Below are 230686 nucleotides of genomic sequence, written 5' to 3' on the forward strand. Positions count from 1 at the left end.
CTCGCCAGGTAACCGATGCCCACCAGGTTGCGCTGGACCCAGGTGGTGCTGTCCAGTGCCTGGGCCTGCGCCGGCAGCAGCGCCAGCGCGACGAAGGCGAGCACGGCCACGGCCAGCCCGCGCAGGGCCGGGGTTGTCTTCACGGTCATCCCATTCCTCCGGTGCCTGTCGGGTGATCAGGCGGTGCCGCCCACTCTCGGGGGCCGCGCGGCCGTCCCGCCACGGATCGGCGGCACCGGGGACGTCCCGGTGCACACCAGGGACACCGTGGGACGGTGTTGGGACGGCTGTGGGACAGCCGTGGGACGGCGTACGAGACACCGGTGACACCTGCTGACGCCGACGGGAACGGCCGGTCACCGGCCCGTTCGTGGTGAACGGGCCAGCCGCCGGTGCACGGTCCGGGAGATCAGGCGAGCAGCCTGCTCCAGGTGCGGGCGTCCACCACGCCGTCGGCCGGCAGCCCCGCCGAGGACTGGAAGGACGTCACCCCGGCCTGCGTCCCGGGACCGAACGCGCCGTCCACGCTCACCTGGATGCCGTGCGCGACCAGCTGGCTCTGCACGCCCTGCACCGCGCTGCCCGTGGCGCCGCGCGCCAGCGGCGCCACGGCCTGGGACCACGTCTGGTTGCCCGCGACGCCGTCGGCCGAGGCGTGGTTGGTGTTCTGGAAGGCCGTCACGGCGGCCTGGGTGGCGGGGCCGTACGCCCCGTCCACGGTCAGCGACTGGCCGCGCTGCACCAACAGGTACTGCAGGGTCTTCACGTTCTCGCCCGAGGCGCCGCTGCTGAGCACCGGCCAGACCGGGCCGGTCGGGTCCCCGCCGATCCGCGCCGCGACGTCGCGGCGGATCTGCGGGATCAGCGCGTAGAGGCGGTCGCCGGGGCACTCGGTGTTGTTGAAGTCCCGGTGCCCGTAGACCTGGTAGGCGCGCAGCCCGTACCGCTGACAGATGTAGGTGATCAGGTCGATCAGCGCCGCGTACTGCTGGCTGCGCGGGTCGACGGTGCTGTACGTGCCCTCGTTCTCGATGCCGATCGCCACCGTGTTCTGCCCGGTGCAGTGGGCGGACTCGACGTGCTGGGTGCCGCTGCGGAGGGTGGCCAGGCTGCTGTGCCGGCCCTCCATGATGTACGCGCCGCGGCTGACGGTGAAGTGCTGGCCGGTGTCGATCCAGTGCTCGGAGTCCATCTGGTAGCTCTGCATCGAGCGGGCCAGCGAGAACGCGGCGGCCTGCGAGTAGTCCGTCACGTTGGGCGTCGCGGTGTGGTGCACGATCACCTTGTCCGGCGCGCCCGCCACGAAGTTGAGCGGGCTGCTCGCGGGCCGGGCACCCCAGGCGCCGGTGTCGGCGATCACCGGTCCGGCGGCGGCCCGGGCCACCCCGGCGGTCAGGGCGGAGCCGAGCAGGGCGCCGGTGCCGACGGCGAAGGCGCCGGCCAGGAAGGAGCGTCGGCCGGGGCCGGCGGAGTTGGCGGGGTCGACGTGGTTCATGCGGGACTACCTGGCCCTTCACGGGTGGTGGGCGAACGACTGCCACGCTAGGAGCGCGGTGGTCCCATCCACCACGCTTCGTCGTCCCTCCTGTGTCCCCTCCTGTGTCCCGCCTGCGTCCCTTCCGGTGTCGCTCCGCCGTCCCGGCCCGTCCCGGGACGGGCCGTCCGCGGCTCTCCCCCGGAGGTTCAGGCCCGCCGCACCCGGACCCCGCACTCCGCGATCGCGTGCTCCTGGGCGTCCGGCAGCCCGGAGTCCGTCACCAGGTCGTGGACGTCCGCGAGCGGGCAGATGGTGGCGAAGGTGACCCGGCCGACCTTCGTCCGGTCGGCGAGCACCACCGCGTGGGCGCTGCTGCGCAGGAAGGCCCGGTCGGTCTGCGCCTCCATCTCGTCGTGGGTGGTGCAGCCCTGCTGAACGGTCAGGCCGTCCACGCCGATGAACGCGAGGTCGAGGTGGTACTGGTCGAGCATCCGCTCGGCGACCGGGCCGACCAGTTCGTAGCTGGCCGAGCGGGCGAGTCCGCCGACCACCACCAGCCGGACCTCGGGCCGCACGATCAGCTCGGCGGCGATGTTGACCGCGTTGGTCACCACGGTGACCTTGCCGCGCTCGCCCAGCACCCTGGCCAGCTCGGTGGTGGTGGTGCCGCCGGTCAGGCCCACCACGGCGCCGTCCGGCACCAGTTCGGCGGCGGCCCGGGCGATCCGGCGCTTCTCCTCCTGCTGCTGGTCGCCCCGGTGCCGCAGCGGGATCTCCAGGTTGACCGCGCCCGTCACGGCTCCGCCGCGGGTGCGCTGGAGCAGCCCCTGGTCCTGCAGTTCCTGCAGGTCCCGGCGCACGGTCGCGTCCGACACCCCGAGCAGTTCGGAGAGCGTGCGCACGTCCGCGCTCCCCGCCTCGGCGATGTGCGACACGATCCTGGCGGCGCGATCAGCTTTGAGCATGGACGGAGTGTAGTTCAGCCCGCGCCGACGATCGGCGACTGTGCGCCCTTCCTCGGCCGTTGCCGGGCCGCTCCGGCCGGCGGCCCGATATACCTGCGTACAGCTGCTTGGACTCGTGTCGCTTGGAACAGGCACAAGCACGACTGCGCATCACACTGCTCATCGCCGAGACGGAGGAGGCCCTGACCGTGACCGACCGCATCACCCTGTCCGGCGCCTCACCGACCTCGTCGTGGTCGACTCCTCGAGGTACGACCCGGTCGCCGTCATGCGCCGGGGCCGCTGGGTCATCGGCGGCGACAGGTTCCCCACCGTCAAGTCCGCCTGACCACCCCTGGGCACCCCGACGTCGCCCACCGGCCGGGCCGCCACGTCCCTTCCAACCCGCCCCGCCACCGCGCCACCGCCGCCGCCTCAGGGGGCGGCGGCGGGATGCGGGGCGGCCAGGCGCCACTCCGCAGCTCCAGCCCGCCCCGAGAAAGGTGAACTGCCGTGCCTCCAGGGCGCCTCGGGGCAGCGGTGCGTCGAGCGCGGCGCGGGCCTGGGCGGGCAGGTCCGCCGGTGCGGCACCCAGGTGGGCGCGCAGCACGGCGAGGGCGGTGGTGGCGAACCTGGTCTGGACGACGGACTTCTCGTCGGCGAACTCCAGTGCCACCAGGTGGCGCGCGGCGGCGCCGACCGGGGTGCGCGGGTCGGCGGTGACGGCCACCGTCTCGGTCGTGCCGACCCGCGCGAGGGCGTCGAGCACCTCGGTGGTGGTGCCGGAGCGGGTGAGGGCGACCACCCGGTCGTACCGGCGGTCGGCCGGGAACTCGGAAGCCGCGAAGGCGTCGGTCTCGCCCAGTCCGAGCGACTCACGCAGCGCCGCGTAGGCCTGGGCGATGTAGAGCGAAGTGCCGCAGCCGATGACGGCGGCCCGCTCGCCGGGTTCGGGCAGGTGTCGCGGGGTCAGTTCCAGGGCGCGCTGCCAGCATTCGGGCTGGCTGGCGATCTCTTCGTCGACGTGAGCCATGAAGTCCTCCTGCGCGAGACTGCACCAACATGCGTGAAGATGATCGCTTTGTAGTCCAGATCGAACGTATCGCGCAATAGTGCGCATCCCCGATCAGCTTCGAGCAGCCCGTCCAGTGGTCGGCGCATCCAGCGGTGGCTAAGCTCCCCGTACTGTGACCGAACGTCAGACGAACCGAACAGCAGAGACATCCGCCGACGTCGTCATCCTCGGCGCCGGACCGGCCGGACTCACCCTCGGGAACCTCCTCCACGCCGCCGGGATCGACTGCGTCGTCCTCGAACGCGCCGACCGCGCCCACGTCCGGACCAGGGCCAGGGCCGGCTTCCTCGCCGCCAACACCGTCCGAATACTGGAGCGCCACGGCCTGGCCGACGGCCTGCACCGGCGCGGCCACCCGCACGGCACCTGCGAGTTCCGTACCGGGAACGGCAGCTTCCGACTCGACTACGGCACCCTCGGCCGCGGCGAGCGGCACACCGTCTACCCCCAGCAGGACCTGGTCACCGACCTGTTGACCCACTACCTGGACGCGGGCGGCCGGATCCGCTTCGAGACCGAGGCCCGGTCCGTGCGGGAGGTCACCGGCCCCCGCCCCACCGTCGACGTCCGCGAGGCGGACGGCCGCCCCGGCCGGTGGCGGGCCCGCTACGTGGCCGGCTGCGACGGCCGCCACGGCGCCGCCCGGCGCTCCCTGCCCGCCGGCGCCCTCCGCCACCACCGCGACCACGGCGTCACCTGGCTCGGACTGCTCGCCGAGGCACCCCCGAGCCTGGACGCCGTTGGCTACGCGATGCACCCGGACGGCTTCGCCGGCCACATGGCCCGCACCGCCGACATCACCCGCTACTACCTGCAGTACGAGCCCGGCGTCCCGGGCGACGCCTGGTCCGAGGAGCGGATCTGGGCGGCGCTCGACCGCCGGATGTACACCGCGGAGCACGGGCCGTTGCACCACGGCCGGATCGTCCAACGCTCCGTCATCAACCTGGAGTCCGACGTGGTCGAACCACTGCGGCACGGCTCGCTGCTGCTCGCCGGGGACGCCGCCAGTCTGCCCGCCCCCGCCGCCGCGAAGGGGGCCAACCTCGCCGTGCTGGAGGCAGAGTTGCTCGCCGAAGCGCTGATCGACGAGTTCTCCCGCAGCGACTCCCGGGCGCTCGACCGGTACTCGCGGCGCTGCCTCGACCACATATGGCGGGCGCAGGAGTTCGCCCACTGGATGATCCAGCTCCTGCACGCCCCGGCCGGAGCGGACGCGGAATCGTTCTTCCATGAGGCCATGCGGCGCTCCCGCGTCGAATCCCTGCGCACCTCACGCACCCACCAGGACTGGTTCGCCGAGAACTACGTCGGCATCTGACCGTCCTCCCACCGGATCGACCCAGCGTGGTGGTCCGCGGCCGACCGGCCCGCCGGCAGGGGCTCACCGGCCACCGCCCGGGACCTCCACCCCGGGCAGCACCGGCGGCCGCGAGCGCTGCGCCGACCACTACGCGCGGCTGGTCACCGAGGCCGGGCCGCGGCTGCTGGGCCACTCCCCGCTCCCCCTGGACGCCGCCGTACTGCACGCCCGCAGGGCCACCGCCCCGGCTCCGGCGGGCCCGGCGGCCGCCCCGGGCCCGGTTCAGGACCGGCGCGGGGTACGCCGGCCCGGCCGCCTCGTTTCGACGTAGTCGACAATCTGCATCATCCCGAGGTCCTCGTGCTGGAGCTGGTGGCAGTGGGCGACGGTGCTGCCGGTGAAGTCCTCGTACCGGACCAGGAAGGTGACGGTGTCGCCGGGCCTGCCGCCGGCCAGGTCGACGGTGTCCTGCCAGACCGGCGGGTCGAGCCGCTTGCCGTTGCGGTGGGTGACCAGGACGTGGTTGGTGTGCAGGTGGAAGGGGTGGCTGAAGGCCGGGCGGGTCTCGTCGGTGCGCACGGTCCACCGCTCGACGGTGTCCAGTTCCAGGGTGTGGTTGACGTAGCCGGGGTCGAACAGTCCGTACGCCGGGTCCCGGGTGAGGTCGCCGTCGGGGTCGGCCGCGGGGCTCGGGTTGCTCCCCAGGACGCGGAAGGCGTTGGGGAACGACCCGCCGAAGACGCCGGGGTCGACGTGGAAGACCACCTCCCGGTCGGCGTCCGGGTTGGCGATGTCGTCCTCGTCGAGGAAGGGCTTGCCGGCCGGCAGGATGGTCGGCAGGTCCATCGGCGGTTCGACGGCCGGGCCGGTCACCTCGACCGTCATCAGCGGCTCGGACACCCCGTCGGCCCGCAGTGCGTAACTGCCGGGATCGCCGCCGCGGACCAGCACGTCGGCCCGGTTGCCCATGGCCAGGCGCAGACTGTCGGTGGCGACCGTGGCCGGGAAGGTCACGCCGTCCTGGGCGATCTGGTGGAAGGTGAGGTTCCGCTCGCCGTCGGTGAGCCTTAGCGGCAGCGCGGTGAACGCCGTCGCGCAGACCAGCCGCCAGCGCTGCACCTCGCCCGGGCGCAGCGTCAGGGTGGGGTTGACGTGGCCGTTGACGGTCAGGGTGGCCGGGACGGCCGCCAGCGCGTTCGCGGAGGTGAACTCGGGGACCTTGCCGTCCTTGAGTCTGAGCTCGTTGACGCAGACGACGACGTCGGCGGCCGCCGCGATCTCGGGCACCTCGTCGACGTCGCCCTCGACGATGAGGACCCCGGCCATCCCGCCGACGATCTGTACGGACGTGGCCCCGTGCAGGTGCGGGTGGTACCAGTGGGTGCCGGCCGGGTGGTCGGCCGGGATGTCGACGGTCGTGACGTACCGCGGCTCCGGGTCGCCAGCCTCGACCTCCTCGGCGGTGCGCGGCGCGAACTCGCGGTGGACGTTGTCGGCGTCCCCGGACGGGGAGACGTGCAGGCCGTGGGTGTGCAGGTTGAAGCTGTTGAGGTTGTGCGGCAGGTTGTGGCCGCCGCTGTGGGGCTCGTTCGGCGGCAGGCCGTTGACCTGGGTGAGCCGCAGGGTGTCCCCGCCGCGCACCCGCAGGGTCGGTCCGGGGATCGTCCCGTTGTAGGTGCGGGTGGTGGCCGTGCCGTAGCCGGGGACGACGGTGTCCGTGAACCGCACGTCGAGCGTCTGCTCCAGCACCGCCCGCGGTGTGCCGGGCACCCGCCGCCTGGCCCGGACAGCCGGCTGCGGGAAGGGTGCGGGCGCCGCGGCGGCGTACTGCCGGGAGAGGATCCCGTCGGACGCCGCCGCGAGGACAGCGGTGGGGATCGCCCTGAGCATCGACCGACGACTGATTCCGACATTTTCGCTCATGGTCGGGCAATCTAGGTCAACTCACCGGCGCCGCTCGGAAAGCACACCGCACGTCCGCCGGACATTGGGCCTTCCGCACCACCCCTGGCGCCGGCGCCACTCCTGACGCCGCGCCGCCTCGCTGCGGCTCAGCCCGCCCAGAGCGTCACCGTGGCCTCCACCTGGTAGTCCGCCGGGGCGATGGAGTCCACCTTGATCAGCGCGGTACGGCCGCCCGGGGTCCTCAGGCAGACCAGCGACCCGGCCTTCACGTGCACCGAGTCGCCCGCATGGCTGGCAGCCCAGTCCGCGCAGGCGGGGCCGGAGGGCGGCGCCTGGCCCGTCCAGAGGCCGAAGGTGTCGTGGTCCATCTGGATCTCGTCCCGCAGGACGGCCTCGGTGCTGCTGAACCCGGTCGCGTAGATGCCCTGCGGGAACCCGGGGTGGCGCCCCGGCGGGGTCAGGTCCAAGTCGATGCCGCCCTCGAACGGGATCCCGACCTGGCCGGTCCACACCGCGGCGAGCCCGGTCGGCGACGGCGCGGGCGGGGCCGGCGCAGCGGTGGCGGTGGTTCCCGCGCCGGCGGCGGCAGTGGCCGCCCCTGGTGCGGCCGCGCCCTGCGGGGACACCGCGGCGCCCGCCGCCGGGGCCGGTTCGGCGGGCGTGCCGCCCTGCGGCCGGATCGCCGTCCCCAGGATGAGCGCCAGGATCCCGACCGCGACCACCCCGACCCGGGCGCCCCCGCTCTTGGGGCCGGGCAGGCTGATCCCCGCCCCGCTCGCGGCCTCCTTCGCGAAGGCCACCACGAAGCAGAGCAGCCCGAACACCCATAACGTGATGGTTCCTGCCACGGCTCCGTCCCCCTGTCACACCCGTTCCGCTGAGATGGAACTCGCAGATGGTACCGGTTGCCTGACGTGACAGCAGGCCAATTCACCACAGCCCGGAAGCGGCCCCGGAGGCGGCCCCGAACCGGTGCACCGCCGACGGCCGCGACCGCGGGCCGGCCCTGCGCCCGACAGCTCCAGCGCCCCGGCCCGGGCACGGCAGCTGACCGTGAACCGTCGAGGGGCTCCCGCACCGGGCGCGGGAGCCCCTCCGAGTTCCCCCCACGCCGCCCGACGGACTCGGGGGCTGGACGCCCGGCAGAGTTGGGGCCCACCGCCCGACGGGGTCGGGAGTTCGGCGGCCGGTCGAGTCGGGCCCCGGTCAGCGGTCGGGGTGCGGGGGCCGGGGGTCGATCTCGGCCCAGACCGTCTTGCCGTCGGCGTGCGGCAGCGCCCCCCAGCGGTCGGCGGCCTTCTGCACGATGAAGAGCCCGTGTCCGCCGGGCAGGCCCGGGCGGTGGGGGCGGCGCGGCTCGGGCAGGACGGTGGAGCGGTCGCTGACCTCGATCCGCAGGCGCGTCTCGGAGGCGTCGAGCACGAGGTCGACGGGGCCTCCGGCGTGCAGCATCGCGTTGGCGACCAGTTCGGCGACCAGGAGCACGATGTCGTCCTCCCCGCCGGAGTCGCCGGTCGGCCACGACCAGTCGGCGACCGCCTGCGCGGTGTACGCGCGGGCGCGGGCAACGGGTTTCGGCAGGCCGGCCAGGTGCAGGCGGCGGCGCTGGCCGCCGGGCGGCAGTGTGGGGCCGATGCCCGGCCGGTCGCCGTCGAGGGTTGCCCGGCTGGTCGTCATGTGCGGGTTCCCCTTCGGTTCCGGCGCTGTGTTCCGCTGCGTCGTCTCGCTTCGACGTTCCGCTTCGACGTTCCGCTTTGTCGTTCCGCTTCGTCTGCTCGGTTTCCCGACCACTGCCGAATTATGCGTGCCCCGCGGGGTGGCGGCACTCACCGGGGCACGGCGAGCGCGGCGCCCACGGTCGGGTGGAGCGAGAACACGGTGTCGGCGCAGGTCAGTTCCAGCAGCCGTTGGACGGTGACGGAGGGCGCCGCGAGCCGGAACTCCACGTCCGCCGAGACGGCCGCCATCCTGGTCTGCAGCAGCAGGTTCAGGCCGGAGGAGTCGCAGAAGTCGACGCCCGCGAGGTCGACGACGAGCAGTGGCGGATGCTGCTCCACCAGGCCGTCGAGGGCACTGCGGGCCGGTTCCAGGGTCTCGATGTCGAGATCGCCCGCCAGCGTGCAGACGGCGGCCCGGGTGTCGGTGTACCAGGTGCGCACGGCCAGGTCGAGCTCGGCCGCGTCGAGCCTGGCCGCATCGAGCCCCGTCGGTTCGGATCCGGCCGGGGCGGGTCCGGGCGGGGCTTCCGTCCGGGAGGGGTCGGAGGGTGCGGTGGTCGACGGCACGGTCATTGACTCGTTCTCTGCGGGCATCGTCTTCTCGGCTGGCATCATCTTCGTGTTCCCCTTCCGCGGGGTGTGCCCCACGAGCCTACGCACGCTACCCGGCGAAGGGCCAGGCCGTGACCGGGCCGCGGGTGGCGTGTGTGGCGTCGTGGCTGCCCCTGGTGACCGTGGGGTCGTCTCAGGGGGCGGTGAGGTCCGCCCGCAGCCTGGTCAGCGTGCGGTTGAGGAGCCGGGAGACGTGCATCTGGGACAGCCCGAGACGGGCGCCGATCTGGGACTGGGTGAGTTCCTCGCCGAAGCGCATGGACAGGATCTGCCGGTCGCGCTCCGGCAGGGCGGCGACGAGCGGCTTGAGGACGATCAGGTTCTCGATCGTGTCGAACCTCCGGTCCTCCTCGCCGAGGCGCTGGGCGAGCGGGCCGAGGTCCTCCTCGCCCTCGGTTCCGGGGGCGTCCAGGGAGCCGGCGGTGTGGCCGTTGGCCGCGGCCAGGCCCTCGATCACCTCTTCCTCCGGCAGGTCGAGGTGGTCGGCGAGCTCGGCGGCCGTCGGCGAGCGGCCGAGCCGCTGGAACAGCACGTCGCGGGCCTTGGCCAGGGTGATCCGCAGTTCCTGCAGGCGGCGCGGCACGTGCACGGCCCAGGTGGCGTCGCGGAAGTGGCGGCGGATCTCGCCCAGGATGGTCGGCAGCGCGAAGGTCACGAACTCCGCGCCGTGGCCGGGGTCGAAACGGTCGATCGCCTTGATCAGGCCCAGCGAGCCGACCTGTATCAGGTCCTCCTCGGGTTCCTGGCGGTTGCCGACCCGGCGGATCGCGTACCGCACCAGGGACAGGTTGAGCTCGATGAGCGTGGCGCGCACGTACGAGTACTCGGCGGTGCCCTCCTCCAGCGTGGACAGCCTGGCCAGCAGCACCCTGGTCAGCTCGCGGGCGTCGGCGGGCGCGACCTGCCGCGGATCCTCGATGTCGGCGAGCTCCGGGAGGTCCGGGTGTCCTGACGGTCCCGAGAACCCGCTGGGCCCCGGGAGGCCCGGGGCGGCAGCCCGGTCGGCACCGGGCGCGTCGACCGTCGGGGCCTCGTCCGGGGCCGGGGCTGTCACGCGGTGGAGGAGTTCGTCACTGGTCGTGGCCATGTCGGTCCTTTCCCCTCGGCGTACGGTCCGTCCCCGGATACCCGCCCAGTCCGATGGCATGCCTGCTCGGACTGTGAGGGTTGCGTGAACGAACGGCTGGGCCGGGGAAACAGTGGGCGCATTCCGTACGGTACCCGTCGCGGATCGTGCATGCCCGGCGGGGATCGGGGCACCCGGACCCCGTGCAGTAGCGGAGACCGAGGAGGAGAAGGAGAGGACGGGACGATGGGACGGATCGAGGAATCGGTCGAGGTGGCCGCGCCGCTCGGCGAGGTCTACCGGCACTGGGTGCACTGCGAGGACTTCCCACAGTTCATGCGCGGCGTGGTCAGCGTCGACGTGTCCGGCCGCGGCAGCAGCAGCTGGGTGGTCGAAACCGCGGGCGGCCGAAGGGAGTTCGAGGCCGTGACCACCGAGGTCGTGGAGGGCGAGCGGGTGGCCTGGGACGGCGGCAGCGGCCCGGTGCGGCACAGCGGCGTGGTGACCTTCCACCACGTCGACGACCGTACGACCCGGGTGATGCTCCAGCTGGAGGTCGAGCCGCCCGGGCTCTGGGCGCACCTCGCCGAGGCGCTCGGCTTCGTCGACCGCCGGGTCATCGACGACCTGAACGACTTCAAGCACCACGTCGAGCGGAGCAGCGGGCTGCCCGCGGGCTGAACTGCCGCCGGATCGCGAATCCGTGGGCATGGACCGCGACATCGGGGGCAGCCGAGCCCGTACGACCCACCCGGACGAACGGAGGCAGACATGAACGAGCGCCACAACATCTGGGAGTTCCGCACCGCCGCCGGGCACACCGCCGGCACCGACCTCGTCGGCTTCCACGTCGAGGCCACCGACGGCGCGATCGGCAAGGTCGACAAGCTGTCGGAGGAGGTCGGCGAGCAGTACCTGGTCGTCGACACCGGGCCGTGGATCTTCGGCCGACGGGTCCTGCTCCCGGCAGGCACCGTGACGCGCATCGAGCTCGGCGAGCGGAAGGTCTACGTCGACCGCTCCAAGGACGAGATCAAGCACAGCCCCGAGCTCGACGACGCCGAGCCCCACCAGGAGAACGACACCCGCGAACGCTTCGGGCCCTACTACGACCGCCTCTACGGCGGCCGGATCCTCTGACCGGGCAGCCGGAGGAGCCGCCGGGAGGACCGGACCCGAGAACGGGACGGCGGGACAGCACGGCAGGCACCACAGCACGACGGACGAGACACCACAGCACAGCAGGCACCACAGCACAACGGACCGAACAGGCACCACAGAAGAACGGGCGGGGACAGCCCGTGGCCGTCCCCGCCCGACGAATCCCGGGAAAAAGGGGAACCCCTGCCATGGAACGTGTCACCACCCGGATCACCATGCGACTGATGACCGGCGACGAACGCAGCCGGGACCTGGACGTCGACTGGTCCTACCGGGCCACCGAACCCCACGCGGTGGAGCTGGACTTCACGTCCTACCAGGCCGGGGCGGTCTGGGCGCTCTCGCGCGACCTGCTCCTGTCCGGCCTGCACGAGCCCTCCGGCGAGGGGGACGTCCACATCACGCCGTACGAGGACACCCGCCTGCTGATCGCGCTGGCCGGGCAGGAGGGCGTCGCCCTGCTCGCCGTCCCCGCCGGGGCGGTCGCGCGGTTCCTGGCCGCCACCGTCAGGCTCGTCCCGCCGGGGCAGGAACACGCCCGGATCGACTGGGACCGCGGCCTGGAGGACCTGCTGGCCGCCTGATCCGCACGCCGCGCCGAAGCTCGCCCCACCAGGAGCGTGCCCGACCGGAACGCGCCCCACCGGAACGCGTCCGCCGAAACACGCTCCACCGCAACACCTCCACCGCACCAAGAGGAGTTCTCGCCATGACGACCGCCCCCGCCCAGCCCGGCCTTCCGTCGCCCGCGCCGGAGCCCGAGGCGCCGCCGAGGCCGACGCCCTCGCCCGCCCCGCCCCTGGTGCCCGATCCCCCGCCGCCGCCCGGCTCGCCCGTCCCTCCGCCGGAGCCGCGGCCCGCGCCCGGCCCCCCGGTCCCCGAACCGGCCACCCCGCAGCCGGGCCGTCCGCATCCGGTGGAGCCGCCCGACTGAACGGCCCGTCGCCGACCACCCCGCGCCGTCGCCCGCCTCCCGACGCCCGCCTCCCGTCGGTGTCGCCGGGGTCCGGGCCCGCGTCGGCCCCCGGCACCCGTCACCGAACCCGAAAGGAGCGCAGCACATGTGGTGGAGCCTGCTCCGCCTCGCCGTCGCCGGCGTCGCCACTGCCCTGTTCACCTACGGCCTGGACCGGGCCGTCCAGGTGCTGGCGCGGCGCCTGACGGCCCCCCGGGGCACGGACGGCGTCCCGGAAGTGCTACGCAAGTGCCGTCGCCCGGTCCTGGCGCTGACCGGGTGCCTCCTGCTCTCCGCCGCCCAGCCGTGGATCAACGCCCCGTCCGAGGCCCGCGAGGGGCTGCGGCACCTGGCAGTGATCCTCGCGATCTCCTCGGGCGGGTGGCTCTGCGGCCGCCTGGTGGCGATCCTGGTGGACGGTGCCACCCGGCTCGCCGTGTACCGGCGCGAGCCCGCCTGGGCGGGCCGTGCCCGGACCCAGGCCAGTCTGCTCGGCCGGATCTGCCAGGCGGTCGTCGCGGTCGTCACCCTGGGTGCCGTCCTGATGACCTTCCCGGCGGTGCGCGGCATCGGTACCAGCCTGCTGGCCTCCGCCGGGCTGGTCGGCGTGGTGGCGGGCGTGGCGGCGCAGAGCACGCTCGCCAACGTGTTCGCCGGGGTGCAGATGGCCTTCGGCGACCTCGCCCGGATCGGCGACGTCGTGGTGGTGGCCGGTGAGTGGGGGACGGTGGAGGAGATCACCCTGACCGCCGTGGTGATAGCGACCTGGGACCAGCGCCGACTGATCATGCCGATGTCGTACTTCGTCGGCCGCCCGTTCGAGAACTGGTCCCGCCGCTCCAGCCGGATCACGGGTACCGCTCTGCTCCACCTCGACCACCACGCCCCGGTCGGGCTGCTGCGGCAGGAGTTCGACGACTACCTGGCGAAGAGCGAGCTGTGGGACGGCCAGGGCAGCGCCCTCCAGGTGGTCGACACCACCCCGACCACCATCGTGGTCCGGGTGCTGGCCACGGCGGCGAACGGCAGCGACGCCTTCGAGCTGCGCTGCAGGCTGCGCGAGCACCTCATCGACTACCTGCGCGAGGAGCACCCGTACGCGCTGCCGCGCATCCCGGTGGCGGAGGCGCCGGTGCGCCGCCCGGACTGCCCGGAGGCCCCGCGCGCCTCCCACGCCCCGCACAGCCCCCGCCCGCCGTCCCAGGGCCGCAGGGGGCAGGACGCGAGGTAGGGGCACCGCGGGGCAGGACGCGAGGCAGGGGCCACCAGGTAGGCTGATCCGATCAGATGATCTTCAGGAGAACCATGCCTGCCGGTGCCCAGCCCCGCGTCCTGCTCGTCACCGACCTGGCCTACCAGGCCCGGGGCCGCCGGTACTGCGACGAGGACATCCAGCTCGCCGCCCGGCTGCGCGAGGACTTCGACGTCGCCCTGTGCCACCCGCTGGACGCCGCCGCGCTGCTGGACTCCTTCGACGTGGTCCTCGTCCGCAACAGCGGCCCGGTGCTCAACTACCGCGCCGAGTACGAGGACTTCCGCGCCCGGGCACTGGAACGCGGTGCCCGGGTGTACACCCAGCTGACCGGGCGCGCCGACATGGCCGGCAAGCAGTACCTGCTCGACCTCACCGCCGCCGGGTACCCCGTCATCCCCACCGTCGACCGGGCCGAGGACCTCCCCCGGCTGCCCGTCGTCCCCGAGTACGTCGTCAAGCCGAAGCTCGGCGCCGACTCGATCGGCCTGCGGATCGTCCCCCTCGAGCAGCTCGGCACCGTCCGCTACGACGAGGACCTCCTGGTCCAGCCGCTGATCCGGTTCGCCTACGAGGTCTCGTTCTACTTCGTCGACGACGCCTTCCAGTACGCCCTGCACGCCCCCGACCCGGAGCAGCGCTGGCGCCTCGAACCCTACGAACCCACCGCCGCCGACCTGGAGTTCGCCCGGCGCTTCATCGCCTGGAACACCGTCGAGCACGGCATCCAGCGGGTCGACGCCTGCCGCACCCCCGAGGGCGGACTCCTCCTCGTCGAGCTGGAGGACCTCAACCCCTACCTGTCCCTCGACCTGGTCGACGAGGCCACCCGGGACCGCTTCGTCGCCGCCCTCAAGGCCTCGCTGCACACCCTCGTTACCCGGCCCTGACCCTCCGGGCCGCCTCGGTCAGCACCGTGCCCAGCGGCAGGGCGACCCGGGCCTCGGCCAGCTCGTCCCCGCGGGTCGCGCCCTGGTTGACGATCACCACGGGCGTGCCCGCCCGGGCCGCGTGACGCACGAAACGCAGCCCCGACATGACCGTGAGCGAGGAACCGAGCACCACCAACGCCTGTGCCGCGTCCACCAGTTCGTAGCAGCGCTGGATCCTCGGCCGGGGAACGCTCTCACCGAAGAAGACCACGTCCGGCTTGAGCACTCCCCCGCACACCGCACACGGGGCGACCCGGAACCCGTCCACCAGCTCCTGCGACAGCTCCGCGTCACCGTCCGGATTGACCCGCGCGGGGCCGTCCCGGAAGCCGCCGTTCAACTCCTCCAGCCGCCGGTCCAACTCCTCCCGCGAACCGGTCCGCCGACACCCCAGGCACACCACCCGGTGCAACCCGCCGTGCAGCTCCACCGCCCCGCGCGTCCCGGCCGCCCGGTGCAGGCCGTCCACGTTCTGGGTGATCACCGCCGCCACGTGCCCCGACCGCCGCAGCTGCTCCACCGCCCGGTGCCCGGCGTTCGGCTCGGCCCCCGCGATCGCCCGCCACCCCACATGGCTGCGCGCCCAGTACCGCCGCCGGGCCTCCTCGCTGCCGGTGAACTCCTGGTACGTCATCGGCACCCCGCGCCGCCGACTGCCCGTCTCCCCCCGGTAGTCCGGGATCCCCGACTCCGTCGACAACCCCGCCCCGCTGAGCACCACCACCCCCCGCCCGGCCAGCAGCCGCACCAGCACCTCCAGCCCGACCGCATCCGCCGCCGTACCGCCGAGACCCACCACCGGCACACCCATGCCGCCCAGCTTAGGACGTGTCCTGCGGATCCCTGCCGGGTCCGCGACGCTCTCCCGGCCTCCGGCCGGGAGGCACCCCGCCGAAGTCGGTGGCGGAGGGGCTTCAGTGCAGTCGGCGCGGACGGTGCGCGCCGAATGACCAGGGTTCCGGCCGTGGTCGGGGCTGCCGCTGCGGCTGGGCCGTGCGGGCTCGCCTCTCTCGGATCGGCGGCGTTCGGATCGTGCCGGCCGGAGAGCAGTCCGGGCGGCCGGGTGTTCCCTCCTTCAGCGCGACGTGAGGCGCAGGGCGTCGACGGCGAGGCGGGCGGCGGTGCCGATGGCGGCGTCGGCGGTGGGAAGGGTGATGCTGGTGGCGGCGGCTCGGGTGAAGACCGCCAGGGCGTAGCGGCCGCCGTCGGGGTACTCGACGACGCCGACCTCGTGGCGCAGGGTGGGCAGGGTGCCGGTCTTGCCGTGGACGCGCACGTCGTCGAACGGGAAGCCGGAGGCCAGCCGGTGCGGCCAGACCTGGAGGCCGAGCAGGCGGCGCAGCGCGGCGCCGGGTTCGCCGGGGCAGGCGTCGCCGTGCCAGAGGGCGGCGAGCAGGGCGGTCATCTCGCGGGCGGTGCTGCGGTTGGTGAAGGCCGGGTCGAGGACCCTGAGCCGGGCGACGACGGGGGGGTCGACCGGGGAGTCCTGGCCGGTGTCCTCGGCGAGGGCGGCGAACAGCTCGCGGACGGTGTGGACGGCGATGGTGCGGGTCAGGCCCAGCTCGGCCATGGTCCGGTTGACGGTGTCCAGGCCGATCTCGTCCCAGAGCACGTCGGCGGCCGCGTTGTCGCTGACCGCGAGGGCCAGGTAGGCGAGGTCGCGCAGCGAGAGCCGGGCGGCGTCGAGCATGGCCGACAGGCCGGTGCGCCCCGGGGTGCGGCCGGTGGCGGGGAGGTCCACCGGCCGGGTCAGGTCGATCCGTCCGGCGGCGGCCTCGCGGTACAGCGTGACCAGGAGGCAGAGCTTGTGGACGCTGGCGGTGCTGACCGGGGTGTCGGCGCCGAGGGCGAGTTCGGCGCCGGTGTCGAGGTCGCGGGCGTGCAGCAGGCCGGTGACTCCGGCCTCGGCGAAGGCGGCGGCGATGCGGGCGCGCGCGGCGCGGGTGCCGGCGGGTTCGCGAGGGGCGGGGGCGTCCTCTCCCGGATGGTCCCTGCGGGCTCGGTCACCCTTCGTACGTTCGCTGGTCACAGCGGGAACTCCATTGCGGGCCGGGGGAAGAGCGGGCGGTTGGGCAGCTGGGGCACCAGCCCGCCGGGTTCGGTCAGCGCCCGGTGGGCGGCCTCGGCGAACAGGCGGACGGCGGGCCCGTCCCGCCCGGCCGGCCAGGCGGTGGAGGTGCGCCAGGTCAGCGGGATGCCGGTGAGCGGACGCCAGACTGTACCCGGCGGCGCCACGGTGCGCGGCACCAGGGCGACGGCGCTGCCGGTGAGCACCAGCGCGCCCGCGACGTCCGGGCCGGGCGGGTCGACGACCGCCTCCGGGGTGCAGCCGTGCCGGGCCAGGGTGTTCAGCATCTCGTCGTACAGCGCCGGGGCGGTGGCGCGGGGGAAGAGCACCAGGCGCCGCCCGGTCAGCTCCGCCACGGCCAGCTCCGGTCGGTCGGCCTGCGGGCCGTCGGCGGCGAGCAGGACGCCCAGCGGCTGGTGCAGGACCGGCCCGAAGGCCAGGCCCGCGGCCGGGCAGGGGTGGCGGACGACGGCGACGTCCACCGTGTGCTGGGCGAGTTCGCGCACCGCGGCCGCGACCGGCACTTCCCGCAGGTCGAGCCGGGTGCCCGGGGAGGAGCTCTCGAAGCCGGTGAGCAGCGCGGCCAGGGCCGCCGGTCCGAGGTCGGGCGGTACGGCCGCGCGCAGGGTGCCCGCCCGGCCGGTGCGCAGGTCGGCCGCGACGGCCAGCAGGCGGGCGGAGCTCTCCAGCACCTCCTCCGCCTCGTCGAGCAGCAGCCGGCCCGCCGGGGTGAGCGCGACCCCGCGCGGACCGCGGTCGAACAGGGTGACGCCGAGTTCGCGCTCCAGCCGCTGGATCCGTTGGGAGAGCGAGGGCTGGGCGATCCGCAGCCGCTCGGCGGCGCGCCCGAAGTGCCGTTCCTCGGCGACGGCACGGAAGTGGCGGAGGTACCCCAGCAGGTCCATGAACAGGAATCATAGGCAATCCGATATGGATCCGTTCACCATCATGGTCTTGGACCGGAGTCCTGACGGCCTGTTTAGCTGAGGCCACGGGCCGACCACGCGGCCTTCCCGTACGTCTGATCTGGAGACCACCGATGACGTCGTCGTTCCGGCGCCCCCGGACCGCGCTGCCCGCCGTCGCCCTGCTCGCGGCGGCCCTGGCCGTCGGCTGCGGCCACGGCACCTCCGGCGGCACCGGCGCTGCGGCAGCGGCCGTACCCACCACCGCCACGACCTCCGCCGGCCAGTCCTCGGCCGGTCCGACCGACGGCGCCTTCAAGGACCTCGAACAGCACTTCGGCGCCCGGCTCGGCGTGTACGCGGTGGACACCGGCAGCGGCCGGGAGGTCGCCTACCGCTCCGACGAGCGCTTCGCCTTCGCCTCCACGATCAAGTCGCTGCTCACCGGCGCCCTGCTGCGCACGGCGAGCGACCAGGAGCTGGACAAGGTGGTCACCTACCGCCAGGACGAGGTGCTGACCTGGGCACCGATCACCTCCCGGCACGTGGACACCGGCATGAAGGTGCGCGACCTGGCCGCCGCCGCCCTCGAGTACAGCGACAACACGGCCGCCAACCTCCTCATGACCGAACTCGGCGGCCCGGAGAACCTCCAGCGGACCCTGCGCGAGCTCGGCGACCCGACCACCAACGTCAACCGCAACGAACCCACCCTGAACGAGGCGACCCCCGGCGACCCCCGCGACACCAGCACACCCCGCGCCTTCGCCGCCGACCTGCGGCGCTACGTCCTCGGCGACGTCCTCACGGAGGACCGGCGCCGGATGCTCACCGACTGGATGGTCGGCAACACCACCGGCGCCCCGTTCATCCGCGCGGGCGTGCCCGCCCACTGGAAGATCGGTGACAAGACCGGCAACGGGGGCTACGGCACCCGCAACGACGTCGCCGTCGCCTGGCCGTCCGGCGGGCGCAGCCCGGTCGTCCTGGTCGTGATGTCCGACCGCGGCAAGGCCGACGCCACCTCCGACGACGCCCTGATCGCCGAGGCCACCAAGGCCGTCGTCACCGCCCTCGGCTGACCGGCCGGGACGGCCGGTCCACGACCGACAGCGACAACCGCCCGCCCACGACCGTCCGTCCGAAACCGAACGGAACCGCACCGCACCGCACCGAACAGTCCGAGGAGGTAGTTGACGATGCCCCTGCACCCCCGCCGAATGAACCGCCGACAGATCGCCCCCGCCGCCGACCGCCTGTCCCGCCGCCGCCTGCTCACCGCCTCCGCGACCGGCGCGGCGACCCTCGCCGGTGCCGCCGCGCTGACCGGCGCCGCTCCCGGCCCGAGCTCCGCGGCGGCCGGTGTCCGACCGTCCGGCCGCCGACGGCACCGCCCCGGGCCGCCCGGCCCGGCCGGTGTGCGGCTGCGCTGGCTGGGCAACAACGGCTGGGAGATCAGCTTCGGCGATCCCGACCGGCCCACCACGATCCTGATCGACCCCTGGATCACCCGCTTCCCCACCGGGACGTACACCCCGAAGGGCGCCGACCCCGCCACCCCGCTCAGCGTCGACACCGCCCTCATCGACAGCCTCCGGCTGCGCGCGGACCAGATCCTGGTGACCCACGGTCACTACGACCACCTGTCCGACGTCCCGTACCTCGCCGCCCGCACCGGCGCGACCGTCCTCGGCACCGAGACCCACGCCAACCTGCTGGCCGCGCTCGGCGCGCCCGAGGACCAGCTGTCGATGGTGCACGGCGGGGAGTACCTGCAGTTCGACGGCTACACCGTCCAGGTGATCAACTCACTGCACTCGATGACCGGCCCCCGCTCCAAGGTTCCTTTCCCCGGCACCCGCCCGGGTTCGCCGCCGCCCCGCCCGCGCGTCATCTCGGACCTCGTGGAAGGCGGCACCCTCGCCTACCTGATCACCGTCGGCGACAAGCTGAGCATCCTCGACAGCGGCGGCGCCAACTACGACGCCCGCCACCTCACCGGCCTCACCCCGGACGTCCTCCTCCTCCAGCCCGGCGGAGCCTCCGTCCCCGACTACGTCCCCCGCCTCCTCGACGTCCTCGACCACCCCCCGTACGTCGTTCCCACCCACTGGGACGACTTCGACCACCCCCTCAACGAACCCGCCCGCGACTGGGGCGGCCTCGCCGAGCTCGAAGCCGCCGTCCACCGGGCCGACCCGGAGGCCCGCTTCCTCCGCCTGGACCACCTGGAGAGCTTCACCTTCTGACTACGGCGCGCCTACCGCCCGGGCGTCCGGAACCGGCCCTTGTCACGGCGATCGGCCGCTGGAAGCATCACCCCGTCCGGCCGTGCCCCGGCGGAACCGTCCGCCGACGTGTGTGTCCTGGTCCGGGACAACGGCCAGATCCGGTACGACTCCTACGGCGGCGCCCGGTCCCCGTGGGCCTATGACGGCCCGGGCCACTTCGTCCGGACCCAGATCATCGACAACCTCGGGCTCGGGATCTCCTGGGGCATGTACAACCGATCCCTGCCGACTACGTCAGCAGCAGGCGGGTTCGGGCCTGGGGCCCGTCCTCGAACTCCTTTCGTCCGCGCCGCGGGCGGGAGTTCGAGGACAGGCCCTCGGGGTCAGTCGGTGGTGTTGCGGCGGCGGCGCAGCCAGATCAGGGCCGTGCCGGCTGCGGTGAGTGCGGCGGCGGTTCCGGCGAGGCCGGTGATCCGGGCGCCGGTGGAGGCGAGGCTGCCGCCACCGCCACCGGCGCCGGTTCCGGTGCCGGTGCCGCCGTTCGCGCCGCCCGTACCGCCGCCCGCGTCACCGCTCGGTGTCGGGGGCCCGGTGGGCGTCGGCGTCGGGCCGGTGGTCGGTCCACCGGTCGGGGTCTGCGTCGGTGCGGGGGTTCCCGTCGGCGTGGGGGTGGGAGTCGGAGTGGGCGTCGGGGTGGGCGTGGGAGTCGGCGTGGGCGTGGGTGTCGGGTCGCCGCTGGTGCCCGCCTGGCCGCTGTTGTCGCCGCCCATGACCGTGACCCCGTCGTCCTTGTACGACAGCGCCTCGGCCTTCGCGTGCTGGGTGACGTCGTCGAGGTTCGGCTTCGCCGTCCGGAAGGCCGCCTGGTCGATCTTCTGCTGCGGCTGCTGCTGGAAGTCGACCCCGCCGACGATGTAGGTGTAGACGGTGCCGCCGAGCGGGAGCTGGTACGTGAAGTCGCCCTCGGTGAACGACTTCCGCATCTCGCGCCAGACGGTCATCTTGTCCCAGCCGGCGTTCTTGCCGCGCAGCGGCCACTTCGACACGTCGTTGCTGTCGATGATCTTGGTGAACGCGCCGCCGAACGCCTTCGGGTCCTTCGCGACCGTCTGGCGGACGTACTCGGCGCCGATGCGGGCCTTGTAGACGCGGCGCAGGTCCGCGTACTTCGGGTCCTCGTTCACCTCCTTCTCCACGATCGGCAGGATGGTGGAGCGGTAGACGTCCATGTTGTGGTCGATCTGCTCCTTGGTCAGGTGGCAGCTCTGGCCCGGGCCCGTGCTGGTGTAGTCCTGGGCCACGGTCTTGACTTCCAGCGGGCTGTCGAGGATGTAGACGCCGTCGTCCTGGACGCGCACCTTGGCCTCTTTGGGCACGATCCAGTTGCGGGTGGAGTTCATGCACGGCAGCCCGTCGACCCGGGAGATGCCGTACCAGAACTTGTTCCCGGCCTCCGTCTTCGGGTCCTCGGTCCGGCCGAAGTCGCGCTTCATGGCCAGGTCGGCCTCGAGCAGCACCCGTCCGGCGTCCGTCCTGTCGAACGGCGGCTGCATGATCGTGCTCGGGTCGTCGGGGTTGAGGTTGACCCAGAAGTGGTCCGGGGTGAGCGCGAGCCAGGTGAAGAAGGCGTCCGAGATGAGCTGCGCCTTCTCCTGGCCGCCGTAGCCGGGCTTCCCGTCCTCGTCGGTGCTGCTCGCGCTGAACGCGTACTTCAGGTTTCCGGCCTTGGTCTGGCCGACGTAGGAGAGGTCGAGGGTGGAGAAGTCGATGCCGCCGGGGCGGCGGATGTCCTGCTCGGGTTCCTCGATCAGGCCGTTGGTCCGCTGGGCCTCCTGTTCCGCCTCCTCCGGGGTCGGGGCGGAGCCCTTCACCATGTCGGTGCCGGCGCCGACGGACGGCTCGGCCGGGTCCGCGGTCATCGTCGCCGGGTCCTGGCGCAGGTACGGGGTCTGCTTGAACTGCGGCTCCGGGGTGGCCGAGTGCCGGTAGTAGTCGACCCCGGCGGCCTTGTACTTGTCGATCGTCCTGCCGTCCGGCTGCTGGCCGTTGATGTAGACGACCTTCCAGCCGCGCGCGCTCAGGGCCTTGTCCACCGGGAGCTGGGCCTTGTCGTAACCGATGCCGGACTTGATCTCGTAGATCGTCCTGGTCCGCATGTTGACCGCGTCGAACTTGCGGTCGCTCTTGGGGAACTGGTCGCCGAGCTCGTCCTTCAGCTCCTGGTACAGCTTCCCGTCGAGGTCCTTGAGGCTGCCCTGGCAGATCCAGTCGACCCCGCCGAGGTTGAAGTAGCGCACGACCTCACGCTCGTAGGCCTCGCCACGGCGGTTGTTGCCCACGTTGCGGGTGTAGACGTTGTTCAGCCAGTCGTTGAAGCTGCCCTTGTAGGGCGTGCTGCCGGCCTGCTTCTGCATCCAGGTCGCGACCGCGTTCTCGATGGTGCCCCAGTCGTACTTCTTCGGGTCCGACCCCTGGGGCAGCGGGATGCTGGACGGGTCCTCCAGGCCGTTGAAGCCCTGGGACGGCAGGTCGTACGGGTAGAGGCGCTGCTCGGCGTCCGGGGTGGCCCACTGGCCGGAGCCGGCGGGCCGGTAACCGGGGAGCGTGGACGGGTCCGGCGGCGTCGGCGAGGTGCCGTACTTGTCCTGGCAGCGCGTGATGGTCGGCGCCGCCTCGGCGTGCTCCTGCAGGCCGGGAAGTCCGGCCAGCACCAGCGTGGTGATGCCCAGGACGACGGCCGCGGCCTGGGCCGCCAGCCGCCCCCTGGGGCGTAACGGTGTCTGCACGGTGTGGCGATCCCCTCGTGGGGGCCGGAACTCGGACACGTGCGCCCGGCGGCGTGCGGCCCCCGTCGACACGTCCCCGGCGGGCGCCACCCTAGCCGCGGCGCGGAGGGAATTCGACGGCTTTACAGATCGGCCACAGAAGGCACAATTTCGCCTGAATTCACGGGAGTTGACGGCCCAGGGCATAGGCTGACCGACATGGACGACGATCACGGCGGGACGGGGCGGGCGATGCTGGAGGACTGGCTGGAGGACCTTCCCCTCCTCGTCGCCCGCCTGGAGCGGGTGCACCTGACGGACGGCCCGGCCCTCGACTACGGCCCCGGCTCGCTGGCCGCCCTGGAGCAGGTGCTGCTCGCCGAACCCGGCGGACCGGACGAGGACTTCACCCGCGCGGCGGCCGGATACCTGGGCGAAGTGCTGCTGGTCACCGGCGGCGGCCGGTGGGGCGTGGACGACACCGGACCGGTCGTGCTCCCCGATCCGGCGCTTGGCCTGGCGCCGCTGTCCGTCGGCACACTGGTCGACGCCGCACTCGCCGAGGCCGGCGGCGAGGTGTTCGGCCGGGAGCACTCGCGGCTCGCGGCCGCCGTGGCCGCGGTCCGCGCGGAGCGCTCCGACTGGACGCCCCACAAGGAGGTCTCGCCGCTGGACCCGATCGGACCGCAGTCCGACGACCCGGTGCTGGCCGCCTGGCTGCGGGAGCGCCGGGCGGCCTTCCCGGCCTGGGCGGACCAGCTGCCGGGGGGCCGGAGCGCGTACGACTTCTCCCCGGCCGGCCTCGACGCGCTGGAGCGGGAGGTACGGCGGCGGTACCCGGCGGTGGACGCCTTCGACGCGGAGGCGACCGGCCCCTTCCCGAGCGGTCCGTCCCCGAGCGGCTCCTTCCCGACCAGCCCCTTCCTGGCCGGCGCGGTCTGGTACCTGGGCGAGGTCGTCTGCCTACGGTGCGACTCCGTCTGGCTCCACTGGCCCGTCGACCCCGCCGCCGAACCCGGCAGCCACCACCACCCCGACAACCCCTGGTCCGGCATCCCCTTCACCCACCAACCCCACCGGCGCGACGCCCAGGCCTTCAACCCGCTGGCCGAACTCCGCGGCCTGGTCCGCTACGGCGACGGCTACCACCTGCGCAACGTCCTGCCGTCCGCGCGCTGACGGCCGCCCGGCCGCTGTCGCGGCGTCACGGCTCGCTATGGACCACCCGTACAGCGTCGAGGTGGACCGCCGTCGATCCGCGCCCATGCGTCGGGAGAAGTTGACATGTCGGGAGTCTCCGACGCATGGTGGAGCCATGGCGGACGTCGACGTCTTCAGCGCGCTGGCCAACCCCGTGCGGCGGAAACTGTTGGAGAGCCTCCGGGCCGGGCCACGAGCGGCCGGGGAGCTGGCCGGGGAGTTCGAGCTCAGCCGGCCGGCCGTGTCCGAGCACCTGGCGGTGCTCCGGAACGCCCGGCTGGTGCGGGAGGAGCCGCGCGGGCGGCATCGGTACTACCACCTGGAGCCCGGGCCTCTGGCCGCGGTCGAGGAGTGGCTCCAGCCGTTCGAACGTTACTGGCGGGCGCGGATGCGTTCGCTGCACCGGCTCCTGGACGAGGAGGGTTCATGACCGAGAAGGCCGCGATCCACTGCGACGAGTTCCTGCCGTACCCGCCGGCACGGGTGTGGGAGGCACTGACCGATCCGGAGCTGCACGCGCGGTGGTGGGCCGCCGGGGACGTGAAGGCGGTGGTCGGGCACCGGTTCACGCTGGACATGGGGCCGTGGGGGCAGCAGCCGTGCGAGGTGGTCGAGGTGGAGGTGGAGCGGCTGCTGCGGTACAGCTTCGCCGCCGGGTCGCTGGACACCACCGTCACCTGGCGGCTGGTGCCCGAGGGGCACGGCACCCGGCTGCTGCTGGAGCACACGGGGTTCGACCTGGACAACCCGATGGGCCGGCAGGCCCACCAGGGGATGGGGCAGGGCTGGCCGTCGGTGCTGCGCAGGATCGCCCCGGCACTCGCGGAGTGAGCAGTGGGGAGATGCGGAGCGAGCAGTGGCGGGAGCGTCAGGCGCGGCCGAGGACGCGCCTGACGGTGATCTCGATGACCACCCGGTCCGGGTTCTCCCGCGGCGTGCGGTAGCGCTCGGCGTAGCGGCGCTCGGCGTCGGCGACCTGCGCCGGCTCGTCGCGCAGGACGGCCGTGCCCTCCAGGGTGGACCAGCGGGCCCGGTCGACCTGGCAGACCGCGACCGGCAGACCCTCGGGCCCGGCGGCCGCGACGTTGCGGGCCTTGCGGCTGGTGCGGCTGGTGATGACCCGGGCCGTGCCGGTCGCCGGGTCGAAGGTGACGCCGACCGGCACCACGTGCGGGGTCCCGTCCGGCCGGGCGGTGGTCAGGGTGGAGATGTGCCGCTCGCGCCAGAAAGCGAGGAAGGCGTCGTCGAGCTCGCGCGGGTCGTGGGCCATGATCGCGATGGTACGGCCCCCGGGGAGTGATCGACTCCCCGGGGGCCGTACCGGTACGGGCGGTCAGTGACCGCGGGCGATCCACTCCGGCAGAGCCGGCGCCTCGGCTCCGATCGTGGTCGGGTCGCCGTGGCCGGTGCGCACCACCGTGTCGGCCGGGAGGGAGAGCAGCCGCTCCCGGATCGAGTCGATGATGGTCGGGAAGTGCGAGAACGAGCGGCCGGTGGCGCCCGGGCCGCCCTGGAACAGGGTGTCCCCGGTGAACACGGTGCCGAGCCCGGGCGCGTACAGGCAGACCGCGCCGGGCGCGTGGCCGGGGGTGTGCAGCACGGTCAGCTCGGTGCCGGCCACCTCGATCCGCCGACCGTCGGTGAGTTCGCCGTCCGGGAGCCGCTCGGGGTGGGTGAGCTTCCACAGCGGGAGGTCGTCCGGGTGCAGCAGGATCGGCGCGCCGGTGCGCTCGGCCAGCGCCGGGGCGGCGTCGATGTGGTCGTTGTGGGCGTGGGTGGAGACGATCGCCAGCAGCCGGCGTCCGCCGAGCGCGGCCTCGATGGCGTCGGCGTCGTGCGCGGCGTCGATCACCACCGCCTCCTCGTCGTCGCCGACGATCCAGACGTTGTTCTCCACCTCCCAGCTGCCGCCGTCGAGTTCGAAGGTCCCTGCGGTGACCAGCCGGTCGATCCGGGCGGCCATCAGAACACCACCACCGAGCGGAGGACGTCGCCGTGGTGCATGCGCTCGAAGGCCTGCTCCACCGCGTCGAGTTCGATGGTCTCGGTGACGAAGGCGCCCAGGTCCAGGCGGCCCTGGAGGTACAGGTCGATCAGCATCGGGAAGTCCCGGGTGGGCAGGCAGTCGCCGTACCAGGAGGACTTGAGCGCGCCGCCGCGGCCGAAGACGTCCAGCAGCGGCAGTTCGAGGGTCATCTCGGGGGTCGGCACGCCGACCAGGACGACGGTGCCGGCGAGATCGCGGGCGTAGAAGGCCTGCTTGTACGTCTCGGGGCGGCCGACGGCCTCCACCACGACGTCCGCGCCGTTGCCGCCGGTCAGCTCGCGGATCGCCTCGACCGGGTCGGTGGTGCGGGAGTTGACGGTGTGGGTGGCGCCGAGCTTGCGGGCCGTCTCCAGTTTCCGGTCGTCGATGTCCACCGCGATGATCTTCGACGCCCCGGCCAGCCGGGAGCCCATCACGGCCGCCCCGCCGACTCCGCCGCAGCCGATCACGGCGACGGTGTCGCCGCGGCCCACGCTGCCGGTGTTGATCGCGGCGCCGAGGCCCGCCATCACGCCGCAGCCCAGCAGTCCGGCGACGGCCGGCTCGGCGGCCGGGTCGACCTTGGTGCACTGGCCGGCCGCGACCAGGGTCTTCTCGGCGAAGGCGCCGATGCCCAGCGCCGGGGAGAGCTCGGTGCCGTCCAGCAGCGTCATCTTCTGCTTCGCGTTGTGGGTGTTGAAGCAGTACTGCGGGCGGCCGCGCTTGCAGGCGCGACACTGACCGCACACCGCACGCCAGTTGAGGACGACGAAGTCGCCGGGCTCGACCTCGGTCACGCCCTCTCCGACCGACTCCACGATGCCCGCGGCCTCGTGGCCGAGCAGGAACGGGAACTCGTCGTTGATGCCGCCCTCGCGGTAGTGGAGGTCCGTGTGACAGACGCCGCAGGCCTGGATCCGCACCACCGCCTCGCCCGGCCCCGGGTCCGGTACCACGATCGTGGTCACCTCCACGGGCGCACCCTTGGCACGCGCGATGACTGCCTTGACCTGCTGGGCCATCCGATTCCACCTCCATCGGCCGATGCGGCTCTGCACCGGCGTGACCTGCGACAAACGACTGCAGAGCGCCTGCAGAAGCACTGCAGAAGGACCGCAGGAGAACTGTAGGAGCACTGCTGAAGGACTGCCTACGAAGGGTAGCGCCCGACCGGTCGGGTGCCGACGCGGCGTCCGGCCCCGCGCGGCCCGGCGGGCAGGGGCGCTCGAGTGGCGCTGAGCGCCCGTCAGCATGCTGCGAACTGCCCGGAAAGCGCCGCCGTTGGCTGGAAGTGCCGCAGACGGGTGCCCCGCCGTCCACGTACGGTCGTAGCTGAGACGGTCCACGCGACCACGCTCAGCACATCCGCCCCACCTGACGGCACGCCACCGCACGCCGCACGTGCCGGGCGCGCACCGACCGTACGCCCCGTACGTTTCGCGCCATCCGGCGCCGTCCGGCGTTGCCCGCGCACGGCCCGTGCCCCCGCCCGGGCAACGCTCCCCGCACCACCCGGCACCACCCGCACGACCGCCCCACCCGCACCACCCGGCACCACCCGCACCGCCGGCCCTGGTCGAGCCGCCCCCGGCCGAACCGCCCGTCCCCCTCGCCACACCCCGGATGCACCCCCCGTCGGGCCGCCCCCGCGGCCCCCGCCCTGGAGTCTGGAGTACGGATGTCCACCGAGAACAGTGCGACCGGTGCCGGCACCGGCACCGCCCCGCTCCCCCCGATGCACTGCCTGCGCCACCTGGAACCCGGCCCGCCCCGGCTCGCCGCGCTGCCCACCGGAACCCCGGTCTGGCTGGTCAGCCGGCACGCCGACGTCCGCCAGGTGCTGACCGACCCGCGCCTCGGCCGCGCCCCGCTCTACGCGCCGGACGCCCCGCCGCTCATGGTCACGCCGAACATCCTGGACGACCCGCAGAGCATGCTGAACATCGACGGCACGGAGCACCAGCGGCTGCGCCGCACCGTGCAACGGGCGTTCACCCCGCGCGCGATCGCCCGCTGGAAGCCCTGGGTGGCCTCGGTGGTCGAGTCGCTGATCGACGAGCTGATCGACAGGGGCTCCCCCGCCGACGTCGTCGGCGCCTACACCCGGCCGCTGCCGGTCGCGGTGATCAGCCGCCTGATGGGCCTGGACAACCTCGACAGCAAGCGGCTCGCGCACTGGAGCGACCACGCGCTCTCCACCACCGCCTACAGCGCCGAGGCGATCGGCACCGCGATGACCGAGTTCGCCGCCTTCGGCGCCGAGGTGATCGCCGACCGCCGCGCCGACCCTGGCGAGGACCTGGTCAGCAGCCTGCTCGCGGCCGCCGCCGAGGACGGCTCGATCACCGAGGGCCAGCTGATCGCGCTGGTCATCGGCCTCGTGGTGGCCGGTCACGAGACCACCATGACCAGCCTCGGCAACGCCCTGGTCTACCTGCTCCAGGACGGCCACGAGGCCTGGCAGCGGCTCGCCTCCGACGAGACGAGCGCAGCCGCCGCGACCGAGCAGATCCTGCGGGCCGTCCCGCTCGGCGACGCCGCGGAGCACATGCCCGGGCTGCTGCGCCGCACGGTGGAGGACGTCGAGATCGGCGGGGTGGTCATCCCGGCCGGCAGCGTCGTCGCCGCCGACACCGGCTCCGCCAACCAGGACCCGGAGGTCTTCACCGGGGACCTGCGCACCGAGCTGTTCTCCCCGCTGGCCGCGCCGATGCTCACCTTCGGCGCCGGACCGCACCACTGCCTGGGCGCCTGGCTGGCCCGGATGGAACTCGAACTCGCCCTGCACCGGCTCGCCCGCCGGCTGCCCGCGCTGCGGATGGCCGACCCGGTCGAGGACATCGACTGGCGGCGCGGACTGCTCACCCGCAGCCCCAACGCGCTGCGGGTCGCCTGGTGACGGGCCCCGCCGGGACGGAGCCGGTGGTCGTCCGGGTCGACCGCGACCGCTGCATCGGCTCCGGGATGTGCGCGCTGAGCGCCCCGGGCTCGCTGGCCCTGGACGCCGACGGGCGGGCCCGGCCGGTGGCCGAGTACGCCGACGCGGGCGCCGAGCTGACGGACGGGCTGGCCGAGGCGGTGGAGTACTGCCCGGTCGAGGCACTGGCCCTGCACTCGGCGCGTGGAGGGTACCGGATCGCCCCGGCGGAGTGACGGCCCGGCCGGTGTCGGCTGCCGCACCCGCGGCAGCCGACACCGGCCGGATCAAGGCCGAGACGCACTCCAGCTCCTGCAACAGCTCCTGCAACGTCAGCTCGGGCAACACCGGCGACGGCACCGGGTTCGGCGGCGCACGTTCCACCCGGGCAGCTCATGCTGCGGACACAGGCTCTCCTCCCTCAGCTCTGCAACAGACGGTTGAAGAAGGTTCGGTACTGCTGGAGGGCGACCCGCAGCTCCTCGGTCTCGACCTCGTCACCCCGGTTCCACTGGCCTTCGAGGCTGCTTCGGCGGTCGGCGAAGGACGCGGCCAGTCGCTGCATGAGGTCGGCGACGAGGGCATCCGCGGTGTGGACGGCCTGGCGGGGGTCGTCGACGAAGTCCGTCTGCACCTGCTGCCAGCGCTCGCGCAGCTCCTGGGTCTCCGCCGCCGGGAGCAGCGGTTCACGGTCGGCGCTGCGGCCCTCGTCCGACTGGTCCGGCACTTCGCCCTCCTCGGCGCGGGTCGTGCGGTCACCTGCCTCGTCGGGGCCGCCACCGGTGCCGGTGGTGCCGGTCGTGCCAGGGGCCTCGGTCGTGCCGGCGTTGCCGGTTGTGTCCGTAGCGCCGGTTGTGTCCGTAGCGCCGGTCGTGTCCGTAGCGCCGGTCGTGCCGGTCGTGTCCGTGGTGCCGGTGGTGTCGGTGCTGCCGGAGGCCTCGGTCGTGCCGGTCGTACCCGCGATGTCAGCGGTGCTGGTCGTCCCGCTCGTGTCGGCCGTGTCGGACCTGTCGGCGTTGCCGGTGGCCTCGCCCGGGTAGACGGCCCGCTGCCTCTCCCGGGACTCGGTTCCCTCCTGCTCCTCGGAACCGAACACCGTAGTGTCCCGCTCGGCCCCGGTCCGCTGTTCCTCCTCGGTGGCGGCGGACTTCTCGGTGGTCATCCGCCCCTTGTCGTCGAAGTGCATGTGCGACATCTCGGTCATCTCCTTCCGGCCCCGCTGTCCCGGCCCGGGGGCTCGTCACCGTTCAGGAGCTCCGCGAACAGCGCGCGGTAGTGCACCATCGCGCCCCGGAGCTCCTCGGTGGTGGCGTCGGCCCGTCGGGCCGAGGCGTTGGTCGCGTGGGCCGCACGGTAGTGCTCCAGCGTCCGTCCGTGCTCGACGGACAGGTCCCGGAGCTGCTGTTCGTAGCCCTCGGTGGGATAGCCGCGGTCGTGCATCAGCAGGGTGACCAGCCGGTCTGCGTGCTGGACGGCTTCGCCCGGCCGGTCGACGAACTCCTGCTGGACCCGCTTCCAGTCCTCGGTGTACCGCTGTCTCGCGTCCGGTGGCAGCGGCGTGATCTGAAGCTGGTCGTGGCGCTGTTCCCGCTCCCGCAGGTCCCGCTCGGCGGCCCGGTGGCTGCCGGTACGGTCGACGGCGCGCTCGTACTCCGGGCCGAACCGCTGTTGCAGCCGGCGGCGGCGGTTCACGTACCACAGCACCACGGCGGCCAGGATCAGTACGACCACCACGGGGACGATGATCGCGATGAGGGTCCCGGTTGACATCAGGTCCTCCCTCGTCCTTCGGTGCTCAGCCGCTGCCCACATTCAGCGGGTCGAAACGCCCGGTGCCAGAACGGCGCGCAGTTCGGCGGCCGGGTCACCCTCGTGGTACGGACGCTCACTGGGCTCGATGTGGTCCAGGAACTCCTGGTACCGCAGCGCGTAGGACAGGTGGTACAGCGGCTCGGCGAGCTCCAGGGCGCGGCGCGGGTCCGAGCCGGGGGCGTGCTCGCGCCAGGCGGCCGTCCAGACCACGGCGGCGTGCTGCCAGGCCTCCGGGGTGAGGTAGGCGCGGGGGCGCAGGCCGTCCAGGGCGGGGTGGCCGAGGCAGGCGTCCGCGTAGTCGACCACGACCGGGCTGCCGTCGTTGGTGCGCCAGTTCCCGGGGTGGAAGTCGCCGTGCAGGAGGGTTTCCGGGAGCCCGCAGGCGGCCAGCCCGTCCAGCAGTGCGGGCAGCTCGGCGGCGAAGTCCCGCAGCCGGTCCTGCTCTGCGGCCGTCAGGTCGGTCTCGGCGGGGAGGCGGTCCAGCAGCGCCAGGAACTGGGCGTGCAGCGCGGCGGGCGTGCGGTCTCGCAGGCCCGCGAGCGCGCCCGGGCGGGCGGCCAGGGCCGCCTGGGCGGCGACGAAGCGCGGGACGACGTCGGCGACGGTCCCGGTGGACGGGCTCCAGCAGTCCTCGCCGGGGACGTGGTCGAGCAGCAGCCGGCCGTGGGCCGGGTCGGCGGCGAGGACGGTCGGGACGAGCGACGGGTCGGCGGCGCCGAGCAGCGCGATCACCTCTCCTTCCAGGGCGTTGAACCGCGGGCTGGTGGTCTTCAGCCAGGCGTCGGTGCCGGCGGCGGTGGAGAGTCGGAAGAGGGCGGACAGGTTCCAGGTCCGGATCTGCCGCGCGGCGGCGCCGGCCGGGCGGCCGATCGCGCCGAGTTGCGTGTCGGCCCAGGCCAGCGCGGCGCGCAGGCCCTCGGGCGTGGCCCACGCGGCGCGGCGGTCGGCGGGCGCCAGCAGGGCGGCCGTTCCGCCGTCCAGCGGGCGGGGTTCGAGGGCGGTCGGCCGCCGGAGCGCCTCGGCGTGGTAGCGCACCCGGCCGCCGTGGCCTGGGTCCTCGCTGTGCCCGTCGACCAGCCTGGTCACCAGCACCGGCGCTCCGGCCAGTTCCGTCGCCCGCGCGACGACCCCGTCCACCGAGGACCACCATCCGAGGTCCGCCTCGAACGGGCCCAACTGCCCGAAGTACTCGTCCCCGTGGGTGAGGTCGACCGTCACGGTCCGGCTGCTCGCTCGCTGCATCCGGGCAGCTTCGCCGACCGGCCTCCGGGAGCGCGAACGAATTTCCGCCGCCCACCCGCTGCCCCACCCACTGCCCCGCCCACGAGCGGACCCGGTGCTCCCCTGCCGAGGCTTCGCTGCCCGAAGCCCTGCCGAGAGGAAAGGCACCTGGCGCTCGGTCAGAGCTCGTCGGGCGCTTCGTCCAGCACGCCCTCGCGCGCGATGATGTAGCCGAGGTGGCCGCGGCTGCGGCTGCCGAGGAGTTCGCTGGCCTTCTGGATGTGGCTGGAGACGGTGCGGGTGCTCATGCCGAGGCGGGAGGCGATGGCCTCGTCGGTGAAGCCGTTGACCATCAGCCGCAGCACGTTGCGGCGGGTGCGGTCGGTGAGCAGTCGGGGGCGGTGGTGGCCCTCCGGGTAGGTGACGGGCTCGGCGCGCTCCCACATCAGCTCGTAGATCTTGAGCAGGTACTCGACCAGCGGCGGGTACTGGATGAGCACCGCGGCGGCCTCGCGCTTGGCACCGGCCGGGATGAAGGCGGTGGAGCTGTCGCAGATGATGACCCGGTCGAAGACCTCGTTGAGGGTGCGCACCTGGGCACCGCGGGCGGTGACCTGCTCGATGTAGGCGAGCGTCGGGCCGTGTGAGCGCACCGTGTGCTGGTAGAGGGTGCGTTGGCGAACTCCGCGTTCGGCGAGCGCGAGGTCGCGCGGGAGGGCGTCGGCGAGCTGGTCGGCGCCGCGGCCGCCGCCGGGCTGGGCGGTGCGCAGTTCCTCGGTGCAGGCCGCGACGGCCTTCTCCAGCGCGGGGTTGATCTCCTCGCCGGCCAGCAGGCGGATCGGGAGCTGGGCCTGTCTCATCACGTCCCGGTAGGCCTGTTCGGCCGCGGTGAAGGCGGTGCGCAGTTCGGCGAGCTGCTCCTGGTGGGCCAGCACGGCGAGTTCGAGCGGCCGGGCGAGGCCGGTGACCGCGAGGTCGGGCGGGACGGGGGCGAGCCGCTGCCCGGCCCCGGGCAGGGTGCGCAGCAGGCCCATGCTGAGCAGGCACTCGGGAGCCTGCCCGACGGCGGCCCCCTTGGTGAGGGCGGCCCGGTAGTACTCGATACCCCGGTCACAGAGTTGGGGTGTCCCCTTTTCCGTACACCTGTCCTGGGATACGCACATCTGGGGGTCCTTCCGGCTTCGGCATTGCGCTTTCACGAATGCCCGCACCGGCTACAGCCAGGCATCCGAAAGGGCAGGATGGTGCTTGCCTGCTGTTCGGACGCATCCCCCCCGGGCCACGACAGCCGCGAGTGTACGCCCTGAAGGCGCGGAAATCAGCGGTTCACGGCGAAACCGGGCATGCCCGGAAACGGCGTCCGACGGTGGTGACGGCGAGGACGACCGTACCCGACTGCGGTGACGGGCGGATGGCCGCCGCATTGCACGTGTCGACCCGTCAGGGCGGCCGGAGCGAACGGCCGGTGGATCGGCCGGCCGACGGACGGAGGGCACCCCTTGTTGCGAGCTGATCCCGATCCACGGCCCCCGTCCGTGGACCTGGCCGAGTTGGTGGACCAGCGTCTGGTGCGGCAGCTCGCGGAGGCCGCCGCCGCGCAGGTCGGTTCCGGCGCGGTGCAGTTGCTGGGCGACGGCGGGCTGTTGCAGGCGCTCGCCAAGCAGTTGATCGAGCGAGCCCTGGAGCTCGAACTCCAGGAGCACCTGCGCGGCCCCGGCACCAACAGCCCCACCGGCGCCGGCGGCCGTACGGTCGCCGGCCGCCCCGGTGGCCCCAACGGCCCCAACGGCGCGCGGGACAGACGGCTGCTCACCGAGATCGGCCCGGTGGACGTGCGGGTGCCACGCGACCGCGACGGCAGCTTCGCGCCCCGTACGGTACGGCCCCGGGCCCGTCGGCTGCCCGGCCTCGACCGGCTGGTGGTCTCGCTCACCGCGCGCGGGCTCAGCTCGGGCGAGCTGGTGGCGCACCTGGCCGAGGTGTACGGAGTGGAGCTCAGCCGGGAGACCGTGTCGGTGATCACCGACCAGGTGCTCGACGAACTCGCCGACCGGCGCGGGCGCCCGCTGGACCCGGTCTACCCGGTGGTCTTCCTCGACTCGGTGCGCAGCGGCCGCTCGGGCGGCCCGCTGGTGCACCTGGCGCTGGGGATCTCCGCCGACGGTCTGCGGGAGGTGCTGGGCCTGTGGCCGGCCGTGGACGGGGAGCACTGGCCGGAGGTGCTGGACGGGCTGGCCGAGCGCGGGGTGCGCGAGGTATGGGTCCTGGTGGGTGACGCTGGAGCGGGGCTGGCCGAGGCGGCGGCCGCGCGATGGCCTCGCGCGGTGGTGCACACCTCGGTGGCCCACCTGCTGCCCGCCGCGCTGCGGCACGCGCCGGGCGAGGACTGGAGCGGGCTGACCCGGGCCCTGCGGGAGATCTGCACGGCGCCGACCGAGGCAGCGGCACTGGAGCGGCTGGGCCGGGCCGAGCGGGAGTGGGGCCCGGGCCACCGGGAGGTTTTCCGGGTGTGGCGGGCGGCCTGGCCGCTGCTGGCGCCCGGCTTCCGGTTCGGCCCCGAGGCGCGGCGGCTGCTCGCGGGCGGGGGCGCGCTGGAGCGGTTGCACGCCCGGTTGCGCCGCATCGAGCAGGCGGCGGGGCGGGTGCGGGACGAGCAGGCGGCGCTCAAGCGGGTCTACCTGGCGACACTCGCCCTGGAATCGCCGGCCGGGGCGGGGCGGCCGTGGGCCGGGGACTGGCCGGCCGTCCGGGAGGAGCTGCGGCGGGGGTCCGGGCACTGACCCGTTCCCCGTACCGCCCGGGCCTCCGCATGCCTCGCCTCCCACCACTGATCTGACAGTGCCAGGTGCTCTTTGCATCAGATCTGCCCGTTTTTGACACAGTCTGTTCACGCTTCCGGTTCCCGCATTGCGTGATCCCGATAACGGCCAGAGCTTCCACGCCAGTTTGAGCCTCGGCAGGATTCATTCACAGCGAGGAGCGCACACACCGCCCGCCTCAGGAAGAGGAATTCGCCATGACGAATCTTGCCGGTCGCATTCACAAGATGCTCGGGATTCTCGCCGTTCTGCTGGTTGCCGTGGTCGGCCTCCAGAGCCACACCGGACCGTACCAGTCCCCCGCCGCCGCCGGCCCCTCGGGCATGCACGGGGACGACTCCGGCTGGGGGCCGTGAACGCCTCGAAGCGGATCCGGTGAAACCGAAATTGACATGATCCGTTCATCTCACTCCGGCGCAATTCCCCCCTCCTCGTAATTCTCCGAACAGAGAGGAAACCGACGATGGCGAACCCGTTCGAGGACCCCGAGGCCGAGTACCTCGTCCTGGTCAACGACGAGGGCCAGCACTCGCTGTGGCCGGTCTTCAGCCCGGTGCCCGACGGCTGGCAGCGGGTCTTCGGCGCGGCCGCGCGCCAGGACTGCGTCGACTACGTCGAGCAGCACTGGCAGGACCTGCGGCCGAAGAGCCTGGTCGCCCACCTGTCCGGCCACTGACCGCGGCGCCGCCCCGGCGCCCCCACCGGCACCGCACCGCCCCACCACACGCTCCGCCGGCCGCCCGGACACCACGGGCCGACCGGGCCGACCGCCCCGCGGGTCAAGCCGCAACGAGGGAGAGACGCACATGTCCGGGGACCAGCAGACGCACAGAGCCGATCCGCGGCCGGCATCGGCCGAGGAGCTGTGTCGACTGTTCGCGGAGGTGCTCGGCCGGGATTCGGTCGAGCCCGCGGCGGGCTTCTTCGAGCTGGGCGGTGACCGACCCGCCGCCGTGCGGCTGCTGGCCCGGGTGCGCGCCGAGCTCGGCTTCCGCGTGCCGCTGCCGCTCCTGCTGGACGCCCCCACTCCGTCCGCGCTGGCCACCCGGCTGGCCGACCGGGCCCCGGCCCACCCCGATCCGCGCCCCACCCTCACCGGGCTGGTCGACGCCCAGGTGGCCCGCACCCCGCAGGCCCCCGCACTGTACGCGGACGACACCACCCTCACGTACGCCGAACTGGACGCCCGCGCCAACCGGCTGGCCCGGGTGCTCGCGGACCGCGGCCTGGGCACCGAGGACGTCGTCGCGCTCGCCCTGCCGAAGTCCCCCGAGGCCGTCGCCGCGATCCTCGCCGTGGCCAAGACCGGCGCCGCCTGGCTGCCCGCCGACCCGGCCTACCCGGCCGAGCGGCTGCGCCACATGCTCACCGACTCCCGCGCCGCCCTGGTGCTCACCACCGCGGCCACCGCCGAGCGGCTGCCCGACACCGGCGCCCCCCGGCTGCTGCTCGACTCCCCCGCGCACCTCTCCGGGCTCGCCGCCCGGCCCGGCACCCCGTTCACCGCCGCCGAACGGGTGCGGCCGCTGAGCGCCGGGAACACCGCGTACGTCATCTACACCTCCGGCTCCACCGGCGTGCCCAAGGGCGTGGCCGTCACCCACACCGGGCTGCCCAGCATGATCGGCACCCAGGTCGCCGCCACCGGGGTCGGCCCCGGCAGCCGGGTGCTCCAGGCCGCCTCGCTCAGCTTCGACGTGTCCGTCTCCGACCTGGCGGTGGCTCTGACCACCGGCGCCGCGCTCGTTCTCCCCCGCGAGCAGAGCCAGCTGGTCGGCGACGCGCTGGCCGCCCTGATCGACCGGTACGGCGTCACCCACGCCGACGTCGCCACCGCGATGGCCGCCACCCTGCCGGACGCCCCGATGCCCAGCCTGCGCACCCTGATCGGCGGCGGCGAGGCCGTCCCGCGCGAGCTGGCCGCCCGGCTCGGCCGCGACCGCCTGATGCTCAACAGCTACGGTCCGACCGAAACCACCGTCATCGTCACCATGAGCGAGCCGCTCACCGGCGCCGAGCAGCCCCCGATCGGCCACCCCTGCCAGGACGTGCGCGTCCACGTGCTGGACGAACGGCTGCGCCCGGTCGAGCCGGGCACCGTGGGCGAACTGTACGTCTCCGGCCCGCACCTGGCCCGCGGCTACCTGGGCCGCCCCGCACTGACCGCCGACCGCTTCGTCGCCTGCCCGTTCGGCGAACCCGGGGAACGGATGTACCGCACCGGCGACCTCGGCAGCCGCCGGCCCGACGGCCAGCTGGACTTCCACGGCCGGGCCGACGACCAGGTGAAGATCCGCGGCTTCCGGGTGGAGCTCGGCGAGGTCGAGCAGACCCTCTCCGCCCACCCCGGGGTGGGCCAGGCCGTGGTGCTGGTGCGCGAGGACCGCCCGGGCGAGCGCCGGCTGGTCGGCTACACCGTCGGCGCCGCCGACCCGGCCGAGCTGCGTGCCCACTGCGCCGAGCGGCTGCCCGACCACATGGTGCCCACCGTCGTGGTGCTCGACCGGCTGCCGCTCACGCCCAACGGCAAGGTCGACAAGCTCGCCCTGCCGGCACCGGTGTTCGGCGCGGCCGAGGAGGGCGGGCGGGCCCCCGCCGGGGAGCTGGAGCACACCCTCGCCCGGCTGTTCGCCGAGGTGCTGGGGATCCCCCGGGTCGGCGTCACCGAGTCCTTCTTCGAGCTCGGCGGCGACTCCATCGTGGCCATCCAGCTGGTCTCCCGGGCCCGGCACGCCGGACTGCAGCTCACCCCCCGGTCGGTCTTCGACGCCCCGAGCGTCGAGGCGCTGGCCCGGATCGCCCGCCCGCTGGAGGGCCCGGTCGCGGTCGAGCCCGAGGGGGCCGGCCTCGGCGACGTGCCGCCGACGCCCGTCGTGCACTGGCTGTCCGAACAGCACGGCGCCGTCGAGAGCTTCTACCAGTCCACCCTGCTCACCCTCCCCGCCGGGACGTCGCAGACCGAACTGGCCACCGCACTGCAGTCCCTGCTCGACCACCACGACGTGCTCCGGGCCCGTACCTCCCCGCTCGCCGAGCGCCCCTGGACGCTGCACGTCCCCGCCCCCGGCGCCGTCCCCGCCGCGTCCGTGCTGCGCGCCGCCACCGGCCCGGCCACCGCGGAGGCGCTGCGCGCCGAGACCGGAGCCGCCCGCGACCGCCTCTCCCCCGAGGACGGCCGGATGCTGCAGGCCGTCCGCTTCGACGCCGGCCCGGAACTGCCCGTCCGGCTGCTGCTGGTGATCCACCACCTGGTGGTGGACGGCGTCACCTGGCGCATCGTCGAGGAGGACCTGCTCGCCGCGCTCGCCGCCGCCCGCGAGGGCCGCGAGCCGGCGCTGCCGCCGGTGCCCACCTCCTTCCGCCGCTGGGCCCAGCTGCTCACCGCCGAGGCCCGCACCGACCGCCGGGCTGCCGAACTCCCCTCCTGGCAGGCCGCCCTGGCCACGCCGGACCCGCTGCTCGGCGAACGCCCCCTCGACCCCGCCCGGGACACCTACGCCACCGAGGGCACCCTGCGCCTCGTGCTGCCCGCCCGAACCACCCAGGCCCTGCTCACCCGCGTCACCGCGGCCTACCACGCCCAGGTCAACGACGTCCTGCTCACCGCACTGGCGCTCGCCCTCGGCCACTGGCGCGGCGGGGCCCCGGCCGGGCCGGACGGCGCGGTCCTGCTCGGCCTGGAGGGCCACGGCCGCGAGGAGATCGTCGACGGCGTCGACCTCCACCGCACCGCCGGCTGGTTCACCTCCCTCTACCCCGTACGGCTGGCCCCCGGGGCGCTGCCCTGGCCCGAGGTCACCTCCGCCGGCCCCGAACTCGGCCGCGCCCTCGGCCGGGTGAAGGAGCAGCTGCGCGCCGTACCGGACTACGGCATCGGCTACGGCCTGCTGCGCCACCTCAATCCGGCCACCGCCGAGCTGCTCGCGGGCTACGCCGAACCGCAGGTCGAGTTCAACTACCTGGGCCGCTTCCAGCCCGAGGGCGTCACCGCCGAGGACGTCCTCGCCGGGGCCGAGGCGATGACCGAGGGCGCCGCCCCGGGCCTCGCTCTCGGCCGGGTCCTGGGCCTGGACGCCACCACCGTCGACACCCCGCAGGGCCCGCTGCTCGTCGCCCAGTGGTCCTGGGCCGGCGAACTGCTCGACGAGGAGCGGGTCCGCGCGCTCGCCGAGGCGTGGTTCACCGCACTGGGCGCCCTCGCCGAGCACGCCGAACGGCCGGACGCCGGCGGGCACACCCCCTCCGACTTCCCGCTGGTCGCCCTCGGTCAGGAGGAGCTGGACCGGCTCAGCGAACTCCACGCCCCCGCCGCCCTGGTGGACGTCTGGCCCACCTCCCCGCTCCAGCAGGGCATGGCCTTCCACGCCGCGTACGACACCGAGGGCGCCGACGTCTACACCTCCGTCTGCACCTTCGACCTGACCGGCCCCGTCGACGCCGGGCGGCTGCGCGCCGCCGCCGAGGCGCTGCTGCTGCGCCAGCCCAACCTCAAGGCCGGCTTCCACCAGCGCCCCGACGGACCGCCCGTCCAGGCCGTCCCGGACCGGGTCGAACTGCCCTTCACCGTCCTCGACCTGACCGCCCACGCCGACCCGGCGGCCGAGGCCGACCGGATCGCCGCCGCCGAGTACGGCCGCCGCTTCGACCTCGCCCGGCCGCCGCTGCTGCGCTACACCCTGCTCACCCTGGCCCCCGGCCGTCACCGGCTGATCGCCGCCGCGCACCACATCCTGCTGGACGGCTGGTCCACCCCGCTGTTCGCCGAGGAACTGTGGAGCCTGTACTTCGGGCAGCCGCTGCCCCCGGCCGTCCCCTACCGCGAGTACCTGCGCTGGATCACCCGGCGCGACGCTGCCGCCGCCCGCACCGCCTGGGCCGAGGCCCTCGCCGGAGTGGACGAGCCCACCCTGCTCGCACCGGGCCGAACCCCCGCCACCCCGCAGCTGCCGCTCCGCCTGCACACCGGCCTCACCCCCGAGGCCACCGACGCGCTGGGCCGCACCGCCCGCCGCTACGGCGTCACCCTGAACACCCTCGTCCAGGCCGCCTGGGGCGTGCTGCTGGCCCGGCTCACCGGTCGGGAGGACGTGCTCTTCGGCACCACCGTCTCCGGCCGGCCGCACGACCTGCCGGGCGTGGAGCGGATGATGGGCCTGCTCATCAACACCGTGCCGGTACGGGTCACCCTCGACCCGGCCGAGAGCTGGGGGCAGCTGCTGCTGCGCCTGCAGCACGAGCAGTCCGCGCTGCTCGACCACCAGCACCTCAGCCTCACCGAGATTCAGCAACTCGCCGGACTGGGAAGCCTGTTCGACACCGTCACGGTCTACGGCAACTACCCGGACCCGTCCGCCCTGGACGAGGCGGATCCGAGCGGCGCCACCCGCGTCACCCTGGTCGAGGACGTCGACAGCGCCCACTACCCGCTGCTGCTGGCCCTCACCCCCGGCGACGGCCTCCAGCTGCGTCTGGACCACCAGCCGGACGCCTTCACCCCCGCCGAGGCACGCGCCCTGCTGGACCGCTTCCTCGCCCTGCTCGACCGGATCGTCGCCGACCCGGCCGAACTCGTCGCCACCGTCGATGTGTTGACCGATGACGAGCGCGAGCAGCTGCTGTCCTCCTGGCACGGCCCCGTCACCGAGCTGCCGTCGGGAGCGGTGCCGGAGCTGTTCGAGGCGCAGGCCGCCGCGACACCGGAGGCCGTCGCGCTGGTCTCCGGCGGCCAGGAAGTGACGTACGCCGAACTCAACGCCCGCGCCAACGGCTTGGCGCTGCGGCTGGTCGAGGCGGGGGTCGGCACCGAGACACCGGTCGCGGTGCTGCTGGAGCGTTCCCCCGCCCTGGTGATCGCGCTGCTGGCCGTCCTCAAGGCCGGTGGCACGTACGTCCCGCTGGACGATGCCCAGCCCGAGGAGCGCCTGCGGGCCGTCCTCGCCGACGCGGGCGCCACCGTCGCCGTCACCGACCGCGACCACCCCGCCCTGGCCGGACTGACCACGCTCGCGGTCGGCGACGAGACCGCCGACAACCTCGAAAGTCGCTCGGACGGCGCCCAGTTGGCGTACGTGATGCACACCTCCGGCTCGACCGGCACCCCCAAGGGCATCGGCATCACCCACCGCGCCGTCGTCGACCTCGCCCTCGGCGGGACGTTCGCGGGCGGCGGCCACGCCGTCGTCCCGGTCCACGCGCCCACCGCGTTCGACGCCTCCACCTACGAACTCTGGGCGCCCCTGCTCTCCGGCGGCCGGCTCGTCATCGCCCCCGCCGGACGCCTCGGGGTCGCCGAGCTCGCCGACACCATCGGGCGGGGCGGGGTGACCGCCGCGTGGATGTCGGTCGGCCTCTTCAACGTGCTGGCCGCCGAGGCCCCGCAGACCTTCACCGGGCTGCGCGAGGTGTGGACGGGCGGAGACATCGCCTCGCCCGCCGCCATGCGCCGGGTGCTGGAGAGCTGCCCCGGCCTGAAGCTGGTGAACGTCTACGGGCCCACCGAGACCACCACCTTCGCCACCCACCACCCCATGGCCGACGCGGCCGAGGTGCCCGGCGTCGTCCCGATCGGCCGCCCGCTGGCCAACACCCGGGCGTACGTGCTGGACGCCGGGCTGCGCCCGGTGCCGGTGGGCGTCCCCGGGGAGCTGTACCTGGCGGGGAACGGCCTCGCCCGGGGTTACGTCGGGCGGCCGGCCCTGACCGCCGAGCGCTTCGTCGCCTGCCCCTTCGGCGAGCCCGGCGCCCGGATGTACCGCACCGGCGACATCGCCCGCTGGAACCTCGCGGGCGAACTGGAGTTCGTCGGTCGAGCGGACAACCAGGTCAAGGTCCGCGGCTTCCGGATCGAACTCGGCGAGGTCGAGGCCGCGTTCACCGCCCACCCGGCCGTCGGCCAGGTCGCCGTCCTGGTCCGCGAGGACCAACCCGGCGACAAGCGCCTGGTCGCCTACGCCACCGGCGCGGCCGGCCCCGAGGAACTGCGCGCCTTCGTCGCAGACCGCCTGCCCGCCTACATGCTCCCGGCGGCGATCGTCACCCTCGACGCCCTGCCCGTCACCCCCAACGGCAAGGTCGACCGCCGCGCCCTGCCCGCCCCCGACTACAGCGGCAGCGAGGGCCGCGCACCGCGCACCGACGCGGAGCGGTCGCTGTGCCAACTGTTCGGCGAAGTCCTCGGGTTGGCCGAGGTGAGCATCGACGACAACTTCTTCGACCTGGGCGGGCACTCCCTGCTCGCCACCAAGCTGGTCAGCCGCATCCGCACCGCGCTCGGCGCGGAGCTGCCGATCCGCACCCTCTTCGACCACCCCACCGTGGCCGCCCTGACCACCGCGCTGCCCCGCACCGGCCCGGTCCGCCCGGCCCTGCGGCCCGCCGACCGGCCCGCGCTCGTCCCGCTCTCCCCCGCCCAGCAACGCCTGTGGTTCATCGAGCAGTTCGAGGGGCCGAGCGCGCTCTACAACACACCTGTCGCGGTCCGGCTCACCGGCGTGGTCGACATCACCGCCCTCGAGCGGGCGGTGCGGGACGTGGTGGCCCGGCACGAGGTGCTGCGCACCCTCGTCCCGACCACCGACGGCCAGCCCCACCAGCTGGTCACCGAGGCACCCCGACTCCCGCTGCGTGCCGTTCCGGTGGCCACCGAGGAGGAGCTGCGCACCGCCCTGGCCGCGGCCGGCGGGCAGGTCTTCGACCTCGCGACCGAACTCCCCGTCCGCTGCACGCTGTTCTCCCTGCCGCACGACGAGCACGTGCTGCTGGTGCTGATGCACCACATCGCCGGTGACGGCTGGTCCGTCGCCCCGCTCTTCCGCGACCTCGCCACCGCCTACCGGGCCCGCAGCGCCGGCACCGCACCGGCCTGGCAGCCGCTGCCCGTCCAGTACGCCGACTACGCCCTCTGGCAGCGCGAACTGCTCGGCACCCAGGAGCAGCCCACCGCCCTGCTCACCGGGCAACTCGCCCACTGGCAACAGGCCCTGGCCGGCGCCCCCGAGGAACTGGCACTGCCCTACGACCGCCCGCGCCCGGCCACGCCGAGCCACCGCGGCGGACTGGCGGAGGCCGCCGTCGGCGCCGGACTCCACTCGGCCCTGGCCGAGTTGGCAACCATGCAGAACGCCAGTCTGTTCATGGTCCTGCAGGCCGCGGTCGCCACCCTCTACACCCGCCTCGGCGCAGGCACCGACCTGCCGCTCGGCACCCCCGTCGCCGGACGCACCGACGCCGCCCTGGACGACCTGGTCGGCTTCTTCGTCAACACCCTGCTGCTGCGCACCGACACCTCCGGCAACCCCACGTTCCGCGAGCTGCTGGAGCGCGTGCGCCGCACCGACCTGGACGCCTTCGACCACCAGGACATCCCCTTCGAGCGCCTCGTCGAGCAGCTCAACCCGACACGCACCCCGGGCCGCCATCCGCTCTTCCAGACCCTGGTGGCCCTGGAGAGCCGCGCCGCGGTACCCGCCACCTTCGGCGAACTGGCCTGCGCGGAGCACCCCTTCGAGCTGGACGTGGCCAAGTTCGACCTGTCCTTCCGCTTCACCGAGCAGGCCCCCAGCCCCCGGGCCGGCCTGACGGTGGCCGTCGAGTACGCGACCGACCTGTTCGACGCCACCACCGGGACCGCCCTCGCCGAGCGGCTGCTGCGGGTGCTGCGCGCCGTCGCGGCCGACCCCGACGCGCCGATCAATGGCATCGACGTCCTCGCCCCGGCCGAGCGCGAGCAGCTGCTCACCGGCTGGAACGACACCGCCGTGCCCGTCCCGGACGCCACCCTGCCCGAGCTGTTCGAGGCCCGGGCCGCCGCCACCCCCGACGCCGTCGCCCTGGTCTGCGGCGACACCCGGCTGAGCTACGCCGCACTGGACTCCCGGGCCGAGCACCTGGCCGCCCACCTGGCCGAGGCCGGGATCGGCGCCGACACCCCGGTCGTCCTGCTGATGGACCGCTCCGCCGAGCTGGTGACGGCGATCCTCGCGGTCACCAAGGCCGGTGGCGCCTACGTCCCGCTGGACGACCGGCACCCGGCCGAGCGGCTGCGGCAGATCACCGCCGGCACCGGCGCGGCGCTCGTCCTGGTCGACCCCGCGCACCGGGACCACCCGCTGGCCACCGACGCCCCCTGCCCCGTCCTGGCGCTCACCGAGGGCTGGTTCGACGGCCCGCGCCGGCGGCGCGCCCACCGCGCCGCACCCCACCCGGAGCAGCTCGCCTACGTGATGTTCACCTCCGGCTCCACCGGCAAGCCCAAGGGCATCGCCATCACCCACCGGGACGTGGTGCAGCTCGCCTCGGACCCGTGCTGGCAGCACCCCGACGGCCTGCGGGTCCTGTTCCACGCCCCGCACGCCTTCGACGCCTCGACCTACGAGCTGTGGGCGCCGCTGCTCTCCGGCGGCCAGGTGGTCGTCGCGCCGCGGGGCGACCTGGACGCCGCCGCCATCCGCGGGCTGGTCCGGGCCCACCGGCTCACCCATGTGCACGTCACCGCAGGGCTGTTCCGGGTGATCGCGGAGGAGGAGCCGGGCGTCTTCGAAGGTGTGCGCGAGGTGCTGACGGGCGGGGACGTGGTCTCCGCGCCCGCCGTCCGCCGGGTGCTGGCAGCAGTCCCGGGGATCGGGGTACGGGTGCTCTACGGCCCCACCGAGATCACCCTCTGCGCGACCCAACTTCCGTTCTCCTCGGCGGAGTCGGTGCCGGACGTCGTTCCCATCGGCCGCCCGATGGCCAACACCCAAACGTACGTGCTCGACGACACCCTGCAGCCCGTTCCGGCCGGAGTGCCCGGCGAGCTGTACATCGCCGGCGCCGGGCTGGCCCGGGGCTACGTCGACCGCCCGGACCTCACCGCCGAGCGCTTCGTCGCCTGCCCCTTCGGCGGGCCCGGAACTCGCATGTACCGCACCGGCGACCTCGTCCGCCGGCGCGCGGACGGCGTCCTGGAGTTCCTCGGCCGCACCGACGACCAGGTCAAGATCCGCGGCTTCCGGATCGAACTCGCCGAGGTCGAGACGGCGTTCACCGCCCACCCCGGCGTCGGCCAGGCCCTCGCCCTGGTCCGCGAGGACCAACCCGGCGACAAGCGCCTGGTCGCCTACGTCACCGGCACGGCCACCCCCGGCGAACTGCGCGCCTTCGTCACCGACCGCCTCCCCGCCTACATGCTCCCCGCCGCCGTCGTCGTCCTCGACGCCCTGCCCGTCACCCCCAACGGCAAGGTCGACCGCCGCGCCCTCCCCGCCCCCGACCACACCCGCGCCCCCGAAGGCCGCGCACCCAGGACGGCCCGCGAACAGCGCCTGTGCGAGCTGTTCGCCCAGGTGCTCGGCCTGGCCACGGTCAGCATCGACGACGGCTTCTTCGATCTGGGCGGGCACTCCCTGCTCGCCACCAAGCTGGTCAGCCGCATCCGCTCCGCCCTCGGCGTCGAGATGTCGATCCGTACCCTCTTCGACCACCCCACGGTCGGCGAGCTGTCCGGCGCGCTGCCCGCGGCCCGCAAGGCCCGGCCCGCCCTCAGGCCGATGCGCCGGCCCGGCAGCCCGTCGTAGGTCACACGCGCCACCGGCCGTCCCCGGTGGCCCGACCGCCCAGTCCCCACTCAGCACGTCACCCGCCGGAGGCAGACCTTGATCCCGTTGTCGTTCGCGCAGCAACGGCTGTGGTTCATCGAACAGCTCGAAGGCCGGAGCGCGCTCTACAACACTCCGTTCGCCGTCCGGCTGAACGGCGAGATCGACGCCGCCGTCCTCTCCCTCGCCCTGCGGGACGTACTCGCCCGGCACGAGGTGCTGCGCACCACCTTCCCGGCCACCGACGGCCGGCCCCGGCAGTCGATCGCCGAACCGGACAACCCCGCCGTCACCTCCGTCGAGGTGGCCACCGTGGCGGTGACCGACGAGCGCGAGCTGACCGCAGCGGTGGACCGGGCGGTGCGGCACGTCTTCGACCTCGCGGCCGAACTGCCCGTACGCTGCACGCTGTTCTCGCTCTCCGCCGAGGAGCACGTACTGCTGGTGCTGATGCACCACATCGCCAGCGACGCCTGGTCCGTCCCGCCGCTCTTCCGCGACCTGGACGCCGCTTACCGGGCCCGCCGCGCCGGCGCCGAGCCGCAGTGGGAGCCGCTGCCCGTCCAGTACGCCGACTACACCCTGTGGCAGCACGAGGTGCTCGGCACCGAGGACGACCCGGAGAGCGTGCTCGCCACCCAACTCGCCTACTGGCAGGACGTCCTGGCCGGGGCGCCCGAGGTGCTGGCCCTCCCCTGCGACCGGCCGCGCCCCAACGCGCCCAGCCATCTCGGCGGCGCCGCCGATCTCACCCTCGAATCCCAACTGTACGTCGACCTGGTCGAGTTGGCGGCAGCGGAACGGGTCAGCCTGTTCATGGTGCTGCAGGCCGCGGTGGCCGCGCTGTACACCCGGCTCGGCGCGGGCACCGACCTCCCGCTGGGCACGGCCGTGGCCGGACGCACCGACGAGGGCCTCGACGACCTGGTCGGCTTCTTCGTCAACACCCTCGTCCTGCGCACCGACACCTCCGGCGACCCGAGCTTCCGCGGCCTGCTGGAGCGCGTCCGACAGCTCGACCTGGACGCCTTCGACCACCAGGACATCCCCTTCGAGCGCCTCGTCGAGCAGCTCAACCCCGCCCGCACCCCGGCCCGGCACCCGATGTTCCAGACCATGGTGACGCTGGACAGCGACGAGGACCTCCCCTCGGACTTCGCCGGACTCACCTGCCGGGAGCACCTCCTCGACCAGCGCCTGGCCAAGTTCGACCTGTCCTTCGCCTTCGTCGAGCAGCACGACGCCGACGGCGTCGCCAACGGCCTGACCGGAGCCGTGGAGTACGCGACCGACCTGTTCGACCACGCCACCGCCGCCACCATGGGCCAGCGCCTGACCCGGGTGCTGCGGGCGGCCGCCGCCGACCCGGACGCGCCCCTCAGCACGATCGAGATCCTGAGCCCGGCCGAGCGGGAGCAACTGCTGACCGGCTGGGCCGGACCCGCCGCCGAACTGCCGTCGGGAGCGGTGCCGGAGCTGTTCGAGGCGCAGGCCGCCACGACGCCCGAGGCGGTCGCGCTGGTCTGCGGCGGCGAGGAACTGACGTACGCCGAACTCAACGCCCGGGCCAATGGCTTGGCGCTGCGGCTGGTCGAGGCGGGCGTGGGCATCGAGACCCCGGTCGCGCTGCTGCTGAACCGTTCGGCGGCCCTGGTGATCGCCCTGCTGGCCGTCCTCAAGGCTGGTGGCACGTACGTCCCGCTGGACGACGCCCAGCCGGAGGAGCGGCTACGGGCCGTCCTCGCCGACGCCGGAGCCGGCATCGCCGTCACCGACCGCGACCACCCCGCCCTGGCCGGACTCACCACCCTCGCGGTCGGCCACGAGACCGCCGACAACCTTGAACTCGCGATAAATCGAAGCCAGTTGGCTTACGTGATGCACACCTCCGGCTCCACCGGCACCCCCAAGGGCATCGGCGTCACCCACCGCTCCGTCGTCGACCTCGCCCTCGGCGGGACGTTCGCAGGCGGCGGCCACGACCGCGTCCTGGTCCACTCGCCCACCGCCTTCGACGCCTCCACCTACGAACTCTGGACACCCCTGCTCTCCGGCGGCAGCCTGGTCATCGCCCCCGCCGGACGCCTCGGCGTCACCGAACTCGCCGCCACCATCGACCGGGGCGCGGCCACCGCCGCCTGGCTCACCGCCGGCCTCTTCAACGTGCTGGCCACCGAGGCCCCGCAGACCTTCACCGGACTGCGGGAGGTCTGGACGGGCGGGGACATCGTCTCGTCGGCCGCCGTCCGTCGGGTCCTGGAGGCCTGCCCCGGCCTACGGGTGGTGAACGGCTATGGGCCCACCGAGACCACCACCTTTGCCACCCGCCACCCCGTGACCGCTGCCGCCGAGCTCGCGGGCGCCGTCCCGATCGGCCGGCCCCTGCCCAACACCCGGACGTACGTCCTGGACGACACCCTCCGGCCCGTCCCCGTCGGAGTCCCCGGCGAGCTGTACATCGCGGGAAACGGCCTCGCCCGAGGCTACGTGGGCCGCCCCGCCCTCACCGCCGAACGCTTCGTCGCCTGCCCCTACGGCGAGCCCGGAAGCCGGATGTACCGCACGGGCGACCTGGCCCGCTGGACCACCACGGGCGAACTGGAGTTCGTCGGCCGAACGGACGACCAGGTCAAGATCCGCGGCTTCCGGATCGAACTCGCCGAGGTGGAGGCGGCGTTCGCCGCCCACCCGGCCGTCCGCCAGGCCTTCGCGACCGTCCGCCAGGACCAGGCGGGCGACAAGCGCCTGGTCGCCTACGTCACGGGCATGGCCCCGCTCGACGAGCTGCGCGCCTTCGTCGCCGACCGCCTGCCCGCCTACATGGTTCCGGCCGCCGTCGTCGCGCTCGACGCCCTGCCCGTCACCCCCAACGGCAAGGTCGACCGCCGCGCCCTTCCCGCCCCCGACTACACCGCCACCTCCGCAGGCCGCGCCCCCCGCAACGCCATGGAACAGACCCTGTGCGAACTCTTCGCCGAGGTCCTCGGACTGGCCGAGCCGAGCATCGACGACAACTTCTTCGACCTCGGCGGGCACTCCCTCCTCGCCACCCGGCTGGCCAGCCGCATCCGCACCGTCCTCGGTACCGAACTCCCCGTCCGCACCCTCTTCGACAGCCCCACCATCGCGGGGCTGGCCCAGCACCTCGGCGAGAGCCGCACCCCGGTGCGCGCCGGCCTGACCGCGCGGGAGCGCCCGGATCTCGTCCCGCTCTCGTACGCCCAGCAACGCCTGTGGTTCATCGACCAGTTCGAGGGGCCGAGCGCCCTCTACAACACCCCCTTCGCGATCCGGCTGACCGGCGAGGTGGAAGCCGCCGCCCTGGCCGAGGCCCTCAACGACGTGGTCACCCGGCACGAGGTGCTGCGCACCCTCTTCCCGACCGCCGACGACCGGCCCCACCAGCTGATCGCCGAAGGCCTCCGGCCCCGCCTGACCGTCACCCGCGTCGGCGACGGGACCGAGCTGACCGCGCTGCTGGACCGCGCCATCGGCCACGCCTTCGACCTGGCCGTCGAACTGCCGATCCGCGCCCAGCTGTTCTCCCTGTCGGCCGAACAGCACGTGCTGCTCGTACTGATGCACCACATCGCCAGCGACGGCTGGTCCGTCGCCCCGCTCTTCCGCGACCTCGGCGAGGCCTACCGGGCCCGCAGCAAGGGCTCCGCGCCCGAGTGGCAGCCGCTGCCGGTCCAGTACGCCGACTACACCCTCTGGCAGCGCGAGATCCTCGGCGCCGAGGACGACCGCGACAGCCTGATCGGACAGCAACTCGACTTCTGGCAGCAGGCCTTGGCGGACGCGCCGGAGGATCTGGCGCTGCCCTACGACCGGCCGCGACCGGCCGCGCCCAGCCACCGGGGCGAGCTGGTCGAGTTCACCGTCGGCGCCGAACTGCACCAGCGGCTCGCCGAGTTGGCCAGCGACAACCGCGCGAGCCTGTTCATGGTGCTGCAGGCCGCGGTGGCCGCGCTGTACACCCGTCTGGGCGCAGGCACCGACCTGCCGTTCGGCACCCCCACCGCCGGACGCACCGACGAAGCCCTCGACGACCTGGTCGGCTTCTTCGTCAACACCCTCGTCCTGCGCACCGACACCTCCGGCAACCCCAGCTTCCGCGAACTGCTCGACCGCATCCGCCGCACGGACCTGGACGCCTTCGAGCACCAGGACATTCCCTTCGAGCGCCTGGTCGAGCAGCTCAACCCCACCCGCACACCCGCCCGCCACCCGCTCTTCCAGACCCTCATCGCCCTGGAGAACCAGGCCAAGGTTCCCGACACCTTCGGCGGCCTCCCCTGCGCCGAAATCGAATTCGACCTAAACGTGGCCAAGTTCGACCTCTCCTTCGGCTTCACCGAACCGAGCGGACCGGGGGGCCTCTCCGGAGCGATCGAGTACGCGGCCGACCTCTTCGACCGCGCCACGGTCACCACCCTCGCCGAGCGCCTGCTGCGGGTCCTCGACGCCGCTGCCGGCGATCCCGACGCACCCATCGGCGACATCGAGATCCTGAGCGCGTCCGAGCGGGAGCAGTTGCTCTCCGGCTGGCACGGCCCCGCCGCCGAACTGCCGTCGGGAGCGGTGCCGGAGCTGTTCGAGGCGCAGGCCGCCACGACGCCCGAGGCGGTCGCGCTGGTCTGCGGCGGCGAGGAACTGACGTACGCCGAACTCAACGCCCGGGCCAATGGCTTGGCGCTGCGGCTGGTCGAGGCGGGCGTGGGCATCGAGACCCCGGTCGCGCTGCTGCTGAACCGTTCGGCGGCCCTGGTGATCGCCCTGCTGGCCGTCCTCAAGGCTGGTGGCACGTACGTCCCGCTGGACGACGCCCAGCCGGAGGAGCGGCTACGGGCCGTCCTCGCCGACGCCGGAGCCGGCATCGCCGTCACCGACCGCGACCACCCCGCCCTGGCCGGACTCACCACCCTCGCGGTCGGCCACGAGACCGCCGACAACCTCCAAAGGCGCTTGGACTGCTCCCAGTTGGCGTACGTGATGCACACCTCCGGCTCCACCGGCACCCCCAAGGGCATCGGCGTCACCCACCGCTCCGTCGTCGACCTCGCCCTCGGCGGGACGTTCGCAGGCGGCGGCCACGACCGCGTCCTGGTCCACTCGCCCACCGCCTTCGACGCCTCCACCTACGAACTCTGGACACCCCTGCTCTCCGGCGGCAGCCTGGTCATCGCCCCCGCCGGACGCCTCGGCGTCACCGAACTCGCCGCCACCATCGACCGGGGCGCGGCCACCGCCGCCTGGCTCACCGCCGGCCTGTTCAACGTCGTGGCCACCGAGGACCCGAGCGCCTTCACCGGCCTCCGCGAGGTGTGGACCGGCGGCGACGTCGTCTCCCCCGCCGCCGTCCGACGCGTCATGACCGCCTGCCCCGGCCTGACCGTGGTCGACGGCTACGGGCCCACCGAGACCACCACCTTCGCCACCCACCACCACATGGCCACCCTGGCCGAGGTGCCCGCCACCGTCCCGATCGGCCGGCCGCTGCCCAACACCCGGGCGTACGTCCTGGACGACACGCTCCAGCCCGTCCCCGTCGGCGTCCCCGGCGAGCTGTACATCGCGGGCAACGGCCTCGCCCGAGGCTACGTGGCCCGCCCCGCCCTCACCGCCGAACGCTTCGTCGCCTGCCCCTACGGCGAGCCCGGAACTCGCATGTACCGCACCGGCGACCTCGTCCGCCGGCGCGCGGACGGCGTCCTGGAGTTCCTCGGCCGCACCGACGACCAGGTCAAGATCCGCGGCTTCCGGATCGAACTCGCCGAGGTCGAGACGGCGTTCACCGCCCACCCCGGCGTCGGCCAGGCCCTCGCCCTGGTCCGCGAGGACCAACCCGGCGACAAGCGCCTGGTCGCCTACGTCACCGGCACGGCCACCCCCGGCGAACTGCGCGCCTTCGTCACCGACCGCCTCCCCACCTACATGCTCCCCGCCGCCGTCGTCGTCCTCGACGCCCTGCCCGTCACCCCCAACGGCAAGGTCGACCGCCGCGCCCTCCCCGCCCCCGACCACACCCGCGCCCCCGAAGGCCGCGCACCCAGGACGGCCCGCGAACAGGCGCTCTGCGAGCTCTTCGCCGAAACCCTGGACCTGCCCGCCGTCAGCATCGACGACAACTTCTTCGACCTCGGCGGACACTCACTCCTCGCCACCAAGCTCGCCAGCCGCATCCGCACCACCCTCGGTACCGAACTCCCCATCCGCACCCTCTTCGACCACCCCACGGTCGGCGAGCTGTCCGGCGCGCTGCCCGCCGCCCAGGCGCGACCGGCGCTCCAGCGGCGTACCAGGCCGGCCCGGATCCCGCTCTCCCCGGCCCAGCAACGGCTCTGGTTCATCGACCAGTTCGAGGGCCCGAGCGCCCTCTACAACACCCCCTTCGTCGCGCACCTCACCGGCGAGATCGACATCACCGCCCTCACCGAGGCCCTCAACGACGTGGTCACCCGCCACGAGGTGCTGCGCACCACCCTCGCCACCACCGACGGCCGGCCCCACCAGCTGATCGCCGCGAGCGGCCGGCCCGTGCTGCGCACCCACCGGGTGGCCGACGAACAGGAGCTGCAGGCCGCCGTGGCCGAGGCCACCGCCGAGGTGTTCCGCCTCGCCGAGGACCAGCCGATCCGGGTCACGCTGGTCTCCCACGGTACGGACGGCGGCGCCGACCGGCACGCCCTGGTCGTCCTGCTCCACCACATCGCGGGCGACGGCTGGTCCGTCACGCCCCTGGTGCGCGACCTCGACACCGCCTACCGGGCCCGCCGCACCGGGAGCGCCCCCGACTGGCAGCCGCTGCCGGTCCAGTACGCCGACTACGCCCTGTGGCAGCACGAACTGCTCGGCGCCGAGGACGATCCGAGCAGCGTCCAGCTTGCCCAACTCGCCCACTGGCGCCGCGCGCTGGCCGATCTCCCGGAGGAGCTGGCGCTCCCCTACGATCGTCCGCGGCCCGCCTTCCCGAGCCATCGCGGCGGGACGGTCGAGTACCGGCTGAACGCCGAACTGCACCGCCGCCTCACCGAGTTGGCCGCCGCTGGACGCGCCAGCCTGTTCATGGTCCTCCAGGCCGCCGTCGCCACCCTCTACACCCGCCTGGGCGCAGGCACCGACCTCCCACTCGGCACGCCGACCGCCGGACGCACCGACGAAGCCCTCGACGACCTGGTCGGCTTCTTCGTCAACACCCTCGTCCTGCGCACCGACACCTCCGGCGACCCCACCTTCCGCGAGCTCCTCGACCGAGTCCGCCGGGCCGACCTGGACGCCTTCGAGCACCAGGACCTCCCCTTCGAGCGGCTCGTCGAACACCTCAACCCCACTCGCACCCCGGCCCGCCACCCGCTCTTCCAGACGGTCCTGACCGTCAGCAGCGGCCCGGCGCCCGTGCTCACCCTCGGCGAGGTCAGCGGAGTCCTGGAGGGCGCCGGCGAGTCCCTGGCGCACTTCGACCTGAACTTCAACTTCACCGAGCGGCACGGCGAGGACGGCACGCCGCTCGGGGTCGCTGCGGCGGTGGAGTACGCGGCGGACCTGTTCGACCGCGCCACCGTCACCACCCTCACCGAGCGCCTGCCGCGCGTCCTGGAGGCCGTCGTCACCGAACCGGACGCGCCCATCGGCGGGATCGAGATCCTCAGCCCGGCCGAACGGAGCCTGGTCCTCACCGGCTGGAACGACACCGCCGTCCCGGTCGCCGACACCACGCTGTCCGAGCTGTTCGAGGCCCAGGCCGCCGCCACCCCCGACGCGGTCGCCGTGGTCTCCGACACCGAGCGGCTGAGCTACGCCGAACTGGACGCCAGGGCCGGAGCTTTGGCGGCCGTCCTGCTGGAGCGCGGGCTGGCGGTGGAGGAGCCGGTCGCGATCCTGATGGACCGCTCGGCCGACCTGGTGACGGCGATCCTCGCGGTCACCAAGGCCGGCGGCACCTACGTCCCACTGGACACCCGGTACCCGCTGGACCGGATGCGGCACATCCTCGCCGACGCCCGGGCGCAGCTCGTCCTGGTCGACCCGTCCCACCGCGACCACCCGGTGCTCACCTCCGAAGGACCGACCCCGCTCGACGTCACCGGAACCCGCGCCGCCGCGCCGGCGAGCCGGCGCTCGCTCCCCGGCCAGCTCCTCTACGTGATGTACACCTCGGGCTCGACCGGTGTTCCCAAGGGCGTCGCGGTGACCCACCGCAACGTGGTCGACCTGCTGGCCAACCGGCACTTCCACCAGGGCCACCACGAGAGCGTGCTGCTCCACTCGCCCACCGCCTTCGACGCCTCCACCACCGAGGTGTGGGCGCCGCTGGTGACCGGCGGGCGGATCGTGCTGGCGGCCCCCGGGCAGCTCGACCTGTCCGCCCTGGCCGCGACCATCACCCGGCACGCCGTCACCCTGGTGCAGGCTCCCTCGGGCCTGCTGCGGCTGATGGCCGAGGAGGCCCCGGAGGCGTTCCGGGCCGTCCGGCAGGTGTGGACGGGCGGCGACGTGGTGCCCCCGGAGGCCGTGCGGCAGCTGTTCCGGGTGTGCCCGGAGACGGAGGTGGTCGCGGTCTACGCGCCGACGGAGACCACGGCGATCAAGACCACGTTCACCATGTCGCCCGGTGAGGAGGTCCCCGCCGTGGTGCCGATCGGCCGTCCGCTGGCCAACACCCGGGCCTATGTGCTCGACGACGCCCTCCAGCCGGTCCCGGCCGGGGTGCCCGGCGAGCTGTACATCGCGGGCAACGGTCTGGCCCGCGGCTACGTCGGCCGGCCAGCACTGACCGCCGAGCGCTTCGTCGCCTGCCCGTTCGCCGGAAAGGGCGAGAGGATGTACCGCACCGGCGACATCGTCCGCTGGAGCGCGGACGGCGTCCTGGAGTTCCTCGGCCGCACCGACGACCAGGTCAAGGTCCGCGGCTTCCGCATCGAGCCCGCCGAGGTGGAGGCCGCGCTCGCCGCCCACCCGGCGGTCGGCCACGCGGTGGCGATGGTCCGCGAGGACCAGCCGGGCGACAAGCGCCTCGTCGCCTACGTCACCGGCGCAGCCACCCCCGGCGAACTGCGCGCCTTCGTCACCGACCGCCTGCCCGCCTACATGCTCCCGGCGGCGATCGTCACCCTCGACGCCCTGCCCGTCACCCCCAACGGCAAGGTCGACCGCCGCGCCCTCCCCGCCCCCGACCACACCGGCACCCCCGAAGGGCGCGCCCCCCGCACCGACACCGAACAGGCCCTCTGCGAGCTGTTCGCCGAAACCCTCGGACTGCCCACCGTCAGCATCGACGGCAACTTCTTCGACCTCGGCGGACACTCCCTGCTCGCCACCAAGCTCGTCAGCCGCATCCGCACCGCGTTCGACACCGAACTCCCCATCCGCACCCTCTTCGACGCCCCGACGGTCGCCGCCCTCGCCGAGCACCTCGGCAACAGCCGCACCCCGGTGCGGGCCCGGCTGACCACCCGGGAGCGCCCCGAGCTCGTCCCGCTCTCGTACGCCCAGCAACGGCTTTGGTTCATCGACCAGTTCGAGGGCCGAAGCGCCCTGTACAACACCCCCTTCGCCCTCCGTCTCTCCGGCGCGGTGGACACCGCCGCCCTCGCCATGGCCCTCAACGACGTGGTCACCCGCCACGAGGTACTGCGCACCACCTTCCCGACCACCCACGGCCGGCCCCACCAGCTGATCGCCGCGACCTCCGAACTCGCCCTGCACGTAAACCCGGTGGCGGACGAGGAGGAGCTGCGGGAGGCCCTCGCGGAGGCGAGCCGTGAGACCTTCGACCTGGCCGTCGATCTGCCGGTCCGCGCCCGGCTGCTCTCGCTCCCGGCCGACGAGCACGTGCTGCTGGTACTGATGCACCACATCGTCAGCGACGGCTGGTCCGTCGCTCCCCTGCTGCGCGACCTCGACACCGCCTACCGGGCCCGCCGCACCGGCAGCGCCCCCGACTGGCAGCCGCTGCCGGTCCAGTACGCCGACTACGCCCTGTGGCAGCGCGAACTGCTCGGCTCCGAGGACGATCCGGGCAGCACCCATCACATCCAACTCGCCTACTGGAAGCGGACGCTGGCCAGGCTGCCGGAGGAGCTGACGCTCCCGTACGACCGCAGGCGGCCGATGCTCCCGACCCGCGCGGGAGACACCGTCGAGTTCCGCGTCCCGGCCGAACTCCACGCCTCGATGGCGGAGTTGGCGCGTACGAGCCGCTCCTCGGTGTTCATGGTGGTGCAGGCCGCGCTCGCGGCCACCCTGAGCCGACTGGGCGCGGGCGCCGACATCCCGCTCGGCACCCCGATCGCGGGCCGCACCGACGAGGCGCTCGACGAGCTGATCGGCTTCTTCGTCAACACCCTCGTCCTGCGCGCCGACCTGTCCGGCGAGCCGAGCTTCCACGAACTGCTGGAGCGGGTGCGGCTGGCCAACCTGGACGCCTTCGAGCACCAGGACGTGCCCTTCGAGCGGCTGGTCGAGGTGCTCAACCCGGCCCGTTCGACGGCCCGGCACCCGCTGTTCCAGGTGATGCTGACCTTCGGCACCGGCGAACCGGCCACCCCCTCGTTCGCCGGCCTGCCCGCCCGCATCGAACCCCCGTCGGCCGAACTCGCCAAGTTCGACCTGGCGTTCGGCTTCAGCGAGCAGCTGGACGCGGACGGGGCACCGGCCGGGATCGGCGTGGTGGTCGAGTTCGCCCGGGAGCTGTTCGACCCGGCCACGGTGGCCGCCATCGGCGGGCGCTTCGAGCGACTGCTCGCCGCCGTGGTGGCCGAGCCGGCCCGCCCGGTCGTCGAGGCGGAGATCCTGACGCCGGCCGAGCGGACGCTGATCCTGGACCACTGGAGCCGACCCGAGCAGCACCCGCACCCGGTCGAACCGACCACCATCCCGGCCCTGTTCGCGGCCCAGGCGGCCCGCACCCCGGAGGCCGTGGCGGTGGTCCACCGGGACGAGCGGGTCAGCTACGCCGAGCTGGACGCCCGGGCGAACCGGCTGGCGCGGTTGCTCGCCGCCCGGGGAGTGGGCCCCGAGCGCCTGGTGGCGCTGGCCCTGCCGCGCTCGGTGGAACTGGTGGTGGCCGTACTGGCGGTGCTCAAGGCGGGCGGCGCCTACGTGCCGATCGACCCGGACTACCCGGCCGACCGGATCGCCTACACCCTGCGCGACTCCGCGCCCGAGCTGCTGCTCACCACCACCGTGGCCGCCGCCCGACTTCCCGACTCCGCAGTACCGTTGCTGCTGCTCGACACCCCGGAGACCGCGGCCGAACTGGACCGCACCGCCGCCGGAGCCCCCGCTCCCGCGCTCGGCCCGGACCACCCGGCGTACGTCATCTACACCTCGGGCTCGACCGGCCGCCCGAAGGGCGTGGTGATCCCGCACGCCAACGTCGCCCGGCTGTTCGCGGCCACCGACCACTGGTTCTCCCCCGGCCCGGAGGACGTCTGGACGCTGTTCCACTCCTACGCCTTCGACTTCTCGGTCTGGGAGCTGTGGGGCGCGCTGCTGCACGGCGGCAGCCTGGTCGTGGTGCCCTTCGAGACCAGCCGCTCGCCCCGGGAGTTCCTGGAGCTGCTGGTCCGCGAGCGGGTCACCTTCCTCAACCAGACCCCCTCCGCCTTCTACCAGTTGATGCAGGCCGACCAGGAGGAGCCGGAGCTCGGCGCTCTGCTCGCCCTGCGGCGGGTGGTCTTCGGCGGCGAGGCGCTCGACCTGGCCCGGCTGGCACCCTGGTACGAGCGGCACGCCGAGGACGCCACGGTGCTGGTCAACATGTACGGCATCACCGAGACCACCGTGCACGTCTCCTACCGCCCCCTGGACGCCGGCACGGCCGCCGGACAGTCCCGTTCGCTGATCGGCGCGGGCATCCCGGACCTGCGGCTCTACCTGCTGGACTCCCGGCTGCGCCCCGTGCCCGCCGGGGTACCCGGCGAACTGTACGTCGCCGGGGCCGGCCTGGCCCGCGGCTACCTGGGCCGCCCGGGGCTGACCGCCGAACGCTTCGTCGCCGACCCGTACGGCGCCCCCGGCACCCGGATGTACCGCACCGGCGACCTGGCCCGCTGGACGGCCGGCGGCGAGCTGGACTACCTGGGCCGGATCGACGCCCAGGTGAAGATCCGCGGCTTCCGGATCGAGCTGGGCGAGATCGGCTCGGTGCTCAGCCGCCGCCCGGAGGTGGCCTCCGCCGCCGTGGTGGTCCGCGAGGACGCCCCGGGCGAGAAGCGCCTGGTCGGCTACCTGGTGCCGGCCGCCGGCCCGGTCGACCCGGACGCCCTGCGCACCCACCTGGCCGCCGAACTGCCGGACTACATGCTGCCCGCCGCCCTGGTGCCGCTGGAGCGTCTGCCGCTGACCCCGAACGGAAAGCTCGACGAGCGGGCGCTGCCCGCCCCCGGACCGGGCCGCGCGGGCGGCGGCCGGGGGCCGCGCACCCCGCTGGAGGAGGTGCTCTGCGGGCTGTTCGCCGATGTGCTCGGCCTGGATCGGGTCGGGATCGACGACAACTTCTTCGAACTGGGCGGCCACTCGCTGCTGGCGGGGCGGCTGGTCGCCGGGATGCGCGAGCTGACCGGCACGGACGACCTCGGCGTCCGGGCGCTGTTCCAGGCCCCGACCGTCGCCGGGCTGGCCGAGCTGCTCGCCGGAGCCCGGGACGGCGCCCCCGCCGAGGAGGCCTTCCCGGTGCTGCTGCCGATCCGCACCCGCGGCTCCCGCCCCCCGCTGTTCTGCGTGCACCCGGCGGCCGGGATCAGCTGGGTGTACACCGGCCTGCTGCGCCACCTGGACGCCGAGCGGCCGATCTACGGTCTCCAGGCGCCCGGGCTGGCCGACCTCTCGCGCCACCCGGAAAGCCTGGCCGAGATGGCCCGCACCTACCTGGCCGAGCTGCGCTCGGTGCGCCCGGAGGGCCCGTACGCGCTGCTCGGCTGGTCCTTCGGCGGCCCGGTCGCCCATGCGATGGCGGCGCTGCTGCGGCAGCAGGGCGAGCAGGTCGAACTGCTCGCGGTGCTGGACGGCTATCCCGAACTCGACGAGTACGCCGAGTTCACGGGCGACGACCGGGCCGAGCGCGACCCGGCGCTGCTCGCCGCGATCCTCGACTCCCTCGGCCAGCCGGCCGGCGAGATCACCGCCTGGCCCGCCGACGAGGCCGGCTACGCCGAGCTGGTACGGCACGGCGAGGGCCCGCTGACCGGGCTGAGCGGAGCCGGGGTGGCCCGGGTGGTCGAGGTCTTCCTCGCCAACCTCGCCCTGGCCGCGGAAGCCCCGCTGCCGGGCTACGACGGCGACGCGCTGGTGTTCGTCGCCGCCAAGGACCGCCCGGCCGACGCCCCTGACCCCGAGACCTGGCGGGCCCATGTGGGCGGCCGGGTGGAGATCCACGAGGTGCCGAGCACCCACGGCGCGATGACCGGCGCGGAGGCGCTCGCGGTCATCGGCCCGGTGCTCGCCGACCGCCTGCGCCACCCGGCGCCGGACCAGGGGCCCCGCCACCCCTGAACGCCATGCCCCGCCGCGACACCCCCGCACCACCACGCCAAGCGGCCGCGACCCGGCCCACACGAGGAATGGACACCACCGATGCAGACTGCCGTCATCCCCGACTCCTGGCGCGGCGTCACCCCGGCGCCGATCTCGTCGACCGACGCCTACAACGGCTTCATCGCCGCCAACGTGATCTTCGCGCTGGACCGGATCGGCGTGCTGGAGCAGATCGGCCGCGGCGAGCCGCTCTCGGCCGCCGCGCTCACCGCCGGGTCCGGTGACACCGCGCGCACCGAGGCCGTGCTGCGCGCCGCCGCCGACTACGGCTACCTCAAGGCCGACGGCGCCGGCTTCCTGCCCACCGAGGCGGGCATCGAGATCGCCTCCGCCCGCGGCTACTTCACCTGGGCCGTCGGCGGCTACCACGACGTGTTCGGCCGCGCCGGGCACCTGAGCACCGGCTCGCACCGCTACAACGAGGACGTGTACCGCGACGAGGCGATGGTCGCCCTCGGCTCCGCCCAGTGCGACCAGTCGCTGTTCGCCGCGCAGTTGACCGACGTGCTCTCCGGCATCGACTTCCGCACCATCGCCGACCTGGGCAGCGGCACCTCCGCCCGGGTGCGCCGGGTGGTCTCGCAGCGCGAGGGCTCCCGCGGCCTGGGCATCGACATCAGCCGCCCGGCCACCGAGATCGCCCGTGCCGACATCGCCGCGGCCGGAATGCAGGACCGGGTCACCGCCGTCCGGGCCGACGTGCTGGGCCTGCTCGGCACCCAGATCGACAACGACGCCGAGGCCGCCGAGGTGGCCGAGGTCGACACCGTGATGAGCTTCTTCCTGCTGCACGACCTGCTGGCCGACCCGACCACCCGCTCCTCGATCTTCACCCGGATGCGCGAGGCCTTCCCGAAGGCCCACACCTTCGTGCTCGGCGACACCATGCTGCGCGGCCCGGGCGAGTCGCAGAGCGCGATGCCCGTCTTCTCGGTCGGCTTCGAGCTGGCGCACGCGATGATGGGCGTGCCGCTGCACACCAAGGAGACCTACGAGCGGCTGTTCGCCGACGCCGGACTGCGGATCGACCGCGTCGAGGCGCTCGCCACCCCGCACTCCTGGCTCTACGTCCTGCAGGCCGACTGATGGCCGGCGACTCCGGCGCCAGACACCTGCTGGCCCAGAACGAGCACCCGTACCCGCCGCTGCCCTCAGTCCTGACCGCCCTGGCCGGCGCCGCCTCCGACCTGAACCGCTACCCGGACCTGCGCCCGGAGCGCTTCGCCGGGCTGATCGCCGACTGGCAGTCCGTCCCGGCCGCCCAGGTCGTGGTCGGCCACGGCTCGGCGGGCGTGGCGCTGGACCTCTTCCACTCCGTCGTCCGCCCCGGCGACAACGTGGTGCACTCCGCGCCCTGCTTCGACGCCTACCCGCTGTTCTGCCGGATCGCCGGGGCCGAGGCCCGGGCCGTGCCGCTCGGCCCGGACGCCCGGCACGACCTGGCCGCGATGGCCGGGCAGTTGGACGAGCGCACCCGGATCGTCGTGCTGTGCAACCCGCACAACCCGACCGGCACGGTCTACTCCTGGGCGGAGCTGACCGACTTCCTCCGCCGGGTGCCGGCCACCGCGCTGGTCCTGCTGGACGAGGCGTACATCGACTTCGCCCGGGGCTGGGAGGCCCCGGACGTGCCGGCCCGGATCGCCGAGTGGCCGAACCTGGTGGTGCTGCGCACCCTGTCCAAGTCGCACGGCCTGGCCGCGCTGCGGATCGGCTACGCCGTCGCCGAGGAGGCCGTGGCGCAGCGCGTACGGGACCACCAGGTGCCGTACGCGGTGAACCGGCTCCAGGAGGCGGGCCTGCTGGCCGCCGTCGCGGCCCAGGAGGAGGTGGACCGGCGCATCGCCGAGATCGCCGGGGAACGGGAGCGGCTGCGGGCCGAACTGCTCGCCCTGGGCCGGTCGGTGCCGCCGAGCCTGACCAACTTCCTCTGGGTGTCCGCCCCCGGCGACGAGACGCCGGTCAGGCGGGAACTGGAGCGGCTCGGCGTGGCCGTCCGCTTCTACCCGGGCCAGGGCATCCGGATCGCCGTCGGTGAGAAGGACGCCAACGACGCCGTGATCGAAGGTTTCACCCGCGCCCACCGGGCCGTCGCCCCGCCCCGCTAGCGTCGCCCGGCCGTCCAGCACCAACCACCAGACCGCAGCAACTAAGGACAGGACATGCACCCACTTCTGGCGCGGCCGGAATTCCGGCTCTACATCGCGGGACAGACGCTGTCCGTCCTCGGGGACAGCGCCCTCTTCATCGCCCTCGGCATCTGGGCGAAGGTCCTGACGGGGAGCAGTTCGGCGGCCGGTCTGGTGATGTTCTGCTACGCCGTCCCGATGCTGCTGCTGCCGCTCGGCGGCCTGGTCGCCGACCGGGTCCGCCGCCGGCCGCTGCTGGTCACGGTCAACCTCGTGCTGGCGGTGGCGGTTTCGCCGCTGCTGCTGGTCGACGGCCGCGGCCATCTGTGGATCATCTACGTCACCGCGGTGCTCTACGGGCTGGCCGGTGCCGTCCTCACCCCGGCCCAGAGCGCCATGCTGCGAAGCATTCTGACAGAGCGTCAGGACTTCGGCGCGGCCGTCGGGTTCACCCAGACCATGCGCGCGGGTACCACCCTGGTGGCGCCGCTGGTCGGCTCCGGCCTGTACGGGTGGCTCGGCGGCCGGGCCGTCGCCCTGGTCGACATCGGCATCCTGGTCGCGGCGGCGCTGGCCTTCCTGGCGCTGCGGGTGAACGAGCCGACGCCGGAACCGTCCGGCCGGCGCTGGCGCACCGAGGTGCTGGCAGGCTTCCAGCACCTGCGCACCACCGCCTCGCTGCTGCCGCTGCTGATCGCCACCACCGCCACCGCCACCGTGCTCAGCTTCCTCCAGCCGGTGCTGTTCTCGCTGATCCAGGGCGGGCTGCACCGCTCGCCGCAGTTCCTGGGCGTACTGGAGACGGTGGAGGGGATCGGGGCGCTGGGCGGCTCGGTGCTGGGCGGCGTCCTGATCGGCAAGCTCGGCCCCCGGCGGACCGTCATGCTCGGCTCGGCCGTCTTCGGGCTCGGCGCCGTCCTGCTGCTGGTGCCCTCGGTCTGGGTGGTGTCGGCCGGCCTGCTGATCGCCGGGGCCGGCATGCCGGCCGGGGTGGTCGGCCTGGCCACCGCCGCCCAGTCCCTCACCCCGCCACAGCTGATGGGCCGCACCCAAGCGGCCGTCAACCTCTCGCTCACCGCCCCGCAGGCGCTCGCCATCGGCGTCGGCGCCGGGCTGGTGGCGGCGCTGGACTTCCGGACGGTGCTCGCCGCCATGGTGGTCGGCGCCCTCCTGTCGGCCGTCTTCCTGCTCGGCAAGCCCGATGCCGTCATCGAGGACGACGAGGACGAGGACGAGGAGGAGCCGGCCGTCCGGCCGACCGGGGAACTGACCGCGGATCCTGCCGAGGACCCGGCGGAGGAGCCCACCGAGGTGCCCGCCGAGTCCGCCCCGCGACCCTAGTCCTTGCGCCCTTGCGGCCCTGCGCCCTTCCGCCCTTCGCCCTTTCGCCCCCCGCCGTTTCGCACCACGCCACCGGCCCACTCCGGCGGCGGCCCTGCCGCACCGCACCGCCGCCCGGGGTGGGCCTCCGCGCACTCCTCACGAGAGAGCCTCCTCAGATGCCCGACCGTTCCTCTCCCGACACCGCCCCGCTTCCCCTGGAACTCCAGCTGGACCACGTCGAGTTCTACGTCGCCGACCTCGCCGCCGAACTCACCCGGCTGACCACCGAGTACGGCTTCGACCTGCTCGTCCCGCCCACCGAGCGCGGTGGGACCGCCGAGCGCTGCGTCTCGGCCCTGGTCGGGCAGGCCGCCGTCCGGCTGCTGCTCACCCAGCCGCTGGCCGCCGGGCACCCGGCCACCGACTACCTGGCCCGGCACGACGACGGCGTGGCCGCGCTGGCCCTGCGGGTGCCGGACGCCACCGCCGCCTACCGGACGCTGACCGGCCGGGGCGCCGACGGGCTGCGCCCCCCGCAGGCCGTGGACGGCTGCGTCACCGCCGTGGTCGGCGCCTTCGGCGACGTGGTGCACACCCTGATCGAGCGCGGCCCGGACGTCCCCGCCGACCGGATACCCGGCCTGCCCGACGCCGCGCCGGCCGACCAGGGGCCGACCCTCGACGCCGACGCGGTGGGCCTGCGCTCGGTCGACCACTTCGCGGTCTGCGTCCCCTCCGGAGAACTGCGCGAGACCGTCCGCCGCTACTGCGAGGTCTTCGACTTCCGGATGATCTTCGAGGAGCGGATCGAGGTCGGCGCGCTCGGCATGGACTCGATGGTGGTGCAGAGCCCCGACCACAGCGTCACGCTCACCCTGATCGAGCCGCTCACCCCGGACGCCGGCGGCCAGATCGCCTCCTTCCTCGCCGACCACGGCGGCGCCGGGGTGCAGCACGTGGCCTTCTCCTCCCAGGACGCCGTCCACTCCGTCGCCACCATGGCCGCGCGCGGCGTGCCCTTCCTGCGCACCCCGGCCGCCTACTTCGACGCCCTGCCCGCCCGGCTGACCCCGCTGCGGCACTCCCTCGACCAGCTGCGCGAGCTCAACCTGCTGGTCGACCAGGACCACGACGGCCAGCTGTTCCAGATCTTCACCCGCTCCCGGCACCCGCGCGGCACCTTCTTCTTCGAGGTGATCGAGCGCATCCGGGCCCGCAACTTCGGCAGCAACAACATCCGCGCCCTCTACGAGGCCGTCGAACTCCAGCGCAACGCCAGCGAAGTCGCGGGATGAGCGCGCCGACCGCCACCGACCGCCGGCCGCCGCTCTCGGTGGCCGAGTTCGCCGGCCCCGCCCGCTCCGCCCTGTCGCCCGAGGTCTGGGACTGGCTGGCCGGCGGCGCCGAGCAGGAGCACACCCTCGCCGCCAACCGGGCGGCCTTCGACCGGCTGGCCGTGGTGCCCCGGGTGCTGGCCGACGTGTCCGCCTGCGACACCACCGCGACCCTGGTGCGCAGCCGGTCGGCCCTGCCGGTCGCCGTGGCGCCGGTCGCCTACCACCGGCTCTTCCATCCTGAGGGCGAGCTGGCCTCGGCCCGGGCGGCGGCCGCGGCGGGAGTGCCGTTCACCGTCGGCACGCTCAGCAGCGTCGGCTTCGAGGAGCTGGCGGCGACGGGTGCCACACTCTGGTTCCAGCTGTACTGGCTTCGCGACCGGGGCCGCCTGCTCGATCTGGTCGCGGCGGCCGCGGCGGCGGGCAGCGAGTGCCTGGTGGTCACCGCCGACGTGCCGTACATGGGCCGTCGGCTGCGGGACGCCCGCAACGCCTTCGCCCTCCCCGGGGACGTCCGCGCGGCGCTGCTGGAGGGCGGCGCCGCCGGGCGGGCGCACCGGGCGGGTGCCGAGGTCTCCGCGGTGGCCGCGCACACCGCCGAGCTGCTCTCCCCCGCCGTCACCTGGGCGGACCTCGCCTGGCTGCGCGAGCGGACCGAACTGCCGCTGGTGGTCAAGGGGTTGCTCGATCCGGCGGACGCCCTGCGGGCCGCCGAGCTGGGCGCCGAGGCCGTGGTGGTGTCCAACCACGGCGGCCGCCAGCTCGACCGGGCGGTACCCTCGCTGACGGCGCTACCCGCCGTCGCCGAGGCGCTGGCCGGCCGGGACTGCCAGGTGCTGCTGGACAGCGGGGTGCGCGGCGGCTCCGACGTGCTGACCGCACTGGCGCTCGGGGCGTCCGGGGTGCTGCTCGGGCGTCCGCTGATCTGGGGCCTGGCGGCCGGCGGCGAGCCGGGCTGCGCCCGGGTGCTGGAGCTGCTGGCCGCCGAACTGCGGCACGCGCTCGGCCTGGCCGGCTGCGCCGACCTGGGCGCCGCCGCCGAGCTGCGCACCACCCCGATGCCCTGTCCCGCCTGGAGTGCCCCGTGACCCTCGTCGCCCCACCTCACCAACTACTGCTCGCCGAACTGCACGCGTCCCTCGCCGACCCGGCGATGACCTCGATGAACCTGCTCAACGAGATCTCCATCCGCTACCCGGAGGCGGTCTCCTTCGCGGCCGGCCGCCCGGCGGAGCAGTTCTTCGAACTGGACGCCGTCCACCGCCACCTGGACCGCTACGTCGACCACCTGCGCACCGAGCGCGGCCTCTCCGAGGAGGCGGCCCGGCGTCAGGTACTCCAGTACGGCCGGACCAAGGGCATCATCCACGAGCTGATCGCCGCCCACCTCGCGGTGGACGAGGGCATCGAGGTGCCCGCCGAGTCGGTCGTGGTGACGGTCGGCTGCCAGGAGGGGATGTTCCTGGTGCTGCGGGCGCTGCGCCGCGGCCCCGAGGACGTGGTGCTGGCCGTCTCGCCGACGTACGTCGGGCTGACCGGCGCCGCCCTGCTGGCCGACCTGCCGGTGCGGCCGGTGGCCGACGGCCCGGACGGGCTGGATCTCGCCGACCTGCGCCGCCAGATCGCCGCCGCCCGGGCCGAGGGGCTGCGCCCGCGCGCGCTCTACCTGGTCCCGGACGTGGCCAACCCGAGCGGCGCCAGTCTGCCGCTGGAGCTGCGCCGGGAGCTGCTGGCGCTGGCCGCCGAGGAGGACTTCCTGGTCCTGGAGGACAACCCGTACTGCGTCTTCGCGGGCGAGGAACGGCTGCCCTCGCTCAAGGCCCTGGACACCGGGCGGCGGGTGGTCCACCTCGGGTCCTTCGCCAAGACGGCCCTGCCGGGCGCCCGGGTCGGGTACGTGGTGGCGGACCAGCTGGTGGCGGACGGCGCGGGCGGCACCGTGCTGCTGGCCGACCTGCTCGGCATGGTCAAGAGCATGACCACGGTGAACACCTCGCCGATCGCCCAGGCCGTGATCGGCGGGGCGCTGCTCGAGCACGGCCTCAGCCTGCGGGCCGCCAACGCCGAGGTGGCCGCGCTCTACCGGCGCAACCTCGCGCTGGTGCTGGACGGGCTGGCCCGGCGCTTCCCGCCCGGCGGCGGGGTGAGCTGGAACGAGCCGCGCGGCGGGTTCTTCCTGGTGCTCACCGTGCCCTGCACGGTGGACGACGCGCTGCTGGAACTCTCCGCCTCCCGGTACGGGGTGATCTGGACGCCGATGTCCCACTTCTACCCGGGCGAGGGCGGGGAGCGGCAGCTGCGGCTGTCCGTCAGCCAGGTCGACCCGGCCACCGTCGACCGGGGGCTGGACGGCCTGGCCGCCCTGCTCGCCGACCGGTCCCGAGCCGCCCGGTCCTGAGCTGCCCGGTCTGAACTCCGGCGGGCGGGGGGCGGCCCCGCCCGCCGGATCGGGTGCTACGGGATCGCCACCGCCGTACCGGAGACCCGCACCCGGGAGTCCTCGGCGCGCAGTTCGACCCGCAGGACGCCCGGGCGGCCGAGGTCCTCGCCCTGGTGCAGCGTCAGCACCGTCGGCGCCGTCACCGCGCCCAGCTCGCGCAGGTACGCGCCGAAGGCGGCCGCGGCGGCGCCGGTGGCCGGGTCCTCGACCACACCGCCGACCGGGAACGGGTCGCGGACGTGGAAGACCTCGGCGGCCTCGCGCCAGACCAGTTGCAGGGTGACCAGGTCACGGGCGCGCATGAAGGCGGCCAGGCCGTCGAAGTCGTAGTCCAGCCGGGCCAGTCGGGCCCGGGTGCCCGCGGCGAGGACCAGGTGCCGGGCACCGGCGTAGCCGATCCGCGGCGGGAACGCCGGGTCCAGGTCGGCGGCCGCCCAGCCGAGCAGTGCGAGCGCCTCCTCGACGTCCGCGGCCGGCACCTCCTCGACCTTCGGCTCGACGCTGGTCAGCGTCGCCCGCAAGCCGTCGGCACCTCGCTCGACCTCGACCGGGACGTCACCGGCGGCGGTGCTGAACACGAACCGCCCGGGGCCGATCCGGTCGGCGAGCGCGACGGCGGAGGCCACCGTCGCGTGCCCGCAGAACGGCACCTCGGTGAGCGGGCTGAAGTACCGCACGCGGTACGTGTCCCGGGCGTCCCCCGGGGTCAGGAACGCGGTCTCGGAGTACCCGACCTCGGCGGCGACGGCGAGCATCCGCTCCTCCGTCAGGCCGGTGGCGTCGAGCACCACGCCCGCCGGATTGCCGCCCTCGGGGCGGATCGCGAAGGCGGCGTAGCGAAGGATCTCAGGAGCGTCGTCGGTCATGACCGGACGAACGTCCCGCCGGTGATCACTGTTCCCGGCGGCCCGCGTCAACGCAGCACCGCCTCCAGGAAGTCCGAGCCCAGTCGGGCACTGCCGGCCAGGTCCAGCTGGTAGAGCATGTACCGCCCGCGCCGCTCGGTGATCAGCAGCCCGGCCCTGCGCAGCACGGCCAGGTGGCGGGACACCTCGGGCGCGCTGAGCTGCCAGGCGGTGGCGAGTTCGCCGGTGGTGTGCGGGCCCCGGGCGATGGTGCGGGCCAGCCGCAGCCGGATCGGGTGGGCGAGCGCCTCCAGCCGCTGCTGGACCAGGGCGAGCGAGACCGGCTCTGGCAGTCCGGCCTCGGCGACGGGGTACTGCAGCACCGGCCGCCAGCCCTGGGCGTACACCGCCAGCAGGTGGGGGCGGCCGAAGACGGTGGGGATGAAGGTGACGCCGCCCCGGTCGGCGGCGCTGGCGGTGCTGTCCTGCAGCTTGTCGATGACGATCCGCCGCCGCCCGTCGCGCTCGTCCAGGGAGACCGAGGGGGACATCGCGGCGACCGCCTCGGCGAGGCCGCGGCGGGCGAGCAGGTCGGCCTTGCGCCGGGCATCGGCCGCGAGGTCGGGCAGGACGCGCTGCCAGGCGTCGGCGAAGAACGCGGACTGGCAGTCCTCCAGCAACTGCCGCACCAGGGCCCGCACCGCGGGCGGATCGGCGAGCAGCCGCTCCGCGAAGGCGGCCTGCCGGGGGCCCCGGGCGAGGGCGAGGTCGCGGGCGCGCTCATTGGCGACCGGGTCGGTGAGCGGGGAGGCCAGCCGGTAGGGGAACCGGGAGGCGCCGCAGGTGGTGATCAGGGCGGAGGCGACGTACCGCTCGTCGTCGAGCCGGTCGACGGCGTCGAGTTCCTCGGCGAGGGTGGTGCCGGGCAGGCCGGGGACGAGGAAGTCGGCGCGCGAGGAGCGCCACAGGAAGTCGGCCTCCAACAGCCGCTCGGCGAGTTCCGGCGGGATCGCGGCGGTCGTACTGGCCGCCCAGCCGTGCAGCGCCGGGTGGTGCGCGGGCTCGGAGAGCACGTGCAGCACGGCGTTCAGCTCGGCCAGCGGGGACGGGCTGAAGAGCAGGCGCTCCTCGGGCAAACCGGTGATGTCTATCGTCACGCTCATGCGCCCACCTCGCTGCGCTCGGCAGGGGCACTCGCCCACCCGCACCTCTCGACGGTTCGCTCGCTTCGCTCACTCACGACAACCGATCCTGCCACCCTCTCCCACCTGCCCTTCCGTCGATTGACGCCAATCGTCAATCGACGGGACACCGGCCCCCACCCGGGCGGACCGTACCGGCCATGAGTGTGACCCAGGAGAAGTCCGTCCATGACCACGCCGCCGTCCGCACCGGCGAGCCGGCCGCCCCGCCGATCGGTACCGGCCGCAACGGCCCGTCCGCCCTGCTGAGCCTGCTGACCGCCGCGGGTGGCCCCCGGTACGCAGCGGCGCTCGCCGTCGACGCGGTGGGCGGCGGCATGCTGCGCCCGTTCCTGCTGCTGTACGGCGTCGGGGTGCTGCACCTGCACGCCGGATCGGTCGGCCTGGCGCTGTCCGCCGGGATGGTCGCGGGCCTGCTGGTGGTGCCGCTGACCGGCCGTTGGATCGACAGCGGCGCCCGCACCCTGCCCGCCGCCGTCACCCTGGTGCTCCGGTCGGCCGGCGCGCTGACCCTCCTGACGGCCGACGGGCTGGTGCTGTTCACCGCGGCGGCGGTGCTGTTCGGCATCGGCAGCCAGTCCTGGCCGACCACCCACGCCGCCGTGGTGAGCACCCTGACCGAGGGCCGGCTGCGGGACGCCGCACTCGCGGCCGGCAAGTCGGTGCGCAACGCGGGCCTGGGCGCGGGCGCGCTGCTGGCCACCGTCGCGGTCGCCGGCGGCACGGACTCGATCCGGCTGCTGGCCGGGGTGACGGGCGTGGCCTGCCTGGTCGCCGCCGCCCTGGTCGGTTCGCTGCGGGTCCGGGCGCCGCAGAAGGCCGCCGAGCGAGCCGGGGCCGCCGTGGCGCCGGGCGAGCCGCTGCGCCGGATCACCGTGCTGAGCCTGGCCAATCTGCCGTACGCGTTCTGCTTCGACGTGCTGGAGGTGGCGCTGCCCGCGCTGCTGGTGCTGCACCTGCACACCTCCGCGGCCTGGTCCTCGGGCGTGTTCGTGGGCAACACCGTGCTGGTGATCGTGCTGCAGCTGGCCGTCGTGCTCCGGCTGGCGAAGCGCTCGCGGCGGGCCGTGCTGGCGGCCGCGGGGGCCGTGCTGAGCGTCTCCTACCTGGGCTTCTGGGCAGCAGGCACATTGGGCGGCACCTCGGGGGCGGCGGGCGTCGCGGCAGTGGCCGTGCTGTACACGCTGGGCGAGATCCTCTACACCGGTTCGGGCACGGCCCTGGTCGCGGCCTCCGCTCCGCCGCACCTGCTCGGGCGGGCGCTGGCCCGGTGGGAGCTGTCCTCGGGGGTCGGCCGGGCGGCGGCGCCGGCGGTGCTGACGGCGCTGCTGGCCTCCGGCCCCGGGCTGCTCTGGGGGGCGCTCGCGCTGACCACGGCGGTCGGGGCGCTGGCGGTGCTGCGGCTGGGGCCGACGGAGTAGGGCGTGTTCGACGGGATGGGATGATCATCGGCATGGCCCTGACCCCGTACCAGCAGCAGCTGCACGACCGAGTCGTCGCCGCGACCGAGGTGGTCCCCCCGCCGGCGCCCTGGCGGCCGGTCCGCGGCGGACTGATCCCGGTCGGCGGGCTGACGGGCATCGGCTTCGCCGTCCACCCCGAGACCGGGCACGACCTCGTGCTGACGGTCTCCAGCACCGGGCACGGCCTGTTCGACGCGGTGACGGGCGAGAAGCTGGAGCGCGACTACGACCCGGAGGAGGACCCGGACGGCCCGGACCTCTCCTGCCCCGGCATCGGCCCGGTCGCCGACGTCCGGATCCCGGTGGCCGGCCTGTGGGGCGGCGGCCTCCACACCGACGCGGCCGGCGGCTGGGGCGTCGAGGTGATCTCCCCGGAGTGGCCGCACCACCGCGTCCTGCTCACCTCCGGCCCCTGGACCGGCGAGCACGGCCAGGCCTGGCACCACGTCTTCCACGTCTGCTGGTCCGAGTTCCGCGCCGCCGGCTTCTCCCCCACCGGCCGCACCCTCGCCGTGGCCACCAGCAGCGACCTCACCCTCTGGACCCGGCACTGACGCCGCTCAACACCGGTGGCCGGGTCCGCGATGCGGACGGGGTGTCGTCCGAGCCCGCGGCGGTGTGCACCCGATCGGCTGCACACGGCGTGCCGCCGCGGGCCGGGGCTCCGGATGCGGACCGGGCCGCCAGCGCCGATGCTGGCGACGAGGCGTGCCCGGCCAGAGGAAGGACCACTAGGAATGAGCGAACGCAGTGAGCGAGTCGGCACAAGGTGCGGGTTGCGCGAAGCGCCTGCCGAGCGAAGCGAGGTGGGCGCATGAGCGCTCTCGACTTCGAGATCATCGACGCTCCCGACAGCTCGCTCAACAAGACCGCCGTCCTGGTCAGCGGCCCGAACAACGCCCTCCTGGTGGACGCCGGGTTCACCCGTTCCGACGGGCGCCGGCTGGTCGAGCGGGTGCGTGCCACCGGCAAGGAGCTGACCACCGTGTTCGTCAGCCACGGCGACCCGGACTTCTACTTCGGAGCCCAGGAGGTCCAGGACGCCTTCCCCCGGGCCCGCTTCCTGGCCACCGCCTCGACCGTGGAGCACATCCAGGAGACCTTCGAGGAGAAGCTGCGGGCCTGGGCGCACCTGGGCCCCGAGCTGCCCACCCGGCTGGTGCGACCCGAGGTGCTGCCCGGGGACGAACTCGTCTTCGAGGGCCACCGGTTCGAGCTGCGCGGCGCCGACTTCCACCTGCCCGACCGGCACTACCTGTGGCAGCACCACCACCGCGCGGTGCTCGGCGGGGTGCTGCTCTTCGAGGGTCTGCACGTGTGGACGGCCGACACCCCGACCGCCGCCCAACGGGCCGCCTGGATCGATCTGTTGGACGGCATGGAGGCGCTCCACCCGACCTGGGTGGCGGCCGGTCACCGGGTCGCCGACGCCCCCACCGACCTGAACGCCATCGACCACACCCGCGCCTACCTGCGCGCCTTCGAGACCGAACTGGGCCGCAGCGCCGACGCGGCCGCCGCCAAGGAGGCGCTGGAGCGGCGCTTCCCCGAGCTGGGTCTGCGGATCGCGGTCGACATCGGCACCAAGGTCGCCAAGGGCGAGATGGCGTGGGGGTGAGCAACCGGTGATCGAGATCCCCCGGGACGTGGCCGGCTTCGCCGAGTCCCCCGCCCCCGCGGACGTGGTGCGCCGCCAGTACCTGGCCTCCGCCCGCGGCGACCTGGCCGCGCTGCGCAGCACCCTCGCCGAGGACGTCGAGTGGACCGAGATGGCCGGTTTCCCGCTGGCCGGCACGTACCGCACCCCGAAGGGCGTCATCGCCCACGTCATGGAGCGACTGGCCGCCGAGTGGGACCACTGGACGGCGCACGACGACACCTATGTGGTGGACGGCGAGAACGTGGTGGTGCTGGGCCGCTACACGGCCGTGCACAGGGACACCGGAAAGCCGCTCTCGGTCCGGGTCGCCCACCACTTCACGGTGCGCGGCGGCCGGATCGTCCGGTTCGAGCAGTTCACCGACACCGCGCTGGTAAGGGACGCGACGACGGGGTGACGCCCGGGTGATCCGGAGCGCCCGCGGTCGCGCCGTTCACCCGAACGGGTCAGCGCGGCGCGGCGCGCCCGGCGCGGTCTCGACAGACCACCCGGACGGCGGCAGGCTGGCCCCGGATCTTCAACGCAGCGCAATCCACGCAGCGCAATCAACGCAACGCGATCAACGGAGCGCGATCCACGGAGCGCAAGGAGTCGGGAATGGCGGACAGCGAGCGGCCGATCGTGATCGTCGGGGCGTCCCTGGGCGGGGCCAAGGCGGCCGAGGCACTGCGCGAGGCCGGATACCGGGGCGGCATCGTCCTGATCGGCGAGGAGCACGAGCGCCCGTACGAGCGGCCGCCGCTGTCCAAGGGCTACCTGACGGGCAAGGACGACCGGGAGAAGATCTACGTCCACCCGCCGCAGTGGTACGCCGAGCACGACATCACCCTGCGCCTCGGCACGGCGGTGGCCGCGATCGACCCGGCCGCCCGCACCGTGACCCTGGCGGACGACGGCCAGGTGGGCTACCACAAGCTGCTGCTGACCACCGGCTCGGAGCCGCGCCGGCTGCCGGTGCCCGGCGCGGAGCAGGACGGCGTGCTCTACCTGCGCCGGGTCGACGACAGCGACCGGATCAAGGCCGCGCTGCGCCCGGGCGCCCGGATCGCGGTGATCGGCGCCGGCTGGATCGGCCTGGAGGTGGCGGCCGCGGCCCGTACGGTGGGCGCCGAGGTCACCGTCCTGGAGGCGCTGGAGCTGCCGCTGCTGCGGGTGCTCGGCCGGGAGGTCGCCCAGGTCTTCGCCGACCTGCACCGCGACCACGGCGTGGACCTGCGCTTCGGCGTCCAGGTGACCGAACTGACCGGCGCCGACGGCAAGGTGAGCGGCGTGAAGCTCGGCGACGGCAGCGAGGTGGCGGCCGACGCGGTGGTGGTCGGCATCGGCATCTCCCCCGCCACCGCGCTGGCCGAGGCCGCCGGGCTGGAGGTCGACAACGGCATCAGGACCGACCAGCACCTGCGCACCTCGGACCCGGACGTGTACGCGGCCGGGGACGTCGCCAACGCCCACCACCCGCTGTTCGACCGGCACATCCGGGTCGAGCACTGGGCCAACGCCCTCAACCAGCCGCAGACCGCCGCCCGCGCGATGCTCGGGCAGCCGGACGCGGTGTACGACCGGGTCCCGTACTTCTTCACCGATGCCGAGTGGACACCCCGGCAGCCTAACGAGCCGGTGGCGTCGCGGGACAAGCTGAGCATGGAATACCTCGGCTACGTCGAGCCTGACGGCTACGACCGGGTCGTGTTCCGAGGGGACGTGAAGGCCAACGAGTTCATCGCGTTCTGGCTCAAGGACGGCCGGGTCCTCGCCGGTATGAACATGAACATCTGGGACGTCACCGACCCGATCCGCGAACTGATCGTCTCCAAGCGCGTGGTGGACGCCGACCGCCTGGCGAACCCGAACATCGCCCTCGGCGACGTCTGAGACATAGCAGGAGCCCTGGCCAGCGAGCAGCCAACCGACCCTCGCTGCGGGCCGCGCGAACGGGACCGGTTCGGTGGCCAGGGCTCCCTCCGGTGGGCGTACAACCCTCGCCGAGGAGGGAGAAGCCGTGTCGCGCGACCCATCCAACCACTTGACCCCCAGTCGCCCACGCATAGCCATCGCTGCACGTCAGCCGGTAGACAGCCCGCGCGGTTCGTTCACCGAAAGGCACCTCAGACACGGCGGGGAAGGACGGGTGGTCCCCGGCAAGTCCCCACCGATACCCCTTCCACTGCGGCCCCTCAGCTACCTTCGGTGGGCAACCGCATATAAAGAAACAGCTGCCCGCCACAGGGGGCGAGCGCTGGTCGTGCCGCTCGGCGACCGCGTACGTGTCCGCTGACGGCCACATGCGGCGCTGCCCCTACAGCCAGGCGTCCGTCAGCGTCCACGCGCCCCGTGCCGAGATCAGACAGCTCCTGACCGCTCCGGCGCATTCACCATCCTCGGGGACGACGACTGGCAGGTGCGCATGGACCGTACCGCCGCCTTCCGCGCTGCCCCTCTCGAAGAGATCGTCACCTGGCCGTTCCGACTGGTGCACTTCAATCTCAGTCGCTTCTACGACTCCCTCCTGAGCGGCTTTCAGGAGTGAGTCATGGTTCCCTGGCGCACCCACCTGTCTGCCCGGGGCTTCACCTGGCAGCGACTGGCACCCATCCTGTTCCTGTCCACCAAGGGTGCATGACCTGCGCAATGTCCGCTACTGAGACGGCGTCCCACGGCACGGGATCCTGCCCGTGCCGTGGGACGCCACCATAACCGGGTTACGGGGTAAGCCGGTTCGGCCCGCGGAACAAGAACGTCGCCTCCCGAATCGAGGCCAGGCCAAGCATGACCATCAGCACCCGGCCCAGGCCCATGCCGAGGCCCCCGTGCGGCGGGCACCCATACCGGAACGCGTTCAGGTAGTCCTGCATCGGCTCCGTGCTCATGCCCTTGTCGGCGGCCTGTTTGAGTAGCACGTCGTGCCGGTGCTCGCGCTGTGCGCCGGTGGTGATCTCCAGGCCCTTCCACAGCAGGTCGAAGCTCAAGGTCACGCTCGGGTCGTCGGCGGGCCGCATGTGGTAGAAGGGCCGGATGCCGACCGGGTAGTGCGTGATGAAGACGAACTCGTGCCCGGTGGCCTCCTTGATGTGGGCCGAGATGCCCCGCTCGCCCTCCGGGTCCAGGTCTTCCTTGGCCCTTTCCGGGTCCCAGCCGCCCTTGCGCAGGATCTCCTGCGCCTCGGCCATGGTGATGCGGGGAAAGGGCGTCGTGGGCACGGTGACCTGGACCCCGAAGTGCTCGGCGATCGCCTCGCCGTGCAGGTCGGCGACCTTGGCGATCGCGTGAGCGAGCATCTGCTCCTCGAACGCCATCACATCCTCGACCCCGTCGATCCAGGCCAGCTCCACGTCGACGCCGGTGAACTCGGTGGCGTGCCGGGAGGTGAACGACGGTTCGGCGCGGAAGACCGGCCCGATCTCGAAGACCTTCTCGACGCCGGCCGCGATCGCCATCTGCTTGAAGAACTGCGGCGACTGCGCCAGGTAGGCGCTGCGACCGAAGTAGCCGAGCTTGAAGACCTCCGCGCCGGACTCCGAAGCGGTGCCCATCAGCTTGGGGGTGTGCATCTCGGTGGCACCCTGCGCGTAGGCGTACTCGCGCATGCCCTGCTCCAGGGTGGTCTGCACGGCGAACAACAGCTGAGTGGCGGGCCGGCGGCGCACGTCCAGAAAGCGCCAGTCCAACCGCTGCTCCAGGCCGGTGTGGTCGTCGATCGGCAGCGGCGTGGCGGCCGGGTTCAGGACCTCGACCGACTCGGGAACGATCTCCAGGCCGCCGAGCTTGACCTGGGCCGCGTCGACGACGCGGCCGGTGATCCGCACGGCGGACTCGGGCGCGAGGGCTTCGAGCTGGGCCTCCAGCGGCCCGTCGTCACGGGTGTGGGTCACCTGCACCATGCCGGTGTTGTCCCGCACGATGACGAACTGCATCTTGCGCTGCAGGCGGAGGGTGTTCACCCACCCGCAGACGGAAACGGTATGGCCGACGTGTTCTCGCAGGTCGGAGACATGTACGCGGCTGTGGATCATTGCGGTCATCCGAAGGACATCGTCATGATCCCTTGGGAGTGCGGGCGAGAAGGGCAACTCGCGGTACCACCGCACTTTCGCCCCCACGAAAGTGGCGGCCTCATTTCGGCCCGGTGACGGGGGCCGGCCGGCGGGGCATTGGACCACCAGACGGGGTCGTTCCTCCCCGCGCTCAGGAGGGTCTTCACCTCGGGGCGCGAGACCGCCTTCCCAGCTTCCGGCGGCTCTCTCTGCTCGCGTGATCCCTGGCTACTCGTCTCCATCAACGCGTTCCCAGCAGGATACGGAGCGTATGGCAGCGATTGCAATCAAGAAACTCATTTGGATGAGAGACCTGGCGCTCTACTCCTTCGCCAACACCCTCGCGAACGCCGCTCCCCCATAGGCGTTGGTCAAGCAGCCCTCTGGTGATGCGGCATCCAGCCAGCTCGGACGGGGGCCTCCTGCCAGCCATCGTGCGGGCCGGCCCCATGGCGAATGCCACCGGTCCTGGCCTTTTCCGCCACCGCGATGAAGACCATGAAGCCGCGCCGATCCGAGCACGCCGGTCGGCCTGAGCGCCCATCGGCCACTGTCCCCACCGGACATCTGGGGAATTGCGTGACGTTTGCCCTGGGGAATTACGTGCCCGTCCACATCAGGCGGTTCAACCCGACCAACAAGGAAAAGACCTTCTCCATATGCCGCTTCACCCGCCCGCCGTGAGCGGTGCACGCGCCAGGGTGAACAGGCCCCCGGGCGTCTGTACCACCCGACCAGCGGCAGCGGCCTTCTTCAAGCGATGGCGCACCCGCTCGACATTGCGTGCCGTCCCCCTCCAGTCCCAGTCCCTCCAACACCCGACGGCACCGCACCGGGCCCGCATGGCCTGCGAGCACCGCGAGCACCGCGAGCACCCGCTCGGTGAACTCCGCGGCTGCGTCCCCCGCTTGTGCCAGCCCGCCGACGGACTCGACACGCGGGGCGGGGACCCGAGACCGGGCGGATACGGCCGGAGCGTGCACCGCTGGCAGTCCGCCGACCACCTGACACGCCGTGGCCAGCCGGGCCAACTCCTCCTCACACTCGCAACATCTCCGCAATCTGCTCGGCCTCCCCGCGCAGCCGCTCCGCTTCCCCGCGGCACGCCGCCTCACGCTCCCGCGGCAGCAGCAGAAGAAGAAGGGCCTCTTCGCAGCCCACCCAGGCCGTCTCTCCACGCCAGCCGATCGACCAGTTACCGCAACGAGAGGACCGCCCCGACGGACACGCCGACAGCAGCACCGTTCAAGAAGAAACGCATCCCGTGGCAAACGGCCCGCCGGCGGCCCCGAGATGCACCGGGTGGGCAAGCGCCGCACCCTGGAACGGAGGCACGCGAGTCCGGCCCGGGCCGCCGATCGCGAAGGCCTCGCACGAGTGGTCACGCGGCAGGTCGTACGGCTGCACGAGGGGGCAACAGGTCGATGCGCGCCCCGGCCGCATGCACCGGCTCCACGGGAAGGATCATCACAGTGTCAGTGAGCTCCGAGCCTCTCAGCCCGTACCGTCGTGTGACAGTCGTCGGATCCGGTGTCATCGGGACATCCTGGGCCGGGCTGTTCCTCGCCCGGGGCCTGGAGGTCACCGTCAACGACCCCGTCCCCGACGCTGAGGAGCGGGTCCGCGTCGGTCTGGAGGAGATTCTCCCCACCTTAGAAGGCCTGGGCCTGCCTACCGCCGGCCTCACCGACAGGCTGCGCTTCGAGGCCGAACTGGCCGCGGCCGTCGCCGACGCCGACGTCGTCCAGGAGAACGGTCCCGAGCGGCTTGACCTCAAGCAGCAGATCTGGACGACCATCGAGCAGTCTGCTCCCGACCACTGCCTGCTCGCGACATCCACCTCCGGTATCCCGGCCACTGACATCGCCCAGGCCATGCGCCACCCCGAGCGGCTGGTGGTCGGCCATCCATTCAACCCCCCGCACCTTCTGCCTCTGGTGGAGGTCGTGCCAGGCGAGCGGACATCTGCCGAGACCGTCCAGCGCGCACGCGACTTCTATACCGCCATGGGCAAGAAGCCGCAGGTGCTCCGCAAGGAGGTGCCCGGGTTCGTCGCCAACCGCCTTCAAGCGGCGCTCTTCCGTGAGTGCGTGCACCTGGTCGTCGAGGGGGTCGTCACCGAGAGTGAGCTGGACGAGATCGTCACCTCCTCCATCGGTCTGCGATGGGCGGTGGGCGGCCCGTTCCGAACCTTCCACCTCGGAGGGGGTTCCGGCGGACTGCCCCAGTTCCTCCAGCATCTGGGCCCCGCTCTGGAAGGCCTCTGGCAGCGGCTGGGCAGCGCCTCACTCGACGCGCGTACCGTCGAACTGCTTGTCCGTCAGGCTCAGGAAGCCTTCGGAGACCGCTCGGTCGACGCCCTCGCCGCCGAGCGCGACCGCGCTCAGATCGCTGTGTTGAAGGCCCTCGGCGAGTCCCCCACGGCAGGCGCCTGAGGCCGCGTGGCTGGCGAAGGCCAATATGCTCCAAGGGTGGATCTGCCATGAATCTCGCGTCGAACCTTGCACGCAGCGCCCGCACTTACACGGATCGCGCCGCGCTGCGTTTGGGGGACGACACCGTCTCGTATCGCACGCTCGACCAGGACAGCGCCCACATGGCCGGGCTGCTCCACGACCGCGGTGTGAAACCCGGCGACCGAGTCGCGATCATGCTGCCCAACACCCCGGAGTTCGCCATCGCCTACTTCGGTGTGCTCCGGGTCGGCGGCGTCGTCGTTCCGATGAACCCCCTGCTCAAGTCCCGGGAAGTTGCCTATTACCTCGGCGACTCAGGTGCCCGGCTGTTGTTCGCCGGGCGGGCCGTCGCCGACGAGGCGCGAACCGGCGCGCAGCAGGCCGAGGCCGACGCGATCGTCGTCGATCCCGGCGGATTCGACGAGCTGCTCGCGTCCGGCCCACCCGCCGAGGACGTGCTCGACCGGCACGAGGACGACACCGCGGTGATCCTCTACACGTCGGGGACGACCGGTCAGCCGAAGGGTGCCGAACTGACCCACGCCAATCTCACCCGCAACTGCGAAATCGTGGCCACCGAAGTGCTTGAGCTCACCGCCGACGACGTGATGTTCGGTGGGCTGCCACTGTTCCACGCGTTCGGGCAGACCTGCACGCTCAACGCCGTCGTCGCCTCCGGTGCGTGCCTGACGCTGCTGCCGCGCTTCGACGCCGGGCAGGCGCTGCGGATCCTCGCCGTGCACGGAGTGACGGTCTTCGCCGGGGTGCCGACCATCTTCAGCAGGCTGTTGCAGCCGCCGGACCGGGATGCCTACGACGTCTCCCGGCTACGTCTGGCCATCTGCGGCGGCGCGGCGATGCCGGTCCAGGTGCTGCGCGCCTTCGAGGCCGCGTTCGCCTGTGTCGTGCTCGAAGGGTACGGGCTGTCGGAGACCTCGCCGGTCGCCTCGTTCAGCCACCTGGATGCCCCACGCAAGCCCGGCTCGATCGGCACCCCGATCCAAAGCGTCCAGATGCGGGTGGTCGACAACAGCGGCGATGAGGTGTCCCTCGGCGAAACCGGCGAGATCGTGATCCGCGGGCACAACGTGATGAAGGGGTACTGGCGGCGCCCCGAGGCCACCGCCGCCGCGATGCGGGGCGGCTGGTTCCACACCGGCGACCTCGGCCGGGTCGACCAGGACGGGTACTTCTGGATCATCGGCCGGGAGAAGGATGTGATCATTCGAGGCGGGTACAACGTGTACCCGCGGGAGATCGAGAACGTGCTGTACGAGCATCCGGCAGTAGCCGATGCCGCAGTCATCGGCCTGCCCAATCCTGATCTCGGTGAGGAGGTCGGCGCGGCGGTCGTCCTCAGGCCGGGCGCCACCACCACGGCCGAGGAACTGCGTGATTACGTCAAGCGCCAGGTCGCCGCGTACAAGTATCCGCGGAAGGTATGGATCGTGGATACGCTGCCGAAAGGGGCCACCGGCAAGATCCTCAAGCGGGAAATCGTCCCGCCGGCCGAGCCGGGCAAGCGATGAGGGGACTTCACTGGGATGGGTCGATCTGGCCGAGCGACCGAGCCGGTGGTGTTCTTGAACTTCCACCTGTGACGGCGCGCCGGAGAGGAGCTGCGCGCTGTGCTCATCACGTCGTTCCTCGGGCCATCCAAGGTGAGGCTGTCAGCGGAATCACTCGTGCAGGGCGTCGAGCGCGCTACGAAGGCGGGCCGCCGCCTCGTCCGTGACGGGCGTCAGCGCGGTCTGGTCACTGATCTGCACCATGAGCTCGGGGTCCATGGCCTCCACCACGGTCCCGCCGGCGGCGGATCGCACCACCACGTTGCACGGCAGCAACAGGCCGATCCGACGGTCGACGCCCAGAGCGCGGTACGCGAGCTGGGGGTTACAGGCACCGAGGATCAGGTAGTCCTCGATCTCCTCGCCGAGCTTGGCCTTCAGCGTCGCCCCTATGTCGATCTCGGTCAGGATGCCGAATCCCTCCTCGGTCAATGCGGCGCGCACGCGTTGGACCGCGTCGGCGAACGGGAGATCGAGCCAGACGCTGATTCCGTAGTCCATGGTCGCCTCCGATGCTGGTGGACGCCTTTCCATCGTGCGCCCGCTACGGTCCACTGTCGTGGCAGGTCGGCCCTCACCCGGAGACCGAACGGCCCTGGGGCGAGACGTCGATCTTCCTGTCCTTGGCACCCGCACGCAGACCCGCTCGCCTCGGGCACCCGGGCGGAGAAGGTGCCACCGTCGCCGGGGAATTGTGGTGACCGTCGACAGGGCCTGCGCATCGCCGGCACGGGCTGCTGCTATGCCCTGCGGGTCGTCGTACTCCTTTACGAAGGGCTCGCACGAAGGAGGGAGGAGCCGAGGTGCTGACAGGCGAGCAGAGCGACCTCCAGGTCGGCGCGGCGTTCGTGGACCGGCCGCCCCATGGCTTCCTCCGCTTTCCGGATGCGGTACTGGACGGTGTTCTTGTGCAGAATTTGGCGGCTGGCGGTGGCGGTGTGGCTGCAACCGGTGGCAAGGAAGATCTGCAAGGTCTCCCGGAGTCGCGCACAGTGCTCGTCGTCGATCGCCAAGTGGCCGAGAACGCTCCATACCCAGGCACGCATGTCGTCGATGTCCGTACACATCAATGCGACGGGACCGACGTGAGCGTATGCCGTGACGCGAGCGCCCGGACTCGCGACCATGGCCAGCTCCTGCGCACGCAGCGCCTGGCGATGCGTGCGACGGAAACCTTCGACACCAGGTTCCACGTCCCCCACGGCCGCCCGAGCAGTACGGTCGCCGTCCTCGACCGTACCCGACAGCAGATCCCATGAGACCTCGCTGCGCGAGCCGAAGGGCAGCCAGGACCAGGACAAGGTCTCGTCCCGGGCGACGAACAGCGGCTTCGTACAACACCTGAGTTCTTCGGCGATCCCGCTTGTGAGCCGGTCGAGCCGGTCGAGTGCTTCACCGCCATGAGTCCGCTCGGGCAGCCAGAGCACCATCCCGACGTGATGTTGACGCAGCCGGTAGCCGAGGGCTGATTCCGCCCAGTCGGCGTCCACCTGCTTTTCGGCGAGGATCTCTCGTACGCGTCCGGCGCGTACGGTGGTCTGGTTCAGCAGCCAACGGTCCCGTTCGAGCTGGTAGACCTCGATGACTCGTTCGCTGACACGGTCGATGTAGCCGAAGCTCGCCTCCAGCATGCGCCGGGTGGTCGCAGCGAAGACGTCCTCATCGGCGCATTGGCGGTGGAGCTCGTCAAGGCACCACTGCAGGAAACGGCAGTGCCCGATCCGGTAGGCCCTGATGAGTGCACTGATGGGAACATTGCGCTGCGCCAGTCGTCGTGCATAATCCAGTGCCGACGCAGGTCCCTCGACATTCTCCAGCGACATGTCGTTCTCAAAGAGATGCAGCATTGTGGCGATGTTTTCCTCGACACTCGATTTCAGAATGTTGAGGATTATCTGGTCGCCTCTTAGCTGCGGAATTTCGGCAATCAGAAGCTCCCACACATCTCGGCTGACTTCCGAGATGTGCGTCGCCACGTTCGTCGCCACAACCGACAGGTGCTTCGTGGCAACGGCGCTGCCCCCGGCCATGCCATCACCCTACAGCGGTGATGCGGACAGCCGCCATCCGGCGCTCCCGGGCCGGACCTAAGCAGTTCTTCTCGGCGCAGGCGTGCGCCAGAGCGGAACTGCGCAGGGCAGTGAGGCCTCCCCCTTCCCCACGCTTTTCCGTGCCCGGGTGGTCACCACGAGTGTATTGGGCCGTGGGCACAAATTCCTTCGGAAACCTCGTGTTCTGCGTCCGATGGCTTCCCTCCGGATCGTCCCTAGCGTCGTGCTCATGGGGAAGGGATTCGGATCCAGGTCCAGCAAGGAAGGAGCGTCGAGAAATGAACACGACGCGGCAGAATGCCGCCGATACGGCGCAAGGCACCACCACTGCTGCTGCCCGGGGCACGGACGGGAAGCCGGTGGTGGAGCCGCCCGTACTGGGTGGTCCCGAGCAGACGGATTACTACCTGCTGAACGAGCTGCTGACGGACGAGCAGCAGGCACTGCGCCGCCGGGTGCGTGACTTCATGGACCAGGAAGTCATCCCGATCATCAACCCCTACTGGGAGCGTGCGGAGTTCCCCCACGAACTGGTCCCCAAGTTGGCGCAGCTGGGTATCTCGGGGTTCCAGATCCTGGGCTACGGGTGTCCGGGGATGAGCAATGTGACGGCCGGTGTGGTGATCCTCGAGCTTGCCCGCGGTGACCTGAGCATCTCGACCTTCACCGGTGTGCACTCGGCGCTGGCCATGACATCGATCGCGCTGCTGGGGTCGGAGGAGCAGAAGCAACGTTTCCTGCCGTCGATGGCGCGCCTGGAGAAGATCGGCGCCTTCGGCCTGACCGAGCCCGCGCACGGTACGGACGTGGTCAAGCTGGAGACGACGGCGCGCCGGGACGGTGACTCCTATGTGCTCAACGGCCACAAGCGGTGGATCGGCAACGCCACGTTCGCCGACTACGTGATCATCTGGGCCCGTGGGGAGGACGGGCACGTCGGAGGTTATGTGGTGGAGAAGGGCACGCCGGGGTTCGATGCCCAGGCGATCACGGGCAAGACGGCTCTGCGGTGCGTGCAGAACGCGCAGATCTCCCTGAAGGACGTCCGGGTACCCGCCGAGAACCGGCTGGCCGAGGGCCACACCTTCCGCGACACCGAGAAGGTCCTGCTGGCCTCGCGATTCTGTGTGGCCTGGGAGTCCGTCGGCGCCGCGATCGCCGGCTACGAGACGGCCCTGGCCTACGCGAAGCAGCGGCACCAGTTCGGCATGCCGCTTGCCGCCTTCCAGCTCATCCAGTACAGGCTGGCGCGGATGCTGGCGGACATCACCGACATGGTGTGCATGCAGTACCGGCTCAGCCAGCTGATGGACGAGGGCAAGTTCTCGATGCCGCGGGTCGCGCTGGCCAAGATGCACTACACGGAACGCGCGCGGGCCATCCTCGCCGACGCCCGGGACATGCTCGGCGGCAACGGCATCCTGCTCGACTACCACGTGGCCCGGCATCTGTGCGACATCGAGGCCATCGACACCTACGAGGGCACCGACACGGTGCAGGCACTGATCGTCGGCCGCGACATCACCGGACTCAACGCCTTCGTGCCCGCGCCCCCCGGCCACTAGCACCCGTGCGCCGCGCACCCCTCGCCACACAGCGCCGAGCTCTCGGACGCCGGACCGGTCACGTCAGTACCGGTTTCGCCGCACTCGTCCCCCTGCCGTCCACCTCCATCGGCGGCCCGCACCAGGCAGCGCCGCAGACGAGACGGAGGTGGCCGCGACACCCAGCCGGGACACCCGGCGGAAGAGGAACCAGCCATGGAGAACACGCCCTTGCTGGAGGGACTGCACGTCGTCGATCTCGCCAGCTTCATCGCCGGACCGGCCGCAGCCACAGTGCTCGGTGACTTCGGTGCCGACGTCATCAAGGTCGAACCACCGCACACCGGCGACAGCTACCGTGCCCTCAGCCGAGTCCCCCCCAACCCCCACGTCGAAGGGGTCAACTACCCCTGGCAACTGGACAACCGCAACAAGCGCAGCATCGAGCTCAACCTGAAATCGCCCGGCGCCCGGCCCGTACTCGAGCGGCTGGTGCGGTGGGCCGACGTCCTGGTCACCAACTTCCCGCCCCACACCCGGGCCAAGCTCGGCCTGGAATACGACGATCTGGCCTCCCTCAATCCCCGGCTGATCTACGCCGACGTCACCGGCTTCGGCGAGCAAGGCCCCGATGCACACCTGCCCGGCTTTGACGTCACCGCATTCTGGGCACGCAGCGGCCTGATGGACCTCACCCGCCAACGCGGCGCACCCCCGACCATGAACGCGTTCGGCTCCGGCGACCACCCCACCGCGATCAGTCTGTTCGCCGGAATCATGACCGCCCTGTACCGGCGCGAGAAGACCGGCCAGGGCGCACGGGTCACCGCGTCCCTGATCGCCGAGGGCGCCTGGGCGGCCGGCATGTGGCTGCAGGCCGTCCTGCTCGGCGCGAAGAACCCCCGCCCCGTCGACCGCAGCGACCCGCCCAACGCCATGGCCAACACGTACCGCACTGCGGACGACCGCTGGATCCTGCTCGCCTTCGCCAACGAAGACAAGCAAGTCCCCCTCTTCCTCAAGGCCATCGGCCACCCCGAGGCCGCGGAGGACGTCCGCTTCCACGACACCACCAGCCGCCACGCGCACGCCGCCGTGATCGTCGACCTGCTGGACAAGACGTTCGCCACCCGTCCCCTGGCCGAATGGCGCGAGGCACTCGACGCCGTCGGCCTCACCTACGGAGTTGTCCAGACACTCGAGGAGTGCGCCCACGACCCCCAGCTCCTGGCCAACCGGGTCCTCGTGCCGATCGACGACGGCAGCAGCGAACCGCACTTGACCGTCAACAGCCCCGTACACCTGGACCAGGAGCAGAAGGTCCCCCCACGCCCGGCCCCAGACCTGGGTGAACACACCGAAGCGGTCCTCACAGAACTCGGTTTCGACGCCAACGACATCGAAACCCTGCGGACCGCCGAAGCGATCCCGCGCTAGCAGTGAACCGAGACTGGCTGCACCCGACACCACGCGACGAGCACCTCGGCACCGCGGACGAGGAGCCCTTCGCCTTCAGCGGTCAACGTCCCATCCCGCACGAGGAAGACAAGGAACCACGACCATGACCACCACACCCACCTCCGACGCCTCCACGGTGCGTGCAGAAGAACACGACGGCGTCCTCGTGATCACCATCGACCGGCCGAAGGTGCGCAATGCCGTCGATGGCGCCACCGCGCGGGCGCTGGCCGACGCGTTCGACCGACTGGACGCCCGCGGCGACCTGGTGGTCGGCGTGCTCACCGGCGCCGGCGGCACCTTCAGCGCGGGGATGGACCTCAAGGCGTACGCAGCCGGAGACACTCCCGTCATACCCGGGCGGGGCTTCGCGGGACTGACCCGCTCCCAGCCCCACACCCCGCTCATCGCGGCTGTCGAGGGCTGGGCCCTGGGCGGCGGCACCGAGATGGCACTCGCCTGCGACCTGATCGTGGCCGCCCAGAACGCAACCTTCGGCCTCACCGAGGTCACCTTCGGCCTCGTCCCCCCCGAAGGGGGCATCGTGCGCCTGCCCGAACGCATCCCCCGCAACATCGCCCTGGAAATCCTCCTCACCGGCGACCCTCTGTCCGCCGTACGAGCCGAACAGCTCGGCCTCGTCAACCACCTCACCCCGCCCGGCGAGGCACTGGACAAGGCCCTGGAACTGGCCCACCACATCGCGCGCAACGCCCCGCTGTCCATCGCCGCCGTCAAACGCGCGATCAGCGAGCGGACCGCATACGGCGACCAAGACGCCTTCCGCCAACAGGACCAGCTCGTCGCACCGGTCCTCGCTTCCCACGACGCACAGGAAGGAGCGCACGCCTTCGCCGAAAAGCGCCCGCCCCACTGGGAAGGCCGCTGACTGCGGCCCCCACGACAGGCCCTCGTGGCGCGCCCACCGCAGCCGCCAGCCGACTCGCCCCACAGCCGGGCAGCACCACCGATTCGCACCCACGCAGAACCCAGGTCCGACCATGCGTATCCAAGACGTGCGGCAACAACTCACCACCCCGCTGGACGCCCCAGCCTTCCCTCCCGGCCCCTACCGCTTCACCGACCGGGAGTACCTCACCATCACCTACCGATCCGACCCCCAGACACTGGACCGCCTGGTCCCCGAGCCCCTTCGTGTCGACGAACCGACCGTGCGCTTCGAGGTCATGCGGATGCCCGATGTCACCGGGCTGGGCGACTACACCGAGGCCGGACAGGTGCTCTCCGTCGACTACGAAGGCGAGCGCGGCGAGTACAACCTCGCGATGTACGTGGACAGCCTCCCCGCCATCGCAAGCGGCCGCGACATCAGCGCCTTCCCCAAGAAGCGCGGCGCCCCGAGACTCACCATCGACTCCGACACCCTGGTCGGCACCCTCGACTACGGCTCACTACGGGTGGCCACCGCCACCATGGGCTACAAACACGCCACGCTGAATACGAACCAAGCACGGGAGGAGATCTGCGCCCCGACCTTCATGCTGAAACTCCTGCCCGGATACGACGGCAGACCACGCATCTGCGAACTCGTCCGCACCCAGATCACCGACATCACCGTCAAAGGCGCCTGGACCGGCCCCGCCCGACTCCAACTCTTCCAGCACGCCCTGGCCCCCCTGGCCGACCTGCCCGTCCTGGAAATCCTCTCCGCCCGCCACGTGCTGACCGACCTCACCCTCGCACCCGCCGAAGTCGTTCACGACTACCTCAGCGGCTGAGAAGCGATCCGCAAACCCCACACGAGGCTTGGGATCAGCACGAGTGTTCGCGTGTTCCCGATTTGCGTGATCTCGACGTTGTCGCCGCATGAAGACAGGGCCCCTGTGCAGCTTGGAGGTTGTCGAGACCAAAAACCACAAGGAGGCCCTGTTGCCGCTTTTGTACGCCGTCGCCGCGGTCGGCGGCAACTCGGTACCCCCAAGGTGTGACTGCTTCGCGCACCGGTACGGCAACGCGGGCGACCATGGCGAGCGTGTTCGACGCTACGGCAGCGACATGACCGACGCCGAGTGGGCGGCGGTGCGGGACCTGCTGCCGGTGCCCGCGTGGATGGGCGGCCGGGGCGGGCGGCCGGAGGGCTACTGCCACCGCCAGCTACTCGACGCGATCCGCTACCTCGTCGACAACGGCGTCAAATGGGCCGCACTGCCCGCCGACTTCCCACCCACAAACGGGTCCACGCCTTCTTCACCCGCTGGCGCGACACCGGCCTACTCACCGCGCTCCACAACCGGATGCGCGCCGCCGTCCGCACCGCGGAAGGCCGCGCCCCCGAGCCGACCGCGGCGATCATCGACTCCCAGTCGGTCAAGGCCGCCGCCAGCGTGCACAGCTAGACGCGCGGCTACGACGGCGCGAAGAACATCAACGGCCGCAAGCGCCACCTGGCCGTCGACACCCTCGGCCTGCTCCTGATGGTCCTGGTCACGCCCGCCGACGCCCCCCTACCTCGGCTACCTCTACTTCGAGACCGTCGCCGAGTACCTGATGCTCCACTCCACCAGCACCGCGACGAAGTCCTACGCCGAGCTGGGCGAGATGAACAACCACCTCTACAAGCAGCTCGCCCTCACCGCCGTCGACGGCATGGGCACCCTCTTCGACCTCGGCCGCTTCCACCCCGGCCACCGTCGACTGCTCCAGCTCGTCGACACCATCGAGCCCGGGCTGTCCGAGACGGCCGCCGGCTTCGTTCGCGACCGCCTTTCTCACCGCTTCACGGCCACCGCCCTCACACCAGCCGCCGATGCCTCCACGTTCACCTTCGCCGCGGCGACCACTGACGAGCTGCGGACGTCGGCCACCCCGCTGCTCGGCCAGCTCCTGTTCCGCGAGGTCCGTCTCCTGGACCGGTACCCGCAGCTCTACCACCTCTTCGAGCAGGAGAAGGCCGCGGAAGCGTGGACGTACTGGAACCGCCAGAACGTCACCGCGCCCTTCAACAGCACCTGCGGCCCGAAGGGAGAGCTCGGCGTGAACCCGGCCGCCCCGCTGACCCGGGTGACCGTCTGGACAGCCGAGCAGTGCTCCCTCGGCCTCCTTCACCCGACCGAACAGGTGGCGGCCGTGGCGGCCCCGCGGCTGGTGCCCTGGCTCGTCGCGCACCTGCGGGACAGGACGGAGGAGGAGCGATGGAACAACCGGTCATCAGCTCAGGCGTGAGCCGGCCAGCCCTGATCGTCCTGCGGGGCACTCTGCGTCGGGGAAAACGAGTACAGCCTGGCGCCTGCGGTCCCTTGCCGGTGAAGGCTTGGCGATCATCTCGCAGGACACCGCGCGCATCAACATGCTTGGGGAGCCCGACGTCGAGAACGGAGCCAGCGTCGAGATGATCTGCAGCGTGGCCCGCATCGCACGCCGGGGCTTCCACGTCGTCCTCGAAGGCATTCTCGCGTCCGAGCGCTACGGCACGATGCTTCGCGGGCTGCACCGCGACCATGCTGCGCGCGCTGGACGAGGAGCAGCTGGCGGAGTCGGCCAGACTGGCGGAGGCCGAACGGCAGGCCTCTCTGACGGTCACGGCTCACAGCTTCTGGGCGACGTTGTCGGGCGAGGACCGGGTGATCGCTCGCAGCAAGCTCAAGCACGTCTTCGCCACCGCGGAGGTGGCGGCGTAGCACTCAGCCGCTTGTCTTGGCCGGCGCCGGTACCTCCACGATGCGACCGAAGGCAGCGCCGATGCGAAGCGCGAAGATCGCGTTTGGTACGGAGGCCGCCCGACGGGCAGGCGGACGCGTACCTCGGCGAGGACGGGGATGAGCTGCGGGTTGTTTCCGCCCTGTCCTGCGGTCAGTACAAGCGCCAGCAGACGGCACCAGCGGGCGGCGCCGAGATAGACCTTGTCCCGCGAGGGTGTTCCCCATTCCTGGCCCGACCAGTACGACCTCGGCATGGAGTACGTCGGCTACGTCGAGCCGGGCGGCTACGACCAGGTGGTGTTCCGCGGCGACCCGGCCACCCGCGAGTTCATCGCCTTCTGGCTCTCCGACGGCCGGGTGCTCGCGGGGATGAACGTCAACGTCCGGAACGTCACCGACCCGATCCGCGAACTGGTGCGCTCCCGGCGGGTGGTGGACCCGGAGGCCCTGGCCGACCCGGACGTCCCGCTCGGGGAGGTCTGAGCCCGGCCCGGCCCCACAGCCGTCAGCCGCCGGAACGCAGCCCCGCCGGTGTCGCGCGACGTGGTCCGGGCCCCGCGCCGGGTCGTCCCAGGCGACGACCGGTCGTTGCGGGGCCTCAGCCGCGCGGGGCACGCCGCATCGTCCACAGGGTCGGACCGTCGCCCGGCAGCGGCACCTCCTCCAGTACCTCGAACCCGAAGTGCCGGTAGACGGCGAGGTTCTCGGCCTTCGAGGACTCCAGGTGGACCGGCAGCCCCGCCGCGTCCGCCCTGGCCAGCCCCGAGCGCAGCAGGGCGGCGCCCTGTCCCCGGCGCTGCGCGACCGGGTCCGCGCCGAGCACCGCCAGGTACCAGTGCGCCTCCTGCGGCGCGTTGGCGGCGGCCGCCTCTACGCACTGCCGGAACCAGTGGGCCCGGTCGCCCAGGAGCTCCGCGAGTTCCCGAATCGTCCCCTCGTCCGGGACGGCCTTCTCCTGCGCCTCCGGGGCCACCCAGAAGGCGGCCGCGTGCTCGGTGCGCTCGCACAGGCCGTACGGCAGGTACTGCCGGGTGAACAGTGTGGTGAAGTACCCGCCCAGCGCGGCGGGGCGCGTGGCGGCCTCCGGGAAGAACCAGCACATCATCGGATCGTCCTCGAAGGCCCTGGCCAGCAGCCGGGAGACCGCCCCGACGTCCTCGCCCGTCACCGCCCTCGGCTTGTTCGCGGCCGCGTTCGCAGCCTTGTTCGAAGTCTCGATCGGGTCCGCACCCGTGTTCGTCATCCGCATACGGACATTCTGCGCGCACTTATCCCCGTCGCCCCGGCCGGGGGGCAGCAACTTCCCTGCCACGAGGCATTGCTGACGGACAGCAGGGGTGGGCCCGGGGAGCATTCGGCCCACCGCGAGGCGCCCTCCGGGGGGAACCCCCGCCCTGACCCGGCGAGGCGTCACCCCGGACGGGTTATGCATGCGGCATGAAATTCACCCTCAACGCCGCCCTCGGCGTCCCCCTGATGACGGCCGCCGTCCTCGCCCTGAGCACCGGTCCGGCCACCGCGGCCACCGGAGACCTGGCCATCAACGGCACGACCCGGACGGACCCCTCCGGGTGCTACGCACTGGACGGGGCCGCCAGCATCGTCGACAACCTCACGGACGAGGCGGCGGAGATCCACTCCGGCGCGGACTGCACCGGAGACGTCCTCGAAGTGATCCAGGCCGGCGACGACAGCCGGGTCACCGGGGCGCAGAGCCTTTTCATCCCCTGAGCCGGCGGGGCCGCACCCCCGACACCACGACCGCATGGTGCTATCGTCACTAGCACCATGTTGCTGAAGCTGGACCTTGGCGACGCCCGCCCCCTGCACGAGCAGGTGGCGGGCGCGATCCGACGGGCCGTCGCGGAGGGCGAGTGCGCCCCCGGCGACAAGCTGCCGCCCGCCCGGGAGCTCTCCCGGGCCCTCGGGGTGAACACCAACACCGTGCTGCGCGGGCTGCGCGCCCTGCGCGACGAGGGGGTGCTGGAGTTCCGCCGGGGCCGTGGCATCACGGTCGCGACCGACGCCGGAACCCGTGCCGAACTGGTCGACCGCGTGAGGCAGTTGATTGCGGACGCGGCCCGGTCCGGCTACAGCAGGAACGATCTCGTGGATCTGATCAGGGGGATGTCGTGACGGACGAAGAGCCTGCGAAGGGGCCCGTCCCGGAGGGACCGGTGCACCGCGGAGCACTGTGGGGGGCGGTGGTCTGGACGCTCGGTGTGGCCGCGCTGCTGGTCGCGCTGCCGATGAGCGCGCGCGACCGGCTGCCGGACCGGGTCGCGACCCACTGGAGCGGGAGCCGCCCGGACGGTTCGATGCCGCTCACGACGGCGGCGCTGTTCCCGGCCGTCATCTGGCTACTGGTCGCGGCCGTCCTCGCCGTCGCGCTCCGGTTCCGGCCGGGCCGGGCCCGCGGCCTCGCCGGGCCGGTGCTGGCCGCCACCGGGGTGCTGCTGAGCGGGGCGCAGGCCTCCATCGTGCGCGCCAACCTGGACCGCGCCCGCTGGCAGGACGCCGCGCCGATGGGTGTCGAGGTGGTCCTGATCGTCGTGGCGGCCGGTCTTGCGGGTGCCCTGGCCTGGCTGGCGACCCGACGGCCCGCCGACACCAGCGCCTTCACCGGCATCACCGGCATCACCGGCATCACCGGCACCGCCGGCGCCCAAGCCACCCGGATCGGGGCGCCGGTGCTGGTGCCGGGCGCCGGTGAGCGGCTGGTCTGGCTCTCCCAGGCCTCCAACCACTGGCTGCAGGCACTCTCCTCGGTGCTGGGGCTGCTCTCCGTACCGGGAGTGATGCTCGCCGCGAGCGGGCGCACCGGGTCCGTCGACTGGCGGGCGGTCACGTTCTTCGGCCTCGGCGCGGTGGTCGCCCTGCTCTGCTCCTCGGTGCGGGTCCGGGTGACAGAGGCTGGTCTGCACATCGGCTTCGGCCCGTTCGGCTGGCCCGCCCGGCGCCTGGCGCCCGCCGAACTGGTCTCGGCGCGGGTCGAGCAGCTGACCGCCCGCGAGGCCGGCGGCTGGGGCTACCGGGTCCACCGCGGGGGCAGCGTCGTGTTCCTGCGCCGGGGCGCCTGCCTGGTGGTCCGCACCCGGCGCGGGCGGGACTTCGCGGTCAGCGTCGACGACGCCGAGCGCGGCGCCGCCCTGCTCAACGCACTGATCGCCCGTACCGCCGGCGCCGCCGAGCACTGAGCCCGCCCGGCCCGCCACCCGTGAGCAGCCCTCCGGTGGCGGGCCGGTCCGTCTGCGGCGAGGCTGGTGCGCGGCCGAACCAGCGGCCGCGACCTGTGACCGGACCCCGGACGTCGGCCAGGCCCGCAGGCGAGCAGTGGACGGACGGTGGTACGGGTGGCCGGCGGCAGCGGCGGTTTCCCCTCGCGCAGCGTGTGGCGCCGCCCCGAACTGCGCTGGGTGGACGTCCTGGTCGCCGCCGCGCTGGTGGCCGGCCTGTACGGGCTGCTGCGGCTCGCCCCCTCGCTGGACGCCCCGTTCCTGCCCGACCAGGCCCCCGCCACCGTCTCCACCGACCCGTCGAACCTCCCCTTCTACGCGGTGCGTTCGCTGCTGCGAATGTTCGTCGCGCTGTTCGCCTCGGTGCTGTTCACCTTCGTCTACGCGAGCGCCGCGGCCCGGATGCGGCGGGCGGAGAAGGTGCTGCTGCCGATCCTGGACGTCCTCCAGTCGGTGCCGATCCTGGGCTTCCTGTCGATCACCGTCACCGCCTTCATCAACCTCTTCCCCGGCTCCACGCTCGGCCTGGAATGCGCCTCGGTCTTCGCCATCTTCACCTCGATGGCCTGGAACATGACCTTCGCGTTCTACTACTCCCTGGTCAGCCAGCCGCGCGAACTGGACGAGGCGGCCCGGGTGATGCGGCTGACCAAGTGGCAGCGGTTCTGGCGCCTGGACGTGCCCAGCGGCATGATCCCGCTGGTCTGGAACGGGATGATGAGCTTCGGCGGGGCCTGGTTCTTCCTCGCCGCCTCCGAGTCGATCAGCGTGCTCAACCACCGCTACGCGCTGCCCGGCATCGGCTCCTACGCGGCCACCGCCATCGGCAACGGGGACCTGGGCCAGGTCGGCATCGCGATCGGCGTGATGGTCGTCATGGTGATCGGCGTCAACGTGCTGTTCTGGCGGCCCATGACGGCCTGGTCCGAACGGTTCCGGGTGGAGGAGTCGGAGTCCGCGGACCGCCCGCGCAGCGTCGTCCTCGACCTGCTGCGCCGCTCCAGCCTCCCGGAGCTGGCCGCCCGGCCGCTGCGGCCGCTCGGGCCGGCGCTGGACCGCGCCATGCGGGTGTTCGGCCTGGCCGAGCACCCGCTCGCCCGCCCCGCCGCCCGGGAGCGCACCGGGGACGTGTTCTTCGCCGGGGCGGTCGCCGTCGTGGTGGTCTTCGGAGCCTGGAAGGCCTTCGACTACGTCCACACCACCGTCGGCCTCGGCGAGTTCGGCCACGCCTTCGCCCTCGGCGCGGTCACCTTCGCACGGGTACTGGTGCTGCTGGTGGCGGCGACCGCGGTGTGGGTGCCGATCGGGGTGTGGATCGGCATGAACCCCAGGGTCACCCGGTTCGCCCAGCCGGCGGTGCAGGTGCTGGCCAGCTTCCCGGCGAACTTCCTGTTCCCCTTCGCCACCGCCGCGTTCGTCGCCCTCGGGATCTCCCTGGACCTCGGCGCGGTGCTGCTGATGGCCCTCGGCGCCCAGTGGTACATCCTGTTCAACGTCGTCGCCGGGGCCTCCGCGATCCCCAGCGACCTGCGCGAGGCGATGACCGGCTTCCAGGTCCGCGGCCGGCTGCGCTGGCGCGCGTTCGTCCTCCCGGCGATCTTCCCGTACTACGTCACCGGCGGCATCACCGCGGCCGGCGGCGCCTGGAACGCCTCCATCGTGGCCGAGGTGGTGGACTACGGCTCGCACCACCTCACCGCCACCGGTCTCGGCTCGTACATCGCCGAGGCCACCGGCACCGGCGCCTTCCCGCAGATCCTGGTCGGGGTGAGCGTGATGAGCGTGTACGTGGTCGCGCTCAACCGGCTGCTGTGGCGCCGGCTCTACCGGCTCTCCGAGACCCGCTACGCCCTGTGAGGAAGACCGTGACCAGCGCCGCCACCCGCACCGCGATCGTCGGAGCCTCCGCCGTCACCAAGACCTTCACCACCCCGGACGGGCGGGCGCTGCCGGTGCTCGACGACATCAGCCTGCACCTGGCCGAGGGCGAGATCGTCGCCCTGCTCGGCAAGTCCGGCTCCGGCAAGTCCACCCTGCTGCGCTGCCTGGCCGGGCTGATCCCGCCCTCCTCCGGGACGGTCACCTACCGCGGCACGCCGCTGCGGGCCGCCAACCCGGGGGTGGCGATGGTGTTCCAGTCCTTCGCGCTGCTGCCCTGGCTGACCGTCCAGCAGAACGTCGAACTGAGCCTCCAGGCCCGCGGGGTGGGCGAGGACGAGCGGCGCGAGCGAGCCCTGCGGGCGATCGACCTGATCGGCCTGGACGGCTTCGAGGGCGCCTACCCCAAGGAGCTGTCCGGCGGGATGCGCCAACGGGTCGGCTTCGCCCGCGCACTGGTGGTCGAGCCGGACGCGCTCTTCATGGACGAGCCGTTCTCCGCCCTGGACGTGCTGACCGCCGAGAACCTGCGCAACGAACTGGTCGGGCTGTGGGAGGGCCACGAGGCCCCGGTCAGGTCGATCCTGATCGTCACCCACAACATCGAGGAGGCGGTGCTGCTGGCCGACCGGATCCTGGTGCTGTCCTCCAACCCCGGCCGGATCCGCTCGGAGCTGACCGTCGACCTCCCGCGCCCGCGCGACCGCCGCACCGCCCAGTTCGAGGCCCTCGTCGACACCGTCTACGGCATCCTCACCGGCCGCGGGGAGCAGCCCGTCGCCGAGCCCGCCGCCCCCCAGGCCGCCACCCCGATCACCACTCCGCTGCCGCCCGCCACCGTCGGCGGACTGGCCGGTCTGCTGGAGATCCTGCTCTCCATGGGCGGCGAGGAGGGCCTCGCCGAGATCGCCGACGAACTGAACTTCGAGGTGGACGACCTGCTCCCGCTGGTCGACGCCGCCGTCCTGCTGAACCTCGCCCGCACCACCGACGGCCGCTTCGCCATCACCCCGGCGGGCCGCGAGTTCGCCGCCGCCGACATCCTCACCAGCAAGCAGCTGTTCGCCCGCAACGCCGCCCGCCACGCCCCGCTGGTGCGCGCCATCGTGCAGTCGCTGGCCGCCACCGAGGACCACAAGCTGCGCGAGGACCTCTTCCTGGACCTGCTGCGCGCGGGCTTCGACACCGAGGACGCCCGGCGGCAGCTGGAGACCGCCATCGACTGGGGCCGCTACGGGGAGCTGTACGACTACGACGCCGACGACGCCGAGTTCTCCCTCGAACCCGGCGCGGAGGCCGCGTTGTGAGCACCGGTCGGTCCTGATCCCGACGGTCGCCGGCGTCGGTGCGAGGGCTCGCCGACGGACACGCGCCAAACCACCCTTTTCGGTGGTGGGGCGACCTCCTGGGCGGGTACACCAGTTGGCGGCAACCATCGCGCGGACCAGCGAGGAGGCGTCCGTGAGCGACGACCGGAGCGTTCGGAGAACGACCGATCCAGAACAGACCGTCCAGGACGAGCGAACAGTCAGTTTCCTGCGCTTCGGCGTCGGGGCGATCGGCGTGCTGCTGCCGCCGGCCCTGCCGCTGGGCAACTGGCTGGCGAGCGAGGTCACGGGGCGCTCGACGGACGGGTTCTGGCCCGCGTCGATGAGCGCCGCGTACTACACGGGGACGCGCAACGTCTTCGTCGGGGCGCTGTGCGCGCTGGGGGTGTTCCTGGTCTGCTACCGCTTCGACCGGCGGGACGACCGGTGGAGCACGGCGGCGGGGCTGTTCGCGCTGGGGGTGGCGCTGTGCCCGACGGCGCCGCAGGATCCGACCGGGCTTCAGCGCACGGTCGGAGTGTTCCATCTGGTGTTCGCCGCGCTGCTGTTCGTGATGCTGGCGCTGTTCTGCCTGTACTCGTTCCGCAATCCGCGCTCGACGCAACCGGCCCGGGTCGGTGCGGCGTACCTGGCGGCGGGGGTGCTGATCCTGGTCGCCCTGGTGGCGGCGGCGGTCGCGGGGCTGTCCGGGTTCGGGGCGGACTGGGCGGTCCGGCCGATGTACCTGTGCGAGTGGGTGGCGACCTGGGCGTTCGGTGCGGCCTGGATCGGAGCGGCGGTGGAGCTGGCGGCGGGGCGCGGCGGGCGGGCCGGGTCCGGGGCGCTCCCCCGTCAGGCGGTGGGACTGGAGGTACGGGGTCCGGAGGCGTCGCAGACCTGAGCGTTCGTCATCTCGTCGCACTGGCACGCCGTTACCATGCGCACCAAGGCCAACCTTCGCGGCGGCCCGTGACGGATGCCCAGCTACGGGGAGCACGAGCGTGACGAACGAGGAACACCCGTCGGTCGATCTGCGGATGGACGTGCCGCACTCGGCCCGGGTCTACGACTACCTCATCGGCGGAAAGACCAACTTCGAGGCGGACCGGGCCGCCGCCCACGCCTCGGTGCAGGCCTGGCCGGCGCTGCCGATCTCGATGCGCACCACCCGCGACTTCATGCAGCGCTCGGTGCGCCACCTCACCGAGCAGTACGGGGTCCGTCAGTTCCTGGACATCGGCACCGGCATCCCCACCTCGCCCAACGTGCACGAGATCGCCCAGACGATCGCCCCCGAGGCCCGGGTCGCGTACGTGGACAACGACCCGATCGTGCTGACCCACGCCCGGGCCCTGATGTCCAGCACGCCCCAGGGCCGCACCTGTTACGTGGAGGCCGACTTCCGCGACCCGGAGTCGATCATGGGCAACCCCCGGCTGCGCGAGGTGCTCGACCTCGCGCAGCCGGTGGCGCTCTCGCTGATCGCCATCGTGCACTTCGTGCTCGACGAGGACGACCCGCAGGGCATCGTGCGCCGCTTCATGGACACCCTGGCGCCCGGCAGCTTCCTCGCCCTCACCGTGTTCACCGGGGACACCGACCCGGTCGGTGTGGGCGGCGTCGGCCGGGAGTACAACGCCCGCGGCATCCCGCTGCAGATCCGCGACAAGGCGGAGACCGAGGCCTTCTTCGACGGCTACCGACTGCTCGACCCGGGCGTCACCCTGGTCCACCACTGGCGGCCGGACGCCGACGCCCCGGCGATCCGCGACCGGGACATCGCGATGTACGCGGGCGTGGCCGTCAAGAACTGATCGGCGCACCACGGGGCCCGGTCAGCCGGGGACGGAGACCAGGCCCGTCTCGTAGGCCAGGATGACCAGTTGGACCCGGTCGCGGGCGTCCAGTTTGGCCAGCAGCCGGGTCATGTAGGTCTTCACGGTGGCGATGCTGAGGACCAGTTCGGCGGCGATCTCGGTGTTGGACAGGCCCCGGCCGACCAGAGTGAGGATCTCCCGCTCCCGGTCGGTGATCGCGTCCAGCCGGCGCGACGCCGGGACCGCGGCCGGGTTCGGGTTCAGCTTCGGGTGCTGCCCGGCGAAGGCTCCGATCAGCCGCCGGGTGACGCTCGGCGCGATCAGCGCGTCCCCCGCGGCGACCACCCGCACCGCGGCGAGGATGTCGTCCAGCGCCATGTCCTTGACCAGGAAGCCGGAAGCCCCGGCGCGCAGCGCCGCGTACACGTGCTCGTCCTCGTCGAAGGTGGTGAGCACCACCACCCTGGTCGGCCCGCCGGCGGCGGTCACCTGCCGGGTGGCCTCGATGCCGTCGGTGCCGGGCATCCGGATGTCCATCACCACGACGTCCGGCCGCAGTTCGGCGGCCAGCCGGACGGCCTCGGCGCCGTCGCCCGCCTCGCCGACCACCTCGACGTCCGCCGTCTCCGTGATCACCATCTCCAGGGCGGCCCGTACCAGCGGCTGGTCGTCGGCCAGTACGACGCGGATCATGCGGTCTCCTCCCCGGGGATCGGCAGCCGGGCGGCGACCCGGAAGCCGCCGTCCGGGCGCGGCCCGGCTTCGAACTCGCCGAGCAGCAGGGCGACCCGCTCGCGCAGCCCGGCCAGCCCGAAGCCGCTGCCGGGCGCGGCGCCGTGGCCCCGGCCGCGGTCGGTGATCTCGACGGAGAGCTCCCCCGCGGTACGGCCGACGGTCACCAGGCAGTCGCGAACCTCCGCGTGGCGCACCACGTTGGTGACCGACTCCTGGATGATCCGGAACGCCGAGAGGTCGATCTCCGGTGGCAGCGGCCCCGGTTCACCCGAGCGCCGCACCTCGACCCGCACACCCGCCGCGGTGGTGGTCTCGGCCAGCCGGTCGAGGTCGGCCAGGCCGTGCGGGACGGTGTCCGACACCTCGCCGTCGGCCTGCCGCAGAGCGACCAGCATCCGGCGCAGCGCGGCCAGGGTCTCCCGGCCGGCGGCCTCGATCTCGCCCAGCGCCTGCTCGGCCCGCTCGGGCCGGCGGTGGATCACCCGGCGGGCGGCGCCGGCCTGGAGGGCGACGATTCCGAGGCTGTGGGCGACGGTGTCGTGCATCTCCCGGGCGATCCGCAGCCGTTCGGCGGTCACCGCCTCGACGGCGGCCCTGCTGCTCAGGGCTTCGGCGTGTTCCCGGTTCTGCCGCAGCGAGCGCCCGGCCAGCCAGGCGACCAGGGCGAGCAGCGCGGCGCCGTCGGCCGAGCCGATGCGGGTCCCGGTGAAGACGCCCACGGTGTTGCCCGGGACCATGCCGATGTGCAGGACCAGGAAGGTCATCACCAGAGCGAAGGCGGCGCGCGAACTTCGACGCGTCCCTCGGGCGGTGATCACGAAGAGCGCGACGTCCACGGCGAGCAACGCGGTGGGGGGCACCTGGTGCTTGGCGGCCCAGCCGTCGGTCTCGGTCCAGGTGGCGATCAGCAGCACGGCGACCGAGAGCACCGGTACCCGGCGCACCAGCGCGGCGCCGGCGAAGGCTATTGCCGTATCACCCAAAGTGAACGGCAGGCCGCCGTGCGCGGCGGCGCCGCCGTACTGCCGCCATCCGGTGTCGCGGAGCGCCAGGGCGGGATAGGCGACGGCCACGCACCAGGCGAGGGCGACCCAGGCCTCGGGCGGGAGGCGCCGGATCAACGGGGGCGTGGGTGTAGCGGGCATGGTTCAAGATCGTAACGACGGGGGTGGGCGCCGTCATCCAACCGTGGTTGTACGACCGGGGCAGACCCGCGGTGTCGACACCGGTCCGATGCGGCGGCCGGGGCTCCCCCGGCACCGTGGTGCCCATGATCGAAGTCAACGAACTGACCAAGCGCTACGGCCGCCGAACGGCCGTCGACCGGCTGACCTTCACCGTCCGCCCCGGCCACGTCACCGGCTTCCTCGGCCCCAACGGCGCGGGCAAGTCCACCACCCTGCGGATGGCCCTCGGCCTCAACGACCCCACCTCGGGCACCGTCACCGTCGACGGCCGGGCCTTCCGCGGGCTGCCGCGCGGCCTGCGAGAGGTCGGCGCGCTGCTCGACGCGGGCGACGTCCACGGCGGACGCACCGGCGTGGCCCACCTGCGGGTGCTGGCCCGCAGCAACGCGATCCCGCGCAGCCGGGTGGAGGAGGTGCTGGCCGAGGTCGGACTCACCGACGCCGCCGGTCGGCGGATCGGCGGCTACTCGCTGGGCATGAAGCAGCGCCTGGGCATCGCCGGCGCCCTGCTCGGCGACCCGCCCGTCCTGCTCTTCGACGAGCCGCTGAACGGACTTGACCCGGAGGGCGTGCTGTGGGTGCGCGGGCTGTTCCGCCGACTCGCCGCGGAGGGCCGGACGGTCTTCGTCTCCAGCCACATGATGGCCGAGATGGAGCACACCGCGGACCGGCTGGTGGTGATCGGCCGCGGACGGCTGATCGCCGACGAGAGCCTCACCGAGTTCGCCGCCCGGGCCGGCCGGGCCGCCGTCACCGTGCGCGCCGCCGAACCCGAGCGGCTGACCGCCGTGCTGCGCGCCGCCGGCGCCGAGATACGCCCCGGCCCGGACGGCAGCCTCGACGTCACCGGCCTGGACGCCGGCCGTATCGGCGAACTCGCCCTGGAACAGCGTCTGTTGCTGTACGCCCTGACCGAGCGCGGCGCCTCCCTGGAGGAGGCCTTCATGGAACTGACCGCCGACAGTGTCGAATACCTCGCCGGAGAGCCCCGATGAGCACCGCCACCCTCCCGACCCCCGTTCGCCGCCACCGCTTCGGCGACCTGCTCGCCGCCGAGTGGCTCAAGTTCTGGTCGCTGCGCTCGATCCCCTGGGTGCTCGGCCTCGCCACGCTGCTCGTCGTCGCCGCCGATCTCAAGTCCGCCCAGTACACCCACGACCACTACACGCCGGGCGACGGCGATCCGGCGGTGATGGCGCAGGTCGCGCTGGACGACTCCTTCATCACGGCCTCCGCCGACATCCTGATGCTGGTCGGCGGCGGCCTGGGAGCGATCGTCATCGCGGGCGAGTACGCGACCGGGCTGATCCGCACCACCCTGGCCGCCGTCCCCGACCGCCGCGCGGTGCTGCTGGCCAAGGCGGCGGTGCTGACGGCGGTGCTGCTCGGCTTCGGGACGGTCACCGCGGGCGTCTCCTTCGGCCTCACCCAGGCGATCCTGGCCGACCGGGGCATCGGGCAGTCCCTGAGCGACCCGACGGCCCTGCGGTACGTGGCCGCCGCCGCGCTGTTCGCCCCGGTGTGCGGACTGGTCGGGCTCTGCCTCGGCACGCTGATCCGGCACAGTGCGGGCGCGGTGGTGGGCACCGTGGTGGTGCTGTTCTTCCTGCCGTCCCTGGTCACCGAGCGCTACCGCTGGACCGCCGACCTGCTGCACGCCCTGCCCTTTCCCGCCTGGCAGCGCCTGGCCCGGATCACCCTGGCGGGCATGCGGCCGACCGACTACCCGGCCACCGTCGCGGGCGCCTGGACCACGTACGGGGTGTGGGCGCTCGCCTCGGTGGCCATCGCGACGGTGGTGATCCAGCGCCGCGACCACTGACGGTCGGACGGCCGCGAGTGATCAGAAGGCCGCGATGCTGCCCGGCGCCCGCTCGGCCCGGCTGAGCGCCCGCAGCACGCTCACCTGGCCGTGCCTGCGCACCGCCAGCCGGGTCAGCAGGACGATCACCGACTCGGCCGTCCCCGGCGGGAGTTCGGGGGTCGGCGCACCGACGCTGACCGCGAGGTCGTCCGCATGGACGGCCAGCTCCATCGTCCGGGTGGCCAGCAGGTCGTCCAGCGTCAGCGACCAGGCGCCCCAGAACGGCAGCCGCACCGGCCGGCGGCCGTCCTCGCCCAGGAGGACGGCCGGGAGCCCGGCGAGCGTGCCGGAGACGCGCCGGCTCAACGCCGCGGGGCCGGAGGCCCCCAGCGCCTCACTGCCCTGCCGGATCCGCACGTTGATCTCGGCCTCGACCCCGGCGCCGATCCACCGCGACCGGCGGTAGTGCTCCAGCAGCCCCACCGTCTCCTCGACCGGTACCGGGGCGGCCAGCACCTCCGGCACGCAGAGCACCTGGTACGCCAGGTGCCCGGCCAGGCCGCCCACGCTCCACTGCGCCAGCGCACTCGGCCGCGCCCACCCCTCGGCCACCTCCGTCCGCCGCAGCAGCGCCTCGGCCGCGCCGGCCGCCGCCAGGAAGTCCGCCCGGGCATCCGTCATGCCGCACCTCCCACCGCTTCCGTCCACCCGGATTATCCGACGGGACAAGGTGTCACGGAACTTGGGTGCGCCCAGCGTTCTCCCGCTGGTTCGCCCACTCGTCGGCCAGGGCCACCAGCAGCGCCGCGAGGACCAGGCCCGAGGCGACCGTGTCGGCGAGTTGGAAGGCGAGGGCCCAGTCGGGGTGGGGTCCTGCGGCGTGGGCGAAGAAGACCGAGCCGACGACGGCGATGCCGACGGCCGAGCCGACCCGCTGGGCGGTCTGCAGGACCCCGCCGGCGCTGCCGGCGCGGGCGCGCGGCACGTGCTGGAGGGTGAGCGTCTGGTTGGGGGCGATCACCAGGCCGCTGCCCACCCCGGCGACCAGCAGCGGGCCGAGGGTCGTCCAGCCCACCGAGGGTCCGGACCACAGCTGGACGGCCAGGGCTGAGGCCAGCAGGCCGAGCAGCACCAGCAGCAGCCCGAGCACCACCAGCCGGCGTCCGAGCCGGCTGACCAGCCGCCCGCCCACGGCGGCGGCCACGCCCGAGCCGACCGCGAAGGGGGTGACCGCCAGGCCCGCCGTCAGCGCCGAGTAGTGCAGGCCCGCCTGGAGGTAGAGCGTGAAGATGAAGAAGATCGCGGTGAACCCGGCGAAGTACACCAGCGACAGCAGCACCCCCGCCGCGTACGGCCGCACCCCGAACAGGGCCATGCTGACCAGCGGTTCGTGCCGCCGGGCATAGTGCAGCTCCCAGCCGACGAAGGCGGTCAGCAGCACGGCCGCCAGCGGCAGCAGCAGCCAGCGGGCCGGGCCGTGCCACTGCTGTCCCTGGACGAAGGGCAGCAGCAGGGCGACGGTGCCGGCGCCGAGCAGCAGCACCCCGACCGGGTCGAAGTCGCGGTGGCCGGCCCGTTCGGCGGCCGGGCGGGGCGGCGGAAGCAGCCGGTAGGCGATCGGCAGGGCGACGACGCCGATCGGCAGGTTGACCAGGAACACCCAGCGCCAGCCGTCCTGCGGGCCGAACAGGTGGATCAGCAGTCCGCCGAGCAGCGGCCCGACGGCGGTGGACAGTCCGATGGTGGCGCCGAGCGCGCCGAAGGCCCGGCCGCGTTCGGCGCCCTCGAACAGGGTCTGGATGAAGCCGGACACCTGCGGCACCAGCACCCCGCCGGCCGCGCCCTGGAACAGCCGGGCCAGCACCAGCCACTCCTGGTCCTGGGCCGCCCCGGCCAGCGCGCTGGCGGCGGTGAACAGGGCGAGCCCGGCGAGGAAGACGGCGCGCCGGCTGCGGGCGTCGCCGAGCCGCCCGGAGGGGACGAGCACCAGGCCGAAGGCGAGCGCGTAGCCGCTGAGCACCCACTGGAGTCCGCTGTTCGACATGTGCAGCCCGGCCCGAACGGTGGGCAGCGCGACGTTCACGATGCTGACGTCCAGCAGGGTCATGAATCCGGCGACCAGGCAGATCGTCAGCGCCCGCCAGCGCCGGGCCTCGGCCCGCCCACCGGCGGCGGTGGCACCGGGCGGCTGCGGCTTCTCCGCGTCGCGGGAGGGTTGGGAGGTCATGGGGCCTCTTCCCGGGGTCCGGGCACTGGTCCCGACTGGTCCTGGCTCTGCTCCGGCTCATCCTCGCCCGGCCCCCAGCGGGCCGCCACCCGGGTCCGCCGCGGCCCGGGCCCGTCGAGCCGGGAGGCCCGTCCGTACCCACCCGGAGCGCGCGGCGTGGACCCGGACACCGTCCGCGGCATCGACGGCGACGCCGACACCCGGGTCGGTCGCCGGGCCTGGGCGCTGATGGAGGTCGCCCGGCACGCCGCGGCCGTCGGGCACTCCGACCTTGACCTGGTCACCGCCCGCAAGCGGGTCCCCCGAGGTCCTGGAGCCGGTCTTCGACCGGACGGCCACCCGGGGCTGCCTCAGCCGCGACGGCGACCGCCTCCTCCACGCCCAGGCCGGCGCCCGCGCGAAGGACGGCGCCAGGGTCTGGCCGGGCAGGTCAGCGGGCCAGCAGGTCCCGGACGGCCGAGGTGATCTCCTCGGGCGCCTCCTCCGCCATGAAGTGCCCCGCACCGGTCAGCCGGTGGTCCAGGTCCGGCGCCCACGCCCGCCACACCGCGGCGGCGTCGTAACCCAGCTGCGCTCCCCAGTCCTGCTGGACCACCGTCACGGGCATCGCCAGCTGGGACCCGGCGTCCAGATCCGCCTGGTCGTGCCGGACGTCGACGCCCGCCGAGGCCCGGTAGTCCGCGACGATCGAGGCCACCGCGGCGGCGCTCGCCCGCAGGTACTCGGCCCGGACCTCCGGCGGCAGGGCGGCCGGATCGTCCGCCCAGGCGTCGAGGAAGGAACCGAAGAACGCGTCCGCGCTGTTCGCGATCATCGTCTCCGGCAGGCCGGGCGGCTGCGCCATCAGGTACAGGTGGTAGCCGACCGCCGCTGACACCCCGTGCAGGACGTTCCACATGTCGAGCGTCGGTACGACGTCGAGGATGCCCAGGTGGGTGACGGTATCGGGGTGGTCCAGCCCGGCCCGGAAGGCGACCAGGGCGCCCCGGTCGTGGCCTACCAGCGCGAAGCGGTCGTGGCCGAGCGCGGCCGCCAGGGCCACCACGTCGGCGGCCATGGTGCGCTTGGCGTACACCTCGGGGCCGGTCCCGGCCGGCTTGTCGCTGGCGCCGTAGCCCCGCAGGTCGGGGCAGATCACCGTGTGCTCGTCGGCGAGCCGCTCGGCGACGTGCCGCCACATCAGGTGGGTCTGGGGGAAGCCGTGCAGCAGCACGACCGGGCTTCCGCTGCCGTTTCCGCCGACCGCGGCGGTCAGCTGCACCCCGTCCGCGCCGGGCAGGCGGAGGTGGTCGAAGCCGGGGATGGTGGGTGCCATGGGGGGCGTCCTCTCGGGTCTGGGACTGGGCGTCGGCAACCGGGGGCCGGGGCCGGGAGGCTCGGGCCGGAACCGGGGCCGGGAACCGACCCGACCAGCGTGGGCGACCGCGATCAGCAACCGATCAGTGCGGTTCGGCACGGCCCACCCCCGGCACCGAGGATGGGGGCATGCGAATCGACGTGCTCGGAGCCGTACGGGCCCTCCGCGACGACGGCAGCCCGGTGGAGCTGGGCGGCCCCCGCCACCGCGAGGTGCTGGCCCGGCTGGTCGCCGCCGAGGGCCGGATGGTCACCACCGACACCCTCGTCGACGACCTGTGGACCGACCCTCCGGTCCGCGCCGTGGGCGCCCTGCGGACCTTCGTCGCCGCGCTGCGCCGCGCCCTCGAACCCGACCGTCCGCCGCGCGACGCGCCGCGCGTCCTCGTCACCGAGGGCCCTGGCTACGCGCTGCGCCTGCCCCGCGAGGACGTGGACGCCCACCGGTTCCAGGACACCCTGGCCCGCGCCCGGCGCGACCCCGGCGCGGTGGCCGAACTCGGCGCGGTGCTCGCCGCCTGGCGCGGGCCCGCCTATGCCGACGTGCCCGACTCCGCCTGGGCGCAGCGCGAGCGCGCCCGACTGGAGGAGCTGCGGCTGGAGGCGGTGGAACTGCGCGCCCGGATTCTGCTCGACTCCGGGCAGGGGGCCGAGCTCGTCGCCGAGTTGGGCGCCCACGTCGCCGAACACCCGTGGCGCGAGCCGGCCTGGGGCCTGCTCGCCCGTGCGCTGCACCGGGCGGGTCGCCAGGCCGACGCCCTGGCCGTCCTCCGCCGCGCCCGCAGCATGCTCGTCGACCAGCTCGGGCTCGACCCGGGTGCCGAACTCCGGCGCCTGGAGACCGAGATCCTCAACGGCCCCGCGCCCGGCGAGGCCGCCCGCGCCACCTGGGCCGGCCCCGGCGTGCGGCTCGGCCCGCGCACCACCGTGGAGCTGGCCCGCACCCTCGCCCTGGCGGGCGGCGACGCCCTCGTCCACTCCCGGCGCGACCGGCTCGCCGCGATCCGGGCGGCCGAACGCACCGGAGACCTCCTGCTGACCGCCCGGATCATCGGCGCCTACGACGTGCCCGCGCTCTGGAGCCGGGCCGACGACCCCGAACAGTCGCGCGCGGTCGTGGAGGCCGCCGAGCGCACCCTGAGCGCGCTCGGCCCCGACGGGCCCGCCGACCTGTCGGCCCGTCTCCTGGCCACCATCGCCGTCGAGAGCCGCAGCGCCGACCTGTCCGGGGCCGAACCGGTGCGCGCCGGGCGGGCGGCCAGGCAGGCCGAGGCGCTGGCCCGGGGCCTGGCCGATCCCGGCCTGCTGGCCTTCGCCCTCAACGGGGTGTTCCTGCAGTCCTTCGGCCGCCCCGGGCTGGCCCCGGTCCGGGACCGGATCGGCGCCGAGCTGCTCGACCTGGGCGGCCGGCACGGGCTGGCGAACTTCGCCGTACTGGGCCGGCTCGTCCGCCTGCAGTCCGCCTCGGCTCTGGGCGAACTGGACGCCGCGACCGCCCACGCCGAGGCGGCCGACGGGCTCGCCGCCACCACCGAGGCGCCGCTCGTCCCCGTCCTCACCGGGTGGCTCCGCGCCCGGGTCACGGCCGCCCGCAGCACCGAACCCGGCGGGCCGACCGCCGCCACGGCCGCGGCGGAGTACCGCGCCGCCGAGGAGGCCCTCCGGACGGCCGGGATGCCGGGGCTGCACCGCGGGCTCTTCCCGCTCGCCCTGCTGGGGCTGCGCCTGCTGCACGACCGGCCGGCGCCCACCGACCGGCGGCTCGACTGGGGACCGTACCGGCCCTGGACCCGGCCCCTGGTGCTGCTCGCCGAGGACCGGACCGCGGAGGCCCGGGCCGCCCTCGCCGCGGCGCCCGAACCACCGCACGACCACCTCCAGGAGGCCCTGTGGTGCCTGACGGCCCGCGCCGCCGTCCGCCTCGGCGAACGCACCGGCGCCGCCCGGGCCGCGGCCGCCCTGCGCGGCGCCGCCGCAGAGGACGCCGGCGCGGCCAGCGGGATGCTGACGCTGGGCCCGGTGGCGCGGTACCTGGCGGAGGCGGAGGCCTGCGCCGGGAATTGACGGTCGCAGGTTCGGCCGGAGTCGGCGACGGGGCAGCCGCACCTGCTGATGCCCGATCGTGGAGGAGGTCATCGCCTGACCGGGCACCGGACCCCGCGGCGGGCCCACCGGCCGGCGGCAGGTCAACCGGTCGGCGGCGGGTCACCCGGCCAGCGGCGGGTCGAGCCGGGCGAAGCCGGCCTGGCGGCGGTACGGGAAGTACGGGTAGGGCGCGGTACGGGCGCTGGCCGCGTCCAGCCGGGCGACCTGGTCCTCCGTCAGCGACCAGCCGATGGCGCCGAGGTTCTGCCGGAGCTGCTCCTCGTTGCGGGCGCCGATGATGACCGAGGAGACGGTCGGGCGGCGCAGCAGCCAGTTGATGGCCACCTGGGGGACGGTGCGGCCGGTCTCGGCGGCGATCCCGTCCAGGGCGTCGACCACCCGGTACAGCAGCTCGTCCTCGACCGGCGGGCCGTAGTCGGCGGTGTCGTGCAGCCGGCTGCCGGCCGGGAGCGGTTCACCGCGCCGGATCCGGCCGGTGAGGCGGCCCCAGCCGAGCGGGCTCCACACCAGGGCGCCGACGCCCTCCTGCCGGGCGAGCGGCATCAGCTCCCACTCGTAGTCGCGACCGACCAGTGAGTAGTAGACCTGGTGGGCGGCGTAGCGGGGGCGGCCGTGGCGGTCGGCGAGGTCCAGGGACTTCATCAGCTGCCAGCCGGAGAAGTTGGAGACGCCGGTGTAGCGGATCTTGCCCGCGCGGACCAGGTCCTCCAGGGTGGCCAGTACCTCCTCGATCGGGGTGGCGGCGTCGTAGGCGTGCAGTTGGAACAGGTCGAGGTAGTCGGTGCCGAGGCGGCGCAGGGCGTCGTCCACCGACCGGATGAGCCGGGCCCGGGAGGTACCGGCGTCCTGCGGGCCGTCGCCGAGCGGCAGTCCGGCCTTGGTGGAGATCAGCACCCGGTCGCGGCGGCCGCGGACGGCCTGGCCGAGCACCTCTTCGGACGCGCCGTCGGAGTAGACGTCGGCGGTGTCGAAGAGGGTGACCCCCGCGTCGACGGCGATGTCGAGCAGCCGGCGGGCCTCCTGGACGTCGGTGGTGCCCCAGGCGCCGAACAGCGGGCCGCGGCCGCCGAAGGTGCCGGTGCCGAGGCTGAGCGCGGGGACCTTGAGTCCGGATGCGCCGAGCCGGCGGTACTCCATGCCGTTGGATTCCATGGTGGTTGCCATGACAGTTCTCCCCTCGAAGCCCCTAATGGGACTCCCGTTCCGTTAGGATGTCTCGAAGTTAGCAGACTTCGCCCTACTAATGGAACAGGAATCCCGTTAATGGCTGCCGAGCCGGTTGAAGCCGCCGCGTCCGCCGCCCCTGCCGCGCCCGGGACGCCGGGCACGCCCGAGAGACCCGGGACGCCCGGAACCGTCCGCCCGGGGGGCCGCACCGCCCGGGTCCGCGCCGCCGTCCTGCGGGCCGCCGAGGACGCCCTGGTCGAGCACGGCTTCGGCGGCCTCGACCTCGCCGACCTCGCCCAGCGGGCCGAGGTCGGCCGCACCACCGTCTACCGCCGCTGGGGCAGCACCACCGCCCTGGTCGCCGACCTGCTCACCGACATGGCCGAGCAGTCGCTGCCGCGCTCCCGCAGCGGCTCGCTCGCCGAGGACCTCCGGGCCAACGCCCGGCTGGTCCGGCGGACCCTGGCGGACCCTCGGCAGGGCGCGCTGTTCCGGGCCGTCATCGTCGCCGCCAACGGCGATCCGGGGACGGCCGAGGCCCTGCGGCACTTCTACCGGCGCCGGGTGGAGGAATGGGCGCCGTGCGTCACCGAGGCCGTCGAACGCGGCGAACTCCCGCCGGACACCGACCCGTTCGAGGTGATCCGGGCCGTCTCGGCGCCGCTCTACTACCGGATGCTCACCACCGCCGAGCCGCTCGACGAGCCGGCCGCCGACCGCGCCGCGGCCGCCGCCGAGGCCGCCGCCCGGGCGGGGGCGTACCGGCGCCAGGAGCCCTGAACGGGCCCGGCCGCACGGCCGGGTACCGGAACGGCCGCACAACGCGGTTGCGTGGTGCGGCCGTTCGGCATGGGAGGCTCATCGAGCGGGTCGGTCTCGTAGGTCTCCCGCATGTGCTCCAGCGACCTACGGGCAGATGGCGGTCGTCGTCGGCTGACCGGACCGGCCGGAACCGGTACGTCGGTTCCGGCCGTTGGGAGGGAGCAGGAGGAGTGGCGACGACGCTCAGAAGAACGAGTCGTCGTCGTCCTCGTAGTAGTTGTTGACGACCACCTGGGGCTCGTCGTCACTCAGCGCCTCGTTGAGCAGCATGCCGCCGACCAGACCGGCGGCACCGGCGCCGAGCATGGCGCCGGTCCCGAAGCGGCGGCCGCCCTGGTCCTGCTGCTGGGCGGGCACGTGCGGCTGGACCTGCTGCTGCGGGTAGCCCGCCTGCTGCGGGGTGTAGAACGGCGGGACGGTCGTCTGCACCCGCTGGGCACAGGCCGCGCAGGTCTCGACCTGGCGCGGCACGCCCCACTGCGGCTGCCACAGCACCACGGCCGAGCCGACGCCGTGGGTGGGGTCGAAGAAACACGTCACGGGCGAACTCCCTGTAGCTGGCTGGGTCTTCGGAACGGCGGGGACGACGGCGGCGGGCGCTGCCGCCGGCATCGGGGGCAGCGGCGCGGGGGCCGGGGCCGACGCCGGGGCCGAGGGGGCGGCCGGCGCCGGCTGGAGGACGTCGACGCCGAAGTCGGTGGCGATGCCCGCTAGCCCCGAGGCGTAGCCCTGGCCGACGGCGCGGAACTTCCAGTCCGCGCCGTTCCGGTAGAGCTCGCCGAACACCATCGCCGTCTCGCTGCCCGTCTCCGGGGTCACGTCGTAGCGGGCCACCTCGGCGCCGCCGTCCGCGTCGGTCAGCCGGACGTACGCGCCGCGCACCTGCCCGAAGGCCTGCCGGCGCTGCGCCGCATCGTAGATCGCCACCGCGAAGACGACCTTCTGCACGTCGGCCGAGACGTCCGCGAGCCGGACCTCGATCCGCTCCCGGTCCTCGCCCTCGCCGCCCCCGCCGTCGGCGCCGAGGTGACGCACCGCGCCGTCCGGGCTCTGCAGGTTGTTGAAGAAGACGAAGTGCTGGTCCGTGAGGACCTTTCCGGACGCCCCGCAGAGCAGGGCGCTGGCGTCCAGGTCGTACCCGGGGCCGGCCGTCCAGCCGAGGCAGACCCGGACGGACCGCACGCCGGGCGCCTGCCGGTTCAGGGAGACGTTGCCGCCCTTCGTCAGGGCCACACTCATGGGGTTTCCTCCACCACCGTCCGAATCACGCTGTTCGACCACGACAACGCTGTAGATGCCACACCGGTTCCCGGGACCTCGATCAGAAGCGGACGGGGAGTTCCAGCAGGCCACGGGCCCTCATGGTGGGCCGGTGGCGCAGTTGCTCGGCCGGGACGCCCAGGGCCAGCGCGGGGAAGCGGCGCAGCAGGGCGGTGATCGCGAGCGCCGTCTCCATCCGCGCCAGCGGGGCGCCCAGGCAGTAGTGGATGCCGTGGCCGAGCGCGAGGTGGCCGTTCTCCCTGCGGCGCAGGTCGAGCCGGTCGGGCTCGCCGAACTGCTCGGGGTCGCGGTTGGCGGAGGCGAGCGAGAGCAGCACCGTCTCCCCCGCCGGGACGGTGACGCCGCCGATGGTGACGTCCTCGCGCGGGAAGCGGCGGATGGCCAGCGGGGCAGGTCCGTCGAAGCGGGCGAACTCCTCGACTGCTCCCGCGACCAGCTCCGGTTCGGCGCGCAGCGTGGCGAGCTGCTCGGGGTGGGTGAGCAGGGCGAGCACGGCGTTGGCGATCAGGTGGACGGTGTTCTCGTAGCCCGCGAAGAGGATGAGGAAGGCGAGCGAGGTCAGTTCCTCCTCGCTCAGCCGGTCCTGCTCGTCCCGGACGGCGATCAGGTCGGAGAGCAGGTCGTCGGCCGGCTCGGCGCGCTTGCGCCCGATCAGGCCGGTGAAGAAGGCGAGCATCGCCCTGACGGCGTCGCGGGCCTGCTCGGGGCGGTCCGGGTCCGGGGTGATCAGGGTGTCGGTCCAGGCCCGGAAGTCGTGCCGGTCGTCCTCGGGGACGCCGAGCAGGTCGCAGATGACGGTGATCGGAAGCGGCGCGGCGTAGCGCGCGAGCAGGTCGACGCGGCGGCTGGGCCCGGCGGTGTCCTCGACGGCGTCGAGGAGTTGCTCGGCGACGCGCTCGATCGGCGCGCGCAGGGCGGCCATCCGGCGCGGGGTGAAGGCCTGGGCGACCAGGCGGCGGATCCGGGTGTGGTCCGGCGGGTCCATGTTGAGAAGGTTGGCGTCCAGGGCGGGCGGCAGCGCGAAGCCCCGGTAGTTGCCGGGCGCGGCGTGCGCCCTGTCGAGGGCGAGGCGCGGGTCGGCGAGGGCCTGGCGGACGTCCGGGTAGCGGGTCACCAGCCAGACGGGCAGCCCGTCCGGGCCGACGATCCGCTGGACGGGCGCCTCGGCGCGCAGTTCGGCGTAGGTGCCGTAGGGGTCGATGAGCAGGGACTTCACGGTCGGGTCGAGGGGTGTCACCCGGTCAGCCTACGGGGCGCGGGCAGGCACCCTGGCGGGGCGTCAGTGCCGTACCTATTGTCGGAGTCCATGACAAACATTCGCCGTGCCGCCACCCTGGCCACCGCCCTCGCCGGAACCCTCGCCGCCTTGCTCGCCCCGGCCGCCGCCCAGGCCGCACCGGCCGGCTGCCGAACCGTCACCACAGCGTCGCCGGACGCCGAACAGGCCCGCCTCCAGGACGCCCGGACCTCCGTCTTCACCGAGCGCTCCGGCCTGGACGACCTGCTCCACGGCTTCCCCGCCGCGCTCTGCTCCGCCCACACCGCCCACCGCGCCCAGCGGGTGGTGGACGCCTGGGGCCGCAAACTCTGGCGGGCCGGCCTCGACCGCGCCCAGGGCCGCCGGCCCGCCGGCGAGCTGCCCGCCCTCGACGACCGCCCGCTGTACTGGACCCGGCTCGCCATGACCGTCCAACTCGCCCGCTGGCAGCCGGGGTTCGGCGTCGACCGGGCGGAACTCCGGGCCCGCTTCGAGGACGCCTCCCGCGGCCTGGACGACGGCTTCGACGAGTCCGGCCCGGACTCCGCCTCCGGCATCCGGCGGATCTTCATCAGCGGCTTCGACCCGTACGGCCTGGACACCGAGCCGCGCCGCGCCAACCCCTCCGGCGCGGCCGTCCTCCAACTGGACGGCCGGCGGATCACCCTCGCCGACGGCAGCACCGCCGAGGTGCGGGCGGTCGTCCTGCCGGTGCGCTACGGGGACTTCGACGAGGGCATCGTGGAACGCGCCTTCGGCCCCCACCTGCGGCCCGGCGGCCCGCAGTCCGCCGACCTGATCACCAGCATCAGCCAGGGCTACCCCGGCACGTTCACCCTGGAGGCCTGGGCCGGGCGCGCCCGCTCCGCCGACCCGGCCACCGACAACGTCGGCGCGCTCTCCGGCGGCACCGCCTTCCACCCGGTGGACGCCCCGGGCCTGGCCGCCGGCCCGCAGTTCATCCGCACCACCCTGCCCGCCGATGCCATGACGGCCGTCCAGCAGCCCTACCCCGTCCTGCTGAACACCCCGGTCGTCGAGATCCCCGCCGGCGCCACCGCCCCGGTCCAGCGCACCGACGGGCCCACCCCCGGCTCCCGCGCCGTGGCCGGAGGCGGCGGGGGCTACCTCTCCAACGAGGTCGCCTACCGCTCCAACCGGCTGCGCCTCGACCTCGCCCCCGACCTGCCCGGCGGCCACCTCCACACCCCTGTCCTCGACGGCCTGCCGGACCAGCAGGACCAGGTCACCTCACCGGAGTTCGAGCACAACGAGGCCGCGATCTCCGACGAGGTCGGCGCGATCCTGCGCAGCGCGCGGCTCTGAACAGCGCACGGCTCTGAACAGCGCGGGGCTCTGAACTGCGCGGGGCTCTGAGCAACGGCGGCACGGCCGGCAGCCAACCGGCTCCGCGGCGGCCCGCCCCACGGGTACCGGCGGTCCGGCCCGCCGGATCCTGGTGGGCCGGGCCACCGGACCGGATCCGCCGCACCGGGCACACCTTCAGGCCGGGCGGGCGAAGCGGGTGCCCGTCGCTCGGGCGCGGGATTCGGCGATCTCGGTGCCGGCCGCCTCGCGGCCGGCCCAGTGCGAGCCCTCGACGGACTTGCCGCGTTCGAGGTCCTTGTACACCTGGAAGAAGTGGGTGATCTCCAGCAGGTCGTACTCGCGCAGGTCGCCGATGTCCCGCAGGGCGGCGTAGCGCGGGTCGTGGGCCGGCACACAGAGGATCTTCTGGTCCGGGCCGCGCTCGTCGCGCATCACCCACATGCCGACCGCCCGGCAGGTGAGCACGCAGCCCGGCACGGCGGGCTCGCCGCCGAGGACGAGGGCGTCCAGCGGCTCGCCGTCGCCGCCCAGGGTGCCCTCGACGTAGCCGTAGTCCGCGGGGTAGCGGGTGGCCGTGAAGAGCGTGCGGTCGAGGCGGATCCGGCCCGCGTCGAAGTCCATCACGTACTTGTTCCGCGACCCCTGCGGGATCTCGATCATCACCTCGAACTCGGCGGGTTCCACCGGTGGCCTCCTCCTCGGCTCCTGGGGAGATTGTCCGCCGTCGGGGCTCCCCCGGCACCGTCGAAACGGCCCCCGCGGTTCACGGTCAACCGCTAGCATCCGGGTCATGGGGAGTTGGCGGGTCACGGTCATGCACCACCATCGCACGCCCGGCGGACGTCCGCAGGGCCGCCCGGAGGGGCCGCTGGCCCGGCGGGACGGCTGGGAGGTGCACGGCCGGGACGGCGAGCTCAGCTGCGTCGACCCGAGCGGTCTGGTCCGCTGGCGGCAGCCCTGCCCCGGGCGGCCGAACGCGGCGCACATCTCCGCCGGCCGGGTGCTGGTCACCACCGACTCCTTCGAGTACACCACCCGGGGCCACCTCGGTCCGGCCCTGCTGCTGGACCTCGCCGACGGCGCTCCGGTCGCCGAGCTGCGCGGCGAGCGCGGCGCGGCGGTCGGCGGCGGGCGGTTCGTCCTCGGCCTGGAGGGCTACGGCGCCTTCGACACCTGGGCCCACGACCGGGACGGCGCGGTGGTCGACTCCTGGCGCAGCTACGGCCACTACGTGGTCGGCGACGGCCTGCGCGTGGTCGAGACGGACCGCCGCCGCCCCACCGGCAGCCGGGTGGTGCGGCTGCTGCCCGGCGGAGCGGTCGAGCGCGGCCCGCTGCTGACCGACCCCCAGGCACCGGAGCCGCTGGCCCTGCCCGATGGCACCCTGCTGGTCCTGGACGCGGGGGTGCTGCGCGCCGTCGGGCGGGAGCTGGACGACGCCGTGCTCGCCGAACTGCTCCCGCTGGCCCCGGAGGAGCAGCACCGTTTCACCGGTGGGCTGCGCCGGACGGCCGAGGGCCTGAACGCGACGCTCGTCGAGCGCCACCCGACCCGGATGGGCAGCTACACCACCCACACCTGGGTGCTCGGCCTGGTCGGGCTCTGACCACCCGCTCAGCGGACGGTCGCCCTCCAGGGGCCCTGCTCGGGGCGCGCCTCGGTGTCGGTGCCCGGCCAGGGCGGCATGGTGACGGCGGTGATCCGCAGGGGCCCGTCGGTGTCAGGGTCGGCCCGGAACTGGAAGGCGGTGCCCAGCGGGATCGACGCCGCGGTTCCGGGCGTGAGCCGGAGGGTCTCCTCCCGGCCGTCCTGGCGGCGCCACAGTTCGCCGCTGCCCGCGGTGACCTGCCACAGCTCCTGCACGGTGGCGTGCGACACCGCGCGGGTGACCTGCCCGGGGGCGAGCTCGAAGACCGCGAGGCTGCCCAGACCGTCCAGCACCAGCAGCGGGCGGACCGCGGCGCCGTCCGGGGCGGTCACCACCGGGGCGTCAGCGGTCCCGGCGCTCTCGAAGGGTCGGTGGACAGGCGGTACGGGGTGTTCGTTCATCCGACGACCCGGCCTCTCGTGTGACGGAGTTCCTCACTCCCCGAGGCTGTTGCTCCCCTGGCTGCCACTACCCCGGAGCGCCCCGGACTACCCCGGGACGCCCCCGAACTCGCGCACGGCCTCGGTCACGATGGATTCCAGACGGGCGTGGTGGGCGCCGCGCCAGTAGGCCTGGCCGCAGTCGGCGCACTGGGCGAAGGCGTCGTAGGAGCGCTCGGTGCCGTCGTGGAGCTGCTCACGCACGGTGGTCTTGCTCACCGTACGCAGCGTGCCGTTGCAGGTGGTGCAGCGGCTCCAGGGTGCGAGCGGCGGGGCGAAACGGGAGAGCACGTCGCGCAGTTGCTCGGCGGGGCGGTGGCTGTAGACGTAGGCGCCGGCCCACAGTTCGCGGCGGCGCAGCAGGCCGCGGTCGCGGGAGAGCATGACGCGCTGCTCGGCGGCGGAGCGGGCGGCCAGGGCGGCGTCGCCGATGTCCGGGTTCTCGTACGCGGCGTCCACACCGAGCAGGCGCAGGCGGCGGGCGAGGGTGCCGAGGTGGACGTCCAGCAGGAAGCGCGGCGGGGCGGGCGAGGGCTGCGGACGGGCCACCGCCTCGACGCTGACGTGCTCGGTGTCGGCCGGGACGTGCGAGTCGCGTACGGGCCGGCCGTCCACCAGCAGGGCGCCGACCTCGGTGAGCGGGACGCCCAGGGACTCGACCACGTGGCCGAGGGTGGAGGTGCCGTCGGTGCGCAGCGCCGTACGGCCGGCCCGCCGGGGCGCGGAGACGAAGAGGTGCAGCTCAGGGGCGAAGTCGAGCCAGATCTGGGGTCGGTCCACGCGGCCAGCATGCCAGCGGGGGGCGGGCCGGGGCCACCGGTTTCCGGGGCCGTCCCGTGCGGCCTACGCGGCGGGCACGACCGGGGCGGGCGCCGACCGGCGGTCGCGTGCCGCCCAGCGGGCGACCGGGCCCATCGCGTACCCGGCGGCGAGGAACACCCCGCCCAGCACCAGCCAGCCCGCGAGCCCGCCCTCCAGCAGCAGCGCGGTGAGCAGCAGCGGCCCGAGGGTGCGGGCGACGGCGACGCCGGTGCCGAAGAAGCCCTGGTACTGGCCGATCCGCTCGGGCGGGGCGAGGTCGAAGCCGAGCTGCCAGGAGCCGGCCGACTGCCGCATCTCGCCGGCCACCTGGAGGACGGCCGCGACCACCAGCAGCGCGCCGAACGCCCACACAGGGACGTCCAGGGCGGAGAGTCCGCAGACCACGCAGGAGGCGAGCAGCAGCACCCCGGAGGCGCGCACCGCCCGGACCGCGGAGTCCAGTCCGCTGACGTCGCGGGCGGCCCGGACCTGGAAGGCCAGCACGGCCAGGGTGTTGAGCACGAAGAGCACCGAGCCCAGCCAGCCGAGGCCGGAGGCGCGCTGGGCGATCCACAGCGGCAGGATCAGGCTGAGCAGCGGCATCCGCAGCAGCAGCACGGTGTTGACCAGGGTGACGGCGGCGTAGCGGCGGTCGCGCAGTACGGCCAGGCGCGGGCCGGTGCCCGACTCCTGCGGCGCGGGCGGGACTTCGGGCAGCCGTCGGAGGACCAGTGCGCCTGCCAGGAAGCCGAGGGCGGTGACGGCGAAGGCGCCGAGGTAGGCGGTCCGGGTGCCGACGGTCAGCGCGATGCCGCCGATGGCGGCGCCAACGGCCAGGCCGCCGTTGAGGGTTGACTGCAGGTGGGCGAGCAGTCCGGTCCGTTCGGCGCGCGGCACCAGGCCGGCGACCAGGGCCTGCCGGGCGGCGGTGAGGCCGGACTGCGCGGTGGCGTAGAGGCAGACGGCGAGCAGGAACAGCGCGTAGGAGCGCACCACCAGGAGGGCGGCGACCACGGCGGCCGTGCCGAGCGCGAGGGCCACCGCGGTGCGGCGAGGGCCGCGCCGGTCGGCGAGGTGGCCGAGCGGGACGCCCGCCAGCGAGCCGAGCGCCCAGGCGATCGCCAGGCCGAGGCCGAGGGCGGTCGGGGACATCCCGACGACGCGGGTGAAGTAGAGCGCGGAGCAGGTGTAGTAGGCGCCGTCGCCCACCGAACTCGCCAACTGCGCTGCGGCCAGGGTGCGCTGGGGACCGGCGGGGGGCAGCAGGGTGAAGCCTGCGGCGCTCTGGTTCGGCACTTCTCTCCTGTCGGACGGTCGGCGCGCGAGCCGGGGGGTTCACGACCCTCCGGGCGGCTCTCAGCGGGGCACCGCCCAGCCTAGGGGCGGAATGGACCGGCTGACAGGTCCATTGATCTTGAATCTTCCCGGGCCACTTGCACGCCGCCCGGCGCCCGTCGCCGCACCGCCGGGCGATCCGTGAACTCCCGTACGACGGGAGCCCGTTGCCCCGGGAGCGCAGTCCCGGACCGCTCTCCCCGCCCGCCCGAGGCGCCGTCCGTACCCGCTCCGACGCCGTCACCCCAAGCGGACGCAAGCCCTCCACCACCCTCCCGGCGGGCCAGGATTGGTCATGTTGACCCGTCAGTAGTGCCCTCCTATGCTCAACGGCGTTCGCGATCCGGCACCGGGGCCGGGGCCGTCCGTGCCCGCCCGATCCGGCGCCGCCTCCGGCTCGAAGGGCTTCCTCCCATCAGCACCTCCATCGCCCCCTCGGACTCCGCCGACAACCCGGGCGACAGCGGACGGCCGGCCGCCGCCCCCGACGGCCCGGCGGCCCACGACGACCCGGCCGTCCCCGCCGGGTCCACCGGCCGCCGCCGCTTCCTCACCTACCTGCTGGCCGCTCCGACCCTCACCGTCGCCGCCCGGCTCGGCCTCGACGCCGCCGCGCCGGCCTCCGCGCAGGCCGCCGTCCGCGCCGCCGCGGCCGCCCAGGACGCTTCCGCGCCCCCGCAGTTGCTCGGCCTGCCGGGCATCCCGGACGTCCTCGACCTCGGCGACGCGATGATCCTGGCCGGGCTGCCCACCGCGCACCTGCTGGTGCTGGAAATCACCCCCGCCGGGCGTGCCGCGCTCCACCTGCCCCGGCTGGAGGTCGGCCAGGGCCTGACCACGGCGATCGCCATGCTGGTCGCCGACGAGCTCGACGCCGAGCTCACCGACGTGGACGTGCCGCTCTCCGACGGACGCCCCGAACTGCTCTTCAACCAGCTCACCGGGGGCTCCAACTCGGTGCGCTCGCTGTACGACCCGGTGCGCGCCGCGGCCGCCGCCGCCCGCGCCCGGCTGGTCACCGCCGCCGCCCACCGCTGGAACGTTCCGGCGAGCGGACTGCGCACCGCCGGCTCCGCCGTCCTGGCCCCCGACGGCCGCCGCCTCGGCTTCGGTGAACTCGCCGCCGACGCCGCCTCGGTGGTCGTACCGGCCGTGCCCGCCACCCCCAAGCCGGCCGACCAGCGCCGCCTGGTGGGCAGGCCGACCGGACGCATCGACGCCCGCGACATCGTCACGGGGCGCGCCGAGTACGCCGGGGACCTGCAGATCCCCGGCGCCGCGCCCACCGTGGTCGCCCGACCGACCACCGTCAACGGCACCCTCAAGTCCCTGGACGCCTCCGTCGCCCGCGCCATGCCCGGCGTGCTCGCCGTGGTGCAGATCCCCAGCGGCGTCGCCGTCCTCGCCGAGACCTTCGACCAGGCGCTCAAGGCCCGCGACGCGCTGCGCACCACCTGGACGCCCGGCCCGGTCGCCGACCTGTCCGACGCCGACGTCCGGGCGAAGCTGCGGGCCGCCCACGCACCGTTCCTGCTGCCGCCGCTGCTCACCCCGTACCTGGACGGCGAGTTCGACTTCGCCTTCGTCAACCACGCCCCGATGGAGGTGCTCACCGCCGTCGCCGACGTGCGGCCGGGCCGCGCCGAGCTGTGGTTCGCCGCGCAGAGCCCGATCATCGCCCAGCAGACCATCGCCGCCGAACTCGGCCTGCCGCAGAGCGCCGTGACCGTCCACGTGGTGCGCGGCGGCGGCTCCTTCGGACGCAGGCTGTTCTTCGACGCCGCCCTGGAGGCCGCCCAGATCTCCAAGGCCGCAGGCCGGCCGGTCAAGCTGATGTGGACCCGCAACGACGACATGCGCCACGGCCGGATGCGCCCCGCCAGCCACCACCGGATCCGCGCCACCTACGGTCTCGGCCAGGTGCTCACCTGGGAACACCGCGCCGCGACCGTCCGGACCGACCTCTCGCACGGGCTCGGCGAGGCGCTCACCGGCGCCGGTTTCAACCTCTCCGTCGCCGGGATCAGCCTCGCCCAGGCCTTCTTCCTGCTCACCGAGAAGAACCCGTACAACGTCGGCATCCCCACCCAGCTGCTCGCCGAGCTGCCGCTGCAGCTGCACACCGGCAGCTGGCGCTCGGTCTACTCGGGCACGGTCCGGGTCGCCGACGAGATCATGATGGACGAACTCGCCCGCCGGATGGGCCAGGACGAGGTCGCCTTCCGCCGCGCCCGGCTGCGCGACGCCGCCGGGCGGGCGCTGCTGGACACCGTCGCCAAGGCTGGCGACTGGGGCCGCCCGATGCCGGCCGGCCAGGCCCAGGGCGTCGGCTACCACGAAGAGAACGGCGGCCGGGTCGCCTACCTGGTCGAACTCGACGCCACCGACCGCGCCAACCCCCGGGTCATCAAGGCCGTCATCGCCGCCGACGTCGGCCAGGTCATCAACCCCCGCGGCCTGGAGGCCCAGCTGACCGGCGCCCTGAGCGACGGCATCTCGGTGATCCTCCTGGCCGGCAACCACCTGGACAACGGCACGTTCCGGGAGGGGAGTTACGCCGACTTCCACTACGCCCGGCAGCGCAACACCCCGCCCACGGTCGAGATCCACCTGATGCCGCCGAGCGGAGCTCCGGGCGGCGCCGGCGAGTTGGGCGTCCCCGCGGCCTCCGCCGCGGTCGCCAACGCCTACGCCCGGGCCACCGGCACCAGCCCGCGCTCCTTCCCGATCAACTTCTGAGGAGTTCGACTCCCATGCCCACCCACACCTTCGTCCTCAACGGGCGGTCCGTGACCGTCGACGCACCGGACGACATGCCGCTGCTCTGGGTCCTCCGCGACAAGCTCGGCGTCACCGGCCCCAAGTACGGCTGCGGAGTGGGCGTCTGCCGGGCCTGCACCAGCCACCTCGACGGCCAGGAGTTCCAGCCCTGCACCCACTCCGTCAAGGACTGCGCGGGCCGCACCGTCACCACCATCGAGGGCCTCGCCGACGGCGACACCCTCCACCCGGTGCAGGAGGCCTGGATCGACTGCGACGTCGCCCAGTGCGGCTTCTGCCAGCCGGGCCAGATCATGACGGCCGTCGCCCTGCTGCGCCGCACGCCCGACCCGACGGACGCGGACATCGACCAGATCCAGAACATCTGCCGCTGCGGCAGCTACCCGCGCATCCGCGAGGCGATCAAGCGCGCGGCGTCGGGCGGAAACCCCTGAACAGGAACGGTCAGACTTCGACGGCCGCCCACGGGTCGCGGCCGAAGAACGCCGCCAGCCGGTCGTACACCGGGGCGTCCGCCGGCGCGGGGACCTCGGGGCCGAAGGCATGGTGCTCCGCCTCCTCCCCGCGGTACTCGGGCCTGAGGGCGCCGCGGGCCCAGTCGAGCGCCGCGAGCGCGACCTCGTGGTCCAGGCCCGCGGTCGACCGGCCGGTCGCGCGCGCCAGGTCCCAGGCGTGGACGGCGAATTCGGCGATCTGCTGGTCGACCGGGAAGCGCGCGGGCAGGATGGCGCCGCCGGGGGCCGGTGCCGTACCGGTGAGGTCCCCGGCGGCGCGCCAGGCCGTGACCAGCCGCTGTGCGCCGGCTTCGAAGGCGTGCAGCCAGTCCTCCTCCACCCGCTCGAAGGACTGCGACCGGTCCGGCTGTCCGCCCTCGGCCCGCACGGTGAACTGCCGCAGGTCGAACAGCAGGTGGCTGACCAGGTCGCCGACGTCCCAGGAGCGGCAGGGGGTCGGATGGCCGGCCAGCTCGACCCCGGTGCCGTCGATCAGGCCCGCGGTCTGGGCGAGCGCCCGCGCGAGCAGCTCGATCGGGTCGTCCACCGCGGTCATGGCACACCTCTCGGTCCGGGGGCGCACGGATCGTGCCGGGCGATCGTAAGCGCGAGCACCGACGACCGCCGGGCACGACACCCGGGCGCCCGGCACGACGCCGCCGTCCCCGGTCCGGCGTGCGGAGGCCCTTGGGGGTGTCAGGCGGCGAACCCGCCGTCCACCGACAGTTCCGCACCGGTGACGTACCGGCCGTCCTCGCCCGCCAGGTAGGAGACGGCGCCCGCCACCTCGTTCGCCGTGCCGTACCGGCCGAGGGCGACGAAACCGCGCTGGAAGTCGGCGGACGGGCCGTCGGCCGGGTTCATGTCGGTGTCGATCGGGCCCGGGTGGACCAGGTTGACGGTGATCCCGCGCGGGCCGAGCTCCCTGGCCAGCGCCTTGGTGAGGCCGATCAACGCGGCCTTGCTGGTCGCGTAGAGCGCGGCCCCGGGGAAGACGACCCGCTGGGCGATGCAACTGCCGATGCCGACGATCCGCCCGCCCTCGGTCAGGTGCTTCACCGCCGCCTGGGCGTACAGGTACGGCGCACGGACGTTCACCTCCAGCACCCGGTCGAGCTCCTCGATCGCGACCTCCTCGATGGCGCCGCCCGCGCCGACCCCCGCGTTGTTCACCAGGACGTCCAGCCGCCCGAACCGCTCGGCGACCGCGGCCACCGCGGCGTGCACCGCCTCGGGGTCGGCGCTGTCGGCGCGCACGGCCCAGCCGGTGCGCCCCATCGCGGTGATCTTCGCGACCACCTCCTCGGCCCGCTCGGCCGAGCCCTGGTAGGTCAGCGCCACGTCGGCGCCGTCCTCGGCCAGCCGCAGCGCGACCGCCGCCCCGATCCCCCGGCTGCCGCCGGTCACCAGGGCCACCTTGCTGTCGAGTCCCGCCGCACCGTTCGTCGTCATTCCTCAGACCTCCTCGTTCACGCGTTCCGCTCGCGGCCCCGGCCGGTGTTCCGGCCGGCGTTCCGCGCTCGGCGTGTGAGTCGATCCTGTTCCGGCCCTTGACGTCTCCGGCGGTATTCGGACGTTGCGTTCAACGTTCAACTACAACTCCGGAGACGCGCAGCGGTAGTACGACCCGACGGCCGGCTGGCCGGTCCAGTTGGGTCCGGCCGACGGATCGGCGCCCGCGTACTCGAACGGCAGCCCGACCGGCCGGCCCCCGTCCAGGAGCAGCAGGTGACGGCGGGCCCGGTACTCGAAGCCGGCCGCCCGCAGTGCGGCCAGGCGGTGAGCGCACTGTCACTGACCAGTCGGACCATCGGGCAACCCTACTGATGCAGGCCTTCGCCGAACGCGCCGAGCGGCCACCCCGCGCGGGGTGGCCGCTCGACCGCGCCGGAGCGCGGCGGGGCGTCAGACGGTCAGGGCCTGACCCGGGAAGATCAGGTCCGGGTTCCCGCCGATGGTGCGGACGTTCTTCCCGTACAGGCTGTCGGTGTCGACGCCGAACTTGGCGGCGATGCCGCTCAGCGTGTCACCGCTCCTGACGGTGTAGCTGCCGCCGGAGGTGTTCTTCTCCGCCGCGGGAGCCGACTGCACCGGCTTGGCCGACGGACGGCCCTGCGCGGCCTTCGGAGCCTGCGGCTTCGCCTTCGGGGCGGCCTTCCGGGGGGCCTCGGGGGCCTCCTTCGCGGCGCGCTTGACAGCCGGCGCGGCGGCGGCCGAGCCCTGGTCGGAGGAGCCGTCGACGGCGGCCGGGGCACCGCCCTTGCTCAGGCCCGCCTTCTTGGAGCAGACGGGCCAGGCACCCGGCCCCTGCGAGGCGAGCACCTTCTCGGCGACGGCGATCTGCTGCGCCCTGGTCGCCTGGTTGGCCTGGGGGGCGTACGCGGTCCCGCCGTACGCGGCCCAGGTGGAGGGGGTGAACTGCAGTCCGCCGTGGAAGCCGTTGCCGGTGCTGATGCTCCAGTTCCCGCCGCTCTCGCACTGGGCGACGGAGTCCCAGGTGGAGGAGGGTGCGGCGGAGGCCGAGGTGGCCGTGACGAGGCCGGCCACCGGCAGGGCCGCAACGGCGGCACCTGCGACGACCGCCATCCGCAGGCGGTTGCGCTTGCCGGTGGCGGTGGTGTCGGTGGCAGCGGCGGTCTCGTGACGGGAAGTCATGGATGTCCTCTCGACAAGCCCCGGGCGGGCAGGCGGAACCAGGCCCGGGACATGGGCCGGTCGGTCGCGCTCACCTCACTCGTCGGGCGGCCGGACACGTGTCGGACGTGCCGTGCCGCCCCGGTCACCTCCGCTCGCCGACGGCCTGTGGGAGCCGGCCTCGTCGGCGGGCACGGCCCTCGCGCCGGCGGTCAGTCGGCGGGCCGTGCGTCGGGGTGAACCCGGGTGGCGCTCGTTGCGCCGCCAAGAAAGCTAGGGGCATGTCCCGGGCGCAGCAAGCGATTCTTGGTCTTCGCAGGTCAGTTGACTGTTACCGGCGGTATCGATCAAGAAAGCGCGCCCGGTTCGACCGGATTTGACCGCATTTTGAAGATCTAACGATCAATTTCCGTGCCCGCGCTCACATCTGTCCATCCGTGAAGTCCCGCACACCATCGACCGTCAGCGACCGGATGTTGACGCGCCGTCACCTGACGTTCCGGAGTTCCCGATTCGAGGCGGCAGTTGAGTGGCATCCGCCACTGTGAACGCGATCCGTGTCGCCGCGAAGACTTTCAGTGACCGCTGTCGAGTTCCGCGTCCCGCGCCAGCAGCGCCGCCTGGACCCGGTTCTCGCAACCCAGCTTCGCCAGGATCCGGCTGACGTACGTCTTCACCGTCGCCTCGCTCATGTGGATCCGGGCCCCCGCGTCCGCGTTGGACAGACCCTCCCCGAGCAGTCCCAGCACCTCCAGCTCGCGGCCGGTGAGCACCTCCAGCCGGCGCCGGGCCTCCGCCCGGCGGGCGGTCGCCGAGGCGCTGCGCCCGGAGGCGAGCGAGTCGACGATGTGCCGGGTCGCGGCCGGGGAGAGGAAGGCGTTCCCGCCGGCCGCCGCCCGGACGGCCTGGATCAGCTCGTTCGGTGCGGTGTCCTTGAGCAGGAACCCGGCGCCGCCCTCGGTCACGGCGCGCAGGACGTTCTCGCGCTCCCCGAAGGTGGTGAGGATGATCGCCCGCGCGCCGGGTGCGACCCTCCCAAGCTCCCGGAGCGCCGTCAGTCCGTCCATCACCGGCATCTGGATGTCCAGCAGGACGACGTCCACCCGGTGAGCGCGGGCCAGGTCCAGCGCCTCCCGGCCGTCGGCGGCCTCCGCGACCACCTCGATGTCGTCGGCCGATCCGAGGATCATCCTGATCCCGGCCCGGATGAGCGGCTCGTCGTCGGCGACGAGGACTCGGATCACGCTGGTCATTCCCCTCGAACGGTGGTGCGACTGGGGCACCATCCTCACATCCCGGCCGCCCTGCCTTCCGCCCGGGCCGGAGCGGGCGACGTGGCGCGGGTCAGTCCTTGCTGAGGTACTCCACCTTCTCCACCAGCGTCCCGTCCCTGAAGCAGAACCGCGCCACGTGGTTGTCCGACCAGGAGTCGCCGGGCTCGCCCTTCGCCAGCGAGTACCAGCGGCAGTGCGAGCCCTCCGGCCTGGGCGGCCCGGCGTCCTGGTAGTCGGCGGTGAAGAAGTCGTTGCCGGGCGGCAGCCGGCGCAGCACCTCGGCCCGTGACTGGCCCGGCTGGATCCCGTCGTAGACCGACTGCCGCACCGTCGAGTCGCCGGCGCCCCGGACCAAGGCCACCACGCCCCAGGCCACCAGGGCCGCCACGACCAGCGTGACCGCGCCCACCCCGGCCGCGCAGCCAAGTGCGGGGCGCCGCCGCCGGCCGTCCGCCCCGTCCTCCGCCGACAGGCCGCCGAGCTCCCAGTCCTCCTCACCCGCCGGGGCGGCGGTGCCGTCGGTCTCCGCCCCCTCGTACGGGAGGACGGCCGCCAGCCGGAAGCCCTGCTCGGGAGTCGGCCCGGCGTGCACCATCCCGCCGACCAGGCGGGCGCGCTCCCGCAACCCGGTCAGCCCCTGTCCGCCGCTCACCACCGAGTTCACGCCGGGGTGCGCGCCGACGAGCGCCGGCGCGCGAGGGTTGGCGACCTCCACGACGAGCGCGTCCGGTTCGTAGCGGAGCGCGACCGCTATCGGCGCGCCGGGGGCGTGCTTGTGCGCGTTGGTGAGCGCCTCCTGGACGATCCGGTAGGCCGCGTGGTCGACCGCCGCCGCGAGCGGACGCCGCTCGCCCTCGGCGGAGAACGCCACCTCGGCCCCGGCCGTCCGGGAGGACTCCACCAGCCCCTCGACGCCGTCCACCCCGCCGCGGGGCGGCGCCGTGCCCGGTGCACCGACCGCCGGCGGCAGCGCCGTCGACTCGTCGTGCAGCACCCCGACCACCTCGCGCAGCTCGCGCATCGCCGCGACCGCCGCCTGCCGCAGCACCCCGACGGCCTCGCGCTGCCGGTCGCTGAGGGTGCGGTCCACCTCCAGCGCGCCCGAGTGCACGGAGATCAGCGCGAGCTGGTGGCCCAGGCTGTCGTGCATGTCCTGGGCGATCCGGTGCCGTTCGCGCAGCCGCGCCTGGTGGACCACCATCGCCCGCTCGCGCACCAGTTGGTCGTTGCGCTCCTGCAGCGCGTCCAGCAGCGCGCGGCGCTGCGCGCGGTAGCGGCTGTAGAGCGCGGGAAGGACGGCGAAGACCAGGAAGAGAGCGAGCGACAGTCCGATGATCAGCTTGGAAGAACCCGCCGCACCGTCCTTGAGCATCCCGAAGGTGGAGAACATCAGATAGCTCAGCACGAAGGCGCCGACCAGCCGCCACACCCGGCTGATCCGCGCCCCGGCCGCCCAGCCCGCGCCCGCCAGCAGCAGTACCGGTCCGATCGACCAGCCCGCGATCACCCCGGTCAGCACCAGCACGGTGGCCGGAAAGCCCTTGCGCAGCACCCACAGCACGGCGACCGCGAGCCCGAACGGCACCGCCAGATCGGTGCCGGCCACCAGCTCCAGCAGGCCGGCGACCACGCCCATCAGGACGGCCAGCAGGGCCTCGCCCACCACCCGCCGGGGCCGCCAGGGCCCCGGCAGCGCCGTCCGTACCGCCTTCGACCAGGCCCGTGCGATTGCTTCCACCGGTCGAGGCTAACCGGCCCGCCGGCCCGGCCGCGGTCACCCTTCGTCGCCGTCGACGCCGACGAAAGTCGCCGGGCCGCGGGCCCGCCCGGTGCCCTCGACCGCCGTGAGCAGCAGCGCGACGTCGTCCACCCGCCCGGTGGAGCCGACCTCGCGCAACAGCCGCTCGGCCAGCTCCTCCAGCTCCTCGCCCGCCCGGCCGCGCGCCAGCGCGGCCCGCAGCCGGTCCACCCCCTGGTCGATGGCCAGCTCCGGGTCCTCCACCAGACCGTCGGTGTAGAGGACGAGCAACGAACCCGGCCGCAGCCGAAGCTCGCTGACCGGGTACGCGGCCCGGTCGTCCACCCCCAGCAGCGGCCCACCCGGGACGTACAGCGCCTCGGCTCCCCCGTCCGGGTGGCGCAGCACCGGCGGCAGGTGTCCGGCCCGGCCGATCCGCACCGTGCCGTCCGCCGGGGTGAGACGGACCAGGCAGCAGCTGGCGAGCAGCCCGGGATCGAGGTCCAGCAGCAGCCGGTTGGTGCGGACGAGCACGCGGTCGGGCGGCTCTCCGCCGCTGGCGAAGGCACGGACGGCGCTGCGCAGCTGGCCCATCGCGGCGGCCGCGGCGACGCTGTGGCCCTCGACGTCGCCGATCACCAGGGTGAGGTCGGCGCCGGTGACGATCGCGTCGTACCAGTCCCCGCCGATCTCCATGCCCTGGGTGCCGGGCAGGTAGCGGGCGGCGGTCCGCAGGCCCGGCACCTGCGGCAGTCGGTGCGGCAGCAGGGCCTGCTGGAGGCCGCGGGCCAGGGCGAACTCGGCGTCGTACAGCCGGGCGCGCTCCAGCGCCTGGGCGATGAAGCCACCGAGGCCGGTGAGCAGCCCGCGCTCCTCCAGCGTGAAGGTGTGGGCGCGGTCGAAGCCCAGGATGCAGCTGCCGACCGGACGGCCGGAGGCGATCAGCGGCAGGAACGCCCAGGCGCCCATCTCGTCCAGGGCGAGGCCCGGGTAGGCGGCGGCGAGTTCGCGCACCGACTCGAAGAAGATGGGGGTGCCGGTGCTGAGCGTCTCGGCGCCGGGAACGCGGGCGTCGATCGGGGTGCCCTCGAAGCCGTCCAGGAAGCCGTCCGGGTATCCGGCCTGCAAGACCAGGTGCAGCCGCTGCTCGTGCACCCCGTAGATGGCGAGCTCCTGGCCGCCGAACGCCGGGAGGATCTCCTCGGCCACCGCCCGGCACACGTCGCGCACGGTGACGGCCTCGGTGAGCGCGCTGGCCAGCTGGAGGAGGTGGTGGGTGCTGCCCACGCCGCCCGTGCCGGTCGCGCTGCCCGTGCCGGTCGTGCTGCCCACACCGGTCGTGCTGCCCACGCCGCCCGCGCCGGGACCGGCCGGCGGCTCGGCCGGCCCCGGCGGGGACTCGGCGGCGACCACCCGGCCGGTGACGCCGTGCGCGTCGGGGAAGAGCGAGAAGGCGAGCCAGCCGTCCGGCGGGCGGGCGGCCAGGAAGGTGGTGGGCTGCTGGGAGAGCAGGGCGGCGCGGTAGCGGTTCTCGTAGAAGGGGTCGGCGAGCCAGGGCAGCACCTCCCACGGGTGGTGGCCGACCAGCTCCTCCCGGGTCGCCCGCAGCAGTGGCTCGGCGGCCCGGTTGACGTAACTGATCAGGCCGTCCGCGTCGAGCGAGAAGACGCCGTCGCGCAGCCGCTCCACGGCGGCCGCGGCGGCGGTCAGGGTGCGCACGTCCAGGACGGCGCCGACCAGGTGGGTCCCGCCCTCGGAAACCGCGCCGGGCACCCGGGCCCACAGCTCCACCGGGTACGGGCGCCCGGCCGGCCCGAGCACCCGCACCCTGGCCGCCAGCACCTCGCCGCGCTCCAGGGCGGTCCGGGCGGCGGCCCGGAACTCGGGCACGTCCCCGGGGGCGATCCGCCCGGTCAGACAGAACACCGTGCCGTCGAACTCGCCGGGCCCGAAGCCGAAGATCTCCCGGAACTGCACGTCCGCGGCCAGCGCCCCGGTGGCCACGTCCCAGTCGAACAGCCCGACCCGGGTGCTGGGCACCGACGGCGGCGGCAGCTCCACCACCGCGGCGTCACCCCCCGCCTCCACCGACTGCCCGGCCGCCGCCAGCTCGGAGAGCCCGGCGCCCAGCCGGGAGGCGACCGCCGACAGCTGCCCGCACTCCAGGGATGGCACGCCGTCGTCCGAGGCCGGCCACAGCACGCTCAGCACGCCGAACCGCTCCCCGCCGTGCCCCACCGGCACGTAGGCCGAGACGAAGTCGTAGGGCAGCCCGACCGCCAGCTGCGGGAAGCGCCGCATGGTCTCCTCGGCGTCGGCCAGGGTGACGCTCCGGCCGGTCCGGAAGCACACCGCGACCGGCAACGGCCCGGCGGCCGCGATCCGCCGGAACGGACTCATGATCGAGAGCGGCACCCCCGCGACGGTGCGCAGCACCAACGCCCGCCGGTCCCGCGACCGCAGGTACACCATCGCCGCGTACGCCCCGGTCGATCCCAGCACCCGCCGCACGGCCTCCGCCAACAGGGCGTCCCGCTCGTACACCACCTCGGGTGCATGCTCGTCCGGGAGCGCGTGCTCGTCCGGGAGCGCGTCCCCTTCCGCGAGCGCCCCCGACGCCGGTTCCGGAGCCGTTTCCAGGACCGGTTCCGAAGCCGTCTCCGGGGCCGCCCCGCGGACCGGCTCGGCGGCCCCGCCGGCCGCCTGCGGATGGCGCATGCTCCCTTGCTACGTCCGCCCCCGAACCCTGTCAAGGCGAGCCCCCGCCGCCCCTGGCCGCCCACCGGCCGCACCCGCACCGCCGCCATCCGCCCGGAACGCCTCGCGGCGGATCCCCCGGCTGGGTGGCGCACTACAGCTCGGTGAGGTCGACCTCCACCGGGTACGGCACCACGGCCTTCACCAGCCCGGTGAACAGCTCGTCCGTGCGGTAGGACCGGTCGGCGGCGTCCAGCACGTACGTGTGAACGACCGGCACCCGGCCCACCGCCTGCTCGACCCGCCAGTAGAAGGGGATGCCGGCCTTGGCGTACTGGTCGAGCTTGACCACCCGGTCGGTGGTCTCCGAGCCCGGCGAGACGACCTCGACAAGCAGCAGTACGTTGCTCGGTCTGGCCGGAGTCTCGTGGACGGCGTCCCTGCGGTAGACCACCACGTCGGGCCGACGGTTGTTGAGCGGCACGTCCTGCAGCCGCACGTCGAAGTCGGTGTCGGCGTTCCAGTCCTCACCGCCCGCCTGGTCCAGGGCGTTCGCCAGGTACCGCGCGAGCCGGTTGTGGAGAATCGAGGCGCTCGGACTCGCGACCACCATCCCGTCGACGATCTCTACGCCCGCACACAGTTCTTCAGTCCAGGAGTCGTACTCCTCACTGGTGATCTGCCGGTGCATCCACTCGGGTGCGATCATCTCGGCCGTCACGGCGTACCTCCCCGGTTTCCTGCGCGGGCCCGTGCTGCGCCACAGCCTCGTACGTCCACCGCCGGGACTTGGGATGGTTCGGGGACCGTTCGATATCCTCCGGGCGAGTGGTGGCGCCGAGGCCGCCGGGGGTGGGAGCGAGGACCGCATGAAGTCGTCCGAGGGGCCGGTGCAGGAGGCTTCCTGGCAGTGGGACGGGGAGGCGGACGACGCGGCCGGGGCGCCCGGGGACGTGATCGGCGGGGGCGGGGACGGTCCCCGGTTGAGCAGGCGCGGGTTGCTGGTCGGGGCCGGGGCGCTAACCCTGGGCGGCGCGGCGTGGGCGGTCACCGGCGCGCAGGGCGGCGGGCCGGCACCGCGACCGCGGCCGACCTCCGTCGCGGGGCCGACGCCGCTGTGGACGTACCGGGGGCCGGAGGCGATGACCCCGGAACGGCTGATGGTGCCGCCGGACCGGCCGGTGTCCCTGTCGAGGGCCGGTCTGCAGGTCCTGGACCCGGCCGACGGCGGCCCGAAGCGGCTGCTGAGCTTCGACCCGCCGCCGCCCAAGGACTGGCCGAGCGACCTCGAACGCCCCGCCGGGAACGTCGCGGTCCAGCGCGACTACCTCTACACCTCCGCCTCCCGGGGCCACCTGGACGCCCATCACCTCACCGACCCGGCCGCCGACTGGAGCCTGCCGCTGCCCGACGACCTCCAGGGCGGGCTCCAGCTCACCGCCGTGGACGCCGGCGTCCTCTACGGCTGTGTGCTGGGCTGGCCCCGCGCGGACAGCACCGTGCCGAGCAGCCGGCTCTTCGCCGTGCGGTTGGAGGAGCGGTCCCTGCTGTGGTCGGTCGCGGTCGACCGGCAGGAGCGGCCGGTCGCCCACGAGCACCTCGGCAACCAGCTGGCCTGTGTGCGGTCCCTCGGCACCGGCTCCGAGCTGGTGGTCCGGGACTCCGCCACCGGCCGTGAGCTGTGGACCGCCCCGGGCGGCGGGGACCTGAGCTGGTGCACCGCCGTCGGGCGGAGCTTCCTCGTCCCGGACGGCAGCGGCGGTGTGCGCCTGCTGGGCGCGGACGGGAAGCCGGGCTGGACCCGCTCCCCCGCCCGGGGCGAGTCCTGGCGGGCGCTGCCGCCCGTCCCGGACGCCGTCCGGGTGTTGGTCCCGCGCGACGACGGCGTCGTCACCTGCCTGGAGACGGTCAACGGCCGGGTGCTGTGGTCCTGCAAGCTGCCGTTCCTGCTGGACCTCCGCAGCCGTCCGCTGCTCCACGAGGGCACGCTGTACGTTCCGGGCCCGGCGGCGGGCGGGGTCGGCGCGATCCACGCCGCGACCGGCGTCCTGGGGTGGACCTTCCGCGATTCCGGCCCCGGCCGGGACGTCTGGAGCCTCGCCTCCGACGGGGAGCGGCTCTACGCGGGCCACGACGAGGTCCTGCACGCCCTCCCGTTGACCTGAATCGCCCCGACCCGACCCGACTCGCCTTCGGCGACCCGACGAACGGCAGGATGACCTGGTGCAGGTACGCCCGATCTCCCCCGACAGGCTGGCCGAGCTGCTCGCCGACCGGATCACCGCGCTGCCCGGCTCCGGCGAGCGGTGGCTGCGGGTGGCCGTGGACGGCGCCGGGGCCGCCCGGCCCGATCTGCTCGCGGACGCCCTGGTGGAACCGCTGAGGCTGCGCGGCCGCCCCGCGCTGCGGGTGTCGGCGGTGGACTTCCTGCGCCCGGCCTCGATCCGGCTGGAGTACGGCCACCGGGACGCGGACGCCTTCCACGACCTCTGGCTGGACGACGGCGCTCTGCTGCGCGAGGTGCTGGACCCCCTGGAGCCCGGGGGCAGCGGCCGGGTGCTGCCCTCGCTCCGCGACCCGGCCACCGACCGCTCGACCCGCGCCGCGTACGTTCAACTCCCGCCCGGGGGCGTGTTGTTGCTGGACGGCGCACTGCTGCTCGGCCGCTGGCTGCCACTGGAGCTGACCGTCCATCTGGCGCTCACCCCGGCCGCGTTGGCCCGCCGCACCCCGGCCGATCAGCAGTGGACGCTGCCCGCCTTCGCCCGCTACGAGGCGGAGACCGGGCCGACCGAGGCCGCCGACGTCGTCGTCCGGGTGGACGACCTGCGGCACCCGGCCCTGGTCGAGCGCCCGTAGGGCCTGACCAGCCGATGCCGGCGGGCCCGGCAAGGAGCCGCCGGTCAGCCCCTGCCCACCGGGGCCGGTCCGCGCTGGCAGTACGGGCACCAGAACACCGCCCGGTCGCGCGGGGCTTCGCCCTGGCGCCCGGTCAGGACGGGCGTGACGCAGCGCGGGCAGGGCCGTCCGGCCCGGCCGTAGACCCAGTGGCGGTAGCCGGGCCGGGTGTCGCCGGTGGTGATGTGGCCGGGGCGCAGCTTGTTGGCCTCCAGCATCTGCCGGGCGCGCTCCACCAGCCGGTCGGGGTGCGGGACTTCGCCGATCTCGGTCCACGGGGTCACCCCCGCCACGAAGCACAGTTCGTTGGCGTAGACGTTGCCGATGCCGGCCAGGTTGCGCTGGTCGAGCAGGGCCTCGGCGAGCGGCCGGGCGGGGCGGGCGAGGAGCCGGCGGACGGCCTCGACCGGGTCCCAGTCGGAGCCGAGCAGGTCCGGGCCGAGGTGGCCGACGGCCCGCCCCTCGTCGGCGGTGCGCAGCAGTTCGACGACCGGGAGGCGGTAGCCGACGGCGGTGCCGTGCTCGGTGCCGAGGAGGGCGCGGATCTGCCAGGCGGGGCCCCCGCTCCAGCGTTCTCCGGGCCGGTAGACCTCCCAGCGGCCGTCCATCCGCAGATGGGTGTGCAGGGTGAGGCCGCCTTCGAGGCGGGTGAGCAGGTGCTTGCCGCGCGGGCGGACCTCCAGCACCCGGCGCCCGGCGAGTGCGGCGGTCGCGTACGCGGGCACCCGCAGTTCGGCGCTGGTCAGCAGCTGTCCGGCGAGGGCGTCGTGCAGCCGGGCCGCCACGCGGTAGACGGAGTCACCTTCTGGCATGACTCCATTCTGGTCCGCGTGGCGGCCCGGCGCGGCCCCGCCCCGGTGGCGCTACGGAGCGTGGGCACCGCCCTCGACGTGGCCCTCGCGCACCACGACGACCGGGCACGGGGCGTGCTCGGTGACGTGGCGGCTGACCGAGCCGAGCAGCACGCCGGAGAAGCCGCCGCGGCCGCGGCTGCCGACGACCAGCACCGCGGCGCCCTTGGCGGCCTGCAGCAGGGCGCCCGCCGCGTTGCCGGGCACCACGCCCTCCCTGATCGGCACGCCCGCGTCCTGGCCGATCACCTTGGCGACACTCTCGGTGAGGGTCTTTCCGGCGAGTTCCTCCGGGTTGTAGGCCTCGGGCGGCACGGTCGTGCCGCCCCAGCCGTAGAAGGCCGGGTACTCCCAGGCGGTGACCGCGTCGACGGTCCCGCCGACGGCCCTGGCGTAGTCGACCGCCCAGCGCAGCGCCTCCTCCGAGGCGGGCGAGCCGTCCACACCGACGACGATCCGGGGGGTGTCACTCATGCCGTGTCTCCTTCGGTTGCTCCTGCTCGGTCCCAACGCGCCCAACATAGATCAAATCGGACAAACGGCCCCCGGTTGCCGCGCCGGGCCCGGCATTCCGGGCCCTGGCCCCCGACGGCCGCTGGCCGACTCAACGGCGGTAGGCCGTCCAGGAGTTGGACATCAGCTGGACCTGGCCCGGGGTGAACCGGGTCATGCAGGAGTCGTAGCTGTAGTCCATGAAGTTGTGGATCGGGTCGAGTCCGCCGCCCGGGCAGCTGTGGCGGCCCTCGGGGCAGCCGTAGGCGGGGGTGCGCTCGGGCGGGGTGTCGTCCACGTAGTCGCCCGGGGGCAGGCAGCCGCCCTGGAAGGTGTGGAAGAGCCCGAGCCAGTGGCCGATCTCGTGGGTGGCGGTGTTGCCCTCGTTGTAGTGGGTGGCGGGGCCGCCGGGCAGCGAGTCGTCCAGGATGACCACGCCGTCGTCGGTCGGGTGGGAGCGGTAGGCGTCGGGGAAGGCCGACCAGCCGAGCAGGGACTCGCCGAGGTGGGCGGTGTACAGGTTGAGGGTGCCCTGGTCGCCCTTGCGCAGGGCGCTCTTCATCGCCTGTTCCGCGGTGGAGCCGGGCGTCATGCCGGTGTACCAGGCGGCGTTGTCGGTCCAGTCGGTGCCGGCCAGCACGAAGTGGAACGGGGTCGGCGTGTTGCCCTCGCCCTGGCCTCCGTAGGTCGCGTTCAGGTGGTCGATCTGGGCGGCGACGACGCCCTCGTCCAGCCGGCCGGTGTCCCCGGCGTGGATCACGTGGACGTACACCGGGATGCCGGTCGGCGCGGCGGCCAGCGGGACGTGGGCGGGGCCGAGCTCGGCGAGCCGGTCGGCCAGGTCCGCCTGCATGGCCCGGGCCTCGCCGGCGCTCACCGCGTTCGGGTCCCCGCCCGGCCGGCTGCCGGCCGGCCTGCGGGCCGCGGCGTCGGCGCCCCCGCAGACGGCCGCCGCCACCGCGCGGTGCGGGGCCGGCGCCGCGAACTGGCTCAGACCGGCGGCGGCGACCAGCGCGGCGGCGCAGGGGAAAAGGCGGGGGGCACGCGAGCGCACCCGGGCAGTACGGCGCATCAGCGCTCCTGAGGGGGAGTTGACGGGGCTTCGACCGCTCATCGGGCCCGCCAGCCGCCCACCGGCGACCGGCGCCCGGGGCCCGGCGCGGACCCGCACGAGACTACGACGCGGAGAAGTCGATCTCCCGCAGGGCGCGCGCGGCACCCCGGTCGAGTACCACGGCCGACGCACAGCCGGCCGGCGCCCGCCCGGCCCCGAGCAGCAGCAGCCGCAGCCGGGCGACCGCGCGCCGGTGCCGGGCGAAGGCGTAGCGCGAGACCCGCCGCCCGCGCCGCCGCTGCCCTGCCATGGCCTCGGCCGGGTCGGCGTCCAGCAGCAGCAGGTGCACCCGGCGGCCCTGCCGCTCGGCGGCCCGGGTGAGCCAGGCCCGGACGAAGGGCAGCGTGCCGCAGTCGTGCACCGCGAGCGGACCGCCGTCCAGCACGGCCCGGCGCAGCCGCCGGTAGTGGGCGAGCCGGACCAGCGGGCGGTAGAGCGCGTACGGGAGCCGGCCGGGCAGCCGGGCCGCGTACTCCTGGCGGACAAGTTGGGAGTCGACCAGCGGGGCGCGGACGCAGCGGCGCATCAGGGTGCTCTTGCCGCTGCCGGGCAGGCCGGTGACGACCAGCAGGTCCCCGGCGGGGTAGTGCAGGGCGGCCGGGCCGGGGCCGCTCAGCTCGTGCACGCCGCCGCGGACCACCCGGGCGCCGGTACCGCGGCCGTCGACGGTCCGGCTGTCGACGGTGCGGGGCGGCGGCACCAGTGGCACCGCCGCCCGCGATGTTCGTACGCCCGTCACCGACCCCTCCCCGCTGTTCCCGTCCCTGGAGCATGGCGCATTCCCAAGAACGAGTAAAGGCCCGTGGTCAGGGCGGGTGCACGGAACCCCGGGCTCGCTAGCCCAGCTGCGGGGCGACCCGGGAGGCGACCAGCTCCAGGTGGTCGAGGTCACCCAGGTCCAGCACCTGGAGGTAGACCCGCTGGCTGCCCGCCGCCGCGTACCGGCCGATCTTCTCCACGACCTCGTCCGGGGTGCCGGCCAGGCCGTTCTCCTTCAGCTCGTCCACCTCACGGCCGATCGCGGCGGCCCGGCGGGCCACCTCGGCGTCGTCCCGGCCGACGCAGAGCACCAGGGCGTTGGAGTACACCAGGTCGTCGGCCGATCGGCCGGCCTGCTCGACGGCGGCCCGGACCCGGGCGAACTGGGCGACGGTGTCGTCCAGCGAGGCGAACGGCAGGTTGAACTCGTCGGCGAAGCGGGCGGCCAGCGCCGGGGTGCGCTTCGGCCCCAGACCGCCGACCAGCACCGGGATGCGCTCCTGAACGGGCTTGGGCAGCGCGGGCGAATCGGTGAGCGTGTAGTACTTCCCGGCGAAGTCGAAGGTGTCGCCGAGCTTGGTCCGCCACAGCCCGGTGATGATCTCCAGCTGCTCCTCCAACCGCCCGAACTTCTCCTTGGGGAAGGGGATGCCGTAGGCGGTGTGCTCGGCCTTGTACCAGCCGGCCCCGAGCCCGAACTCGACCCGTCCGCCGCTCATCGCGTCGACCTGGGCGACCTGGATCGCGGTGACGCCCGGCAGCCGGAAGGTGCCGGCGGTCATCAGGGTGCCGAGGCGGATGGTGCTGGTGTCGCGGGCGAGCCCGGCCAGGGTGATCCAGGCGTCGGTGGGGCCGGGCAGGCCGTCAACGTCACCCATCTTCAGGTAGTGGTCGGAACGGAAGAAGGCGCTGAAGACGCCGAGCTCCTCGGCGGTGCGGGCGACCCGCAGGAGGGTGTCGTAGCTCGCGCCCTGCTGGGGCTCGGTGAAGATGCGAAGATCCATGGGGACCATTCTGGTACAGACCACCCGATCGGGAACGCAGGGAACCGGCCATGCCACGGAACGTCCCGAAGGTGGCCAAGGTCTCAGCACGGAACCGTCACGGCCCGGCCTGCCCGCTCGGCGGCTCGCCTACCGTGGACGGATGTTCGCGACCCCCGACGAGTCCTACCGACCCTCCCCCGACGAGCCGGCCGGCTGCCCGCTGCCCGGCATCGTGGCCGCCTTCACACCCCGGCTGGCCGAGTTCGCCTTCGAGCCCGGTTTCGTCGCGGCGGTCGACCAGCACGCGGCGATGCTGCGCGAACTGCTGTACGCGCAGGGGCCGGAGCTGGCGCCCCGGCCCCTGGACCGCGAGGAACTGTCGGACTACGCGCTGGGCTTCCTGGACGCGCTCACCGAGATCGGCTGGCGGGAGCCGGTCGGCTACGACTACGCCGTCACCCGGCTGACCGCGATCTGCTGGCTGGTGCGCGAGCAGGGCCGGATCGTGTAGTAGACGATCTTGCAGATGATGCCGGTCATGTCGTACTTCGAGCCGCTCAGGTAACGGGCCATCCCGGCCCGCTCGGCGACCCGCTCGGACCCGAGCCGGCGCAGCACCCGGTCCAGGACCCCGGCGATCGCCTTGGCCACGATCCAGCCGATGGCCAGGATCACCAGGAAGGCTATGAACTGCGGAATCACCTTGGCGATCTTGGACCAGGCCTGGGTGAAACCCGGCCCGAAGTCGACGGAGAGGGCGAGCTGCTGAGCCACGGAGTCCTCCACTCGGTGACACGGCGCCGGAACGGCGCGGTCGACCCCCCACCCTTCGTGGATAGCAGCACCCCGCCCCGCCCGCGCGCGCCCGGTCGGCCGGATGGTTCCCTCGGGTGAAGACCCCGGCCGTACGCCCGCGTACAGTGGCGGTCCGGGCCGGGGTTCGCCGCGGGGTGGCCGGTTGCGGGTCGCCGGTTGCGGGTTGCAGGTCTCGTGGGACGGGGTTACGAGTGATGGAGCTGGACGGTGGAGAGGTGATCGGAAGCAGTACGGGCGCGCCCGCCCACCACGCACTGCGCTGGCGGGTACGTCCCTCGGCGGTCCGGGCCGCCGTCCTCGTCCTCCACGGCGGCGAGGAGCACAACCTCGCCCGGCCCCGCCCGCTCAACCTCCCGCTGCTGCGCATGCACGGCTTCCTGCGCGCGCTGACCAGGGCGACGGCGGGCACCGACATCGCCCTCGGAACCGTCCGCTACCGCCACCGCGGCTGGAACGGCGCCCGTGCCGACGCCGCCCAGGACGCCCTCACCGCACTCGACGAACTCGCCGCGAACCTCGGCCCGGTGCCCACCGTGCTGGTCGGCCACTCCATGGGCGGCCGCGCCGCCCTGCGGGCCGGCGGCCACCCGGCCGTCACCGGCCTGGTCGCCCTCGCCCCCTGGTGCCCCGCCGAGGACCCCTGCGACCACCTCGCCGGACGCGACGTCCTGCTCCTGCACGGCGACCGCGACACCGTCACCCCACCCGCCGACACCCGCGCCTTCGCCGCCCGCAGCCGCGCCGCCGGCGCCCGCGTCTGCGGATACACCGTCACCGGCAGCGGCCACGCCATGCTCCAGCGCATCCCCGACTGGCACCGCGCCACCACCCGCCTCACCGCCGCCCTCCTCGGCCTCCACCCCCTCCCCGCCGAAGCCGCCTCCGCCCTCGCCCTCCCACCCACCTCCCCCGAAGCCCTCACCCTCCCCCTCCCCCGTCAACCCCGCCCCACCCTCGCCGCACCCGCCTGACGCCCCAGCGCAAGGCCGGTACCGGCGCGGTCGCCGCAGACGCACCCCCACCTCGGCCAACCCGCCCCACCCGGACAGTCCGGAGCGGTCGCCGCAGGCGCGCCGGGTCTGTCATTCGGCGGGTGGGGTGGGGAGGTGGCCGGCGAGGAGGGCTTGGCCGAGGGGGGTGGGGCGGTGGGTGACGGTGCGGCCGGTGCGGTCCTTGGTGGTGAGGCCGGAGTCGGCGAGGACGGTGGCGTGTTCGCTGGCGGAGGCCGTGGAGATGTCGACGTGGGTGGCCAGGTCCTTGGTGGAGCAGGGGCCGTGGGTGGCGATGGCCTCCAGGGCGGCGGCGCGGGTCTGGCCGAGCAGGGCGGTGAGGGTACGGCTGGGGGTGGGTTCGGTCTCGGGCTGCAAGGGACCGCTGATCCTCGCCGGGTAGAGGAGGACGGGCTGCTGGTGCGGGTCCTCGAAGCGGGCGATGACAGGGCGGCGGGGGCCGAACACGCAGGGCTGGAGCAGGAGTCCGCGGCCGTCCAGCCGGACGTCGCGCCGGCACCCGCTCGAGAGCGGGAAGCTGAGCACCGGGCGGCGCCAGGCCAGGGCGGGGTGCAGCGAGCCGAGGACCTGGTCCGGTTCGGCGATCCGGCGGCGGCGGCCGTGCTCGGTGGTGACGATGGTCTCGATCTGTCGCCGGTAGGGGTCGATGGCGCGGGTCTGGTAGTCCGCGGTGACGTTGCCGAGGAGCTTCCTGGCCCGCTGGTCGCCCGCTGCCACGCCGCGCGCGAAGGCGCTCAACTCCCGTTCCCCGCCGACGGATAGCAGGTGGTCGCGGAGCGGTTCCTCGGGTGTCCCGGCGGTGGCGCTCTCAGTGGCACCCGGGTCCCGGCGGACGGTGAGGAACTCCGGGATCGCCGAGCGGGTGTAGAGGTCGAAGAGCAGTGCGGTGCGCGGGTTCCAGGACGCCCGCAGCCGGTTGCGCCAGACCTGGAAGCGCGGATCGCAGCGGCCACTGACCAGGGCGTGGACGCTGAGGGACAACTCCATCGACATGTCGGGGCGCTCGGCGACCCGGACGCGGTCCAGGTCGTCCGTACCGAAGTGGATTCGCAGCACGGACGCGATCGTCACCCGCGGGCGCCCGGTCCGCAAACTCTTCGGCGAGAACCGAATCCATGGCGGAGCGGGCCGGGCGCGGTGAGACTCGTCGGACCGGCGGCGGGTCCGGGTGACGGACCGGACCCGCCGCCGAGGGCGGGCCCGGCGGCGGGTTCAGCCGAGGTCGGCGGCCGACTCCGCCACCACGCCGTAGAGGTCCCCGACCGTGGCGAGCGCGCCCCGGTGGATCTGGGCGGCGGTGAGCTCCGTGGCGCCGGACCGCAGCGGCCGGGTGGCGCAGGCGTCGGCGACGACGGTGGGGCGGTTGCCGCGCAGGAAGGCGCCGGCGGTGGTGAAGGCGACGCACATGTGGGTCATGAACCCGGCGATGACGACGTCCTGGTGGCCGGCCACGTCCACCAGCGTGCCCAGGTCGGTGCCGACGAAGGCGTCCGGGGCCTGCTTGACGACCACCCGCTCGCCCTCGACGGGGGCGACGTCCGGGTGGATCTGCCCGATCTCGGCGCGGACGTCGTACGGGGTGCCCGGGCCGCCGTCGTTGATGACGTGGATGACGGTGGCGCCGGCCGACCGGGCGCGGGCGAGCAGCGCGGCGGCCGCGTCGAGGGCCTCACGCCAGCCGGTCAGCTCCATGACGCCGCGGGTGTAGGTGTTCTGGTAGTCGATCAGGACGAGGGTCGCGGCGCCGAGCACGGCGGGCTTGTCGTCGAGGCCGTTGAGGGTGCGCAGGGTGGTGGTGGGCATGGCTGTACCGCTTTCGTCGCCTGGAGGGGTTCTTCGCAGGTCACGCCGGGTGCGGCCTGCCCATGGAACGCTACGGGCGGACTCGGCATGGCGGCAATGCCGTCTAACATGCAGAATCCGACATCGAGGGAGCAGCGCGTGGAGAAGCGGCTGATCGTCGTCGTCCTGTTCGAGGGCGTCGACCTGCTGGACGTCACCGGACCGCCGGAGGTGTTCTCGCTGGTCCGGCGGGAGACCGCCGACGCGGCCGGCTACCGGGTGGTGCTGGCCGCCGCGACCACCGATCCGGTCACCACGGCCGCCGGGGTGCGGATCCTGCCCGATCTGACCTTCGATCAGGCGGCCGCCGCGGGCGGCATCGACACCCTGCTGGTGCCCGGGGCCGTGGAGGCCGACGGCGGACGGGTCCGGGCGCTCACCGACCCGGCGGTGGTCGACCACGTCCGCACCCTGGCCGCCCGGGCCCGCCGGGTCGCCTCGGTCTGCGTCGGCGCCCACCTGCTGGCGGCCGCCGGGCTGCTGGACGGCAAGCGGGCCACCACCCACTGGTCGACCGCGGGCCAACTCGCCGCCGAGTACCCGCAGATCGAGGTGGACGCCGACCCGATCTTCATCCGCGAGGGCGAGGTGTGGACGGGTGCGGGCATCAGCGCCTGCCTGGACCTCTCGCTCGCTCTGGTCGCCGAGGACTTCGGCGAGGAACTCGCCCTGCGGGTCGCCCGCCAGTTGGTGATGTACCTCAAACGTCCCAGCGGCCAGAGCCAGTTCAGCGTCCCGCTGGAGCCCGTCTCCACCACCCGGCGGATCGAGGAGCTGCGCCACCACATCCTGCGCAACCTCTCCGACCGGCTCACCGTGCCGGACCTCGCGGCCCACGCCCACGTCAGCGAACGGCAGTTGGTGCGGATCTTCAAGGCCGAACTGGGTACCACCCCGAGTGCCTACGTCGAGTCGGCCCGGGTCGAACTCGCCCGGCACCGGCTGGAGTCGGGCGACGACACCCTCGAACGCATCGCCACCGCCTGCGGGTTCGGCACGACGGACACCATGGTGCGCGCCTTCCGCCGCCGCCTGGACACCACGCCGACGGACTACCGCCGGCGCTTCCGCACGTCCACGCCCCCGCCGGCCGGACGCTGAGCGCCCACGACGTCACGCCCCCGCCGGCCGCCGAACGGTGAACGACCTGCGGCGTCACGCCCCCGCCAGCCGAACGGTGAACGAGGTACGGCCGGGCCGGCTGGCCGCCTCGACCGTGCCGCCGTGCGCCTGGACCACGGCCCGGACGATGGCCAGGCCCAGCCCGGTCGAGCCGGTGGCCCGGGAGCGGGCGCGATCGCCGCGGACGAAGCGCTCGAAGACCCGCTCCAGCAGCTCCGCCGAAATCCCGGGCCCTTCGTCGGTGACGCTCAACTCCACGCCTTCGACGGTGAGTTCGAGTCGCAGCTCGACCGCCGTACCGGCCGGGGTGTGGGTGCGGGCGTTGGCCAGCAGGTTGGCCACCACCTGGCTCAGCCGGTGCTCGTCCCCACGCACCAACACCGGCTCCTCCGGCAGCACCAGGCGCCAGCGGTGGTCCGGGCCGGCCGCCCGGGCGTCGGCCACGGCGCCCAGCACGATCCGGGTGAGGTCCACCTCGTCCTCGGCCAACGGACGCCCGGCGTCCAGCCGGGCGAGCAGCAGCAGGTCCTCGACGATCGCGCCCATCCGCAGCGCCTCGGCGTCGATCCGCTCCAGCGAGTGCCGCACCTCGCCCGGCACCTCGCCGGGGTGGCGCAGCGCAAGCTCGGCGTGGCCGCGGACGGCCGCGACCGGGGTGCGCAGCTCGTGGCTGGCGTCGGCGGCGAACCCGCGCAGCCGCTCCTCCACCGCGTGGCGGCGGGCCAGCGCGTCGCCGACGTGGCCGAGCATCCGGTTGAGCGCCGCGCCGACCCGGCCCACCTCGGTGCGCGGGTCGTCGTCCGGCACCCGCTCGGCGAGCATCACCTCGCCGCTGGCCAGCGGCAGCGCGCTCACCCGCTCGGCCATGCCCACCACCCGCCGCAGCGGGCGCAGCGAGAAGCCGACCCAGACCGCCCCGGCGGCGCCGGCCGCGGTGGCGGCGATCGCGAAGACGGTCAGCTCCAGGGTCTCCAACCGCTCCACGGTGTCCTCGGCGGACTTCACCGGCAGCCCGCTGACCAGCACGTCGCCGTCCCGACCTGACACCGCCCGGACCCGGTAGTGGCCGAGCGGGCCGCCGAGGTCGAGGGTGCGGGCCGGTCCGCCGACCGGCAGGGCGGCCAGGGCGCGCTGCCGGTCGGGCGGGAAGGAGACCCGGTCGTCCTCGTCGCCGGGGGTGTCCACGTCGTCGGCGTCGCCGTCGACCACCCCGGCGGCGGTCACCCGGCCGTCCACCAGCCGCACGCCCAGGGTGCCGGGGGTCTGGGCCCGGGTGTCCGGGCCGACGCCGGAGCCGGTGTGCTCCAGGCTGGCGGCGTAGCGGCCGCCGGCCTCGGCGAGCTGCTGGTCGAGCCGGTCGACCAGGAAGTGGCGCAGGGCCGCGGCGGTGGCGAAGCCGACGGCGGCGCAGGTGACCACCAGCAGCACCAGCAGGCCGGCGATCAGCCGGGCGCGCAGGGTGCGGGGCAGCAGCCTCCGCAGGAGGTTCGCGGTCCGGCTCACGGCGCGGCCTTGATCAGGTAGCCCGCGCCGCGCACGGTGTGGATCATCGGGCTGCGGCCGGCGTCCAGCTTCTTGCGCAGGTAGCTGATGTACAGCTCCACGATGTGCGCCTGCCCGCCGAAGTCGTACGACCAGACCGCTTCCAGGATCTGCGCCTTGCTGAGCACCTGTCGGGGGTGGCGCATCAGGTGGGCGAGCAGCGCGTACTCGGTCGGGCTGAGCTCGATGGTCTCGCCGTCGCGGGTCACCTCGCGGGCCCGGTCGTCGAGGACGAGGTCGCCGAGCACCAGGGCGTGCGCGGGCGGCCGGGCCGGACCGGTCGCCGGGGCGGCCCGGCGCAGCAGCCCGCGCAGCCGGACCACCACCTCGGCCAGGCTGAACGGCTTGGTCACGTAGTCGTCGCCGCCCGCCGCGATGCCCGCGATCCGCTCCTCGACGGCGTCCCGGGCGGTGAGGAAGAGCACCCGCACCTCGGGCTGCTCGGCGTGCACCCGGCGCAGCACCTCCAGGCCGTCGAGGTCGGGCAGCATGACGTCCAGCACGACGGCGTGCGGGCGCCACTGCGCCGCCTCCCGGACGGCCTCCAGGCCGGTGGTCACGCCGCGGGCCTGCCAGCCCTCGTAGCGGACGGCGCCGCAGACCACCTCCACCAGGTCCGGTTCGTCGTCGACGACCAGGACGCGCCAGTCGGGGCGGGCGTCGGGGTGCCGGTCGGGTTGCCGGTCCGAGCAGCCGTCGGTGTCGTCCATGGTGCTCCCTCGGTTCGGCGGTGGACGGCTGGAGTGGCCGGCGTTCATTCTGGCCTGCCGCGATGAGAAACCCGTGAGATCGCCGCAACTGGTTCGTGAACCCTCATATGGCTGCTGAACTGCGCCGATGCCACCCCAGGCGGCCGCTGGAACGGGCCTTGTTCAGAGGTGACTCAGAGCTTGCGGTGCGATCGTGGACCGCCCGGCGGGGCAGCGCCACCGCCGGGAGTTGAGGAGGTTCCCGATGACCACTGCCACCGCGCCGAAGTCCCGGCCGGCGTCCGCCGGCCCGCGCCACCGGGCGGCGGCCCACCCGCCGCTCGCCCTGCCCCCGAACGCGGCGCTCGGGCTGATCGCCGCCGGGGCGCTCGGCGTGCTCGGGCTGTGGTGGGTGAACACCGCCTCCGTGGTCGGCGCGGCCGGGTGGCTGACCGGCGCCGGGCGGATCACCGGGCTGCTCGCCGGGTACGCCGCACCGGTGCTGCTCCTGCTGATGGCCCGGCTGCCGCCGGTGGAGCGCGGGGTCGGCGCCGACCGGCTGGCCCGCTGGCACGCGTACGGCGGCCGCTGGCTGGTGGCCCTGGTCTCGGTGCACGTACTGACCGTCGTCTGGGGCTACGCGCTCACCGACGGGCGCGGGCTGGTCGGCGAGGGCGTGGAGATCGTCTTCCACTACCCCGAGATGGTCAAGGCCTCACTGGGCACCCTGCTGATGCTCGGCACCGGCCTGGTCTCCGCCCGGGCCGCACGCCGCCGGCTCTCCTACGAGACCTGGTACTACCTCCACCTGGCGACCTACCTCGCGGTGGCGCTCGCCTTCGCCCACCAGCTGGCCACCGGCGCCGACCTCGGCGGCGGGCCCGGCCAGGCCGGCTGGTGCGCGCTCTACTTCGGCACGGCGGCGCTCCTCGGCTGGTTCCGGCTGCTGCGCCCGTGGCTGCTCGACCGGCGGCACGGCCTGCGGGTGGCCGAGGTGCGGCCGGAGGGCCCCGGCGTGGTGTCGCTGTTCCTGTCCGGCCGGCGGCTGGAGGAACTCCGCGCCGAGCCGGGCCAGTTCTTCCGCCTGCAGTTCCAGGCGCCCGGGCTGCGCTGGGCCGCCAACCCGTACTCGCTGTCCGCGCCGCCGCGCCCGGACTTCCTCCGCTTCACCGTCAAGGACCTCGGCGGGCACAGCGCCGCCGTCGCCGCGCTGCGGCCGGGCACCCGGGTGCGGGCCGAGGGGCCGTACGGGGCGTTCACCGGGCGGCAGCAGCGGCAGCACCGGGTGCTGCTGCTCGGGGTCGGGGTGGGGATCACGCCGCTGCGGGCGCTGTTCGAGACCCTGCCGGGCGAGGTCACGCTGGTGCAGCGGGCGCGGCGCGCGGAGGACGTGCTGTTCCGGGCCGAGCTGGCCGAGGTCGCCCGGCGGCGCGGTGCGGTGGTGCACGAGTTGCTCGGCTCGCGGGAGCAGGTCGGGGACCTGGGCGCCGCGCTCGCGCGGCTGGTGCCGGGCCTGGCCGAGCACGACGTGTACCTGTGCGGACCGGAGGCCGTCGCCGAGGAGGCCGTGCGCGCACTGCGGGCGGCCGGGGTGCGGGCGGGGCGCATCCACCGCGAGTCCTTCGTCTTCTGAACACGTCGCCCCCTCGCCTTCACTCACACGTTCGAGTAGCCGTTCCGGAGGAGTTGTCCTGCCATGCGTCGAGCCGTCGTCACCAGTGCCGCCACCGCTGCCGGGGTGGTGCTGCTGCTCTCGCTCAAACCGCACGAGGCGACCGGGTCCGCGCCGGTGATCAGCTCGGGGTCGGGGTCCGGCTCGGCGTCGGGGTCCGGCTCCGGCTCCGACTCCGGGACCACTGGCGCCGCCGACACCACTCCGGGCCGGTCCGCCTCCCCCGCACCCACCACCGGTGGCGGCGCCACCCGGAAGGTCAGCGGGGACACCGTCAACACCCGGTACGGCCCGGTGCAGGTGCAGGTCACCCTCGCCGGTAGCCGGATCACCACCGTCGACGTGGTCAAGTACCCGACCCAGGACCGCCGGGACCGCGAGATCAACGCCGACGCCCTGCCCGTGCTCAACCAGGAGGCGATCTCCGCGCAGAACGCCCAGATCGACGCGGTCAGCGGCGCCACCTACACCAGTGACGGCTACATCCGCTCGCTGCAGAGCGCCCTCGACCGGGCGAAGGGCTGAGGCCCCGGTGCTGCGGCACGCCGAGCCCGTGATGGGCACCGTCTTCTCGATCGCCGTCCGCGACCCCCGGCCGGACACCCCCGAGGTGGTACGGCGGATCGCCGAACGGCTGCACCGGATCGACGCGGTGTTCTCCACCTACCGGCCCGACAGCGACATCAGCCGGCTCGGGCGCGGCGAACTCGCCCCGGACGACTGCGACCCCGACGTGCCCACGGTGCTCGCCGCCTGCCGCGAGGTGGCGGCCGAGACCGACGGCTACTTCACCGAGCGGCCCGGCGGACGGCTCGACCCCAGCGGCTGGGTCAAGGGCTGGGCGATCGAGGAGGCCGCCCGGCTGCTGCGTGCCTCCGGTGCCCGGCAGTTCTGCGTCAACGGCGGCGGGGACGTACAGACCTCCGGCGGTCCGTGGCGGCTCGGCGTCGCCCATCCCGCAAGACCGGGCATGCTCGCCGCCGTACTGGCCGGAAGCGACCTCGCCGTCGCCACCTCCGGCACCGCCGAGCGCGGCGCCCACATCCTCGACCCCCGCACCGGCCGCCCGGCCGACGGACTGGCCTCGCTCACCCTGGTCGGTGCCCCCGGCACCGGCATCGCCCGCACCGACGCCTGGGCGACCGCCGCCTTCGCGATGGGCCCCGACCGCGCGCTGGCCTGGGCGGCTCGGCAGCCGGGGGTGGAGGCGCTCGCCGTGCTGCCGGACGGGTCCAAGCGCTGGACGTCCGGACTGCCCGGCCATCTGCCGCCCTCCGGGCCGGCCGACTGGCAGCCGGCCGGCCGGCAGCCGACCGCCGCATACTGATCCGCCGCACCAACTTTGCTACCGCCACGCCGAGTTCACCGGATCAGGTGAACTCCGGCGATCATGACGCGCTCTGCTCCGCACGGTGACGGATAGTGGGGGACCGATCGGGCACGGACCGCCCTTCCCCCAGCAGCAGGAGCGCGCATGAGTGTCGGCGTGACGGAGAACCACGGCGTGACCGAAGGCGGGACCGGAGGCGTGGCCGAGGGTGTAGCTGGTGGTGGGGCCGAGGGCGTGGCCGGGGACGTGGAGCTCACCACCCTGCTGGTCGCCGCCGCCCGGGCGATCGAAACCCACCGCCCCGACGCCCTGGCCCGGGACCACTACGCCGAGCACTTCGTGCGCGCCGCCCCCGCCGCCACGCACTGGCCCGTCCACCCCCGCGACGTCCCCGACGGCGAGGCCGACCCGCTGTGGGGGCGACTCGGCCGCTACTTCGCGCTGCGGACGAGGGCGTTCGACGACCAGCTGCTGCGGGCCGTCCAACTCGGCGCCCGGCAGGTCGTCCTGCTCGGGGCCGGACTCGACGCGCGGGCGTACCGGCTGGACTGGCCCGGCGACTGCACCCTCTACGAGGTCGACCGGCCCGAGGTGTTCGCCTTCAAGGAGCGGGTACTGGACGGGCTCGAAGCCGCAGCGACCGACCGGCCCACCGCCCACCGGGTGGCCGTCAAGACCGACTTCCGCACCGACTGGGCCGGGGCGCTGACCGCCGCCGGGTTCCACCCGGACCACCCGACCGCCTGGCTCGCCGAAGGCCTGCTGCTCCACCTTCCCGGTACGGCGGAACGCGAACTCTTCGCCGCCGTCGACCGGTTGAGCGCCCCTAGCTCCACCCTGGCCTACGAGGCCAGGCTCGGCCCCGAGGCCGCGGCGGTCCGCGACCACCCCGTCCACACCGCGACCCGCGAGCGGACCGGCATCGACCTGCCCGCCCTCCTCGACGCCGAACCCCGCCCGGACACCCCGGCCGACCTCACCGCACGCGGCTGGTCCACCACCGTCCACACGCCCTACGAGTTCACCCGCCACTACGGCCGCGGCCCGCTCCCCGAGCCGGACGACGCCCTCGCCGCCAACCGCTGGGTCTTCGCCGTCCGCCCCTGAGGCGCTGCCGCCCCGGGCCCCGGGCCGGGTCGTCGGCGGCGGCCGGTGCCGCGCACCCGCGGCCCCCCGACTCGGCTCGACGTCCGGCGCCGGTCCGGGCCGGGCCGGGCCGGGCCGGGCCGGGCCGGGCCGCATGTTCCCACCTGCGGCCGAGCAAGTCCCAGGCGGTTGTCGTACCGCAGAGGGCTCCAGGCCTTGAGCGTTTCTGCGCAGAGCGCCTCCCGGTGGGCCGAGACGGTGTCGCGTTCTTGCGCAATACTGCGCCCACGATTGACATGAACCGCCCGAAGCGCCAAGCTGCTCTTTCGAAACTGCTCGAAACCACGTTCTTCAAGCATCTTGGATCACCTGATCAAGCACGCACGAAGGCGGTAACTGCGGTGGACAAACGTGTGCTGGCCCTCGTCTCGGCGTGCGCCGGACCCGGACGGTGCCCACCGCCTACTACACCGCCCGGGTCCGCTACCGGGGCCGCCGGCTGTTCCTGCTTCTGGTCCTGGTCACCCAGACGTTCCAGCCGACCTCCCTGCTGGTGGGCCTCTACCGCGAGTTCTACCAGCTGGACATGCTCAACTCGGTCTGGACGCTGATCCTCTGCAACGCCGCCTTCAACCTGGCCTTCGCCGTCTGGATCCTCACGGCGTACATCTCCTCGGTCCCGGTGGAGCCGGAGGAGGCCGCGATGCTCGACGGCCTCGGCTGGCTCGGGGCGCTGCGCCGGGTGGTGCTGCCACCGGCCCTGCCGGGCGTGGTCACCGCGGTGATCTTCACCTTCATCTCCGCCTGGAACGAGTCGCGATCGTGCCGGTGGCGGTGCTGTTCGCCCTGATCGAGCGGCACGTGGTCTCGGGACTGACCGCCGGATCGGTCAAGTAGCCCGCCGAACCAGCAGATCGAACCGAAGAGTCGACAGGAGAACCCCCGTGCGCCTGCTCCGACCCCATCTGCGAAGGGCCGCCCTCGCGGCGGCCCTCACCAGCATCGCCGCCGTCGCCGGCCCCGTCGTACCGGCCCATGCCGCCGGCCCGCCCGCCGCCGTCCTGGACGGCAGCCACCAGGACGCCACCTGGCAGAGCCCCACGTACGCCAAGGGCACCCTCGGCGGCGCCACCTCCTGCCCCACCGCCGCCCAGGACCCGGACGGCACGGTCTGCGGCCGCTTCGACCTCACGGTCGACGTCCCCTCCGGCTACTGGGACGACAACCCGGAGGGCGGCGTCCCCGTCTCGATCCAGTGGCAGAACCCCACCGACGACTTCGACCTGTACGTCTACGACGCCAACGGCAAGGAGGTCGCCGAGAGCGCCGGCACCGCCGACCCCGAGGCCACCGTCATCCCCAAGGCCTCCGGCACCTACCACGTCCTGGTCGTCCCGTACGACGTGCACGGCGGCTCCTTCACCGGCCGCGCCTACCTCCCCCGCACCACCGACGCGGGCGACCTCACCTCCTTCAGCGGCGGCCAGGGCAGCTACGACATCTCCGCGGGCACCCTCAAGGCCAAGGTCGACTTCCTCGCCGACGACCAACTGCGCCTGCGCGCCGCCCCGGACGGCGACATCAGCGACCCGGTGGGCGGCGCCGTCATCCGGCAGCAGCCCCAACTCCAGACCCGCACCTCCACCTTCGACGCCGGCGACTACTACGGCATCCGCTCCGGCCACCTGGTGCTGCGGGTCTACAAGCACCCCCTGCGGTTCGGCCTCTACCGGGCGGACGACCGCACCGCCATCTGGCAGGAGGACGCCCCGCTGCGCTGGTCCACCGGCGGCCTGCGGCAGAGCCTGGTCCGCGGCGCCGACGAGCAGTTCTTCGGCGGCGGCGAGCAGAACGGCAGCTTCTCCCACCGTGACCGGACCGTCCACGTCGCCAACAGCACCAACTGGAACGAGGGCGGCTACAACAACTCCCAGCCGTTCTACGTCTCCACCGCCGGCTACGGCGTCTTCCGCAACACCTTCGCCCCCGGCATCTACGACTTCGGCTCCCCGGTGCGCACCGGGCAGCAGGAACGCCGCCTGGACGCCTACTACTTCACCGGCGACGTCAAGTCCGTCATCGGCGAGTACACCGCGCTGGTCGGCAAGCCCTTCATGCCACCGGTCTACGGCCTGGAGCCCGGCGACTCCGACTGCTACCTGCACAACGCCAACCGCGGCGAACGCCACACCACCGACGCCCTCAAGGTCGCCGACGGCTACGTCCGGAACCAGATGCCGCTCGGCTGGATGCTGGTCAACGACGGCTACGGCTGCGGCTACGAGAACCTGCCCCAGACCGGCGAGGGCTTGCGCAAGGACCACGCCCAGCTCGGCCTCTGGACCCAGAACGGCCTGCCCAACCAGGCCGAGGAGGTCAAGGCCGGGGTCCGGGTGCGCAAGCTCGACGTCGCCTGGGTCGGCAACGGCTACGGCTTCGCCCTCGACGCCTGCGACCGGGCCAAGGCCGGCATCGAGGACAACAGCGACGCCCGCGGCTTCGTCTGGCTGCCCGTCTCCTGGGCCGGCGCCCAGCGCTGCGGCGTGCTGTGGAGCGGCGACCAGAGCCTGTCCTGGGACTACATCCGCTGGCAGATCCCCACCTACGCCGGCGCCACCATGTCCGGCATCGCCTACAACACCGGCGACGTCGGCTCGATCTTCCGCCGCGACCCCGAGATGTACACCCGCGACCTCCAGTGGAAGGCCTTCCTGCCGACCATCATGACGATGGACGGCTGGGCCAGGGACATGTCCGGCAAGCAGCAGCGCGACCAGCAGCCCTGGCTGGACGGCGAACCCTACACCTCGATCAACCGCAAGTACCTGCAGCTCAAGGAGCGGCTGCTGCCGTACATGTACACCCTGTCCGCCGAGGCCACCCGCACCGGCATCGGCGCGGTGCGCCCGCTCGCCCTGGAGTACCCGGACGACCCGGCGGCCCTCGGGCCGAACGCGAAGTACGAGTTCCTGGCCGGGCCGGACTTCCTGGTCGCCCCGGTCTACTCCGCCACCACGGTGCGCGACGGCATCTACCTGCCCGAGGGCACCTGGACCGACTACTGGACCGGACGCACCTACCAGGGACCCACCACGATCAACGGCTACTCCGCCCCGCTCGAAACCCTGCCGCTGTTCGTCAAGGGCGGCGCGATCGTGCCGATGTGGCCCCGGGGCACGCTGTCCTGGGAGAACCGCAACCGCGGTGAACTCGACTACGACCTCTACCCCCAGGGCGACTCCTCCTACACCCTCTACGAGGACGACGGCGTCACCCGCCGGTACGCGGCGGGCTCCTCGGCTACCCAGCAGGTGGACGTCCACGCACACGGCCCGGTCACCACAGTCGAGGTCGGCGCCAGCGAGGGCAGCTACAGCGGCAAGCCGGACGCCCGCTCGTACCGCTTCACCGTGCACGGCCGGTCCGTCCCTCGGATGGTCGTCACCCAGGGCGGCCCGCTGCCCCGACTGGACTCGGCCGCCGCGCTCGACTCCGCCGCCTCCGGCTGGTACTTCGACGGGGCCACGGGCGTGACCCACGTCAAGACCGCGCCCGTGCCCACCGACGAGGACTTCTCCCTCCACCTGATCCACGGCGGCCACTGACCCCACCCGCCCCCACACGGCTCCGTCCCGCCCGGGTCGTCCTCGCCGGGCGGGACGGGGCCTCCCTCCTCCTCCGCCATCGGTTCCGATTTGTGACGTGACCCTGTCTAGTTCGTTCGCGTCCTCCGTGATGGGATGTGGTCAACGGGGTCACGAACGCGGGTGGGGGTACGTGGTGCGGAGTGGACGGCTGCTGGCACTGGACGAGGACGCGGCGCGTCTGGCCGCGGTGGGAATGGTCCGGCTGGGGGCTCGGGACAGGCTCGGAGCAACGGACGGGACACCGAACGGGGCACCTCACGGGGCCCCGGGCTGGACGGGCGGGCTACACGCGGCCTCCTTCGCGGACGCGTGGCTGTCGTTCGGCGACACCCCCGCGCCCGGGCTGCGGATGCCCGCGTCCGCGGTGCTGCCGACGGTCGCGGAACTGGCCGCCGAACTGCTCCTGCGCTCCTGCGGGGAGGACGCGCCGACGGCACTGGAGTGGCTCGGGCTGCACTCGGCCGAGGCCCACGAGCGGGCCGACCGGGAGGGCCTGACCCACCCGGCCGAACCCTGCGCGCTCGCCCTGGTGTGGCACGGCGTCCAGGCACTGACCGCCGCGGACGGGCCGGGCCACCGTCGCCGCATCGAGGAACGGGGCGAGGCCTACCTGCGGGAGCGGCACCGGCGCCAGGACACGCTCGCGCTCGTGCTGTGCTGCGCCCGGATCGCCGCGGCGGCGCTGGTGGAGCTCAGCGAGGGCGATCCGCAGCGCGTGGACGAGTGGTTGGAGCAGGACGCGGCACGCGCCATGCCGCGCGGCGGCCCCGTCCCGCTCTGGGTGCCGGGACGGCCCGGGCAGCCGGTCGACTGACGCGGGGCCGCGGGCCCGGTGGCGCTGCCGGGCCCGCGGCCCCACCTGTGGAGGGACCGGTCAACGCGGCCCGGGGTCGCTGGTGCCGGGCCGACCGTTCTCCAGGTGTCCGGCCCAGCGGCGGCGGAACGCCGGCCCGTCGGCCGCCGCGACGGTGACGTCGTACCAGCGGCTCTCGGCGGGCAGGTCGAAGGTGAACCGGGCGTCGTCACCGGGGCGCAGAGTACGGCCCTGCTTGGCGCCCTTGGTGTACGCCTCCTCGGCGGTCACCGTCCGGGGGGCCTCCCCGTGGTTGGACACCGTCACCCGCACCTTGTTCCTCGCGGGCTCGAAGCGGGCGACCAGGCCACCGACCGTCCTGCCTTCGAACTCCTGCACCGAGCCGTTCGGCCCGTGCGCGACGAGGTGGTAACCGTCGTCGACCAGCGGCCAGTGGTCCTCGAAACTGTCGCCGGCCGAGACGGTGTAGCGGCGGGGCGCCGCCGCCGGCGCCGTCCGGTCGTAGACGTAGAGCCAGGCACCGGCCTTGCCCTTGTTGTCCAGGTTGAGCTGGAACACCGTCGTGTCGTAGGTCTCGTCCTCGTTGACCCGCAGGTCGTACGGGAGCGCGCGGGCCGGACGGGTGCCCTGCTCCTGGGTGGGCATCCGCTGGGGCAGCGGCACCTGGTACGGCTTGCCCCGCGAGGCGATCGGCGCCGGCACCGGGATCGAGACCCGCTGGGGGTCGGCGCCGGAGAAGTCGAGCGCCGAGGTGAGGTCACCGCAGACCGCGCGGCGCCAGGCGCTGATGTTGGGCTCCTCGATGCCGAACCGGGCCTCCAGGAAGCGGAGCACGGAGGTGTGGTCGAAGGTCTCCGAACAGACCCAACCACCGCGTGACCACGGGGAGATGACCAGCAGCGGCACACGCGGGCCGAGGCCGATCGGCTGCAGTCCGCCGCGGTCCGCACCGGGGACCAGCGGGCTCATCTCCCCCGGGTACTCGGCGAGGTCGAGCAGCTCGTCGCCGAGGCTCGCCTCCAGGTCGGAGGAGACCACTCCCTGACCGCCCGGACGGCTGACCACCGGCGGCATCGGCGGGACGACGTGGTCGAACAGGCCGTCGTTCTCGTCGTAGTTGATGAGGAAGACGGTCCGGCCCCACACCTCGGGGTTGGAGGTGAGCGCGTCCAGCACCAGATTGATGTAGTACGCGCCGTCGGTGGGCGTGGCGGAGGGGTGCTCGCTGTACTTGTACGGCGGGACGATCCAGGACACCTGGGGCAACCGGCCCTGCTCGACGTCGGCGCGGAACTCCTTGAGCGTGTGGTCCGTCGCCCCCTTCTCCACCAGCGGACCGGACGCGCCCTCGGCGACCTGGTACCGCTCGAAGAACATCAGCGAGTTGTCGGTGTAGTTGTCGGTCGGGGTGCCCGGCTCACCGGAACCGCCCTGGTACAGCTTCCAGCTGACCCCGGAGTCCTCCAGCCGCTCCGGGTAGGTGGTCCAGGTGTAGCCGTTCCTGCCGTTGCGCTCCTCCAGGCCGGGCCCGTTGGGCTTGCGGCCGTAGACGTTGCGCGGGTCGCTGGTGCCGGTCCACAGGTAGATCCGGTTGGGAGCGGTGTCCGCGTGGACGGAGCAGAAGTACGAGTCGCAGACTGTGAAGGCGTCGGCCAGTGCGAAGTGGTACTGCAGGTCCTGACGCTTGAGATGACCCATCGTCATGACGTCCTGCTTCTGGTTCACCCACTGGTCGTGGCGCCCTTCGTTCCAGGCGAGGTGTCCGCTGCTCCAGCCGTGGTCCGTGCCGGCCTGGTACTCGGTGGTGTTCCCCGGGTCGATGTACCAGGGCAGCACCTCCTTCTCGGAGGCCGGCAGACCACGGTCGTGGTAACGGCCGGTCCTCACCGCGGCGGCCGGCTGGTGCCAGTTGGGCCGGCCGCCGGGCAGCAGGGTGGGGCGCGGGTCACCGAAGCCTCGAACACCTCGGAGCGTGCCGAAGTAGTGGTCGAAGGAACGGTTCTCCTGCATCAGGATGACGACGTGTTCGACGTCCTTGATGGAGCGCGTCCTGCCGATCGCGGGCAGGGCCAGCGCCTTGCTGACCGCGGGCGGAAACGCGCCGAGGCCGGCGGCGGCCACGGACGCACCCCCCAGCTGGATGAATCGGCGCCTGTCGATGGAGGCCACGTGGGGTCCTTCCCGGTCGGTGAATGCACGGGTTCCGCTGGAGCACGAACATAGGTGCCGCACGCGGGACGTACACAGTCCGTCGGCGAACACAGCGTGATCTTTCGGCCAACTCCCGTCCCGGAAACGCGAAGAACCCCCATCCGGAATCCGGATGGGGGTTCTTCTGAATGATTGTTCGGCGGCGTCCTACTCTCCCACAGGGTCCCCCCTGCAGTACCATCGGCGCTATGAGGCTTAGCTTCCGGGTTCGGAATGTAACCGGGCGTTTCCCTCACGCTATGACCACCGAAACACTATGAAACTGTCAACCGCACCAACCCACGCCTTACGGGGTCGGGGTCGTTGTTTCAGAACAACACAGTGGACGCGAGCAACTGAGGACAAGCCCTCGGCCTATTAGTACCGGTCAACTCCACCCCTCACAGGGCTTCCATATCCGGCCTATCAACCCAGTCGTCTACTGGGAGCCTTACCCTCTCAAGGAGGTGGGAGTGCTCATCTCGAAGCAGGCTTCCCGCTTAGATGCTTTCAGCGGTTATCCCTCCCGAACGTAGCCAACCAGCCATGCCCTTGGCAGAACAACTGGCACACCAGAGGTTCGTCCGTCCCGGTCCTCTCGTACTAGGGACAGCCCTTCTCAACACTCCTACGCGCACAGCGGATAGGGACCGAACTGTCTCACGACGTTCTAAACCCAGCTCGCGTACCGCTTTAATGGGCGAACAGCCCAACCCTTGGGACCTACTCCAGCCCCAGGATGCGACGAGCCGACATCGAGGTGCCAAACCATCCCGTCGATATGGACTCTTGGGGAAGATCAGCCTGTTATCCCCGGGGTACCTTTTATCCGTTGAGCGACGGCGCTTCCACAAGCCACCGCCGGATCACTAGTCCCTACTTTCGTACCTGCTCGACCCGTCAGTCTCACAGTCAAGCTCCCTTGTGCACTTACACTCAACACCTGATTGCCAACCAGGCTGAGGGAACCTTTGGGCGCCTCCGTTACCCTTTAGGAGGCAACCGCCCCAGTTAAACTACCCACCAGACACTGTCCCTGATCCGGATCACGGACCCAGGTTAGACATCCAGCACGACCAGAGTGGTATTTCAACGGCGACTCCACAACAACTGGCGTTGCTGCTTCAAAGTCTCCCACCTATCCTACACAAGCCGAACCGAACACCAATATCAAGCTATAGTAAAGGTCCCGGGGTCTTTCCGTCCTGCTGCGCGAAACGAGCATCTTTACTCGTAATGCAATTTCACCGGGCCTATGGTTGAGACAGTCGAGAAGTCGTTACGCCATTCGTGCAGGTCGGAACTTACCCGACAAGGAATTTCGCTACCTTAGGATGGTTATAGTTACCACCGCCGTTTACTGGCGCTTAAGTTCTCAGCTTCGCCCAGACGAATCTGAGCTAACCGGTCCCCTTAACGTTCCAGCACCGGGCAGGCGTCAGTCCGTATACATCGCCTTACGGCTTCGCACGGACCTGTGTTTTTAGTAAACAGTCGCTTCTCGCTGGTCTCTGCGGCCACCCCCAGCTCAAGGCGCAAGGCCCGTCACCAGGAATGGCCCCCCTTCTCCCGAAGTTACGGGGGCATTTTGCCGAGTTCCTTAACCATAGTTCACCCGAACGCCTCGGTATTCTCTACCTGACCACCTGAGTCGGTTTGGGGTACGGGCCGCCATGAAACTCGCTAGAGGCTTTTCTCGACAGCATAGGATCATCCACTTCACCACAATCGGCTCGGCATCAGGTCTCAGGCACATGTTGCGCGGATTTGCCTACGCAACGCCCTACACCCTTACCCCGGGACAACCACCGCCCGGGCTGGACTACCTTCCTGCGTCACCCCATCGCTCACCTACTACCCCGTTGGGCCACCGGCTCCACCACTTCCCTTTGCCCGAAGGCTCCGGGACGGCTTCACGGGCTTAGCATCAGAAGGTTCAGCGTTGGCGCTTCAAAGCGGGTACGGGAATATCAACCCGTTGTCCATCGACTACGCCTGTCGGCCTCGCCTTAGGTCCCGACTTACCCTGGGCAGATCAGCTTGACCCAGGAACCCTTGGTCAATCGGCGCAAGAGTTTCCCACTCTTGTATCGCTACTCATGCCTGCATTCTCACTCGTATACCGTCCACGACTCGATTCCTCGGCCGCTTCACCCGGCACACGACGCTCCCCTACCCATCACAGCAGGCGTTGGCCCTATTCGCTGCAATGACACGACTTCGGTGGTGTGCTTGAGCCCCGCTACATTGTCGGCGCGGAATCACTTGACCAGTGAGCTATTACGCACTCTTTCAAGGGTGGCTGCTTCTAAGCCAACCTCCTGGTTGTCTCTGCGACTCCACATCCTTTCCCACTTAGCACACGCTTAGGGACCTTAGTCGGTGTTCTGGGCTGTTTCCCTCTCGACCATGGAGCTTATCCCCCACAGTCTCACTGCCACGCTCTCACTTACCGGCATTCGGAGTTTGGCTAAGGTCAGTAACCCGGTAAGGCCCATCGCCTATCCAGTGCTCTACCTCCGGCAAGAAACACGTGACGCTGCACCTAAATGCATTTCGGGGAGAACCAGCTATCACGGAGTTTGATTGGCCTTTCACCCCTAACCACAGGTCATCCCCCAGGTTTTCAACCCTGGTGGGTTCGGTCCTCCACACGGTCTTACCCGCGCTTCAACCTGCCCATGGCTAGATCACTCCGCTTCGGGTCTTGGGCATGCAACTCAAACGCCCTATTCGGACTCGCTTTCGCTACGGCTACCCCACACGGGTTAACCTCGCTACACACCGCAAACTCGCAGGCTCATTCTTCAAAAGGCACGCAGTCACGGCCAGCCGGTAAACCGACTGACGACGCTCCCACGGCTTGTAGGCACACGGTTTCAGGTACTATTTCACTCCGCTCCCGCGGTACTTTTCACCATTCCCTCACGGTACTATCCGCTATCGGTCACCAGGGAATATTTAGGCTTAGCGGGTGGTCCCGCCAGATTCACACGGGATTTCTCGGGCCCCGTGCTACTTGGGAGATGAGCAAGCAAGCCGTACAGATTTCGTCTACGGGGGTCTTACCCTCTACGCCGGACCTTTCGCATGTCCTTCGACTACCCATACGGTTTCTGACTCGCCCAGCCGCCGGCAGACGACTGAAGCTCATTCCCACAACCCCGTATTGGCAACCCCTGCCGGGTCTCACACCAATACGGTTTAGCCTCATCCAGTTTCGCTCGCCACTACTCCCGGAATCACGGTTGTTTTCTCTTCCTGCGGGTACTGAGATGTTTCACTTCCCCGCGTTCCCTCCACACTGCCTATGTGTTCAGCAGCGGGTGACAGCCCATGACGACTGCCGGGTTTCCCCATTCGGACACCCCCGGATCAAAGCTCGGTTGACAGCTCCCCGGGGCCTATCGCGGCCTCCCACGTCCTTCATCGGTTCCTGGTGCCAAGGCATCCACCGTGCGCCCTTAAAAACTTGGCCACAGATGCTCGCGTCCACTGTGCAGTTCTCAAACAACGACCAGTCACACACCCTCGGCAACCCGAACCCGGGCTACCTCAAGTGAGGCCGGCATCCTTGAGGCAACTTCCGTTCCCTCAGGACCCAACAACGTGCCCGACACAGTCAATCCCAGAACGCGTTCCACGCCGAAGCAGTACTAGCCCCTGGTCTCTTCCTGTACCGAATAGTCAACGTTCCACCCATGAGCAACCGTGCAGAACATTCGCCTGCAAGCGGCCATGTGCTCCTTAGAAAGGAGGTGATCCAGCCGCACCTTCCGGTACGGCTACCTTGTTACGACTTCGTCCCAATCGCTGGTCCCACCTTCGACGGCTCCATCCCTTACGGGTTAGGCCACCGGCTTCGGGTGTTACCGACTTTCGTGACGTGACGGGCGGTGTGTACAAGGCCCGGGAACGTATTCACCGCAGCATGCTGATCTGCGATTACTAGCAACTCCAACTTCATGGGGTCGAGTTGCAGACCCCAATCCGAACTGAGGCCGGCTTTTTGGGATTCGCTCCGCCTCACGGCATCGCAGCCCTTTGTACCGACCATTGTAGCACGTGTGCAGCCCAAGACATAAGGGGCATGATGATTTGACGTCGTCCCCACCTTCCTCCGAGTTGACCCCGGCAGTCTCCTGTGAGTCCCCGACATTACTCGCTGGCAACACAGAACAAGGGTTGCGCTCGTTGCGGGACTTAACCCAACATCTCACGACACGAGCTGACGACAACCATGCACCACCTGTATACCGACCACAAGGGGGCACCCATCTCTAGATGTTTCCGGCATATGTCAAGCCTTGGTAAGGTTCTTCGCGTTGCGTCGAATTAAGCCACATGCTCCGCTGCTTGTGCGGGCCCCCGTCAATTCCTTTGAGTTTTAGCCTTGCGGCCGTACTCCCCAGGCGGGGAACTTAATGCGTTAGCTGCGGCACCGACGACGTGGAATGTCGCCAACACCTAGTTCCCAACGTTTACGGCGTGGACTACCAGGGTATCTAATCCTGTTCGCTCCCCACGCTTTCGCTCCTCAGCGTCAGTAATGGCCCAGAGATCCGCCTTCGCCACCGGTGTTCCTCCTGATATCTGCGCATTTCACCGCTACACCAGGAATTCCGATCTCCCCTACCACACTCTAGCCTGCCCGTATCGAATGCAGACCCGGGGTTAAGCCCCGGGCTTTCACATCCGACGCGACAGGCCGCCTACGAGCTCTTTACGCCCAATAATTCCGGACAACGCTCGCACCCTACGTATTACCGCGGCTGCTGGCACGTAGTTAGCCGGTGCTTCTTCTGCAGGTACCGTCACTTGCGCTTCTTCCCTGCTGAAAGAGGTTTACAACCCGAAGGCCGTCATCCCTCACGCGGCGTCGCTGCATCAGGCTTTCGCCCATTGTGCAATATTCCCCACTGCTGCCTCCCGTAGGAGTCTGGGCCGTGTCTCAGTCCCAGTGTGGCCGGTCGCCCTCTCAGGCCGGCTACCCGTCGTCGCCTTGGTAGGCCATTACCCCACCAACAAGCTGATAGGCCGCGGGCTCATCCTGCACCGCCGGAGCTTTCCACCAACCCCCATGCGGAGGAAGGTCGTATCCGGTATTAGACCCCGTTTCCAGGGCTTGTCCCAGAGTGCAGGGCAGATTGCCCACGTGTTACTCACCCGTTCGCCACTGATCCACCCCGAAGGGCTTCACCGTTCGACTTGCATGTGTTAAGCACGCCGCCAGCGTTCGTCCTGAGCCAGGATCAAACTCTCCGTGAATGTTTACCCGTAATCGGGTCCACACCCGCGTTGAGCGGCACGGCAACCACCGGAATAGGGTGATCCCGCGCACTGCGTCCTCGCTAGTGTTTGTTTCAAAAGGAATCTCCAACCCCGATCAGACGATCGAGGCCGGGGATGTCAACATATCTGGCGTTGACTTTTGGCACGCTGTTGAGTTCTCAAGGAACGGACGCTTCCTTCGGACCGCCTTCCAGCGGGCCCTCCGGGCGCTTCGTTCTTTCGTGTTTCCAGCTTATCAGATGTTTTCCGCTCCGTTTCCGGGGCTTCGTCATCCAACTCGCTGGCGTCTTCCGCGGCTTGACGCCCCGTCCGACGCTCCAAACTCTAACCGACCCCCGCTCCGAAAAGCGAATCCGGCCGAAATCCCGATAAACAGGCACGCCGAATCGGCAAGCGGTGTTTCTCGTGGATTGGCCACTCCGGGACCGTCCGCGCAGAACCTGCGTGTCCGGTGCTCCCTGCCGAGCGACTGGGAGACAGTACCCCTACTCGGCGCTCGAAACAAATGCCCTGCCCGGGGCCGCCACGGGAGGAAGGGGGCGGCCCCGGGCGCGACGGCGTGCCTAGTGGAAGAGGCGGTCGCCGCTGTTGGCCATGCGGTGGGTGCTGCTGTGGCGGTTCACCCAGTCGCGGACCAGGTTGACGGCGTTGGCGCACTGCCAGCTGTCGTCGTACTCCCGCACGCCGGTGAAGGCGCCGTAGCCCGCGATGATGCCGTCCACCCTGGCATCGCCCAGGAGCTTGTCGACGTACCAGGGGTCGTTGTAGGTGGTCGTCCAGGACAGCGTGGCTGCGAGCTGGCCGGAGGCCCGGTCCGCCGCCCCCTTCTTCAGCTCGGTGCAGGTGTTCCAGGTGGCTTCGGTGCAGTTGCCGAACCCCTTGGTGATGTCGCTGTCGCCGTAGTCCATCGCCCGGTGGCCGGCGGGGATGCCGGAGCCGGACCGGGTGAAGGCGTTCTGGACCTGGTCGCGGGTGCCGGTGGTGGTCATGCCCTCCAGCCGGCCGAGCTTGCCCTCCAGGCTCTTCCAGCCCCGGCCGCCGACGTCGGGGGTGTTGCCGCCGTGGTACTCGAAGAAGCCGTAGATCACCTGGATCCCGGCGGCGGTCAGCCGCTGCGCCTTGTCGTGCAGGCCGGCGACGCTGCAGGTGCGGTTGGGCTCCTCCCCGCAGTAGTTGGGGTCCTTGATGTCCAGCCAGACCAGCGACAGCCTGCGTCCCGCGTTGGCGTTGGAGAGGATCCGGTCGATCATGCTGTCGAAGCCGGGCCCCCGTCGGTTGTCACCGGCGGAGGAACAGTCGTGGTAGGCGCGCCACTCGTTCGGGTTCCACCACGAGCAGACGTCGATCTCGATGCCGTTGGCGCCGTGCTTGAGCGCGGCGTCCACACCGTCCAGGGTGTCGACCCGGTGCGCGATGGCGTAGATCGGGTGGCGCTGGTCGGCGGCCGCGGCCGGGGAGGTCCCCAGCGTCGTGCCGCCGACGATCCCGCACAGCGCCGCAGCCAGGGCCGGCAGCACCCGCACGCCGTTCTTGAGGTGAGTGGTCAAGAGAAGCACTCCTTCTCGCCAGTGTTCTGAAGTGAACATGACCGATCTCACCAACTGTACGTCCTCGAACGGAAGATGGGCGCTTTCTCTCGGGCTTTCGTCATGGCAGGCCAGTTGACGGGAGATCGATCACGGGGCGTGATGGCGACCGAGCTCTGCCCCGCGGGCAGTCAGCGCTGCCCCAGTTGGGCGGTGATGGCCGGATCGGTGATCGCCGTGTCATCGGCCAGCATGACCGCCTTGCTGAGGATGACCGCCAGCATCCGGTCGCCCTCGAACGGCAGGTACGGCAGATACGGGCCCGGCGAACCCGCCCGCCCGTCGGACGGGTCCTGCGAGGCCGGCACGATGCACAGGTAGCGGTCGTCGGGCGTCATCAGGACGTTGCCCGAGCCCAGGTGGATGCGGTACGTGTGCAGCTCGCCGCGCACCTCCAGGAAGCGCCCCTCCACCGTGCAGCGCGCCCCGACCGCCAGCCGGGGCAGCAGCCTGGCCAGCAGCTCGCCACGCTCGCGGGCGCTCTGCGACAACTCGCCGAAGCCGTACTCCCGCCAGTAGTCGCGGTAGCGCCCCTCCGGACCGCCGTCCGACCAGGTCGGATCGTTGCCGACGCTGCACACGCCCACGAACAGGTCCACGTCGCGCAGCACCTCGCTCAGCACCAGTGGAGGCACCTCCGTGAGCGGCACCGGCTCGGGTGTCTCGACACCCGGAATCATGAGCGGGCTGAACTGGCCGCTGCCCGCGTGGGTGAGGTTCTCCGGCGCGTCGATCGGGTAGAAGCGCACCTGGTCGGTGCCCAGGTGATCGAAGGTCTCTCCCCAGTCCGCGTCCGTGCCGTTCACCCAGAACTCGGCGCGCAGGCCCCACTCGGGCAGCAGGCGCTTCGGAGCGGCGACGGAGTTGTCCACCGCCAACTGCAGCTGGCTGTGCCAGCCCCGTGCGCCCGCCAGCGCGTGGAACCGGTGCTGGCGCAGCACGTGTGCGGCGAAGCGGTTGGAGTAGACCCGGGTGTGCTCCTCCGCCGGGGTGAGCAGGTACACCTCCCGGTGCGCCTGCTTGAAGGGCTGGACGACTCGGTGGCGTTCCAGCAGGGCGCGCCAGGCGAGCACCTCCTCGGTCGGGTGGCCGACCGGGTGCCACAGCTCGACCACCGCGTCGGCGGCGGGCGCGGGCTCGTCGCCGGTCAGGGTGCGCAGCGCGCCGTCCAGCCAGGCGCAGGCCGTGCCGTCGACGGTCCAGATCAGCCGACGGGCCACGGTGCCGACCAGCGGGTGGTCCAGGATGCGCGCCCGCCAGGCGCCGTACCGCCAGCTGCGCCGGGCCAGGAACTGCCGGTCCAGCCGCTCGGACTGGGCCGTCAGCATCTTCTCCAGGTCCTTGACCTCTGCCTTGAACTCCTTCAGCCCGTCGGCGTGTTCGCGGCGCACCGAGGCCGGCGGGGACTTCACCGGACGGCCGGCCTCGTTGTACCAGGTCTGCCGCACCCGGGTGCCTTCCACCAGCAGCTCCACCCGGGCGTCGCCGAAGTGCTCGACGCGTCGGCCCGGCTCGGTCATTCCGTAGCTGGGGACGGCGAGTTCCTCGATCTCGGCCCGGCCGAGGCCGAGGGCCGCGGCCCGGTCCCGGAGCGCCTTGTCGAGTTCCTTGACGGTGCCCTTGTAGGTCACCCGGGTGGTGAGGACGGCCAGTTGGGCGAGCCCCTCCTCGCCGTCCAGGCGGGCGAGGCCGTGCACGGCGGCATTGGCCACCTTGGGCGCCTGGGGGCCGATGCCGGGCACCTTGCGCAGCGCGGACTCCACCAGTCGCCCCAGCACCCGGGCGCTGTCGGGACGGGCCGGGGCCAGGGGCAGCAGCAGGGCGATTCCGCGCAGCGCGTCCAGGTTGTACGGGTCGAGCTGGCCGGCGCCCGCGCCGTCCGGGTCCGCGACCAGTTCGAGGGTGCGCGGGCGGCCGACCAGCGAGAGCCACTCGGTGATCCGCTCGCGGGCCCGTTCCGGACCGACGGCGTCGATCAGCGCCCGGCCAGTCCGCTCCCAACGGGCTGTCGGCTTGGCGGACTTGACCTCGAAGGCATGCTTGAGCAGAGCCGCCCAGGGGCCGCCCGCTCCTCCGGCCGGATCGCGCCGCGAACCGAGCCGGGCGTCAAGAAGCTCGGCGTCGAGTGCGGCGACGTCGGCGAGGGCCCGGTCGGCCCAGGCCTCGCCGGGGCTGAGCAGCGGCTCGGTGAGAGCCGCCGCGAGGTCGACGACGGCGCTGTGGTGGGGCCGGATCGACAGGGCGCTGCGACGGACGCCGGCGACCACCGCGGCGTCGACCGGCCGGCCCGCGGCGATCTCGTCGCCGATCAGCGCCTCCGCCTCGTGGAGGTCGGTGATGAGCCACTGGCGGCCCATCAGGTGCAGGCGGTCCTCGCGGAGCTCACGGGCCGGCCCCGGCGGGAAGCCCCTGGACACGGTGGCGGCCAGGTGGATCAGCGCGGTGCGTTCCCGCCTGATCCTCTCGGTCTCCACGGGCCGCCACAACATCAGCGTCCACTGCACCAGGCCCGCCACCAGCGCGGCCCGGGTGTTCCGGTGCAGTTCGAGCAGCCGCTCGCGGACGGGCTGCACTCGCTCGTCGGACCAGTCGCCGCCTATCGCGGCGTCGACCTCCGACAGCGCCCCCACGATCCCGTCCACGTGGCCGGTGTCGAGCGCGTCGAGCAGCCGGGCCGCCGCGGAGTCGAAGGGATCGGTCGTCGTCGTCATCATCAGCCACCCACTAGCGGAACGAGTTTCAGGAAGCACACCTCGGTGTCGGCGCGCAGGTCCAGCTCGGCGTCGAGGTCCTCGATCTGCCGGTCACCGACGAGCACCAGGAAGCCGTTGCGGCCGAACGCCTCGACGGCGTCGAGGAACTGCCGCTCGGGGTCGACCGCGCGATCCTCCGGCCGCCGGTGGTCCCCGTTCAGGGTCCGCTCGGCCGCGGTCGGCTGCACCGGGCCGTGGAACGCCCCGGAGCGGCCTGCGTCGTGTTCGGCCACCTCCCGGTGCACCCGGCGGCGGATCAGCTCGCGCAGCGTCAGCCGCTCCTCCGCGACAGCGAGCCGCCACGCGTCCCGCCGCACCCCCGATGTCGTCTCGTCGACGAAGATCACTGTCGCCATGCCGCAGACCCTAGCCACCGACACCGACAGCACGCCGTGCGGGACGGGCCCGCGGCCTCGGACCGGTCTGCGGTGCGCACCCTGTTCCCCGGCCCGCCCGGGTGCCGTACCGTGACCGGATGACCACGATCGTGTCTTCCCGGTACGACGCCGTGATCGTCGGCGGCGGGCACAACGGACTGGTGGCCGCGGCCTACCTGGCTCGGGCCGGCCGACGGGTGCTGGTCCTGGAACGGCTCGCCCGGGTCGGCGGGGCCGCCGTCTCCACCCGGGCGTTCCCGGGCGTGGACGCCCGGCTGTCGCGCTACTCCTACCTGGTCAGCCTGCTGCCGCGGAAGGTGGTCCGGGACCTCGGGCTGCGGCTGGAGCTGCGGCGGCGCCGGATCGCCTCCTACACCCCCACCGAGCGGGACGGGAAGCCCACCGGACTGCTGGTGGACGCGGCCGACCCCGACCGCACCCGGGAGTCGTTCCGGGCGCTGACCGGCGGCGACCGGGAGTGGCAGGCCTGGCAGCGCTTCTACGGGACGACCGGGGAAGTCGCCCGGCGGGTGTTCCCGACGCTCACCGAACCACTGCCCTCCCGCGCCGAGCTGCGCCGACGGGTCGACGACGGGGCCGCCTGGACGGCCCTGTTCGAGCGGCCGCTCGGCGAGACCGTCGAGCGGGCCTTCACCGACGACCTGGTGCGCGGGGTGGTCCTGACCGACGCGCTGATCGGCACCTTCACCCACGCGCACGACCCCGCACTCCTGCAGAACCGCTGCTTCCTGTACCACGTGATCGGCAACGGAACCGGCGACTGGGACGTCCCGGTCGGCGGGATGGGCGCGGTGACCGACGCGCTGTCCGAGGCGGCGCTGGCGGCCGGCGCGGAGATCCGGACCGGCTGCGAGGTCACCGCCGTGGCCACCGACGGCCGCGGCGACGCCGAGGTGACGTACCGGCACCGGGACGGCGAGGCGACGGTGGCGGCGCCCAAGGTCCTGGTGAACGCCGCGCCCGCCGCCCTGGCCCGGCTGCTGGGCGAGGAGCCGGGGCCCGCGCCGGAGGGCTCCCAGCTGAAGGTCAACATGGTGCTGCGCCGCCTGCCGCGGCTGCGGGACGCCGCCGCCGACCCGCGCGAGGCCTTCGCCGGCACCTTCCACATCGCCGAGGGCTACCGCGACTTGGAGACCGCGTACACCGAGGCGCTGGCCGGCCGGATGCCCTCGGCGCCGCCGTCCGAGATCTACTGCCACACGCTGACGGACCCGTCGATCCTGGGCCCGGAGTCCGCCCGGCAGGGGCTGCAGACGTTGACCCTGTTCGGCCTGCACATGCCCGCCCGGCTGTTCGGCGACCCGACGGCCAAGGGGCGCGCCCTGGCCGCGAGCCTGGCGCAACTGGACGCGGTGCTGGCCGAGCCGATCGCCGACTGCCTGGCCACGGACGCCGACGGACGGCCCTGCATCGAGGCCCGGACGCCGCCGGAGCTGGAGCGGGAGATCGGGCTGCCGGGCGGCCACATCTTCCACCGGGACCTCGCCTTCCCCTTCACCGACGAGGAGCCGGCGGACGCCGCCGCCCGCTGGGGCGTGGCCACGGCCCACCCGAACGTCCTGCTGTGCGGGGCGGGGGCCGTCCGCGGCGGCGGCGTCAGCGGCATCCCGGGGCACAACGCGGCGCAGGCCGTCCTGGCGGACCCGGGCCGCTGACGAGGGGCCGTCCCGGCACCGGTCGAGGTGCCGGAACGGCCCGGACGGGCGCGGCCCTCAGGCGCAGGCATCAGGCGCGGTCGTCAGGCGCGGTCGTCAGGCACGGTCGTCAGGCGCGGGCGAGCACCCAGCCGCCGAGGCCGTCGCAGGCCCAGGCGGCGTAGCTGGTGGACCGGAAGCCGGACGGGACGGGCGAGCCCGGGCAGGTCCACAGGCCCACGCGCGCGGTGTTGTGGCGCCAGGCCCCGGCGCCGTCGCAGGCGGTCGTCATGTGCCCGGTGATCACGTAGCCGGCCACCACCGGGGAGCCGGAGCAGGTCCAGATCCCGTCATGGGGGTGGGTGTGCTGCCAGGAGCCGATGCCGCCGCAGCCGGCCCGCAGGTGGTTGCTGATGACGTAGCCGGGCACGACGGGCGAGCCGGAACAGGTCCAGATGCCGTCGTGGGCGAGGCTGTGGCGCCATGCGCCCATTCCCCGACAGCCGGAGGTCAGGTGGTCGGTGATCACGTAGCCGGCCACCACCGGGGAGCCGGAGCAGGTCCAGATCCCGTCCTTGGCCGGCTGCTGGTACCAGGAGCCGTAACCGCCGCAGCCGGCGCTGTCGTGGTCCGTTATCACGTTCCCGGCGTCGACGGGCTGCCCGGAGCAGGCCCACCTGCCCGCGAAGCCCCACGCGGGCTTGGCCTCCGCCACGGACATGCCGGATACCGTGCCGCCCAGGGCTACGGCCGCGACCAGGGCGACCGCCGCCGCGACGGCCCCGGCTCCCCGGCCGACCACCAGTGCCGTAGCGCGCTTCCACAGTTGACGAAGGATCATGTCCGTTGTTCTCCAGTGGTGTTGGGGACAGTCGGAGTCCCGCCGAACCGGCTGCCCCGGCGGCGAAACGAGAGTCACCCTAGGTGATGGCGGCGTGAAAGTTCAGCGGAGGATCCAAGAATTCCGCCCCCGGCGGCCACCTTGTCCGAAAGCCGACCCGGCTGACGGAGGCGGGCGCGGAAAGAGGCGACCCGTCCCGCCCCCGGTATTCCACCTGACGGGACTTTCAGCACACGCAGCGATCTTGCGCCGGGCTCCGGGTAAGGTGGCAGACCGTGGCAAGTCGGAAAACATCGATCATGGAAGCAGCGGCGCGGGTGATCGCGCGGCGCGGAGTGCGCGGGCTGCGGGTGGAGGAGCTCGCCGCCGAGGCGGGCGTGTCCACCGCACTGATCTACTACCACTTCAAGGACCGCACCGGGATCCTCCGGCAGACCCTGGAGTTCATCAACGACCGGGCCGAGCGCTACACGACCGAGCGCGCCGCGGACGCTCCGCCGCTGACGGCCCGCGAGGAGCTGGAGCAGACGCTGCTGCTGGAGCTCCAGGAGACCGTCGAGGTCCGGGAGAACAGCACCGCCCGGGGCGAGCTGCGGGCGAGCGCGGTGTTCGACGAGACCCTGCGGGAGGACCTGGCGCGGGCCACCCGGGTGTGGGTGCAAGAGATCGCCGGGCTGCTCGGCGCCGTACGGCCGATGTCCTCGGCGGTCGCGCTGGCCGGCGCGGCGGAGCGGCTGACCGCGCTGCTGGAGGGGCTGAGCACGCGCTGGCTCAGCGGCAGCCTGCCACTGGCGCACGCCCGCACGCTGATGGCCGACGCGATCGACGCCGAGGTGACGCGGCTCGGCTCCTGAGCCACAGGGGCCCAGCGCCCTGCTGCCCGGCCCGGCCGTCACACTGCGCACGCATCCGACAGCGGAGGGATCATGGCATCGCTTCGGGTTTGACTGATTTTTCAGTCAGTGTCAGCCTGATCCCCTCAGGCGGGTGCGGCCGCCGCCCCTCCCCCGTGGTGCGCCGGTGCGCCGCGGCGCGAAGAGTGGACCTGGCGGCCCCGCGCACCCTCCTCGGCGCCGCCGCACGATCTGGAGGACCTCATGAGCCACCACCGCCGTTCCGCCGAGGCGCACCCCCGGGTGCCCGCGGACGACGTCCCGCACGCGCGGACCTGGATGTCCTGGCCCTCCCGCCGGGGCGTCTGGGGGCTGCGCCTGGGCGGCGTCCAGGAGGACATCGCCCTGATCGCCCGCACCATCGCCCAGTTCGAGCCGGTGGTCATGTGTGCCCCCGACGACTGGACGGCGGACAAGGCCCGGGCGCGCTGCGGCCCCGCGGTGGAGGTGATCACCGCCATCCCCACCGACGACCTGTGGATGCGCGACATCGCGCCGGTGTTCCGCCGGGACGGCTACGGCGGTCTGGAGGCCGTCGTCCTCAACTTCAACGGCTGGGGCAACAAGCAGGTCCACCACGACGACGCCCGGGTCGCCGAACGCCTCGCCGCCCACCGGGGCCTGCGCCACTCCTTCGCCGACTTCACCGGCGAGGGCGGCGCGATAGAAACCGACGGCGACGGCACCGTGATGGCCACCGAGAGCAGCCTGGTCAACAGGAACCGCAACCGCGGCATGAGCCGGGACGAGATCGAGGACGCCGTCCTGGCGGCCTACGGCGCGGACCGGATGATCTGGCTGCCCGGGATCGAGGGCAAGGACATCACCGACGACCACGTCGACGTCACCTCCCGGTTCGTCCGGCCCGGCGTGGTGATGGTGCAGCTGCCGCCCGCCGACCGGAACGACGCCTGGGCGCGGGACGCCCGCGAGCAGTTCGCCGTCCTGTCCGCCGCGACCGACGCCCGGGGCCGCCGGCTGCACGTCATCGTGGTGCACGGCCCGGACTCCGTCCGCTCCCGCAGCTCCGAGTTCGTGGACTCCTACCTCAACTTCCACCTCGTCAACGGCGGCGTCATCACCGCCCAGTTCGGCGACCCGTACAAGGACACCGCCGCTCGGGACACCCTCGCCGCGGCCTTCCCCGGCCGCACGGTGGTGCAGCTCGACGTCGACCGGCTGATGGCCGGGGGCGGCGGCATCCACTGCTCGACCATGCACGAGCCGCTGCCGTAACCACCCGCGCGGCCGACGACCGACCCGCCGTTAACTGACTTTTCAGTCAGTGCAAGAGCTCTGTGCCGGCGATGCCGGGCGCCTGCGCCCGCCGTCGACCCACGCCCCAGCGTTCCTCGGAGCCCGCCCACCGCGCCGGAGCGATCCACCTTCGGCCCCACTCTCAGCCCACCGGAGTCCACCGTGTCCCACCCCTCCCTCGCGCGCCGCACGATGCTGCGTTCCCTGGCCGGTGCCGGCCTGATCGCCGTGGGTGCCGGCGCCTGCGCGGCCACTGACGACTCCCCGAGGGAGTCCGCGGCCCCGTCCACCTCCAGCACCGCCGACCAGCCGTCCGGGAACGCCCCCGGCGCACCCTCCGCGCCCGGCCCGGGGCGCGGGCGCCGGCTCGGCGGCGAGTGGGAGAAGCACCAGCGGACCTTCATGGCCTGGCCCGCCTCCGAGAAGGTCTGGGGCGACCAGCTCGACGCCGTCCGCAAGGACATCGCCTCGGTGGCCCGAGCCATCGGCAGCCGCGAACCGGTGGTCCTGCTGGTCCGCCCCGGCCAGGAGGACTCGGTCCGCAACGCCTGCGGCCAGGACGTCGAGTTGCTGTCCGTCCCGGTGGACGACCTGTGGGCCCGCGACACCGTGCCGGTGTTCGTCGAGGAAGGCGGAAAGGTCAAGGGCGTCGACTTCAACTTCAGCGGCTGGGGCGGTAAGCAGCAGCACGACAACGACGCCCGGATCGCCCGTGCCGTCCTCGACAGGTACGGGATCGAGCGGGTCGCGACCCCGATCGTCGCCGAGGGCGGCTCCTTCGAGAGCGACGGTCAGGGCACGCTGATGGTCACCGAGAGCTCGGTGGTCAACGCCAACCGCAATCCGGGCCGCGACCGCGACCAGATCGAGGCGGAGCTCAAGCAGGCGCTGGGCGTCACCAAGGTGATCTGGCTGGCCGGCGTCAAGGGCAAGGACATCACCGACGCCCACGTCGACTGCCTGGCCCGCTTCGCCGCCCCCGGCGTCGTCCTCCTGGACCGGGCCTTCCCCGGCACTCCGGCGGACGTCTGGTCCCGCTCCGCCGACCAGGCCCGGGCCGTGCTGGCGGACATGACCGACGCGAGCGGCAAGAAGCTCAAGGTGATCGAGATCAGCCAGCCCGACCCGGACCGCATCACCGGCCGCGGCGACGCCTTCGTCTCCTCGTACATGAACTTCTACATCGGCAACAAGGGCGTCTACCTGCCCAAGTTCGGCGACTCCCGGGCCGATGGACACGCCCAGGAGGTGTTCGAGGACCAGTTCCCGGACCGCGAGATCGTCCCCCTGCAGATCGACACCATCGCCTCCGGCGGCGGCGGCATCCACTGCTCCACCCACGACCAGCCCGCCGGCTGACACCCCCGTCGACGGGCAGCGGGGCCTGGTCACCCTCGACGGCGCCCCGCTGCACTACGACCCCGCCGAGGAGATCTCGCTGAACCGCCTCCACTTCCTCTGACGCCGCCGCTCCCGCGAGTTCAGGTGCGCTTGAAGAACTCCACCTCGGCCAGGGCGATGGTGCGGCCGGGGCCGGTCCCGGCCGCCTCGCGGACGGTGAGCTTCACCTGGACGACGTCGCTGATCCCGGTCGCCACGGTCTGCGGGCCCGGCTGGTCGTTGAGGGTGATCTCCTTGCGGTGCAGCTCCCCGTCCGAGGCCGTGACCTCCAGGGACAGGACCAGCGGTCGGGCCTGCTGCCGGAAGTGCTCCGGGTCCGCGGAGGCACCGGTGTGGACGATCAGGTCGACCAGCCTGAACGGGGTGCGGAAGGTGAAGCTGACGGAGTCCCCGACCGCGGGCGCCCCCCAGTAGGTGTTGCTGAGGCCGTCGGCGGCCGCGGTCGCCGGATGGCCCTCGACGGCGGCGCTCGCCGAGGTCAGCGACGGAGTGATCGGGGCGGTGCTGCGGACCTTGTCCAGCACGTCCTGGAAGGCGCTCACGCCGACCGGGTAGAGCAGGATCCCCGCCACCACCAGTGCGGCCAGCACGACCAGCGCGATGGTGCGGCGCAGCGCGTTGCCCGAGCCGCCGATCCGAACCCGACGGCGGAACGGCCAACGGGTGCGCCACCAGGGCAGTTTCGGCGGTGGTGCGGTGACGGCCAGCGGCGCGGCGCAGCGGCGGCAGAACCGGCGCGCGGGCAGGTTGGGGGTGCCGCACCGGGGGCAGGGCGGGCCGTCCTGGACCTCGTCGGCCGCGGACGCCCGGACGACGGGGCGCGGCGCGACGGGTTTGGCGGGCTGGACGGCCACCGGGTCGGCCTGCGGGTCGGGGGCGGGGGTCGACGGGGGCACCGGTTCCGGGGCCGGGGTCCGGGCCGGGGTCGGTTCGGGGGCCTGCTGGGCCGAGGCCTCCTCGACGGGGTCGGCCGGCGGTGCGGGGTCCGGGTCCGGGGCAGGCGGCTGGTTCCGCCTGCTGCGCGCGGTGACCCGTCGGGAAACGTTTCGCCAGGTGGACTCGGTGCGCGCGGTCTCGGGCGCAGCGGGCTCGGCCTGAGCAGCAGGGTCGGCCGGAGCAGCAGGGTCGGCCGGAGCAGCGGGCGCGGCCGGAGCCGTGGGCGCGGTCTCGGCCACGGCAGCCGTCGGCGCGGGCGCAGGTTCGCTCCGCGCGGGCGCGGCGGACGCGGGCGCCGCAGCGGCTGTCCGCGACCACCCCAGGTACGCACCGCAGTTGCCGCAGAAGTCGTCCCCTTCCCCGTTGGCCGTCCCGCAGTCGGGGCACACCGGCATCCGTCAGCCCTCCGCTCGTCCGGGTGGACCGGGCAGGATCTCGACCCGGCAGTTCAGGTGGACCGGGCAGCCCGCCCGGACGACGGCCAGCACCTGGTCCTCGTCCAGCCCCGCGCCGTGCAGCGGCCAGACCCGGATCAGCACCTCGCCGCCCGGCCCGGGCAGCGGGGCGGCGCCGGGGGCGGTCGTCCAGGAGACCCCCCCACCGTCCGTGATCTCGGCACCGGCGTCGAGCACCAGGCGCAGCCGCTCGGCGAGTCCGCGCCGGGTGCCGCGCCACCGGTGCAGTTCGACGGCGCGCCCGACCACCGCGCGGCGCACCTCCTCCGGCCAGGCCGGGTCGACGTCCACCGCGAGCCAGGAGGCCAGCCAGTCCAGGAAGTCGGTCGGCGCGAGGCGGGGCCGGAAGTAGGCGGGCAGGTTGTCCAGGGTGGCGAAGACGGGGGCGAGGACGGTGTCCAGGCCGGCCGTGAAGCGCTGGGCGAGGTCGTCGTCGGCGAACAGCGCGGGCAGCAGTTCGCCGATCGGGTGCGGGCTGGCCAGCCCGGGAACGGCGGCTCTGGTCATGACACCCCGTCCCGGTCGGCCGTGGTGACCACGATCTGGTGCTGGTGCGAGAAGACCAGGGCGTCCGGGGGGACGTCGACCCGCTCGGCGGGCGCGCCCCGGCGGCCGGTGATCGGGTCGGCCGGGAAGAGCCGCAGGTCCTCGACCCCCGCGACGGCGGCCACCCGTTGCAGTACGGCGAACACCTCCCCGTACTGCACCGCCCGGCCGAACGGCCAGCCCCTGCCGTCGGCGCCCCCGCGCAGCGGGTTGAGGTAGCGGTAGAGGGCGTCGAGGGTCGCCTCGCGGACCCGGTCGGGGTCCGCGGCGCGGGTGGTGAGCCGGGCGACCACCGTGACGCCCTGGTAGGTGGGCGGCTGGACGAGGATCCGGGTGCCGATCAGCCGCCGCTCGTCCAGGGCGGTCGCCACCGCGGCCAACACCTGCTCGTCGGGGATGAGTTGCTCGAACCGCAGCCGATCGCCCTCGTCCGCGACCGCGTCGGGGACCACCAGCACCCGCACCGCCCCGGCCACGCCGTCGCCGGCGGGCACGCAGCTGACCCGGGCGGCCGAGGGCGCGGCCTGCCGGGCGATCAGCTCGAAGTCCCCGGCGGTGACGGCGCGTTCCTGCAGCCGCAGCTGGTGCGGGGCGCGCAGCTTGGCGTTCTCCACGGTCTCGCCGTCGACCCCGCCCCGGGCCGCCTCGCGGTTGTCCACCCGGGCGATGTACGGGACGGAGCTGCGCAGCACCGTGACGGTGTTGCGGGCGACGTTGCCCGCCGTGCCGCCGCCGGTGCGGTACTGCGGCACGCGCAGCCGCGCTCCCTTGGGCGGCACCGCACCGAAGGCGCGCAGGCTGCCGTCGGGCTCCCGGACGGCGGGCGGGAACTGGAACTCGCCGGTGGTCGCGTCGAGCACCACGTGCCGGTCGGTGGGCGAGGAGTCGCCGAAGTGCTCGACGACCGTCCACGGCTGCCAGCCGTCCCCGGCGGCGACCTCGACCACCGGCGCCCCGCCGTCCAGCAGGACCGGCGGCCTGGCGAGCCGGAAGCGCTGGCCCGCGACGCCCTCGGAGGTGCCCAGCGGCGCGTCGGTGACGGTCTGGGCGTGGACGGCGGTCGTGGTGCCGCCGACGGTGAACACCTCGGCCCGGCGGACGGTCGGGGACTCGGAGTAGAACGGCTGGCCCGGGCGCGGCTCGGTGACCCGGCACCGCAGCCAGCCGGCCCGGCGACCCGCGATCACCGACGCGGTGTGCCCGGCGGGCACGAACACCACGACCTCGCCGGGCCGGTTGAGGCCGCCGGTGGTGTCGCCGCCGGTCTCGCAGCCGATCCAGCGCGCGCCGTCCCACACCTCCCAGGCCAGCGGCGGCTGGCGCGGGTCGACGCCGACGCCCTCCACCCGGCTGTCCAGCCGCACGGCCAGGATGCAGCCCGGCACCACGGCGGGCAGGGCGAACAGCATGGCGTCGCCGGCCGCCGGGCGGGGCTGGAAGCAGGGCACGTCCGCGCCCTCGGCCAGCCGGGCGGTGGCGTCGGACTGCTCGCCCGCGGCGGAGACGGTGACCAGCCGGTCCAGCGAGCTGGGAACGATCGGGAGGTCCTCGGCGGTGGCGAAGACCACCGCGTCGTCGGTCTCGGTGCGCAGGGTGGAGACCTCGGTGCCGGCCCGCAGCAGGACCGTCTCGGACTGTGGGGCGGAGAGCCAGAAGTCGACCTCGGCCCGGGCCGCGGCGGGCGGGAAGAGCCGGATGCCCAGCAGGTCGAGGAAGGCGGCGTAGTTCTTCTCCGGCACCCGGTTCAGCCGGTAGAGCAGCTGGTCCACCAGGTAGGCGAAGGTCTCGATGAGGGTGACGCCCGGGTCGGAGACGTTGTGGTCGGTCCACTCCGGCGCGCGCTGCTGGACGTAGCGCTTGGCCTCGTCGACGAGTTGCTGGAAGCGGCGGTCGTCCAGGTTCGGGGAGGGCAGTGCCATCAGCGCCCGCCCCCGTCCACCGTTGCCGGGAACTGCGCCGCCGGGAACTGCGCCGCCGGGAAGTCCGGCGCCGCGGTCTCCGCCGTCGGCGACTCCGGGATGGTGTAGAAGGGGAAGACCAGGTTGCGGCGGTCGTTGGTGGCCCGCACGGTGTAGTGGACGTCGATGTAGAGGGTGCCCTCGTCGACCCGGTCGAAGGCGATCACCACCTCGTCGACCCCGATGCGCGGCTCCCAGCGTTCCAGCGCGATCCGCACCTCACGGGCGATCCGCCCGGCCGTGGTGCTGTCGCCGGGAGCGAAGACGTACTCGTGGATGCCGCAGCCGAACTCCGGGCGCATCGGCCGCTCGCCGGGGGCGGTGCCGAGGATCAGCCGGATGGCCTCCGCGATCTCCCGGTCCCGCTCCACCATGCCGATGCCGCCGGTGGCGTTCACCCGCAGTGGGAAGGCCCAGCCCCGGCCGATGAAGTTGCTGGTCACGCCGGTCCCCCGATCAGCACGTTGAAGGCGCCACCGAGGATGGCGGCGCCGCAGGTGGTCTTGTCGCCCATCCGGGCCGCGGGGAAGCCGCCGATCAGCGTCACCCCCCTGGTCACAGTGCCGAGTTCGGGCTCCACCAGGTTGGCGGGGCCCATCTCCACGTGCGGGACGCAGGCGTGCAGGCTGCCGACCACCGCGGCGGGCCGGCCGCCGATCAGCACGGTCTCCACCGCGAGGGCGCCCGGGGGCGGGGTGGTGAGGGCGCCGCCGTGATCGGTGGGGTCGCCGCTCCGGGCTGCGGGGGGCATGTACGGTCTCCGTTCCTTCTGCTGCTGCTCGATGATTGACGTTCCGTCAGTTGATGTGCACGAACGCCCCCTTGATCACCGTCTGGGCGCCGCCGTCCACGGCGACCTCCGTCGTGCCCCGGATCGTCACCGATCCGCCGCGCACGTCGACCGCGCCGGTGCCCGCGTCGAGGGTGATGCCGGAGGGCGACAGGCGGACGGTGCTGGTGCCCGCGCCGACCGCGCCGTGCACGGTCAGCACGATCTCCCCCTGCCGCTGGTCCAGTCGGACCTCCAACTTCCCGTCGCCGCTGGCCAGTCGGACGCCCGAGCTGCCGCCCGGCACGTCCAGCAGCTCCAGCCGGTGGCCCGAACGGGACACCACGGAACGGCGGTTGACCCGACCCGCGGTCGCGTCGACCAGCGGCACGTCGTGCGGCGAGGGCCGGTCCACGCCGTTGTAGAGGCCGCCCAGCACGTACGGGCTGTCCAGGTCGCCCTGCTCGAAGCCGACCAGCACCTCGTCGTTGACCTCGGGGCTGACCACCCCGCCGCCCCCGTGGCCGCCCCACTGCACGGTGCGCACCCAGTCGGAGACGTAAGTGTCGTCCAGCCAAGGGAACTTCAGCTTCACCCAGCCACGCTGCCCGTCCCCCGGCTCCCGGAGGTCGGTGACCACGGCGACGGCCAGGCCCGGCATCCGCGGTCCGCGCGGCGGCGCGTTGCCCCCGGTCGCCAGCCCGGCCAGCGAGCGGTCCGGCGCCGCGCTGACCACCACGGTGGTCCGGTAACCGCGGAACGGCTCCAGCAGGTGGCGCACCCCGGTGGCCGTGTAGCGGCCGGAGAAGGCCGCGCCGACGTTCCCCAGCGCGACCGCGGTGCCCGCCCGCAACCGCGGATTGCCCTCGACGACCGCCTCCAGCTCGCCGAAGCCCGCGGCCACCGAGGCGGCCAGCGACCGCGCCACGGCGGTGGTCTCCGCCTGGGTGCGGTACGGGGTGTCGGCGACGGTCAGCCGCGCCTGGCCGGGAAAGGCGGAGGCCACCACCGAGGGGCTCATCCCCGGCAGCACCCCCGGCGAGGTCACCGACGGCTCGGTGGCCACCAGGGCGCTCTTGGTGGTGACGTTCCAGCCGCGCGCCTCGACCGTGTCCGCGCCGGCCGCCCCGGTCAGCACACCGCGCAGCTCCAGCAGGTTGCGGCCGTACTCCAGCACCAGCGGGTTCTGCGGCGCGGGCGTGTTCGGCGCCGGCGCCCCGGACGCGGGCTGCGGCCGGACGAACTCCAGCTTCCCGTCGTCGTCCACCCGCACCTGCGCGCCGCTCTCCGCCGCCAGGAACTGGAGGAACTCCCAGTCCGGGACGTTCGCCTGGGAGAGCTGCTGGTGCACGACCGGGAAGGAGTCGACCCGCCCGCAGGCGAGACCCGCTCCCGCGGCGACCTCCCGGACGATGTCGGCGGTCGTCATGTTGCGGAAGGCCTTCACCCGGCGTCCGCGCATCAGCCGATGGGTCACCGCCGCGGCCCGCACCACGGTGTACGAGCCCGTGGTGTCCACCTCCAGCTCCAGCGCCGTCACCTCGCCGGTGAACAGCCGTACCTGGGTGTGCCCCTGCACGGTGACCACGGACACGCGCAGCTCGGTGCCGATGGTGATGCCCGTCGCGGACAGGAAGGTGTGGTCCGCGTCCCGGAAGCTCAGCACCGCCGTGTCGGGCAGTCCCACGCTCTCCTCGATGTCGCAGGACACCAGCTGGGCCGCCCAGGCCGGCGGCAGCGGCCCCGGCGCCTCGACGACGGGGTCCGCGGCGAACGGCCGGCCGCCCCGGGCCTCGGGAGTGGTCATCGCCGGCCGCCCCGGGTGAGCTCGTCGATCCCCGGCACGATCAGCTCCGCACCGGGGACCAGGGCCAGCGGATCGTCGATGTCGTTGGCCTCCGCGATGGTGCGCCAGGCCGTCGCGTCCCCGTACGCGCGCCAGGCGAGCAGCGGCAGGCTGTCGCCCGCGATCACCCGGTGGGTGCTGCGGGCCTCCGGCGAACCGGAGGTCGGGTTCTGCCCGGCCGGGTCGACGCTGGCCTCGTCGATCGAGAGGGAGCACACCGCGCGCAGCGGATTGCCGTCCACGTCGAAGAGCGTGTAGGTGACCGAGAGACCGGTCAGCACCCCGTTGAACGAGGTCGTCGTCAGGGTGCCCCAGTCCAGCCGGATCCACGGGCTGGCCGGCGTCTTGCGCGCCAGACTCGTCGGGGTCGGCACACAGGCCTTCATCAACTGCTCCACCGCCCGCTCCACCGAGTTGTCGTGGGTCGCGGTCGAGTCCAGGAACACGTCGAGCGACAGCGAGCGCGGACCGCTGCCGACGAACTCCGGCAGGGCCGACTGGCCCGCCATCCGCGACGGCGTGCGCCGCCACTCGGTGGTCTTGCTCAGCACCAGGGTCGCCGGGTTGAACTGCAGCGGAAGCCGCGCGATCGCACCGCCGGGCTGGGCGCCGACCGTGGACGGGGGCTCCATGATGGTCAGTTGGGCCCGGGTGACACTCGCGGGGGCCGCCGAGGACATCCTGCTGCTCCTTACGTGGGGTGGGGCGGAGTTCGGTGCGAAACGGGGATCAGGACGGGCGCAGGCCCGCGTGGGCGATCTCCAGACTCTCCACCGCCGCCTGGGAGCTGGCGGGATCGAAGGACGGGCCCTCCCAGCGCACCGGGACGATCCCCAGCACCTGCCAGCCGATGATCCGGCTCAGGTCCGGCCGCAGCGCCACGATCTCGCCGTCCTTCGGCTCGACCTTCCGGACGATCTCGCCCAGCCACCGCGCGATCTTGGCGCTGTCCGCGGTGACGGCGCGGGTCAGCGTGATGTTCGACCAGGTGATGCGGCCCGGCAGCTGCCAGGAGAAGCCGTTGTTGCCGCCCTCCGCGTACTGCTCGATCTCGACCTGGGCGCCGAGGCCGGAACAGGTGGTGAACTCCCCCAGGTCGTTGCCGCCGATGGTCAGGCTGAAGAACACACTGCTCGCGAAGATGTTGTCGGTCATCGGTCCCCGTTTCCTGCTGTGCCGCTTGCCGCTCGCTGTTTCCTGCTGTGCTACTTGCTCTTTGCTTCTGGTGTTCGCCGGTCACGTCGTCGGGTCGCCCGCGGCGCTCAGCGGCGCAGGTCGTACGGCCTCCCGGCCCGTTCCCGGCCCCGGCGCAGCTCGGTGCGCAGCAGCCGCCCCACCGGTTCGACCAGGCGCCGGGCCAGCTCGTCCAGGTCACCGGGCCCGGCGCCGCCGGGAGCCGTGGCGGACTCGGCGGGCGGGGAGGCCTTCGCGGGGGACGCCTTTGCTGGGGACGCCTTGGGCGGGGCGGCCTGTACGGTGCTCGGCCGACGTGCCGGGACGGCGGTCAACGGCACACCGGTCAGGCCCGCCTGCTCGGCCACCCGCTGCAGCAACTGCGCCGTACCGGGTGCGTGCGGTGCGGGCGGGTTACTGGCGGGACCTGCGGGCGGGGTGCTCACAGGGCGCGCGGGCGCCAGGGCTCGGGACACGACCGGCGAAGGCGCTGCCGGTGTCGGTGTCGGTGTCGGTGTCGGTGTCGGCGGTGACGGCAGCGGCCGGGACACGGTCGGCAACCGCTGAAGCGAATGGCCCGCCGGGGGTGCGGGCCGCACCACGGGCGCGGGCGGAGTGCTCGCGGCGTGCCCGGGCGGCAGAGCTCGCGGTACCACCGGCGAAGGCCCTGTCGCCAACTCCGGTGACGGCACCCGCTGAACCGACGAGGGCGCGAGCCGGACCACGTGCGTGGGCGGCACCGTCGCACCGGGACGTCGGGGCCGGCTGCTCGGCGGGCTCGCCATCGGTGAGGCGGCGGGCGAAGCCGAACTCCCCTGCGAGGAAGAACGATTGCCCTTCGCTCGCCGGGAGCGCGCACGCTGCCCACCAGCCACAGCCCCGGTCACACCTGCCGCCGTCGCAGCGCCCGGCGCGACGGGAAGGGACGAACTCCCTTGATGCACAGGAGGATCGGCCGCCCTCCGGCCGCCCCCACGCTCCGACGCACGCCGGGAACGTGACCGTTGCACGGCAGCCACGACCCCGCGCACTCCGCCCGGGCCGGACGGCCGATCCACCGCCTCGGTGGCACCCGGCGCACCGTTCGACGCCGAACTCCTCTGCGCCGTAGGTCGATCGGCAGCCGTCCGGCCGCTCTCACGTTCGACCGCACGGGAGGAACGCGCGCGTTGCACAGCACTCACGACCCCGCGCACCACGCCTGAACCCGATGAACCGGACGAACCGGATGAACCGCCCGCCGCTCCTGCCGCCGACTGCCCGGCCACGGCCCGGCTCTCCCCCGCGCTCGACGTACGGCGTGACCCCGAGCGCTGCGGAGCAGCGGCGATCCCGTCTCCCGAGCCGCCGCCGGCGGTCGGCGACGGACCCCAAGCCGGACCGTCGTCGTCCGTGCGGGACGCGAGCGCGTTGGGCCAGACTGCGGGGACCACGGGCGGCCGGGGCGGCGATGCCGTACGGGAACCCGTGGGTGCGGCGGTGCCCGCGAAGGGTGCCGCCGGAGTGGCGAGGGCAGCCGGGATCGGGCGCGTGCCGATCAACCCGCGCCTCCTGCCGACGAGTTCGACGGCTCGCTGCACACCCAAGCCGCCAACGGCCGGACGCACGGGAACAGTCACGGCCTTCACCGGGGCGCCCTCACGCCCCGGGCCGCCGGTGGCCTGCGGCTCGGCAAGGCCGCTTCGCCTCGCAGCTTGCTCGGCATTCTCCGCCGGGGGAAGCGGAGTTGAGCCCGTCGCACTGCTGCCGGCCCGCGCGGTGGAACGCTGCACGCGTGGCCCTTCGCCGACCGGCGGCGCACTCCGCTCCGCCGAACCCCCGACGCTTCGGTCTCGGGCGCCACCCGCCGCCGAGCCCCCGACGCTTCGGTCCCCGGCGCCACCCGCCGCCGGGCCCGTGACCCGCCGGACCGGTCGACGCCCACCGAGCGTCGGAGCAGGGCCGCCCGGCGCTGCCGCCGACGGCGGCAGGGCGTCGAGCGGAGCGCCCAGGCCCCCGCGCGTGCGGGCAGAGGCAGGCGAGGGCGCGGTACCCGGGGCGGTACCGGCGGGCTGTTCGGACGACGTGCGCTGAACAGGGAGGCCGCCGACGGGCCGCCGCTCGGAGCGTGCCCCTGGCTGCCGTGCGCTGTCAGGCCCGCTCGCCTCGGGAGCGGCGGATTCCGTAGCAGCACGGACGACGGGCATGGCCGGCGCACCCGGGTCACGCTCAGCGGGCCGGGGATCGGGGGCGGCCACGGGCGAGGCGCTCGCGGGCAGCGCGGTCAGAGGCGCGCCGAGCACCGGACGGGCAGGAGCGTCGGCGCCGGTCGCGGCGGCACGCTGGACCGCCCCTTCCACCGTCCCGGCCTGCGTGGGCACGGCGGACTCGCCGCTCGAGAACGGGCCAGGCGTGCCGGCAGGTCCAGCCGTCCCGGCTACCGGCAGGGCCGGGTCGACGTCCGCGCTCGGTGGTTCGGTGACGACCTCGTGCGCCCTGCCCGACGCCGGGACCGCCGCCACCGGACGTACGGGCAACACCCGCGGGCGCCGCGCCACGGTCAGCGGTCCGCCGACGGGACGCGGCCGCACCGGACGTGGGGACGCCGCTGTCGCATCCGGCGTCGCAGTCCCGGACGGCGCCTGCGTACCTGCCTCCGGTGCGGCGGGGACCGGCACATCGGACGTCCAGCGCTCAGGCTGACCCGATCCTGGCACCGGCGCACCAGGCCTCGCCGCACCAGGCGTCGCCACCTCGCCCACCGCGGCGCCCGCCGCCCCTGCCTGCCGTACGCCTGCGCCCGTGCCCACAGCCGCACCCGCAGCCGCGCCCGCCGCCCGCGGCGCCGGGCGCACCGGCAGCCGCCGTGCCCGGACGGCCCGCTGGACCGGCAGCACCTGCCGCCGCTCCCCCGCGCCTTCCGGTCGGCCCACCGCTTCGCCGTCTTCCGCCCCGCCAACCGCACCGACCGGCAGGACGAGTTCGTCCCCGCTCCCGACCACCGTCGCCGGGCCGCCCGGCGCAGCGACCGCCCGCAGGATGCCCACCGGTGCGGTCGGCAGAACCGCATGGCCGAGCGGTCCGCACAGCGAAGGGTCCTGCCAGGAGGCGAGCCGGGAACGGAACCTGAGGCCGTCGCTGACCCCGTGCCCGGCCCCGGCCAGGGTCGGGACGAGCGGCGTCACCGCGCGCCATCCGCCGTCCCCGGCTGCCGGTCGCCGCCGGGCCGCCGCCGGCGATGCCTCGCCCGTACCGGTGGTCCCACCGGCCGGCTCGGCACCACCGGACACAGCGCTACCAGCCACAGCACCACCGGACGCAACACCCCCGGCCGCGGCACCACCGTCGGCCCGGCGCCGCCGTGCCATCCAGTCCCGCACCCCCACCCGGCTCACCCACCCTCGTTGACCCGGGAGTTGATGCGCGCTATCTCGCGCACCCACTGCCCGCGTTCACGGTGGGTCAGGTCGAGGAGGTCCTCGCGCGGCCAGTGGAAGTGGTAGGCGATGTACGCGATCTCCTCGTACAGCCGAGCAGGCGCGTACGTCACGATTCCCCCAGGCGCCCACCGGCGAGGTCGACCTCGAAGGCGCCGTCGCAGTGCGGGCAGGTCACGGCGGCGCGCGTGTGGCCTTCGCTGTTGATCCGCTGGTAGAGGTCCTGGAGGAACGCCACGTCGGTGGCGTACATCCGCTCGACGATCCCGGCGTGCACGTCGGTGACGTCGCCCAGCCTGGTGATGACGTGGCTGAGCAGCACGACGCCGAGGTAGGCCGGGTTCTCCTTGACCCGCAGGTCGATCTGCGGCATCAGCTCGTCCCGGGCGGTGGCCAGCCGCATGGCGCCGTGGCGGTGCACGGTGCCCTCGTCGTCGACGTAGCCGAGCGGCAGCTCGAACTCGAACTCGGTGTGCGGCGCCCGCCCCCGGGGCGAAGCCGGCCCGGCGTGCGGCCCGGCGCCCTGCGGGCCCGGGACGGGAACCGTACCCGCGCCCGGCACCGTGCCCTGGACCCCGCCCGGGGCCGGGCCCTGGGCGGGCGCCCGTTCCAGCAACTCGTCCAGGCCGATCTTCCGCCTCATTCGACGCTGATCTCCTCGAACACGATGGTCACGGTCTCGGTCGCCGCACTCGACTCACCGGCGCTGAGGGTGGGGCCCTCCCAGCGGCTCGCCCAGGCGTTGGTGAGCTGGATGCGCCGCAGGGTGGCGCCGGTGGTGTCCTTGACCTCGATGGTGAGGTTCTGACGCGCGGTGTTGATCGCGCCGTTGTTGAGGGTCTCCTTGATCCAGTCCGTGAACGCGCCGCTCTTGTCCAGGCCGCGGGTGATGGTCACCTCGCCGGGCAGCCGGGCGCCGGGCTGCTTGCGGACGATCAGCTTGCCCTCTTGGGTCACCTGCTTGTACTCGACGACGTCCTGTTCGACCGTCAGGTTGCTGATCTCCTTGACGGACTCGACGTTGTACCCGCCGAGTTGGACGCCGAATATGTGTGTGGAGAGCGGATCGCCTTCAGCCATGGTGTGCTGTCACCTTCCGATGCGTTTGGGTGCCGACAGAAACGAGGGACCGGGTCACTCGTTGACGAGGCTCGTGCTGTCGGAGAACTGGGCCAGCCGGAACACCACGAACTCGGCCGGCTTCACCGGGGCGACGCCGATCTCGCAGATCACCTGGCCGAGGTCGATGGACTCCGGCGGGTTGTTGTCGCGGTCGCACTTGACGTAGAAGGCCTCGGCCGCGGTCTGGCCGAACAGCGCCCCGCGCCGCCACTCCTCGGTGAGGAAGGCGGTGATGTTCCGGCGGATGCTGGACCACAGCCGGTCGTCGTTGGGTTCGAAGACCACCCACTGGGTCCCCAGGAGGATCGATTCCTCCAGGTAGTTGAAGAGCCGGCGCACGTTCAGGTAGCGCCAGGCCGGGTCGGAGGAGAGGGTGCGCGCGCCCCAGATCCGGATGCCGCGCCCGGGAAAGGCCCGTACGCAGTTGACGCCGATCGGGTTCAGCAGGTCCTGTTCGCCCTTGCTGAGCCGCAGTTCGAGGTCCACCGCGCCGCGGATGACCTCGTTGGCGGGCGCCTTGTGCACGCCGCGCTCGGAGTCGCTGCGCGCCCACACCCCGGCGACGTGCCCGCTCGGCGGCACCAGCACGTTGCGGCCGCTGGCCGGGTCGAAGACCTTGATCCACGGGTAGTAGAGCGCGGCGTAGCGGGAGTCGAACCCCGCCTCCTCGTTGCGCCAGGTGCGCATCCGCTGGGCGTTCAGGCCGGGCGGCGGGTCGAGGACGGCGATCCGGTCGCCCATCTGCTCGCAGTGCGACATGACGGCCAGCTGGACGGTGCGCAGGCCTTCGTCGTCGAGGTCGCCGCGCTGGTAGGCGCTCATCAGGTCCGGCACCGCCACCATGGTGATCTCGTCGATCGCCTCCAGACCCGAGAAGCCGGTACGGGCGGCGGCGTCGCCGACGTACTCGGCGGGGTCGAGCCGGGAGGCGGGGGCCGCGACCGGCCCAGGCGCGACGGCGGGAGCCGCGGCGAGCGCGTGGGTCTGCCGCTCGGGGCGGCTGGGCGCGGTACCGGGCTGCTCGACGACCGCGACCAGCTTGGACTCGCGCAGCTGGGTGACGACGTAGCCCTTGGTGTTCTTCCGGGTCGAGACGTCGTAGGTCTCCACGACCTCGGCGCCCCGGCGGACCAGCAGCCGGAACCGGTCCTCGGGGACGTTCTCGCCCTCCGTGTCGGCGATCTCGACGGACACCTCGCCGCCCGCGCCGGGCAGGGCCGAGAACAGGAAGCCCGCGACGGGGACCGGCGGGGCCACGGCGACGGCGGCTGCCGGGGCGGCGCCGGGGGCCCGCCGGGCCGGGTCGCCGACCCGGACGACGTAGGCGGAGCCGCCGCCGTTGGCGAAGAAGCCGTAGACCGCGTGCGCCAGGTAGGTGCCCTCGGTGAAGCCGCCGAACCGCTGGACGTACTGGTCCCAGTTGGTCACCAGCGTGGGCTCGTGGAAGGGCCCGGACCCGGCGAAGCCGACGAAGGCGGCGACGGCGGTGCCGACCCCCTCGATCGGCCGGGCACCGGACTGCACCTCCTCCACGTACACGCCCGGGGTGAGGTACGACGGCATACGCGCTCCTTCGGCTGGCCAGTCATTTCGCCGGTCATTCGCTGATCGCCAGCTGATCACTTCGCTGATCTTGCCGATCGCTCACTGATCGCTCACTGATCATTCGCCCCCGAGTCTGCGGTCCGGGCGCCGTCCGGACCATGTCCCGAGGTCCCGGACCGGGGGCAGCACCGGCTGCCCCGGCGGGCAGTCCGACCGGTCCCCCCGGGCGGCCCCGCAGGGCCCCACCGCTCCGGACGCGACCGTCCAGGGGTCAGCCCAGGGGGTGGTCAGCCGCGCCCGCTGTCCCCGAGGACGCCCAGCCACGGCCCGAACTCGCTCTCCAGCACCAGCCGCCCGAGTTTGCGGTACTCCCCGACCACGGCGGCGACCAGCTGCGCCATGCCCAGCGGCGCTCCGCTGCCCGCGGCCAGGTAGGCGGCGGAGACCGCGCAGGCCCGGATGGAGCCGCCGGTCAGCTCGAAGTGCCGGGCGCAGAAGTCCAGGTCGAGGTCGTCGCCGCGGGGCAGTCGCGTCCCCAGGCAGCGGTCCCACAGCAGGCGCCGCTGCGCCTGGTCGGGCAGCGGGAACTCGGCGATGACGTCCAGGCGCCGGGTGAAGGCCTCGTCGAGGTTGGCGCGCAGGTTGGTGGTCAGCACCGCGATCCCGTCGAAGGACTCCATCCGCTGGAGCAGGTAGGCCGTCTCCACGTTGGCGTGGCGGTCGTGGGCGTCCTTGACCTGCGAGCGCTTGCCGAACAGTGCGTCCGCCTCGTCGAACAGGAGGACGGCGTTGACCTGCGCGGCCTCGGTGAAGACGCGGTCCAGGTTCTTCTCGGTCTCGCCGATGTACTTGTCCACCACGGTGGAGAGGTCGACGACGTACAGCTCCATGCCGAGCTCCGCCGCCACCACCTCGGCGGACATCGTCTTGCCGGTGCCGGACTCCCCCGCGAACAGGGCGATCACCCCGTTGCCCCGGCCGCCGCCCGGCCGCATCCGCCACTGCCCGAGCACCCGGTCGCGGTGCCGGGCCCGCAGCACCAGCTCGCGCAGCCGGCCCGCGGTCGGGTCCGGCAGCACCAGGTCGGCCCAGCCGACCGCCGGCTCGATCCGGCGGGCGAGCCGGGCCAGGCCCGCGGCGTTCTGCGCCCGGACGGCGGCCCGCAGATCCTCGCCACGCACCGGGCGGTGCTCGGCGGCCGCCGTCCGGGCCGCCACCGCGGCGGCCCGCTCCAGCTTCTCCCGGTCCAGCCGGAAGGCGGCCACCGCCTCGGCCAGCTCCTCCGTCAGCTCCCGGCTCGGTGGCGCCCCGCCCGCGGCCAGCGCGCGGGCCCACTGCCCGGCCCGGTCGCGCGCGTCCGGCGGGGGTACGGTCACCACCACCGGGCTCTCCCGGGCCCAGACCGGGTCCCACACCTGCGGGCCGTGCACGACCAGCGGGACGGGCCCAAGTTGCGCGCACAGGTCGCGCAACAGGGCCGCCCGCTCGGGCCGTTCGGGTTCCAGCCGGTCCAGCGGGCCGAGCACCACGCCGCCCCCGCCCAGCCGGGCCTCGCGGGCGAGCACCCGCACGGTGCCCGTCGACGGGTGGGCGGCGGCCAGCGCGGCGGCGGCGACGACCAGGGGCGGCCGTCCTGCGGCCGCCAGGGCGGCCACCGCCGACGGGCCGGCCTGCCCGCCCGGGTCCAGCAGGTACACCGGCCCGCCGGCCGCCGCGGCCGCGGCCACGACCGCGCTCAGGTGGTCGAGGGGCTCCGGGTCGGCCCCGGTGTGCGGATCGGCGCGACGGGCCAGGCCCGCGAGCGCGTCGTCCGGCTCGTCGTCGCCGAGCAGATGGGCCGTCACCCGGTCCGGCACGCGCAGGGTGCGGGAGAGCAGCGGGCGCTCCGGGTCGGTGACCTCCAGCAGACCGCCGGCCACCAGCGGGGCCCGGGCGGAGAACCGGAAGCGGCCGGCGCCCGCCCCGGGCAGTCCGCACAGTTCGAGGGCGAGCGCGACGGTGGCGCGGCGGCGGGTCAGGTCGTCGTTGAGGTAGCCGTAGAGCTGCTCGAAGCGGGTGTCCAGATCGGGGGCGAGGGCCACCAGCAGCAGGTCGAGGTCCACGGGGAGCAGGCCGAAGTCCGCGCCGAGCCGGGCGAGCCGGGAACCGGGCGGCGGGGCGTCCGCGGTGCCGTCCACCGTGTTGCCCTCCGCTGCAACGGCGAAGCCCGGCGCGGCGGAGGACGCCAGGATCCGCTCCACCGCCTCCGGGCCGAGGTACTGGCCGCGGTACGGGTCGTCCGGGTCCGGATCGTCGGCCCGGCGTTCGCGCACCGCCGCCCGGACCCGCTGCTCGACCCGGTGCAACCGCTCCCACAGGTGGTCCCGGGCGGGCGGCGCGCCGTTGACCGCCTGTGCGAGGTCGAGGCTCATCGCGCCCTGCCCCGCGTCCTGCGGCCGGGCGGCAGAACGCGCTCCCTGGGCGCGGCGAAGCCGTCCGTCCCGGGGTCCCCGGCGCCGTGGTAGCGCAGCCGGCGGCCGCCCGGCTCGCTCTCCCGGGTGGTGTCCGTGGCCCGCACCACCAGCCCCTCGGTGACCGGCGGCCCGGCGGGGGCGAGCCCGCCGGGCAGCGGGGCGAGCACCCGGAGATCGATCGAGGGCCGCAACTCCCCGCCCAGCGCGGACCAGACGTCGGACACCGACGGCAGGCCGGTGTCGCGACCGGCGATGTCCAGCCCGACGGTCAGCCCGAGCCGGGCGAGCGACCCCGTGAGCAGCCGGGCGGGCAGCGCGTCCACGGCGGTCAGGCACTGCAACACCTCGGCCAGCAGCCGGTGTTCGTCCTGCGGGCGGTTGGTCCAGACGGTCACCAGATAGCCCAGCTCGAACCAGCGGGGCGCGGGTCGGTGCCCGACCACCACGCCGTCCTCGTCGTACTCGGCGACGGCGCCGGCCTGGCGGCGCCCGGTCTCCTCGCGGAGCCCGTACAGGAACACACTGACCGTCGGCGCGGTGCGCCGAGCCGCGAGGTCCCGGGTCGGCGCGTCGAACACCACCTCGACCCCACGCTCCGGCAGCCCGGCCTCGCCCAGCAGCGACCGCAACGCCTCGTCCACCTCATGGATCACCGGGTCCCCACCTCCCTGCCGACACCGCACACCCGGACACGGCCCGCCGAGCCCCGGGGGAGCCTTTCGACCACCACCCCGGCGCCGCGTTCCGGCAACCGGACCTGACGCACCGTCGCCCCGCCGCCCGACGGAGGCCACGCCCGGATGCCGCCCGCCGGCTCTTGGGCCGACACGGCAAGGGCCACCCCGCTCCCGGACCCGGCCAATCGGGCCTCAGCCCGTACGTCCGACCGGTGATTCACTGCCGTTCCTCCTCCCCCAGCGAGCCGGGGCTGCCCTCTCCCGCCAGGGCGGGGTCGTATCCGGGGCCCGGTCGCGCCCGTGGAAACGGTCAACAGCTGGACCGCAGAGCTCCCGCCGCGCCTCGGGCGGCCGGGACCCGCGGCGGTGCCCGGCTGCAACGTGCAGCGGGCCGACGGGCCACGGACCGCCACAGCCCGCGCGGCCGCCTCCCCACTCACCGCCGCTCCACCTCCCCCGGCGGGCCGATGCTGCCCTCCACCACCAGGAACGGGGTGGTCACCGGGGAGAAGCCCGGGCCGTCGGCCGTGATGGTCCGCGGGCCGGTCTCGTCCTTGGGGAGGATCAGCAGCTGGCCCGCGAAGGTCCCGTCCGCCTTCGGGTAGGTGGGGGCCGCGGCGGCCGTGATCCCGGGCTGCCAGGTGAAGCGAACCGGCGCGCCGGGCGGGAAGTCCGTGCCGCGGACGGAGGTCACGAAGCCGGGCTTGCCGATCGGCGGCACGGCGACGATACGGGGCTGCAGGATGCGCAGTGGGGTGCTCGCCCGGTGCGGGCCCGCGGTGGCGTCGGTGCCGGTGGTGGTCAGTTCCGCGGTGACGGTGGTGTCCAGTGCGGCCACGGGCGAGAGCACCACCCGGACCACCTGGCTGCGGCCGGGGGCCAGGTCGGCGAGTTGGCAGCTGCCGTCCCGGCAGCCCGGTGGCAGCGCCTCGGTGGGCACTCCGGCGGGCAGGCCGAGGGTCAGGCGCAGCCCGGTCGCCAGGGCCTGGCCGGTGTTGCGCACGGTGTAGCTGACGGTCACGTGGCCGCCCACGTAGCCGGGATCGGGCTGGGCGTCGACCGCCACGCCGGGGCCGGCCTGCGGCGGCGGTGCGGGCGCGGGCGCCGGAGGCGGCGGCACGGGAATGCGCGAGGTGCTCGGGGTGGGCGTCGGGCTCGGGCCCCTGCTCGGAGTCGGCGGGGCGGTCGGGGACGGCGTGGGTGTCGGCGAGGGCGTGGGTGTCGGCGAGGGCGGGTCCAGCACCGGCAGGATCGTCTCGGCGGACCCGTTCTCCGGGTTCGGATCGACCACCGCCCCGGTGACGCTCCAGCCGAACGGCTGGTCGCCGACCCGGGTGCCGATCAGGCGGCCGGTGACCCGGACCTGCGCGCCCGGTGCCAGCGTGCCGAGCTCGCAGCGCAGCGCCGCCGCGTCGCACTGCCCGACCGGGCTGGTCAGCTTGCCGAGCCGGGCCCCGGTCGGCACCGAGGCCGTCAGGACGGTGCCGGGCGAGGGTGCGGGGCCCTGGTTGGTGACGGTGATCGTCACGTCGGTGCCGCCGTCCACGGGGACGGCCGGGGTGCGGGGCGGCGCGCTGAGCGTCAGGTGGACGGACCGCTGGACGGCCGGCTCCTTCTGGCGCCCCGGAAGCCGCCAGTCGAGCGGAGTCAGCTTGGCCGTCGCGAAGTCGTAGACCTTGAGGCCCTCGGGGGAGTTCGGCGGCGCGGCGCGCCGGGAGGTGAGCACCAGTTGCCCGCCGTCGGCCGTCCAGGCGACGTCGCGGGGCTGGAAGGGACCGCTGGAGCGGTCGGGCAGCGGCCGGCCGCAGGCGCCATCGCCGAGCCCGGCGGGCAGGACCACCGTGCAGTCCTGGCCGGTCGGGGTGGTGACCACGACCCCGTCCTGCCGGTTGTTCCCGCCGTCACCGGCCTTGCGGTTGAAGGCGATCCGGCGGCCGTCGGGCGAGAAGGCTGGGCTGTCGTCGATGACGTTGCAACTGCCCGGGCAGGCGGTGCGGCTGAGGTCGTTCTGCCGGCCGAGGTCGTCGGCGGGCACGGTCCAGATGTGCCGGTTGCCGGGGTTGCCGTTGATCACGGCGGTCCTGGAGAAGGCGATGAGCTTGCCGTCGGGGGACCAGAAGGGTTCGTCGTCCGCGGCCCCGGCCTGGTCGGCCGGCGGCTGGACGGTGCCGACGATCGCGCCCGTGGCGACCTGGGCGATCACGATCCGGCCCGGGCGGGCGGGTCCCCGTCCGCTGCCCGGGGTGCTGCGGCTGAACACGATCAGCCTGCCGTCCGGGGAGAGGGAGGGATCGGTGTCCCGGTCGGTCGGGCCGCGCCCGGCGAGGTTCATCGGGTGCGGGTCGGAGCCGTCGGCGTCGGCCAGCCAGATCCGTTGGATCCGGCCGGCGGACGAGTCCTCGTAGCGGGTGACCACGATCTGCCGCCCGTCGGGGGTGTAGGTCTGGCGTTCGTACCAGGGGTCGTAGCCGGGGCGGGGGTGGAAGAGCGGGTCGGCGGCCGGGTCGGGGTTGGTGTTGGTGTCGGCGGCCGGGTCCTCCGTGAGCACGCTGATGCCCAGGTCGCGCGGGTCGGCGCCGTCGGGTCGGACGTCCTGGACGTCGGCGACGTTGGCGGCGGCGGCGCTGGTCTGCTCGACCACCGGGCCGCCCCCGTTCTGCGGTCCGAGCCAGGTCGGTGTGGCGATCAACCGGTTGGTGCTGTAGAGGAGTTGGGGGTCGGTGCAGTCGCAGGTCGGCGCCCGGTACAGGTTCACCACCGGTGGCTGCGCCGGGTCGGCCGGCTGGGGTTGCGTCTTGGGGGCGAGCCGGTCGGCGCTGAGGAAGAGGACTCCGCTGCCGTCGGCCAGCCAGGAGGCGGAGCCGCTCCTCCAGGTGGATCCGGTACCGGGGAAGAACGCCTTGTCCCCGCCGGTCGGCGAGGTGAGCATCAGGGTGCGGCCCTTGTCGCCCTGGTCCCAGGTGTAGACGATCTGGTTGCGGTGCGCGTCGTCGTTCACCGGGTTCCAGGTCGGGTCGACGGCGTCCCCGCTGGCCACGTTGGTGACCTTGACGGGCGCGCCGCCGGTGAACGGCCGCAGGTAGATCTGGATGTGCCCCGGCTCGCCGGCGCAGGCGTAGGCGACCCACCGGCCGTCGGGCGACACGGTCGGGTGGGTCTCGTCGGCCGTGCCGTCGGTGAGTCGGCGCAGCCCGCTGCCGTCCCGCTCGACCGCCCACAGGACGTGCTGGGAGCTGCCGTCCTTCCTGGGCTCCAGGGACTCGAAGACGACGCCCTTGCCGTCCGGGGCGAGCGCCGGGTGGGCGGTGTCCATGCCGGTGGTGAGGCGGCGCAGCGAACCGGTCGCGTCGCGCAGGTACACCTGGGGCAGCGAGCCGTCCCGCAGGCTGGTGAAGACCAGTTCGTCGCCGCGGGCCGAGGGGTCCTGGTCGAAGTGGACCGGGCCGGGGCCGAACAGCGGGGTGCTGGCCTCCGGGCCGGTCACCCGGCCGAGGCCGCGGTGGTTCGTGCCGGCGTAGACGATCCGGCCGCCGGACGGGTCCTCGGCTGCGGCGGCCGGGCTGCCCGGTCCGCCGGGGGCGGAGCCGAGCGTCAGCACGGCGGCCGCCAGCGCGAGCAGCACCGCGACGGCGGCCCGGGCCGGCCGCCGGATGGAGCAGGGAGTGCCGGTGGCGGCGGTCACGCGCGACCTCACAGGGTGGCAGGGGCGGTCTCCCGGCAGTCTCACCGGCTCGGGCTCCCGGGAACAGGGCCGGGGCGCCCGAGCCGGGGGTAACGACCGGTGCCCCAAAGGGCAGGCCGCCACGGCACCGGCAGGCGGGGCGGGCGGTCGTCCGTCCGTCTCAGATCAGCCCGCGCCGCATGGCGTACCCCACGGCGTGCGCCCGGTTGCGCAGCCTCAGCCGCGTGATGATCTCGTGCAGCACGTTCTTGACCGTCCGCTCGGAGTACGAGGTCTTGGCCGCGATCTCACTCGTGTCGAAACCCTCGGCGACCAGCCGCAGCATCTCCGTCTCCCGGGCGGTCAGGGTCGACAGGGTCAGGCCCCGCCCGTCGAGCATGGTGCGCTGGAGCATCCCGATCCGGTCGAGCAGCTCACCGAGCAGGTCCCCCGGCATCACGCCTTCGCCGTTGGCCAGGGCGGTGACGAGGTGCACCAGCCGGTCCTGGTCCGCCTCCGAGCGGCGCAGCACGGCGGCGACCCCGCACTCGACGATCGTCTGCAGCCCGCCGGCCTCGAACTGCCCCACCACCAGGCCGATTCGGCCGGAGGTGGCGAGCCGCAGCCTGCGCAGGTTCTCGGCCACCGCCTCGGTCAGGGCGTCGACCACGAGCAGGGAGACCTCCGCCCGGCCAGCCTCGTCCTCGCTCAGCAGCTCCACCTCGGGCCGTTGGCGCAGCTGCTGGACCACGCCGGTCTGCAGGATGACGTCCTCGGCGTACACCGCCACGGGTATCTGGGCAGGCCTACGCTTCTGGACCGGGATGCGGGGGGCGGCCGGGCGGGCGCTGCCGGAACGTGGCACCACCGGGGGCCGGTGGGTGGTGGCTGCTTCGCCCCGGGGTGCTTCGGTCGACGTCATCGAACTCTCCATTCTCCAGTGGACCTGCGGCGGTGCCGGGCAGGGTCGGTCGGTCCGTACGGGCAAGGGGTGTGCCCACGGCTTGCCCGTACGGCCCTCTCCGCGGACGGTCCGCCGGTCCTACCGTCACGCCATGACCACATCCGCCGAACTCGGCCTGCCCGCGCTGACGGTGGCGCCCGGTGGCGTGGCCACCACGACGCTGACGGTGCGCAACGACCTCGACATCGTGGAGGCGTACACGCTGGAGGTGGTCGGCGACTGCGCCGCGTGGACGACGGTCGAGCCGGCCCGGGTCTCGCTCTACCCGGGGACGTCGGAGACGGTGACGGTGCGCCTCGCTCCACCGCGTTCGCCCGCCGCCCGGGCAGGTGAGTTCCCGCTCGGCATCCGGATCCTGCCGACCGAGCGCCCCGAACTGGTGACGGTTCCGGAGACCACCGTCACCGTGACGCCGTTCCACGAACTGCAGGCCGCCCTCGCGCCCCGCCGCCGCCGTGGCTGGCTGCGCGGCCGCTACCGGACGTCCGTACGCAATCTCGGCAACACCCCCGGCACCGTGGTCCTCACGCCCGGGCAGGCCGGCGAGGAGCTGCGGTTCCGGGCGACCCCGGAACGGCTGCGCCTCGAACCCGGCGAGTCCGGTGAGCTGCGGCTGCAGGCGCGGGCCCGCAAGCTGATCTGGTTCGGCAAACCGGCCTCCTGGCCGTTCGAGGTCACGGTGGGCCCGGAGCAGGCCGCCACCGGCAAGGGCGCCGACGGCGAGGCCTCGGCCGCCACGGGTACCGGCGCCCCCGACGCCAAGGGCGCCGGCGACGGCAGGGACGCCAAGGACGCCAAGGACGGCAAGGGTTCCGGCAGCACGGGCAGGGCCGCCTCCACCGAAGTCCCCACGCCCCTTCAACAGACGTTGCTGGACGGCGAGTTCATCCAACTGCCGATCTTCCCGAAGTGGCTGCTCGCCCTTCTGGCGGCGCTGCTCGCGCTGCTGCTGGCCTGGTTCGCCCTGGTCCGGCCGGCGGTACGCAGTTCCGCCAAGCAGGCCGCCGAGCAGGCCGTCGCCCAGCAGAGCGCCACCCCGGCCGCGAGCGCCGCCGCACCAGGTGGTGCACCCTCGGCAGCCTCCGGCGGCAACCCCGGCAACCCCGGCGGCCAGGGCAAGCCCGGCGGCGGCCAGCCCAGCACCGGCGGGCACGCCGTCGGTCCGGGCCTGGCCGAGCCCGGAACCGGACGGCAGAGCTCCGCCACCATCGACGTGCAGACCGCCAGCGGCGCCTCGTCCACCGGCAACTACCAGGTGCCGCACGGCAAGGTGTTCGACATCACGGACATCGTGGTCGCCAACTTCCAGGGCGATCAAGGGTTGTTGACCATCACGGCCGGCAAGCAGACGATCACCACCATCGCCTTGGAGACCTTCCGCAACCAGGACTACCACTGGGTGACTCCCATCCAGGTCCCCGAGGACCAGGCTGTGACCGCGGCCGTGACCTGCGAGTCGCCGGGCACTCCGGCCTCGGGCAAGCAGGCGGAAGCCTGCCACGAACTCCTCAACATCAGCGGGGCGCTGAGCGACATCAAGCAGGGGAACTGAACCGGGGCACGGGGCGCTCCTCCCCCTCCGTCTCCACAGTGCCGCCCATTCGCATCTCCTCCCGCGCCTCGCGACCATGTCAACTACCCGTCGGCAACCATGGCCCGTTCGCACACCTACCGGCAAGCCCCGCGAACCGCGCCCACCGCGCCCACCTGCCCTTCCGGGGAAGCCCGACAGGCCCTCCGGGGCAAGCGGACCGCCCCCGCAGACGCCGCTGACATCCCCTCAGTACAGCAGTAGCTTTGCCCTGTTCCCGCACCAAAGATGCCTGCGGGGCCGTATACGCACCGAATCGCCACAAGGGGGAAGGAACCCGACTTCGTGCGCAGCCACCAGCCGGACCGGCGAACCGACCCGGCCGCCGCCCCCGCCGCCCCCCGCGCGGTGCGCCCCGGCCCGGGCCCGAGGTCCGGCACCGCGCTCGCCCTGCAACGGTCCATCGGCAACGCCGCGGTGACCCGGCTGGTCCAACGGACCCGGCACGGGGCCGACGGCTCCGGTCGCTCCGGCGGTTCCGGTTGTTCCAGCAGCGCGAGGGGCTCCAGCAGCGCCGGGTGTTCCGGTGAGCACGGGGAACTGCCGCTCCAGCGCTCCCTGGTGCACCAGGTGCTGCGGACCGTCGGACAGCCCCTGGACGCCACCACCCGCCACGAGATGGAGTGCCGCCTCGGCGCCGACTTCTCCGACGTACGGCTTCACACCGGCAGCACGGCCCGCGCGTCCGCAGCCGAGGTCGGCGCCCGGGCCTACACCTCGGGCAACCATGTGGTGCTCGGAGCAGGCGGCGGCGACCGGCACACCCTGGCGCACGAACTCACCCACGTCATCCAGCAGCGCAGCGGCCCGGTCGCGGGCACCGACCGCGGCGACGGCCTACGGGTGTCCGACCCGTCCGACCGCTACGAACGCGAGGCCGAGGCCAACGCCGTCCGCGCCCTGGCGGCGCCGCTCGTCCACGCGGGGGCGGAGGCCGGGCCCGGCTACGCCTCCAGGACGCCCGGGGCAGCGGAGGCACCGGTGCAGCGGATGCCGCCCAAGCGCAAGGCAGAGGCCGCCGAGTTGTCCGAACCCTCCGGCCGAACGACCCGCGGCAAGGCCCGCGCCGCGAACCTCGACCTCAACCGGCCCGTCCTGGAGTTCACCTCGGAGTACGAGGGACCGGCCACCCAGCGACTGGACGACGCCCAGAGCATCGGCTTCCAGCAGGTGGCACGGCTGCGGAACCCGCCCGGCGCCCCGCAGCAGGTCGCCACCAACTACCACTTCTGGCAGGAGGTCAAGGACTCCAACGTCCAGATCGTGCGGTCGGGGACGGACTTCCCCGCGACGCCGTCCAGCCGCCCCTGGATGCAGGACGGCCCCTACCGCCCGCCGTACAACAACGCGGTCATCAACAACGCCCAGAACATGATCGAGTTCAACGACAACCCCGGCTTCTCCACCTCGGCCCGGATGACCGCCGGGTACTGGCTGAGGTCCTACCAGGTCTCCTTCCGCTGGAAGGTCGCCCACGCGGCCGGCCCCTGGAGCCGCACCATGCCCGCCTGGACCAGCCCGGAGGTCACCCACACCCTGCACTCGGAGTTCGACCCCGAGCACCCTGACCAGCCGTCCCCCATCGTCGCCTCCCCGGCCGGGGACTTCACCTGGAACGTCGACCTGTCGGAGTGACGCCCGACGCCGAGCTGAAATGCGAAAAGCCCCTGATCCAAAGGATCAGGGGCTTTTCTGAATGATTGTTCGGCGGCGTCCTACTCTCCCACAGGGTCCCCCCTGCAGTACCATCGGCGCTGTGAGGCTTAGCTTCCGGGTTCGGAATGTAACCGGGCGTTTCCCTCACGCTATGACCACCGAAACACTATGAAACTGTCAACCGCACCAACCCACGCCTTACGGGGTCGGGGTCGTTGTTTCAGAACAACACAGTGGACGCGAGCAACTGAGGACAAGCCCTCGGCCTATTAGTACCGGTCAACTCCACCCCTCACAGGGCTTCCATATCCGGCCTATCAACCCAGTCGTCTACTGGGAGCCTTACCCTCTCAAGGAGGTGGGAGTGCTCATCTCGAAGCAGGCTTCCCGCTTAGATGCTTTCAGCGGTTATCCCTCCCGAACGTAGCCAACCAGCCATGCCCTTGGCAGAACAACTGGCACACCAGAGGTTCGTCCGTCCCGGTCCTCTCGTACTAGGGACAGCCCTTCTCAACACTCCTACGCGCACAGCGGATAGGGACCGAACTGTCTCACGACGTTCTAAACCCAGCTCGCGTACCGCTTTAATGGGCGAACAGCCCAACCCTTGGGACCTACTCCAGCCCCAGGATGCGACGAGCCGACATCGAGGTGCCAAACCATCCCGTCGATATGGACTCTTGGGGAAGATCAGCCTGTTATCCCCGGGGTACCTTTTATCCGTTGAGCGACGGCGCTTCCACAAGCCACCGCCGGATCACTAGTCCCTACTTTCGTACCTGCTCGACCCGTCAGTCTCACAGTCAAGCTCCCTTGTGCACTTACACTCAACACCTGATTGCCAACCAGGCTGAGGGAACCTTTGGGCGCCTCCGTTACCCTTTAGGAGGCAACCGCCCCAGTTAAACTACCCACCAGACACTGTCCCTGATCCGGATCACGGACCCAGGTTAGACATCCAGCACGACCAGAGTGGTATTTCAACGGCGACTCCACAACAACTGGCGTTGCTGCTTCAAAGTCTCCCACCTATCCTACACAAGCCGAACCGAACACCAATATCAAGCTATAGTAAAGGTCCCGGGGTCTTTCCGTCCTGCTGCGCGAAACGAGCATCTTTACTCGTAATGCAATTTCACCGGGCCTATGGTTGAGACAGTCGAGAAGTCGTTACGCCATTCGTGCAGGTCGGAACTTACCCGACAAGGAATTTCGCTACCTTAGGATGGTTATAGTTACCACCGCCGTTTACTGGCGCTTAAGTTCTCAGCTTCGCCCAGACGAATCTGAGCTAACCGGTCCCCTTAACGTTCCAGCACCGGGCAGGCGTCAGTCCGTATACATCGCCTTACGGCTTCGCACGGACCTGTGTTTTTAGTAAACAGTCGCTTCTCGCTGGTCTCTGCGGCCACCCCCAGCTCAAGGCGCAAGGCCCGTCACCAGGAATGGCCCCCCTTCTCCCGAAGTTACGGGGGCATTTTGCCGAGTTCCTTAACCATAGTTCACCCGAACGCCTCGGTATTCTCTACCTGACCACCTGAGTCGGTTTGGGGTACGGGCCGCCATGAAACTCGCTAGAGGCTTTTCTCGACAGCATAGGATCATCCACTTCACCACAATCGGCTCGGCATCAGGTCTCAGACTATATGTGAGGCGGATTTGCCTACCCCACGTCCTACACCCTTACCCCGGGACAACCACCGCCCGGGCTGGACTACCTTCCTGCGTCACCCCATCGCTCACCTACTACCCCGTTGGGCCACCGGCTCCACCACTTCCCTTTGCCCGAAGGCTCCGGGACGGCTTCACGGGCTTAGCATCAGAAGGTTCAGCGTTGGCGCTTCAAAGCGGGTACGGGAATATCAACCCGTTGTCCATCGACTACGCCTGTCGGCCTCGCCTTAGGTCCCGACTTACCCTGGGCAGATCAGCTTGACCCAGGAACCCTTGGTCAATCGGCGCAAGAGTTTCCCACTCTTGTATCGCTACTCATGCCTGCATTCTCACTCGTATACCGTCCACGACTCGATTCCTCGGCCGCTTCACCCGGCACACGACGCTCCCCTACCCATCACAGCAGGCGTTGGCCCTATTCGCTGCAATGACACGACTTCGGTGGTGTGCTTGAGCCCCGCTACATTGTCGGCGCGGAATCACTTGACCAGTGAGCTATTACGCACTCTTTCAAGGGTGGCTGCTTCTAAGCCAACCTCCTGGTTGTCTCTGCGACTCCACATCCTTTCCCACTTAGCACACGCTTAGGGACCTTAGTCGGTGTTCTGGGCTGTTTCCCTCTCGACCATGGAGCTTATCCCCCACAGTCTCACTGCCACGCTCTCACTTACCGGCATTCGGAGTTTGGCTAAGGTCAGTAACCCGGTAAGGCCCATCGCCTATCCAGTGCTCTACCTCCGGCAAGAAACACGTGACGCTGCACCTAAATGCATTTCGGGGAGAACCAGCTATCACGGAGTTTGATTGGCCTTTCACCCCTAACCACAGGTCATCCCCCAGGTTTTCAACCCTGGTGGGTTCGGTCCTCCACACGGTCTTACCCGCGCTTCAACCTGCCCATGGCTAGATCACTCCGCTTCGGGTCTTGGGCATGCAACTCAAACGCCCTATTCGGACTCGCTTTCGCTACGGCTACCCCACACGGGTTAACCTCGCTACACACCGCAAACTCGCAGGCTCATTCTTCAAAAGGCACGCAGTCACGGCCCACCAGCAAGCTGGCGAACGACGCTCCCACGGCTTGTAGGCACACGGTTTCAGGTACTATTTCACTCCGCTCCCGCGGTACTTTTCACCATTCCCTCACGGTACTATCCGCTATCGGTCACCAGGGAATATTTAGGCTTAGCGGGTGGTCCCGCCAGATTCACACGGGATTTCTCGGGCCCCGTGCTACTTGGGAGATGAGCAAGCAAGCCGTACAGATTTCGTCTACGGGGGTCTTACCCTCTACGCCGGACCTTTCGCATGTCCTTCGACTACCCATACGGTTTCTGACTCGCCCAGCCGCCGGCAGACGACTGAAGCTCATTCCCACAACCCCGTATTGGCAACCCCTGCCGGGTCTCACACCAATACGGTTTAGCCTCATCCAGTTTCGCTCGCCACTACTCCCGGAATCACGGTTGTTTTCTCTTCCTGCGGGTACTGAGATGTTTCACTTCCCCGCGTTCCCTCCACACTGCCTATGTGTTCAGCAGCGGGTGACAGCCCATGACGACTGCCGGGTTTCCCCATTCGGACACCCCCGGATCAAAGCTCGGTTGACAGCTCCCCGGGGCCTATCGCGGCCTCCCACGTCCTTCATCGGTTCCTGGTGCCAAGGCATCCACCGTGCGCCCTTAAAAACTTGGCCACAGATGCTCGCGTCCACTGTGCAGTTCTCAAACAACGACCAGTCACACACCCTCGGCAACCCGAACCCGGGCTACCTCAAGTGAGGCCGGCATCCTTGAGGCAACTTCCGTTCCCTCAGGACCCAACAACGTGCCCGACACAACCAGAACCAGACTCTCTCTTCCACGCCGAAGCAGTACTAGGAGACCAAGCCCTCGCTGTGCCGAATAGTCAACGTTCCACCCATGAGCAACCGTGCAGAACATTCGCCTGCAAGCGGCCATGTGCTCCTTAGAAAGGAGGTGATCCAGCCGCACCTTCCGGTACGGCTACCTTGTTACGACTTCGTCCCAATCGCTGGTCCCACCTTCGACGGCTCCATCCCTTACGGGTTAGGCCACCGGCTTCGGGTGTTACCGACTTTCGTGACGTGACGGGCGGTGTGTACAAGGCCCGGGAACGTATTCACCGCAGCATGCTGATCTGCGATTACTAGCAACTCCAACTTCATGGGGTCGAGTTGCAGACCCCAATCCGAACTGAGGCCGGCTTTTTGGGATTCGCTCCGCCTCACGGCATCGCAGCCCTTTGTACCGACCATTGTAGCACGTGTGCAGCCCAAGACATAAGGGGCATGATGATTTGACGTCGTCCCCACCTTCCTCCGAGTTGACCCCGGCAGTCTCCTGTGAGTCCCCGACATTACTCGCTGGCAACACAGAACAAGGGTTGCGCTCGTTGCGGGACTTAACCCAACATCTCACGACACGAGCTGACGACAACCATGCACCACCTGTATACCGACCACAAGGGGGCACCCATCTCTGGATGTTTCCGGCATATGTCAAGCCTTGGTAAGGTTCTTCGCGTTGCGTCGAATTAAGCCACATGCTCCGCTGCTTGTGCGGGCCCCCGTCAATTCCTTTGAGTTTTAGCCTTGCGGCCGTACTCCCCAGGCGGGGAACTTAATGCGTTAGCTGCGGCACCGACGACGTGGAATGTCGCCAACACCTAGTTCCCAACGTTTACGGCGTGGACTACCAGGGTATCTAATCCTGTTCGCTCCCCACGCTTTCGCTCCTCAGCGTCAGTAATGGCCCAGAGATCCGCCTTCGCCACCGGTGTTCCTCCTGATATCTGCGCATTTCACCGCTACACCAGGAATTCCGATCTCCCCTACCACACTCTAGCCTGCCCGTATCGAATGCAGACCCGGGGTTAAGCCCCGGGCTTTCACATCCGACGCGACAGGCCGCCTACGAGCTCTTTACGCCCAATAATTCCGGACAACGCTCGCACCCTACGTATTACCGCGGCTGCTGGCACGTAGTTAGCCGGTGCTTCTTCTGCAGGTACCGTCACTTGCGCTTCTTCCCTGCTGAAAGAGGTTTACAACCCGAAGGCCGTCATCCCTCACGCGGCGTCGCTGCATCAGGCTTTCGCCCATTGTGCAATATTCCCCACTGCTGCCTCCCGTAGGAGTCTGGGCCGTGTCTCAGTCCCAGTGTGGCCGGTCGCCCTCTCAGGCCGGCTACCCGTCGTCGCCTTGGTAGGCCATTACCCCACCAACAAGCTGATAGGCCGCGGGCTCATCCTGCACCGCCGGAGCTTTCCACCAACCCCCATGCGGAGGAAGGTCATATCCGGTATTAGACCCCGTTTCCAGGGCTTGTCCCAGAGTGCAGGGCAGATTGCCCACGTGTTACTCACCCGTTCGCCACTGATCCACCCCGAAGGGCTTCACCGTTCGACTTGCATGTGTTAAGCACGCCGCCAGCGTTCGTCCTGAGCCAGGATCAAACTCTCCGTGAATGTTTACCCGTAATCGGGTCCACACCCGCGTTGAGCGGCACGGCAACCACCGGAATAGGGTGATCCCGCGCACTGCGTCCTCGCTAGTGTTTGTTTCAAAAGGAATCTCCAACCCCGATCGCAATGACCGAGGCCGGGGATGTCAACATATCTGGCGTTGACTTTTGGCACGCTGTTGAGTTCTCAAGGAACGGACGCTTCCTTCAGGCCGCCTTCCAGCGGGCCCTCCGGGCGCTTCGTTCTTTCGTGTTTCCAGCTTATCAGATGTTTCCTGCTCCGTTTCCGGGGCTTCGTCATCCAACTCGCCGGTGTCTTCTGCGGCTTGACGCCCCGTCCGACGGTCCAAACTCTAACCGACCCCCGCTCCGAAAAGCGAATCCGGCCGAAATCCCGATAAACAGGCACGCCGAATCGGCAAGCGGTGTTTCTCGTGGATTGGCCACTCCGGGACCGTCCGCGCAGAACCTGCGTGTCCGGTGCTCCCTGCCGAGCGACTGGGAGACAGTACCCCTCCCCGACGCCCGGAACAAATCGCCGGAGCAGTCACCGTCGGATCCGCACCCGCTGGGCCGACCAGGGGAATCCGGTATCCGACGCCACCATTTCGGCCCGTCAACCCGCGCCACCGACGCTAGCTTTGTCGGCGTTTGGTCAACTCCGCCCCCGCACAAGGGACTAGTCATGCCCAAAGTCCGCCGGCACGCTCTCGTCGCCGCCGTTTCCCTGCTGGCACTGCTCGGCAGTGCCTCCCCGGCGCTCCCCGCCGCTCTGCCCGTCGCCGCCCCCGTCCTGGCCCCGATCACCGCGCACCACCACGGCAACGGCGTGCTGCACGGCACCAGCTCCAACTGGTCCGGGTACGCGGCCACGGGTGGCAAGTTCACCAGCGTCAAGGCCAGCTGGGTCCAGCCCGCCGTCTCCTGCACCAGCACCGACGCCTGGTCCGCGTTCTGGGTCGGTCTCGACGGCGACGGCAGCAAGACCGTCGAGCAGATCGGCACCGAGGCCGACTGCTCCAGTGGCTCTCCGGTGTACTCCTCCTGGTACGAGATGTACCCGTCCTACCCGGTGAACTTCAGGAACTCCGTGCAGCCCGGCGACCACTTCACCGCGAGCGTCACCACCGACGGCGCCGGTTCCTTCACCCTCACCCTGACCAACGCCACCGCCGGGTGGACCCGCTCCGTCAACAAGACCCTCCAGGACGCGACCCTGGCCTCCGCCGAGGTGATCGCCGAAGCCCCGTCGAGCCTCTTCGGTGTTCTCCCGCTGGCCGACTTCGGCACCGTCGACTTCACCGGTGCCGACGTCAACGGGCAGAACCTCGGCGCTTCGAACGCGTCGAGCATCGACATGGCGGAGGGAGGCGTCACCCGTACCACCACGTCGGAGGTCGGCAACGGCACCGACTTCTCGGTGACCTGGCACCACAGCTGACGCTCCTCCGGTAGCACCGTGCCGTCGGCCAGCCCGGTGGTGGTCGACGGCACCGCACCAGAAGGAGCCCCGCCGGGAGCCTTGCGCCGAACCGTCCGTGCCCCGAACCATCCACGCACCGAACCGACCACACGCCGAACCATCCGCGCGCAGAACCACCTGCCGGACCCGCCCCAGGGCCGTATGCTCACCGGATGGAGGCCAACCCAGCGGTGCGATCGTACGAAGTGCTCGTCTCCGGGGCCTACTTCGCGGATCTGGTGTTCCACGGTCTGGCCCGGCCGGTGCAGCCGGGCACGGAGGTCTTCGCCGACGGCTTCGGCCTGGTGCCGGGCGGCGCGTACAGCCTGGCGATGGCGCTGCACCGACTGGGACGGCGGGTCCTCTGGAGTGCGGACTTCGGCACCGACCCGTTCAGCGCCCACGTGCTGGCCTGCGCCAGGCAGGAAGGGCTGGCCGAGGGTGCCTTCCGCCACCACCCCTTTCCGGTACGCAGCCTGACCGTCGCCCTCGCCTCCGCCGACGACCGGGCGATGGTCAGCTTCCAGGACCCGGTCGACGCCCAGCCGCTCGCGCCCCTGCTCGGCCGCCTGCGCCCGCGCGTGCTGGTGCTGCCCCAACTCCGCTGGGACGAGGACACGGTGGTGGGACTCCGGGCGGCGCGACAGCTCGGCACGCTGGTGGTCATGGACTGCCATGACACCCCGGCGACGCTCGACGACCCGGCCGTGCGCGAGGCCCTCGCCCTGGTCGACGTCTTCACCCCGAACGACGCGGAAGCCCTCCGCCTGACCGGTGCCGACGGCCTGAGCGGCCTGGACGGCGCGATCGCCGCGCTCACCGCCCTGGTGCCCACCCTCGTGATCACGCGTGGCGCGCAGGGCGCGGTCGCGGTCCGGGAGGGCGAGCGGCACGACGCCCCGTCGGTCCGCTCCGGCGCCGCAATCGACCCGACGGCGGCGGGCGACTGCTTCAACGCCGGCCTGGTGCACGGGCTGCTCAACGGCTGGAGCCTGCCCGACTGCCTCGCCGCGGCGACCCTCTGCGGAGCCGCGGCGACCACCGCCCCCGGCTCCAGCGCGGCCCTGGACGCCGCGGAGCTCGCCCACCAACTCGACCGCCACCTCGACCGGCCGCTCGACCAGGACCAGCACCGGCCGTCGCGGGCAACCACCAACGTGGGATGAACACTTCACCACCGGACGTGATCGTGTTAGCGTCCCTCGGATGTCGAGGATTCTGGTCACCGATCTGGACGGCACACTGCTCGGCGGCACCCCGGACGACCGGATCCGATTACGGGATGCCCTGGCCCGTCACCCCGAGGTCACGACGGTCTTCGCGACCGGCCGGGGACCGGCCTCGATCCGTGAGGTCCTCCGGGATCCGCTCGTCCCCCGGCCACGGTGGATCATCGCCGACGTGGGCGCCACCGTCATCGACGGCACCGACTTCACCCCCGTCGACCCGGTGCAGGAACAGCTGCGGGCCGGCTGGCCTGGCCCCGACCGGGTCCGCGCCGCACTGCGCCGCTTCCCCGCGCTCGCCTACCAGCAGGGCGTCGTCCAGAACGGCCGCTGCTCCTACCACGTGGACCCGGACGGGCTCACCGACGAACTCACCGGGGCCGTCGAGGCCCTCGGTTGCACCTGGGTGTACTCCGCGGACCGCTACTTCGACGTCCTGCCGCCGAGTGCCTCCAAGGGCAACGCCCTCCGCGCCCTGGCCGCGAAGCTGGGCTGGCAGCGCGAGCACATCCTGGTCGCCGGGGACTCCCTCAACGACCTCTCGCTGTTCCGCCTGGGCACCCACGCGGTGGTGGTCGCCGGGGCGGAACGCGCCCTGCTCACCGCCCTCGCCGAGGACGCCCTCGTCCACCGCGCCGACCGGGCCGGGGCGGGCGGCATCCACGCGGCGCTCCGGAAGCTCCGCTGGCTCTCCGCCGACCGCGACCCCGACCCCGACCCCGCGCCCGGCTCCACCTCCCGCCCCGGCTCGCGGCACGCCGTCGGTCCGAACTCGCTCGTGGTCGCCTACCACCGCCCCCCGCTGCACTGGAACGGCGACGACTGGCAGCCCCCCAGCAGCCCCAACGGCATCCTGCCCACCCTGAGCAGCGCCTTCGCCGACGGCCTGCCGGGCGTCTGGGTCACCGCCCTGACCGGACGCGACCGGCTCGCCCCGCTCCCGCAGCCCACCACCCTGCCGCTGTCCCCCGTCCCGCTGGACACCGCCACCTGGCACGGCTACTTTCACCGCGCCTGCAAGGAGACGCTCTGGCCGGTGCTGATGTCCGAGCCGGACCGGTCCGTCCACGACGAACGGGCCTGGGCCGACTACCGCACGGTCAACGCGCGCTTCGCCGAGCACATCAGCGGCCAGGCCGCGCCCGGCGCCACCGTCTGGCTCCACGACTACAACCTGTGGCTCGTCCCCGGCCTGCTGCGCCGCCTCCGCCCCGACCTCAGAACCGGGCTGTTCCACCACACCCCCTTCCCGGCCCCCGAGGTCTTCGACACCCTCCTCGTCGCCGACGAGCTGCGCCGGTCACTGGGTTGCCTCGACTGGGCGGGCTTCCACACCGAGGACTTCGCCGAGCGCTTCCGCCGGACCCTGGCCGGACGGTCCGACCCGCCGCACACCGCCGTCCACCCCCTGGGGATCGACCGGCCGTTCGTCGAGGAGCTCGCCCGCCGCCGCGCGGCCCACCTCCCCGCGGCTCACCGCCACCCGGCCTCCGGCCGCCTGGTGCTGTCGGTCGAACGCCTCGACTACGCCAAGGCCCCGATCCAGAAGGTCGACGCCATCGACCACCTGCTCTCCCAGCGGCCCGAGCTGCGAGGCCGGCTCACCTTCCGGCTGGTCTGCCCGCCGCCCGAGCCCGGCATCACCGCCTACGACACCACCCGCCGCCGCCTCGAACAGCGTGTCGCCGACGTCAACGCCACCTGGAAGAAGGGGACTTGGCTGCCGGTCGACTACCTGCCCCGCAGCCTGTCCGCCGCCGAGGTGATCGACGAGTACCTGGCCGCCGACGTCCTCTGGGTGACGTCCCTCCAGGACGGGATGAACCTCACCGCCAAGGAGTTCACCGCCGCCCAGGCCGCCCTGCTCACCGACCCCCGCTCGCGCACCGGCCCGGGCCCGGGCGTCCTGGTGCTCTCCCGCCACACCGGCGCGGCCACCGAACTCGGCCCGGCCGCCCTGCTCACCGACCCCCGCTCGCGCGACGACCTCAGCGCCGTCCTCGCCCGCGCCCTCGACCTCGGCCCCGCCGAACGGCGCGCCCGGATGGACCGGCTCTCCCGGCTCCTCGGCCACGAACGCCCGGCCGACTGGGCCGCCCGCATCGTCGACGGCATCCGCACCTGCACCCCCGGCCGCACCCCTGCCGGCACCCCCGACCCCGCCGCACCAACGGCCTGACTCCGCCAATCCGCCGATCCGCCAACACCTGCACGGTTCACGGCCCGGTCCGAGCGTTCTCATGAACTACCTCTTGCCCGTGGAGGCTTGGTGAGGGAATCATGACAGCCCTCACACAAGCGGGGAGTTGAGACCTCATGGGCGCCGTGATGGCCGGCACCGAAGTGGCACGGCAGGCGGCCTCGGCGAGTCGCCGTCAGCTGGCGGTCCTCCTGACCGCCAAGACGATCTCGGACATCGGCTACGCGCTCGACTTCATCTGCCTGTCCGTCTTCGTCTGGGAGCACAGCCGGTCGACGCTGGAGACCGGGCTGGTCAGCGTGGCGCTGTACTCCGGTGCGATTGTGGGCGGCCGACTCGGGCACCGCTACGGGGACCGCTGGGACCGCCGTCGGATGATGATCGGCGCCGACCTCGCCCGGGCCGGCATGCTGGCTCTGCTGGCCGTCCTGCCGACGGGCGTGCAGAACTGGTGGCTGTACCCGGCGGTGGTGGTGATCGGCACCGGGCGCTCGGTGTTCGAGGCCACGCTGTCCGCCGCCACACCCGTGCTGGCCGGCCCGCGCACCCCGTCGGTGAACAGCGCGTTGGCCGGCCTCAAGGGGGTGGCCTTCATGGTCGGCATGGGACTCGCCGCCGTCCTGGTCCCGGTGGCCGGGTACCGCTGGGTGTTCGGGCTGGACGCGGCCAGCTACACGCTCTCCGCGGTGGTGCTGCTCGCACTGCGCCTGCGGATGCGGGAGCCGGACGGCCGTGCCGCCGCGGCCCGGGACCGCTCCGGCGCCTGGCCGCTGCTGGTGGCGGCCGGCGTGGCCGGCCTGGTCGTGCTGCGCGGGCTGGACGCGTTCGGCAGCGCCTCCCAGCACGTCGGACTGCCCCTGCTGGGCACCGAGCTGCGCCCGACCGAGCCCGCCGTGGTCTCCGGTGCGGTGTGGGGCAGTTGGGCGGCCGGGTTGCTGCTGGCGAGCTTCGTGCTGCGACCGCTGGCGAAGCGCCTCGTCGAGCGCGCGCCGGCTCCGGTGTACTGCGTCGCCACCATGGTGATGTCGCTGGGCTTCATCGGGGTGTTCTGGCTCGACGGCTGGTGGCCGCGGCTGCTGGCGGCCGCCGGGGCCGGGCTGGGCGACGCGCTGAGCGAGATCACCTACAAGCAGTCCCTCCAGCAACTGCCCGACGGGCGGCGGGGAAGGGCGTTCGGGCTGTCCCAGATCACGGTCAACGCGGGCTTCATGTCCGGCCTCCTGGTCACGAGCCTGGTCCTGCAACCGGACTGGGTGGCGCAGTGGGTGCTGCTGCTGCACGGCGTGCCGCTGCTGGTGGCCGGCTGGATGGCGGTCGGCGCGGCCCGCACCGCCCGTACGGCCGCCCGCGCCGTCGGCACGGTCGGGCCCGCCGCCGGCACGGTCGGGCCCGCCTCATGAGCGGGAGACGCCGACAGGGCGGTCCCACCGGCGACGTCTACCTCGACTACGCCGGGCTGGGCCGGCTGCGGCCCGCCGCCGTCGCCGCCATGCGCACCGCCCTGGACGAGGTGCTTCCGTACGGCAGTGCCGAGGTCGGCCGCCTGTTCGGCGCCCGGAACGCCGCCCGGCAGTCCGTCGCCCGGCTGCTCGGCTGCACGCCCGAGGAGGTCGCCTTCGTCCCGAACACCTCGACCGCCATCCACCTGGTGGCCGACGGACTGGACTGGCGACCGGGCGACCAGGTCGTGCTGTTCGACCGGGACTTCCCGGCGAACGTCCGGCCCTGGCTGCGACTGCGCCGCTACGGCGTCGAGCCGGTCTGGGTGCCGATGCGTGACGGCGGCTACCGGATCGAGGACGTGGCCGCGGCCGTCGGCCCGGCCACCCGCCTCGTGGCGGTCAGCCACGTCAACTTCGCCACCGGCTTCCGCTCCGACCTCGACCGGATCTGCGAACTGGCCGCCGAGGTCGGGGCGCTGGTCTGCGTGGACGCCGTGCAGAGCTTCGGCGCGCTGCCGCTGTCGGTGGCCGGGACCCCGGTGGACTTCCTGGCCGCGGGCGCGCACAAGTGGCTGTGCGGGCCACCGGGCACCGGGGTGTTCTACTGCCGGGCCGACCGGCTGGAGCTGCTGCGCTCCACGCCCACGGGCTGGTTCGGCTACCAGGGCGCCGCGGAGGTGTCCAAGGGGCCCGGGCACCTGCGCTACGACCTGCCCGAGCGGGCCGCGGCCGCCCGGGTCGAGGGCGGGATGTACGACCTGGTGGGCATGGCCGGGCTCGCCGCCGCACTGGCCGAGCTGGAGGAGACCGGCATCACCGCGGTCGCCGAGCGGGTGCGGACCCTGGCCGACCGGCTGCGCACCGGGATCGCCGGGCTCGGGTACGAGCCGGCACTCCCGCCGGACGGCACCGGGCACTCGGGCGTCGTGAGTTTCACCGGGCGCCGGACGGAGGGCGTGGATATCGTCCGGCGATTGACGTCGGCCGGAATACACGTCTCCGTTCCGGACGGCTGGGTCCGCGTCTCCCCCCATTTCTGGACAAGCGATGAAGAAGTGTCGGAGATTCTCTCGGAGCTTGCCGTGCACAAGCCTTGACGGCACCGTTCCGGTCCGCGAAGAATATCGCTCAACCGCTTCGCCGGTCCGAATAATCCGGACCGGCCCGTGAAAAGAGAGGGGTTGCGAAATGGCTTACGAGACCTGGGAGTCCCTGGAGGACGAGGTCGAGATCAGCACTGGTGCGGCGGACTGCTGGACCTGTCTGATCGACGACGCCGGCGTCTGATTCCGGCACTCCACGAATACCCCGCGATGGAATTCATGGCTCGCTCGGAATTCCATCGCGGGGCATCTTGCCGATCGCCCGGAGCCCGGCCCACGAAAAGCAGAGGAACTACCGCGTGAACCGGTGGGAATTCAGTCACGGAATCGTCGGGGTCAACGCTCCGAGTTGGCTCACCTACGAGGTGCACCGCCCGTACTTCGACGGCGCCGAATCACCGGCCACGGTCATTCAGGCACGGTCTGCGGTCCTCGCCGCCCGGCGTTTCGAGAACCCCTCTCCGGGCGCGCTGCGGTTCGGCATGACGATGCCCGCGAGCTACCGCCGGCTGCTGGTGCAGGAGTCCCGGCTGACCGCCTACCGGGCGACGGTCCCGACCGACCTTCCCGACGAACTGGCCTCCCCCGCCTGGCGGCGGATGACCGGGGCGTACCGGCGGCACGCCGAGCTGGACCAGCTGGACCGGTCCGGCCTCGCGCACTGGCTGGTCGCGGTCTGCCTCCCCGCCGCGGTTCTCGAAGTCGTCCCGGAGGACCTCGACCCGGCGGCCTGTCAGGACCAGGTGACGGCCGCCGTGCAGGCCGCCCGCGCGGCCGCCCTGTTCGGCTCCGAGGGCCTCTCCGAGCGGACCACGGCCGCCTACCGGGTGCTGGCCCACCACCCCGCGCCCACCGTCGCCCACGTCCAGGCGGTGGCCGGCTGGGGCTACCTGCTCGCACGCCACGCGGGGGACGATTCCGCCGCGCCGCTCTTCCTCGGGCGCGCCCGGGAGTTGCTCAAGGACATCGCGGGCGAGCTCACCCGCTTCACCCACACCGTCCTGACCGCTCGGCTGGCACTGCGCGAGGTGATGTACGCCGAGCGGCAGCGGGACTTCGGCAGCGCCCGGGCTCTGCTGGCCGACGTCCGGGCGAGCGTCGCCGAGCTGACCGCCCCCGACGGGGACGACGAGCTGGTCCTGCTGGAGACCCGCCGGCGGCTGCTCGACCGGCACCTGGAGATCGCCGTGCGGACGGGCGACACCGAGGCCGAACGCGCCGCCGTCGAGGAGGGCGTGGCCCTCGACCCCTGGGACGTGAAGATCCGGATGCAGGCGGCACAGGCCCACGAGCGCGCGGGCGAGCACGAGCAGGCGCTGGCCGGCTACCTGCACGCCGCCCGGCTCGGCCCGTTCGGCACCGGCTTCGCCCTGCTGCGGGCCGCCGACCGCGCCCGCGAACTCGGGCACACCGAGTTCGCCCGGGTTCTCAACGAACGGGCCTTCCGCGCCGCCCCGCGCGCCGGCGCCACCCGGGACGCGCTGCTGGACGCCTGCCGGCGGGACGGCGACCGACCCCTGGCCGAACTGACCGAGCGGGCCGCCACCCGGGACCGGGAGCGGCCGTACGCCAACAACTGGCACTACCGGATGTACGCCTCGTACTTCAACCTGGGCGAGTCCGAATCGCCCGGCCTCTACGCCCGGCTGCCCAGCCTGGCCTACGAGTTCGCCGAGCGCGGGGGCGAGCGCGGGGCCGAGCGGGCCGAGGTCAACTGGCAGCGCCTGATGCCGCCCGCCTTCCGGGGCAACCTGATCCGCGAGTCCGGGCTGACCGAGTTCGCGGTCGACCACCCCGCCGACCTGCCCGAACACCTGCGCACGCCGCGCTGGAACCGGCTGTGCGAATGGCTGGACGACTTCGGCGGTCAAGGACCCGAGCGGCAGCAGCAGGTCGCCATGGTGCTGTACCGGCTCGGATTCGCCAAGCTCGTCCTGGAGTTGATCCCCGCCGTGCCGGTCGACCGGCTGCGGACTCCGGCCGAGCTCCGGCTGCACCACTGGCGCGACCTGGTGCGGTACGTCGCCTCCGTCGGCACCCGGGTGGCCGCCCCGGAGACCTCCTTCGCCATCGCGGAACACCCGGCCTGCCCGACCAACCTCCGGTTCGTCATCGCCGTGGTGGCGGTGGTGTTCCACGCCCGCGAGACGCGTTCGCTGGAGGAGGCGACGCGCTGGCGTGAGATCGGCGCCCGGGCGCTGGAGGAGCTGCTGGCGGAACCGGACCGCTCCCCGTTCGAGAAGATGATGGCGGAGAGCCGGTTCTACCGCAGCGTCAGCTTCGTTCCGTTCCTGGCCGGGGACCGCGGCTGGCTGGCCCGCGACATGGACCGTGCCGAGGAGCTCGCCCGGGCGGTGCCCGCCGAAGGGCCGTACCAGGAGTTCCTCAAACGGGAGAACCTGCGGGCCTGCGTGGAGAGCCGCTCCAAGGAGTGCTACGCCTTCGGCGAGGACGAACGGGGCGACCGGCTGGTCGCGGAGGCGCTGGCCCTGGACCCGTACGAGCCCAAGACCCACATCGAGGTGGCGGAGGGCCTGCTGCGGCGCGACCTCCCCCGGGAGGCGGCCGACAGCTACCTGCGCACCGCCCGGCTCGGCCCGGTCTCCACCGCGTTCGGCTACGCGTCGGCGGGCGAGTGCTTCCGGCGGGCCGGGCGGCCGGTCCTCGCCGAGGACTGCTTCCTCCAGGCCCTCCGGCTGGACCCGTACGCCATCTCCGCGGCCCGCGGCTGGGCGGCGGTCGGCGCGGCCAACGGCATGGGCGAGCTGGCCCGCACGTACCTGGCCGACCTGGAGGCCTGGGGAGCGGCCCGGCTCGCAGCCCGACGGGAGCGGCCGTGAGCGTCACCTGGGTGCTGCGCCCGGACACGGGCCCCGAGGCGGAGGCCGAGGCCGAGGCCGTCGTGCGCCCGGTGCGGGCCGGCGAGCCGCCCGCCGACCTGCCCGCCGCGTACCTGGCCGGCACCGGGTTCAGCGGCGAGGTGGGCCAGGTGCTGCAACTGCCCGGCGCGCCCGTGACCGTACTGCTCGGTGTCGGGCCGCGGGCCCGGCCCGACCGGGACGCGATCCGGGCCGCTGCGGCCGGGCTCGCCCGAGCCACCTCCGCCTACCGGCGGCTGGCCGTCCACGCGCCGAGCCCGGACCTCCGGCCGCTGGTCGAGGGCTACCTGCTCGGCGGGTACCGGTTCACCCGGTACCGGAGCGGCGCGGCCGCGCCGACCGACCAGCTCATCGAGGTGCTCGCCCCGGAGACGCCGGACGCCGCCCGCGGCCTGTTCGAGGGCCGCCGGCTGGCAGAAGCCGTCCTCCTGGCACGGGACCTGGTCAACGAACCCGGCGAGGCCCTCACCCCGCCCGCCTTCGCCGAACACGCCGCCAGGATCGCCGCCGAGACCGGGCTGGACTGCGAGGTCTGGGACGGCCTGCGGATCGCCGACGAGCGGCTGGGCGGACTGCTCGGGGTCAGCCGGGGCTCCCTGGTGCCGCCCAGGCTGGTCAAGCTGGGCTACCGGCCGAAGCGCTGGACCGAGCGGATCGCCCTGGTCGGCAAGGGCGTCACCTTCGACGCCGGCGGCCTGTCCCTGAAGCCCAACGCGCACCTGGCCGGCATGAAGGCCGACATGGCCGGAGCGGCCGCCGTCCTCGGCGCGATGTCCGTCCTGGGCGCGCTGGACTGCCCCGTCGCGGTGGACGCCTGGCTGCCGCTTACCGAGAACATGCCCAACGCCGATCCGATCCGGGTCGGTGACGTCCTGGTCATGCGCGACGGCACCACCGTCGAGATCTGCCACGCGGACGCCGAAGGACGCCTGATCATGGCTGACGCACTCGTCCTGGCCGCCGAGACCGGACCACAGGCGATCATCGACATCGCCACCCTCACCGACGCCGCCGCGATCGCCCTGGGCCGCCGGGTCGCCGCACTGATGGGCACCGACGACACGCTGATCGAGCGCCTGCGCGCGGCCGGCGCCCGGGCCGGCGAACCGCTCTGGCCACTACCGCTCCCCGACGCGTACCGGCCCCAACTCCGCTCCCGGATCGCCGACCTGGTCAACTACACCCTCGGCACCCGGCACGGCACCGCCCTGCTGGCCGGCCACTTCCTCCGCGAGTTCGTCCCGCCCCACATCCCGTGGGCCCACCTCGACATCCAGGGCACCGCCCTCTCCGACACCGACGACGCCGAATGGCCCGCAGGCGCCACCGGCTTCGGCGTCCGCACCCTCGCCGAACTCCTCACGGCCCGCCCCGGCCCGACTGCCTGACTGCACGGGCGCCTTCTTCCGTCGGCGCGGAGGCCTGGAGTGGCGCGAAGGCGCGAAGGCGTGGAGGCGTGGATGCGAGGGGGCGCGGGGGCGCGGAGTGGCGCAGATCACGGCAGGAGTCGTGCGGTGGGCGAAATGCGGGGGCCGTCGAGGTGGTTGGCACGGGCAACCGTTTTCGTCCCGGCACAGTCCACTGCCCGCCATCCGCGAGGAATCCCCATGACCGTCACCGAGCCCTCCGTCTCCCGCACGACCGAGATCCTCTCCCGCCCCGTCAGGATCAACGGGCTGACCGTGCCCAACCGCATCGTGATGGCGCCGATGACGCGCAAGTTCTCCCCGGGCGGCGTGCCCGGCGAGAACGTGCGCTCGTACTACGCGCGCCGAGCTGCGGCGGGCGTCGGTCTGATCGTCACCGAGGGAACGTACGTCGGCCACGAGTCCGCCGGTCAGAGCGACGAGGTCCCGCGCTTCCACGGCGAGGAGCAGCTGGCCGGGTGGGCCCGGGTCGCCGAGGACGTCCACGCCGCGGGCGGCACGATCGTGCCGCAGCTCTGGCACGTCGGCATGGTGCGCAAGCAGAGCGACCCGCCCTTCGCCGGTGCCCCCGCCGTCGGCCCGTCCGGCATCCGGCTGGACGGCACCGAGGGAACCGGGCGGGCGATGACCCGGGCCGACCTGGACGCCGTCATCCACGCGTTCGCCGAAGCCGCCGCGGCCGCCGAGCGGATCGGCTTCGACGGCGTCGAGCTGCACGGCGCCCACGGCTACCTGCTCGACCAGTTCCTGTGGGCCGGCACCAACCGCCGCACCGACGCCTACGGCGGCGACCCGGTCGCCCGGACGAAGTTCACGGCCGAGCTCGTCGCCGCGGTGCGCGAGGCCGTCTCCCCCGAATTCCCGGTGATCTTCCGCTACTCGCAGTGGAAGTCGGAGAACTACGACGCCCGCCTCGCCGAGACCCCCCAGGAGCTGGAGGCGATCCTCGCCCCGCTCGCCGAGGCCGGCGTCGACGCCTTCCACGCCTCGACCCGCCGCTACTGGACCCCCGAGTTCGACGGCTCCGACCTCAACCTGGCCGGCTGGACCAAGAAGCTGACCGGCCGCCCCACCATCACCGTCGGCTCCGTCGGCCTCGACGGCGACTTCCTGGCCGCCTTCGCCGGCCAGGACTCCCCGGTCCAGGGCATCGACAACCTCCTCGACCGCCTGGAGCGCGACGAGTTCGACCTCGTCGCCGTCGGCCGCGCCCTCCTCCAGGACCCCGAGTGGGCCGCCAAGGTGCTCGACGGCCGCTTCGCCGACCTCCGCCCCTACGACGCCTCCGCGATCCGCAGCCTGAGCTGACCGCCGCACCCGCTGGTCTTGCGGGACGGGCCTTCGGGAGCGGGCCTTCTGACGGCCCCTGCTCCCCGGCGGTCGCCACCCGGAGCGGCCGCACACCTACCGGCGCGGAGCGGGAAGTCGGCCCGTCCGACTTCCCGCTCCCAGGGCGACCCACCCACCTGGGCTAACCCGCCTACCTCGCCCGGTGGTTGGCGATCAGGTCGCGGTACCAGGCGTACGAAGCCTTCGGGGTGCGCCGCTGCGTCTCGAAGTCGACGTGCACGAGGCCGAACCTCTGACGGAACAGCCCCTCGGCCCATTCGAAGTTGTCAAGCAGGGACCAGGTGTAGTAGCCACGGACGTCGACGCCTTCGGCAACGGCCTCGGCGACGGCGTCGAGGTGGGCGGACATGAAGTCGATGCGGGGCTGGTCGGGGGTGGTGGACTCCTCGACGGAGCAGCCGTTCTCGGTGATGGTGATCGGCGGGAGGGCCTTGCCGTACGACTCGCGTAGGTGGAGGAGGAGTTGGCGGAGGGCGTCGGGGACGACGGGCCAGCCGAAGGCGGTGTGGGGGGCGTCGGGGATGTCGACGAGGGTGAAGGGGAGGCCCGGGTCGGTGGGGGCGGCGACGCGGGTGGGGTTGTAGAAGTTGAGGCCGAAGCCGTCGAGGCCGGGGGTGTGGATGAGGTCGCTGTCGCCTGGGTGGACGGCGCCGTAGATGTCGTCGGGGACGCCGAGGGCGGAGAGGTCGGGGTAGCGACCGAGCAGGACGGGGTCGGTGAACAGGCGGTTGTGGAGATCGTCGTAGGCCGCGGCGGCGGCCAGGTCGGCGGGCGAGGAGGAGGCCGGCTGGACCGGGGTGAGGTTGTTGGAGAGCATCACCTCCAGGCCGCGCTCGTGCAGGACCGAGGCGGCCAGGCCGTGACCGAGGAGCTGGTGATGGGCGGCGGGAAGCGCCTCGAACATCAGGGTGCGGCCGGGGGCGTGGGTGCCCAGGGCGTAACCGAAGACGGTGTGGACGAAGGGCTCGTTGAGGGTGATCCACGCCGGGACGCGGTCGCCGAGGCGGTCGGCGACGACGGCCGCGTACTCGGCGAAGCGGTACGCCGTCTCGCGGTTGAGCCAGCCGCCGAGGTCCTCGAGTGCCTGTGGGAGGTCCCAGTGGAAGAGGGTGGGGAGGGGGGTGATGCCGGCGTCGAGGAGTGCGTCGACGAGGCGGTCGTAGAAGGCGAGCCCGGCCGGGTTGACGGTGCCGGCGCCGGTGGGCAGGACCCGGGGCCAGGCGATGGAGAAGCGGTAGCCGTCCAGCCCGAGGCCCTTCATCAGCTCGATGTCCTCGAGGTACCGGTGGTAGTGGTCGCAGGCCACCGCACCGGTGAGGCCGTCGCGGACGGCGCCGGGGCGGGCGCAGAAGGTGTCCCAGACGGACGGGCCGCGGCCGTCCTCCCCCACCGCCCCTTCGATCTGGTAGGCGGCGGTGGCGGCGCCCCAGCGGAACCCCGCCGGCAGGTCGTAGCGATCCGGCATGGCAGCCTCCTGACAAGAATGTGAGGAGCCCTCATGTTATCGGCGCGACGCCAAAGCACCAGAGGACGGTCGACCACGCCCGAAGACCCCACGATCGCTCTCCCAGAGTTCGCTTGCCCCTTAGTCAAAGAAGCACTTCCGGAGACACTCGTCTGCACTGTCCGAATCCGTCATGACAGGAACTCGACATATTCCACGCGTCAGCGGTAGTCCTCTGGGTGACCGCCTTCTGCGTCGTGCTCTGCCACGTGCTGTGCGGGCTCTGGACAGGAACGTCGACGGCGCCTGTCGGTGCGGCCCTCGTGGTCGCGGGCGAGGCGGCGTGAGCGCATCAGACACGCGGTTGGGTCGGCCGCGCGGCGAGGTGCCTGCCCGTGGCAGGTCCTTTTCCGCGCGGCCTCCCGCCGAACCGGACATGCCGGTTTCCCGGTCATCCGGCTCTCCAGTGATCACAACGTGAATAATCCGGCCGTTCGCGCCGCACGGATGCGGTCATGACGGCCGGAAGGGGACGGGTCCGGGCCGTCAGGGAACTACGGCAGGGTCCAGCGCTGGTTGGCGCCGCCGTTGCAGTCCCAGATCTCCAGCGGGGTGCCGTCGGCGGTGGCCCCGGCGGGGTCGTCGAGGCAGCGGCCGGACTGGGCGCTCATCAGGCTGCCGTCCGGCTGGGGCGCCCACTGCTGGTTGGCGCCGCCGTTGCAGTCCCAGAGTTCGACCGGGGTGCCGTTGGCGGTGCCACCGCCGGTGACGTCCAGGCACTTGCCGTTGTGGGTGAGGGTGCCATTGGTGCGGGTCCACACCTGCTGGGCGCTGCCGTCGCAGGCCCACAGCTGCACGGCGGCGCCGCTGGTCCCGGCGGTGGGTCGGGCGCAGGTGCCGGGCAGAGCGGAGGCGATCGGTCCGGTGTGGGTGGTGGGGGTGCCGGGGGTGAGGGCGAAGTTGTCGAACTGGTCGGTCTGGTAGCCCGTCACGCCGAGACCGGCGCGTCCGTTGGTGAAGCTGGTGTCGGTCGTGCTGCCCACGGCGGTGCCGTCGATGCTCGCGGTGAGGGTCGCGTTGTCCAGGGTGAGCGCGACGGTGTGCCAGCGGCCGGTGCCCAGGGCGGTGGTGGTGCCGCTCGCGAGGGTGGTGAAGTGCCAGCTGGTGTCGCTCTTGTCGATGGACCAGGCGCCGGTGTCGCTGACCCGCAGGTGGTAGGCGTTCAGGCCGTTGTTGTTGCGGCCCTGCTGGTTGACCCGGCCGAGGAGTTCGACGGTGCTCGACTGCTCGAACATCGTGTCGGCGGTGACGGTGTAGTTGGACCAGCTGCCGTCGCCCATCATCGTGTACGGGGCGTTGTACGGCTCGTCGGTCCAGTTGATCGGCCTGGTCGGGGCCATCTGGCGCAGGCAGGTGCCGGTGCGGCCGCCGCCGCAGGCGACGGTCTGGAAGGCGCCGTTCATGTCCGCGAAGTACTTCGGCGAGGTGGTCGTCGCGGGCGTCTCGAAGCCGTCGGCGTAGGGCAGCTTCATCGGCGCGGCAGGCGGCGGGGTGGCGGTGCCCTTGCCCTGGCCGGTGGTGGTGGTCACGGTGTAGACCCGGCCGGGCTGCAGGGTGAGGGTGTACGTGCCGTGGGCCGGGGTGACGTCCTGCTGGTGGACGAACCAGTCAGCGGGGTTGGTGGAGTTGAGGTCGGTGGACCAGACGTGGACGTTGCCGGTGGACAGGCCGCCCTTGACGGTGAAGCTCGCGGTCTGGGCGGCGGTGGCGTCCAGGGTCTCGATCACGGTGCTGTAGTCGCGGTTGTTCGCGCCCTTCAGCGTGACGTAGCTGCCGTTGGTGCGGGCACCGCCGAGGTAGCCGCTCGCGGAGTCGATGTAGCGCCAACCGGGCTTGGTGAACTGGGTGGTGTGCGCGGTGACCCAGGTCGTCTTGCCGATGCTGTAGGTGCCGGACCAGGGCTGGTTGGCGATCGACATCCCGTCGGTGGAGAAGAACAGGTCGGGGTAGAGCGAGGCGATGACCGGCCAGTTGATGAACGAGGTCATCTTTCCGTCGAGGTAGCCGCGGTTGATCCCGCGCGCCACCGCCGGGGCGCCGCCGTCGGCGTCCTCGGAGCCGTTCTCGCTCGCCCACAGCGGCTTGCCGAGCGCCTGGGCGTTCGCCGGGCTGGGGCAGCTGCTGAAGTCGCTCATGTACCCGCAGGGGTAGTGGACGCCGACGACGTCGACGGCGTTCTTGAATGCCGGGTCGGTGGCCATGGCGTCGGCCACGTCCCAGGTGTCGTCGGCGGCGACGACCTTGGTGGCGCCGTAACCGCGTGCCACGAGCGCGCTCTTCAGGTTCTCGTACCAGGCCTTGTCGAAGCCGCGCTCGTTCCACCCGCCGAGGTATGACACGTTCAGGTGGTGCCGGGTGGCGCAGCCCATCCAGTCCATCAGGTAGTTGACGCTGTCCTGGGACCAGAAGTGGCCGCCGCTGCCGGTGTTGCCGATCCAGCCGGGGGCGCCCCAGGAGAGGCCGTAGAACTTGATGTCGGGGTTGCGGGCCTTGGCCTGATCGGCCAGCCACCACTCGTAGCCCTGGTTGCAGTCGACGGTGCCGCGGGTGTGCTCAATGCTGGGTTCGGCGCCGTCGGTGGAGTTGGTGTCGCCGCCGATCTCCAGCTTCAGCACCTGCAGCGAGGCTCCGTACCCGGGCTTGAACAAGTAGTCGAGCAGTTGGCTGCGCTGGGGCTCCGGATAGTCCACCAGCAGGCGGGAGTTGCCGCCGCCGCCGGAGATCGCGCCGACCCCGTCGAAGGTGAGGCCCGGCTTGGTGCCGTCGATGGTGACGGCGGTGGGGGTGGGGGTGGCGGCCTGGGCGCCTGACGGCGCGATCAGGCCGCCCAGCGCGCCGGCGAGGACGAGCGCCGCGCTCAGGGCGGTGCGCCAGGTCGATGACAGGTGTTGACGGCCCATGGGCGTCTCCTGGGTGTGGGGAGGGGTGGCGGTCCGTGCCGGGCGCCCGCAGGCGCCCGGCACGACGTGGGGGCAGGGGCTTCGCCGGTCCCGTTACGAGACGGTCCACTCCTGGTTGGCTCGGCCGGTGCCGCAGGTCCACTGGACGACCTGGGCGCCGTCAGCGGTGGAGGCACCCGTGACGTCCAGGCACTTGCCGCTGTTGGCCGACACCAGCTGGACGCGGGCCCCGGTGGCCGGGACGAGGGTCCACTGCTGGTTGGCCTTGCCGGCCCCGCAGGTCCACTGGACGACCTGGGCGCCGTCAGCGGTGGAGGCGCCCGTGACGTCCAGGCACTTGCCGCTGTTGGCCGACACCAGCTGGACGGTGCCGGTTCCGGCGACCGGGACGAGGGTCCACTGCTGGTTGGCCTTGCCGGTGCCGCAGGTCCACTGGACGACCTGGGCGCCGTCGGCCGTCGAGGCGCCCGTGACGTCCAGGCACTTGCCGCTGTTGGCGCTGGCCACGGTGTGGGTGGCCGGTGCGGCCAGCGGCGTCACGGTGGTGTTGGCGAAGTCGGCGTGCTGGAAGCCGCCGACGCCCAGGCCGATCTGGCCGGTGCCGTGGCCGGCGTCGGCGACCGAGGCGACCTGCACGCGGTCGATCGACGCGGTGATGTTCTGTCCCTGCACGGCCAGTGTGAGGTTGTGCCAGGTGCCGGCACCGGCGCCGGGGTAGCTGCCGCTCGCCAGCACGGTGTCGGCTCCGGCGCGGTCCTCGGTGAACAGGCTCCAGGCGCCGGTGTCGTCGATCTTCAGGTGGTAGCCGGAGCGGTCGTGGTCGACGTGGTCGATGCGGCCGAGCAGTTCGGCGGAGGTGTCGGCCTGTTCGAGGACGACGTCGGTGCTCGCCTGGTAGTGGGCCCAGGACGGGTCACCCAGGAGGGTGAGCGGGGTGTAGTTCATGTCGTCGTGCCACGGGATGGGCGCCCGGGTGATCACCTGGCGCAGGCACATCGGGGTGGTCGCCCCGGACGGGCAGGGCGCGGTCTCGAAGGCGCCGGCCCAGTCGTGGAAGTAGCGGGCGGTGGCCCCCGTGGTGTACCCGCTGAGGTCTGCCCGGTAGGGCAGCGGCATCGCGGTGGACGGGGGCGCCACGGCGGTGCCCTTGCCCTGGCCGGTGGTGGTGGTCACCGTGTAGACGTAACCGGGCTGCACGGTGAGTGAGTACGAACCGCCCTTCGGCGTCAGGTCCTGGGTGTGGACGAACCACCTCGACGGATCGGTGGAGTTCATGTCGGTGGCCCAGACGTGCACCGGGCCGGTGGACAGGCCGCCGGCGACCTTGACGTTGACGGTCTGCGCGGCGGTGGCGTCGGTGGACTCGATGACCGTGCTGTAGTCCCGGCCGGACTTGAGCGTGACGTAACTCCCGCCGTGCGGGTCTCCGTTGGCGCCGGCACCGGCGAGGTAGCCGCTGGAGGCGTCGAGGTACTGCCAGCCGGGCTTCGCGAACTGGGTGGTGTGCGCCATCACCCAGATGTCGCGGCCCACCGCGTAGTTGCCGGACCAGGGCTGGTCGGCGGCCATCAGGCCGGCACCCGCGTAGGGCAGCTCCGAGGGCCAGGAGCTGACCATCGCCCACTTGATGTCCGAGGTGATCCGGGCGTCGAGGTACTCGCGGTTGACGTTGCGGGCCAGGGCGGCCGGGTCGGCTCCGTAGCTGTCGTTGTCGTCCTCGGAGGCCCACAGCCGCTTGCCCAGCCCGGTCGCGGTGCTGCTTCCCGGACAGGCCGTGTAGACCGGCGTCGAGTGCCAGCAGGTGCCGTGCAGGCCGATCACTCCGACGGCCTCGGCGAAGGCGGGGTCGCTCGCCATGTCCGCAGCGATCGACCAGTGCTCGTCGTCGCTGTCGGAAGCGACCAGGACGGTGCCCTGGTAGCCGTGGCCGTCCAGGTCGGCACGCAGCCTCTCGAACCAGGCCTTGTCGTAGCCGCGCTCGTTCCAGCCGCCGAGGTAGCCGACGTTCAGCCCGTGCTGGTGGGCGCACCCGAGCCAGGACTCCAGGTAGGCGATGTTGTCCTGGGACCAGATGCCGCCGTTCAGCCAGCCTGGCGCGGCCCATTCCAGACCGTAGAACGTGATCTTGGGGTTGCGGGCCTTGGCCTGCTCCATCAGCCACCACTCGTACCCGCGGTCGCAGTCGACCTTGGTGGAGGTGCGCATGTGGGACGGCTCGGGGCCGTCGGAGGAGTTGGCGTCGCCGCCGATCTCCACCTTCAGCGTCTGCAGGGAGGCGCCGTAACCGGGCCTGAACAGGTAGTCCAGCACCTGGCTGCGCTGGGGTTCGGGGTAGTCGACCAGCAGGCGCGAGGTGGCGCCGCCGCCGCTGATCGCGCCGAGCCCGTCGTAGGCCCGCCCCGGCGAGGAGCCGTCGATCGTCACGGACTGCGCCGTGGGGGCGGGCGCGGCCTCCACGGCGGGCGCGGCCGCGACGACGGTGGCGACGCCGAGTGCGAAGGCCGCCAGGGCGGTGACGCCCCGGCGGAACGGATGGGGTGGTGTGCTCATCGACTGCTCCTGCTCCTCGGGCCGGGCCGGCAGGGGGATGGGGGTCCCCAGCACCGGAGTCACGGACGAACCGCCGGGACGGGCGCTGGCGGGTGCATGCGGACCGCCGGGGAGGACAGTAGACCCAGCTTTCAACAACAATCAACAACTTCGAATGAAATGCAACACTTCCGGGGCGCCATGCCCACCAAGCCGGACAGTTGATCCGTGCCGCCAGGCAGGGCCACCACCGATCACCGCCACTACCCTGCCGCGTGCCATTGACGCCGCTCCGGCTTTGCTCGAAGCTGTCCAGGGCGACAACCTGCCAATCGGCAGTTTGCTCGAACACACCCATGACCTGGGCCGATCCAGGAGGTCGCACTCGATCCAGCGACTCCGGGCCAAACCCCGCGCCAAGCCGGGAGCGCAGCGACATAACGAGATGGTCTCAATAGCTCCCAGAGGGAACAATGAGCTTGACTCACCTCGTGGCCGGGCGCTTTCTCTCGTCCATCGCGTTCGATCGCAATGCTTTATGATCGATTCTGTTGCTTCTCGCCGGTGGCCGCCTGGCCTCGATCACCGCGCTGAGCCTGGTCACCTCCTTCGGCCTGGCCGCCTACTCCACCGGGCAGACGTCCTCCAACGGCGCGGACGCCCCGGTCGCGCCCGTGGCCCGCAAGGTCTCGATCACCTACCTGCAGAAGCAGGGCAACCATCAGTACTTCGTGGACGAGGCCGCGGGTGCCAAGGCCAAGGCCGCCGAACTGGGCGCCGACCCGAAGGTGGTGAACCTCGGGCTCCGTCACCGCCCTGCAGAACGCGCCGCGTCGAGCCGCCGGTGCGGCGGGCGGGCACCGGCCCACCACACCGGCGTCGCGAGAACCGCGTCAGGCCCGGTGCACCTTCACCCCGCAGTCCGCGACGGCCTTCTCCTGGGCGTCCGTAAGGCCGTCGTCGGTCACCAGCTCGTGCACGTCCGAGAGCGGGCAGATCGAGGCGAAGGTGACCCGGCCGATCTTGGTGCTGTCGGCGAGGACGATCGACCGGGTGCCGCTGCGCAGGAAAGCGCGGTCGGTCTGCGCCTCCATCTCGTCGTGGGTGGTGCAGCCCTCCTGGGCGGTCAGTCCATCGACACCGATGAAGGCGATGTCGACGTGGTACTGGGAGAGCATCCGGTCGGCCGCGGGCCCGACCAGTTCGTAGCTGGCCGAGCGGGCGATGCCGCCGATCACCACCAGCCGGACCTCGGGGCGCACGATCAGCTCCGCCGCGATGTTCACGGCGTTGGTCACCACGGTCATTCCACCGCGTTCTGCCAGGATGCGGGCGAGTTCGGTGGTGGTGGTGCCGCCGGTGAGGCCCACCACGGCGGCGTCCGGGACGAGTCCGGCCGCGAGGCGGGCGATCCTGCGCTTCTCCTCCTGCTGCTTCCCGCTGCGGTGCCGTAGCGGGAGTTCGAGGTTGACCGCCCCTGTCACCGCCCCGCCGCGGGTGCGGTGCAGCAGTCCCTGGTCGTGCAGTTCCTGGAGGTCGCGGCGTACGGTCGCGCCCGAGACTCCGAGCAGTTCGGCCAGTGCGTGCACATCGACGCTCCCGGCCGCGGCGACATGGGACAGGATCCGGGCAGCGCGATCAGCTTTGAGCATGAACGGAGTGTAGCTCCGGCCTGAACCGGCCGCCCGGACTCTGCGGTTTCCGGCATCGCCGCTCGTCAGCCGAGGTGGCGGCGGAACGCGCGAAGCCACTCGACATGCCGTGCACTGATCAATTGTGTGCACGGGCGGAGCGACGAGGGTGCGAGCCGAAGCGGAAGAGGGAGCGGGTCCGAAGGGACCGCCGGACAGCAGCCGTGCACGGGCGCACCGGAGATCCGGGCGCCCGCACACGGAGCGGGGAGCCTACGGCACCGGTACTCCGGTCGCGCCGAGTTCCGCGGCACTGGTCCAGGGGCCGCGGTCGCCGGCTTCGCTCAGGGCGCGGAGCCTCAGGTACCGGCCGGACACGGCGGGGAACGACGCCGTCTTCGGTGACGCGGTGTCCGCCCAGGTGCCGGTGGCCACCGGGGTGCCCCAGGACGCGGGCGAGTCGGATACGTAGACCTCGTACCGTCCGATGCGACCGTTGACGCCGCCGTCCTGGCGGGGCAGGTAGCGGAACGAGTCGACGGCGTAGCGGGCGCCGAGGTCGATCTGGATCTCGTGCGGCAGCGGGTCAGGGGTGCCGGAGGACCAGGCGGTGTGCCAGATGGTGCCGATGTCGCCGTCGATGGCGTTGGCGGCGGCACTGTTCCCGGCGGAGGTCTCCTGACTGTCCGCGGAGATCAGCTTCCAGGTCGACTTGTCCAGGACGGGCGAGCCGCCGGCGTCGGTGGCGGGAGTGGGGAGGGTGGCGCCGGCCAGGGTGACGGTGAATGCCCCGGACCGGTTGCCGGCCTTGACCCACAGGACGCCGCCCCGGTCGGCGGGGTCGAAGTACCAGCCGGTCTCCGCCGCGTCGTACGCCGCCTTGGAGGAGACCCGGGCCAGGGACGTGGAGCCGAGCGCCACGGTGGTGGGCGCGCCGGCGAGGTGGACGTTGAGCTCGTAGCCGCGGCTGTCCGGCTTGCCGGCGTAGGAGCCCACGCTCGCACCGACGTTCACGGTGACGGTACCGGTGCCGGAGTTCGGCGCGTCCACGGTGACCTGCTGCCTCGCCGAGGCACCGCGCTGGTAGGCGCGCGTCACGCCGTCGTCCTCGTACAGGCTGAACTTCGACGTCCCGGCGGGGTACAGATCGTAGGTGAGCGTGGAGACCGGCTTCTCCCCGGTGTAGTTCATCTGCGGCCACATCGGGACGATGCCTCCGCCCCTGACGAACACCGGCGTCTCGTCGAGCGGTGCGGCGTAGCCGTTGAGCGTGGTCGGGCCCTGGTAGACCTTGCCGGTCCAGTAGTCGGTCCACGTCCCGGCGGGCAGGTAGATGCCGTCCCGGGTGGTACCGCTGGAGGTCATCGGCGCGACCAGGAAGGAGTCGCCGGCCATGAACTCGCCGGAGGTCGCGTTGCCCTGCGCCACCGGGTCGTTCGGGTACTCGAGCACCAGGGCGCGGGTCGAGGGCACACCGGTGGTGCTGGCGACCTGGCTCATGGTGTACATGTACGGCATCAGCCGCATCTTGGTCTGCAGGGCCTTGCGGTTGGCGGACAGGTAGGGCTCGGAGAACCGCCAGGGCTGCTTGTCCTGATAGCCGGCCTGCGGGTTGGTGGCGCCCCAGCCGGACATCGTCATGAACGCCGGGGTGAAGGCCTTCCACTGGAGGTCGCGGGTGTAGGTCTCCGGGCTGCCGCCGAAGATGCCGTCGACGTCGCCGGAGGCGTAGTTGAGACCGGACAGCCCGGCGCCGACGACGGCGGGGACGGTCCAGTCCATGGTGGGCCAGTCGCCGTTGGTGTCGCCGGTCCAGACGACGGCGTTGCGCTGGGTGCCGGCCCAGCCGTCGACGGTCCACACGAAGCGGCGGGCGTCCGAGTTCTTCTCGATCCCGGCGACGGCCTGGTTGACCCCGTCGAAGGCGTACTTGTAGCCGCCACCGATCCAGGCCACGTCGGTCTTGACGCCGCGCGAACCGTCCACGCCGACCTCGGTGGCGATGTCGTTCAGGCCGGTCGAGGTCCACAGGCCGGTGTGGAAGCCGAGCCCCTGGAGGTCGCCGACGGTCTGCTTGAGGTCGGTGTAGCCGCAGCCGTAGCCGTCGTTGGGCAGGATCCAGCCGGAGGGCATGTCCGCGTTCCGGGCGTCCTGCGCGTAACCGACAACGTCGGGCGTGGTCTGGTGGCGCGCCCGGGTGTGGTCGCCGTTGTAGGCGGGGTTGGAGGCGTTGAAGCAGTCTGCGTTGCCCAGCTCGAGTCCCCACATCGGGGCCAGGAACGGCTTGCCGGTCACGTCGGTGTAGGCGCCCAGCACACCCTTGAGCGAGTCGGCGACGAAGTAGTAGGCGTCGAAGCGGTTCTCGTCCTCGGTCGTGGCGACCGGGTCGGTGAACGCGTACGAACCGGGTGCCCAGGTGTTGCGCAGCACGCCGTAGCCGTTGGAGGACATGTAGAACGGCGCCGGGCTGGCGTTGGTGCTCCGCTTCCAGGTGTTGTCGACCGAGATCGGCACCGTCATGTCCCGCAGCGCCCACGGGCCCAGCCGCAGGCCGGTGCCGTAGAACTGCTCGGTCGCGCCCCGGGCGAGGTGCTGGGTGGTCTGGGTTCCGGTCCAGGAGGTCGGCGAGGATTCCCGCCACAGGAGCGTGCCGTCGGGCCGGTAGGCGGCGAAGGCCAGCGACTTCTTGGCGGCCCGCAGGGTGACCGAGCCGGTGGCGATCTCGTAGTAGGCACCGCGGTCGGCGGTGCGGACGGCGGGGGTGCCGAACGAGGTGTTCAGGGCGATGTCGGCGCCCGCCGGGTCGGTGAACCTGCCGTCGGGCGCGATCTGGATCCGGAAGACGTCTGCGCGGACGAACTCCACCCGCACCGCCGCGCCGGAGGATGTGGCGATGGTCGCGGTCGCGCCGGTGTGGCTGAAGCGGGTGATCCGGCCGGCGGTGCTCGATGCGGCCGTCGCACCGGGAGCCACGCCGACCAGGGCTGTGGACAGGACGGCCACCACCACCGCGGAGGACAGGGGGCGATGGCGGAGGACGCGGCTGACCGCACGGGTCAGCCGACTTCTGACGGTGCCGCTCGATGGAGGCATGGGGGTCCCTCTCGGGTCGGGAGTCAGGGCGGGAAAGAGCCAGACCTGCACACGGATTGCACCGGCTGTGCGCGCTAATGTCAATGAGTTGCGCATTTCAATCAGAAATGAGCATCTTGCGTGCAGGGCCAATCGGTGCCGAACTCGGCTTCAGGACGCCCGGCGGGCGGTCCCCCCTCCGCCGTGACCGCCCGCCCCGGCGCCGAGGCGGCGGCCGGTGTCGCGAGCTCGGGGTCATCGACCAACAAGCGGCGTTCCGCCCGAGCGCCCGACATCCCACCAGCCGCTCCGTTTAAAACTGACTATAATTTGGAACATTCAAGCAACTTCAAGCAGCACCTGGAGACGAACGTGAGCGTGGCGGAGCACATCGCCCTGGCCGGCGCCCGACTGGTCCTGCCCGTCGGCGTCGTCGAGGGAGACCGCCTCGCCGTCGAGGGATCCCGCATCGCAGCCATCACGAGCGGTGGGACCGAGCCGGGCGACCTCGACCTGACCGGCCACACCGTCGTGCCCGGCTTCGTCGACCTGCACGTCCACGGCGGCGGCGGTGCCTCCTACGCCTCCGGCATCGCCGAGGAGGCCCTCCTCGCCGCCCGCACCCACCTCGAACACGGCACCACCACCACGATGGCCTCCACCGTCACCGGCGAGATCGACGACGTCGCCCGCCAGGCCGCCGTACTCTCCGAACTCGTCGAGGACGGCATCCTCGCCGGCGTCCACTTCGAGGGCCCCTTCATCTCCCACAACCGCTGCGGCGCCCACCGCCCCGACCTGCTGCGCGACCCCGACCCCGCCCTCGTCCGCAAGCTCGTCGACGCCGCCCGCGGCCACGCCAGGATGGTCACCCTCGCCCCCGAACTCCCCGGCGGCCTCGACTCCGTACGCATGCTCGCCGACCTCGGCGTCATCGCCGCCGTCGGCCACACCGACTCCGACTACCCCACCACCCTCGAAGCCATCGACGCCGGCGCCACCGTCGCCACCCACCTCTTCAACGCCATGCCCGCCATCGCCCACCGCGCCCCCGGCCCGATCGTGGCCCTACTGGAGGACGAACGGGTCACCGTCGAGCTGATCAACGACGGCGTGCACCTGCACCCCTCCGTCCTCGGCCTCGCCTACGGCACCGCCGGCGCCTCCCGCGTCGCCCTGATCACCGACGCCATGGGCGCCGCCGGCATGGGCGACGGCCTCTACCCCCTCGGCCCCCTCCAGGTCCAGGTCAAGGACGGCGTCGCAATGCTCCCCGACGGCAGTTCCATCGCGGGGTCGACGCTGACTCTTGACCGCGCCTTCCAAAGGTCGGTTCAGGTTGACAACTTGACGCTCAACCAAGCCGCCGAGTCGCTCTCCACCACTCCGGCCCGCCTCCTCGGCCTCGCCGACTCGATCGGCACGCTGGAGATCGGCAAGCTCGCCGACCTGGTCGTGGTCGACTCCGGCACCCTCGACCTGGTGGCCGTGATGCGCCACGGCCGGTGGGTCCTCGGCGACGAGAAGTTCGCCGTCTTGCGGCCTGTCTGAGCATTCATGCAGTAGTACCGGCGCGCGATGGCGGCATCGTCGGCGGAGAGCACGGCGGGACGGCGGTGCGCACGCATCGGCGGGCAGTTCCGCCAGCGGCCAGGTCGCCGCCCGCCTCGACGGCGGACGGCGACCACGGGTCATCAGACGGGCAGGACCCAGATCGCGAGGCCCGCCCCGTTCGGGACAGGCCTCGTCTCGTCACCGCCCTCAGGCCGTCGGTGCCTTGAGGACGCGCAGCAGGCGGGTGACCTCTGCCGCCACGGCGGCGCGTCCGGAGCCGAGGTAGCGGCGGGTGTCGACGAGCGACGGGTCGTCGTCGAGGGTGCGCCGCACGGCGCCGGTGAAGACCTGGTTGAGGTGGGTGGCGATGTTGACCTTGGTCATGCCGTGCTCGACCGCGCGGGTCAGGTGCTCGTCGGCCACGCCGGAGGAGCCGTGCAGGACCAGCGGTACCGGGACGGCCGCACGTAGCCCGGCGATCAGGTCGAAGTCGAGGACGGCGTCGCGGGTGAGCATGGCATGAGAGGTCCCGACGGCCACCGCGAGGGCGTCCACACCGGTGGCGGCGACGAAGGCTGCGGCCTCGGCGGGGTCGGTCCGGGCGCCGGGGGCGTGGACCCCGTCCTTGCCGCCGACCTCGCCGAGTTCGGCCTCCACCCACACGCCCGCCGCGTGGCAGCGGGCGACCACCTCGGCGGTGGCGCGGACGTTCTCCTCGCAGGGCAGCACGGAGGCATCGAACATGACGGAGGAGAAGCCGAGTTCGACGGCCTCGGTCACCAGGTCGGCGGAGGTCGCGTGGTCGAGGTGGACCGCGACCGGCACCGAGGCGGTGCGGGCGGTGGCGAGCACCGCGGACGCTATCGGGGTGAGCGCCCCGTGGTAGCGGACGGCGTTCTCGCTCAGCTGCAGGACCACCGGGGCACCTGCGGCCTCGGCGCCCGCCACGATGGCCTGGGCGTGTTCGAGCTGGATGACGTTGAAGGCACCCACCCCGCGCGCGGCGTCCGCCGCGGGGGTGACGATGGTGCCGGTTCCGGCCAGGGGCATCAGGAACTCCTCTGAGAGTGGAGGGGTTGAACGTCCACCAGTGCCCGTAGGCGGCGGTGGACGTCGGGGTCGAAGTCGCCGGCCAGCGGGGCTGCGACGGCGGCGGCGGACAGCGCCACCGCCTCGGCCAGCCGCTCCGGCCAGGGGGTGGCGTCGACCAGGCCGAGGGTGAGGGCGGCCACCGCGGCGTCACCCGCTCCGGTGGGGTTTCCCGCCAGTTGTTCCGGCGGCATGGCCCACCAACTCCCCTGCGGTGTAACGGCGATGAGGCCGTCGGGGCCGAGCGAGGCGACCACCGCCCCGGCGCCGGCGTCGACCAGCGCACCCGCGGCGGCGACGGGGTCCGCCAGGCCCGTGGCGGCGGCGAGTTCATCGGCGTTCGGCTTGACCAGGTCGGGGCCTGCGGCCAGCGCGGCCCGCAGAGCGGCACCGTCCGCGTCGACCACCGCCGGGACCCGGTGTGCGTGCGCCAGCCGCACCAGCCGGCCGTACGCGTCCTCGGGCGCGCCCGGCGGCAGGCTGCCGGAGAACACCGCCGCCGAGGCCTGGGGCAGGAGTCGGTCGACGTGATCGAGCAGCCGGGCCCAGTCCTCGGTCGGAACGGCCGGGCCCGGTTCGAGCAGGATGGTGGTGTCTCCGGCGCTCTCGTCCACCACCGCCACCGTGCGGCGGGTCTCCCCCGCGATCGGCAGCAGGCGTTCGGGCAGGCGGGCGGCGGCGAGGTCGCGCCGCAACGTCTCGCCCGCCGCCCCTCCGGCGAATCCGGTGACCACGGTCTCGCGGCCGAGGGCGTGCAGCACCCGGGCGACGTTGATGCCCTTGCCGCCGGCCCGCTCGGCCGTCGACCGGACGCGGTTGCTCCCTCGCGGGCGCAGCCGGTCGACCCGGTAGGTGACGTCGAGCGCGGCGTTGAGCGTGAGGGTCAGGATCACCGGCTGACCTTCGGGTGCGGCAGGTCGTGGGCCAGTAGGTCATGGGCCAACAGGGCGGCCCCCTGGCAGCCGGCCTCATGACCGAGTTGGGCGGGCAGGAGCTGCGGCAGTGTCTGGAAGGTGAGCCGTTCGGCGACCGCCGCGCGCAGAGGGGCGAAGTACGGGTCGCCGGCGCGGGCGAGGCCGCCGCCGATCACGATGCGTTCGGGGTCGAGCAACGTGATGGCGGCGGTCAGGGCGTCGGCGAGCGCCTCGATCGCTTCGTTCCAGACCATGACAGCGGTCTGGTCCCCGGCGACGGCGCGCTCGCCGACGTCCTTGGCGGTGACCCCGCCCTCCCCGGTGGCGGCGGTGTAGCGGCGGGCGATGGCGGCCGCCGAGGCGACGGTCTCCAGGCAGCCCCGGCCTCCACAGGGACAGGCCGGCCCGCCGGGCCGGACCACCAGGTGTCCGAGTTCCCCGGCCCGTGCGTGGCTGCCGGTCACCGCCTGCCCGTCGGACATGAGCGCCGCCGCGATGCCGGTGCCGACCGGGACGAAGAGGAAGTCCCGGCTGCCGCGTCCCGCACCGATGCGCGCTTCGGCCAGGCCGCCGGCCCGCACGTCGTGGCCCAGCGCCACCGGAAGGCCCAACTCCTCGGCGAGCCAGTCCCGAACGGGCAGTCGGTGCCAGCCGAGGTTGGCCGCGAGGACGACGGCGCCCGCCGCCTCGTCAACGATGCCCGGCACCGCGATGCCCGCCGCCGCCGGGCGGTGCCGGTCGGCCAGCTCGCGGGCCGCCGACAGCACCGTCTCCAGGACCGCGTCCGGGCCGCGCTCGGCTCCGGTGAACCACCGGTCCGTCTCCCGCAGGACGCCGTCCTCGCCCGCCGCGCCGCCCTTGATATAGGTGCCGCCCACGTCAAGGGCGATCACTCTGGTCACGGCTGGGCCAGCACGATCGAGCGGGTCAGGTTGCGCGGCTGGTCGGGGTCCAGGCCGTCGGCCTTGGCGAGTTCCACAGCGAGGCGCTGGGCGCGTACCAGGTCGGCCAGTGGGTCGAGGGTGGTCACCGAGGTGACGGCGCCGATGCCCTGCACCTGCTCCAGCAGTCCGGTCGGCGGCTCGCCGAAGAACCAGACCACCCGGTCGGGGGCGGCGATGCTGATCGGGCCGTGCCGGTACTCCATCGCGGGGTAGGACTCGGTCCAGGCGCCGGAGGCCTCGCGGAGCTTGAGCGCCGCCTCGTTGGCGAGGCCGACTGTCCATCCGGTGCCGACGAAGGTGAACTGGCCTGCCGCTACGGCGCCTTCGGGCAGGTTCTCGGCCAGCGCCCGCGCGGCCTGCTCGGGCAGGTCGGCCGGGGCCAAGCCGAGGTGGCCGCGCAGCAGCGCCAGCGCCGTGGTGGCGAAGCGGGTCTGCACCACCGACTTCTCGTCCGCGAACTCCAGGTCCACGACGGTGTTCGCGGCCGTGACGATCGGCGTGTCGAGGTCACCGGTGAGCGCCACGCTCGGGATGTGCCGGGCGCGGGCGAGGGCGGCGAGCACCTCCGTCGTCGTGCCGGAGCGGCTGATGGCGACCAGCCGGTCATAGCCGCGGGCGGCCGGGAACTCGGAGGCCGCGAACGCGTCGGTCTCCCCGAGCCCGGCGGCCTCGCGCAGCGACGCGTACGCCTGCGCGATGTACAGGGACGTTCCGCAGCCGATCACGGCCACCCGTTCACCCCGCTCCGGGAGACCCGCGGGCTCCAGCTCCAGCGCCCTGCTCCAGCTCTGGGGCTGACTGGCGATCTCCCGCTCGACGTGGCTCATTCAGGACTCTCCTCGGTAGGGGCTCGGGGCGGTACTCGGGCGTCGATCCGTCGATCCGTCCCGAGCGCTCGCTCAGACTGCAAGCAGAATGCTTGAAACTGATCTATTCATAGCTCAATACGTCATCTATGAGCAACGCTCATCGCGGGAAGCACCGACTCGCCGCCAGCCACTGGCGCGACAGGAGTCGACTGGTCGCAGGAGTGGGGACCTTGCCCTCCGACTGACTGAAGTCGATGCCGCCCTCGACCCGTTGCGCGACGCGATCGACATGTCGAGCGACTTCAGACGGCCCGATGTCCTACGTCAGGACATCGGCCCCTGCGGTTCCCTCGACTCTCGACTGCAACGCTTCGGTAACACGGCTGGCCTGCCAGGTTGGCAACGGTGCACACTCTGGTAGCGCCGATGATCGATATTGACAAAATATCGAGCGAACAGCGCATCTTCGCGCAACTGCGCGATCCCCCACCAGGGCCGCCGCTGGGTCGGCCCCAGCTGCAAAGGCGGTATCAGAGATGAAGCGGCGTCTGCTCTCCCTGTCGGCGGCCACCCTGGCCGGAGCGCTCGCGCTGTCGGGGTGCAGCAAGGGGTCGAATTCCGGTTCGACCTCCGCCGACGGCGTCACGACGATCAAGTTCGTCGCGGCCGACTACGGCTCCAACGGACAGAACCCGACCCAGGCGTACTGGCAGGGGGTCATCTCCGCCTTTGAGCAGCAGAACCCCAAGATCAAGGTCGACCTCCAGGTCATCAACTGGAACGACATCGACACCCAGGTCAAGACGATGGTGCAGAACGGCAACCAGCCGGACATCCTGCAGACCGGCGGCTACGCCGACTTCGCCAAGAACGGCCAGCTCTACCCGGCCCAGGACGTCCTCTCCGCCGGCACCACAGGCGACTTCCTCCCCGCGATGGCACACGCCGGCGAACAGGAGGGTACCCAGTACGGCATCCCGTTCATCTCCAGCGCCCGGATGTTCCTGATCAACAACGAGCTCTTCAAGAAGGCCGGCCTCGACCCGGCCAACCCGCCCAAGACGTGGGCCGACATCACCGCCGACGCCACCGCGCTGAAGAAGGCCGGCGTCGAGATCCCGCTCGGTGTACCGCTGGGCAAGGAGGAGGCCCAGGGCGAGTCGTTCATCTGGATGCTGGAGAACCACGGCGGCTACCAGGACGACAAGGGCAAGTACGTCATCAACTCGCAGGCCAACATCGACACCTTCACCCAGCTCAAGAGCTGGGTGGACGCCGGCCTGACCGAACAGAGCCCCGCCTCCGTCAACCGCACAGACCTGGCCAAGGACTTCGCCTCCGGCAAGGTCGGCATGCTCAACGGCATCCCCACCCAGCTGAACGACGTCAAGAACATGGACGTCACCTGGACGTCGATGCCCGGCAAGGACGGCGCCTCCAAGGCCACCCTCGGCGTCGCCGACTGGGTGATGGCCTTCAAGAAGGGCGGCCACAAGGAGCAGATCAAGGCCTTCCTCGACTTCGCCTACAGCAAGGACAACACGGTGAAGTTCGACAAGGAGTACAGCCTGCTGCCGGTTACCCAGTCCGCGCTCACCGCACTCCAGGCCGACCCGGACCAGAAGGCCCTGACGCCGTTCCTGCAGATCCTGCCCACCGCGGTCTTCTACCCGCTCAGCGACCCGACCTGGCCCGCCGTCTCCGCGCAGGTCAAGACCCAGATCGGCAGCGCGGCCACCGACCCGAAGAAGACCCTCGACGCGCTCCAGCAGGCTGCCCAGCAGGCCGGCGAGTGACCGGCGCGACCGCGAAAGGAATCCCCGCCGTGTCCTCTCGCAGCACCACAGACGTCCGGCCGGGCGCCCCCTCCCGGCCGCCCGCACCGAAGGCGGGTCGGCCCGCCGGGCGCCGTTCCCTCTTCTCCCGGCTCGGGGCACTGCCCTGGCTGGCCCCTGCCGTCGTGCTCATCCTGGGCGTGGTCGTTTGGCCGGTCGTCGAGATGGTCAGTACCTCGCTCCGCAGGATCGACACCACGGGCACGGATCACGGCCCGGCCGGACTGGTCAAGTACCACAAACTCTTCAGTGACCCCCGACTGCCCGGCGTCCTCACCTGGACCGCGGTGTGGACGATCGCCGTCGTCGGCCTGACCATGCTGATCTCGCTCGCGCTGGCCCAGTTGTTCAACCAGAACTTCCCCGGCCGCCGCCTCACCCGCTGGGCGCTCATCGCCCCCTGGGCGGCCTCCGTGCTGATGACCGCGATCGGCTTCCGCTGGATGCTCGACCAGGTCGCCGGCGTGTTCAACCGCCTGCTGCTCGACCTCGGCCTGATCGACCACTCCCGGGCATGGCTCGGCGATGCCGCCCACGCCAGGCCCTGGCTGGTCCTCGTCGCGGTCTTCGTCTCGCTGCCGTTCACCACCTACACCCTGCTCGCCGGGCTTCAGACCGTCCCCGGCGAGGTCTACGAGGCCGCCCGGGTCGACGGCGCCACCCCCTGGCAGACCTACCGCAAGGTCACCCTGCCGCTGCTGCGCCCGGCCTTCCTGGTCGGCCTGGTGATCAACCTGATCAACGTCTTCAACTCGTTCCCGGTCATCTGGGGCATGACCCAGGGCGGCCCGAACGCCGACACCGCCACCACGACCGTGTTCATGTACATGCTGCGCGGCTACGACGTCGCCGAGTCCGCCGCCATGTCGGTGGTCAACTTCGCCATCGTGATCCTCATGGTGGTCGTCTTCCTCAAGGTCAGCCGCTGGAACGGGGAGGAAAGCTGATGACCACCGTTCAGTCGCTGTCGACGGCGCGCCGT

At 72.6% G+C, this 230686-nt stretch carries 167 protein-coding genes, 6 rRNA genes and 5 pseudogenes (2 of these 178 only partly in view); 86 read left to right on the plus strand and 92 right to left on the minus strand.

Annotated features, from left to right (window positions below; genetic code table 11):
• The 4 genes from BOQ63_RS09070 to BOQ63_RS09085 form a co-directional block, all read right to left on the minus strand.
• Positions 1–149, minus strand: the 5' portion of a protein-coding gene (locus tag BOQ63_RS09070) for an aggregation-promoting factor C-terminal-like domain-containing protein (RefSeq protein ID WP_078867144.1). 577 nt of this gene lie to the left of the window's left edge; only the first 149 of its 726 coding nucleotides appear in the window; its start codon is at positions 147–149; the stop codon falls past the left edge of the window.
• A 260-nt stretch (positions 150–409) separates the two neighbouring features.
• On the minus strand, positions 410–1495 hold the full coding sequence (locus tag BOQ63_RS09075) for a peptidoglycan recognition protein family protein (protein WP_030554829.1): 1086 nt from the start codon (positions 1493–1495) through the stop codon (positions 410–412).
• Between the two features lie 188 nt (positions 1496–1683).
• Positions 1684–2442, minus strand: a complete 759-nt coding sequence (locus tag BOQ63_RS09080) for a DeoR/GlpR family DNA-binding transcription regulator (protein WP_072654019.1) — start codon at positions 2440–2442, stop codon at positions 1684–1686.
• A complete protein-coding gene (locus BOQ63_RS09085; RefSeq protein WP_072654020.1) occupies positions 2429–3454 on the minus strand; it encodes an SIS domain-containing protein in 1026 nt (341 codons plus the stop codon). The genes BOQ63_RS09080 and BOQ63_RS09085 overlap by 14 nt, the downstream gene beginning before the upstream one ends.
• A 154-nt stretch (positions 3455–3608) precedes the next feature.
• Here BOQ63_RS09085 and BOQ63_RS09090 point away from each other — a divergent pair, with 154 nt between their 5' ends.
• The gene (locus BOQ63_RS09090; RefSeq protein WP_051746686.1) at positions 3609–4817 is read left to right on the plus strand and encodes a 4-hydroxybenzoate 3-monooxygenase; all 1209 of its coding nucleotides are present in this window, start codon (positions 3609–3611) and stop codon (positions 4815–4817) included.
• Between the two features lie 264 nt (positions 4818–5081).
• Here BOQ63_RS09090 and BOQ63_RS09095 read toward each other — a convergent pair whose 3' ends face one another.
• From BOQ63_RS09095 to BOQ63_RS09115, 5 genes are all read right to left on the minus strand, one after another.
• Positions 5082–6722 (minus strand): multicopper oxidase family protein, encoded by a 1641-nt coding sequence (locus tag BOQ63_RS09095; protein ID WP_150475771.1) that lies wholly within the window; start codon positions 6720–6722, stop codon positions 5082–5084.
• A gap of 128 nt (positions 6723–6850) precedes the next feature.
• The gene (locus BOQ63_RS09100) at positions 6851–7552 is read right to left on the minus strand and encodes a hypothetical protein (protein ID WP_150475772.1); all 702 of its coding nucleotides are present in this window, start codon (positions 7550–7552) and stop codon (positions 6851–6853) included.
• 358 nt (positions 7553–7910) lie between these two features.
• Positions 7911–8381 carry an ATP-binding protein gene (locus tag BOQ63_RS09105; protein WP_030598248.1) on the minus strand — a complete coding sequence of 157 codons (471 nt, stop codon included), beginning with the start codon at positions 8379–8381 and terminating at the stop codon, positions 7911–7913.
• 149 nt (positions 8382–8530) lie between these two features.
• Positions 8531–8995 (minus strand): STAS domain-containing protein, encoded by a 465-nt coding sequence (locus BOQ63_RS09110; RefSeq protein ID WP_050366363.1) that lies wholly within the window; start codon positions 8993–8995, stop codon positions 8531–8533.
• A 172-nt stretch (positions 8996–9167) separates the two neighbouring features.
• The gene (locus BOQ63_RS09115) at positions 9168–10121 is read right to left on the minus strand and encodes an RNA polymerase sigma factor SigF (RefSeq protein ID WP_072654025.1); all 954 of its coding nucleotides are present in this window, start codon (positions 10119–10121) and stop codon (positions 9168–9170) included.
• 225 nt (positions 10122–10346) lie between these two features.
• On the opposite strand from BOQ63_RS09115, the gene BOQ63_RS09120 reads away from it, so the two are divergent.
• From BOQ63_RS09120 to BOQ63_RS09140, 5 genes are all read left to right on the plus strand, one after another.
• Positions 10347–10781 (plus strand): SRPBCC family protein, encoded by a 435-nt coding sequence (locus BOQ63_RS09120; protein ID WP_030280614.1) that lies wholly within the window; start codon positions 10347–10349, stop codon positions 10779–10781.
• A 90-nt stretch (positions 10782–10871) separates the two neighbouring features.
• The gene (locus BOQ63_RS09125; protein WP_030280616.1) at positions 10872–11240 is read left to right on the plus strand and encodes a PRC-barrel domain-containing protein; all 369 of its coding nucleotides are present in this window, start codon (positions 10872–10874) and stop codon (positions 11238–11240) included.
• Between the two features lie 209 nt (positions 11241–11449).
• On the plus strand, positions 11450–11845 hold the full coding sequence (locus BOQ63_RS09130) for an SsgA family sporulation/cell division regulator (protein ID WP_030280618.1): 396 nt from the start codon (positions 11450–11452) through the stop codon (positions 11843–11845).
• 477 nt (positions 11846–12322) lie between these two features.
• Positions 12323–13447, plus strand: coding sequence for a mechanosensitive ion channel family protein (locus tag BOQ63_RS09135; protein WP_078867149.1), 1125 nt, complete (start codon positions 12323–12325; stop codon positions 13445–13447).
• A 74-nt stretch (positions 13448–13521) separates the two neighbouring features.
• The gene (locus BOQ63_RS09140; protein WP_072654026.1) at positions 13522–14358 is read left to right on the plus strand and encodes an ATP-grasp domain-containing protein; all 837 of its coding nucleotides are present in this window, start codon (positions 13522–13524) and stop codon (positions 14356–14358) included.
• On the opposite strand, the gene BOQ63_RS09145 is transcribed toward BOQ63_RS09140, so the two are convergent.
• From BOQ63_RS09145 to BOQ63_RS09155, 3 genes are all read right to left on the minus strand, one after another.
• Positions 14345–15211 (minus strand): NAD-dependent protein deacetylase, encoded by an 867-nt coding sequence (locus BOQ63_RS09145; protein ID WP_030280624.1) that lies wholly within the window; start codon positions 15209–15211, stop codon positions 14345–14347. The two genes, BOQ63_RS09140 and BOQ63_RS09145, sit on opposite strands and share 14 nt — an antisense overlap.
• A gap of 264 nt (positions 15212–15475) precedes the next feature.
• Positions 15476–16324, minus strand: a complete 849-nt coding sequence (locus BOQ63_RS09150; RefSeq protein ID WP_223886217.1) for a serine hydrolase — start codon at positions 16322–16324, stop codon at positions 15476–15478.
• Positions 16325–16425: 101 nt separating this feature from the next.
• Positions 16426–17373 carry a LysR family transcriptional regulator gene (locus tag BOQ63_RS09155; protein ID WP_150475774.1) on the minus strand — a complete coding sequence of 316 codons (948 nt, stop codon included), beginning with the start codon at positions 17371–17373 and terminating at the stop codon, positions 16426–16428.
• Between the two features lie 134 nt (positions 17374–17507).
• Between BOQ63_RS09155 and bla the strand changes: the two genes are divergently transcribed.
• Entirely contained in the window at positions 17508–18455 is a 948-nt protein-coding gene (gene bla, locus BOQ63_RS09160) for a class A beta-lactamase (RefSeq protein ID WP_072654027.1), read from the plus strand.
• A 138-nt stretch (positions 18456–18593) separates the two neighbouring features.
• The gene (locus tag BOQ63_RS09165; RefSeq protein WP_030280632.1) at positions 18594–19622 is read left to right on the plus strand and encodes an MBL fold metallo-hydrolase; all 1029 of its coding nucleotides are present in this window, start codon (positions 18594–18596) and stop codon (positions 19620–19622) included.
• 365 nt (positions 19623–19987) lie between these two features.
• Here the strand turns inward: BOQ63_RS09165 and BOQ63_RS09170 are convergent, their stop codons facing one another.
• Positions 19988–22390: a hypothetical protein gene (locus tag BOQ63_RS09170; RefSeq protein ID WP_167395695.1), complete on the minus strand. Its 2403-nt coding sequence runs from the start codon at positions 22388–22390 to the stop codon at positions 19988–19990.
• A gap of 198 nt (positions 22391–22588) precedes the next feature.
• Here BOQ63_RS09170 and BOQ63_RS09175 point away from each other — a divergent pair, with 198 nt between their 5' ends.
• The 3 genes from BOQ63_RS09175 (at position 22589) to BOQ63_RS09185 (ending at position 24400) form a co-directional block, all read left to right on the plus strand.
• Complete coding sequence (locus tag BOQ63_RS09175; protein ID WP_072654029.1) at positions 22589–23548, plus strand: hypothetical protein; 960 nt, start codon at positions 22589–22591, stop codon at positions 23546–23548.
• 136 nt (positions 23549–23684) lie between these two features.
• Positions 23685–23999 (plus strand): ArsR/SmtB family transcription factor, encoded by a 315-nt coding sequence (locus tag BOQ63_RS09180; RefSeq protein ID WP_030280638.1) that lies wholly within the window; start codon positions 23685–23687, stop codon positions 23997–23999.
• On the plus strand, positions 23996–24400 hold the full coding sequence (locus tag BOQ63_RS09185) for an SRPBCC family protein (RefSeq protein ID WP_030280641.1): 405 nt from the start codon (positions 23996–23998) through the stop codon (positions 24398–24400). The genes BOQ63_RS09180 and BOQ63_RS09185 overlap by 4 nt, the downstream gene beginning before the upstream one ends.
• A 37-nt stretch (positions 24401–24437) precedes the next feature.
• On the opposite strand, the gene BOQ63_RS09190 is transcribed toward BOQ63_RS09185, so the two are convergent.
• The 3 genes from BOQ63_RS09190 to BOQ63_RS09200 form a co-directional block, all read right to left on the minus strand.
• Positions 24438–24839: a pyridoxamine 5'-phosphate oxidase family protein gene (locus BOQ63_RS09190; RefSeq protein WP_030280649.1), complete on the minus strand. Its 402-nt coding sequence runs from the start codon at positions 24837–24839 to the stop codon at positions 24438–24440.
• A gap of 63 nt (positions 24840–24902) precedes the next feature.
• Complete coding sequence (locus BOQ63_RS09195) at positions 24903–25532, minus strand: MBL fold metallo-hydrolase (RefSeq protein WP_030280651.1); 630 nt, start codon at positions 25530–25532, stop codon at positions 24903–24905.
• A complete protein-coding gene (locus tag BOQ63_RS09200; protein ID WP_030280653.1) occupies positions 25532–26617 on the minus strand; it encodes an S-(hydroxymethyl)mycothiol dehydrogenase in 1086 nt (361 codons plus the stop codon). Before BOQ63_RS09200 ends, BOQ63_RS09195 begins: the two co-directional genes overlap by 1 nt.
• 656 nt (positions 26618–27273) lie before the next feature.
• Between BOQ63_RS09200 and BOQ63_RS09205 the strand changes: the two genes are divergently transcribed.
• Positions 27274–28494, plus strand: a complete 1221-nt coding sequence (locus BOQ63_RS09205; protein WP_046386684.1) for a cytochrome P450 — start codon at positions 27274–27276, stop codon at positions 28492–28494.
• Positions 28491–28748: a ferredoxin gene (locus BOQ63_RS09210; protein ID WP_141763751.1), complete on the plus strand. Its 258-nt coding sequence runs from the start codon at positions 28491–28493 to the stop codon at positions 28746–28748. The genes BOQ63_RS09205 and BOQ63_RS09210 overlap by 4 nt, the downstream gene beginning before the upstream one ends.
• Before the next feature lie 185 nt (positions 28749–28933).
• Here the strand turns inward: BOQ63_RS09210 and BOQ63_RS09215 are convergent, their stop codons facing one another.
• The 4 genes from BOQ63_RS09215 to BOQ63_RS09230 all read right to left on the minus strand — a co-directional run bounded on the left by BOQ63_RS09215 (position 28934) and on the right by BOQ63_RS09230 (position 32708).
• The gene (locus BOQ63_RS09215; RefSeq protein WP_079183535.1) at positions 28934–29716 is read right to left on the minus strand and encodes a hypothetical protein; all 783 of its coding nucleotides are present in this window, start codon (positions 29714–29716) and stop codon (positions 28934–28936) included.
• On the minus strand, positions 29713–30282 hold the full coding sequence (locus BOQ63_RS09220; RefSeq protein WP_030280668.1) for a hypothetical protein: 570 nt from the start codon (positions 30280–30282) through the stop codon (positions 29713–29715). Before BOQ63_RS09220 ends, BOQ63_RS09215 begins: the two co-directional genes overlap by 4 nt.
• Positions 30283–30324: 42 nt before the next feature.
• The gene (locus tag BOQ63_RS09225) at positions 30325–31566 is read right to left on the minus strand and encodes a phosphotransferase family protein (protein WP_150475775.1); all 1242 of its coding nucleotides are present in this window, start codon (positions 31564–31566) and stop codon (positions 30325–30327) included.
• 158 nt (positions 31567–31724) lie between these two features.
• On the minus strand, positions 31725–32708 hold the full coding sequence (locus tag BOQ63_RS09230; protein WP_030280673.1) for a helix-turn-helix transcriptional regulator: 984 nt from the start codon (positions 32706–32708) through the stop codon (positions 31725–31727).
• A 372-nt stretch (positions 32709–33080) separates the two neighbouring features.
• Here BOQ63_RS09230 and BOQ63_RS09235 point away from each other — a divergent pair, with 372 nt between their 5' ends.
• The 11 genes and pseudogenes from BOQ63_RS09235 to BOQ63_RS09285 all read left to right on the plus strand — a co-directional run bounded on the left by BOQ63_RS09235 (position 33081) and on the right by BOQ63_RS09285 (position 65661).
• A complete protein-coding gene (locus tag BOQ63_RS09235; RefSeq protein WP_051746688.1) occupies positions 33081–34325 on the plus strand; it encodes an IS256 family transposase in 1245 nt (414 codons plus the stop codon).
• Between the two features lie 236 nt (positions 34326–34561).
• Positions 34562–34720 carry a hypothetical protein gene (locus BOQ63_RS09240; RefSeq protein ID WP_157846595.1) on the plus strand — a complete coding sequence of 53 codons (159 nt, stop codon included), beginning with the start codon at positions 34562–34564 and terminating at the stop codon, positions 34718–34720.
• 107 nt (positions 34721–34827) lie between these two features.
• A complete protein-coding gene (locus tag BOQ63_RS09245) occupies positions 34828–35040 on the plus strand; it encodes an MbtH family protein (RefSeq protein WP_030280678.1) in 213 nt (70 codons plus the stop codon).
• 130 nt (positions 35041–35170) lie between these two features.
• Positions 35171–44917, plus strand: a complete 9747-nt coding sequence (locus BOQ63_RS09250) for a non-ribosomal peptide synthetase (protein ID WP_150475777.1) — start codon at positions 35171–35173, stop codon at positions 44915–44917.
• 84 nt (positions 44918–45001) lie between these two features.
• A pseudogene (locus BOQ63_RS09255) lies at positions 45002–58435 on the plus strand (amino acid adenylation domain-containing protein); the annotation flags it as partial.
• Between the two features lie 81 nt (positions 58436–58516).
• Positions 58517–59563, plus strand: coding sequence for a class I SAM-dependent methyltransferase (locus BOQ63_RS09260; RefSeq protein ID WP_030289710.1), 1047 nt, complete (start codon positions 58517–58519; stop codon positions 59561–59563).
• Positions 59563–60585, plus strand: coding sequence for a pyridoxal phosphate-dependent aminotransferase (locus tag BOQ63_RS09265; protein ID WP_046386243.1), 1023 nt, complete (start codon positions 59563–59565; stop codon positions 60583–60585). The genes BOQ63_RS09260 and BOQ63_RS09265 overlap by 1 nt, the downstream gene beginning before the upstream one ends.
• A 54-nt stretch (positions 60586–60639) precedes the next feature.
• Positions 60640–61947 carry an MFS transporter gene (locus BOQ63_RS09270; RefSeq protein WP_072654031.1) on the plus strand — a complete coding sequence of 436 codons (1308 nt, stop codon included), beginning with the start codon at positions 60640–60642 and terminating at the stop codon, positions 61945–61947.
• A gap of 158 nt (positions 61948–62105) precedes the next feature.
• Complete coding sequence (hppD, locus tag BOQ63_RS09275) at positions 62106–63224, plus strand: 4-hydroxyphenylpyruvate dioxygenase (RefSeq protein WP_046386242.1); 1119 nt, start codon at positions 62106–62108, stop codon at positions 63222–63224.
• Positions 63221–64351 (plus strand): alpha-hydroxy acid oxidase, encoded by a 1131-nt coding sequence (locus tag BOQ63_RS09280; protein ID WP_072654032.1) that lies wholly within the window; start codon positions 63221–63223, stop codon positions 64349–64351. The genes hppD and BOQ63_RS09280 overlap by 4 nt, the downstream gene beginning before the upstream one ends.
• Positions 64348–65661 carry an aminotransferase-like domain-containing protein gene (locus BOQ63_RS09285; RefSeq protein ID WP_435820423.1) on the plus strand — a complete coding sequence of 438 codons (1314 nt, stop codon included), beginning with the start codon at positions 64348–64350 and terminating at the stop codon, positions 65659–65661. The genes BOQ63_RS09280 and BOQ63_RS09285 overlap by 4 nt, the downstream gene beginning before the upstream one ends.
• Before the next feature lie 56 nt (positions 65662–65717).
• On the opposite strand, the gene BOQ63_RS09290 is transcribed toward BOQ63_RS09285, so the two are convergent.
• Together BOQ63_RS09290 and BOQ63_RS09295 are read right to left on the minus strand one after the other, a co-directional pair.
• On the minus strand, positions 65718–66569 hold the full coding sequence (locus BOQ63_RS09290) for a PhzF family phenazine biosynthesis protein (RefSeq protein ID WP_030554253.1): 852 nt from the start codon (positions 66567–66569) through the stop codon (positions 65718–65720).
• A 47-nt stretch (positions 66570–66616) separates the two neighbouring features.
• The gene (locus tag BOQ63_RS09295) at positions 66617–67711 is read right to left on the minus strand and encodes a DUF5937 family protein (protein ID WP_030289717.1); all 1095 of its coding nucleotides are present in this window, start codon (positions 67709–67711) and stop codon (positions 66617–66619) included.
• 179 nt (positions 67712–67890) lie between these two features.
• On the opposite strand from BOQ63_RS09295, the gene BOQ63_RS09300 reads away from it, so the two are divergent.
• From BOQ63_RS09300 to BOQ63_RS09325, 6 genes are all read left to right on the plus strand, one after another.
• Complete coding sequence (locus BOQ63_RS09300) at positions 67891–69171, plus strand: MFS transporter (RefSeq protein WP_198429365.1); 1281 nt, start codon at positions 67891–67893, stop codon at positions 69169–69171.
• Positions 69172–69203: 32 nt separating this feature from the next.
• Positions 69204–69767: a hypothetical protein gene (locus BOQ63_RS09305; protein ID WP_030289719.1), complete on the plus strand. Its 564-nt coding sequence runs from the start codon at positions 69204–69206 to the stop codon at positions 69765–69767.
• A 260-nt stretch (positions 69768–70027) separates the two neighbouring features.
• Positions 70028–70831, plus strand: a complete 804-nt coding sequence (locus BOQ63_RS09310; RefSeq protein ID WP_030289720.1) for an MBL fold metallo-hydrolase — start codon at positions 70028–70030, stop codon at positions 70829–70831.
• A gap of 7 nt (positions 70832–70838) precedes the next feature.
• Positions 70839–71270: a nuclear transport factor 2 family protein gene (locus BOQ63_RS09315; protein WP_370863272.1), complete on the plus strand. Its 432-nt coding sequence runs from the start codon at positions 70839–70841 to the stop codon at positions 71268–71270.
• Positions 71271–71470: 200 nt separating this feature from the next.
• Positions 71471–72745: an NAD(P)/FAD-dependent oxidoreductase gene (locus BOQ63_RS09320; protein WP_072654034.1), complete on the plus strand. Its 1275-nt coding sequence runs from the start codon at positions 71471–71473 to the stop codon at positions 72743–72745.
• A gap of 532 nt (positions 72746–73277) precedes the next feature.
• Entirely contained in the window at positions 73278–73400 is a 123-nt protein-coding gene (locus BOQ63_RS09325) for a hypothetical protein (RefSeq protein ID WP_318299355.1), read from the plus strand.
• Positions 73401–73572: 172 nt separating this feature from the next.
• Here BOQ63_RS09325 and aspS read toward each other — a convergent pair whose 3' ends face one another.
• On the minus strand, positions 73573–74883 hold the full coding sequence (gene aspS / locus BOQ63_RS09330; protein WP_072654035.1) for an aspartate--tRNA(Asn) ligase: 1311 nt from the start codon (positions 74881–74883) through the stop codon (positions 73573–73575).
• A gap of 1532 nt (positions 74884–76415) precedes the next feature.
• Here aspS and BOQ63_RS09335 point away from each other — a divergent pair.
• Positions 76416–77339, plus strand: coding sequence for a 3-hydroxyacyl-CoA dehydrogenase NAD-binding domain-containing protein (locus tag BOQ63_RS09335; RefSeq protein ID WP_454131374.1), 924 nt, complete (start codon positions 76416–76418; stop codon positions 77337–77339).
• A gap of 47 nt (positions 77340–77386) precedes the next feature.
• A complete protein-coding gene (locus tag BOQ63_RS09340) occupies positions 77387–78889 on the plus strand; it encodes a long-chain-fatty-acid--CoA ligase (protein ID WP_072654037.1) in 1503 nt (500 codons plus the stop codon).
• 150 nt (positions 78890–79039) lie between these two features.
• Here the strand turns inward: BOQ63_RS09340 and BOQ63_RS09345 are convergent, their stop codons facing one another.
• Both BOQ63_RS09345 and BOQ63_RS09350 read right to left on the minus strand, forming a co-directional pair.
• Entirely contained in the window at positions 79040–79429 is a 390-nt protein-coding gene (locus BOQ63_RS09345) for a DUF302 domain-containing protein (RefSeq protein WP_072654038.1), read from the minus strand.
• A gap of 266 nt (positions 79430–79695) precedes the next feature.
• Positions 79696–80958 (minus strand): PucR family transcriptional regulator, encoded by a 1263-nt coding sequence (locus tag BOQ63_RS09350; protein ID WP_072654039.1) that lies wholly within the window; start codon positions 80956–80958, stop codon positions 79696–79698.
• A gap of 299 nt (positions 80959–81257) precedes the next feature.
• Between BOQ63_RS09350 and BOQ63_RS09355 the strand changes: the two genes are divergently transcribed.
• The 9 genes and pseudogenes from BOQ63_RS09355 to BOQ63_RS09395 form a co-directional block, all read left to right on the plus strand.
• Positions 81258–82544, plus strand: a complete 1287-nt coding sequence (locus tag BOQ63_RS09355; protein WP_079183537.1) for an acyl-CoA dehydrogenase family protein — start codon at positions 81258–81260, stop codon at positions 82542–82544.
• 195 nt (positions 82545–82739) lie between these two features.
• A complete protein-coding gene (locus BOQ63_RS09360; RefSeq protein ID WP_072654040.1) occupies positions 82740–83960 on the plus strand; it encodes a CaiB/BaiF CoA transferase family protein in 1221 nt (406 codons plus the stop codon).
• A gap of 124 nt (positions 83961–84084) precedes the next feature.
• Entirely contained in the window at positions 84085–84870 is a 786-nt protein-coding gene (locus tag BOQ63_RS09365) for a crotonase/enoyl-CoA hydratase family protein (RefSeq protein ID WP_072654041.1), read from the plus strand.
• A gap of 112 nt (positions 84871–84982) precedes the next feature.
• Complete coding sequence (locus BOQ63_RS09370) at positions 84983–85720, plus strand: acetoacetate decarboxylase (protein WP_072654042.1); 738 nt, start codon at positions 84983–84985, stop codon at positions 85718–85720.
• 331 nt (positions 85721–86051) lie between these two features.
• Positions 86052–86114, plus strand: a pseudogene (locus BOQ63_RS09375) (transposase); the annotation flags it as partial.
• Between the two features lie 23 nt (positions 86115–86137).
• Positions 86138–86338, plus strand: coding sequence for a hypothetical protein (locus BOQ63_RS09380; RefSeq protein ID WP_167395696.1), 201 nt, complete (start codon positions 86138–86140; stop codon positions 86336–86338).
• Between the two features lie 151 nt (positions 86339–86489).
• Positions 86490–87164, plus strand: a complete 675-nt coding sequence (locus tag BOQ63_RS09385) for a hypothetical protein (protein WP_107488480.1) — start codon at positions 86490–86492, stop codon at positions 87162–87164.
• A 260-nt stretch (positions 87165–87424) separates the two neighbouring features.
• Positions 87425–87619: pseudogene (locus tag BOQ63_RS09390) on the plus strand (DUF8825 domain-containing protein); the annotation flags it as partial.
• 237 nt (positions 87620–87856) lie between these two features.
• Positions 87857–88123: pseudogene (locus tag BOQ63_RS09395) on the plus strand (oxidoreductase C-terminal domain-containing protein); the annotation flags it as partial.
• 115 nt (positions 88124–88238) lie between these two features.
• Here BOQ63_RS09395 and BOQ63_RS09400 read toward each other — a convergent pair.
• The gene (locus BOQ63_RS09400; RefSeq protein WP_046386246.1) at positions 88239–88883 is read right to left on the minus strand and encodes a GNAT family N-acetyltransferase; all 645 of its coding nucleotides are present in this window, start codon (positions 88881–88883) and stop codon (positions 88239–88241) included.
• 194 nt (positions 88884–89077) lie between these two features.
• On the opposite strand from BOQ63_RS09400, the gene BOQ63_RS09405 reads away from it, so the two are divergent.
• The 7 genes from BOQ63_RS09405 to BOQ63_RS09435 all read left to right on the plus strand — a co-directional run bounded on the left by BOQ63_RS09405 (position 89078) and on the right by BOQ63_RS09435 (position 95875).
• Positions 89078–89371 carry a hypothetical protein gene (locus tag BOQ63_RS09405; RefSeq protein ID WP_030289730.1) on the plus strand — a complete coding sequence of 98 codons (294 nt, stop codon included), beginning with the start codon at positions 89078–89080 and terminating at the stop codon, positions 89369–89371.
• Positions 89372–89428: 57 nt separating this feature from the next.
• Positions 89429–89776, plus strand: coding sequence for a GntR family transcriptional regulator (locus tag BOQ63_RS09410; RefSeq protein WP_030289731.1), 348 nt, complete (start codon positions 89429–89431; stop codon positions 89774–89776).
• Positions 89777–89817: 41 nt separating this feature from the next.
• Positions 89818–90837, plus strand: a complete 1020-nt coding sequence (locus BOQ63_RS09415) for an SdpI family protein (protein WP_072654046.1) — start codon at positions 89818–89820, stop codon at positions 90835–90837.
• Between the two features lie 156 nt (positions 90838–90993).
• Positions 90994–92733 carry an ABC transporter permease gene (locus BOQ63_RS09420; protein ID WP_030289733.1) on the plus strand — a complete coding sequence of 580 codons (1740 nt, stop codon included), beginning with the start codon at positions 90994–90996 and terminating at the stop codon, positions 92731–92733.
• 8 nt (positions 92734–92741) lie between these two features.
• On the plus strand, positions 92742–94061 hold the full coding sequence (locus tag BOQ63_RS09425; RefSeq protein ID WP_030554229.1) for an ABC transporter ATP-binding protein: 1320 nt from the start codon (positions 92742–92744) through the stop codon (positions 94059–94061).
• Positions 94062–94215: 154 nt separating this feature from the next.
• Positions 94216–94962, plus strand: a complete 747-nt coding sequence (locus BOQ63_RS09430) for a hypothetical protein (protein WP_072654047.1) — start codon at positions 94216–94218, stop codon at positions 94960–94962.
• Positions 94963–95062: 100 nt separating this feature from the next.
• Entirely contained in the window at positions 95063–95875 is an 813-nt protein-coding gene (locus BOQ63_RS09435) for an SAM-dependent methyltransferase (protein WP_030289736.1), read from the plus strand.
• Between the two features lie 21 nt (positions 95876–95896).
• Here the strand turns inward: BOQ63_RS09435 and BOQ63_RS09440 are convergent, their stop codons facing one another.
• Entirely contained in the window at positions 95897–96571 is a 675-nt protein-coding gene (locus tag BOQ63_RS09440) for a response regulator (protein ID WP_030289737.1), read from the minus strand.
• A complete protein-coding gene (locus BOQ63_RS09445) occupies positions 96568–97758 on the minus strand; it encodes a sensor histidine kinase (protein ID WP_072654048.1) in 1191 nt (396 codons plus the stop codon). The genes BOQ63_RS09440 and BOQ63_RS09445 overlap by 4 nt, the downstream gene beginning before the upstream one ends.
• A 125-nt stretch (positions 97759–97883) precedes the next feature.
• Between BOQ63_RS09445 and BOQ63_RS09450 the strand changes: the two genes are divergently transcribed.
• The gene (locus tag BOQ63_RS09450) at positions 97884–98795 is read left to right on the plus strand and encodes an ATP-binding cassette domain-containing protein (RefSeq protein ID WP_072654049.1); all 912 of its coding nucleotides are present in this window, start codon (positions 97884–97886) and stop codon (positions 98793–98795) included.
• The gene (locus tag BOQ63_RS09455; protein WP_030289739.1) at positions 98792–99622 is read left to right on the plus strand and encodes an ABC-2 transporter permease; all 831 of its coding nucleotides are present in this window, start codon (positions 98792–98794) and stop codon (positions 99620–99622) included. The genes BOQ63_RS09450 and BOQ63_RS09455 overlap by 4 nt, the downstream gene beginning before the upstream one ends.
• Positions 99623–99643: 21 nt before the next feature.
• Here the strand turns inward: BOQ63_RS09455 and BOQ63_RS09460 are convergent, their stop codons facing one another.
• From BOQ63_RS09460 to BOQ63_RS09470, 3 genes are all read right to left on the minus strand, one after another.
• On the minus strand, positions 99644–100285 hold the full coding sequence (locus BOQ63_RS09460; protein WP_030554221.1) for a maleylpyruvate isomerase N-terminal domain-containing protein: 642 nt from the start codon (positions 100283–100285) through the stop codon (positions 99644–99646).
• A gap of 52 nt (positions 100286–100337) precedes the next feature.
• The gene (locus BOQ63_RS09465; RefSeq protein WP_030554219.1) at positions 100338–101831 is read right to left on the minus strand and encodes an MFS transporter; all 1494 of its coding nucleotides are present in this window, start codon (positions 101829–101831) and stop codon (positions 100338–100340) included.
• Between the two features lie 430 nt (positions 101832–102261).
• A complete protein-coding gene (locus tag BOQ63_RS09470) occupies positions 102262–103146 on the minus strand; it encodes an alpha/beta fold hydrolase (RefSeq protein WP_030289742.1) in 885 nt (294 codons plus the stop codon).
• Between the two features lie 170 nt (positions 103147–103316).
• Here BOQ63_RS09470 and BOQ63_RS09475 point away from each other — a divergent pair, with 170 nt between their 5' ends.
• Positions 103317–105251, plus strand: coding sequence for an AfsR/SARP family transcriptional regulator (locus tag BOQ63_RS09475; protein WP_150475779.1), 1935 nt, complete (start codon positions 103317–103319; stop codon positions 105249–105251).
• A 141-nt stretch (positions 105252–105392) separates the two neighbouring features.
• Here the strand turns inward: BOQ63_RS09475 and BOQ63_RS09480 are convergent, their stop codons facing one another.
• Positions 105393–106430, minus strand: coding sequence for an aldo/keto reductase (locus BOQ63_RS09480; protein WP_030554212.1), 1038 nt, complete (start codon positions 106428–106430; stop codon positions 105393–105395).
• 126 nt (positions 106431–106556) lie between these two features.
• Here BOQ63_RS09480 and BOQ63_RS09485 point away from each other — a divergent pair, with 126 nt between their 5' ends.
• Positions 106557–107240 carry a TetR/AcrR family transcriptional regulator gene (locus BOQ63_RS09485; RefSeq protein ID WP_030289745.1) on the plus strand — a complete coding sequence of 228 codons (684 nt, stop codon included), beginning with the start codon at positions 106557–106559 and terminating at the stop codon, positions 107238–107240.
• Positions 107241–107465: 225 nt separating this feature from the next.
• Here the strand turns inward: BOQ63_RS09485 and BOQ63_RS09490 are convergent, their stop codons facing one another.
• Positions 107466–108521: a TerD family protein gene (locus BOQ63_RS09490; RefSeq protein ID WP_072654051.1), complete on the minus strand. Its 1056-nt coding sequence runs from the start codon at positions 108519–108521 to the stop codon at positions 107466–107468.
• A gap of 82 nt (positions 108522–108603) precedes the next feature.
• The gene (locus tag BOQ63_RS09495; protein ID WP_030289747.1) at positions 108604–109800 is read right to left on the minus strand and encodes a cytochrome P450 family protein; all 1197 of its coding nucleotides are present in this window, start codon (positions 109798–109800) and stop codon (positions 108604–108606) included.
• Positions 109801–109869: 69 nt separating this feature from the next.
• Here BOQ63_RS09495 and BOQ63_RS09500 point away from each other — a divergent pair, with 69 nt between their 5' ends.
• Positions 109870–111147: a pyroglutamyl-peptidase I gene (locus BOQ63_RS09500; protein WP_072654052.1), complete on the plus strand. Its 1278-nt coding sequence runs from the start codon at positions 109870–109872 to the stop codon at positions 111145–111147.
• 177 nt (positions 111148–111324) lie between these two features.
• Here BOQ63_RS09500 and BOQ63_RS09505 read toward each other — a convergent pair whose 3' ends face one another.
• Positions 111325–111810, minus strand: coding sequence for an inorganic diphosphatase (locus BOQ63_RS09505; protein WP_030289749.1), 486 nt, complete (start codon positions 111808–111810; stop codon positions 111325–111327).
• 130 nt (positions 111811–111940) lie between these two features.
• Between BOQ63_RS09505 and BOQ63_RS09510 the strand changes: the two genes are divergently transcribed.
• Entirely contained in the window at positions 111941–112756 is an 816-nt protein-coding gene (locus BOQ63_RS09510) for a hypothetical protein (protein ID WP_191093540.1), read from the plus strand.
• 8 nt (positions 112757–112764) lie between these two features.
• Here the strand turns inward: BOQ63_RS09510 and BOQ63_RS09515 are convergent, their stop codons facing one another.
• From BOQ63_RS09515 to BOQ63_RS09525, 3 genes are all read right to left on the minus strand, one after another.
• On the minus strand, positions 112765–113199 hold the full coding sequence (locus BOQ63_RS09515) for a cupin domain-containing protein (RefSeq protein WP_050366373.1): 435 nt from the start codon (positions 113197–113199) through the stop codon (positions 112765–112767).
• Positions 113200–113286: 87 nt separating this feature from the next.
• Positions 113287–114018 (minus strand): Mut7-C RNAse domain-containing protein, encoded by a 732-nt coding sequence (locus tag BOQ63_RS09520; RefSeq protein WP_030289752.1) that lies wholly within the window; start codon positions 114016–114018, stop codon positions 113287–113289.
• Between the two features lie 63 nt (positions 114019–114081).
• Positions 114082–115335, minus strand: a complete 1254-nt coding sequence (locus BOQ63_RS09525; protein ID WP_191093541.1) for an MFS transporter — start codon at positions 115333–115335, stop codon at positions 114082–114084.
• 351 nt (positions 115336–115686) lie between these two features.
• Between BOQ63_RS09525 and BOQ63_RS09530 the strand changes: the two genes are divergently transcribed.
• Both BOQ63_RS09530 and BOQ63_RS09535 read left to right on the plus strand, forming a co-directional pair.
• Entirely contained in the window at positions 115687–118113 is a 2427-nt protein-coding gene (locus BOQ63_RS09530) for a xanthine dehydrogenase family protein molybdopterin-binding subunit (protein WP_223885882.1), read from the plus strand.
• 14 nt (positions 118114–118127) lie between these two features.
• Positions 118128–118589, plus strand: a complete 462-nt coding sequence (locus BOQ63_RS09535; RefSeq protein WP_030289755.1) for a (2Fe-2S)-binding protein — start codon at positions 118128–118130, stop codon at positions 118587–118589.
• Positions 118590–118599: 10 nt separating this feature from the next.
• On the opposite strand, the gene BOQ63_RS09540 is transcribed toward BOQ63_RS09535, so the two are convergent.
• From BOQ63_RS09540 to BOQ63_RS09570, 7 genes are all read right to left on the minus strand, one after another.
• Complete coding sequence (locus BOQ63_RS09540; protein ID WP_030289756.1) at positions 118600–119205, minus strand: TIGR03086 family metal-binding protein; 606 nt, start codon at positions 119203–119205, stop codon at positions 118600–118602.
• 140 nt (positions 119206–119345) lie between these two features.
• Positions 119346–120101: a 3-oxoacyl-ACP reductase family protein gene (locus BOQ63_RS09545; protein WP_072654058.1), complete on the minus strand. Its 756-nt coding sequence runs from the start codon at positions 120099–120101 to the stop codon at positions 119346–119348.
• A 453-nt stretch (positions 120102–120554) separates the two neighbouring features.
• Entirely contained in the window at positions 120555–121304 is a 750-nt protein-coding gene (locus tag BOQ63_RS09550) for a LysM peptidoglycan-binding domain-containing protein (RefSeq protein ID WP_030289758.1), read from the minus strand.
• A 554-nt stretch (positions 121305–121858) separates the two neighbouring features.
• Entirely contained in the window at positions 121859–122527 is a 669-nt protein-coding gene (locus tag BOQ63_RS09555) for a response regulator transcription factor (RefSeq protein ID WP_030289759.1), read from the minus strand.
• A 100-nt stretch (positions 122528–122627) separates the two neighbouring features.
• Positions 122628–124295: a sensor histidine kinase gene (locus BOQ63_RS09560; protein ID WP_050366375.1), complete on the minus strand. Its 1668-nt coding sequence runs from the start codon at positions 124293–124295 to the stop codon at positions 122628–122630.
• Between the two features lie 36 nt (positions 124296–124331).
• Positions 124332–127013 (minus strand): SpoIIE family protein phosphatase, encoded by a 2682-nt coding sequence (locus BOQ63_RS09565; protein ID WP_150475780.1) that lies wholly within the window; start codon positions 127011–127013, stop codon positions 124332–124334.
• A 133-nt stretch (positions 127014–127146) separates the two neighbouring features.
• A complete protein-coding gene (locus tag BOQ63_RS09570; protein ID WP_030289762.1) occupies positions 127147–127713 on the minus strand; it encodes a Uma2 family endonuclease in 567 nt (188 codons plus the stop codon).
• Positions 127714–127861: 148 nt separating this feature from the next.
• Here BOQ63_RS09570 and BOQ63_RS09575 point away from each other — a divergent pair, with 148 nt between their 5' ends.
• Together BOQ63_RS09575 and BOQ63_RS09580 are read left to right on the plus strand one after the other, a co-directional pair.
• Positions 127862–129157 (plus strand): outer membrane protein assembly factor BamB family protein, encoded by a 1296-nt coding sequence (locus BOQ63_RS09575; RefSeq protein WP_030289763.1) that lies wholly within the window; start codon positions 127862–127864, stop codon positions 129155–129157.
• 58 nt (positions 129158–129215) lie between these two features.
• On the plus strand, positions 129216–129851 hold the full coding sequence (locus BOQ63_RS09580; protein ID WP_072654061.1) for a nucleoside/nucleotide kinase family protein: 636 nt from the start codon (positions 129216–129218) through the stop codon (positions 129849–129851).
• Positions 129852–129895: 44 nt separating this feature from the next.
• On the opposite strand, the gene BOQ63_RS09585 is transcribed toward BOQ63_RS09580, so the two are convergent.
• From BOQ63_RS09585 to BOQ63_RS09605, 5 genes are all read right to left on the minus strand, one after another.
• Positions 129896–130702 (minus strand): DNA-formamidopyrimidine glycosylase family protein, encoded by an 807-nt coding sequence (locus BOQ63_RS09585; protein ID WP_030289765.1) that lies wholly within the window; start codon positions 130700–130702, stop codon positions 129896–129898.
• 51 nt (positions 130703–130753) lie between these two features.
• A complete protein-coding gene (locus tag BOQ63_RS09590) occupies positions 130754–131215 on the minus strand; it encodes a universal stress protein (protein WP_030289766.1) in 462 nt (153 codons plus the stop codon).
• A 130-nt stretch (positions 131216–131345) separates the two neighbouring features.
• The gene (locus BOQ63_RS09595) at positions 131346–132305 is read right to left on the minus strand and encodes a zinc metalloprotease (RefSeq protein WP_078867650.1); all 960 of its coding nucleotides are present in this window, start codon (positions 132303–132305) and stop codon (positions 131346–131348) included.
• Positions 132306–132408: 103 nt separating this feature from the next.
• Positions 132409–133086, minus strand: coding sequence for a P-loop nucleotide/nucleoside kinase family protein (locus tag BOQ63_RS09600; RefSeq protein WP_030289768.1), 678 nt, complete (start codon positions 133084–133086; stop codon positions 132409–132411).
• Between the two features lie 97 nt (positions 133087–133183).
• On the minus strand, positions 133184–134110 hold the full coding sequence (locus BOQ63_RS09605) for an LLM class F420-dependent oxidoreductase (protein WP_030289769.1): 927 nt from the start codon (positions 134108–134110) through the stop codon (positions 133184–133186).
• Between the two features lie 142 nt (positions 134111–134252).
• Here BOQ63_RS09605 and BOQ63_RS09610 point away from each other — a divergent pair, with 142 nt between their 5' ends.
• On the plus strand, positions 134253–134603 hold the full coding sequence (locus BOQ63_RS09610) for a DUF6401 family natural product biosynthesis protein (RefSeq protein ID WP_051747247.1): 351 nt from the start codon (positions 134253–134255) through the stop codon (positions 134601–134603).
• Here the strand turns inward: BOQ63_RS09610 and BOQ63_RS09615 are convergent.
• Positions 134540–134866, minus strand: a complete 327-nt coding sequence (locus BOQ63_RS09615; RefSeq protein ID WP_030289771.1) for a mechanosensitive ion channel family protein — start codon at positions 134864–134866, stop codon at positions 134540–134542. The two genes, BOQ63_RS09610 and BOQ63_RS09615, sit on opposite strands and share 64 nt — an antisense overlap.
• Positions 134867–135123: 257 nt before the next feature.
• Here BOQ63_RS09615 and BOQ63_RS09620 point away from each other — a divergent pair, with 257 nt between their 5' ends.
• Positions 135124–135879, plus strand: coding sequence for an alpha/beta hydrolase (locus tag BOQ63_RS09620; protein ID WP_223885883.1), 756 nt, complete (start codon positions 135124–135126; stop codon positions 135877–135879).
• A 111-nt stretch (positions 135880–135990) separates the two neighbouring features.
• On the opposite strand, the gene BOQ63_RS09625 is transcribed toward BOQ63_RS09620, so the two are convergent.
• Positions 135991–136974, minus strand: a complete 984-nt coding sequence (locus BOQ63_RS09625) for an ArsR/SmtB family transcription factor (protein ID WP_030291009.1) — start codon at positions 136972–136974, stop codon at positions 135991–135993.
• A gap of 156 nt (positions 136975–137130) precedes the next feature.
• On the minus strand, positions 137131–137721 hold the full coding sequence (locus tag BOQ63_RS09630) for an isochorismatase family protein (protein ID WP_072654066.1): 591 nt from the start codon (positions 137719–137721) through the stop codon (positions 137131–137133).
• Between the two features lie 108 nt (positions 137722–137829).
• Between BOQ63_RS09630 and BOQ63_RS09635 the strand changes: the two genes are divergently transcribed.
• Positions 137830–138861, plus strand: coding sequence for a GlxA family transcriptional regulator (locus tag BOQ63_RS09635; protein ID WP_046385849.1), 1032 nt, complete (start codon positions 137830–137832; stop codon positions 138859–138861).
• 54 nt (positions 138862–138915) lie between these two features.
• Here BOQ63_RS09635 and BOQ63_RS09640 read toward each other — a convergent pair whose 3' ends face one another.
• A complete protein-coding gene (locus BOQ63_RS09640; RefSeq protein ID WP_223885884.1) occupies positions 138916–140385 on the minus strand; it encodes a sensor histidine kinase in 1470 nt (489 codons plus the stop codon).
• Complete coding sequence (locus BOQ63_RS09645) at positions 140382–141134, minus strand: response regulator transcription factor (protein WP_030290997.1); 753 nt, start codon at positions 141132–141134, stop codon at positions 140382–140384. Before BOQ63_RS09645 ends, BOQ63_RS09640 begins: the two co-directional genes overlap by 4 nt.
• A gap of 244 nt (positions 141135–141378) precedes the next feature.
• Between BOQ63_RS09645 and BOQ63_RS09650 the strand changes: the two genes are divergently transcribed.
• The 7 genes and pseudogenes from BOQ63_RS09650 to BOQ63_RS09680 all read left to right on the plus strand — a co-directional run bounded on the left by BOQ63_RS09650 (position 141379) and on the right by BOQ63_RS09680 (position 149662).
• Complete coding sequence (locus tag BOQ63_RS09650) at positions 141379–142746, plus strand: ferredoxin reductase family protein (RefSeq protein WP_150475781.1); 1368 nt, start codon at positions 141379–141381, stop codon at positions 142744–142746.
• A gap of 63 nt (positions 142747–142809) precedes the next feature.
• On the plus strand, positions 142810–143310 hold the full coding sequence (locus BOQ63_RS09655) for an FMN-binding protein (RefSeq protein ID WP_072654068.1): 501 nt from the start codon (positions 142810–142812) through the stop codon (positions 143308–143310).
• Between the two features lie 31 nt (positions 143311–143341).
• Positions 143342–144112 (plus strand): FAD:protein FMN transferase, encoded by a 771-nt coding sequence (locus BOQ63_RS09660; protein WP_150476352.1) that lies wholly within the window; start codon positions 143342–143344, stop codon positions 144110–144112.
• A gap of 147 nt (positions 144113–144259) precedes the next feature.
• Positions 144260–145222, plus strand: a complete 963-nt coding sequence (locus BOQ63_RS09665; protein WP_078938642.1) for an SAM-dependent methyltransferase — start codon at positions 144260–144262, stop codon at positions 145220–145222.
• Positions 145223–145649: 427 nt separating this feature from the next.
• Positions 145650–146098 (plus strand): annotated as a pseudogene (locus BOQ63_RS09670) (carbohydrate ABC transporter permease); the annotation flags it as partial.
• Positions 146099–146145: 47 nt separating this feature from the next.
• Positions 146146–148806, plus strand: a complete 2661-nt coding sequence (locus BOQ63_RS09675) for a glycoside hydrolase family 31 protein (protein ID WP_072654071.1) — start codon at positions 146146–146148, stop codon at positions 148804–148806.
• Between the two features lie 172 nt (positions 148807–148978).
• Positions 148979–149662, plus strand: a complete 684-nt coding sequence (locus BOQ63_RS09680) for a hypothetical protein (RefSeq protein WP_030599095.1) — start codon at positions 148979–148981, stop codon at positions 149660–149662.
• A gap of 60 nt (positions 149663–149722) precedes the next feature.
• Here BOQ63_RS09680 and BOQ63_RS09685 read toward each other — a convergent pair whose 3' ends face one another.
• From BOQ63_RS09685 to BOQ63_RS09715, 7 genes are all read right to left on the minus strand, one after another.
• A complete protein-coding gene (locus tag BOQ63_RS09685) occupies positions 149723–151831 on the minus strand; it encodes a phosphocholine-specific phospholipase C (protein ID WP_150475782.1) in 2109 nt (702 codons plus the stop codon).
• Between the two features lie 176 nt (positions 151832–152007).
• A 5S ribosomal RNA gene (rrf, locus tag BOQ63_RS09690) occupies positions 152008–152124 on the minus strand.
• A gap of 86 nt (positions 152125–152210) precedes the next feature.
• Positions 152211–155330 (minus strand): 23S ribosomal RNA (locus BOQ63_RS09695).
• 273 nt (positions 155331–155603) lie between these two features.
• Positions 155604–157120 (minus strand): 16S ribosomal RNA (locus BOQ63_RS09700).
• Together the 16S, 23S and 5S rRNA genes form the textbook arrangement of a ribosomal RNA operon.
• A gap of 587 nt (positions 157121–157707) precedes the next feature.
• Complete coding sequence (locus BOQ63_RS09705) at positions 157708–158691, minus strand: PI-PLC domain-containing protein (RefSeq protein WP_030290323.1); 984 nt, start codon at positions 158689–158691, stop codon at positions 157708–157710.
• A gap of 170 nt (positions 158692–158861) precedes the next feature.
• Complete coding sequence (locus tag BOQ63_RS09710) at positions 158862–161441, minus strand: DUF4132 domain-containing protein (protein ID WP_051747304.1); 2580 nt, start codon at positions 161439–161441, stop codon at positions 158862–158864.
• Between the two features lie 2 nt (positions 161442–161443).
• The gene (locus tag BOQ63_RS09715) at positions 161444–161839 is read right to left on the minus strand and encodes a hypothetical protein (protein ID WP_030290319.1); all 396 of its coding nucleotides are present in this window, start codon (positions 161837–161839) and stop codon (positions 161444–161446) included.
• A 119-nt stretch (positions 161840–161958) separates the two neighbouring features.
• Here BOQ63_RS09715 and BOQ63_RS09720 point away from each other — a divergent pair, with 119 nt between their 5' ends.
• Positions 161959–163536, plus strand: coding sequence for a phytoene desaturase family protein (locus BOQ63_RS09720; RefSeq protein WP_030290317.1), 1578 nt, complete (start codon positions 161959–161961; stop codon positions 163534–163536).
• A 109-nt stretch (positions 163537–163645) separates the two neighbouring features.
• On the opposite strand, the gene BOQ63_RS09725 is transcribed toward BOQ63_RS09720, so the two are convergent.
• Positions 163646–164356 (minus strand): hypothetical protein, encoded by a 711-nt coding sequence (locus BOQ63_RS09725; RefSeq protein WP_191093542.1) that lies wholly within the window; start codon positions 164354–164356, stop codon positions 163646–163648.
• Between the two features lie 299 nt (positions 164357–164655).
• Here BOQ63_RS09725 and BOQ63_RS09730 point away from each other — a divergent pair, with 299 nt between their 5' ends.
• The 3 genes from BOQ63_RS09730 (at position 164656) to BOQ63_RS09740 (ending at position 167865) form a co-directional block, all read left to right on the plus strand.
• The gene (locus BOQ63_RS09730) at positions 164656–165210 is read left to right on the plus strand and encodes a TetR/AcrR family transcriptional regulator (RefSeq protein WP_072654073.1); all 555 of its coding nucleotides are present in this window, start codon (positions 164656–164658) and stop codon (positions 165208–165210) included.
• Between the two features lie 243 nt (positions 165211–165453).
• Complete coding sequence (locus BOQ63_RS09735) at positions 165454–166485, plus strand: agmatine deiminase family protein (RefSeq protein WP_046386384.1); 1032 nt, start codon at positions 165454–165456, stop codon at positions 166483–166485.
• Positions 166486–166668: 183 nt separating this feature from the next.
• On the plus strand, positions 166669–167865 hold the full coding sequence (locus tag BOQ63_RS09740; protein ID WP_072654074.1) for an agmatine deiminase family protein: 1197 nt from the start codon (positions 166669–166671) through the stop codon (positions 167863–167865).
• 122 nt (positions 167866–167987) lie between these two features.
• Here the strand turns inward: BOQ63_RS09740 and BOQ63_RS09745 are convergent, their stop codons facing one another.
• The 17 genes from BOQ63_RS09745 to BOQ63_RS09825 all read right to left on the minus strand — a co-directional run bounded on the left by BOQ63_RS09745 (position 167988) and on the right by BOQ63_RS09825 (position 189386).
• On the minus strand, positions 167988–169082 hold the full coding sequence (locus BOQ63_RS09745; RefSeq protein WP_318299356.1) for an NADase-type glycan-binding domain-containing protein: 1095 nt from the start codon (positions 169080–169082) through the stop codon (positions 167988–167990).
• A gap of 159 nt (positions 169083–169241) precedes the next feature.
• The gene (locus tag BOQ63_RS09750) at positions 169242–169805 is read right to left on the minus strand and encodes a phage tail protein I (protein ID WP_030290310.1); all 564 of its coding nucleotides are present in this window, start codon (positions 169803–169805) and stop codon (positions 169242–169244) included.
• Positions 169802–171763, minus strand: a complete 1962-nt coding sequence (locus BOQ63_RS09755) for a putative baseplate assembly protein (protein WP_072654075.1) — start codon at positions 171761–171763, stop codon at positions 169802–169804. The genes BOQ63_RS09750 and BOQ63_RS09755 overlap by 4 nt, the downstream gene beginning before the upstream one ends.
• A complete protein-coding gene (locus tag BOQ63_RS09760) occupies positions 171763–172245 on the minus strand; it encodes a GPW/gp25 family protein (protein WP_078657160.1) in 483 nt (160 codons plus the stop codon). Before BOQ63_RS09760 ends, BOQ63_RS09755 begins: the two co-directional genes overlap by 1 nt.
• The gene (locus tag BOQ63_RS09765) at positions 172242–172553 is read right to left on the minus strand and encodes a PAAR domain-containing protein (protein ID WP_030290307.1); all 312 of its coding nucleotides are present in this window, start codon (positions 172551–172553) and stop codon (positions 172242–172244) included. The genes BOQ63_RS09760 and BOQ63_RS09765 overlap by 4 nt, the downstream gene beginning before the upstream one ends.
• A gap of 46 nt (positions 172554–172599) precedes the next feature.
• Positions 172600–174378, minus strand: a complete 1779-nt coding sequence (locus BOQ63_RS09770; protein WP_072654076.1) for a VgrG-related protein — start codon at positions 174376–174378, stop codon at positions 172600–172602.
• A complete protein-coding gene (locus BOQ63_RS09775) occupies positions 174375–175097 on the minus strand; it encodes a CIS tube protein (RefSeq protein WP_030290305.1) in 723 nt (240 codons plus the stop codon). Before BOQ63_RS09775 ends, BOQ63_RS09770 begins: the two co-directional genes overlap by 4 nt.
• A gap of 49 nt (positions 175098–175146) precedes the next feature.
• On the minus strand, positions 175147–175572 hold the full coding sequence (locus BOQ63_RS09780) for a phage tail protein (RefSeq protein ID WP_030290304.1): 426 nt from the start codon (positions 175570–175572) through the stop codon (positions 175147–175149).
• 107 nt (positions 175573–175679) lie between these two features.
• Complete coding sequence (locus BOQ63_RS09785; RefSeq protein ID WP_072654077.1) at positions 175680–175970, minus strand: hypothetical protein; 291 nt, start codon at positions 175968–175970, stop codon at positions 175680–175682.
• 2990 nt (positions 175971–178960) lie between these two features.
• Positions 178961–179119 (minus strand): DUF6760 family protein, encoded by a 159-nt coding sequence (locus BOQ63_RS09790; RefSeq protein WP_167344961.1) that lies wholly within the window; start codon positions 179117–179119, stop codon positions 178961–178963.
• Positions 179116–179649, minus strand: a complete 534-nt coding sequence (locus BOQ63_RS09795; RefSeq protein ID WP_030290302.1) for a hypothetical protein — start codon at positions 179647–179649, stop codon at positions 179116–179118. The genes BOQ63_RS09790 and BOQ63_RS09795 overlap by 4 nt, the downstream gene beginning before the upstream one ends.
• Positions 179646–180086, minus strand: a complete 441-nt coding sequence (locus BOQ63_RS09800) for a phage tail protein (RefSeq protein ID WP_030290301.1) — start codon at positions 180084–180086, stop codon at positions 179646–179648. The genes BOQ63_RS09795 and BOQ63_RS09800 overlap by 4 nt, the downstream gene beginning before the upstream one ends.
• A 54-nt stretch (positions 180087–180140) precedes the next feature.
• On the minus strand, positions 180141–181691 hold the full coding sequence (locus BOQ63_RS09805) for a phage tail sheath family protein (RefSeq protein ID WP_150475784.1): 1551 nt from the start codon (positions 181689–181691) through the stop codon (positions 180141–180143).
• Between the two features lie 269 nt (positions 181692–181960).
• Positions 181961–184084 carry an ATP-binding protein gene (locus tag BOQ63_RS09810; protein WP_030290297.1) on the minus strand — a complete coding sequence of 708 codons (2124 nt, stop codon included), beginning with the start codon at positions 184082–184084 and terminating at the stop codon, positions 181961–181963.
• The gene (locus BOQ63_RS09815) at positions 184081–184779 is read right to left on the minus strand and encodes a Pvc16 family protein (RefSeq protein ID WP_030290296.1); all 699 of its coding nucleotides are present in this window, start codon (positions 184777–184779) and stop codon (positions 184081–184083) included. Before BOQ63_RS09815 ends, BOQ63_RS09810 begins: the two co-directional genes overlap by 4 nt.
• 460 nt (positions 184780–185239) lie before the next feature.
• A complete protein-coding gene (locus BOQ63_RS09820; RefSeq protein WP_150475785.1) occupies positions 185240–188485 on the minus strand; it encodes a DUF11 domain-containing protein in 3246 nt (1081 codons plus the stop codon).
• Between the two features lie 160 nt (positions 188486–188645).
• The gene (locus BOQ63_RS09825; RefSeq protein ID WP_030557617.1) at positions 188646–189386 is read right to left on the minus strand and encodes a helix-turn-helix transcriptional regulator; all 741 of its coding nucleotides are present in this window, start codon (positions 189384–189386) and stop codon (positions 188646–188648) included.
• Positions 189387–189519: 133 nt separating this feature from the next.
• Here BOQ63_RS09825 and BOQ63_RS09830 point away from each other — a divergent pair, with 133 nt between their 5' ends.
• Positions 189520–190980 (plus strand): COG1470 family protein, encoded by a 1461-nt coding sequence (locus BOQ63_RS09830; RefSeq protein ID WP_191093543.1) that lies wholly within the window; start codon positions 189520–189522, stop codon positions 190978–190980.
• Between the two features lie 324 nt (positions 190981–191304).
• Entirely contained in the window at positions 191305–192654 is a 1350-nt protein-coding gene (locus tag BOQ63_RS09835) for an eCIS core domain-containing protein (RefSeq protein ID WP_030290291.1), read from the plus strand.
• A 67-nt stretch (positions 192655–192721) separates the two neighbouring features.
• Here BOQ63_RS09835 and rrf (BOQ63_RS09840) read toward each other — a convergent pair.
• The 3 genes from rrf (BOQ63_RS09840) to BOQ63_RS09850 all read right to left on the minus strand — a co-directional run bounded on the left by rrf (BOQ63_RS09840) (position 192722) and on the right by BOQ63_RS09850 (position 197838).
• Positions 192722–192838: ribosomal RNA gene (rrf, locus tag BOQ63_RS09840) — 5S ribosomal RNA — on the minus strand.
• A gap of 86 nt (positions 192839–192924) precedes the next feature.
• A 23S ribosomal RNA gene (locus BOQ63_RS09845) occupies positions 192925–196045 on the minus strand.
• 276 nt (positions 196046–196321) lie between these two features.
• Positions 196322–197838 (minus strand): 16S ribosomal RNA (locus tag BOQ63_RS09850).
• 681 nt (positions 197839–198519) lie between these two features.
• Between BOQ63_RS09850 and BOQ63_RS09855 the strand changes: the two genes are divergently transcribed.
• From BOQ63_RS09855 to BOQ63_RS09890, 8 genes are all read left to right on the plus strand, one after another.
• Positions 198520–199275, plus strand: coding sequence for a G1 family glutamic endopeptidase (locus BOQ63_RS09855; protein ID WP_072654079.1), 756 nt, complete (start codon positions 198520–198522; stop codon positions 199273–199275).
• A gap of 212 nt (positions 199276–199487) precedes the next feature.
• A complete protein-coding gene (locus tag BOQ63_RS09860; RefSeq protein WP_223885885.1) occupies positions 199488–200462 on the plus strand; it encodes a carbohydrate kinase family protein in 975 nt (324 codons plus the stop codon).
• A gap of 40 nt (positions 200463–200502) precedes the next feature.
• The gene (locus BOQ63_RS09865; RefSeq protein WP_150475786.1) at positions 200503–202701 is read left to right on the plus strand and encodes a trehalose-6-phosphate synthase; all 2199 of its coding nucleotides are present in this window, start codon (positions 200503–200505) and stop codon (positions 202699–202701) included.
• Positions 202702–202838: 137 nt separating this feature from the next.
• A complete protein-coding gene (locus tag BOQ63_RS09870) occupies positions 202839–204122 on the plus strand; it encodes an MFS transporter (protein ID WP_030290485.1) in 1284 nt (427 codons plus the stop codon).
• Positions 204119–205261, plus strand: coding sequence for an aminotransferase class V-fold PLP-dependent enzyme (locus BOQ63_RS09875; RefSeq protein WP_150475787.1), 1143 nt, complete (start codon positions 204119–204121; stop codon positions 205259–205261). Before BOQ63_RS09870 ends, BOQ63_RS09875 begins: the two co-directional genes overlap by 4 nt.
• A gap of 305 nt (positions 205262–205566) precedes the next feature.
• Complete coding sequence (locus BOQ63_RS09880; protein WP_191093544.1) at positions 205567–208107, plus strand: tetratricopeptide repeat protein; 2541 nt, start codon at positions 205567–205569, stop codon at positions 208105–208107.
• Positions 208104–209534: a leucyl aminopeptidase gene (locus BOQ63_RS09885; protein ID WP_050366384.1), complete on the plus strand. Its 1431-nt coding sequence runs from the start codon at positions 208104–208106 to the stop codon at positions 209532–209534. The genes BOQ63_RS09880 and BOQ63_RS09885 overlap by 4 nt, the downstream gene beginning before the upstream one ends.
• Positions 209535–209753: 219 nt before the next feature.
• Complete coding sequence (locus tag BOQ63_RS09890; protein ID WP_072654086.1) at positions 209754–210881, plus strand: NADH:flavin oxidoreductase; 1128 nt, start codon at positions 209754–209756, stop codon at positions 210879–210881.
• Between the two features lie 172 nt (positions 210882–211053).
• Here BOQ63_RS09890 and BOQ63_RS09895 read toward each other — a convergent pair whose 3' ends face one another.
• From BOQ63_RS09895 to BOQ63_RS09915, 5 genes are all read right to left on the minus strand, one after another.
• The gene (locus tag BOQ63_RS09895; RefSeq protein WP_030290480.1) at positions 211054–212388 is read right to left on the minus strand and encodes a GH1 family beta-glucosidase; all 1335 of its coding nucleotides are present in this window, start codon (positions 212386–212388) and stop codon (positions 211054–211056) included.
• A 533-nt stretch (positions 212389–212921) separates the two neighbouring features.
• Complete coding sequence (locus tag BOQ63_RS09900) at positions 212922–215327, minus strand: ricin-type beta-trefoil lectin domain protein (RefSeq protein WP_079183541.1); 2406 nt, start codon at positions 215325–215327, stop codon at positions 212922–212924.
• A 93-nt stretch (positions 215328–215420) separates the two neighbouring features.
• The gene (locus BOQ63_RS09905; RefSeq protein WP_150475789.1) at positions 215421–217877 is read right to left on the minus strand and encodes an RICIN domain-containing protein; all 2457 of its coding nucleotides are present in this window, start codon (positions 217875–217877) and stop codon (positions 215421–215423) included.
• 872 nt (positions 217878–218749) lie between these two features.
• Positions 218750–219508: a DeoR/GlpR family DNA-binding transcription regulator gene (locus tag BOQ63_RS09910; RefSeq protein WP_030290478.1), complete on the minus strand. Its 759-nt coding sequence runs from the start codon at positions 219506–219508 to the stop codon at positions 218750–218752.
• Between the two features lie 252 nt (positions 219509–219760).
• Complete coding sequence (locus BOQ63_RS09915; RefSeq protein ID WP_079183542.1) at positions 219761–222580, minus strand: TIM-barrel domain-containing protein; 2820 nt, start codon at positions 222578–222580, stop codon at positions 219761–219763.
• Between the two features lie 357 nt (positions 222581–222937).
• On the opposite strand from BOQ63_RS09915, the gene nagA reads away from it, so the two are divergent.
• A complete protein-coding gene (nagA, locus tag BOQ63_RS09920; protein ID WP_150476353.1) occupies positions 222938–224110 on the plus strand; it encodes an N-acetylglucosamine-6-phosphate deacetylase in 1173 nt (390 codons plus the stop codon).
• Positions 224111–224320: 210 nt separating this feature from the next.
• Here the strand turns inward: nagA and BOQ63_RS09925 are convergent, their stop codons facing one another.
• From BOQ63_RS09925 to BOQ63_RS09940, 4 genes are read right to left on the minus strand one after another with little or no spacing between them, the layout of a single operon-like run.
• A complete protein-coding gene (locus BOQ63_RS09925; RefSeq protein ID WP_030290476.1) occupies positions 224321–225163 on the minus strand; it encodes a class II fructose-bisphosphate aldolase in 843 nt (280 codons plus the stop codon).
• Positions 225163–226095: a 1-phosphofructokinase family hexose kinase gene (locus BOQ63_RS09930; protein ID WP_072654089.1), complete on the minus strand. Its 933-nt coding sequence runs from the start codon at positions 226093–226095 to the stop codon at positions 225163–225165. Before BOQ63_RS09930 ends, BOQ63_RS09925 begins: the two co-directional genes overlap by 1 nt.
• Positions 226092–227018, minus strand: a complete 927-nt coding sequence (locus tag BOQ63_RS09935) for an ROK family protein (RefSeq protein ID WP_072654090.1) — start codon at positions 227016–227018, stop codon at positions 226092–226094. Before BOQ63_RS09935 ends, BOQ63_RS09930 begins: the two co-directional genes overlap by 4 nt.
• Positions 227015–227887, minus strand: coding sequence for an SIS domain-containing protein (locus tag BOQ63_RS09940; protein WP_030290473.1), 873 nt, complete (start codon positions 227885–227887; stop codon positions 227015–227017). The genes BOQ63_RS09935 and BOQ63_RS09940 overlap by 4 nt, the downstream gene beginning before the upstream one ends.
• A gap of 518 nt (positions 227888–228405) precedes the next feature.
• Here BOQ63_RS09940 and BOQ63_RS09945 point away from each other — a divergent pair.
• The 3 genes in view from BOQ63_RS09945 to BOQ63_RS09955 are tightly spaced (at most 29 nt apart) and all read left to right on the plus strand, a layout consistent with a single transcriptional unit that may run on beyond the window.
• A complete protein-coding gene (locus tag BOQ63_RS09945; protein WP_030290472.1) occupies positions 228406–229665 on the plus strand; it encodes an extracellular solute-binding protein in 1260 nt (419 codons plus the stop codon).
• A gap of 29 nt (positions 229666–229694) precedes the next feature.
• Complete coding sequence (locus tag BOQ63_RS09950) at positions 229695–230651, plus strand: carbohydrate ABC transporter permease (RefSeq protein WP_072654091.1); 957 nt, start codon at positions 229695–229697, stop codon at positions 230649–230651.
• Positions 230651–230686: the 5' end (the start) of a carbohydrate ABC transporter permease gene (locus BOQ63_RS09955; protein WP_072654092.1), read on the plus strand. It continues 813 nt past the right edge of the window; only the first 36 of its 849 coding nucleotides appear in the window; its start codon is at positions 230651–230653; its stop codon lies beyond the right edge, outside the window. The genes BOQ63_RS09950 and BOQ63_RS09955 overlap by 1 nt, the downstream gene beginning before the upstream one ends.

The sequence above is a fragment of the Streptomyces viridifaciens genome (assembly GCF_001888885.2).
Classification (GTDB): domain Bacteria; phylum Actinomycetota; class Actinomycetes; order Streptomycetales; family Streptomycetaceae; genus Kitasatospora; species Kitasatospora aureofaciens.

Coding starts and splice junctions, on each gene's coding strand:
- BOQ63_RS09405 (WP_030289730.1), top strand. CDS start 89,078: ATGAAATTCACCCTCAACGCCGCCCTCGGCGTCCCCCTGATGACGGCC.
- BOQ63_RS09120 (WP_030280614.1), top strand. CDS start 10,347: ATGGGACGGATCGAGGAATCGGTCGAGGTGGCCGCGCCGCTCGGCGAG.
- BOQ63_RS09585 (WP_030289765.1), bottom strand. CDS start 130,702: ATGCCAGAAGGTGACTCCGTCTACCGCGTGGCGGCCCGGCTGCACGAC.
- BOQ63_RS09940 (WP_030290473.1), bottom strand. CDS start 227,887: ATGAGCCACGTCGAGCGGGAGATCGCCAGTCAGCCCCAGAGCTGGAGC.
- BOQ63_RS09115 (WP_072654025.1), bottom strand. CDS start 10,121: ATGGCCACGACCAGTGACGAACTCCTCCACCGCGTGACAGCCCCGGCC.
- BOQ63_RS09080 (WP_072654019.1), bottom strand. CDS start 2,442: ATGCTCAAAGCTGATCGCGCCGCCAGGATCGTGTCGCACATCGCCGAG.
- BOQ63_RS09350 (WP_072654039.1), bottom strand. CDS start 80,958: ATGGCCGGGGGCAGCGCCGTTGCCACGAAGCACCTGTCGGTTGTGGCG.
- BOQ63_RS09810 (WP_030290297.1), bottom strand. CDS start 184,084: ATGAGCCTCGACCTCGCACAGGCGGTCAACGGCGCGCCGCCCGCCCGG.
- BOQ63_RS09385 (WP_107488480.1), top strand. CDS start 86,490: ATGCTCCACTCCACCAGCACCGCGACGAAGTCCTACGCCGAGCTGGGC.
- BOQ63_RS09765 (WP_030290307.1), bottom strand. CDS start 172,553: ATGCCCCCCGCAGCCCGGAGCGGCGACCCCACCGATCACGGCGGCGCC.
- BOQ63_RS09510 (WP_191093540.1), top strand. CDS start 111,941: ATGGGGAGTTGGCGGGTCACGGTCATGCACCACCATCGCACGCCCGGC.
- BOQ63_RS09220 (WP_030280668.1), bottom strand. CDS start 30,282: ATGTCAACCGGGACCCTCATCGCGATCATCGTCCCCGTGGTGGTCGTA.
- BOQ63_RS09925 (WP_030290476.1), bottom strand. CDS start 225,163: ATGCCCCTGGCCGGAACCGGCACCATCGTCACCCCCGCGGCGGACGCC.
- BOQ63_RS09915 (WP_079183542.1), bottom strand. CDS start 222,580: ATGCCTCCATCGAGCGGCACCGTCAGAAGTCGGCTGACCCGTGCGGTC.
- BOQ63_RS09190 (WP_030280649.1), bottom strand. CDS start 24,839: ATGGCCCACGACCCGCGCGAGCTCGACGACGCCTTCCTCGCTTTCTGG.
- BOQ63_RS09905 (WP_150475789.1), bottom strand. CDS start 217,877: ATGAGCACACCACCCCATCCGTTCCGCCGGGGCGTCACCGCCCTGGCG.
- BOQ63_RS09550 (WP_030289758.1), bottom strand. CDS start 121,304: ATGACTTCCCGTCACGAGACCGCCGCTGCCACCGACACCACCGCCACC.
- BOQ63_RS09650 (WP_150475781.1), top strand. CDS start 141,379: ATGACCACTGCCACCGCGCCGAAGTCCCGGCCGGCGTCCGCCGGCCCG.
- BOQ63_RS09720 (WP_030290317.1), top strand. CDS start 161,959: ATGACCACGATCGTGTCTTCCCGGTACGACGCCGTGATCGTCGGCGGC.
- BOQ63_RS09755 (WP_072654075.1), bottom strand. CDS start 171,763: ATGGCACTGCCCTCCCCGAACCTGGACGACCGCCGCTTCCAGCAACTC.
- BOQ63_RS09750 (WP_030290310.1), bottom strand. CDS start 169,805: ATGACCAGAGCCGCCGTTCCCGGGCTGGCCAGCCCGCACCCGATCGGC.
- BOQ63_RS09645 (WP_030290997.1), bottom strand. CDS start 141,134: ATGGACGACACCGACGGCTGCTCGGACCGGCAACCCGACCGGCACCCC.
- hppD (WP_046386242.1), top strand. CDS start 62,106: ATGCCCGACCGTTCCTCTCCCGACACCGCCCCGCTTCCCCTGGAACTC.
- BOQ63_RS09085 (WP_072654020.1), bottom strand. CDS start 3,454: ATGGCTCACGTCGACGAAGAGATCGCCAGCCAGCCCGAATGCTGGCAG.
- BOQ63_RS09590 (WP_030289766.1), bottom strand. CDS start 131,215: ATGAGTGACACCCCCCGGATCGTCGTCGGTGTGGACGGCTCGCCCGCC.
- BOQ63_RS09610 (WP_051747247.1), top strand. CDS start 134,253: ATGTTCGCGACCCCCGACGAGTCCTACCGACCCTCCCCCGACGAGCCG.
- BOQ63_RS09805 (WP_150475784.1), bottom strand. CDS start 181,691: ATGCCGTCGTACCTCACCCCGGGCGTGTACGTGGAGGAGGTGCAGTCC.
- BOQ63_RS09175 (WP_072654029.1), top strand. CDS start 22,589: ATGGACGACGATCACGGCGGGACGGGGCGGGCGATGCTGGAGGACTGG.
- BOQ63_RS09265 (WP_046386243.1), top strand. CDS start 59,563: ATGGCCGGCGACTCCGGCGCCAGACACCTGCTGGCCCAGAACGAGCAC.
- BOQ63_RS09480 (WP_030554212.1), bottom strand. CDS start 106,430: ATGGAGTACCGCCGGCTCGGCGCATCCGGACTCAAGGTCCCCGCGCTC.
- BOQ63_RS09830 (WP_191093543.1), top strand. CDS start 189,520: ATGACCACATCCGCCGAACTCGGCCTGCCCGCGCTGACGGTGGCGCCC.
- BOQ63_RS09505 (WP_030289749.1), bottom strand. CDS start 111,810: ATGATCGAGATCCCGCAGGGGTCGCGGAACAAGTACGTGATGGACTTC.
- BOQ63_RS09910 (WP_030290478.1), bottom strand. CDS start 219,508: ATGCTCAAAGCTGATCGCGCTGCCCGGATCCTGTCCCATGTCGCCGCG.
- BOQ63_RS09245 (WP_030280678.1), top strand. CDS start 34,828: ATGGCGAACCCGTTCGAGGACCCCGAGGCCGAGTACCTCGTCCTGGTC.
- BOQ63_RS09665 (WP_078938642.1), top strand. CDS start 144,260: ATGAGTGTCGGCGTGACGGAGAACCACGGCGTGACCGAAGGCGGGACC.
- BOQ63_RS09185 (WP_030280641.1), top strand. CDS start 23,996: ATGACCGAGAAGGCCGCGATCCACTGCGACGAGTTCCTGCCGTACCCG.
- BOQ63_RS09180 (WP_030280638.1), top strand. CDS start 23,685: ATGGCGGACGTCGACGTCTTCAGCGCGCTGGCCAACCCCGTGCGGCGG.
- BOQ63_RS09145 (WP_030280624.1), bottom strand. CDS start 15,211: ATGGGTGTGCCGGTGGTGGGTCTCGGCGGTACGGCGGCGGATGCGGTC.
- BOQ63_RS09660 (WP_150476352.1), top strand. CDS start 143,342: ATGGGCACCGTCTTCTCGATCGCCGTCCGCGACCCCCGGCCGGACACC.
- BOQ63_RS09410 (WP_030289731.1), top strand. CDS start 89,429: ATGTTGCTGAAGCTGGACCTTGGCGACGCCCGCCCCCTGCACGAGCAG.
- BOQ63_RS09295 (WP_030289717.1), bottom strand. CDS start 67,711: ATGAGCGTGACGATAGACATCACCGGTTTGCCCGAGGAGCGCCTGCTC.
- BOQ63_RS09095 (WP_150475771.1), bottom strand. CDS start 6,722: ATGAGCGAAAATGTCGGAATCAGTCGTCGGTCGATGCTCAGGGCGATC.
- BOQ63_RS09155 (WP_150475774.1), bottom strand. CDS start 17,373: ATGGACCTGCTGGGGTACCTCCGCCACTTCCGTGCCGTCGCCGAGGAA.
- BOQ63_RS09360 (WP_072654040.1), top strand. CDS start 82,740: ATGGAGAACACGCCCTTGCTGGAGGGACTGCACGTCGTCGATCTCGCC.
- BOQ63_RS09305 (WP_030289719.1), top strand. CDS start 69,204: ATGGCCCTGACCCCGTACCAGCAGCAGCTGCACGACCGAGTCGTCGCC.
- BOQ63_RS09540 (WP_030289756.1), bottom strand. CDS start 119,205: ATGACCGCGGTGGACGACCCGATCGAGCTGCTCGCGCGGGCGCTCGCC.
- BOQ63_RS09250 (WP_150475777.1), top strand. CDS start 35,171: ATGTCCGGGGACCAGCAGACGCACAGAGCCGATCCGCGGCCGGCATCG.
- BOQ63_RS09870 (WP_030290485.1), top strand. CDS start 202,839: ATGGGCGCCGTGATGGCCGGCACCGAAGTGGCACGGCAGGCGGCCTCG.
- BOQ63_RS09125 (WP_030280616.1), top strand. CDS start 10,872: ATGAACGAGCGCCACAACATCTGGGAGTTCCGCACCGCCGCCGGGCAC.
- BOQ63_RS09460 (WP_030554221.1), bottom strand. CDS start 100,285: ATGACGGATGCCCGGGCGGACTTCCTGGCGGCGGCCGGCGCGGCCGAG.
- BOQ63_RS09320 (WP_072654034.1), top strand. CDS start 71,471: ATGGCGGACAGCGAGCGGCCGATCGTGATCGTCGGGGCGTCCCTGGGC.
- BOQ63_RS09135 (WP_078867149.1), top strand. CDS start 12,323: ATGTGGTGGAGCCTGCTCCGCCTCGCCGTCGCCGGCGTCGCCACTGCC.
- BOQ63_RS09795 (WP_030290302.1), bottom strand. CDS start 179,649: ATGAGGCGGAAGATCGGCCTGGACGAGTTGCTGGAACGGGCGCCCGCC.
- BOQ63_RS09875 (WP_150475787.1), top strand. CDS start 204,119: ATGAGCGGGAGACGCCGACAGGGCGGTCCCACCGGCGACGTCTACCTC.
- BOQ63_RS09895 (WP_030290480.1), bottom strand. CDS start 212,388: ATGCCGGATCGCTACGACCTGCCGGCGGGGTTCCGCTGGGGCGCCGCC.
- BOQ63_RS09475 (WP_150475779.1), top strand. CDS start 103,317: ATGCGAATCGACGTGCTCGGAGCCGTACGGGCCCTCCGCGACGACGGC.
- BOQ63_RS09855 (WP_072654079.1), top strand. CDS start 198,520: ATGCCCAAAGTCCGCCGGCACGCTCTCGTCGCCGCCGTTTCCCTGCTG.
- BOQ63_RS09770 (WP_072654076.1), bottom strand. CDS start 174,378: ATGACCACTCCCGAGGCCCGGGGCGGCCGGCCGTTCGCCGCGGACCCC.
- BOQ63_RS09575 (WP_030289763.1), top strand. CDS start 127,862: ATGAAGTCGTCCGAGGGGCCGGTGCAGGAGGCTTCCTGGCAGTGGGAC.
- bla (WP_072654027.1), top strand. CDS start 17,508: ATGACGTCGTCGTTCCGGCGCCCCCGGACCGCGCTGCCCGCCGTCGCC.
- BOQ63_RS09300 (WP_198429365.1), top strand. CDS start 67,891: ATGAGTGTGACCCAGGAGAAGTCCGTCCATGACCACGCCGCCGTCCGC.
- BOQ63_RS09565 (WP_150475780.1), bottom strand. CDS start 127,013: ATGCGCCATCCGCAGGCGGCCGGCGGGGCCGCCGAGCCGGTCCGCGGG.
- BOQ63_RS09380 (WP_167395696.1), top strand. CDS start 86,138: ATGGGCCGCACTGCCCGCCGACTTCCCACCCACAAACGGGTCCACGCC.
- BOQ63_RS09140 (WP_072654026.1), top strand. CDS start 13,522: ATGCCTGCCGGTGCCCAGCCCCGCGTCCTGCTCGTCACCGACCTGGCC.
- aspS (WP_072654035.1), bottom strand. CDS start 74,883: ATGATCCACAGCCGCGTACATGTCTCCGACCTGCGAGAACACGTCGGC.
- BOQ63_RS09730 (WP_072654073.1), top strand. CDS start 164,656: ATGGAAGCAGCGGCGCGGGTGATCGCGCGGCGCGGAGTGCGCGGGCTG.
- BOQ63_RS09240 (WP_157846595.1), top strand. CDS start 34,562: ATGACGAATCTTGCCGGTCGCATTCACAAGATGCTCGGGATTCTCGCC.
- BOQ63_RS09465 (WP_030554219.1), bottom strand. CDS start 101,831: ATGACCTCCCAACCCTCCCGCGACGCGGAGAAGCCGCAGCCGCCCGGT.
- BOQ63_RS09455 (WP_030289739.1), top strand. CDS start 98,792: ATGAGCACCGCCACCCTCCCGACCCCCGTTCGCCGCCACCGCTTCGGC.
- BOQ63_RS09200 (WP_030280653.1), bottom strand. CDS start 26,617: ATGGCCCAGCAGGTCAAGGCAGTCATCGCGCGTGCCAAGGGTGCGCCC.
- BOQ63_RS09900 (WP_079183541.1), bottom strand. CDS start 215,327: ATGGGCCGTCAACACCTGTCATCGACCTGGCGCACCGCCCTGAGCGCG.
- BOQ63_RS09440 (WP_030289737.1), bottom strand. CDS start 96,571: ATGATCCGCGTCGTACTGGCCGACGACCAGCCGCTGGTACGGGCCGCC.
- BOQ63_RS09310 (WP_030289720.1), top strand. CDS start 70,028: ATGAGCGCTCTCGACTTCGAGATCATCGACGCTCCCGACAGCTCGCTC.
- BOQ63_RS09635 (WP_046385849.1), top strand. CDS start 137,830: ATGCAGAATCCGACATCGAGGGAGCAGCGCGTGGAGAAGCGGCTGATC.
- BOQ63_RS09500 (WP_072654052.1), top strand. CDS start 109,870: ATGACAAACATTCGCCGTGCCGCCACCCTGGCCACCGCCCTCGCCGGA.
- BOQ63_RS09655 (WP_072654068.1), top strand. CDS start 142,810: ATGCGTCGAGCCGTCGTCACCAGTGCCGCCACCGCTGCCGGGGTGGTG.
- BOQ63_RS09735 (WP_046386384.1), top strand. CDS start 165,454: ATGAGCCACCACCGCCGTTCCGCCGAGGCGCACCCCCGGGTGCCCGCG.
- BOQ63_RS09260 (WP_030289710.1), top strand. CDS start 58,517: ATGCAGACTGCCGTCATCCCCGACTCCTGGCGCGGCGTCACCCCGGCG.
- BOQ63_RS09800 (WP_030290301.1), bottom strand. CDS start 180,086: ATGGCTGAAGGCGATCCGCTCTCCACACACATATTCGGCGTCCAACTC.
- BOQ63_RS09725 (WP_191093542.1), bottom strand. CDS start 164,356: ATGATCCTTCGTCAACTGTGGAAGCGCGCTACGGCACTGGTGGTCGGC.
- BOQ63_RS09945 (WP_030290472.1), top strand. CDS start 228,406: ATGAAGCGGCGTCTGCTCTCCCTGTCGGCGGCCACCCTGGCCGGAGCG.
- BOQ63_RS09710 (WP_051747304.1), bottom strand. CDS start 161,441: ATGACGACGACGACCGATCCCTTCGACTCCGCGGCGGCCCGGCTGCTC.
- BOQ63_RS09195 (WP_030280651.1), bottom strand. CDS start 25,532: ATGGCCGCCCGGATCGACCGGCTGGTCACCGCAGGGACCTTCGAACTC.
- BOQ63_RS09105 (WP_030598248.1), bottom strand. CDS start 8,381: ATGACGACCAGCCGGGCAACCCTCGACGGCGACCGGCCGGGCATCGGC.
- BOQ63_RS09545 (WP_072654058.1), bottom strand. CDS start 120,101: ATGACGACGAACGGTGCGGCGGGACTCGACAGCAAGGTGGCCCTGGTG.
- BOQ63_RS09490 (WP_072654051.1), bottom strand. CDS start 108,521: ATGAGTGTGGCCCTGACGAAGGGCGGCAACGTCTCCCTGAACCGGCAG.
- BOQ63_RS09165 (WP_030280632.1), top strand. CDS start 18,594: ATGAACCGCCGACAGATCGCCCCCGCCGCCGACCGCCTGTCCCGCCGC.
- BOQ63_RS09370 (WP_072654042.1), top strand. CDS start 84,983: ATGCGTATCCAAGACGTGCGGCAACAACTCACCACCCCGCTGGACGCC.
- BOQ63_RS09485 (WP_030289745.1), top strand. CDS start 106,557: ATGGCTGCCGAGCCGGTTGAAGCCGCCGCGTCCGCCGCCCCTGCCGCG.
- BOQ63_RS09075 (WP_030554829.1), bottom strand. CDS start 1,495: ATGAACCACGTCGACCCCGCCAACTCCGCCGGCCCCGGCCGACGCTCC.
- BOQ63_RS09290 (WP_030554253.1), bottom strand. CDS start 66,569: ATGACCGACGACGCTCCTGAGATCCTTCGCTACGCCGCCTTCGCGATC.
- BOQ63_RS09400 (WP_046386246.1), bottom strand. CDS start 88,883: ATGACGAACACGGGTGCGGACCCGATCGAGACTTCGAACAAGGCTGCG.
- BOQ63_RS09825 (WP_030557617.1), bottom strand. CDS start 189,386: ATGACGTCGACCGAAGCACCCCGGGGCGAAGCAGCCACCACCCACCGG.
- BOQ63_RS09270 (WP_072654031.1), top strand. CDS start 60,640: ATGCACCCACTTCTGGCGCGGCCGGAATTCCGGCTCTACATCGCGGGA.
- BOQ63_RS09890 (WP_072654086.1), top strand. CDS start 209,754: ATGACCGTCACCGAGCCCTCCGTCTCCCGCACGACCGAGATCCTCTCC.
- BOQ63_RS09445 (WP_072654048.1), bottom strand. CDS start 97,758: ATGCCCGCTACACCCACGCCCCCGTTGATCCGGCGCCTCCCGCCCGAG.
- BOQ63_RS09470 (WP_030289742.1), bottom strand. CDS start 103,146: ATGGCACCCACCATCCCCGGCTTCGACCACCTCCGCCTGCCCGGCGCG.
- BOQ63_RS09605 (WP_030289769.1), bottom strand. CDS start 134,110: ATGGATCTTCGCATCTTCACCGAGCCCCAGCAGGGCGCGAGCTACGAC.
- BOQ63_RS09355 (WP_079183537.1), top strand. CDS start 81,258: ATGAACACGACGCGGCAGAATGCCGCCGATACGGCGCAAGGCACCACC.
- BOQ63_RS09365 (WP_072654041.1), top strand. CDS start 84,085: ATGACCACCACACCCACCTCCGACGCCTCCACGGTGCGTGCAGAAGAA.
- BOQ63_RS09110 (WP_050366363.1), bottom strand. CDS start 8,995: ATGACCGTGCCGTCGACCACCGCACCCTCCGACCCCTCCCGGACGGAA.
- BOQ63_RS09515 (WP_050366373.1), bottom strand. CDS start 113,199: ATGAACGAACACCCCGTACCGCCTGTCCACCGACCCTTCGAGAGCGCC.
- BOQ63_RS09780 (WP_030290304.1), bottom strand. CDS start 175,572: ATGACCGACAACATCTTCGCGAGCAGTGTGTTCTTCAGCCTGACCATC.
- BOQ63_RS09215 (WP_079183535.1), bottom strand. CDS start 29,716: ATGACCGAGATGTCGCACATGCACTTCGACGACAAGGGGCGGATGACC.
- BOQ63_RS09450 (WP_072654049.1), top strand. CDS start 97,884: ATGATCGAAGTCAACGAACTGACCAAGCGCTACGGCCGCCGAACGGCC.
- BOQ63_RS09205 (WP_046386684.1), top strand. CDS start 27,274: ATGTCCACCGAGAACAGTGCGACCGGTGCCGGCACCGGCACCGCCCCG.
- BOQ63_RS09230 (WP_030280673.1), bottom strand. CDS start 32,708: ATGTGCGTATCCCAGGACAGGTGTACGGAAAAGGGGACACCCCAACTC.
- BOQ63_RS09325 (WP_318299355.1), top strand. CDS start 73,278: ATGGACCGTACCGCCGCCTTCCGCGCTGCCCCTCTCGAAGAGATCGTC.
- BOQ63_RS09130 (WP_030280618.1), top strand. CDS start 11,450: ATGGAACGTGTCACCACCCGGATCACCATGCGACTGATGACCGGCGAC.
- BOQ63_RS09715 (WP_030290319.1), bottom strand. CDS start 161,839: ATGGCGACAGTGATCTTCGTCGACGAGACGACATCGGGGGTGCGGCGG.
- BOQ63_RS09280 (WP_072654032.1), top strand. CDS start 63,221: ATGAGCGCGCCGACCGCCACCGACCGCCGGCCGCCGCTCTCGGTGGCC.
- BOQ63_RS09865 (WP_150475786.1), top strand. CDS start 200,503: ATGTCGAGGATTCTGGTCACCGATCTGGACGGCACACTGCTCGGCGGC.
- BOQ63_RS09535 (WP_030289755.1), top strand. CDS start 118,128: ATGCCCACCCACACCTTCGTCCTCAACGGGCGGTCCGTGACCGTCGAC.
- BOQ63_RS09340 (WP_072654037.1), top strand. CDS start 77,387: ATGAATCTCGCGTCGAACCTTGCACGCAGCGCCCGCACTTACACGGAT.
- BOQ63_RS09225 (WP_150475775.1), bottom strand. CDS start 31,566: ATGCAGCGAGCGAGCAGCCGGACCGTGACGGTCGACCTCACCCACGGG.
- BOQ63_RS09345 (WP_072654038.1), bottom strand. CDS start 79,429: ATGGACTACGGAATCAGCGTCTGGCTCGATCTCCCGTTCGCCGACGCG.
- BOQ63_RS09595 (WP_078867650.1), bottom strand. CDS start 132,305: ATGCGCCGTACTGCCCGGGTGCGCTCGCGTGCCCCCCGCCTTTTCCCC.
- BOQ63_RS09775 (WP_030290305.1), bottom strand. CDS start 175,097: ATGTCCTCGGCGGCCCCCGCGAGTGTCACCCGGGCCCAACTGACCATC.
- BOQ63_RS09630 (WP_072654066.1), bottom strand. CDS start 137,721: ATGCCCACCACCACCCTGCGCACCCTCAACGGCCTCGACGACAAGCCC.